Source organism: Clostridium sartagoforme (assembly GCF_039521405.1).
In the GTDB taxonomy this organism is placed as follows: domain Bacteria; phylum Bacillota; class Clostridia; order Clostridiales; family Clostridiaceae; genus Clostridium; species Clostridium sartagoforme.
In genome coordinates this window covers 1-163,492 of record NZ_BAAACH010000014.1, presented here as the reverse complement: position 1 = coordinate 163,492, position 163,492 = coordinate 1, and the positions used below count along the sequence as shown (strand labels likewise).

The window sequence follows — 163,492 nt, the reverse complement described above, 5'->3', positions numbered from 1 at the left end:
TATATTTTTAATTATATTACATATTTGTATAAAATTAAAGACTGCTAATACTTTGTCAGCAGTCTGAAAGGACAAGTTTTACTTGTCCTTTGTTAAAATAACTAATTAAATAACGTGAACTTACCTATTGGAAATACTATTTCAACTTGCGTTCCTACATTACTCTGTGATTCTAATTTAATACCTAATCCTAATTTTTCACACAAGCTTTTGCATAAATATAAGCCTATACCAGTTGACTTACCAAATATCCTGCCATTTTCTCCTGTAAATCCTTTTTCAAATACTCTATTTATATCCCTTTTATTTATTCCAATTCCATTATCTTGTATTATTAAAGAATTACTATTTGCATTAGCCTTAGTATATATTCTTATTTCTCCTTTTCCCTTTTGTGTATATTTTATTGAATTTCCTATAATTTGATTTATAATAAAACTTACCCATTTTATATCACTAAAAATCATTATATCTATTTCATTAAGCTTCAAAGCTATTTTTTTATTTATAAAATCCTTAGAGTTATTTTTTATTGCTATTTTAACAGCTTCTGATAAATTAAATTCTTTTATAATATAATCCTTACTTATATCTTCGCTTTTTGAATAGTATAGTACTTGTTCTATATATCCTTCTATCTTTTTTATCTGATAAGATATTTTAGATGAATTTTCACTTTCTCCATTTTCTAATATTAATTTAGTTGAAGCAATTGGAGTTTTTATTTCATGAACCCAAGTTTCTATGTATTCTCTATATTCTGCTTGCTTTTCCTTATAGTATTTAACATTCTCGTTCATATTTTTATTTGTTTTTTTTAAAACATCATAAACTATTTTTCCCTCTAAAAATTCAGGCTCTTCAATTACTTCTGGGAGTAAGTACTTTTTATCTAAATTTTCTAATACAGAAATCATATTTTTATAAAAGCTGTTTTGCTTAAAATATTCAGCAAAAATATTTATAAATAACGGTAATATCCATGTTGAAAATATTAGTACAACAAACCAGTTATTTACACCCGCAATAATTAATGTAATTGCTACAATAATAAATAAGAAAATATTTATTATTATTCTAACTTTTCTATCTTTAATATATTCTAATATATTCATGGCATTATATATCCTAATCCTCTTCTAGTTTCTATAATATTACTTAATCCTATTTCTTCAATCTTCTTTCTTAATCTAGTTACATTTACTGATAGGGTATTATCATCCAAAAATAAGTCTGATTGCCATAATGCATCCATTAATGTATCCCTTGAAACAATTTTACCTCTATTTTTTATTAAATATGCTAAAATCCTAAGTTCATTTTTTGTTAATTCTATATTATTAGAGTTATATGATATACTTCCATTTGCAAGATTTAATTTTAAATCCCCATAATTCATTATTTCTTCATTACTATTTTTACCATAACTTCTCTTTAATATTGCAGACACTCTAGCAATTAGTATTTCAGTATTATATGGCTTTGTAATAAAGTCATCTGCCCCCAAATTCATACTCATAAGCTCATCAACTTGGCTATCTCTACTTGTAACTACTATTATAGGAACATCTGATTTTTTTCTTACTTCTCTACATATATAATACCCATCATAAAGAGGAAGATTTATATCAAGTAAAATTAAATTTGCATTACTTTTATTAATATATTCAATTATATTTTCAAATGAATCTGGGGCTTCAACTTCATATCCATATCGTTCCAAATATGTCTTAAGCTCCACTCTTATAAACTCTGAATCTTCAACTATAACAATCTTATACATTTTTCACCTCTATAATAAATTTTATTATTACATAATTTATTAATATATTTATTATATACCAAAACTTACTATTTATAATATAATCTTAAATTATTTCCTCCTATAATTTATATACTATACAATATCAAAAAATAGCAACCTTGTTAGGCTGCTATTTTTCCTATTTAACTATATTTTTGCATCCAGTGTATGTCGCATAAAAATATCCTGCATAAACTGCTACTAAGGTAAATAAAGTAACAAATGATGATGCCCCTATACTTGGCTTGTTAAATAATATTATAAAATCATTTATAACTCTAATTCCTACTATTGAATGTACTATGGCTAAAATAAGAGGAATCATAAAGTATATTAAAGTTTGTTTAAATATAGTTTTATTTATCATCTTTTTAGATGCTCCAATTCGCTTAAGTGAACTATATCTTTCCTTACTATCTGCAGCCTCTGATAATTGCTGTAGTGATAGTATTGCAGCACTAGAAATTAAAAATACTATGCCCAAATATATTGTTATAAATAATATTATGGTTGTCATACTTCTATTGCCAGTATAAATTTGATTTCTTGTATAACCTAATATGAAGTCAGTATAATCGTCGCTTGTATAATTTTCACTCATAAAACTCTTAAATAAGTCAACATATTTTTCTTCATACTTATCTTCTGGATAATTAACATTTAAAATTGACCTTGAAGGGATTAATTCTCCGCTAAAATCATCTGGAACTATAACAGTAAACATATTTCCTGATACTTGGTCAGTATAAAAAGATTCTACTATTAATTCTGAATTTGCTATTTTATATTCTTTATTACTTAAAGTTATAGTTTCTTCATTTTTAACAAACTTATTGATTTCTTTAATTTTATCTGCAAACATTGAAGAAATTAAAACTTCATCTTTGTTTAAATATACTTCTTTTTCACCTTTAAGATTTAAAATATTATTATATTCTGATAACTTTATAAATTCAATTTTATTGTCTCCAAAGGTTTTTACATCTTCTGATTTCTTCATATAATCCTTAAGAATATCCTTTAATTTCTCGTTTGAATTATATTCGGTATATATTATATATCTTTCATCTTCATTAAATTTTAAATTTAATTTATTAAGATTTTCTTCTATATTTTTTGCATTAGAACTTTCATCCAAATACATAATTGCTGATGCCGAAAATGGCGTTGAATCTTTCAAACTACTTTCTAAAGCATTCTTAAAACTAAGACCTGTTGAAAGTGTTGTTATTGTTAAAAATAGCATTAATGAAATTACTGTCATAGATAAAAAATTAGTATTAATCTTACTGCTTATTTGTCTTAACACAAATATATTAAGCTTTTTAAAATAAATCTTCTTGTTTTTTTGAACTATATAAATACTAAAGCCACCTAAACTTATAAAAAATAGCAATGTTCCTATTATTCCTAATATCAAAGAAAAAACAAACTTACTATCTTCTGGATTTAATCCAGCCTTAATAACTAAGTAATATGCTCCTGATAAAATCATTATTGATATTATAAATATTATAATATTTATAATTGGATTTTTAAGTTTTATCTTTTCACTTTTCCTTGAAGCTATTAACATATCAATTAATTTGTATTTTGATACTACAATAGTATTAAAAATCATAACTAATAAAAACATTATTCCAAAATATATAGTACTTTTTATGATTCCTTTGAATGATACTATAAATTTATATTCTCCCATTCCAACGTCAAATAATTTAGCTGTAAATACTGACAATCCTTGTGAAAAAATCATTCCTAAAATAATTCCGGCTATTAATGACATTACTCCAATTATTAAAGTTTCAAAAAGTAATATTTTTGATATTTTATTCTTTCCCATTCCTAGTGTCATATAAATTCCAAGTTCTTTTTTACGTTTTTTAATTAAAAAGTTATTTGCATATATAATTAAGCTTCCAAGAATAAAAGATACAAATATTGAAACTATTCCTATAGCTTTACTTAAAACGCTTATTATATCGGATTCACTACTATTTACCTCAAAAACTACTTTTTGTGATTCTATAGAATTAAAGCTATAAAATATACAAACTGCAAATGTTAGTGTTAAAAAATATATTGCATAGTCTTTTATGCTCTTTTTTACATTGTTAAATGCTATTTTAGAATACATCGCCTGCATCACCTCCTAAAAGAGTAACTACTTCAATAATTCTATTGAAAAATTCTTTTCTAGAATCTCCTCCTCTTATAAGTTCATTAAATATCTTTCCATCTTTAATGAATAAAATTCTATGGGCATAACTTGCAGTAAAAGCATCATGGGTAACCATTAGTATCGTTGCTTCTAAATCCTTATTAAGAGTTTCAAATGAATCTAAAAGTAATCTTGAAGACTTTGAATCTAAAGCTCCTGTTGGTTCATCAGCTAATATCAATGATGGGTTGGTTACAATGGCTCTTGCTGATGCAACTCTTTGTTTTTGGCCTCCTGACATTTGATATGGATACTTTTTTAATACATCTGTAATCCCAAGATTCATTGATACCTTTTTTATAAATTCATCAATTTTATTATGACCTTTTCCTTGAATAGTTAATGCTAATGCTATATTTTCATAAGCAGTTAATGTATCTAAAAGATTAAAATCTTGAAATATAAAACCTAACTCGTCTCTTCTAAACTTCTCTAACTGTTTTGATTTTAATTTTGTAATATCCTTATCATTTATAATAATATTTCCTGTAGTTACTGTATCTATTGTTGAAATACAATTAAGAAGTGTTGTTTTCCCACTACCTGATGGCCCCATTATCCCAACAAATTCTCCTTTTTCTACTTTAAAACTTATATTATCTATTGCCTTAGTTACATTTTCTTTATTTCCATAGTATTTTTCAATTTTTTCTACATTTAATATGCTTTTCATTTTTCCCTCCATACAACTAATTATATTAATGTTTAAACATTTATAAATTTTCTTTGCAACTATAGTTTATCTTAGTATTTATTAATTACATATTTATATAACTTTCATTAACCTTTCATTTTTGTAATATAACTATAAATTCTAGATTATTTATAAATATATATTTAAAATAAAAAAACTCCCGTGGGAGTTTTTTAAGCAAATTTATTTTTAATTAATTTTTTTATACCTAATTTTAGGATAGTAATATAATCTTTATTTAATTTTCTTTTTAGTTCATACATTAATAAAATTATTCCAACAGATAATGGTATTATATAATAACTTATACGATATAATACTAAAGCTAACACAGCTTCCTCTTTATTTATACCTAGAGCACTGACTCCTAATATAAATGATAAATCAAACCCACCTATACCTCCTGGCATCATACTTATAATACCTATAGCAGAAGATACAACATATATCGGAAATATCTTGGCTAATGTTAATCCAATTCCTAATAATCTAAGAATACTAAATAACAACAAAGCCATTGCTATCCATTCTGAAGTAGAAATTATCATTATTTTTATAGTTTTCATAGCTTTTTTACGATTTTTTTCTCTTCTATATCTGAATAAATTATATATGAGAATAACTGGAGTATAAAGTGCTGACAATAATATACCTAGCTTTACCAACTCTATATTTTTCAAACTCGGTATATCCAAGATAGAATAAACTAAACATATAATAGAAAATCCAGTAAAATTCAATAATACTACCTTTGAAACTTCTTTTACTAAAGATGCCTTGTCCTTAATATATGGTGAATAAAGATAACTTTTAATTGCTATTGCTGCTGTACCACCAAATCCTACTATACTTGAAATAGAACTTGCAATCCATGAAGACTTATAAAGACTTCTGTTATCTAATGAAATCTTACATGTATCTTTTATTATAAAATCATACAAAGACAATGGTAAGTAAGAAATAAGTCCTAATATTGTAATAATAATTAATCTTACAAAGGAAAGCTTGTCTCTATATAAATAAAATGTATGTATATCAAAATCTGAAAATAACTTTCTAAACTGAATAAGTATTATTGTAAATATTACAAATATAAGAATCATTTTTAACCATACTTTTAGTTTACTTTCTACCTTAATTAACATATAAACTTTCTCCCTACAATATATAAATTATATATCTAATCTTTATTAGTATATCTTAATATCATAATAAATTCAAAATATTTATTTATCAAATTAAGGCATTTTGAATTTTTATAAATTAAATCTTTCTTCGTTATATCCTGCAAATAATACTAATGCTACAACAGTTAAAACATCTTTGATTTTTTTCAAAATAATCATCTCCTTGTTTTATCATCTTTTTCATATTGTAACATCAACTTCTTTTGGTACATATTTATTTGCATTACTTTAACATTTCATTTTTGTAATATAATAAGCTGACTTTTGTATTAACCAAAAGTCAGCCATATATTTCACTTATAAATTATTTTTTAGACTTTCTATAATAAGTATTTTCAAGTGGTAATTTAGTTCTAAATTCTCCATCTAACTTGTAATAAGCTCCTTGCATTGCTGGTGCCTCTGGGACAACTACAATTTCTCCAACACCCTTTGCTCCATAGACTAAATTAGCCTTATTCTTTTCAACTAATATTGGTTTTATTTCTGGTATTCCAGTTGATCTGAATAATCCTAAAGTACCAAATTTGGCTAAAGGAACTCCATTTTTAAGTGGATAGTCTTCTGTTAGTGCATATCCTAGCCCCATAACTACTCCACCTTCTATTTGCCCTTCTACAGCCACAGGATTTACTGCTCTTCCTATGTCATGGGCCGCAACTACCTTTATTACCTTTCCATTATCATCTAAAACTACTACTTGAGTTGCATATCCATAAGCTACATGACTTACTGGATTAGGTTTTGTACTTCCCATAGGATCTGTTTGAGGACAATATTCAGCATAATATTCTTCACTCTCAAGATCATTTAGTGATTTATTTACCAATGCTTCCTTCAATTGAAGAGCTGCAAGTCTTGCTGCTTCACCTGTAAGTACAGTTTGCCTTGAAGCTGTTGTTGTTCCTGAATTAGGAGTTGTAAAGGTATCTGGACTATCTACTAAAACTTTGTCTGGATCCAATCCAGTAGTTTCACATACAATTTGTGTTGCCACAGTTCCTATTCCTTGACCTATACAAGCAGCTGATGTTCTTATAATAACCTTACTATCTTTAACGACTATTTTACATCTACCTGTATCTGGTATTCCAACACCTAGTCCAGCATTTTTAAACGCACAAGCTATTCCAACATTCTTATTATTTTCAAATTCATCTTTTACCGCCTCTAAAGTTTCAACTAATGCAGTTCCTTCATCTGCGATTTGCCCATTAGGTAAAACTTGTCCTGGCCTAATTGCATTTCTATATCTAAATTCCCATGGAGAAATTCCAACAAGCTCTGCAAGTTTATTTATATTACATTCATTTGCAAATGCTGATTGAGTAACTCCAAAGCCCCTAAAAGCTCCTGCTGGTGGATTATTTGTATATACTGCTGTTCCTTCGATATCTACATTTTGATAGTTGTAAGGTCCAGCTGCATGTGTACAAGCTCTTTGAAGTACCGGACCTCCTAACGATGCATATGCTCCTGTATCTGAAATTATCCTTGCTTTCATTCCTGTTAAAATTCCATTTTCATCACAAGCTGTTGTAAATTCCATTTCCATAGCATGCCTTTTGGGATGAATAATTAAACTTTCTTTTCTGCTTAATGTAACTTTAACTGGTTTCTTTGTATAATAAGTTAAAAGTGCTGCATGATGTTGAACACTCATATCTTCCTTTCCACCAAATCCTCCCCCTACAAGCATACTTTTAATTCTTAATTTACTTGGATCTAAATCCAAAAGTTTTCCTACCTCTCGAAGTTCATCATAAATACCTTGGCCACCTGTGTAAACTGTTAAAATGCCATCTTCATAATTAGCTACTGCACATTCCGGCTCTAAAAATGCGTGTTCTGTTGGTGGAGTGCTATATTTTTCTGTTACAACATATTTAGAATTTTTTATAGCTTCCTCTGCATCTCCTCTTTTTAAGTACTGTTTACTTAATATATTTCCACTTGAATGAACTTTAGGTGCACCTTCTTTCAATCCCATTTCAGGATTTGTTACCGGTGGAAGTTCTTCATAATCTACTTCTATAAGACTTAATGCCTCTTTTAATATTTTTTTACTTTTTGCTGCTACTAAAGCTACTGAATCTCCTAAATATCTTGTTTCTTCTCCAACATCTATCATTGCTGGCCAATCTTGGACTAAATGTCCAATAAATCTATCTCCTGGTATATCTTTTGCTGTTAAAACAGCATAAACACCATCTAAAGCCTTTGCCTTTGATGTATCTATATTTTTAACTAAAGCTCTTGGATACTTTGATCTTAACGCTGAACCATAAAGCATCCCGTCAAAATATAAATCGTCTGCATATTTACCAATTCCAAGAGTTTTTACTTCAGCATCAATTCTAGGTAAATTTTCTCCAACTAATCCCTTACAATATACTTTAGGTACCTCTTCATTATTTCTTAAAAGCTCTGCAACTAACTTAATAGCTTCTATAATTTTTACATAGCCTGTACATCTACATATATTACCTTTAAGAGCATTTTTTATTTCTTCTTCTGTTGGGTCTAAATTTTTATCTAATAATCCTTTTGCACTTATAACCATTCCTGGAATACAAAATCCACATTGAACTGCTCCACATTTACCAAATGCATAAGCAAAAGCGTCTCTTTCTCTCTCACTAATTCCTTCAACTGTAATTACTTCTTTATTTTCAAGTCTACTTATCTTTTGAATACATGCTCTTTGTGCTACACCATTGACTAAAACCATACAAGCACCACAAGCACCTTCTGCACAACCATTTTTTACAGATGTTAATTGCTCTACATCTCTTAAATAATCAATTAAACTTATATCTTCATCTACTGATAAATCTTTACCATTGAGCTTAAAATTATACATTTAACTTGCTCCTCCTAATTATCAAACTAATACATGATGTTATATCAATAAACTTTCTTTTAAACATCTTATTATACGTACTTATTTAATTCTTCTTCACTTAAACAATCTATTTTATCAACATAATAAGAATAATCTTTCAATATTGTTTCTACTGTAACTTCTAATTTACTCTTAATTTCTTTTGAATTAACTACATATACATATTCTTTTCCAGCTTCTCTTAACAAGAATTTATCTTCGCTTATCCTTAATAATCCAGTATTCTTAGAATCAGTATATTCTTCTAGATTTCTAAAAATAGTTGTTTTCTTAAGATATGGGAAGCCTCCCTTTGGACAGAACATATGACAGTTACCACATTCATTACACATATTTTCAACATGAAGAATTTGATAATTGGCTGAAAGTCCTTCAACAGCCACTCTCATATTTGCTCTATTCGGACATACATCAACGCATATTCCACAGCTCTTTAAGCAATCAAAAGTTTCCAGCTTATCTTCTAATACTCTCCCATTACCTTTATTTTTATAATGAGCATCAGTCTTTGCTTTTTCTCCTAAAATATTTAAAGCTTCAAGGTTTAAGCATTTTGGTGCTTGTCCTAACTTTTTCATTTCGTTTAATACTGCACTGTTATTTATATATCCCTTTGGTTGTAAATATAATGTAGCTATAGTGATTGGAGCTATCCCAGCATTAAATACATCTAATACATTGTTTTTATCTATTCCGCCTGACATAGACATAGGTATATTATTAAATTCTTTTGCAATCTTCTTGGCTACATTTATTGCTATTGGATATAATGGCTTTCCAGACATATACATAGCTTCACCAGGCATAACTCCTCTTGTATTAACTACAGGCAATGTATTTGTAAGCTTAACTCCGAAATTTACATCATTTTCCTTTGCCGTATCTAATAGCTTAGCTATAATTTCTTTAGCTGTTTCAAATTGTAAGTCGTGATCAAAGTCTTCTCTCTTTAATTCAATGTCATTGTAGCCTAAGTTGTCTAAGATTTCTCTTACTGCATCATATCCTAATAATGTAGAGTTACATTTTAATAGCATGTTTATCTTTTTATTTACTATTAAGTGAGTTGCTATATCTAAAATTTCACTTGCTTTACATCCATGCATTGTAGATAGTGTAATTATATTTGTAATCTTTGAAGTAATATTATCTATATCTTCTAATTTAAATCTCTTGAATTTATTAATATTCTTCTTTAATACATCAATGCACTCCTTAAAGATTACTGTATCTTTTGAGTCTTTAAGGTTATCTATAAAGTCAGAAATTTTCTTTGATTGAATTCCTTTAAGATCATATCCTACACTTATATTAAGAATAAAATCTTTTACATCTGATAATCCAAGTTCAATACCTATAACTTGCATTAATACAGAGGCTTTCACATATTCTTCTGCGGCTTCTTCAACAGTTAATTCTGTTGACCATTCAACATTATAACCTACATTTTTAGCATCTATACATGGTCTTGGAATCATTGCCTGCATGTCTTTTCCATCTATTATTTGAACCGTCTTAGGTTCAAAATATCTGCATCCTGTTAAATAACCAGCTAAAAAGTTTTGTGTTAATTGTGTATGAGGACCAGCTGCTGGACCTACTGGGAATCTTAAGTATTCATTGCAAAAATTCATTTCGATACTATTATCAATGTCTCTATAAAAATCTTTTTCTTCTATCCCAAATATTTTGCCTTTTGTATAATAATCTTCAAGAGTTAAATCAAGAATCCTTTGAAAAGACATTGGTTTCATTATATCACTCATGGTTATACCACCTTTCTTCAAGTAAATTTTATATGAAATAATAGTGCTATATGTCTTTACTATATAGCACTATATTATTTAGCAATTTTCATACCAAAATAACAGCATGAAATACTTCATCTAATATTTTAGCTCTCTAAAGCACTTACAGAAGCTTCTTCTATCTTCTTAGGTTTAAATATTAGACATGCAATAACACTAACAATACATACTGCTGCCACTGGCTCCTGGAATATATATTGCATTACTACTGGAAACTTTGCTTTTATTTCTGCTGGTAGATTCCCAACACCATATCCAAGACCAAAAGTTACACCAACAATTAAATTATTTATATCATTAAAGCCAGCAGAGGCGATCATTTTTATACCATTTAAAAGAATCATAGCGAATACAGTAACAACAGCACCACCTAAAACGCTGTTAGGCATAGCTGAAAAAATAGCTCCTATTTTAGGAAAGAAACCTGCTAACACTAAAACAGCTGCTCCTGTAGCTATACAAAAACGATTTACAACTCCAGTCATAGCTACAATACCTGCATTTTGTCCAAATGCAGTATTAGGTAGAGTATTAAATATTGCTGCAACCTGTGATCCTACTGCATCTGCCAAGATTGCACCTGAAGTTTCTTCACCTGTAGCATCCCTATTAAATGCCGCAATTGTTATACCACTTGTATTACCTATTGTCTCAAGTCCAGATACAACATATACAGCGAAAAAGGCCATTATTACATCCATTCTGAATGCAAGCTTAAAATGGAATGGAGTTGGTACACTTGCCCAGCTCGCATTTGCAATTGTATCGAAATTCACCATGCCCATAAATAAAGCTAAAGTATATCCTGCCACCAATCCTACTAATATTGATGATGCTTTCCATAGTCCTTTCGCAAATCTATTAATTAAAAGTATTGTTAATAATACAGTAAAACCTAAAACAAGATTTCTTGGATCAAAATCATTTGCTGTCTTAGGTGATCCTACAAAATAGTTTGCTCCTGTCCCTAAAAGCTTTATACCTATTGTAACCAAAACAGAACCTACTACTAATGGTGGAAAGAACTTCTTCAAAGGTTTTATAAAGATTCCCATTATATCTTCCACAAATCCCCCAAGCAATGTACCACCAAGAATAATCCCCATGGCTATTTCTGGTGATATTCCTTCTCCATGCAATTTTTCACTAATTGCCTGCATAGTTGGTACAAAGGCAAAAGATGTACCCATAACTATAGGAAGCTTTGAACCTATTTGAAACTTGCCAATTTTAAATGGATATAACTGTAGAAATGTAATAAGACCCGATACAAGCATTGCACTTTGTATCATTATAATACGATCTGATGCACTTGTTCCAAGAATGCCTGTAAGTACAAATATTGGAGCTAAATTACCTGTGAACATAGCTAATACATGCTGAATACCTAGTGGCAGTGCCTTACTTAAAGGTGGTCTACCATCCAACTGATAAATTAATTCACTACTATTATTTACTTCCCTTTTATTATTTTTCCCCATAATAATACCTCCCATTTTTATATTAATATATTTAATTATTGCATGTTGAGTCTATACTAAATTGTTATTTATTAAGCGGAACATAATCAATACCCATCACATTTTTTCCCATAGCTTTTGTGCAAGTTCCCTTGATTTTCTAAATATTTTTTCTTCGTCTATATTAAGCATTTCTCTATCTTTCATAATAATTTTCCCATTAATTATAGTTGTTATAACAGATCTTCCAGTAAACCCAAATAACATATGACCATGGAGGTTATTGGCATTCATTGGAGTTATAGGATTGTAATCTAAAACAATTATATCTGCATAGGCTCCCTCTTTTAATACTCCAACTTCCCTATTAAAGTACTTATCAGCTATAATCTTATTATTTTCAAATAGTAATTTAAAGGTTTCATTAAATGCTACACCAGGATGACATCTATTATGTCTTTGTATTATAGGAAATACTTTCATAGACTCAAACATATCACTTGTATATCCGTCAGTTCCCATACCAACTGTTACACCCTTATTTAACATTTCTAAAACTGGAGAACACCCAACAGCATTACCCATATTAGATTCTGGATTATTTATGACATTTGTATTTGTACTCTTTAATAAACCCATTTCATTATCATTTATATGAATACAATGAACAGCTAAGGTCTTATCTCCTAATATGTTATAATCATTTAATCTTTCTATTACCCTCTTTCCAGAAACTTTTAATGTATCATGTAAATCTGCTATTCCTTCTGCTGCATGCACATGATAACCTGTATTTAAACCTTCCATCTCTTTAGCACATTTTTCTAGAGTCTTATTGCTTAATGTAAAGGATGCATGAAGTCCAAATAAACCTTTTATCATATCACTGTCATCTTTATTAGCATATTTAATAAAGTTTACGTTTTCATAAATCCCTTCATTTGTTATATCTACTCCATCCCTATCAGAAACTTCGTAACATAAAGTTGTCCTCATCCCCAACTCTTTAGCCACATCTCCAATTGTAAATAAACTATCTGTAATACTATAAGGACTAGCATGGTGATCAAATACAGTTGTTACTCCATTTTTTATACAATCAATATAAGTTGTATACGCACTATATTTTGTGTCCTCTAAAGTTAACTTTTTGTCCATTTTCCACCAAAGTCTCTCTAATATTTCAACGAAATTATTAGAAGGTGCTTCTTTGTTATCCATTCCTCTTGCAAAAGCACTATAAATATGATGATGATTATTAATTATTCCAGGCATTATTACCTTACCTTTAGCATCAACAAATTCATAATTATTGTATTTTGACTTTAAGGCATTATAATCTCCAACTTCCACTATAATATTATCTTTAATAACTATAGCTCCATTATTTATAATTGGATTATTATTATCCTGGGTTATAACTATTCCATTACCTACTAAAATCATTTATCTTCCCTCCAGTATAATATTATCAATAATATTTAAAGCATTATTCATGCCAATTCCCATGATTTGTTGTTAATTATTTATTTAAATTAATAATTAACAACTTGTTTAGCTCACAGTGAACAAATCACAGTTCGCAATTTCATTTTTATAAAAAATAAGTATTATGAAACAGCGAAACAAGTATAATAAAGATTTGATTATATTTTTTTGTACAAAGCTTGAAATTTAAATAATTTCAAATACTTTTATTTAAAAATACATTAATAACTTTATTACTTAATTATTTATTTTAATTTTTTAAACCTAAACTATATTACTTGTTATCTTTTATCCAATATAATTGCTAGGCCTACTTTGTTATCATTTTAGTAATTATATTTATCATTTTAATAATCAAAGATGAATCTCAAAATATCTTTCACTTTCCATGTATATAAAAGTAACCTATGAAATATATCCTTTGTATCTATATTTCATAAGCTATTTAATTATTGTAATATTTACATATATATCCATATAATAGTATAATTATAATAACTATCTTATTTGGAGGTAATTTATGAAAGCATGTCCGTACTGTGATAATAAATTTCTTAAAATCGATATAATATTTAATAAATCTTATACTATTAAATGTCCAAGTTGTAATAAGATGCTTTCCCAAACTAAAAACTTTAATAATATAAACCATATTTTAAGTATTTTGCCTGTATTATTATATATATTCTTATCTAATCAAATAAATTGTTATTTGATTAAGATTACTAATAATCCTAAGTTATCAACTGTTTTCTTTGCATTTATATCAGGATTATGGGCATATTATATTAATGGTTTATCTCCATTATGGTCAAAATATAAGTGATAGCTATTGATCTTTAATAACTATCACTTATATAATAAGCTTTTATTCCTTTTTTATAATATTATATTTCTTAGTTCGTCAACACTTGATAAATAATAATTTGAATTTTCTTTCATAAAATCAATTATTTCTGGTATAATATGAGACCAACCAGCACTAGCAAAATCTACATTACAAGTTCTTGCCATATCAAGTCCAGGCTTTAAATCATCTACTACTAATATATCTTCTTTATTTAAGTTAAATGTTTTCATAGCTTCTCTAATTGGGTAAGGGTTCGGTTTTCTCTTATAATCTTCAAGATCCCACCCAAATATTTTATCTGGTAAAATACCACAATTAATCTTATAATCTCTTTGAATTTGTTCACTTTCAGAGTGAGAGGCAACACAAATTACTCCTCCTAAATTTTTAAACTCTTTTATTAATTCTGGAAAACCAGGATAAAAATCTGGAATTTTTGACTTTGTATAGCTACTCCATATTTTATATTGATATGCCTGTTCTTCTTTGTTAAATTTCAATATATCCTTGCATAATTCTGAAAAACCAGGATTAAAACAACTTGAGATAAATTCTTCAAGAGTAATTATTTTTGTATTTGGTCTTAATATTTTAAGTGCCTCTACAAATGATGGATAATGTATGTTAGGTGTACTTATAGTAACTGTATCATCATGGTCCAAAATTAAGCATTTATATTTCATAATTACAGCCTTTCTTAATATCCTTTATTTTTTGTAATATAAACAACTTTTTATTACTATTTTATATAAACTCTACATTTTTGCATTAAAATAAACTTAACTTTTTCTATATAAAGTGGCTAGACCTATTCCAAGTTTTTTAGCAGCTTTAGATTTTCCCTTAGTATCATGTCCATACTTCTCTAATGCATAATTTATATATCTTTTTTCTAATTCTTCTAATGTTATAAAATCTCCATTGATAATATCATCTAAATCTTTCTCATCATGACTATCATAATAACTTGTTATATATTCTGGAAGGATACTACATGTTATTATATTATCTTCATCTACTAAATTTATCATCAACTCTACAGCATTTTGTAATTCTCTTATATTTCCTTCCCATGGATAATTTTCTAACTTTTTTATTACTTCATCCTCTATATTAATTTTTTCTAAATTGTAGCTTGAACAATATTTCTCTATAAAGCTTAATACCAATTGCTTTATATCCTCTTTTCTCTCTGAAAGATTAGGAATTTCTATAGGTATTACATTTATCCTATAATATAAATCTTCTCTAAATTTTTTTTCTTTTATCATTTCTTTTATATCTTTATTAGTTGCCGCAATTACTCTTATATCTAAATTTATCATTTTATTAGATCCTATCTTAGCAAACTTTTTTTCTTGCAGAACTCTAAGCAATTTTACTTGAAGTGAAAGTGGCATATCTCCTATTTCATCTAAAAATATTATTCCTCCATTTGCAAGTTCGAACTTTCCCATTCTACCATTATTACTAGCTCCACTAAAAGCACCTTTTGCATATCCAAACAACTCACTTTCAAGTAGAGCTTCAGGAATTGCTGCACAATTTATTGCTATAAAAGGTTTGTTTCTTCTATTACTTTGAGAATGTATAGCTCTAGCTATTACTTCTTTACCAGTACCACTTTCTCCTGTTATAAGAACTGAGGATGTGGAATTGGCTATCTTTAAAATTTTCTTTTTAATATTTCTCATTGATTCAGATTCACCAATTATAGATTCTAATTTTATTTCTCCCCAAACATTATTTGCAGTTATATTACATTTATCTTTTTTACAAATCTTATTTAATATGATAATACTTTTATAATTATATGAATAAGAGTCTGTTTCTAATAATTCACCTATTCCATCATAATCAGTATCCTTAACCCTTATCGAAATATTATATTTTTCAAAATCATGCTTTATAAATACCTCTATTTCTTCTAACTCAATGCTTTGAATATTCAAGGATTTTCTTACATAATTATTAGCATAAATTACTTTATTATTAGAATTTAAAATTATAATTCCATCACTTATTTTATTAGCTATGTCCTTAATAAACTTTTCTTCCATTCTATTATCACCTTTTGTACTATATTATTAACTTTTAAACTCTCTCATAATATTATGTTAACATTTTTTCCTTGACCTTACAATTATTATAAATAAAAAACTGAAGGAAGGAAATTATAAATAGTTATAAATCATGTAAATTTTTTATAATTTCCTAAATCATAAGAAAAAGAAGCTTAAATTTATTTCTCTAAGCCTCTTTAACTATACATTATTTATTATTCACTTTATTTACATAAATGGTAGGAATTAAAGCATACATTGCTGCTGCTTTTACTATTTCGCTTTTCCATGTTCTTTCATTTGGTGCATGTGCTTGATCTTCATGTCCAGGACCAAAACCTATACATGGAATTCCATACCTACCCATTATAGAAACCCCATTAGTTGAAAAAGTCCATTTATCTACTATAGGCTCTGCTTTAAATAAGCTTCTATATGTTTCAATAAGAGTTTGACATACTTCATGCTCTTCTGGAATAACCCATGTTGGAAAATATGATTGTGTTTCATAAGAAAGTCCTGTATATGATTTTTTATCATAATTATATATAGATACCTGAGCATTGGCTTTCTTAACTGAAGGTAAATTTTTAATTTGCTCTATTGCAAATTTATGACTTTCTCCATCTGTTAATCTTCTATCTATAGAAATACTACATCCATCTGCTACTGCACATCTCGAAGGTGATGAAAAAAATATTTCAGATACAGTTAATGTTCCTTTTCCTAAAAAATCATTATACATAAGGCCTTTATCTAAACTTTTCAATTCATCTAATATCGGAGCCATCTTAAATATTGCATTTTCTCCTCTCTCTGGAGCAGACCCATGACAACTAATTCCATTGGTACTAACCTTAATTTCTACTCTACCTCTATGCCCCCTATATATATTACATGAAGTAGGTTCTGTAATTACCACAAATTCAGGATTTATATTATCTTCGTTAATTATATACTGCCAACACAATCCATCACAATCTTCTTCTTGAACTGTACATGCTATAAGTAATGTATAATCATTTTCTAAATTTAAATCCTTAATAATTTTCCCAGCATAAACCATTGCAGCTATACCGCCACCTTGATCACTTACTCCTCTTCCTAGTATTACTTCTGCATCCTCATCTCCCTCATATGGATTATAATTCCAAAGGCTAGGGTCTCCTACCCCAACAGTATCAACATGTCCATCCATAGCTATAAGATGACTTCCTGACCCCATATAAGCTAATAAGTTCCCCATTGGATCTATCTCTATTTTATCAAAACCAACCTTTTCCATTTCCTTCTTTATTCTCATTATCTTAGCTTTTTCATTACAGCTTTCACAAGGTATAGAAATTATTTCTCTTAAAAAATTACTCATATCTTCTTTATAATTTTCTGAAGATTTTATTATCTCTTCATAAATATATTTATATTCCATATTTACCTCTCCTCTAATTTAAAAGAAATACTTAATTGTTTTTATAATACGCATAATTTATGCCAAGATTTAATTAGACTTTTAGTATAGTAAATAGTAATTTTTTAATTAATATTAATATTAAAATTGTATGTAGATAATTATAAAAGAACAAATAGTTATCAAAATAATAATTTATATCATTTTGATAACTATTATTTTATCTTTTTATTAATTTAATAAATTCTTCATACTCTTTTATAGTATCAATATCTTGCAAAAACAAGCTATTATTTATACCTACATACTTAATTTTATCTTTATTATTTTTAATTACTTCCCTTCCTCCCATATCTCCATTTAAGCTTTCTAACTCTTTTTTTAAACTTATAGGAAATATAATTGGACTTCCTGTCTTATCCTTAAATTTAGGAATAATTATATTTTTACTATTTTCTGCGGAAACCTTTATCAATTTATTAACTGATTCTTTATCTATAAATGGCTGGTCGCCACAAAAAAACATATAATTATGATTTAAATCTACTTCTTTTAATCCTAATTTGATTGATTCACTTTGTCCATTAATAGCAAAATTATTTTTTATAGTTTTTATTCCCTCATTTATTCCAATATTAATTATTTCTTCTTCTCTTCCAACTAAAATTATATTTGAAATATTACATTTCTTGATTGTTCTTATTACCTTTTCAATTATTAATTCATCTCCAATATTCATTAATAATTTATTTTTTCCCATTCTTTTACTAAATCCTGATGCTAAGATTATTCCGTTCATTTTAACCACACACCTTTATCTTTAAGTAACCGCTTTCATATTCAAAAATTAGATTTCATCATGAACTTTACATAACTTATATTTTGCTAAATAAATTTTGTACTGCGTTTCTCGCTTCAAAAACTATTTTTTCTTCATCTACATTAGTAAGCTTCCCATCTTTTACTACTACTTTACCTGCTATTATTGTATAATCAACTGTTGATTTACATCCAACAGTACCTAATATTGATTTTGGATCATATTCTGCTCCTATAAACTCTATTCTATTTGAATTTATCATAAATAAATCTGCTGCTTTTCCCACTGAGAGCTCTCCAATATCATTTCTTCCAAGAACTCTTGCACTTCCCCTTGTTGCTAGTTTTAATATATCATATCCAGTCGGAGCATTATTACTCCAATTTAATCTATGAAGTAGATAACAAATTCTAAGCTCTTCTAAAAGATTTGAACCATCATTACTTGCGCTTCCATCAACTGCTAGTCCTACAGGAACATCTAGTTTTATCATTTCTGGAATTCTAGCTATTCCTGAAGATAATTTCATATTTGATATAGGACAATGTGCTACTCCTGTTTGTGTTTTTGCTAATATTTTAAGTTCTTCATCATTGAAATGAATTCCATGAGCGTACCAAACATCACTTCCAATCCAATCAAGGGTATCCATGTATTCTAAAGGTCTCATATTAAATCTTTCAAGAGTATATCTTTCTTCATCCTTTGTTTCTGCTAAATGAGTATGAAGTCTTACATTATATTTTCTTGCAAGTTTAGCACTTTCCTTCATCAACTCTGCTGTTACATTAAATGGAGCACAAGGTGCTAAGACAACTTGCTTCATGGAAAACTCACTTGCATCATGATATTTTTTTATAATTCTTTCTGAATCGTATAATATTTTATCAAATTTTTGAACAACAGAGTCTGGAGGTAATCCCCCATCCTTTTTACTTAAATTCATACTACCTCTTGATGCATGAAATCTAATTCCTAACTCTTTAGCTGAATTAAATTGTTCATCTATAAGAGTTTCTTCAGCTTTCTCTGGAAAAAGATAATGATGATCGAAGCAAGTAGTACATCCATTTTTCATTAGTTCTCCCATTCCCACTAAAGAGCTATATATTATAGATTCTGAAACTACCCCTTTCCATATTTCATATAAAGTTGTTAACCAATCAAAAAGTTCCATATTTTGTACTTGTGGCAAATTTCTAGTAAAAGTCTGAAAAAGATGATGATGACTATTTATAAGTCCTGGATATACATACATATCTTTTGCATCAATTACTTCTTTTGCTTCAAAAATATCTTTCCCTATATATTTTATAATCCCATCTTCTATATATAGATTCACATTTTCAAATAAATTATCTTTTTCATCGCAAGTTACTAACGCCTTAATATTTTTTATAAATAAGCTATTTTTCATATTGACCCCTCCAAATTCTATAATTTAAATAAATTAAACCTATTTTAGTTTTATTATATATCACTATTTTATATTTAATTACTACACCTCGCTTTCTATTCTTTAATAAATTATATATATTTTTTAAAATAAATATCTTATTTTATATATTTAATTTTGTAACTGTTTTCAAAGGGGTATTATATTAAATTTTATTACTTTTGTTATATTTTTTCAATAATTACTTTTTATTTTTTTATTTGTATATATTTACTTTTATTCATTATTATAACTTACACTTTATATTATTAAAGACTGATACCAATTGAGATTATCAGTCTATTTTTCTATCTTGGTAATTATATTTTCTTAATCTTATTATTTATTTTATAAAATATGATTTATTGTTTTAATAATTTGTATTCATCTATTTTTCTATATAAAGTTGCTATTCCTATCCCAAGTTTTTTAGCGATTTTCTTTTTATCTTCGGTACTTGTCCCATATAATTCTAAAGCTTTCCTTATTTCCTTTTCTTCTAACTCTTTAATTGGTACAATTTCCTTTGTATTATAATATATATCAAGTTTTTCACTTGATAAAATATTTTTTGGTATTACATCTTTATCTATTATACCGTCTGAGCCTATCATATTAACTATGAATTCTATAGTATTTTCTAGTTCCCTAACATTTCCTGGCCAAGTATATTTGTAAAAGGCTTCTTTAACTTCTTTAGTTATTGTTATTGAATCAAAATTCCTATCTAACAAATTTGTATATCTTTGTATAAAAAAATCAATTAATAAATCAATATCTTCTATTCTGTCTCGTAGAGGAGGAATTTCAAAAGGTATTACATTTAATCTATAATATAAATCTTCTCTAAACTTATTTTCCTTTATAAGTTCCTTCAAATTTCTATTGGTTGCTGCAATTACTCTTACATCAATATCGATTTCTTTATTAGACCCAACTCTAGTTATTTTTCTTTCTTGAAGAACTCTCAACAACTTAGTTTGAAGATAAATTGGCATATCTCCTATTTCATCTAGAAATATAGTTCCCTTATTTGCAAGTTCAAACTTACCTATCTTTCCCATTGGATCAGCGCCTGTAAAAGCACCTTTTACATATCCAAATAATTCGCTTTCTAATAAAGTATCTGGAATAGCTCCACAATTTATTGCAATAAAAGCCTTAGCCTTTCTATTTCCTTCATTATGTATAGCTCTAGCAAATACTTCTTTTCCAGTTCCACTTTCTCCTGTTACTAAAACTGTTGATGTTGAGAGTGCAATTTTTTTAACCTTCCGTTTAAGATCTTGCATTATCTTCGTTTGTCCTAATATGTTTTCTGTTTTTATAACTTTTTTAATACTCGTATATTCTGAAATATTATCTCTAAATCCTTTATAATCTCTAAAAATAAATATCTTATCAAATTGATTATCATTAAGCTCCATAGAAAAAATATTTCCTATAAATTGAAAGCTTTGATTGTCTATTGATACCTTATATATTTCCATTTGAAATAAGCTATCCCCTGTTGGCTCTATAACTACTTTGGATACAAAAAAATTATCCACATGTTTTATAAGTTCTACCCCTTTAGAATTAATATGAGTTACTTTATCATTTTTATTTAGGACCATTACACCTTGATCCATTTTATCTATTATTAAATTTAATGATTTTACAACGGTTCCTTCTCTTTTTCTTTGAAGATTTTCATAAGCTGCAGTACTTATAAACTCTGCTATTTGCTCCATAAATGCTTTATAATTATCAAATCGTGCTAGTATTTGATGCTTTTGTTCTTTATTAAAGCATACTAATCCTATAACCCCTATTATTCTTCCTTGGAATTTTATTGGAGTACTCATTTCAAATACTTCTTCACATTTTCCTCTTTTAATACAATATTTACATATATTGTCTTTACCTGGCTCTGTTATAGCTTTAAATTCTCCTGTTTTTAATACCTCTCTATAGGCATATCCTTGCTTTGATATATCCTTATCTATTCTATTTCTATAGGCTCCTGTTGCTGCAATCCTTATTAGATTTTCATCAACTACTTCAACATCTACCATAAGTATTTTCTCTACTATATTGGCATATTTCATTACAGCACTCTGAATTTCTTTCAATATAGATGGCATATCTAAACACCTCTTTTACCCTTTATTTAGTAAGAACTATAAAATATTTTTACTACTTGTATATTAAGCAATTTTCATGCCATAAGAAATTGAACATATGTAAATTTTCTTATGACCTTACTCTGATCAAGATTAACATAAACTTATATATGTTCAATCGAAATCCGATGTAAAGAAATTATAAAAATAGGGATTATATGCACTTTGGCATATAATCCCTTGTATATAGTTATTCCATTTCTTTTCTTTCTTTTTCTTCTTGAGCAATACTTTGTTTTGGAAGTATTGTATTTAAAAGTATTACAACCAGTGTTGTTATTACTACTGGAGAACTTCCAAACACCATACTTACCCAGCTTGGAAAAGCATCTAACGCTCCAGGAACTTGTGTAATTCCCATACCAAGCGCAACTGAAAGTCCTACTATACTTAAATTTCTTCCTGAAAGCTCGTCTTGTATTATTAGTTTAATACCAGTCATAGTTATCATAGCAAAAACCGTAATTGTGGCTCCTCCTAAAACACTTTGTGGTATAGTTGTAATAACTGCTCCAAATTTAGGTATAAATCCAGCAATTAATATAAATCCAGCAGTTAAAGCAAATACATATTTACTAACAACTTTTGTCATAGCAACTATTCCAACATTTTGACTATAGGTTGCTGTTGGTAAGCCTCCAAAAAATGGTCCAATGATATTTATTAACCCATTTGCAATTATTCCACCAGATAATTCTCTATCCTCTGGAACTCTATCAAGTCCTCCTGCTGTTGTAGCTGAATAATCCCCTACCGCCTGTACAGAATTAACTACATATATAACAACCATAGATATTATGGCGGAAGGTATAAATTCTAATCCGAAATGATTAACGGTTGGTAATTGTGCCCATGCTGCAGTAGAAACTGCATCAAATTTTACTTGTCCTAAAAATATTGAAAAAATATATCCTACTATAATTCCAATTAAAATAGATGCAAGCTTAATATATCCCTTACCAAAATTATTACAAATTAGCACCACAGCAAGAGTTACTAGTGCGATTACCCAATATATAGGAGCGCCAAAATCTTTTGCTGATGCCCCTCCAGCCATATATTTAATAGCTGTAGGATATAAAGATAAACCTATAGTAAATACAACTGTACCTGCTACCATTGGTGGAAATAACTTTCTTAAAGGCTTTATGAAAGCTCCAACTATAACAGCCGCAATACCTCCAATTAATTGTGCTCCAAAAATTGCCTTTATTCCATATGCACTTCCTATAGCAGTTAGAGTAGGCACATAAGCAAAACTAATTCCTATAATTACCGGAAGACCTGATCCTAATTTCCAAATAGGATATAATTGTAATAAAGTTGATATACCAGCCATAAACATCGACGCTTGGACTAAAAGAATTTTATCAGCTGCACTTAAATCTGAAACTCCTGCAACTATAATAGCTGGTGTTACATTTCCAACTATCATAGCTAATAAATGTTGAAATGACAATGGTAGTGCTTTTTTCAGAGATGGTACTCCCTCTAAATCAAAAAGTGAAGTACTCTTACTTTTTCTTTTCTTTGTTTCTAACATAATTATATATTCCCCCTCATGTAAATCTATTAACTTAATCATCACTCGAGAATATGTAATCATTATCAAAACGAAAATTTTTCTCATTTTGATAATAATATTATTCCTTTGCACTTTATTAGTAATCGTTTAAATTTTTTATTGTAATTTTTTACATATATATGTTTTCTTTGTAACTAAATAAAAAGAGCCTCTAAAGTTTCATATATTATTCAAGCAATAAATATGCCAAACTTTAAAAAGCTCTATAATTCATATTTTTTCATCAATTTTTACTATATTTCTATTTTGTTTAACTTAATAAGTATTATATAAAATATTAAAATGATAACTAAACTTTATTAAAATAGCTTGTTTACTTTGTTTTTAATTACAAAATTATTGATATCAAAATAATAAAGTATTATCATATTGATATTACCATATTATTTCATGTTCAATATTAAATTTAACTAATAATCTATATATAAAACTAACCATATTCCACATGTTTTCTTTTTCATCTTCACAATCAATTATTAAATATGAATTTTCACCTTCCATATAACACTCTACTATAATATCATATCCTTCATTAACAAAGTAATTTTCTAAAATTTCAGCAAGATTATTGCCTTGTTCATCTAAATAATCTTTTCCTAATTTCAATTCTACAACATAATTCAATCTTATTAAATTATAAAAGTCTATTATATCTTTGTAAGCATTACTAAAAACTTTAAGTTTCCTTTTTATGAATTTACCCTTAATACGTTGTCTCAACTTTTTCTCCTTACTTATCTCTAGTATGATTAATCTTTAATTCGTTTCTTTATTTTTAAATCTTCTATGTAAGATATAATAATAGATAGTATCATAAGAAGTATACCTGAATATAGTATTGGTCTATTATCTTCAATAGGACACGATCCATAAAAAATATTTTGTTTTATTCTATATATTTTATAGAATCCATATAAACTTATTATTATTGCTGCACTAAATATAATATTCGATAATTTGAATAAATTTTTCATATTTTCTAACCTTTCTTAAAAACATATTTACATTGTAACATAATTATATAATATATTGTAAATTTTCTTACATTTTTCTGTATATTAAATATTTATAAAAAAACTGCCAAAAATATATTTTATCTTTAGCAGTTTTATATATTAATATTTATTTATATCACAGTACACTCTCAATACTTCACCAACACTCCATGCTTGAGAATAGCATCCTCTACTTGTAGAAGAAAATTCTCCATCAAATATTTCAGCTATACCATTTATACATCCATCTCTCATATGATCTTCAAATACTGACAGCATTTCTTTTGCTTTTATTATAGCTTTTTCATCATAATTATTAACTTTGCAATAAGATGTAATAAATGGTCCAATTAAGAACCCCCAAGTAGTTCCCATATGATAAGCTAAATCTCTTTTAAATAACTCACCTATATATTTATCTTTAAATTCTTTATCCATAAATGAAAGTGATCTTAATCCATATGTAGAATATAAATGTTTATAGGAAGCATCTACTATTTGTTTTTCCTTTTCTCTATCTAATATTGAAAATGGAAGTGAAACTGCCCATAGCTGATTAGGACGAATTTTATCATCATCTTCATCTATAACATCAAAAAGACATTGTTTGTCTTTATTCCAAAATTTTTTATTAAAAGAATCTTTAACTTTTAGTGATAACTCTTTATAATATAAATTTTCTTTATTAAATCTAATTCTTAGCTCTTCCATTATACATAAGGCATTATACCATAAAGCATTTATTTCTACAGGTTTTCCATGTCTTGGAGTTACCACAATATCTCCAACTCTTACATCCATCCATGTTACTTGATCTAAACCTGATCCTGCAAAAATTAATCCATCCTCATCCATTCCTATAGAAAAATCTGTTTTACTAGAATATGACTTAAAAATTTCTACTAACTTATCATATATTTTTTCTTCTATAAATTTGTAATCTTCCTCATTACCAGTATATTTTAGATATTTATAAACAGCTTGAAAATACCAAAGTGATGCATCTACTGTATTATATAAAGGTTCAGTATTAGCATCAGGAAATAAATTAGGTACTAATCCATTCTTTACATATTTAGAAAATGATTCTAATATCTCTCTAGCATCTTCAAATCTTTTTGTGCATAATACTAACCCTTCAAAAGCAATCATAGTATCTCTGCCCCAATCAGTAAACCATGGATATCCTGCTAATATAGTTTTAAGTCCAGTGCTTTTTCTATAAACTATAAAGTGATCCGCAGCTTTAACAAGATTATTTGCAAAATTATCATTGTATCCAGCTTTTTCTATTAAAGTGTTTATCCTATTCTTATACTTTTTTTCTATTTCAAATCCTGTCTTATTTATTTCGTCTTCTAATGTACATATAACATAAAACTTTTTTATTTCTTTAGCTTTTATATTTATATTTACTTCATATGGAGTATAATGATTGTCCACCCCTAAAAATCCAGTTCTATTATCTATCATATAATATTGATTTTCTTCAAACAAATAATTTGGAGTTGCCATTGTTGTTGGTATTAAACTTCTGTCATAGTAATCACCTTGTGATGTATAAAAACTTATTTTTAACTCCTTATTTTTTTCTGGCGTTAATATAAGTTTATTATTTTCTATAACTTTATCAAATCTTAAATTTGATTTTTCAATAGATTCTCCTGATAATCTGTAATTAAATAAAGGTATTATTTTAAAATTTAAATCTTCAATACCATTTTGTATTTCATAACATATTGCTACTGTATTATGTCCATAATCCATTGATATACTTTTTTTGATTTTAACATCTTCTACTCTATAATGGTACTCTGGTATTGAATCAAAAATAAACTTTTCTAAATATTCATGACCATTTTTAGATGTTTTTATATATTGTTGAGAAGATAAATCATACCTTCTTCCATTTATATCTACTTCTTCTTGAGTTTTAGTTAATATTAAAAATCTATTAACTGGTGGATTTAAAGCTGCTATTAAGTATCCATGATGCATAATAGCACTTCCTCCTGCGACTGTTGAATTTGCATATCCGCCTATACCATTTCCAATCATCCAAGATAGTTCATTACCAGCTTCTATTGTTTTAAAAGAACCTCTTCCATAACTATATTTCTTTTCCACTTATATACCTCCAAAACTTCTTTAACTTTTACTTCATATGTTTATTATATAATTTATTTCCACTTTATTTAATTGTATAACAGTACAAAAACCCTATCCTTATTTTATACATTATCCAATAAATATTATTGAGTTTAAAATTTAAAAACATAATTTTATATGTAACATTTATATGAGTTTATTCATATATTTAATATAGCTATTAGCTTTAAAGCTAATCCATATAAATTCATCTCCTTCATTAAATATGAAAAGGAATTAAAGCTAAAATGCTTTAATTCCTTTTTATCTTTAATCAATTTTTATTTTTATTTTTTTAAAAGCTAATTGTTTAGATAAATTTTTATTTTCAGGATTTATTTTTATTTTAAATATATTAGGACAATCTTCATTTCTCCATGTTTTCATGAATTTAGGAGTTGCTGATAAACTGGCATAATGTCTTTCTTCAAAGTTATCAAAAAACTCTAGAAATTCTAATTTACTATTTTTATCAATAATGAAATCTTCCTTATTTATGTTATTTATTATTGGTACAAAATATCTAAGCGGCACTTCATAATTAAATCTACCTTTTATTTGCTTACCTTCTATTATAGGTCTCTTTAATAATGGATATCTTTCTATATCATTTTCTTTTAAACTAATTTTAAATATAAGCTGTTCTTCTTTAACCTTTTGTATTTTTATTTTAATCATTTGTTCACCTTTTTTACTTTATTTTATTCCCAGGTATCCCAAATTTCTTTTTTATATCCTAAAGTGGCAATATTACTATTTCTAACTATTGGAGATATAAATAATTTAGGATTTTTTAATAAAATCTCTTCTTTCATATCATTACTTCTAATTTTGTCTAAATTTAATTTTCTATAATCCTTACTATCTTTATTTATTAATTCATTTATAGAAATAGACTTTTTTACAGAATTCAGTTCGCCTTTACTAAGTCCTTTTAAATCTATATCTATAAATTGAAAATTTATATTTCTTTCTTTAAAATATCTTTCTGCTTTTTTTGTATCAAAGCATTTTTTTCGCCCAAATATTTGTATATTCATACTTTTATCTCCTTTAAATTATTATATAAATATTTGTTTTTCATAAATTCATTCATATAATAGGAATATTTTTATTCTTTTATTAATATTATTTTACAGTATTGTATTATTATTTATAGAATACTTTTTCTGATATTATACAAGCTAAATATAATTAGCTTATACTCTGCCCTTAAAAATTATTTGTATTAATAAGTATTATATGCTTATTACTGAATATCTATTATCCCAAAGCTTCAAATTAAAATATGTAGAGTTTTAATTATTTAAGATTCTAAAACAAGCTTGGGTATAGATTTTCTATACAGCATCAAAAAAGCTATTACATATTTCTTAGGCTTTTTTGATGCTGATTTATTTATTAAAATAATCACTTTTTAAATATATTTTTCTATATTAATAATTAAGAGTAATTTTTAAGGATGATTATTTTTGCAATATATTTTTATAATATTAAGAATTGTTATCATAGAATATATCATTATATTTTTTCATGAATTTTTGCATTTTATTATTTCTTTATTTCTAAAGTTTAAATGTTCTTTTTATCATGTTATTCCTTTTACAATATACAAAAAATACTCTAATATAAAAATTAAAATAAATCCTCCTATTCATGATACTATAACAAGCAGATCTCATTTCAATTGTTTGAAAATTTCTTCTAAAATTGATTATAATATTCTTTTAAATAAAATAAGATTTTTCTTTTGGATAGGACCAATATATGACTTTTTAATTTTTATAATTTTATTTTGTATAGGAGTTACCTATATTAATTATTCTTATTTAGCATTAGTTTCTTTGATTCATCTATCTATAACTACCATTAACTTTTTTAATAGTGATGGTAAATATGCAATTGGTTCTAAAGAAGATGATAGAATAGCTTTTAATTTAATTAGAGATTTTACACTTTGCGGAAATAATAAGGTTTACTCCGAAAGTAAAAGAATTCTTACTGATATACACATGGAAATCTCACAGAATATACAATTAGAAAAATTCAATGTAAATGATTTATGGAACTTTTTAAATAATATATCCTTTTATACTAATTCTCTTTTAAGTTTTTTAAATAAAGATATTTTAACTCTTCATCCATCAACTTTAGATTTCTTTGAAAACTTAATAAGAGATTTTGATGATATTAAAAAATATGATTATAGACAAGTAGAAAAAACTTCTATTTCTATAATTTATTATTTAATCTATAAAAAGCTTAAAGATAAATACTTTTCTCCTGACGTAGAAATTATTGACAAAGTTTATATAGGCTGTAATTCAATTTATTTTAGAAATTTATTTGATTTATATTTTAAATATAAAACCCTAAATAAAGAGTATTTAATTAATGAAAATAATATGCCAATCTCTATTTCTCTTTGTGAAGGTTATACTAAATTACTATTAAATTTAGTATTTTTAAATAATTCCTCCAATTAATATAATAGGATATATCTAATTAGATTTTTATAAATATAATTTGATATATCCTATTATTTTTAAACCAACGGTTTATATTATATGGCATTTAATTATTTTTTTCAAATAATAGTATTTCTTTATTTACACAGAAATATTATGTAAATTTGTAACAACTTATTAATTATGTTATAATATAATTAAATATATTATATGATTTGTGCTTAATGTCAGCTGTTTATTTAAGTTATTTTTGAACCATATAATATTTAAGTAAAATTAGTATATAAATAACTTATATAACTGGAGGTGTAAATATATGAATAAAAAATTTACAGCAATAATTATCTCGCTATTAATAGGTTTTTCCATGATTTCTTGTCAGAATGGAGATAAAGACAATAATATATCGGAAAAAAATAATACTGGAAGTTTTTCTAATAATAATGATGATTCTAAAAACAATATTAATAATTCCAATAATGAATCTAGTGAAATAGTTTCTGATGATGCAAGAATTTATTATTATGATGTTGTTATTGATAAAATAGTTTATATTAATAAAACTATTGAAATAAAAGATAAAGCTACAGCTACAGCATTAATTAATGAATTAAAGAAATCTCCTAATAGTGATATTTCTCCTGCTATATCTAATGATATTTCACTAATATCAGCTAAAGTTAATGATGAAAATGATACTATAACATTAAATTTTTCTTCTAACTTTGTTGAAGCTCAGAATTTAGGATCTGGTGCTGAAACAAATACTTTAAAAGCTATATGTAATACTTTTGGAGATTATTTTAATGTTAGCAATGTTATAATAAATTTAGATGATAAGCCTTATACTTCTGGACATATCTTAATGAAAGATGGAGATTCATTTAAAGTTGATACAAACAACTCTATTGAGTTAAAGTAACACAAATCCTATCTTGCAGTAAAAATTAAGAATAAAAAAATTAATTTTGAAAACTTCCATAGTGATTTTCAAAATTAATTTTTTTTATCTTTGTTATAGCCTTTTATTTATATTCTATACCTCTTGTATAGAATAAGTCATCAGAAATAGCTGCAATTCCCCTTATTTCACTTCCACTTTTTACTTTTCTTTCTTTTATAGGATCTAAAGGATATGCATTACCATTAAATTTTAATACTCTAAAATCTTCTTTTTCACTATCTAATACTTTTACTATTAAGTCTCTATACCCATTACTTTTATTTTCAGAAATTATTATTGGATTTACAATATTGCTTATTTTAGATATTAAATTATATTCATCATTTTTTCTTTTGAATATGGCTAAAGTTCCCCCTCTTTCAGTACAAAATCTAGGCCCCTCTAAATAAACTAATATGTGATAATTAGCATCATCATTCAAGTTCACTTTATTATATAAATAATTAACCTTATCCTCTCCATGATTTAAATTAAAAAACTTTTCTATTGCTCTTTCTATAGAACTATCTTTTACTAATTCCGATTCTATAAATTCAATTTTAGAAAAATTTATATAACTCTTATTGCTTATTTCCTTTGATCTTATTAAAGGATTTGGTAACTTTTCTCCTAATATACCTACAAATGAATCTTCTTTTTCAAAAGTTATGTTCCTAAAGCTTAAAGTACTATTCATTACAGCTAAAATATCACTTTCACTTCTTCCAATAATTTTTTGTATTAATAAAAGGTCTAATACATCTTCTCTTCTTATATCTATCGGACTTATTCCTGATACTGGAAGAACCTTCCCTATTATCTTTTTCTTTAATAATCCATTATCATTATATATTTCGCTTAAGTAAAGTTTATCTTTTCTACTTATATCTATTGAATAAACTGTATTTTTCTTAGTATCTACAACATCTACCACATAATTATCTTGATATATTACCTGATATGATTCACTTTGATTATAGTAATTTGTATCAAAAATTTTGATAACTTTGTCTCCATCTAATGTAAAAACTTGTGCTGTTATATATGCATTGGTACCTATATCCTCCATAGAAAATAATATTTCATTATCTTTATCAGCCTTAAAATGCTGCAATGTTATTCTCGGCTTGTATCCTTCGATTCCTCTTAAGTCTATATTAACTATCTTACCGGTCTCCCCATCAGAAATTAATATTTCCATATTATAAAAGATGGTATTTTTCCCACTGCCTTTTCTATTTCCTACTAAATATACAATATCTAGGGCACTACTTCCTATTACGTCTCCAACCCTAGTTGAAATTACTTCTTTTTTATCTCCTATATTCATTTCAGTTCTTGGGATATGACTTATATATATTGACATAAAAATTTCCCTTTTAAATTACTATTACAGTATATACTATTACAATGCATTTAATTTTGTTATTCTAAATAAAGATAAGGTAAGAAAAAATCCTACCTTAATATAAATAATGCAACTAATTGCTAGACATATCTAGTTTATGATAAACCTAAAGTTTTCCCCCACCTTCACAAACAGGACATTTAAAACTCCCTTCACCACCACAAGTTAGGCAACGTTCATTTGGCGATTCTTCTGTACCACAATCGCATTTTATTCTTCCTGTTCCACTACAACTTATGCATTGAGACATATATTCATCTTTATCTATCATTTATATTCCTCCCTTACTAATTCTATCTATTAATTATTGTCTAATTTAACTATTTTATTCATTTTTCATTAATATTCTTACTAAAATAAATAAGTCATAAAGTATTATTTTTATAACACTTCATGACTTTTTAACTGCTTTATTATACTAAAATCTCTGTTTCTATTTGTAACGCATCTTTATTTTCTTCAATAACTGGTCTTATATAAGTATCTATAAATTCTAAAACTTGACTTGGAGCTCTCCCAATAAATTTAGTTGGATCTATTATATTTAATATTTCCTCTTGATTTAACATAAAACTTCTATCATTTATTATTCTTTCTATAAGATCATTTTCTAATCCTTCACCTTTCACTCTTTGAGCTGCTTCCATTGAATGAACCCTAATTTTTTCATGAAGCTCTTGTCTGTCTCCACCTCTTTTAACTGCTTCCATCATGATATTTTCTGTAGCCATAAATGGTAACTCTTTATTAACGTGAGAGCTTATAACTTTTTCATATACAACCATATTTTCAGCAATATTTATATAAAGATTCAATACTCCATCCAATGCTAAAAATGCTTCAGCAACTGCTATTCTTTTATTAGCTGAATCATCTAAAGTTCTCTCAAACCATTGTGTAGCTGCTGTTATAGCTGGATTTAATGAGTTTACTATTACATATCTTGCTAGAGAACCCATTCGTTCGCTTCTCATTGGATTTCTCTTATATGCCATTGCTGATGATCCTATTTGATTTTTTTCAAACGGTTCTTCGATTTCCTTCATACTTTGTAATAGCCTTAAATCATTACTAAATTTATAAGCACTTTGAGCAACTTCTGATAACCTATTTAGTACTATAGAATCTAACTTTCTTGGGTAAGTTTGACCCGTTACACCGTAGCTTTTCGCAAATCCCATTTTTTCAGCTACAATATAATCTAATTTCTTTACCTTTTCTTCATCATTATTGAATAACGCCATGAAACTTGCTTGTGTGCCAGTAGTCCCTTTAACACCCCTTAATTTAAGCGTTGACAGTAAAAAGTCTATATTTTCTATATCTAAAACTAAATCTTGCATCCATAAAGTAGCCCTTTTTCCAACAGTAGTTAATTGAGCCGGCTGAAAATGTGTAAAACCAAGTGTAGGCATTTCCTTATATTTTAATGCAAAACTAGATAAATGATTTAATACTAATATAATCTTTTTCTTAATTAATAATAGTGCATCTCTCATTATTATTATATCTGTATTATCTCCAACATAACAGCTAGTTGCTCCTAAATGTATAATACCCTTTGCTCTAGGACACTGAAGTCCATAAGCATAAACATGGCTCATAACATCATGCCTAACTTCTTTTTCTTTTTTTATTGCTTCTTCATAATTTATATTATATATATTGGATTTAAGTTCTTCTATTTGCTCTTCACTTATATTTAATCCTAGTTCTTTTTCTCCTTCTGCTAATGCAACCCATAGTTTTCTCCATGTTGAAAATTTCATATCATCTGAAAATATAAAACTCATTTCCTTTGATGCATATCTTGAATTTAATGGTGAATTATATAAATCTCTCATCTTTAGATAACCTCCGAATAAATTTTTAGTTTTTTTTATCATCATTCGTATTATAACATAATTATAATACTTTTAAATAGCTTTTATATTAATTTTCAGTTATATTTTTGTTTTTTTTTAATATATATATACTGTATTATTTATAAGGAGGTAAAATATGTGTAAAATATCTTTATTGGATAAGATATCTTTTATATTAGTATTAATTGGTGCAATAAACTGGGGTCTCATAGGTTTATTAAGTATAAATATTGTAACTCTACTAGTTGGAGGCTCTGTTATACTACAAAGAATAGTATATATCGTAATATTTATTGCTGCTTTGGATATAATCGCCTTAGTTTTCAAGTGCAAATCTTTAAATTTATTTAATTAACTACATACTAATAAAAGATTAATAAAAAAGTGCCTTTTGGCACTTTTTTATTAATCTTCTAAGTTAGCTATTAAGTTAACAATTTCTTCTGCTGCTAAAGCTTCGTCATCTCCGCTTGCTAAAACAGTTATTTTAGCTCCTTTAGTTACTCCTAAAGAAAGAACTCCAATTAAACTCTTAACGTTTGCTTTCTTTCCGTTAAACTCTATGCTTACATCTGATTTGAAAGATGAAGCCTTCTTTACTAATAAAGTTGCTGGTCTAGCATGTAAACCAGTTCCGTTGTTTACTACAACCTCTTTAGATATCATTAAACACACCTCTTTACATTAAATTTAAAATAGTTTTCTATTTAACTATTTCATTATATATGTAATTTTAAAAAATTTCAAGGCTTATAAAGGCTATTTTGCTTAATATGAAAAGGAACTACCTAAATGTAGTCCTTTTCTTTATTTCCCCTAAATAGATTTTCTCCCCAATTTAAATATAAAACCTTACTATCTTGGTTGTACAATTAATTTTATTGCAGTTCTTTCTTCACCATCTATTTCAATATCAGTGAATGCTGGAACACAAACAATATCTTTTCCGCTAGGGGCAACGAAGCCTCTTGCTATAGCAATTGCTTTTACTGCTTGATTTATAGCACCTGCTCCTACTGCTTGGATTTCTACTATATTTTTTTCCTTAATTATGGCAGCTAATGCACCTGCCACCGAATTTGGATTTGATTTTGTTGAAACTTTTAATACTTCCACTTGTCTTTACCTCCTAGATAAAAATCGTTTACAATATGTTATAGAGCTTTTGCTCCTACATCATATATATTCTATAAGATACAAAAAAATCCTTCTTTATTTTTAAAATTTTTATACTTTTATTTTTTTAATTTATATAAAAAATAAATTTCTTTAAAATGAAAAATAAAGTACATTTTGCACTGCAAAATGTACTTTATATTATTTAGCATAATCTACTGCTCTTGTTTCTCTTATAACATTAATTTTTATTTGACCTGGATACTCTAATTGTTCTTCTATACTCTTAGCTAAACTTCTAGCTAATTCTACAGATCCAGCGTCATCTAACTGATCTGGTTTAACCATAATTCTAATCTCTCTACCAGCTTGAATTGCATATGATTTTTCTACACCTTCGTAAGAATTTGCAATTTCCTCAAGTTTCTCTAAACGCTTAATATAAGCCTCAAGAGTTTCTCTTCTAGCTCCTGGTCTTGCTGCTGATATTGCATCAGCCGCTTGAACTAATACAGCTTCTAGTGTTAGCATCTCAACATCTCCATGATGTGCAGCTATAGCATTATATACAGCTTGTGATTCTCCATATTTTTTCGCTAAATCGCCCCCTATTACAGCATGGCGGCCTTCTTCTTCTTGTGTTGCTACTTTACCAATATCATGTAATAATCCTGCTCTCTTAGCTAAATTTACATCTAAGCCTAACTCTGCAGCCATAACACCAGCTAAATATGAAACTTCAATTGAATGCTTTAACACATTTTGTCCATAACTAGTTCTATACTTTAGTCTACCAAGTAATTTAATTATTTCAGGATGAACACCATGAACACCAGTTTCTAATGTTGCTTGTTCTCCTTCTTCTTTGATGTCATTTTCAACATCTTTGGTAGCTCTTTCTACCATTTCCTCGATTCTAGCTGGATGAATTCTACCATCCACAATTAACTTTTCTAAAGCTATTTTGGCAATTTCTCTCCTTACAGGGTCAAAACTTGATAAAATAACTGCTTCTGGAGTATCATCTATTATTAAATCTACTCCTGTTAATGTTTCAAGAGTTCTGATATTTCTACCTTCTCTACCTATAATTCTACCCTTCATTTCATCATTAGGAAGGGCAACAACATGTACTGTTGATTCTGATACATGATCAGCTGCACATCTTTGAATGGCAGTTGTTATAATTTCTCTAGCTTTTTTATCTGCTTCTTCTTTTGCTCTAGATTCTATTTCTTTGATCATAATAGCAGTTTCATGAGTAATTTCTCTTCTAACTTCTTCTAAAAGAATTTCTCTAGCTTCATCAGTAGACAGAGTTGCTATTCTTTCAAGCTCCTCTCTTCTTTTAGCAAATAGTTCCTGTACATTTGCTTCCATTTCATCGATTTCTTGTAATCTTTTACTTAATGCTTCTTCTTTCTTTTCCAGAAGATCACTTTTCTTATCTAGGGATTCCTCTCTTTGAATTATTCTTCTTTCAAGTCTTTGAATTTCATTTCTTCTTTCCCTTGAATCCCTTTCTAAATCATTCCTAAGTCTATGAACCTCTTCCTTTGCCTCTAAAATTGACTCTTTCTTAGTTGCTTCAGCTTCTCTCTTAGCATTTTCTAAAAGAGTTTCCGCTTCTTTTTCTAAGCCTTCTATCTTATTTTTAGAAGCACTTTGTATAGCCTTATAAAGTAATAAGCCAAGTATGACTAATACTATAATATCAACTATTATCCAAATAAGAACCTTATTCATATCCATAACAACACCTCCTCCATTCATATAAACTTATGTTTAAACGAAAATGTAGTAGGCATCACATTTAATCTTAACTGATATTTGAAATATGATAAAACCAGTATTTGTTATTATTTTATCTTAAAATTAAAATTATGTCAAGTTTAGTTATTTATTTGATAAACAAAATTTAATTGTTTACATTATTAATAATGTATTGATTTCTATGTTTTATTTTATAATTAATAAAAAAGTCGACAATAATAATATTTCAATATTATCACTATCGACTATTAGTATTAACATTTTTATCTAATTATATTCAATATATTATTAAAGTTTATTATTCTTTTGCAGTTTTATCTTTTGTAGTTTTATCTTTTGCAGTTTTATCTATAGCAACTTCTTTCATTATTGGAAGTTGAAACTTTTCTCTAATTTTATTTTCTATTTCTAATGCAATTTCAGGATTATCTTTTAGATATTGCTTTGCATTTTCTCTTCCTTGACCAAGTCTTATATCACCATAAGAGAACCAAGCTCCGCTCTTTTGAACCATTCCCTCTTTAACTCCAACATCAACTATATTTCCATTTCTTGATATACCTTCATTATACATTATATCAAATTCAGCTTGCTTAAATGGAGGTGCTACCTTGTTTTTCATTACCTTAACTCTTGTTCTATTTCCTACAATGCTTTCACCTTGTTTTATTGAATCTATTCTTCTAACATCAAGTCTAACTGAAGAATAGAATTTTAAAGCTCTTCCGCCTGTTGTAGTTTCAGGATTTCCAAACATAACTCCAACTTTTTCTCTTAATTGGTTTATAAATATAGCTACACAACCCGTTTTTTGTATAGTTCCCGTTAATTTTCTTAAAGCTTGTGACATAAGTCTTGCTTGAAGGCCAACGTGAGAATCTCCCATTTCACCTTCTATTTCCGCTCTTGGAACTAAAGCTGCAACTGAATCGACTACTATTACATCTATTGCACCTGAACGAACCAATGCCTCAGCGATTTCAAGCCCTTGCTCTCCTGTATCTGGTTGTGAAACTATAAGATTTTCTGTGTCAACTCCTAAATTTTTTGCATAACTTGGATCTAATGCGTGCTCAGCATCAATAAAAGCAACAGCGCCTCCAAGCTTTTGTGCTTCAGCAGCAATGTGTAATGCTACTGTTGTTTTACCTGAACTTTCTGGTCCATATATTTCTATTATTCTACCTTTAGGAACTCCCCCTACACCTAAAGCTATGTCCAAATCAAGACAACCTGTCGAAATAGTTTCTATATTTAATGAACTATTTTCTCCTAGTTTCATTATAGAGCCTTTACCAAACTGCTTTTCAATTTGACCCATTGCATTTTCTATAGCCTTTAACTTATCCATATCTATATTTCCCATATAGCACCTTCCTCTCTTTGCGAACATTTGTTCTACAATTAATTATAAAGTATTTCTTACTTATAGTCAACATATAATATTCATTTTAATATAAATATATAAATTTCAATAATTATTCAACATTTAAATAAATTAGCTATGCTAATCTTTAAGTTATAGCACTTTTCTATTTATATAATTTATTAATTAGAAACTATATATATTAAAAATATATTAAAAGTTCCAACTATCTAAGATGGAACTTTTATTTTTAATTATACCCATATTTCTATTTTTTAAACTACTTATTAGTATCTATTATTTTCATGTTTTTAGCAAAATAATCATATCCAGATATTATCGTCATTAGTACAGCTAAAAACAATGCAATCTTAGGTCCATATGTAATAACATTTTTAAATATATCACTTTCTGATACTAATGATATTAGATATTTTGAAGATGCTACATTTACTTGAATTAATAAAAATATTATGGCAATTATTTGAGTAACAGTTTTTAGCTTTCCCCAATTGCTTGCAGCAATTACTTTTCCTTCTGCTGCTGCTATAGTTCTAAGTCCTGAAACTGCAAACTCTCTCGCTATTATTACTACTGTAGCCCAAGCTGGTATAACTTGAAGTTCTACTAATGAAATTAGGGCAGCTGTAACTAAAAGTTTGTCTGCAAGAGGATCCATAAACTTTCCAAAATTGGTTACTTGATTTCTACTTCTTGCAATATATCCATCTAATTGATCAGTTAAAGACGCAATTATGAATATAAAAGTAGCTATGAAAGTTCCATATGGAATGTTTTTTACAGCAATAAATATTAAAAATATCGGTACCAAAAATATTCTTATCATTGTTAGCTTATTTGCTAAATTCATCGCATATCTCTCCTATTAAATCATACTCTAATGCTTCCTTAATTTTGACTTTCACAATATCGCCTTTTTTAAGACTTCTAACTTCATCAATTAATATACTTCCGTCAATTTCAGGTGCCATTTCTGAACTTCTCCCAATGAAATATTTCCCTTTTCTTCCTTCTATAATAGTATCATAAATCTTTGAAATTTTCAATTTGTTTAGTTCCTCAACAACATTTTTTTGAATTATCATAATCTTTTTTTGTCTTTGCTCTTTTGTATCTTCGTCTACCTGATTTTCCATATTAGCAGCTGGAGTTCCTTCTTCTTTTGAATATTTAAAAACTCCTACATTATCAAGTTTATAATCTTCTAAAAAATTGCACAGCTCATTAAAATCTGCATCTGTTTCTCCTGGAAATCCAACTATAAGAGAAGTTCTTAGAGTAATTCCTGGTATTCTTTTTCTTAATTTATCTATTATTCCTATTATAGCTTCCTTATTAGTTCTTCTCGCCATACCTCTTAGTATATTACTACTTATATGTTGTATTGGTAAATCTAAATATTTAACTACCTTAGGATTAATTGATATTTCTTCAATTAGTTCTTCTGTTATTTCTTCTGGATAACAATATAATAATCTTATCCATTCTACTCCATTTATATTTGAAATTTCTTTAATTAATTCATGAAGTTTATTTTCATTGAATATATCCATTCCGTAATATGTTAAGTCTTGAGCTATTAGAATAATTTCTTTTACTCCATTTTTAGTTAGATAATTAATTTCTTCTAGTATAGATTCTTTACTTCTACTTCTAAATTTTCCCCTTATTTTTGGAATTATACAATAAGTACAATAATTATCACAACCTTCTGCAATTCTTACATATGCAGTGTGCTTATCTGTAGTTAAAAGTCTTATTCCTTCGTTTATATTATCATCGCTATAATTCGTTGCAAGTAGCTTTCTTTCTCCTTTTATAAAATCTAATATAAGCTTATGCAGTTTCATATAGTCATTAACACCCATAAGAATATCAATTTCTGGCATAAGTTCTAAAAGTTCTTCGCCATATCTTTGAGCTAAACATCCTGTTGCTATAAGCATTTTACATTTATATTTATTTTTATATTCAGCCATCTCTAATATTGTATCTATTGATTCTTGTTTTGCACTTTCAATAAATCCACATGTATTGACTATTATTATTTCTGCCTCTCTAGGATCATTTGTTATTTCATAAAATTTATTTATAGTTCCAAGAATAAGTTCTGAGTCTACCCTATTCTTATCACATCCTAAACTTACCATACCAACTTTATATTTTTCCAAAGCTACTTCCTCCTACGTTTCCTAAATTCTTGATTTTTAGCCTAAATATTATTTTAATGTAGAAAAATAATATTTACAAGTTTTTTTAGTCATCCATATTTAATTCTTCTTTAGAAAGTAGAACTTGCCTTGGTCTGCTCCCATCTTTTTCGGATATAATACCTCTCTCTTCAAGTTCATCCATTATTCTTGATGCTCTATTAAATCCTATCCTAAGTTTTCTTTGTAAAAAAGATGTTGATGCTTGATTATATTCTATAACAATTTTTATTGCTTCATCTAAAAGCTCATCATTTTCTTCTATATCATCTGATTTTCCACTTTCCTTGCTTCCGTTTTCTATATGTTCAAGTATTGATTCTTCATAATCAACCCCAGCTTCTTCCTCTTTTATAAAACTTACTACTTTTTCTACTTCTTCTTCTGAAATAAACGCTCCTTGAACTCTAATAGGTTTGTTTTCACCTATTGGACAATATAGCATATCTCCTCTTCCTAGAAGTTTTTCTGCTCCAGTTGAATCTAGTATAGTTCTTGAGTCTATCCCTGATGAAACAGCAAATGAAATTCTAGATGGTATATTAGCCTTAATAACACCAGTAATTACGTCAACAGATGGCCTTTGAGTTGCTATTATCAAATGCATCCCTGCTGCTCTAGCCATTTGTGCTAGTCTACAGATATAATCTTCTACATCATTAGGGCACGCCATCATCAAGTCAGCAAGTTCATCTACTATCATAACTATATAAGGTAATTTTTCTTCAATTATACCTTTATCATAAAGAGAATTATAACTTTCAATATTCCTTACAGAGGAATCTGCAAATAACTTATATCTTTTATTCATTTCATTAACTGCCCAATTTAATGCTGCTGCAGCTTTTTTAGGATCTGTAACTACAGGAATTAAAAGATGAGGTATCCCATTATAAACACTAAGTTCTACAACTTTAGGATCAACCATTAATAGTTTAACTTCATTCGGACTGTATTTATATAATAAACTAACTATAAGAGTATTAATGCATACAGATTTACCTGAACCTGTTGCCCCTGCAATAAGCATATGAGGCATAGTTGCTAAGTCGCCAACTACACATTTACCCGCTATATCTTTTCCTAAAGCAAAAGCTAGTTTTTTATCTGAAGTTTCAAACTCCTTGGAATCTAAAACTTCTCTTAAAAATACTGATGTTTGCTTATTATTTGGTACTTCTATCCCTATAGCTGCCTTTCCAGGAATAGGAGCTTCCATTCTTACACCACTAGCTGCAAGTCCTAATGCTATGTCATCTTGAAGGTTCACTATTTTAGAAACCTTAACTCCTGGACTCGGTTGAATTTCAAATCTTGTTACTGATGGCCCTTTAGTCACTTGTACAACCTTTGCATCTACTCCAAAGTCATTTAGAATTCCTTCAAGCTTTCCAGCATTTTCTATAAGCTCTTTTTTATCTTCGCTTCTAAGCTTCATTTTGCTATTTATATTTAAAAGATCTACTGATGGATGTATATAAATTTTCTCTTCTTTTTTTTCATCTGTTAAACTTTCTTCTATCTCCTTACTTACTACATCCTTAACTGAGCTATCTAACTTCTCTTTTTTCTTAGGCTTTTCATCTTCTTTTACATTTTTATTAGCTTCTTTATTTGCCCTACTTTCATGATTTTCTTCATCAAAAACTTCGATATTAAATGGATTATTATTTTTATCTACTTTAAAATCTTCTTGATTACTTTCAATCGTACTTTCTTCTAAAGAAGAATTTTTCATAAAATCTAAAATTTTTATTTTATTATTTATTCCATTTATAAATTCTTCTCTTTCCTTTTCTTTTTCCTTAGGTATAACTTCTATTAAAGGTGCATTTTCTTTTTCTGCTGCTGATTCTATAGCCGCTTCCTTTTTTAATGCTTTATCTTTTTTGGCATTTTTACTTTTTTCTTTAAAATACATGATTATATCGTAGAAAGTTATATCAAATAGTAATACTGTTCCTATTACCCATATCGAAATGTATAATATATATGATCCTATATAACCAATAAGTTTACTTAGTGGATAAGCAAAGATATGCCCTATAAGCCCTCCATGCACCCCATTTATATTAACAACTTCTAACCAACTTTCATAAAATCCGCCTTTATTTTGTAATATATTAATACTACCAGTGGCGCATCCTAGTGTTATTGCTAATATAATAAGAGTAATTGCAAAAACTCTTCTTGTTACTTTTATACTTCCCTTTGATACAATTGTATAATACCCAAAATAAATTAAATATAACGGAAGAACAAAAGTGCTAACCCCTAATAATTTATATATTACTTTTCTTGATAAAACAGATAATGCACCTGCCCAAGTTGTATAAATCGCAATAGATAATAGCATACCTACTACTATATAAATTATTCCCTTAATATCTCCACTTTCTTTTAAATCATTGTTTTTTTTATTTGTGTCCTTTTTTTTGCTAGTATTTTTACTCTTAACTTTAGACAAAGAATCACCTCACTGTTTTCCCACTTATTGTAAACTAATTATTTACATAATATTATTATAAACATTAATAAAAAAAAAGCAATTTAAATAACTACTCATTATTCAAACCGCCTAAATTAATTTATAATCTTTTAAATATAAAATATATTTTTTATACTCTTTCATATCTATTATAATTATTCCTTAATATCCATTTCTTTTTTCTCTTCTTCCTCTTTTTCTTCTATTAATTGTTTTAATTTAGCCAATGCATCCTTAATCCCGCCTTCTTCATCTATAAGTCCACATTCTACTGCTTGACTTCCTATTAATATAGTACCCATATCATTCAATAACTCATCAGATTTTAACATCATTTCTTTTAATTCATTTTTATTTATTTTAGATGTTCTTACTATAAAATTATCTATACGCTCTTGCATTTTTTGAAAATAATTAAAAGTTTGAGCAACTCCTATAACAAACCCATTCATTCTTATTGGATGTACTATCATTGTTGCAGATGGTGTTATAAATGAGTAACTAGAAGATGTTGCAAGTGGGACTCCTATTGAATGACCACCTCCAATTACTATTGATACTGTAGGTTTAGATAAAGAATTTATCATTTCTGCAATAGCTAATCCTGCCTCCACATCTCCACCAACTGTATTTAATATTATTAATACTCCTTTCACTTTATCATTACGCTCCATTGAGATAAGTTGTGGAATTACATGTTCATATTTGGTTGATTTTGATTGAGCCGGAAGTACTTGGTGTCCTTCTATCTGGCCTATTATTGGTAATATCTGAATACTTTCATCTTGCTCTACTTCATTAGTAGTACCAAATTCTTTTATTTCTTCTCTTTTTTCTTTAGCTTCATTTAGTTTTTCTTCATCCTTTTCCATATCTTTATTTTCACTTTTTAATGAGTAAAAAAAATTTTTCATAATAAAATCCTCCTATACAATATTATTTTGTACAAGAGGATTTATTTTATTCACCTAATTTAAAAGCTTTATGAAGTAGATTAAGAGCTTTTATAATATTTTCAGATTTAATTAGACACCATATGGTCATATTTGAATCTGCTGTTTGTAATATATCTATTGAGTCCTCAGATAATGTCTTTATTATTTTAGCCATTATTCCTGGAACTCCAGTCATTCCAATTCCAACTATAGCTATGGTACTACAATTGTCCATTATACTATATTTTATATTCTGATCTTTAAGAACATTTTCTAATTTTTCTTTCTTACATGAATCTATAGTAAAAATTTGTTCAGTAGGAAATATATTTATAAGATCTAAACTTATATTATTTTTTGCTAAAGTTTCTAATAGGTTTCTGTAATTATCTTTATTGCTATTTTCTTTCAGCCTTACTGTTATTTGTGTTCTGTTATTTAAATGAGTTATCCCAGAGATAACTTTTTCCTTCCTGTTCATTCCATTGTTATTTACTAACGTGCCCTTACATTGACTCATTGTATTCTTTATAACTATTGGAATATTAGCCTTTCTTGCACATTCTACAGCTCTTGGATGTATAACTTTTGCCCCTTGATCTGCAAGTTGAAATACTTCGTTATAGCTTATAGTGTCTATTAATGATGCATCATTAACTATCCTTGGATCTGCAGTCATTATTCCATCTACATCTGTGTAAATCTCTATTTCCTCTGCATTTAAAGCTTGACCTAAAAGACATGCTGATGTATCACTTCCCCCTCTTCCAAGAGTAGTTAAATATCCTCTTTCAGTTATACCTTGAAATCCAGCAACAACTGGGACTTTTCCGATTTTCAAGATTTCTTTTATATCTTCTGTTTTTGTATAAATTAAATCTGCCTCTGAAAAATTATCATTTGTTATAATACCTGCTTGCCCACCAGTAAGTGGAACTGCTTGAATACCTGCATTTATTAGCATATTACTCATTACTACACTACTTATTATTTCTCCACAGCACATAAGCATATCAGTTGCTTGTAGGTTATTTCTTTTAAAATTATTATCTAGTAAAGATAATAATGTATCAGTAGCATAAGGCTCTCCCTTTCTTCCCATAGCAGATACTACTACTACAGTGGAAAATCCTTTATTTATTGCCTCTTTGACCTTAGATACTACTTGATTTCTTCTTTCTTCGGTAGATACTGATGTACCTCCAAATTTTTGTATAATTATTTTCAAGTAATAACCTCCCTAAGTTTCTACGCTCTTGCCCTCTTAATCTTATCTTTATCAGCTGAAACAACAATAACATTTGCTCCAATCTTAGTGACATAATTCCAAGGAATTTCTACATATTCCCTACCACCAAATAAGCCTAATTTACTTCCGGCAACAGCAGCAACTATAAATTGTAAATTCCCATTTTCATCAATTATAAAATCTAAGGCTTGTTGAGTATCATATTTTTCTGCTTCTTCTGTATTAAATATTTCATATCTTTCTAAATCACTAAGAAGCCTATATTTTGATTCTCTCTTAGATTCCTCTTCATAGTATTCTCCTCTTTTTTTATCTCCTCTTAACATAAGATTCACCTCCATACCATCTTATGTAAATCTTATGCTAATTAGAGATACTTTAGTACATAATATTCTAGTAAAGATTACATTCTTTTTATTCCATCTTTATTAGAATTGTCATATGCCTTTATATCTGGCTCTATAATTTGATTTAATTTCTCATACTCTATATCTTGACCTACATATGCTGAGCTTATTATGCCTGGTTTAAAGCACGTATCTAATACATAATTTATGTCATCGCTATTTATATTGTTAATTCTTTTTATTACTTCTTCTTGAGTTTTAATTTTGTTTTGAAGTAACATACTTTTTGCGTTAGAAAACATTCTAGATGAAGTACTCTCAAGACCTAATATATAACTCGCCTTTATCTTTTCCTTATTAATTTCTAGTAATTCATTTGATATTCCTTTATCCGCAAACTTTTTAAGTTCCTTATTAATAACATCCAAAGCCTTATCTGCAGATTGTTTACTTACTCCTGTATATATATTATTTATTCCAGTACCTAAATATGGCTGACCATAAGAATAAATAGTATAGCATAGTCCTAATTCTTCTCTTACATTTTGAAATAATATTGAAGATGCTCCTCCTCCAAATACATTATTTAATAGTACTAAAGAATATGCCTTTTCATGTGCATATGGTAATCCTTTAAAGGCTAAATTTATATGCAACTGTTCTATAGGCTTATTTGTATACTTACTTTGAGAAAGCAAAATTGGAGACTTGTATTCTGGTTTATAATCTCCTTCTCCTTTCCATGAACCAAAGTTTTCTTCTAGCATTTTCATTAGTTCCTTTTCATCAAACTTTCCACATACAGATACCACTGAATTATGTGGAGCATAATGAGATTTAACAAATTTTTTAATTTTTTTACTATTAAATGATTTTATATTTTCTATTGTTCCTAATATAGGATATGATAATGAATTTTCTCCAAAAATAGCTTTTGATGAATCATTATCTAGAACATCTTCTGGAGTATCTTCACTCATATTTATTTCTTCAATAACTACACCTTGTTCCTTTTCTATTTCTTCATCATCAAATTTAGAATTTAATATCATATCCGCTAATATTTCTATAGATAAATCTAAATGTGTATTTAATGCTTTAATATAATAGCAAGTTGCTTCCTTGCTAGTATAAGCATTTATTTGCCCTCCTACATTTTCTATCTGCTGAACTATTTCTTTTGAGGTTCTTTTTTCTGTACCTTTAAAAAACATATGCTCTATGAAATGAGAAATACCATTTAACTCTAATTCCTCATTTCTTGAACCATTTTGCACCATTACTCCCACACTTATTGAATTAACATGATCTATATATTCAGTTACAACCCTTAATCCATTTTTTAATGTATATATATTGTACATAGCTCCTCCTTGCTTTACACTTTTTTAATTTATTGTATATTACTATTATTCTATATTATTTTAGAGTTATGTAATACTAGTTTATTTATATTTAATTTAATTTTTATTATATGAAAATTTATTGAAAGGTAAATTTGCTCCTAAACTCAATTTATTCAAAGGAAAATAGATACTTACATAAATTCACTTGAAAATTAAATAAAAGAAGTCATAAAGAACTGATTTAAAAGATAAACTTCTTATAAAGCCATAAAATAAGAAAAAAGGCAATAAATTGCCCTTTACTAACTTTTTTACTATTCACTTTTTTCTTTTTTATCTTCTGAATCATCAGTTAAAGCATCTTTTCTTGAAAGATTTATTCTTCCTTGATTATCTATTTCTGTTACTTTAACTAATATTTCGTCTCCTACAGATACAACATCTTCAACTTTATTTACTCTTGCTTTATCTAACTTTGATATATGGCATAGTCCTTCCTTATTTGGAAGAATTTCCACAAAAGCTCCAAAGGTTGCTATTTTGGTTACTTTGCCTAAATAAACTTCCCCTGATTTAACTTCTTTAGTTAAACCTTCTATAATAGCTATCGCTTTATTAACGCCATCATGATCTGTCGAAGATACAAATACTGTACCATCTTCTTTAATATCGATTTTAACTCCAGTTTCATCAATAATTTTATTTATAACTTTTCCACCTGCACCTATAACGTCTCTAATTTTTTCTGGATCAATGCTTATTACTGAAGTTTTAGGAGCATATTTTGAAACTTCTTCTCTTGGAGTTGGAATACATTCGCTTATTTTATCTAATATATGAAGTCTAGCTTTTCTAGCACCCATTATAGCATCTTCTATTACTTTAAAGCTTAGTCCTTTTATTTTTGTATCAACTTGTATTGATGTAATACCCTCTACAGTTCCTGCAACCTTAAAGTCCATATCTGCAAAGAAATCTTCTATGCCTTGTATATCTGTTAAGACTTCTTCCCTTGAAAGATCTTCTGAAGTTATAAGTCCCATTGCTATACCAGCGGCCGGTCTCTTAAGCGGTACACCTGCATCTAATAAAGCTAAAGTACTACCACAAACTGAAGCTTGTGAAGTCGATCCATTAGAACTTAACACTTCTGATACTAATCTAATAGTATATGGAAACTCTTCTTCTGAAGGTATTAATGGCTCTAATGCTCTTTCGGCTAAAGCTCCATGACCTATTTCTCTTCTTCCTGGGCCTCTAAGAGGTCTTACTTCACCTACTGAATAAGCAGGGAAGTTATAGTGATGCATATATCTCTTAGATTCTTCTTCACCTATTCCATCAATTATTTGAATATCACCTACAGCACCCAAAGTAGCAACTGTCATTACTTGAGTTAATCCTCTTGTAAATAGTCCTGTACCATGAGTCCTTGGTAGTATTCCTACTTCACAAGATATTGGTCTAACTTGATCAAAAGCTCTTTCATCTGGTCTTCTATGGTGATTTAAAAGCATATCTCTTACAACTTCTTTTTGTAAGTTATAAATTATTTCCTTTATATCTCCTAAATTTTCTGGATACTTTTCTTCAAATTCTGCATAAACCTTTTCATTTACTTCGTCCATTGCAGCATTTCTTTCATCTTTATCACTTATCCACATAGCTTTTTTAATAATTTCACCAGCAAATTCTTTTATGTCATTTTCTAATTCCTTACTTGGTTTATATAACTCAGGAATCATTTTTTCTTTTCCAAATCTTTGCATAGCTTCTTCTTGAAACTTGATTATATCTTGACAACTATCAAATCCAAATTTAATAGCACCAAGCATAACATCTTCTGGAATTTCTTGACCACCAGCTTCAATCATCATAACTCTTTCATTAGTTGCACAAACAGTTAATTGAAGTTCACTTTCTTCTCTTTCTTTAGATGTTGGGTTTAAAATGAATTTTCCATTGATTAGTCCTACTTGCACAGCCGCAACAGGAGTTGTAAAAGGAATACTTGATAAGCATAATGATAATGACGCTGCATTAATTGCTAGAATTTCTGGTAGGTTATCCTTCTCAACTGATACTACTGTACAAACAACTTGAACATCATTCCTATATCCTTTTGGAAATAGTGGTCTTAAAGGTCTATCTACCGCTCTTCCAAATAATATAGCATTTTCTGAAGGTCTACCTTCCCTTTTGATAAATCCACCTGGGATTTTTCCTACTGAATATAATCTTTCTTCATATTCAACACTTAGTGGGAAAAAATCTATTCCCTCTCTTGGTTTTTCTGAAGCATTAACATTAGTTAAAATAACTGTTTCTCCATAACTAATAAATGATGCTATATTTGATAACATCCCAACTTTTCCAAATTCTAGTTTAAGTTCTCTACCAGCTATGGTTGTTTTCATTACATTGTTCATTTTGTAACCTCCCTTCAGGCTTGTATCTTATCATTTAAAATTGTTAAAATAATAGAGCGGCTTAAAAACCGCTCTAAAGACTATCTTCTTAAGCCTAATTTTTTGATTATAGCTCTATATCTTTCGATATCTTGGTCAGCTAAATAGTTTAAAAGACCTCTTCTTTGTCCAACCATCATTAAAAGACCTCTTCTTGAGTGGTGGTCTTTTTTGTGCATTTTTAAGTGACCTGTCAAAGAATTAATTCTTTCTGTTAATAATGCAATTTGCACTTCTGGTGATCCAGTATCTCCTTCGTGTCTTGCATGTTCTTTAATTATTTCTTGCTTTCTTATTGCGTCCATTGTTCGCACCTCCGTAAAATTATCCCCTATATCCATGAAATGAGATAGCACCCTCATATCTTAGAATTAGGTTCTTCTTTGCTATTATAACAAATGATATACATATTGTAAATTATAAATTTACATAATTAAACTACTATATCTTTATCTATAGCAAATTTTTCATCTTGCTTAATTTGTTCTATTAATTCTTCTAAAGAATTAAATTTTATTTCATCTCTTATTCTTTCAATAAAATAGACCTTAATCTCTTGTCCATAGATTGTATCATTAAAGTTCAATATAAATGTCTCTATAGTTAATTGTTTCCCATTTACTGTTGGATTATTCCCAACTGATGTAATTCCTTTGAAAATTTTTTTATTATATTCTATATTTGTATAGTAAACACCTTTTTTAGGAATTATCATCTTTCCATCAAATTGTAAATTTGCAGTTGGAAACCCTATAGTTCTACCTAATTTTTTCCCATGAATAACTTTTCCCTTAATTAAATATGGTTTAGATAGCATTTTAGTGGCTTCTTTCACATCACCTTCTAAAAGTATCTTTCTTATTCTGGTACTACTTATTACATCACCATTATAAGTATAAGGCTCCATTATGTATAACTCATATTCATATTTATCTTGAAGATTTTTTAGCAACTCTATATCACCTAAGTTTTTATATCCAAACTTAAAATTAAATCCAACTATAATTCCTTTTACATTATAGTCTAAACAAAGAAGCTTTATAAAATCTTCTGCAGACATTGACATGAATTCTTTATTAAAACTTTTAAGAACGACTATATCTATATTTTCCTCTTCTAAATACTTTAACTTTGTTTCTAGATCCATAATTAATTTAGGTGAACTTTCTGGTTTAACCAATGTTTTAGGATGGTTCTTATATGTAAACACCATACTTTTCCCATTCTTTTCCTTTGCAACCTGAACAGTTTTTTTTACAAGAGATAAATGACCATAGTGAAGTCCATCAAAACTTCCTAGTGCAACATAAATTTCACTTTCTTTATTATTCATAATAATATCATCTATTACTACCATATCCTGCTCCCCTAATTAATTAATAATTTTTCTATCTTAAATCCTTGATGATCACTTTTCCCAAGACCGATGAAATTATTATTCTCATCATAAACCCTATATAATTTTCCTATTTCAGCTTTTTCTTTAGTAAGCCTTTTATCGAAAACCTTAACTCCATTAATTAAAAGTTTTGAAAATTTATTTGAAATCACTAATTTTTCATAGCTATCTAATGCATCTTCTATGCTTATAATATAATCTTTTATGTTTTCAGAGTTTATATCTTCTATATTAATAGATTTTTCTTCAGTAAATTTAGATGTTTTACTTCTTTTAAGCTTTGTCATTGTTGCTCCAACTTGTAGATCTTCCCCAATGTCATAACAAAGACTTCTTATATACGTTCCTTTGGAACATATAACTTTCATACTAATATATGGATTATTTATTCTCACATCTTCTATTTTATGGATACTTACAAGCCTGCCTTTTCTTTCAACTTCAATTCCTTTTCTTGCAAGTTCATAAAGTCTTACTCCATTTTGCTTTATTGCTGAATACATAGGGGGTATTTGAGAGTATTCTCTTTCAAAAGAATAGATAGATTTTAATATTTCTTCATTTTCTATATTAGATGAATCCTTTTCTTGTATTACATCTCCTTCTAAATCATATGTAGTAGTTTTTATTCCAAGTTTAAATTCTACTTCATATATTTTATCACTGTTCATTATATAATCAATAATCTTTGTTCCCTTACCTATACACACAGGTAGGACTCCACAGGCTTCTGGATCTAACGTGCCTGTATGTCCAACCTTTCCTGTTCCTGCTACTTTTTTAATTTTCCTAACAACATCAAAGGAAGTCATTCCAGTATTCTTAAAAATATTAATTACACCATCCATTACAATAACTCTTTCTCTATTTCTTCTAGAATTTTATCTTTAGCTTCTTCTAACTTTATTCCTTTTAAAGTTATTCCTGCCGCCTTAACGTGACCCCCGCCACCTAATCTTTCAGCTATATTCCTAACATCAAATTTATCTTTTGATCTTAAACTTACTTTAGTTCCATTTTCTACTTCTTTAATTAATGCAGCTACTTCTACACCCTTTATTTGTAATCCAAAAGATATTATATCCGAAGTATCACCTATTTCTATTCCAAGTTCATTGCCATAAGAAATTGGAATTTTAATTAATGATACTTTTCTATCAAGTAGAAGCTCCATACCATTTAAGGCTTTACCTATTAATCTAATTTTTTCAAAACTTTTGTTATCAAAGAGATTTTGATGTATATACGTATTATTTACTCCGATTTTTTTTAACCTTGCTGCTATAGTATGTGTTCTAAAAGTTACATTTGAATGCCTAAAAGCTCCAGTATCTGTAACTAATGATGTATAAAGACAAGTTCCTATATTTTTTATAGAATCAGTTTCTTCATTAAAATTTAAACCTAATTCTTCTAAAAGTTCAAAAACTATTTCTGCTGTCGCAGCCGCATCTGTATCTATATAATTTAATTCACCATAATTATCATTTGAAACATGATGATCTATATTTATTATGCTTCCTTTAAAAGTATTTAGGTCGGCAGATATTCTCTCATAATTTCCACAATCTAACACTACAACTATTGAAGTATCTTCTGTTGCAGATGTTAAATTTCCAGTAGCTTCCTTTGCTCCTTTAAGAAATTGAAGGTTTTCTGATATTATATCTTTTGAAATTAAATAAGCGTCTTTTTTTAATTTCTTTAAGGCATTTAATAGTGCAAGTGCACTACCTACTGCATCACCATCAGGTGATACATGATAGGTAATGCCTATTTTTTTACTATCTAAAATTATCCTGCTTATATCTTGTAAATTATTCATTTACTTTTCTTTAACTTTTTCTATAAGTTCTTCTATTTTCATACTATAGCTTATAGAATCATCAAGTTCAAATAGTATTTGAGGGGTATTTCTCAAATTCATTCTTTGACTTACTTCTTTTCTTATATATCCACTTGCACTTTTTAATGCTGCAAAAGTCTCATTTTTCTCTTCTTCACTTTTTCCATATATACTTACAAATACTTTTGCATATCTTAGATCCTTTGTAACTTTGACTTCTGTAATTGAAACCATAGCCGTCATTCTAGGATCTTTTATTTCATCTCTTATTATAACGCTTATTTCTCTTCTAACTTCTTCGTTAATTCTTCCGCCTCTGTAATTAGCCATTTAAATCACCTCTTTAATTAAAGCTGCTTTCTTTCAATTGCTTGCATGCTAAATGACTCTATTACGTCACCTTCTTTTATATCATTAAATTTCTCAACACTTAGACCACACTCATAGCCTGCATTTACTTCTTTAACGTCATCTTTAAATCTCTTTAATGAAGCTAAAGTTGATTCAAATATTACTATTCCATCTCTTATAACTCTAACTTCTGAGTTTCTTAATATCTTACCATCTGTAACGTAACATCCAGCAATTGTTCCTACATTTGAAATTTTATATACTACTCTTGCTTCTGCTTTACCATTTACAACTTCTTTATATTCTGGATCAAGCATTCCAATCATTGCTGATTTAACATCTTCTATTGCATCATATATTATTCTATATGTTTTAATTTCGACTCCTTCTTTATCTGCAATTATTGTTGCATTTGAATCTGGTCTTACATTAAATCCTATAAGTAGTGCATTTGATGCAGTTGCAAGTGTCACATCTGTTTCTGTTATTGCACCAACTCCACCATGAATTACTCTTACCTTAACATCTTCTGTTGAAAGTTTTTCTAAAGACTGTTTTATAGCTTGAACTGATCCTTGAACATCAGCTTTAACTATTATACCAAGTTCTTTAACTGTTCCTTCTTGAATTTGGTTATATAAATCTTCAAGAGATACTCTATTAGCTGAATGGAAGCTCTCATCTTTGATTTTTTGCTTTCTAAGTTCAGCCATATTTCTAGCTGTTTTTTCATCTTTAACAACAGTAAATCTATCTCCTGCTGCTGGTACTTCTGAAAGTCCTAAAATCTCTACTGGTATTGATGGCCCAGCTTTTTTTATACTCTTTCCTTTATCATCAAACATTGCTCTAATTCTACCGTATGTAGACCCAACTAATATTGAATCTCCAACATGTAATGTACCATTTTGAATAAGTAGTGTTGCAACAGCTCCTCTACCTTTATCAAGTTTAGCTTCTATCACTGTACCCTTAGCTTTTCTCTTTGGATCAGCTTTAAATTCTGCCATCTCTGATGTTAATAAAACCATTTCTAATAATTGCTCTAAATTTTCACCTGTTTTAGCTGATACAGGAACACAAATAGTATCTCCACCCCAGTCTTCAGCTACTAATTCATATTCTGTTAATTCTTGTTTAACTCTTTCTATATTAGCTCCTGGTCTATCTATTTTATTTATAGCTACTATAATAGGAACTCCTGCTGCCTTACAATGACTTATAGCTTCCTTAGTTTGTGGCATTATTCCATCATCTGCTGCAACAACTAAAATAACTACATCTGTAACTTGAGCACCTCTTGCCCTCATTGCTGTAAAAGCTTCATGTCCTGGTGTATCTAAAAATGTTAACTTTTCTCCATTTAGGTTTACAGTATACGCACCAATATGTTGAGTTATTCCACCCGCTTCGTGTGCAGTAACATTTGCTTTTCTTATAGCATCTAATAATGAAGTTTTACCATGGTCAACGTGTCCCATAACAGTAACAATAGGAGGTCTCTTTACTAGATTTTCTTCAATTACATCTTCTTCTTCAACTATTTCTAGCTCTTCTTTTTCTTCTTTTTTTACAACTAAACATTCATATTTTTCACATACTTTTTCAGCTGTTGCAAAATCTATTTCTTGGTTAATAGCAGCCATAACTCCTGTAAAAATAAGAGTCTTTATAACATCTGCTGTTGGTTTTCCAAGCTTTTCTGAAAGTTCTTTAACAGTTATTGTCTCTCCTATTTCAACAACTCCAGATCCACCTTCTCCAATCACGTCTTCTTCTTCTTCTGATTTTTTCTTCTTTCTCTTTTTAGCTTGATTATTAACTTCTTCTGCTAATATCTCTTCATATTCATCAACTATAGTTTTGTTATCTGAAGAATTATTTTCTCCAATTAATTCTTTAATTAATTCTGCATCTTCATCTTCTATAACGCTCATATGATTTTTTACATCAACACTAAATTCACTCATTAATAATTCTATAAGCTCTTTTGAACTTATTTGCAGTTCTTTTGCCAATTCATATACTCTGATTTTTGACAATAAAATCACCCCCGGTTAAATTTTAACTTTTTCCTCTTCGTAAAGGGTATAAAGTTTTTTTGCCATATTTTCATCTGTTACAGCTATTATCTTCACTTCTTCTCTTCCAATTGAAAAACCTAATTCTTCCTTTGAAAAATCCTCTATTAGCCTTATATTTTTTGCTATACAATGGTTTTTAAACTTTTTTCTGGTACTATCAGATGCATCGTTAGATATTATAAACAAAAAAATGTTTTTTCTATTTCTTTGTTCATCGCATTTACTATACCCTTCAACTAAATTTCCTGATCTCTTTGCTAATCCTAGAAAATTAAAAAATTTATTCATTTCCTATTTCTTCCCTTAATCTATTATATATAGCCTCATTTATAGCTATATCTAAGTTTCTTGACAACCTTTTAGTTTTAAAAGCTTTTTCTAAGCATTCTTTATCTTTGCAGATATATGCACCTCTGCCTGATTTCTTTCCAGTCAAATCAACTGAAACTTCATTTTCCGGGCTTTTTACAACCCTTATAAGTTCTTTTTTAGGTTTCATTTCCATGCATCCTGTGCACATTCTTAAAGGAATTTTCTTTACCTTCATAAAAATCCTCCCCTTACTCTAAATTTTCTTCTGCTTTTAATGCTTCTGCTTGAGATTTACTTTTAATATCTATTTTCCAGTTAGTTAATTTTGCTGCAAGCCTAACATTTTGCCCTTCTTTTCCTATAGCTAATGATAATTGATTATCATCTACCACAACTTTCGCAGATTTTGAATCTTCAAAAGCTACAACTTCTAAAACTTTGGCAGGACTTAATGAAGCTGCTATAAATTCTTCTGGATTTTTGCTCCATTTTATTATATCTATTTTTTCGCCTTTAAGCTCATTTACTATATTTTGAACTCTAACTCCTTTTGGGCCAACACATGAACCCATTGGATCTACATTTTCATCATTTGAATAAACTGCTATTTTACTTCTTGATCCAGCTTCTCTTGATATACTCTTTATTTCTACAACACCTTCGTATATTTCAGGTACTTCTAATTCAAAAAGTCTTTTCACTAATCCAGGATGAGTTCTTGAAACTAATATTTGAGCTCCTTTTGAGCCATTTTTAACTTCTACAACATATAGCTTTACTCTTTCGTTAAATTTATATTCTTCACCTGGAATTTGTTCGTTTGGTCCAATAGAAGTTTCTATTCTCCCAAGATTTACAAATACATTACCTTTGTCTTTTCTTAGTACAGTTCCGGTAATTATATCATATTCTAATTCCTTATATTCTGAATATACTATGTTTCTTTCTGCTTCTCTTATTCTTTGAGTTACTACACCTTTAGCAAGTTGAGCTGCTACTCTTCCAAAATTCTTTGGAGTAACTTCTAAATCAACTATATCATCAAGATCATATCTTACACTTACGTCCTTAGCATCTTCTAAACTTATTTCAGTTACATCATCATATACGTCTTCAACTACAACCTTTTGAGCATATACATGAATTTCTCCTGTTTCTCTATTTATACTTACTTTAACATTTTGTGCTGAAGTTGTCGGACTAGCGTAATTTTTTTTATATGCTGCAACTAAAGCATCCTCTATAGTAGTAAAAATTAAATCTTCGCTAATCCCCTTATCTTTAACAATTTCTTTAAGAGCACTTATAAACTCTTGGTTCATTTTAATATCCTCCTTATTATATTTCCCCTTCTAAATTGGCTGATTTTATTTTATCCTTTGGAATTGTAACTAATTTGTCAGCTTCAACTACAATCGAATCATCATTTACTTCTTTTAATATGCCCTTTACATTTTTTCTTCCATCTAATGATTTTGTAAATCTAACCATTATTTCTTTTTCTATTTGTTTTTTAAAATGATCATCTGTAAATAATCCTCTATTTAATCCTGGTGATGATACTTCTAGAAAATATGCTTCTTTTATTGGATCTTTTTCATCCATGACATCGCTTACTCTTCTTGATAAAGCTTCACAGTCAGATAAAGTTATACCACCATCTTTATCTATATATATTCTTAAATAATATTCTCCATTTTCTTTTACATATTCAATGTGATAAATCTCATACTTTAATTCTTCTGCTATAGGTCTTACTAATTGATCAATAGTTTCCAATAATGCATCAACTTTCATATTACCCCTCCTTTGCTATATTCAGTTTTAATTTTAAAGATTTACTAAACTCTTAACTCCCTATAAAAAAAGCAACTATTTTAGTTGCAATTAAATAGAAAAAGCGGGCATTTATCACTCCCACTCACATTTTCTAGCTATTAGTAAATTACTTCTTTAATTATCCTATCATAATTTCCTAAATAATACAAGGGGTAGCAATAAATTATTACTTTTCTTATATTTATTACTTGCCCCATATATATTGTTTTTATACTTATTTTAAAATAATGATAATTGATTTGTTTCTGACATTCCCTCAAGACACCCATGGTTGCTTAAAGTTTCTATTACCGTCTTCGAAACCTTTGACCTTATTCTTAAATCTTCTTTAGATATAAATTCACCTTGTTTTCTAGCTTCAACTATACTTTTTGCAGCATTTTCTCCAACTCCCTGAAGCGCACTAATAGGAGGTCTTATTCCATCCTTTTCAATTGTAAATTTTGTTGCTTCCGATATATATAAATCTACTTTCAAAAAATTTAGCCCTCTTGCATAAAGCTCATAAGAAAGCTCAAGTACAGTAATTAATCCCTTATCTTTTGCAGTAATCTTATTTCCTAGTTCATAAAGCTCATCTAATTTTGCTTTTATAGCCCCTGGACCTTTACAAATAAGCTCTGCATCAAAATCATCCGCCCTTACAGTAAAATATGTAGCATAATAAGCTTCTGGATAATACACTTTAAAATATGCTATTCTTACAGCCATCATAACATAAGCAACTGCATGCCCTTTAGGGAACATATACTTAATTCTTTTACATGATTCTATATACCAATCAGGAACATTATTTTCTTTCATTGTTTTCTCAAACTCTTCCGTTAGCCCTTTACCTTTTCTTACACTTTCCATTATAGTAAAGGCCATTTTAGGTGGAACTCCTGCATACATTAAATAAACCATGATATCGTCTCTTGTAGATATACAATCTTTAAGAGTTGTATATCCTTCTTTAATAAAGTATTGTGCATTATTAAGCCATACATCTGTTCCATGTGAAAGTCCAGATATTCTAACTAAATCGGCAAAACTCTTAGGTTGAGTATCAACAAGCATCCCTCTAACAAATTTCGTTCCAAATTCCGGAAGTCCATAACTACCAACTTCACAGCCTAATTCTTCCTTAGTTACTCCTAATGCATCTGGAGAAGTAAATAATGAAATAACCTTTTTATCATTTAATGGTATGGTTTTGGGATCAACTCCTGTTAAATCTTGAAGCATCCTAATCATGGTAGGATCGTCGTGCCCAAGTATATCAAGCTTAAGTAATCTACCTGATATAGAATGATAATCAAAATGAGTAGTTGTAACATCTGAAGTTGGATCATCTGCTGGACGTTGTATTGGTGTAAAATTATAAATTTCATTATCACTTGGAACAACCATAATACCACCTGGATGTTGTCCTGTTGTTCTTTTTATTCCTGTACAGCCAATAGTCAATCGTTCAATTTCAGCAGTTGAAGTTCGTATTCCTCTCTCATCAAGATATTTTCTTACATATCCATAAGCTGTTTTTTCAGCAACTGTGCCTATTGTTCCTGCTTTAAAAACATATCCTTTTCCAAATAGAACTTCTGTATATTTATGAATTTCTCCTTGGTTATCACCCGAAAAGTTAAGATCTATATCCGGCTCTTTATCCCCTTCAAAACCTAAAAAGGTTTCAAAAGGTATATCATGACCATCCTTTATATATTTAACTCCACATTTAGGACAATCCTTATCTTCTAAATCAGCTCCTGAACTAACAGAACCATCTAAGAAAAATTCAGAATTTTTACAGCTAGGACAAACATAATGTGGAGGTAATCCATTAACCTCTGTTATATTTGACATCGTAGCAACAAAAGATGAGCCTACCGACCCTCTTGAACCAACCAAATATCCATCTGCCAAAGATTTTGCCACTAATTTTTGAGCTATTAGGTAAAGAACTGCATATCCATTACTTATAATAGAATTCAATTCCTTATCTAATCTTTTTTGAACTATTTCAGGTAAGGGATCTCCATATATTGAATGTACTTTTTTCATTGTCATTTCCCTTATTTCTTCATCTGCACCTTCAATTTTAGGTGGATATGTTTCATCTGGTATTGGCTTTAAAACATCTATTGAATCAGCAATTTCTCCTGGATTGGTTATGACAACTTCTTTTGCCCCATTTTCCCCTAAATATGAAAATTCTTTTAGCATCTCTTCGGTTGTTTTCAAATATAAAGGTGGTTGATTATCCGAATCTGAAAATCCTTGTCCTGCCATTATTATTCTTCTAAAAACTTCATCTTGTGGTTCTAAAAAATGAACATCTCCAGTTGCAACAACAGGCTTATTTAATTCTTTTCCCAAATTATATATTTTAGTATTTAGTGTTCTTAATTCATTTTCATCTTTTACATTTCCTTTTGCAATAAGATATGCATTATTTCCTATAGGCTGAATTTCTAGGTAATCATAAAATCTCATTATATCTTTTAACTCTTCATCTGACTTACCATCTAAAACTGCTCTATATACTTCACCAGCCTCACAAGCAGAACCTATAATAAGGCCTTCTCTCATTTCCATAAGCTTACTTTTTCGAATTCTTGGATTTTTATGAAAATTATCTATATGTGCTTCTGACACAAGTTTATAAAGATTTTTCATCCCTTCTTGAGTTTTAGCAAAGATTATTATATGATATGTTTTTTCTTTCTTAATATCCATTTTTTCTAAGAATTCTTTATTCAAGTCATTAAGTTTATTAATATTTAACTCTTCTATCATTTTCTTTATTGATATTAAAAAGATTTCTGCTGTCGCCTTTGCATCATCTACTGCTCTATGGTGATTTTGCAGTGAAACTCCTAAATGTTTTGCTACTAAATTTAACTTAACTCTTTTTAATTCTGGATATAAAAATCTTGCAAGCGGAACTGTATCAACTATAGTAGAATTAAACTCAAGACCTAAATCATTGCAGTTCTTTTTTATAAATCCTGTATCAAAAGCAGCATTATGAGCTACAACAGCCGAATCCTTTATAAATTCCATGAATTTAGGTAAAACAACTTCTATAGGGTCTGCATCTTTTACCATTTCATCTGTTATTCCTGTAAGTTCTGTTATATTATACGGAATTCTACATTTAGGATATATAAATTCACTAAAGGTATCTATTACTTCTTTTCCTTTAATTTTTACAGCACCTATTTCAATTATTTTATCATTTTTAGATGAAAATCCTGTAGTTTCTATATCAAATACTACATATGTATCATCAAAACTTTGTCCCTTATCATTTAATGCTATAGGTATTCCATCATTAACTAGATATCCTTCTACACCATATAATACTTTAATCTTATTTTTTTTAGCTGCAATTTGAGCATCTGGAAAAGCTTGAACGACACCATGATCTGTTATTGCAATAGCTTTATGCCCCCACTTAGCCGCTCTTTCTATTAATTTTGTAGCTGATGTAATTCCATCCATAGCACTCATAGCCGTATGACAATGAAGCTCAACTCTCTTTTCTTCAGATCCATCCATTCTCTCTATTTTGCCCATTTTTAAAATATCTCTTCCCATTATTACTACTTCTCTTGCATAAGTATCATAAATGGCTTCTCCTCTTACTTTACAGTAAAGTCCTTTTTTAACATTATCTAATACTTCTTCAGTTTCTTGTGGCTTTAAAAAGCATTTTACAGTTATTGAGCTTGTATAGTCTGTAACAAAGAAGGTAAGAATTATTTTGCCTGTTTTCGTTTCAACTATATCTGTCTTAAAAACTTCACCTATAACAGCAACAACTCCAGAAGTTTCATCAATTTCCTTTATTGAAATAGCTTCTTGACTTATACTTCTCCCTAAAATGCTATTTTCACTTTTAGGTTCTCTTTTGAATTCTCTTTTTTCATAAGTTTTCTTAGGTTTAGCATTTTGTTTTTCTTCATTTTGTTTATTGGTAGATTGTGCTGAAATATTTCTTCCACTAAATATTTCTTTTAAAACTTCTTTTTCTTTTTTAATTTTTTCATTATAATTGCCTTCTACTTCTAAGCTGCTATCATATTCTAAAGTTACTTTACTTTTAACTCCAAAGATATTTTCAATATTAAGAGCAATTTGTTTAGGAACTTCTTTAATATTTAAATGTTCATTTATTTTTTCATACCCACTTTTTATAGTTAAAATATTTCCTTTTGTAGTCTTTAAGCCTTTAGTTAAAACAACTTTTGACAGAGGAATTCTTTGCATAATGCCTTCTATTACTTCAGACCAATGCTTTTCAATTATTTCTTCTATAGTTAGGGTAGATATATCTCTATAAAATAATACCTCTATATCTATTTCTATTCCTAAGGTTTTTTTAATAGCTTTCTTTACATCAGCTTCTTCTTCATTATTTAGTCCATCTTTTCCTCGTAATACTACTTTAAGAAGATTACTTTTTTTCAAAAATTGGAATCTTACTATATTTATTTCTTTATCTTCTAAGGATTCATTTTTATTAATCTCCTTTTTTATAAGCTTTAAAGCATTTTCACTCAAATAAACAACACCTCCTATACAATTAAGAATTAGTAATGGATAATGCATAATTAATACTATACAGTTTAATATTTATCGATTGAAATTTAACGAAATAATTGACAATGTTAATGTTAACTAAGTATTTATTCAAACTTAATTTTTCATTACTCATTGTCAATTACTTTAATTACATATTTTCTATTTCTTTCATTAATTCTTCAATTAAATCTTCTTCTTTGACCTTTTTTACGATTATACCCTTTTTGAATATTAAACCTTCTCCTCTTCCACCAGCAATTCCAATATCTGCTTCTCTTGCTTCTCCTGGTCCATTAACAGCACATCCCATTACAGCAACTTTAATATTTTTATTTATACTTTCTAATTTTTTCTCCACTTCTTGTGCTATTTTTATAAGATTTATTTGAGTTCTACCACAAGTAGGACAAGATATAAATTGCAAGCCGCTTTCCCTTAATTTCAGAGCTTTTAATATTTCTTTAGCTACTTTTATTTCTTCAATTGGATCGCTAGTTAAAGATACTCTAACAGTATCACCTATACCTTCAGCTAAAAGTGTACCAAGTCCTATACTTGATTTTATAGTTCCTCTAAAAGGTGTTCCTGATTCAGTTACCCCTAAATGAAGAGGATAATTACAACTTTCGCTCATTAATCTATAAGCTTCTATCATCATTACAACATCTGATGATTTTATAGATATAACTATATCATAAAAATTTAATTCTTCTAATATTTTAACATGTCTTAAAGCTGACTCTACTAATCCCTTTGCAGTTGGTTTTCCGTCTCTTTCTAATATATCCTTTTCTAAAGAACCTGAATTTACGCCAATTCTAATTGGTAAACTTTTAGCTTTTGCAGCTTCTGCAACTATCTTAACTTTTTCTATACTTCCTATATTGCCTGGATTGATTCTTAAAGCAGATACTCCATTTTCAATAGCCGCCAAAGCTAATTTATAGTCAAAGTGTATATCAGCAACTACAGGGATAGGTGAATTTTCACATATATCTCTTAGAGCTTCCGCAGCTTTCATATCAGGAACTGCACATCTTATTATCTCACATCCTGCTTTATATAAATAATCTATTTGTTTTAGCGTTGCTTCTGCATCTCTTGTATCTGTATTAGTCATTGATTGAATAGATACAGGAGCATCACCTCCTATATAACAACTTCCAACTTTAACTTTTCTTGTTTTTTTTCTTTCCATTTTATTTTCTCTCCTAAATTTGTATAGGGAATAATATATCCTTTATTGTAACTACTATCATAAGTCCAAAAAGTAGCATTAATCCAACGTAGTTCATTGCCCCAACTACCTTATCTGGAACTTTTCTTCTTGTAATAAGCTCTATTAATAATATTACAGTCCAACCACCATCTAATGCTGGGAATGGTAGCATATTAAATACAGCTAAGTTTATACTTATGAAAGCTACAAAATACATAAGATTCCATATACCATTTTTTGCGGCTTCACTTGACATTCTAATTATAGATACCGGTCCCCCTACATCAGTCTTAAAGTTTACATTTCCTGTAATCATCATTTTTAGACCTTTATAGGTTTGATTTACTACAGATGCTGTTTCCTTAAAACTTTGTTTAAAACTTTGAACAATTCCCGGTTTTTCTATTCTTTGAAATTCAAAGCCTATCATATATCTTTCTCTATCGCTTTCCTTTACTAGTTTAGGAACAACAGTAATTTCTTTTTTCTCCCCATTTCTTTCTATTAAAAAGTTAATTGGCTTATCTTTAGCCAAATTTATACCTATTGTTAGGTCATCAGCTGAAAAAACCTTACTTCCATTAACTTTTAAAAATTCATCACCTTTTTGTAATCCAGCTTCTATAGCAGGCATATTTTCAGATAAATTTTTTACTGTCGGTAAACTATAACCAAATTTATTTAAAAACACCGTAAATATTATTATAGCAAACAAAAAGTTCATCGTTGCTCCTGCTATAATTACACTTATCCTTCTAAGAGGTGACTTTGAAGAAAAACTTCTTTCATCTTGAACTTCTTCTTCTTCCCCCATCATTTTAACATATCCTCCAATAGGAAACAAACCTATTGAATATTTTGTTTCTTTTCCTTGAGTTGAAAATATTTTTGGGCCCATTCCAATAGCAAATTCTTCAACCTTTATTTTATTTAACTTTGCCATAGTAAAATGACCAAGTTCATGAACTATTATAAGTAAACTAAACCCTAATAACGCGTATATTATATACAATCTCTCTCTCCTCCTAACTCCATTTTAACCTTATATACTCTCTTACTTTTTTATCTAACTCAATTACATTTTCTAGAGTGACTTTTTTTAATTTTTCCTCTTTAAAGTATTCTAAAGATTCTTCAATTATTTCTGAAACTTGTAAAAATTTTATTTTTTCTTCTAGTAATAAAGCTACAGCTTCTTCGTTAGCACCATTTAATATACATGGAGCTAAGCCACCTTCTTTTCCAACTTTATAAGCAAGTTTCAAGCATTTAAAAGTTTCCAAATCAGGTTTCTCAAAAGTTAGCGTTCCAATTTCATAGAAATTAAGTTTTTCTGCTATAGCATGTTTTCTTTCTTTTTTATTAATTGCATATTGAATTGGTAACTTCATATCTGTTGAGCCTAATTGAGCAACCACACTTGCATCTTTATATTCTACCATAGAATGAATTATACTTTGAGGGTGAACTACAACTTCTATATTTTCATATGGACAATTGAATAAAAAATGTGCTTCAATAACTTCAAGACCTTTGTTCATAAGTGTTGCTGAATCAATAGATATCTTTTGCCCCATATTCCACTTTGGATGCTTAAGCGCCTCTTTAACGCTAACACTTTTTAAATATTCAGTATCCTTTCCTCTAAAAGGCCCTCCAGATGCTGTTAGAATAATTTTGCTCACATCCTTTTCAGTATACCCATTTAATGCTTGGAATATAGCACTATGTTCTGAATCTACTGGAAGTATATCAACTCCCATCTCTTTTGCTTTATTTATAACAAGTTCTCCAGCCACTACTAAAGTTTCCTTATTTGCTAAAGCTATATCTTTTTTAGCTTCAATAGCTTTCATTGTCGGTCTTAAACCAATCATTCCTACAACAGAAGTCACAACCATATCTATTTCATCTAAGGATGCAATTTTCTCAAGTCCTTCTATGCCTGAGAAAACTTCTATCATTAACTTATTTACTGAACAATAATCTTTAATTGATTTATAACTTTCTTCATCCATCATAGCTACGTATTTAGGACTAAATTCATTTATTATTTCCTTAATCTTTTCAACAGAAGAATTAGCACTTACTCCTATAAGTTTTATTTCTTTATTTGAGTTTCTTATTACTTCTAAAGTTTGTGTGCCTATAGAGCCTGTAGCTCCTAAAATTGAAATTTTTCTCATATTTACCTCCTAAGTACTCAGTATTTAACTGCCGTAAATCATATCTTTTGCAATTATGCTATAAATTGGTCCTGATATTATACCAATAAACCCAAACATTTTTACCCCTACATAAATCGATATTATTACTATTAAAGGATGAATGGCTAATTTATTACTTAAAAATTTAGCTTCAAGTATTTCTCTTGTCAAACGCTCTAATAAATATAATGCAATTAATCCAAATACTAATAAATATCTCTTCATTACAATATTGTATATTATAATTGGTATAAAAACAATTGTTGTTCCAACAAAAGGAAGTATATCTAAAATGGCACATAAAATTCCCAAAAAAATACTATTATGTATTTGAAGCACCTTAAAACCTAAAATTATTATACATGCACTTAATATTATCAATTTAAGTTCAACTTTGAATACTTCTTTTAAATTTTTTATTTTTTTAGAAAAATTAATTATTATTTCATTAGGAAATAAATTTTTTAATAAATCATAAATCTTATTTTTATCTACTAATATAAAATAATCTACTATATTTGCTATAAAATATGATACGATTCCGCCCCCTGTAACTATAGCACCTTGCATAATCATATTACTATTAAGAAAACCACTTAATGTTTGCAAAATTTTATTTAAATCGAAGTTTAAAAGTACTTTCATATTAGTAATGAAAGCATCTACCTCTTTCATATTATTTCTATAAAATTTATAGAACATTTCCAATATTGTATTGCCGAAATAAAATACTATCATGAATATTCCTAAGTTTACTATAAGCAAACTTAAAATCGCACATATTGATTTTGGTATATTAATTTTTAAGAAAAATTTATATATTGGTTGAGTTATTAATATCATTATTAATATTATTAAAAAAGGTTGAAAATAGTTTTTTATTAAAATAGTTATTACAGAAACAATAATAAATGTAATAACTAAGTTTATTATTTTATTGTAATTTTCATATAATTTCATAGCACTACTCCTAATTATTTCATACTATGATTATATTAATTATAATAATAATACATACCTTTTATCTATTTATATAAGTATATTTATTTAAAAATAAGGTAGAGAAGTTTCTCTACCTTATTTTTAGCTAATATATTAAATTCCATTTTATACTTATGTGCTTCTAAATTCCTACAATAAAGGTTAAGTAATAAAAGACTACTACCGCATTAAATAATATTGAGTCAAATCTATCTAAAATTCCACCATGACCAGGTATTAAATTACTATAATCCTTTATTCCAACATATCTTTTTACAGATGATGCTACTAAATCTCCAAGTTGCCCCATTATGCCACATAATCCACCTATTAAGAAGAAATGGATTGTTTGAACTTCTGGTACATTAATTCCTATTATTATACCATAAATTCCACATCCAATAGTACTTCCTAAAAATCCCCCTACCGATCCTGCAATTGTTTTTTTAGGGCTAATCTCTGGACATAACTTTCTTTTTCCTAAATACTTTCCACAATAATAGGCTGTAGTATCTGCAATCCAAGACCCAAGGAAAATTAACCAAACCAAGTATTGTCCTCCAACTTTATTATTAACTATCGGAATAAAACTAAATAATATTGCTACATATAAGAATCCTAATAAAGTTAGTGAAACATCAATAAAATTATATTTTAAATTTACAACTGGTATTATTAATAATAAAATAGTTGATAATATTAAAATATACATAGCTTCTTCAAAATTATTTCCTCTTAAATAAAAAATAATTAAAAGTGCATATCCTCCTATAGATATTGGGTTAAATTTTTTTTCTTTTAAAGCATTGTAAAATTCATATAATCCAAATATTGAAATCACTATTGTAAAAGCCTTAAGCCATATTCCGCCTAAAAAAATAAACAATATAAATGGCGCTATCATAGCGGCTCCTAAATATCTACTATTTAACTTCATTACTCCACCTCAACTACTATACTCCACCATATCGTCTATCTCTGTGCTGATAATCATATATGGCTTTATGTAAGTGTTCTTCTTTAAAATCAGGCCAGCATACATTAGAATACCAAAATTCTGAATAAGCACATTGCCATAATAAAAAATTACTAATTCTTTGTTCCCCTGATGGTCTTATTATCAAATCCGGGTCTGGTATATTATAAGTATATAAATATTTTTCAAATATATCTTCGCTTATGCTATCTTCATTTATATTTCCCTTTTTAACTTCTTCTAATACCAAATTAACCGCCCTTAATATTTCATCCCTTCCACCATAATTGAAAGCTATATTTAAAGAAATTCCAATATTATCTTTAGTTGTCACAATGGCTTTTTTTATTTCTCTTTGAGCATCACTAGGCAACTTATCAATATCACCTAAAATATTTATAACAACTTGATTTTTATTTAACTCTTCTAACTCATTTTTCAAATACTCAACTAGTAGTTTCATAAGAGCCGAAACTTCATCATTTGGTCTCTTCCAATTCTCAGTTGAAAATGCATATAAAGTTAAATATTTTATCCCTAACTTATTAGATTCCTTTATTACCTTTCTTATAGTTTCCACTCCTGCTTTATGTCCCATAGTTCTTGGAAGATTTCTTTGCTTAGCCCATCTTCCGTTTCCATCCATAATTATAGCTATATGTTTAGGTATATTTTCTTTATCTAAAACTATTTGTTCTTTATTCTTTCTACTTTTATTAGTTTTAAAAATATCTAACATATTTTTATTCCCTCCGCCACTTCTAATATGGAAAAAAACCTGCTAAAGGCAGGTTTTAAATTGACATAATCTCTTTTTCTTTTGCCAAAATTATTGTATCTACTTCTTTAACGAAAGAATCTATTATTTTTTGAACTTTTTCTTCTGAATTTTTAAGTTCATCTTCAGTGATCTCTCCATCTTTCTTTAACACTTTAATTTTATCATTAGCTTCTCTTCTTATTGATCTTAAAGCAACTTTTGCTTCTTCGCCAGTTTTCTTAACATTTTTAACAAGATTTTTTCTTGTTTCTTCTGTTAACTCTGGAACAACTAATCTAATCACACTTCCATCATTGGATGGATTAATTCCTAAGTCTGATATAAGAATAGCTTTTTCTATTTCTTTTATTAAACTTCTTTCCCAAGGTGAAATCACTAAAACCCTTGGTTCTGGAGCTGATATATTAGCCACTTGATTTAGCGGACATTGACTGCCATAATAATCAATGTGAATTCTATCAAGCATAGTTGGGTTGGCTCTTCCGGCTCTCATTGTCGAAAGATCTGATTTTAATACAGAAATAGTTTTCTTCATTTTCTCTTCTGCTTTTTGAATAATATCCTTAATCATAAAAACCTCCTATTTTTTAGATGAAACTAAAGTTCCTATTTTTTCACCAGAAATAGCTTTTTTTATATTTCCTGGCTCATCTAATCCAAATACTAAGATTGGAATATTGTTATCCATACATAAAGAAGTTGCAGTTGAATCCATTACTTGTAATCCTTTTTCAAGTACTTCTATATAATTAAGTTTATCATATTTTTTAGCATCTGAATACTTATATGGATCTTTATCATAAACTCCATCAACTTTTTTAGCTAGAAGTATAACATCAGCTTCTATTTCTGCTGCTCTTAAAGCTGCTGTAGTATCAGTTGAGAAGTATGGATTTCCTGTTCCTGCTGCAAATATTACTACTCTACCTTTTTCTAAATGTCTTACAGCTCTTCTTCTTATAAATGGCTCGGCAATTTCTTTCATTTCTATAGCGGTTTGTACTCTCGTCATAACTCCATTTTGTTCAAGTGAATCTTGAAGAGCTAGTGCATTTATACATGTAGCTAGCATACCCATATGGTCTGCTTGTGACCTATCCATGCCCTCTCCACTTCTTCCTCTCCAGATATTTCCTCCACCTACAACTAATCCAACTTCTACTCCCATTTCAACTAAATCTTTTACTTCTAAAGTAATTCTTTTTACTATATCAAAATCAAATCCAAATCCATTTACTCCTGCTAAAGCTTCCCCCGAAACCTTTAGTATTACTCTCTTATATTTGCTTTTTTCCATTCTTAGTACCTCCATATATTATTTGACTATTTCCTAAAAAAAGAGAACACCTATGTGTCCTCCTTTGTATTACTTAGTCATCTTAGCTACTTCTTCAGCGAAGTTATCTTCTGCTTTTTCGATACCTTCTCCTCTTTCGAATCTTACAAATTTGTTTATAGTTATTGGAGAACCAACTTCCTTTGATTTTTCTTGAAGGTACTTGCTTATACTCTTATCTCCATCTTTTACCCATGCTTGATCTAAAAGACATACTTCTTTATAGTATTTTTGAATTCTTCCCATTACCATTTTTTCTACTATGTTTTCTGGTTTTCCTTCATTTAAAGCTTGAACTCTATAGATTTCTTTTTCTTTTTCTAAAGAGTCTGTATCTACGTCTTCTCTACTTAAGAATGTTGGATTTGCAGCAGCTACTTGCATACAAACATCTTTTGCAACTTCACTTAAAACAGCAGTATTATCAGCATCGCATCCTAATTCAACAACAACACCAATTCTTCCGCCACCGTGAATGTAGCTTTCAACTACACCATTTGCTACAGCAAATTTTTCAATTCTTCTTACAGTCATGTTTTCACCTAACTTAGCTATTAATGCAGTTAGTGCTTCTGAAACTGTATTTTCAGCATCAAATTTTTCAGCAACAAATCCTTCTAAAGTTGTAGTAGAAGTTGTTGATGCCATTTCTGCTAATCTATTTGCGAAATTCACAAATTCTTCATTAGCAGCAACAAAGTCTGTTTCACAGTTTAATTCAACTATACCTGCTGTTTTTTTGTCTTCTGATATGTAAGTTTTAACTATACCTTCAGCAGCAACTCTTCCTGCTTTCTTAGCAGCAGCAGCCAAACCTTTTTCTCTTAATATTTCAATAGCTTTTTCCATATCTCCTTGAGATTCTGTTAAAGCTTTTTTGCAGTCCATCATTCCTGCACCAGTTTTTTCTCTTAATTCTTTAACTGATTGAGCAGTTATCATAATGTAAATTCCTCCTAACTTAATGTAAACCTTATTATTTAGGTTAAAAGGTAAATGAGAATTCTCACCTACCTTTAATTTTATTATTCAGCTAATTGTTCGCCTTGTCTTCCTTCGATTATACCATCAGCAATTTTTGCAGTTATTAATTTAACAGCTCTTATTGCATCATCATTTCCTGGAATTACGTAATCAACTTCTTCTGGATCACAGTTAGTATCAACTATACCTACTACTGGTATTCCTAAAATCTTAGCTTCTGAAATAGCATTCTTTTCTTTTCTTGGGTCAACTACAAATATAGCACCTATATTAGTAGCATCTAAGTTCTTAATTCCACCTAAGTTCTTTTCTAGCTTTTCCATTTCGCCTTTTAATTTTATAACTTCTTTCTTAGGTAAAACTTCAAAAGTTCCATCTTCTTCCATAGTCTTTAAAGCTTCTAATCTATTAATTCTAGTTTTGATAGTTTTGAAGTTTGTTAACATACCACCTAACCATCTGCTATTAACAAAGTGCATATTTGATCTTATTGCTTCTTCTTCGATAGCTTCTTGAGCTTGTTTCTTAGTTCCTACAAATAAGATATCTTTTCCTTCTGTTGCAACTTCTTTTATAAAGTTATAAGCTTCATCTACTTTTTTAACTGTTTTTTGAAGATCTATTATATATATTCCATTTCTTTCTGTGAATATATAAGGAGCCATCTTAGGGTTCCATCTTCTTGTTTGGTGTCCAAAGTGTACACCTGCTTCTAATAATTGTTTCATTGATATAACTGACATTTTTCTACCTCCTGGTTATTTCCTCCATTATCTTCTTATAAAGTTTCCTCAAAATAAGGCACCATCTCTATAAATCTGATAATGTGTGTATTTATTTACCTTTGTTAGTATAACATAACCTAATTATAGTGGCAAGATTTTTTTCATTTAAAAATCATTAAATGTAAATTTTTATAGTTTTACATTTTTTCTAATATTCAAATTTTTATGGATAATATAAAACATTTTTATAGTTTTTATATTCTATTTGTTTTATAAATTCTTTCAATTTCAAAATATATTTTTTAAAATTTAAAAGCGCCATATTACATTAGTAATTGACGCTTTTATTTTATGTTAATTTATCTTTTTTAATTCGTCTAATAGCTTTTCATTTAAGATTTTTATATGTGTTCCCTTCATCCCAAGTGATCTAGACTCTATTACCCCTGCACTTTCAAATTTTCTAAGTGCATTAACTATAACACTTCTTGTTATTCCAACTTTATCAGCTATCTTAGATGCAACTAGTAATCCTTCATTTCCTTCTAGCTCTCCAAAAATATGCTCTACAGCTTCTAGTTCTGAATATGATAAAGTTCCTATTGCTAATTGTACTACTGCTTTTTTTCTTGCTTCTTCTTCTATTTCAACTTGTTTAGATCTTAGTATTTCCATGCCAACTATAGTGGCACTATATTCAGCTAATACTAAATCTTCATCTGTAAATTTCTCTCCAAATCTTGCAAGCATTAAAGTGCCTAATCTTTCTCTATTACCTATTATAGGAACTATTGTAGTTATTTTATCTTTCATAATACAATTTCCTTGATCTTCAAATACACATAGACCTTTATTTGCTAAATTAGCAATACTTTCATGAATATTTAGTAAATTATCGTTATAATCTTTTGGAAATCTCTTTTCATCTATGACTTGATTTTTCATAACATCACATTCAAAATTTTTCGAAAATGCATATCCAAGTATTTTACCTTTCCTACTTGTTACATAAACATTACATAATAAAACTTCACTTAATAATGCGCATATATCTTCAAAAGCTACAGGATCTGTACCGGATTTTTGTAATATTTTATTCAACATTCTTGTTTTGTTTAATAATGACGACATCCCATCTTCCTCCTATAAATACAATAATAAATTTTTTGAAAATTTAAAATTTTTAAAATTTTCTCAAAATATCTTTATTACTTATTTATACTATCATAGAAGATTTCTATTTTCAACAAATTTCTTGCTATTTTCGACATTTCTGTTGAAAAAGCATTTATTTTAATATTTTATTAATTTGTAATTGATTTCTATTCCTTATTTTCATTATTTTCTTTATTTATTATAATAACTTTATTACAATCAGAATTTGAACACTGAGCATAATTTCCCTTAGTTTTACTATATTTCAAAACCATATAAGAACTACAATCTGGGCATTTATCTTTTAATGGTTCGTTCCAACTTACGAAGTCACATTGTGGATAATTAGAACATCCAAAAAATTTTTTCCCCTTTTTACTTTTCTTTGCTAGAATCTTCCCACCACATTTTGGACAAGGAGCTTCAATTTCTTCCACAATAGGTTTGGCATTTTTACATTCTGGATATCCAGGACATGCTAAGAAATTTCCATATCTTCCACGTTTTATAACCATCATTCGACCACATTTATCACAAGGAACATCGCTTACCTTATCTTCTATAACAACTTTAGAAACTTCTTTTTCAGCTTTATCTATTGCTACTTTTAATGGTTGAAAAAATTCTGCTACAACTTTTCTCCACTCTTCTTCGCCTTCTTCTATGTGATCTAAGTTCTTTTCCATTTCTGCTGTAAAATCTACATCTACTATTTGTTTAAAATATTCACTAAGCATATTATTAACTATAAATCCAAGCTCAGTTGGAATTAAGTTTTTCTTTTCTCTCTTAACATAATCTCTACTTAATAATGTAGTTATTGTCGGCACATAAGTACTTGGTCTTCCTATGCCTTTTTCTTCTAATAACTTTACAAACGAAGCTTCACTATATCGTGCTGGTGGTTGAGTAAAATGTTGTTTTCCTTCTATGTCAACTTTATTTAAATCATCATTTTCTTCTAACTTAGGTAATAAAACATCCTCATTATCTTCTTCAGTTGCATATTCATACAACTTCATAAATCCATCAAATTTTATTGTGGATCCGCTTGCTTTGAATTTATAATCACCGTTTCTAATTTCTATACTATTAGTGTTTAATTCACATGAAGCCATTTGGCTCGCCATAAATCTATTCCATATTAAAGAATATAATTTAAACTGTTCTGATGTTAAAGAATTTTTTGCAATTTCCGGCGTTATTTCAATTATTGATGGTCTTATTGCTTCATGAGCATCTTGAATATTTTTCTTTCCTTTATATATTCTAGGTGACTTTGGTGCATAGTCCTTTCCATAATTTAAATTAATAAATTCTAACGCTTTACCTTGTGCCTCATCAGAAATTCTTACTGAATCAGTTCTCATATAAGTTATTAACCCAACTGTACCATAACCCTTAACTTCTACTCCTTCATATAATACTTGAGCTATTGACATAGTTCTTTTAGTCATAAAATTTAGTTTTTTTGATGCTTCTTGTTGAAGTGTACTAGTTGTAAAGGGAGGTAATGGATTTTTCGCCTTAGTACCTTTTTTTACTTTAGTAACTATAAATTTGTCTTTTTTTAGTTCTTCTATTATCTTATCGCTTTCTTCTTTAGTATTTATCTCAATTTTCTTGTTTTTATACTGAACTAATTTTATAGGAAACTTTTTTCTATCTTTAGTTGCTACACAGTCAACAGTCCAATATTCCTTAGGCTCAAATTTATTAATTTCCTCTTCTCTATCACAAATAAGCTTTAAGGCTGCTGATTGAACTCTTCCAGCACTTAATCCCCATTTTATATTTTTCCACAAGATTGGGCTTATTTCATAACCAACTAACCTATCCAATACTCTTCTAGCTTGTTGTGCATCTACTAAGTTGATATTTATTTTTCTAGCCTCTTTTATTGATGATTTTACTGCTTTTTTTGTTATTTCATTGAAAACTATTCTACATTTTTCATCTTCTGAAATATTTAATATATTAGCTAAATGCCATGATATTGCTTCTCCCTCACGATCAGGGTCAGTTGCAAGATATACTTTATCAACTTTTTTAGCAGCTTTCTTAAGCTTAGTTATAAGATCGCCTTTTCCTCTTATTGTTATATATTTCGGATTAAAATTATCTTCTATATCAACGCCTAGCTTACTTTTTGGCAAATCTCTCACATGCCCCATGGATGCTTCTACTATATAATTCTTACCAAGATATTTTCCTATAGTCTTAGCCTTTGCAGGTGATTCTACTATTACAAGATTTTGTCCCATACATAAAAACTCCAGTAAATTTTATGGAGTCTACACCCCCTTAAATTCATAATGATTTTGCATAATAATTGCCAGGAAGGCAAATTATTTCATTTCTGTTTTGCATTTCAAATAATAACTCAAACAATACCTTTCTGTCAACATTTACCGATTCTATTATATCATCCAAATGCTTCGGTTCATTATTTATAACATTTAACAAGCAACTTTTCAAACCATTTTTTCCCGTTTTTTCATTGTTTTCTTTTTTTATATTAAAAAAATCATATAAATCCTGTAGTTCAGTAAATGGTCTTGCTCCATCTCTTATTAATTTATTACACCCTTCACTATTACCATTTATAATAGGTCCCGGAACAGCCATTATATCTTTTCCCATTTCTAATGCATAATCAACTGTTATTAATGAGCCACTTTTTTTAGTTGCTTCTACTATTATTACTTTTTCACTTATTCCACTTATTATTCTATTTCTTCTTGGAAAATTATACGGCATAGGTGGTGTATTAGGTAAAAATTCTGAAAGTAATAATCCTTCCCTTATAACCTTTTCATAAAGATATCTATTACTTTTAGGATATATAACATCTATTCCACAACCTAATATGCCTATTGTTTTACCTCTAAATTCTAATGAACTTCTTTGTGCGGCTGAATCTATTCCCGATGCTAATCCACTTACAACCGTTACGTTATTTTCACTTAATTCTCTTCCTATAATCTTAGCTACTTCCATACCGTATTGAGTACATTTTCTAGCACCTACTACAGCTCCCAATTTTCCTTTTAATAAATCTATATTTCCTTTATAAAACAATACATATGGAGGATCTATGCTATTTTTTAAACTTTCTGGATAGTCTTTTGACTTAATTGTAATATATCCTATTCCATTATTATTCATGTAATTAATAAAATCTTTAATCATATCCTCTGAAATTACTTTATCTTTTATCTTTTGTAATTCTTTAATATTGTTTTTATATTTCCTAATGTTACTCTCATTTTCATATTCTTGCAATAGTGTATTTTTCTTTTCATTGGATATATTGGTTAAAATAAACCATATTTCATCATTTTTCATGGTAACCACCCTCATACTAAACTATTTCTCCATCCACATTTTTTCTATATCCTAAAGCTTCAAAAATATGATAATCTTGAATTTTTTCTGAGCCTTCTAAATCAGCTATAGTCCTTGAAACTTTTATAATTTTATCATATCCTCTCATAGTTAAATCAAGTTTTTCATAGTGTATTTTTAGTATTTTTTTAGCTTCTTCTGATAAATTAAATAAATTTTCTATATCCCTGCCTTTTACTTCCGAATTATAATTATACTCACTTTTTTTATACCTATCTCTTTGTATTTCTCTTGCTTTTAGCACTCTTTTCTTCATTTTTTCAGAACTTAAACTATCTTTTCTTTTAGAAATATCTTCATATTTTAAACGTGGTACATAATTCAACAAATCTATTCGATCTAATAAGGCTCTAGATAATCTATTTAAATATCTTTTTCTATCACTTTCTGAACAAGTACATCTATTTTCATCAATTCCATTTAAAAATAACCCACATGGACAAGGATTAAAGGCCCCTACAAGCAAAAAATTAGATGGAAGCTTGTATGTTCCATTAATTCTATTTATATTTATTACTTTTTCTTCTAGGGGCTCTCTTAAAACTTCTAAAACATCCCTTTTAAATTCTAATATTTCATCTAAAAATAATATTCCATTATGAGCTAAAGTTATTTCTCCTGCTTTTATTTCTTTTCCTCCTCCAACTAAAGCTATTTTTGTTATTGTATGATGAGGATTTCTAAAAGGTCTAATAACTCCCTCATCCCCTGAAAATATGCCAGATGCACTATATATTTTAGCAATTTCCATTTCTTCTTTATATGTAAGAGGAGGTAAGATAGATGGTAGTGCTTTAGCAAGCATTGTTTTCCCCGCTCCCGGCGACCCATAAAGTAATATATTATGTTTTCCAGCAGCTGCTATCTCCATTGCTCTTTTTGATGTTTTTTGTCCTATAATATCTGAATAATCTAAATAAGTTTTATTATATTTTTTAGCTTCTTCTTCAAATGTAAATGGTAATAAATCTCCGTTATTAATAAAAGAAACAACTTCTTTTAATGTTTTAAAAGGATAAAAATTTCCTATATTAAATGATCTTAATTCTTTTAAATTATTTAACGGAAAAATAAAGTTATTTTTTTTATTACTTTCTCCCTCAAAAATTATTGGTAATATTCCCTTTATTTCTTTTAATTCTCCACCTAGAGAAAGTTCTCCAAATACTATAAAATCTCTGAGATCTTTATTACATATTTGATTTGATTTCATAAGTATTCCAAGGGCAATTGGTAAATCAAGTAATGATCCTATTTTTTTTATATCTGCTGGAGCTAAATTTATAGTTATTCTTCCTAATGGAAAATCAAATCCACTATTTACTATTGCAGAACGTACTCTTTCTTTTGATTCCTTTATCGAAGCATCAGGAAGACCAACGATACTAAAACTTGGCATTCCTTTGTTTATATCTACTTCAACATTTATAAGTATCCCATCAAGTCCATTGTGAGTAGCACTTATTATCTCTATTGACATCATTATCACCTCTTAAACATTATTGACACTATAATTTAATTATTAAACATTTATTTCATATGATTTAATATATTATTTTTGTCAATATTATAAGATGGTTATATTTTTATACAATTTTTAAAATTCTTATGGTGGTGTATTATGAGTAAATATAATAAGAGTATAGGCTGTTATGGTGAAGACTTAGCTTCTTCTTACTTAATATCTAAAGGCTATTATTTATTAAGTAAAAATTTTAAAAATAAATATGGAGAAATTGATTTGATATTCAGATATGAGGGAATGATTATTTTTGTAGAAGTAAAAAGTAGGTACAATTACTCCTATGGGTTACCATTAGAAGCTGTTACCTACTACAAACAAAAACAAATAATTAATTTATGCAAATTTTATATCCTTACAAAAAAACTTTTTAATTATAATTGTAGATTTGATGTTGTTGAAGTTTATTTTAATAAAGATAATGAGTCATACTTTTTAAATCATATAGAAGATGCTTTTAGAGGATATTAAATATATACATATCAAAACAAAACTAAATATTTATATTAAAGAATATTTTTCAAAAATGATCTTCTATGTATTCTACACGGGCCAAAATTCTTCAAACCTTCTATGTGCTTACTAGTACCATATCCAGCATTTTCTTCAAATGCATAATATGGATAGTCCTTTGCATATTCTTTCATTAAATCATCTCTATATACCTTTGCTAAAATAGATGCTGCTGCTATAGATGCTGACTTTGCATCACCCTTTATTACAGATTTATTAGGAATATTAATTCCTTTTATTAAATAACCATCTGATAAAATAAGATTAGGCTTTATTTTCATAGATGTGCAAGCTTCTAAAAATATCTTATTATTACAATAAGATATTCCTTTTTTATCTATTTCTTCATTTGAGCTTTCCGATATATGATATGCCAATGCTTTTTCCTTTATAAGTTCTGCTAATTCTTCTCTTTTCTTTTCTGATAATTTTTTAGAGTCATTTAACCAAAGTATAAGCTCATCATCAATTATATTTAAATCTAATATAACTGCGCAAGATACTATAGGACCTGCAAGTGGACCTCTTCCAACTTCATCAACTCCTGCTATAAACTGATAATTTCCAAATCCTTTATCAAAGTTATACATATTTTTTACTCTTTGAATTTCTTTGATTATTTTTTCCTTTTGCTTAAATAATTTATCCGCTAAAGATTTAACATTTTTTCTCTCATCCAAGTAAAGTTTATCTATTAAATATCTTATTTCATCATTGTTTTTTTCTTCAAATATATTAATATCATCTATATAAGATTTTATTTCTTTATAACTTAATGATTTAATATCATTGTTTAATAAATTCATTAACTTACTCTCCCATTACTTCTTCATTTGGCAGTTCAAGTGAGATATTACCTATTTTACCACCTCTAAATTCATCTAAAAGAATTACAGCTATTCTATTATAATCTATTTCTCCACCTTTAATTAAACAACCTCTTCTTCTTGCTATGCTATTTAAGGTCTCAAGAGGGTTTTCATTTATTTCATCAATCTTATATCTATCTTTTAATTTATTTCCATAAAAGACTTGAAGTCTTTTTACCAAATTATATGCAAGCTCTTCTACATCCATTATTTCATCTTTAATAGCACCTGTAAATGCTAAGTTAAGAGCAGTTTTTTCATCCTCAAATTTAGGCCATAAAACTCCGGGCGTATCTAACATCTCAATATCCATTTTGGTTTTTATCCATTGTTTACTCTTTGTAACTCCAGGTCTATCTCCAGTCTTTGCTATATTATTTTTGGCCATCTTATTTATAAAAGTAGATTTACCTACATTTGGTATCCCTACTACCATGACTCTCATTTGTATCTTTACTAAACCTTTAGACTTTAACCTATCATGCTTTTCTTTAAGTAATAAATCTAAAGTTGGTTTAATTTGATTTAATCCCTTTCCATTTAAACAATTTACTTCTATTACTTTTACATTTTCTGAGGATAAATAGTTCATCCACATTTTTGTCACTTTAGCTTCTGATAAATCACTCTTATTTAAAAGTATTACCCTTGGTTTTCCTTCGCAAAGCTTATCTATATCTGGATTGGCAGAACTTCTTGGTATTCTAGCATCTCTTATTTCAATTATTGCATCTACTAACTTTAAATTTTCTTTTATTTCTCTTTGAGTTTTTTTCATATGTCCTGGAAACCAATTTATTGTAGGCATATTAAAATTCCTCCCTATCTATTTTACTATTTGTATTATATCCATTTGTATTATCTATATATCTATCTTTAAAAGTTTAATTTCTATAAACTCTTTTCACTTTAAAGTAAAAGAGTTGACATATATAAATTTTCTTATTTCCTAACTTCACTTCAAATTAATATAAACTTATATATACCTTGACAATTAAACGCAGGAAATTATAAAAAGTTGTTAAAAGAATAGACCTTTTATAATTTCTTAAAAATAAGAAAAAGGGACTTATAAAAGTCCCTTACTTAATCATTAGATAATATATTATCTAACGTTTAATTCTTTAACTTTAGCAGCTTTACCTACTCTATCTCTTAAGTAGAATAACTTAGCTCTTCTAACTTTACCTTTTCTTGAAACTTCCATTCTATCAATGATTGGAGAGTTCATTGGGAAAGTTCTTTCTACTCCAGTTCCGTAAGCAACTCTTCTTACAGTGAAAGTTTCTCTTAATCCACCGTTTTGCTTCTTAATAACTGTTCCTTCAAACATTTGTATTCTTTCTCTTGTACCTTCTTTAATTTTAACGTAAACTTTAACAGTATCTCCTACGTTGAAATTTGGAAGATCACTTCTCATTTGTTCTGCTTCAATAGCTCTTATTATTTCATTCATTGTGTAGTCCCTCCTTAAATTTATATTAGACGTTCTTAACAAATACTTGACAGAGGACCGCCCGTACTAACACAAAGGTTATTTTAACATAAGTTATTTTATATTTCAATAATTTATTTGTATTTTTCTAGTATTTTTTTATCTTCTTTAGTCAAAAGTATTTTATCATATAAATCTTTTCTTTTTCTTTTAGTTATTATTAGAGCTTGAGCTCTTCTCCATTTTCTTATATTTTCATGATGACCCGAAAGTAGTACTTCTGGTACTTTATCTCCCTCAAATTCTTCTGGTCTTGTATATTGTGGATACTCAAGTAATCCATCTGAAAATGATTCATCCATATAACTTTCTTCTTTACCTAAAACACCATTTTTTAACCTTAAAATTGAATCTATCACAGGAACAGCTGCCATTTCACCACCAGTTAATATAAAATCTCCTAATGATATTTCTAAATCTATATGTTTATATACTCTTTCATCAATTCCTTCATAATGACCACATATAAATATTAGTTCATCTTCTTTAGATAACTCTTTAGCAATATCTTGATTAAAAGTTTTACCTCTAGGGCCTAAAAAAATAACTTTCCCTTTATTATTTTTTTTACAATATCTTATAGAATCTACTAATGGTTGAGGAGTCATTACCATTCCAGCTCCTCCACCATAAGGATAATCATCTACTTTTTTATGCCTACTCAATGTAAAATCCCTTATATTTATTGCATCTATTTCTACAAGTTTTTTTTCTTTAGCTTTCCCTATTATACTGTGATTAAATATATCAAACATTTCAGGAAATAATGTAAGAATATTAATCCTCATCTTGCCATTCTCCTACTGGTTTAATTATTATTTTTCTATTATCTATATTTATATCTGTAACAATTTCTAATAATACAGGAATTAATAATTCTTTAGGTTTTCTTATCCAATAAACATCATTATTCTTTGTTTGTATTACATCATAAACTTCCCCCAAAGATTTACCACTTGTATCATAAACATTACATCCTATTATATCTGCAATATAATATGTATCTTCTTCTAATGGAACTGCATATTCTCTTGGAATTTCCATATATTTATTTTTATATTTTTCTGCTTCTTCTATAGAATCAATTCCTTCTATTTTCACTATTACCCTATCTTTTTGAAATTTACAACCTTGAATTTTTCTTTCTACTCCATCTATTAATACAAAATCTAAATCATTATATCTTTTGGGATCATCAGTTAAAGCTATAACTTTTACTTCTCCTTTTAATCCATGAGTATTTACTATTTTTCCAACTCTTAAAATATCCCTCATTTTTTGCACCTCTTTTTATTAAATTATTTATTTTAATTTATCTATTTAGCTTAGTATTGTCCATATATACTAAAGTTAAAACACTACTTTAAACTCAGTATATTTAATATTTCTAATATTTCTATAATCCTTAGTAGATACATTAGAAATACTACAATTAATTTATTTATCTATGTCTTTATTTATAGTAATTGTATGTTTAAAAAGAGTTAGGATTACCCTAACTCTTTACATCAATAATTTCAACTACTACTTTTTTGTCTTCTTTCATTGCTGCTGCTTTTATAACAGTTCTAATAGCTTTAGCTATTCTTCCCTGCTTACCAATTACTTTTCCCATATCTGCAGGAGCAACCTTTAGTTCCAGAATAATTGATTGCTCTCCTTGGATTTCATTTACATGAACTTCATTTGGATTCTCTACAAGAGATTTAGCTATAATTTCAATTAATTCCTTCATAAACACCTGTAATTACATTAATTACAGAGTTCACCTCCTAAAAATTACTTATTTAATCCTGCTTGAGCAAAAAGTCTCTTAACTACATCTGTAGGTTGAGCTCCATTTTGTACCCATTTAGTAGCTTTTTCTTCATTGATTTTAACTTCAGCTGGTTCAGTTAAAGGATTGTAATATCCTATTTCTTCGATGAATCTACCATCTCTTGGTGCTCTTGAATCAGCAACTACTATTCTATAGAAAGGAGCTTTTTTAGCACCCATTCTTCTTAATCTGATTTTTACTGCCATGTATTTCACCTCCTTTTAAAGTGTGTATTTTTATATTAACTCATAAAAGGTAATTTACCAAAAAAACCTTTTTTAGATTTCTTTTGAAATGATTTCATTTGTTTCATTTGCTTTCTCATCATATCAAAGCCCTTAATGAGTTTATTAACTTCTTGCAATGATGTTCCTGAACCCTTAGCAATTCTCTTTTTTCTTGAAGATGATCCAGCTATTAGCTTTGGATTTCTTCTTTCTTTTGGAGTCATTGAATGGATTATAGCTTTTACTCTACCTAATTGTTTTTCACCAGCATCAAAATCTATATCCTTCATTTCCTTTGGCATTCCAGGAAGCATTTCCATTATTTTGCTTAAAGACCCAAGCTTTTTCATTTGTTCCATAGCTGTCAAATAATCTTCATAAGTAAAATCATTTTCCATCATTTTTGAACTTAATTCTTGTGCTTCTTTATCGTCAAAGGCTTGCTGAGCTTTTTCTATTAGTGAAAGAACATCTCCCATTCCTAATATTCTTGAAGCCATTCTATCTGGATAGAAAACTTCAAAATCACTCATTTTTTCACCTACACCAATAAACTTAATTGGTTTTTCAGTAATATGTCTAATTGATAAAGCGGCTCCACCTCTTGTATCACCATCTAGCTTTGTTAATATAACTCCTGATACATCTAATGAATCATTAAAACTTTCTGCAACATTTACAGCATCTTGGCCTGTCATTGCATCTACTACAAGTAATATTTCTTGAGGTTTTACTTCTTCCTTTATAGATTTAAGTTCTCCCATAAGATTTTCATCTATATGAAGTCTACCAGCTGTATCTATTATTATTACATTATTCCCATTTTCCCTAGCATGAACTATACCGGCTTTAGCAATATCAACAGGATTAACTTTATCTCCCATTTGGAAAACCGGAATATCTATTTGCTTTCCAACTACCTCTAATTGTTTAATAGCTGCTGGTCTATATATATCACATGCTACTAGAAGAGGTCTCTTATTTTGTTTTCTAAGTTGTAATGCAAGCTTTCCACTCATAGTAGTTTTACCTGCTCCTTGCAAGCCAACCATCATTATTATTGTTGGACCTACAGAGTTAAATTCTAATTTGCTTTCACTACCTCCCATAAGATCAGTAAGTTCATCGTTAACAATTTTTATAACTTGTTGAGCTGGAGTTAAGCTTTCTAAAACCTCATTTCCAACACACTTTTCACTGACACTTGAAATAAACTTTTTAACAACTTTAAAGTTAACATCAGCTTCAAGTAACGCAAGTTTTACTTCTCTCATGGCCTCTTTTATATCTTTTTCAGTTAGCTTTCCTTTGCCCTTAAGCTTTTTGAAAGCTTCCTGCAATTTATCTGATAAACCTTCAAAAGCCACGTTAAACCCTCCTATGATTTTATAAATCTTTTAATATACTTTTATATTTATTATAGTCCTCTTCAGAAATTGAATATTTATCTTTTATTTCTTCAAGAAAACTTATAATTATCTTTTCTTGACTAAAACTTTTTTTAAGTAAATTAAGTTTACTTTCATAGGATAGAAACTGTTTATAACATCTCTTTATTAAATCATGGATCGCTTGACGACTTGTGTTATTCAATTCAGCAATTTCAGCTAAGGATAAATCCTCATTATAATAAAGCTCCATAATTTTATACTGTTTTTCTGTTAGTAATGAACCGTATAAATCCATTAATAATGAAATCTCAACCCTATCTTCCATTTCATCACCTTACCCACAAAAGAGATTTTAACAAAACAATTCTATGCTGTCAAGTATTTTTACTTAACACCCTACAAAAATTTAAAATTAAAAATGTAGAATGTAGAATTAAGGAAATAACTTAACTTTGCTAAGTTATAGATTTTAATGAAATTCAGCAAAAGCTGAATTTCCGCCTTAATTTTACACTTTTCATTTTACATTCTTCTTTCTAGAACAGTGCTTCTGCAAATCCTTCTGCATCAAATTCTTGAAGATCTTCTATGCCTTCTCCTACGCCTATATATCTAACAGGTATATTTAATGTATTTTTAATAGAAATTACAACTCCACCCTTTGCAGTTCCATCTAATTTAGTTAATATTATACCATCTATAGGGCAAGCCTCCATAAATTGTTTTGCTTGAACTACTGCATTTTGTCCTGTTGTTGCATCTAAAACCAATAAGGTTTCTTTGTGCGCATTACTAAATTCTCTATCTATTATTCTACCTATTTTTGATAACTCATCCATAAGATTTTTCTTGTTATGAAGTCTTCCTGCTGTATCGCATATTAATAAATCTATATTTCTTGACTTTGCTGCATTTACAGCATCAAAAACTACCGCTGCTGGATCAGAACCTTCCATATGTTTTATTATATCAACTCCTGCCCTTTGGCTCCATACTTCCAATTGATCTATAGCAGCTGCTCTAAATGTATCTGCTGCTGCAAGTAACACTTTTTTACCTTCTTGCTTGTTTTTTGCTGCAAGTTTTCCTATTGAAGTAGTCTTACCTACTCCGTTTACACCTATAACTAATAATATTTCTTTATCACTAGTTTTACTTTCTTCTTTTTCTTCTGTACCTTCTAAAAGAATATCTCTTATTACAGATTTTAATGCTGGATAAACTTCATTTGGGTCATTAATTTTTTCTTTTCTTATCTTTGCTTTTAATCTATCTATAATTTCTATTGTTGTATCCATTCCTATATCAGACATAACTAAAATTTCTTCTAGCTCTTCATATAAGTCCTCGTCTATAGTAATAGCTAATTTTAATGTTTCATTTATTTTATCAGTTAAAGCATTTTTAGTCTTTGAAAGTCCTGATTTTAAATTATCAAATATTTTTCCAAATATAGCCATAATTTACCTCCTAATTATCTTTACTTAAGTCAACTGAAACTACCTTTGATACTCCTTTTTCCTCCATAGTTACTCCATACATAATATCACTTGCTTCCATAGTTCCTTTTCTATGAGTAATTACTATGAATTGAATATTTTCAGAGAATTGTTTCAAGAATTCTGCATACCTATATACATTTGCATCATCCAAAGCTGCTTCAATTTCATCTAATATACAAAATGGTGTTGGCTTCATTTTCAATATCGCAAATAATAATGCAATTGCTGAAAGTACTTTTTCTCCACCTGACATTAGATTTATATTTTGAAGTTTTTTACCTGGTGGCTGAACATTTATTTCTATATTAGCTGTAAGTTCATCACCTTCACCTAAAATAAGTTCTGCTGTTCCCCCTTTAAATAAATCTTTAAAAGTTTCGTTAAAGTTTGCATTAAGTACTTTAAAATTTTCTCTAAAAAGCTCTTGCATTTTTGTAGTCATTTCATTAATAACTGTCGTAAGTTCATCTTTTGCTTTATTTAAATCTTCTTCTTGCGACGACATAAATTCATATTTTTCACAAACTTCTTCATATTCTACAATTGCCGCTAGATTTACGGTTCCAAGAGCTGTGATTTGAGACTTTAATTTAAATATTTCATCTCTAACTTTTGAAACATTCTCTATCTCTAATGCAATTTCTATAGCTTCTGCTAAAGTTAAACTTAGCTCTTCATTTAACCTCTTATAATTATTTTCTCTTTCACTTTCTATTTTAGCATATGATATTTCTCTTTTACTTAATTCATTTTCTAATACTCTTAATATTTCTATTAACTCATTAGCTTCCCCATCTCTTATTTTTAACTTATCTTTTAAAGTTATTCTTTTAATATCGTCAGATTTAAATATATTCTCAAGATTATTTAATCTATTATTAATTTCATTAATTAAATTTATATCTTTATCTATTTGATTTCTTAAAGAAATTATAGTACTTTCTCTTTCTTTGTTTTCTAATTTAAACTTCAATATTTTTTCTTCTTTTTCTCTCTCTTCTTTTTCTTTTCTTTTAAGCTCAGATTCTTTTCCATAAACAACTTCATCTAATGCTGCCTTGTTTATTTTAATTTGTATAGATTCATCTTTTAATTTATCAAACTTCTCTTTCTTTTCTTTTAATAAATCTTCATAAGATAAAATATTATCTCTATTTTTTTTATTATTTATCTCTAGATTTTTTAATGATTCCTCTTTATTTTTTATTTCTTCTTTTAATTTATTTAAATTTTCATTGTTTAAAGAAATTTCTTTTTTTGAAACTTCAAAAGAATTTCTAAGTTTAACTCCTTCATTTTCTAAGGACTTTATTTCACTTTCAAATCTTGTTATATCGATTGTCTTCCCATGAACTTCATCACTTTTATTTAAATTTTCCTCATCTATTAATTTTACTTCTTCTTTTATCTTATTTAAATAATCATATTCTAAAGAATATCTATCTTTACTTTCCATTATACTTTTTTGCAACTCTTGAAGTTCTCTTCTTCTTCCTAATATACTTGAATTGTTTTTCTTATAAATACTTCCTCCCGTAAGAGCTCCACCAGGGCTAATTACCTCTCCATCTAATGTAACTATCTTAAGCTTATAATTACCAATCCTTGATATCTTTAAAGCAGATTCCATATCTTTAGCAATTATTGTTTTACCTAATGAATAATCAATTACTTCTTTAAATTTACTATCAAAACTAATCAAATCAGATGCTAGTCCTAAAAAACCTGAAATGTCTTTTATATTATTAGATATATTTAATCTATTTCCCTTAATAATATTTAAAGGTAAAAAAGTTGCTCGTCCTAAAGAATTTTTCTTGAGATACTCTATTAATAGCTTTGCAGTATTTTCATCATCAGTTATTATATTTGAAATAGCTCCCCCTAAAGATATTTCTATAGCAGTTTCATATTCCTTGTTGACACTAAATACTTCACCCAACACCTTAGTACCTTTTCCATATGCTATTTGTCCATTTTCTATTCTTTCCATTAATCTTTTTACAGAGAGTTGATAACCTTCATAGCTTTTTTCTAAGTCTTTTAAAGTGGTTAATTTCCCTTCTAAAGTATTTATGTTTTTAGATATTTCCCTTATAATATTTTCTTTTTTTGTTATATCGCCAATTAAACTTGAAAGCCTTTTCTTATTTTCAATTATAATATTTCTTAAATTTTCTCTTTCTTTTTGAGTTTCTTCTATATTTTTTCTTAATCCTATAATTGTGGCTAAGTTAATACTTATATTTCCTTCTAAAGTCTTTAAAGTATTCTCACCATTTAATCCTAACTCTTCTTTATTTAGTATTTCTTTATTTAATAAAGAAATACTATTATTGGTTTCTGAAATCTTTCTTAATAACTCAAATTCTTCATTTTTGAAATACTCTATTTCTCTTTCTATTCTTTGAATTTCTTTTTTTAAATCATATATTTCATTTTCCAACCTCTTAATATCATTTTCTTTTTGAAGTTGCTCCTGTATTTTTTCCTCAAGTTCTTTAGCTATATTCTCTTTTTCTTTTTTAGAATCTTCTAAATTATCTTCTAAATTCTTTATTTCCTCTAAATCTTTTTCTATTATTTCTTCTAGATTTTTAATTCTTTCTTTAAGTATTTCTATATTATTTAGACTTTGATTTACTTCCTCCTTTTTAATATAATATTCACTTTTTTCTTGACTATTTTTATTCTCTAATTCTTCTATTTTTACTTCTAAATCTAAAACTTCTTCTTTATATATTTTTAATTTATTTCTTTTAGTTTCTATGTCACATTTTTTATTACTTATTTCTTCACTTATGTTATTAATATCTTTATCTATTCTTTTTATATTATCAACTAAAACAGAAACTTCTTTAACTTTAAGATCTTCTGCTAGAAGTTTGTACTTTAAAGCCTTTTCTCTTTCTACTTTTAATGGCTCAATTCTTTCTTCATAAGTTGAGATTATATCTCTTATCCTAATTAAATTATTTTCTGTATTGGCTAGTTTTCTTTCTGCTTCCTCTTTTCTTGACTTAAATTTAACTATACCTGCTGCTTCTTCTAGTAAGGCTCTCCTATCTTCTGCTTTTCCACTTAATATAGCTTCTATTTTACCTTGTCCAATAAGCGAGTATCCTTCCTTGCCTATTCCTGTATCCATAAACAAGCTATTAATATCTTTTAATCTACACTTTTGATTATTTATTAAATATTCGGTTTCTCCAGATCTAAATATTCTCCTTGTTACTGTTACTTCAGAGTAATCAGTATCTAATGAATTATCTGAGTTATCTAACGTAAGTGAAACCTGAGCTAGTCCAACCGGTTTTCTAAATTGAGTTCCTGCAAAAATGACATCTTCCATTTTCCCACCCCTAAGGGTTTTTACACTTTGTTCTCCAAGAACCCAACGAACTGAATCAGATATATTACTTTTCCCACTACCATTTGGTCCTACTACTGCTGTTACTCCCTTTTTAAACTTTAATTGGGTCTTGTCTGCAAAAGATTTAAACCCTCTTATTTCTATGGATTTTAAAAACATAGATGCACTCCTTATCTATATCAATGATACTAATAGACTCATTGAAAACATGATTGCTAAAATTATAGTAATTATATATATCATTTTTTGTCTCGTTTGTTTTTTCATAATTACCACTCCTATTCTTATTTAAGTTTATAGTAAAGATAGTAAAATATCAATAATAAGGTAGGCAAAATCTTGCCTACCTTATATACTAACCTTTTCTATTCTTTTTAGTACGATAATATTAACATTCCCTCTGTTTATCTTATCTTTGGTAGTAACTGCTATTTTCCCATTATGATTATATTTTAAGTTATTAAAATACACTTTCTTATTTGCGTAAAGCTTGCTTAAATCCTTTGAATTTATTTCTATTATAATATCTTCATCTATATTTATAGATGATTTTATTTTATCACAAAGCAAGCTGCCTTCCACTAACTCTCTAAAAGCTGGATGGAAAGGTCCATCTATAATATCTTTGCCCCAAGTAATATTTTCTGTTGGTTGAAGACCAATCCTAATTATATTAACATTTGCCTCTTTATATAATTTGTATAATTCTTTAGATACACAAACAGCTTCTTCTAAGGAATATGGAGTATACTCTCCTCTTTTATACATTTCTTCCATAGGTGTATCTTTTATCACTAATGATGGGTATATTCTACATATATCTGGTTCCATTTCTATTGATTTTTTTACAGTTTCAATATCCTTTTCAAAATTATCTCCTGGTAATCCTGGCATTATTTGATGCCCTAATGTAATTTTATATTCTTTTATAAGCCTAGAAGCTCTTTTCACATCTTCTGAACTATGACCTCTTCCAGATAACCTTAATACTTCATCATTCAATGATTGAACTCCTAGCTCAATTATATCTACTTTATATTCTTTTAAGTAATCTAATATGTATTTATTTATTGCATCAGGTCTTGTAGACATTCTAATTTTATCTATATAACCTTTTTCCTTATATTCTTTTGCAACAGATAATAATTCCTTTTGTTTATTTATATCTATTGCTGTAAATGTTCCTCCAAAAAAAGATATTTCAATAGTTGAATTATTATGGTCTATTGTTTTAATATACTCTTCTACTGTCTTTCTTACATCTTCATCTGTCACTTCTTTATTAACAGCTCTAGCTATTTTATCTTGATTACAAAATACACATTGATGGGGACAGCCCTGATGAGATACAAATATAGGTATTATATAATGCTTTTTACTCATTAGATTCCTCCAAAGCTCGTAGTGCCTCTTTAGCTGCATTTTGTTCTGATTCTTTTTTACTATATCCTTCACCTTTACCATATTCCTTATCTTCTATTATAACTGAAGTAAAGAATTTTCTTCTATGAGGAGGTCCTTCATACTTAAGCAATTCATATACTATTGATACTTCGCCTGATTTTTGCATTTCTTCTTGAAGTTTTGTTTTATAGTCTAGCACTATACTATTATTAATTGCTTTATCTATTATTTCTTTAAAATGACCGATTATATAATCCTTAACAAATTCAAGGCCCTTATCTAAATAAATTCCTGCAATTAAAGCTTCTACGGCATCTGCTATTATAGATACTCTTTCTCTTCCCCCCGTTAGCTCTTCTCCTCTACTTATCCTTATAAAATATCCTAAATTTAATTTTTTACCAATTTCATAAAGTGAATTTTCACAAACTATTAAGCTTCTTATTTTTGTTAATTCACCTTCACTTTTGTTTTTATAATTTAAAAATAAATATTCAGTAATACATAACTGTAGTATTGAATCTCCTAGAAATTCAAACCTTTCATTATATTCTTGATCTTTATGTTGATTAGCATAAGAACTATGAGTTAATGCAACCTTTAAAAGAGTAGGCTCATTAAAGGTTAGTCCTATATTTTCCTCAACTTCTTTTATATTAAACTTCGCCATTTTATACACTCCTTGAAGTTTATTCTTCAATTTGCTTTTTAACAAAATATCTTTAATAGAGCAAATTCAAGAATAAACCAAATTATATCATAATTTTTAAATATAAAATCCCGCATTAAAGCGGGATTATACTACTCTTCAACATGATTCTTTAAATACTTAACTACATCTCCAACAGTTTTAAAGTTTTCTGCTTCTTCATCTGGGATTTCTGTGTCTAATTCATCTTCTAAAGCCATCATAAGTTCAACTAAATCTAATGAATCTGCATTTAAATCTTCAACGAATGAAGAGTCCATTGTTATATCATCTTCGTTAATGCTTAATTTCTCAGCTATTATTTCTCTAACTTTTTCAAACATCTAATTCACCTCCTACATACATCATTTAGATAATATTATATATTATTTATCTAGTCAATATGCATATTGGTATAATTATATATTATTTTGAAGTTCTTCTTTTATTTTTTCTAATACTTTATTCTCATAAAAAGTTTTTGTTTGTCTTATAGCATTTTTAAAAGCCTTTCCATCTGAGCTTCCATGAGCTTTTATACAAATACCCTCAACGCCTAAAAATGGTGCTCCACCATATTCTTTATAATCAAATTTTGTTTTTAATGCTTTAAAAACAGGACTTAAAAGACCTGCACCAACTTTTCTCATTATTCCTCCAGATAAAATCTCTTCTTTTATCATTCCTAATAATGTTGAAGCTACACCTTCATACATTTTTAACAAAGTATTTCCTACAAAACCATCGCAAACTAAAACATTTACATCACCTTTTGATGTATCTCTTGGTTCTACGTTGCCAACAAAATTCAAACTAATTTCTTCTTTTAATAGCTTGTGAGCATTTTTAGTTAACTCATTACCCTTTTCTTCTTCTGCTCCTATATTAACTAGCCCTATTGAAGGTTCTGCTTTGCCCAATACTCCTTGATAATACACCTTGCCCATCTTAGCAAATTGTAATAAATAGTTAGGCTTACAATCTACATTTGCCCCAGCATCTACTATCATAAAGCTACCATTTCTACCTGGCATAATTGGAGCAAGTGCTGGTCTTTCTACGCCCTTTATTCTTCCAACTATAAGTGTACAGCCAGCCAAAAATGCCCCTGTACTACCTCCTGATATAATTGCATCACATTCTTTTTCTTTTACAAGTCTTAATGCTTTGCATATACTTGAATCTTTTTTCTTCTTTAAAGCCATTACTGGATGTTCATTTGGAGAAATAACTTCTCTTGCATCAACTATATTAATTAGCTTTTCATCATATTGGTATTTCTTTAGCTCTTCTTCTATTTGCTCTTTAGGCCCAGTTATATAATATTCTATTCCTTTGTATTCCTTTAAAGCCTGTATAACACCTTCTATTACAGCCTTAGGTGCATTATCTCCGCCCATGCCATCTATAGCTATCTTCATAATACCATTCGCCCCTTTTCTTTATATATAAAGAAAAGAAAGTCATTAGACTTTCTTTATTCTTCTACTGAAGCAACTACTTCTTTACCTTTATAGAAGCCACAATTCTTGCAAACTCTGTGAGCTAGCTTCATTTCGTGACATTGTGGACACTCAACTATTCCAGGTAAGCTCGCCTTAAAAGTTTGAGCTCTTCTTGAATTTCTCTTTGCTCTATATGTTTTTCTAGCAGGATTTCCCATTACTACACCTCCTTATTTCCAAACAACTCTTGTAACTTTGCCAGTCTTAAGTCTACATCATTTGTCTCACATTGACAAGAACCTTCATTAAGATTTTTACCGCATTGGTAGCAAAGTCCCTTACAGTCATCTGTGCAAAGTCTCTTAATAGGTAAGGTTGAAATAATAACATTTTCAACTATTTTAGTAATATCTAAAGTATCACTATCTACAAAAATAATTTCCTCATTTTCTTGAAGTTCCTTATTATTTGTAAACCTTTCTTCTATATCAATATCTATTGGATAGATAAAGGCCTCTAGGCATCTTGAACAGTTTAATTTTAATTTTGTCTTTATTGAAGCTTTTAAAGTTAAAACATCTCCAATAGAAATTAGATCTCCAACTAAATTTATAGCTTCTATAGCTTCTATTTGATCTCCATCAAAAGAAAGTGGAGCTAATTCATATGTTACATTTATTTCTTTTTTTCTTTTCTTAGATGAAATTAAGTCTGAAAATTGTATAATCATATGTATTTGCTCTAGACTAAGTCCTCATATCCTTTAGGATACATTATACACATTATGTGTATAGCTTGAGCAAAGCTTCATTTCACTCCTTAGATAAATATTTGCCGAATAAACACAATTTATTATATAAAGTGCACCATTAAAAGTCAAGTAATTTATTGTAAATTACTTAACTAATAATTATGCACTCAAAAATATATCTATTGAATATTACAATTTCTATAAATTACTTAATTAATTCAAGAGTATCTCTTGCAATAACTAATTCTTCATTAGTTGGTATAACAAAAGCTTTTACCTTACAATCAGCTTTTGATATTTCTCTTAATTTTCCTCTAACATTATTTTTCTCAGTATCTATTTCTACACCTAAGAATTCTAATCCTTTTAAGATTGATTCTCTAGTTTCTGGCCCATTTTCTCCAACTCCAGCAGTAAATACAATAGCATCAACTCCACCCATAATAGCAGCGTATGATCCAATTGTAGCCCTTACCTTATATTCAAATATAGAAAGTGCTAATTTAGCTCTATGTATGCCTTCCTTAAAAGCAGCATCTTCAATATCTCTAAAATCTGAACTGATTCCTGATATTCCAAGAACTCCTGATTTTTTATTTAGTAAATCATTAACCTCATCTATTGATAAACCTTCTTCTTTCATTAAGAAAGTTACTATAGCAGGATCTATATTTCCACTTCTTGTTCCCATAGCAACACCTTCAAGTGGGGTAAAGCCCATTGATGTATCAATAGAAACACCATCTTTAACAGCACATAAACTTGCACCATTTCCTAAATGACATGTAACTATCTTTAAGTCTTTTATATCTCTTCCCATAACTTCTGCCACCTTTTGAGAAACATATTTATGAGAAGTCCCATGGAATCCATATTTTCTTATGCCATGCTTTTTATATAAATCATATGGAAGTGCATATAAATATGATTCTTCTGGCATTGTTCCATGAAATGCAGTGTCAAATACTACTACCATTGGAGTATTTGGCATTAGTTCTTCACAAGCTTCTATTCCTATCATATTTGCAGGATTGTGAAGTGGTGCTAATTTAAAGCATTGTTTTATATACTCTTTAACTTCTTCATTAACAATTACTGAGTTTTTATACTTTTCTCCACCATGAACAACTCTGTGTCCAACTGCTGATATTTCATCCATTGATGAAATTACTCCATGCTCACTATCTACTAAAGTATCTAAAACTAGCTTTATAGCAACTTTATGATCCTCCATTGGTTGTTTAACTATATACTTATCTCTGCCTTCAACCTTTTGAGTTAAAACTGAACCTTCAATTCCTATTCTTTCCACTAACCCTTGAGCTAATGCCTCTTCAGTAGTCATATCTATTAATTGGTATTTAAGCGATGAACTACCGCAATTAATTACTAATACTTTCATTTGTTATACTCCTTCCTAACAGTTATTATTTTTGAGATTGTGCTTGAACTGCAGTTAATGCAACAACATTAACTATATCATCAGAACTACATCCTCTTGATAAATCATTTATTGGTTTTGCAAAACCTTGGCACATAGGTCCTATAGCCTCTGCATTTGCAAATCTTTGAACTAACTTATATCCTATATTTCCACTTTGTAAATCTGGGAATATTAATACATTAGCTTTACCTGCCACATCACTATTTGGAGCTTTCTGAGATGCTACCTTGTCAACTATAGCCGCATCTAATTGCAACTCACCATCTATTAATAAATCTGGTCTTAATTCCTTTGCAAGTTCTGTAGCCTTTCTAACTTTATCAACCATTTCGTGATCTGCGCTTCCCATTGTTGAAAATGATAACATAGCTACTCTTGGTTCTATCTTACAAAGATTTTTAGCTGTATCTGCTGTAGCTATTGCTATTGCTGCTAACTGCTCATAAGTTGGGTTCGGATTAACTGCACAGTCTGAGAATAAAAGCATCCCTTCTTCTCCATATTTTGAACCTGGTACCATCATTATGAAGAAACTTGATACAACAGATACTCCTGGTGCAGTTTTTATTATTTGTAGTCCCGGTCTAAGTAAATCTCCTGTAGTATGTATAGCACCAGAAACCATTCCATCAGCATCATCTAATTTAACCATCATAGTTCCAAAATACAATGGATCTCTTACTATTTTTTCAGATTTTTCTAAAGTCATTCCTTTACTTTTTCTTAATTCATAAAACTCATTAACATAAGTTTGTAATCTTTCTGAAGTGTTTGGATCGACTATTTCGATTCCTTCTAAGTTCACTCCTAGTTCTTTTGCTTTTTCATTTATTTTGTTTTTATCTCCAACTAGAACTGGATAAGCTAAACCAAGTTCTTCGATCCTTTGTGCAGCAACTAGTGTTCTTTCCTCATCACCTTCTGGAAGAACTATTCTTCTTTTATCAGCCTTTGCTGCATCCCATAATTTATTCATAAGTTCCATAATAATTACTCCTTTCAAAAAGATACGGACTCATCTTCATATATTAATATACTCCTAAATAACTATAACTTTCAACATAAAAATATACGAAAGATTTAATTCTTTATATTATAAATATTCTGAATACTTTTGCTTGTCCGTAATCCTTCTCCTTTATATTAGTCTTTTATTAAATTTTTATTATGTTATAATGATTTTATATTTCCCATTAAGGAGTGTATTTATGAATATAACAGGAATAATAACGGAGTATAATCCTTTTCACAATGGTCATCTTTACCATTTAGATTCTGCAAAAAGAGAAACAAATTGTGATGGTATAGTTTGTATAATGAGTGGTAACTTCGTTCAAAGAGGTGAGCCAGCATTAATAGATAAATGGAAAAGAGCTGAAATGGCTATTTTAAATGGAGTTGATTTAGTTTTAGAATTACCAACTTTTTATGCTTTATCTTCTGCTGAATTTTTTGCAAGAGGTTCAGTATATATTCTTGATTCAATTAATGTAATCAATAACATTTTTTTTGGAAGTGAATGTGGAGATATCAACTTATTAACTAAAATTGCTAAAATATTAACAGATGAATCTAATGAATTAAAGTTAGAGATTAAAGAAAATCTAAAAAAAGGAATGACTTATGCTAAGGCTCGAGAACTTTCTTTAATAAAAATTTTAGAAGATGACTCTTTGAAAGAAATTTTATCAAATTCAAATAATATCTTAGGAATAGAATATATAAAGGCTTTAATTCTTTTGAATAGTTCAATTAAACCTTTAACTTTAAAAAGAGAAGGCGCTAAATATAATGATAAAGAACTAAATAGTCTCTTTTCTTCCGCTACTAGTATAAGAGAAAGTCTTAAAAACAATTTATCTTTAGATAATTTAAAAAATTATATTCCAAGTGTTTCATTAAATATGTTATACACTTTAAAAGATAAAAACTATCCTTTTGTCTTTGAAAAAGATATGTATGAATATATTAAATATAAACTCATTACAAATTGTATAGATTTTAACAATCTTTTTGAAATAAAAGAAGGCTTAGATAATAAATTCTTAAAAGAAATATATTACAGCACATCTTATGAAGATTTAATATTTAGAGTAAAAAGTAAAAGATATACTTATACCAAAATTTCTAGATTAATGTCTCAGATATTTTTATCTTTAGATAGATATTCTTTTAAAGATTTAATAAATCCAGATAATCTTTACGCTAAAGTTCTTGGATTTAATGATAATGGTCGTCTTATATTAAAGGAAATGAAGAAAAAATCAAAAATCCCCATTATAACAAAGGTTTCCAAAAACATAAATAATCCTCTTTTAAATCTAGATATTCAAGCTACTAAAGCATATTCAATATTAAATAATAAAGTGAATCCACTAAATGATTATTTAATGTTACCTATAATAAAAAGTTAATATTAGAAAGCCATAGGCATATAAATACTATATAGGAGGTAAATTTTATGTTTAGTATTTTTATTTTATGGCTTTTAATTTTTTTTCTAGTAGCATTACTTTTAAAACTTTTAGATATTAAGAAAAATTATCTTATTTGTTTCGCAATTACTATATTTATAATTATATTTGTAATAAATCTAGAGGTTAGTATTTCAGCTGCTATAAATGGTACAAAACTTGTTATCACAGCAATATTACCAACAATTTTTCCATTTAGTGTCATATGCAACTTATTAATCTACTATGATGGAATAACCCTTTATTCTAAAATTCTTGGGCCTTTAATTTGTAAACCTCTAGGTCTCTCTAGAAATTGCTCTTTTCCCTTGGCTGCAAGTTTTATATGTGGTTATCCATTAGGAGCAAAATACTCTTCTGACATTTATGAGCTTGGATATATACATAAAAGTGAATATGAAAGACTTTTAAATATAGCATCTAATGCAGGGCCAATTTTTATTTTAGGAGCAGTTGCAACTGCTATGTTATATGATGTAAAACTCGGGTATATTTTATTAATAGCTAATTATTTTTCTATAATTATTGTAGGTTTTTTAACAAGAAGAAATTTAAAATTTAAAGTTTCTTATTCAAATTTAAATAATACTTATAAAGAACTTCCCTTTGGTATTAATCTAAAAAATTCCATTGAAAATGCAGTTGCTACAACTATAAATGTAGGAGCTTTTGTTATAATATTTTCAGTACTAATAAGTATAATAAAAAGCAACACTTATATAAGCATTGCTTTTAAATATTTAGAAGACTTAATTAACTTGCCTGTTGGAACGTTATATAATCTTTTTTTAGGAAGTATTGAATTTACAAATGGATGTAAATTAATCTCTAATTCTAATATATCTATGAGTTTAAAATTAAGCATGATGAGCTTTATTTTATCATTTTCAAGCTTATCTGTTATAGCTCAAGTAAGCTCTATAGTAAGTAAAAGTAGTCCTAATATGAAGAAATATATATTTTATAAGTTTATACAAGGATTACTAAGTTTTATAATAACTTTTATTTCAAGTAATATACTTTTAACCTCAGTTCCAACTTCAAATATTATTACAAATGAAAATTATAATATTTATACACTTTATAAATATTTTATTCCTATACTATTGTTTTTTCTATTAACACTATTAATATCTATAACTCTAAAAAGTTTTAAGAAGAAATTACATTCCTCTTAACTCTGAAATATTTTCCTTTATTTTTGACCCTGTGCTACTTAGTTTTTCATCTATCTCTTTTGCTGCTATTTCAAAGGATTTTTGCATATTTTCAATTAGAATATTTCTTTTTTCTTCAATTTCTCGATCTAATTGAGATAAAATTTCTGTTGAATACTCTCTAGATCCAATTCTAATTGCCTTAGCATCTCTTTGTGCTAGGGCAATTATTTCATTAGCTCTTATTTTAGCTTCCTTCACTACATCATGATTTTCAACTTTTTGTTTCATCATTTCTAAAATTTCACTTTTAGTTGATTCATACTCTTTTTGAGCATCTCCAAGTATTCTATCTTTTTCAGTCATTACCCATTGTGCTTTTTTTAATTGATCTGGAAGATAATTTATTACTTGATCTATTACTTCTAAAAATTCCTTTTTATCTACTACACTTTTACCTGTTATAGGTACCTTAGGTGCTGTTTCTATAAGTTCTTCCAAATACTCCAAAAGTTCTATTATATTAACTTCTGTCTTCTCCATACCTTTTCCCCCTCGATAAAACAATTTAAAACTTATCTATAATTTCTGATATTAATTCGTTAGGTACAAGCCCTTCAATATTTCCACCAAATTTAGCAACTTGCTTTACTGAAGATGAACTCACATAAGAATACGCTGAGGAAGTCATCATAAAAACCGTCTCTATATCTGGATTTAATTTCGAATTCATAAGTGCCATTTGAAATTCATATTCAAAATCTGATATTGTTCTAAGACCCTTTAATATAACCTTTGAATTATGTATCTTTGCAAAATCCACTAATAATCCTTCAAAACTTAATACTTCTACGTTTTTTAAATTCTTAGTAACTTTTTTAATTAACTCAACTCTCTCTTCAATATTAAATAAACACTTTTTATCTACATTTACTAATACTGCAACTATAAGTTTATCATAAATCTTAGAACCTCTAGTTATAATATCTAAATGTCCTTTAGTAATAGGATCGAAACTCCCTGGATATACTGCTATATTCATATCTATCACCTTTTTATTTACTCCTCATATTTATAAAAACATACTGTTGTATTTCCATATTTTCTACTTTGTAATAATTTTATATCTTTATATCCTTCGTATATTTCCTCTATAGAATCTATTTTTGTAACTATTATTCCATTTTCCTTCAGCATATTATTTTCTTTTACTATTTTGATTGCTTCTGGAATCATTTCCTTACAATAAGGTGGATCTATAAATATAATATCAAAAGTTATTCCTTTATTGCTTAACATCTTTAAAGCATCATATGAATCCATATTTAATGGAACACAGAAATCTTCAAACTTTAAACTCTTAACATTTTGCTTTAACAAAGGAAATGTAGTATTACTTTTGTCAATTAAATAAACTTCCTTTGCCCCTCTGCTTGCTGCTTCTAAACCAAGACTTCCTGTTCCTGCAAACACATCTATAGCCACAGCATCCGGTATGTATCCTTGAATTATACTAAACATAGCTTCTTTTACTCTGTCTAAAGTTGGTCTAGTTTCCATGGTAGCTGGAGGTATTAATTTTTTCCCTCTTGCTTTACCTGCTATTATTCTCATTTAGTTTCCTCCTTAGGTACTATCATTTCAATTTTATCACAATATTTATTCATATACAATTTTTTTAATTAAAACAAATATATCGACTATATCTTTCAATAGAGTTTGATATTTCTCTACACAATTTTACATGTTCTATTTCATTAGAACTAATTAAATTATTAGCTTCATATCTTGCACATTTTAATATATCTATATCTTCATATATATCTGCAAGAACAAGCCCTATATCTCCACTTTGTCTTATACCAAACATCTCACCTGCTCCTCTGAGCTTTAAATCTTGCTCAGATATATAAAATCCATCTGTTGATTCTACCATTATTTCCATTCTTTTTTTTGTTTTTTGATTTTTTGCATTTCCAATAAGAATACAATAAGATTCATACTCTCCTCTTCCTACCCTTCCTCTTAGCTGATGAAGCTGTGCTAAACCAAATCTCTCCGAATTTTCTATTATCATCATTGAAGCATTTGGTACATTTACTCCAACTTCAATTACAGTAGTTGAGATAATAACTTTAATTTTATCTTCCTTAAACAAATTTATAAGTTCGTCTTTTTCTTTCGGCTTCATTTTGCCATGTAATATTTCTATACTTACATTTTTAAATACATCGTCTTTTAATTCTTCATAAAGTTTTTCAACTGAATTCAATTCCATTTTTTCATTTTCTTCGATCAATGGACAAACTATATAAACTTGCCTTCCTTTTCTTATTTCATCTAAGGCTAATTTATAAGCTAACATTCTATCATTTTCAGAATAGAATTTTGTAGCTATCTTTTTTCTTCCTGGAGGTAGCTTATCAATAATTGAAACATCTAAGTCTGAGTACATATATAAAGCTAAAGTTCTAGGGATAGGGGTTGCTGTCATAACTAAAACATCTGGTCGTCTTCCTTTGTTTATAAGTTTATTTCTTTGCTCAACGCCAAATCTATGTTGCTCATCTGTAATAACAAGGCCTAAATTAGTAAAATCTACATCCTCTTGTATTAATGCATGTGTTCCTATTACTATAATCGGTTCGCCTGTGGAAATTCTCTCTTTTATTCGTTTCTTTTCTTTTAAGCTAGTACTCCCAGTTAATAATTCAACTTCTACATCAAAAGCTTCTAATATTTTCAAAGTTTCTTTATAATGTTGATTTGCAAGTATTTCTGTTGGAGCCATTAGAGATGCTTGAAATCCATTTTTTATAACATTAAACATTGCTATTATTGCAACTATAGTTTTACCACTACCAACATCACCTTGAACAAGTCTATTCATTGGATAATTACTTTTTTGATCCCTTAATATTTCTCTAACAACTTTAGTCTGTGCCTCTGTTAACTTAAATGGTAATGCTTCTTTTAAATTCGTCAATTGCTTATGCCAATAAAATGAAATCCCATTTTTGTTTCTAAGATTATTTTTTAGTAATAAAAGTTTCATTGAATATGTAAATAGCTCTTGAAACTTTAATCTTACTAGTGCTTTATCTAATTCATTTTTATCTTTTGGAAAATGAATTTCTCTTATTGCTCTATCCAATCCTATCATATTATACTTTTCTAGCATTATTTCTGGTAAATTGTCTGTTATAACTATCTCATCTAATATTTGATTTATAAGCTTAGTAATTATTTTATCACTTAAATCACCTTTCAAAGGATATTTAGGTATTATTTCACTTTTCTTCGCGTCTCTACATCCGATAATAGGGTTTATAACTTCTAATAAGTTACCTACTTTTTTAAATTTCCCAACTAACTCATAAGATTCATTTAATCTATAAGAATTTTTTATATATCTTTGATTGAACCATTTTCCAACAACAATGTGTCCTTTATAATCAAACTTTATTGTTGTTATAATTTTCCCTGTTTTGGTTTTTATATCTCTATCATACCCTATTACTCTACAGCTTAAAATTTGTTTTTCTTCACCATCTATTTCATTAAAATCTATATCACTTCTTATAAATTCATAATCTCTTGGGAAATATAGCAGTAAATCATATATAGTAAAAATTCCGCATCTATTAAGCTTTTCACTAAGCTTTGGTCCTACTCCTTTTAGAGTAGATATTTCCATGGATATATTCATTTGCTCACCCTCAAAATTTTAATTCACTAAATATTAAAGCACAAGTTTCTACTTATGTAAATAAAGTAAAAACTTGCGCTTTTTTATTATTCTACTGATACTAAGAAATAATAAAGAGGCTGTGCTCCTTTATAGCATTGAACATCTAACTCTTCATACTTTTCTTCTATTTTCTCTGCAAATTCTTCTGCTTCTTCTTCTGTTACATCTGCACCATAGAAAATTGTTATAAGTTCACTGTCTTCGTCAATCATATCAGAAAGTATTTCCTCTGTAATATCAAAATAAGATTCTCCAACTCTCTTTATTTTACCTTCAATCAAACCAAGAATATTTCCTTCTTTTATTTCTATTCCATCCATTTCTGTATCTCTTACTGCATAAGTTATAGAACCTGTCTTAACCATTTCTCTTGCTTCTTTAAGATTTTCTACATTTTCATCAACTTCTAGTTCTGGATTAAACATTGTAACACATGTTATTCCTTGAGGTATTGTAGTTGTTGGTATTACCCTGACATCTTTATCTGCAATTTCAGCTGCTTGATTTGCTGACATTATTATATTTTTATTATTTGGTAAAACAAAAATATGTTCAGCATTTAATTTAGATACACATTCCATTATATCTTGAGTTGAAGGGTTCATTGTTTGGCCACCTTCTATAACATAGTCAACACCTAAATCCTTGAATATATTAGTTATACCTTCACCCATTGCAACTGCCACAAATGCATATTTCTTCTTTTCCTGTTCTAACTCTTCAACTGCTGCTTCACCTTCAAAGTGAGCTGAATCATCTATGTTAGCTTCTTTATATTCTTCTTTGCTTAAAAGTACTTCCCTATGCTCTTCCCTCATATTATCTATTTTTATTTTTGATAATTCTCCTAATTTAACAGCCTTTGCTAAAACAGCTCCTGGGTCGTTTGTATGAATATGTACCTTTATAACATCTTCATATCCAACTACAACTTGTGAGTCTCCCATAGGAGTTATATCATCTCTAAATTTTTCAGCTTTACTAGCATCTGCTAAAATTATAAATTCAGTACAATAACCAAATTTAATATCTATATCTTCTGTACCTTGAGCACCTTGCATTTTAGCAGTTGCTGGTTTAATATCCTTTATTTCAGCCTTAATATCATCTCTTAAGGCATCATACATTCCTTTAAGAATAATATATAATCCCATTCCACCTGAATCTACAACCTTAGCTTTCTTTAATGCTGGTAATAAATCTGGTGTTTTATCTAACATTATTTTAGCTTCTGTTACTATAACGTCCATAATATCTACTATATCTTTTACATCTGTATCTATCGCTGCATCAGCGGCAGCTCTTATAACAGAAAGTATAGTTCCTTCTGTTGGTCTCATAACAGCCTTATATGCGGCGTTACTACCTTCCTTAAAAGCTATAGCAAGTTCTATAGCGTCTACTTCATTTTTTCCTTCTAGGCCCTTAGAAATACCTCTTAATATTTGAGAAAGAATTACTCCTGAGTTTCCTCTTGCTCCCATTAAAGCCCCTTTAGCAAGCTTTTTTGAAGTTTCAGCAATTGACATAGAATTTAATCCTTCTATCTCTTTAACTGCAGCCTTAAAAGTAGCTGACATATTGGTTCCTGTATCTCCATCTGGAACAGGGAATACATTTAAAGCATTAACGTATTCGCTTTCTTCTAACAATCTGTTGCTAGCATTAACAACCATGTTATAAAAATCATGGCCATTTATTTTCTGATATTTCATCTTTTTACCTCCTAGACTCTAACTGCTTGAACATTTACTGTAACAGATGAAACTTTTAATCCAGTAAAGTTTTCCACGCTATAACGTACCTTTTGTATTATGTTATTAGCTATTACAGAAATCTTTGTTCCATATTCAACCATAACATATAATTCTATAACTAATTTATCTTCATTAAATTTCAGCTTAACACCCTTGCTTAAATTTTCTATTCTCATTAATTCCCATAATCCCTCAGTTGCATTCTTAGAAACCATACCAACTACTCCATAGCACTCCATAGTTGAAAGTCCAACTATTTTTGCAAGCACTTCGTCTGAATAATGTATATTTCCAAGTTCATTTGAATATCCTACCATATAGAATCCTCCTTATAAATATCCTTATACTATATTTTATATTACTTATATTTATTATTCAAGTAAATCTTACATAGCTTATTATATGAAGATAACATTATATATATAAATATTTTTTAATTTAAAAGTTTTTTCATTTTTTTCTCATTTTCTATTGCTTTTCTAAGGCTTACTATGTTAAAATTTAATCTGTCCTATTGAAGAGAAATTATCTTCACAAATAAGGAGGTGTTTTCAAGTGGCAAGAAGATGCGAAGTTTGTAATAAAGGGGTTGTATCTGGAACTCAATACTCCCACTCACATCGTCAATCAAAGAGAACTTGGGCTCCTAACATAAAGAGAGTAAAGGCTTTAGTTAACGGAACACCAAAAACAGTTCATGTATGTACAAGATGCCTTAGATCTGGTAAGGTTCAAAGAGCAATATAAGTTCAAATAGAAAATGCAATTGGTTTTAACAATTGCATTTTTTATTTTATATTTAATTATTTTGTCATACATTTTTCATATGTAGTTATCTTTTCCTTTTAAAAAATCTAATAAAATTTGAAATAAATCTTGGTAATTTTATAGCTATTATCTTCATAAATTCTCCCTCCATAAAAAATCACTCATCTCTTTATATACATTGTATGCAAATAAACAAAATGAGTGATTATTTTTTTATTTAATCTTTAGAATAAATAACCATTATAATTCCACTATCAAAAGTTATTTTTATGTTTTTTCCTACAAATTCATTAGAAGTAGTTAAACCATCACCCAAAGATAGATCATAATTTAATAAATCATATTTAGAATTTTTTATAGTAAAATTTTTTACTATTTCACAATATGCATGAAAAGATATAATATCCCCTTTATTTCCTCTTAATATCATACTTTTATCACATAAAAAAATTCTATTATTATCATCTACTATTTCAACATGAATAGATTTCTTTAGTCCTTTTAACATAAGTCCAATATTACTTAATGAATGATCATATCTAGTTCCAGTTGCTCCTAAAAGTATTATTTCTGTTGCTCCTTCTTCAAGAGCTAAGTTAAATGCAATTTCTGTATCTGTAAAATCCTTTTCCTTTTTGTATTTTATTTTTTTACAGCCATTGGCTTCCATACAAGCTATTATCTTATTATCCGCCGAATCAAAATCACCCAGTATGTATTTTGGAGATATATTATATTGGTATAGTACCTCACAACCTTTATCCGCACCTATTATAATATCTGCTTTTTTATATGATTCTAACAACAGATGCTTAGATGGTGCTTTTCCTCCTGATACTATTAAAGCCTTCATTTTATTTTCCTCTTATTACTTCTATATTTTCTTTAAGTTTTCCATCTCCAAATACTGCTGAACCAGCAACTAAAACATTTGCTCCTGCATTAATTATATCTTTTGCATTTGTTTTATCTACTCCTCCATCTACTTCTATTAATAAGTTTTCATTTAACTTTGAGCTCATTTCTTTAACTTCTCTAATTTTATCTAAAGAATATGGTATAAACTTTTGTCCTCCAAAGCCTGGGTTAACTGACATTATTAATACTAAATCTAATTTACTTATTATATCTTTCAAAACAAAGGTTGGAGTTCCTGGATTTAATGATATACCAGCTTTAATTCCCTTTGACTTTATATATTCTATTGCTCTATCTATGTGTTTTTCCGCTTCATAATGTATTGTAATTATATCTGCTCCTGCATTTACGAAATCATCTATATACCTTGAAGGGTTTTCTATCATTAAATGAACATCGAATATCTTAGTTGTTTTATTTCTTATTGATTTTATTACTGGTAATCCTATACTGATGTTAGGTACGAAATTTCCATCCATAACATCTATATGAATAAAATCTGCTCCTGCTTTATCTACGTTTATAATTTCCTCACCTAATTTTGAAAAGTCTGCTGATAATATTGATGGTGATATCTTTACCATTTGTATTTTTCCCCCTCTAATAATTCTTCTAATATTCTTATATAAAAATTATATCTTATTTCATTGATTTTATTTTCTTGTAATGCCTTCTTTACTGAGCATTCAGGTTCCTTATTGTGAAGACATCCTCTAAACTTACAATTATGATTATATTCCTCAAACTCAGGAAAGCAATATCTAAGTTCATCTTTATTCATAAAGCTAATATCTATATTGGAAAATCCCGGGCTATCAACTAAATAACCCCCTTCTATTTCTATAAGTTCACTGTGTCTTGTAGTATGTTTACCCCTACCTATTTTCTTTGATACAACTCCTGTTTCCATATGAGTTCTATTTATAAGAGTATTTATTAAAGTAGATTTTCCTGCACCTGATGGCCCACATAAAACAGTTTCATTATTTTTTAACCTTTCCTTAAGAAGAGTAATCCCCTCCCCTTTTTTAGCATTTATGAATAATACATCATAACCAATATCATTAATCTTCTTTTTAATTTCTTCCTTTTCTTCTGTACTTGCTAAATCTACCTTGTTTAAGCATACTATTGCCTTTATATTATTATATTCGCATAGTATCAAAAATCTATTTAAAAGGTCAAAATTAATATCTGGATTTTTTACTGCAAATACTACAAAAGCTTGAGTAACATTTGCTACGGTAGGTCTTATTAATTCCGAGGATCTATCATATATATCTTCAATTACCCCTTTTCCATTAGAGATATTTATATCTACATTATCTCCAACCATAGGCTTCATATCCTTATGCCTAAACTTTCCTCTCGCTTTACATTCTATTATATCATCTTTAGTTTTAACATAGTAAAACCCACCAATTCCTTTTATAATTTTTCCTTCCATACTTCCTCCAAAAAAATTTAATCTTTATATTTTATAATAAACAGATTTCACCAAAAAATGCAAATAAATTTTATAAAAATAAAAATCAGCTTAAATGCTGATTTTTATTTTTATAACTAATTTCCATTATTACTATTGTTAATTTTCAGTATTCTCTGGCTTTTCTGATTTTTTTGCTTTTATTTCTACTGTTTGACCTTCTTTTATTTCTTTAGTAAAGCTTTCAACTATATCTCCACTACCAATTATCTTATAAGATATATTATTTCTAAGAAGTATTTTTATTGCATCATCTACCTTCATTCCTGCTTCAAGGCCTAATCCTGCAATATCTATAATTTTTTCCTCAAACTTTCCTACTGTTAAAGTTATTGGGGTTCCTTCGGTTCGTTGAGAATCAGAATCAGATTGTTTTAATATTACACCATCTTGGCTTTTATCATTGGTAATTTCATAATTAATAGTTACTACAAGCTTAAGCTTTTCTAGCGTCTCTTTTCCCTTAGCTTCCTTTTCTCCTACTACATTAGGTACATTAACAAGTTTAACTTCTGGTCCTTTACTTATAATTATTTCTATTTCAGTTTTTTTACTAATTTTAGTACCAGCAGATGGGCTTTGTTTAATTAAATACCCATTTTCTACTTTATCACTATATTCTTCCTTAATAGTATAATTAGTAAATCCTTGAGTTTGTAATGTTTTCTCAATATTTGTTTTTTCATAATCTCTAAAATCAGGCATATCTACTTGTTCTTCTCCTGCTGAAACTACAACATTAATTATTGAATCTTTCTTTACCTTTGTTCCTGATTTAGGGTCTGTTTGTAATATAGTATTTTCTGGTTTATCACTTTTTTCAGTGCTTTTAACTTTTATCTGTAATCCTAAAGCTTCAACTTCTGATTTAACTTCATTCACAGTTTTTCCAACTATATTAGGGACTTCAACTTCTTTATTACTATTTCCATTTGCTAGGAAGTATCCTATAGATCCTAAAATTAATACTAAAATTATTGCTCCGACTACAATTAAAGCCTTTTTAACACCATTTTTGTTTTTCTTTTTTTTCTTAACAGTTTCTTTATCGTCTTCGTCATATTCTTCATCATATTCTTCGTCTTCATCATCATAATAATCATCTTCTAACTTAGAAATATGAGTTGTCTTTTGACTTTGACTATTAATCGGACTCATTATTATAGTATGATCACTATTATCTACAACTTGAGAGCCTATTACTACATCAGGATTTTCTTGTATCTTTTGTAAGTCCTGAATTATTTCTTTAGCATTTTGATATCTCTTTATTGGTTCTTTTTCTATAGCTTTAAGTATTAACTTATTTAAACTATCCGGAATAGCAGAATTTATATTTTTAGGAGGAATAGGCTCTTCTTGCAAATGCTTTAATGCAACTGTAACTGGCGAATCACCTTCAAATGGTAATCTTCCTGTTACCATCTCATATAAAACTATTCCAAAAGAATATATATCTGATCTAAAATCAATATAAGTTCCTTTTGCTTGTTCTGGTGAAAGATAATGAGCTGATCCAATAATACTTGTAGTATTTGTTATTGTTTGTGAGTCTGTAGATTTTGCTATACCAAAATCAGTAACCTTAACTTCGCCAGATTCAGTAACTAATATATTTTGTGGCTTTATATCTCTATGGATTATATTATTCTTATGTGCACAATCCAGAGCTTTAGCTATTTGAAGAGCTATTTTTATAGCTGTATTATAACTAAGCTTTCCACTATAATTAATTAACTCCTTCAAAGTTTTTCCGCTTATATATTCCATTACTATATAATCTATATCATCTTGAGTACCTACATCTAAAACATTAACTATATTAGTATCTGATAAATTTGCAATGGCAGTTGCTTCTCTTTTAAATTTTTGGGATATTTCCTTATTGTCTGCAAATTGCTTTTTTAATATTTTTACTGCTACAAATCTATTAAGCTTATTACATTTGGCTTTATAAACTTCAGACATTCCGCCTTCCCCTACTTTTTCAAGAAGTTCATATCTGCCACCTAGTATAATTCCATTCATATTACACCTCTCCTCCAAATAACATTACAGTTATATTGTCTCTTCCACCTTTAAATTTAGCTAGATTAACAAGTTCCTCACAAATATCCTGTAATTCTTTTTCTTCTAATTTAAATGATAAAATCTCTTCTAAGCCTATTTCATTTGTTAAACCATCACTACACATAAGGAAATAATCAAATTTATTTTTTTCTATGCTAAATAGATCTATATTTACAACTTCTTCTGTTCCTATTGCTCTAGTTATAACATTTTTTTGAGGATGATTTATAGCTTGTTCCTTTGAGATGCTACCACAATCTAAAAGTTCTTGAACTAAAGAATGATCTTTTGTTATCTTGGTTATTTCCTTTGATTTTATTCCAAAGCAAGAACTATCACCAACATTTGCAACTTGAGTTATATTTTTAGTTATTAAACATGCAACTAAAGTTGTTCCCATTCCATTATAGGTTTCATTGCAGTGTGCTAAATTATACACCTTTGAATTTGCATGTTGAATAGCTTTTTCTAATATATTTCTACTATTCTCATCTTTAAAATTATCTTTTATGTATTTTATTAATGACTTTGAGGCAGTTTTGCTTGCAACTTCACCAGCATTATGCCCTCCCATTCCATCTGCTACTACATAAATTTTAAATTCTTCATTTTCATAAAATTCTGCATAATCTTCATTTAGGTTTCTTAAGTTACCCACGTCACTTTTTATACCAATCACCAATACCCACTCCCTCTAAATTTGAGACTTTAAGAAATTTCTCCTTAATTGACCGCAAGCAGCATTTATATCATTACCCATTTCTCTTCTTACTGTAACTTCAATTCCACTTTCTGATAATACTTTTTCAAAATCTTCTATAATTTTTTTTGAAGGCCTTTTCAAAGTATTTTCTTTTATTTCATTGACAGGTATAAGATTAACATGACATTGTCTTCCCCTTAACAATTTTGAAAGAGATTTCGCATCTTCTTTACCATCATTTATACCTGATACTAATGAATATTCAAAGGTTATTCTTCTGCCCGTTTTATTAAAGTAATAATCACAAGCTTCTAATATTTCCTTTATTGAATATTTATTAGCAATTGGCATTATTTCTCTTCTTTTTTCATCACTAAATGCATGTAATGATATAGCTAGTGTTATAGCATATCCTTTATCTGCCAGTTCATAAATTTTAGGTACTAACCCACAAGTAGACAGAGTTATGTGTCTTTGACCTATATTTAATCCATAATCAGAATTTACTAAATCTAAAAATTTAGTAACATTTTCATAATTATCTAAAGGCTCTCCACTTCCCATTAATACTATATTAGAAATTCTTTCACCTAATACCTTTTGAGCTAATATAACTTCTGATAATATTTCCCCAGCCGTTAAGTTTCTAACTCTTCCTTCTAAAGTTGACGCACAGAATTTACATCCCATTCTACATCCAATTTGAGTAGAAATACATATTGAATTACCATGCTTATATTTCATTATTACACTTTCGATGATGTTTCCATCATCGAAAGCTAATAATAACTTTTGAGTACCATCTAAAGTTGATTCATATTTCTCTACTACTTCTGGAATTCCTATATAAAAATTTTTACTAAGTTTATCAATTAAACTTTTAGGTAAATTCTTCATTTCTTCAAAATTCCAAGTATATTTATATATCCACGAAAAAATTTGTTTTGCCCTAAAGGCACTTTCTTCATTTTCCTTCATCCATAAGGAAACTTCTTCTAAACTGTAATCTAAAATGTTTTTCATATTTCACCTATTTTATTTTCTTTATTTTTCCCATAAAGAAACCATCCATAGAATCATTTGGCAATATAGTTAAGCTTCCATCTGCATTGTATATAAAGTTACTATTATTTCCTATATATACTTTTTCTACAGCTGCATCTTTATGCTTTGATAAGAACCATTGTAAATTTTCTTCATTTTCTTCTTTATTTAATGTACATGTAGAATATACAAGTGTTCCACCAGGTTTTAAATATTGCCATGCATTTTCCATTATTTCTCTTTGTATTGGAACTAAATCTTTTAATTGTTGTCTTGTTTTATTCCATTTTATTTCTGGTTTCTTTCTTATTATACCAAGTCCTGAACAAGGTACATCTATTAATACTTTATCTCCATAGCTTATATAATCACTATTTAGCTTAGTTGCATCCATAGCCTTACACACTATATTATTTAGTCCTAATCTCTTTGCATTTTCTTCTATAAGAGAAAGTTTATTTTCATGTAAATCAAAAGCTAAAACTTCACCAGTATTGCCTAATAATTCAGCAATATGTGTTGTTTTGCCACCTGGCGCAGCACAAAGATCTAAAACTTTATCTCCTTCTTTTAAATCTAATAAAGGTGCTACAAGCATTGCACTTTCATCTTGAACTGTAATAAGTCCTTCTTTAAAAAGTGCATTATCTTCAATTCCTTTTCCACCCTTTATTGCTATTCCTTCTGGGCAAGCATATCCTTCCTCAATATTATATCCAATCTCTTCTAATTTTTCATAAACTTCATCATATTCTGCCTTAAATTCATTCACTCTAACAGTAACTTTTGGCGTCTCATTTAGGCCTGACATTAATTTCATAGTCTTTTCTTCACCATATTGCTTTATAAAAAGCCTTATCATCCAAGGTTGAAAAGAAAACTTATAAGCAAGTTCATCTATTCTGTTTCCTGGAACAACAATTTCTTTTTCATCTTTTATATAGTTTCTTAAAATTCCATTTACAAGTTTAGATGCTTCTAAAGAAACTTCTTTTGCTTCTTCAACAGCTTCATTACATGCTGCATATTCAGGTATTTTATCTAAAAAATACATTTGATAAATAGCTACTCTTAATATATTTAATACGGTTGTATCAATTAAATTAATATCTTTAACAAAATTTCCTATTAACACATCTAAAGTTCTTTTTCTTCTTAAAGTTCCATAAACAATTTCTGTTATAAGTCCTTTATCTTTATCTTCTATATCTCTTGTATTGAGTTCATTTGAAAGAACTAGGTTTGAATACGCTCCTTCTTCTAAAACTCTCTGTACTATTTGTCTTGCAAGTTTTCTACTGTTCATCCTTCTACCTCTTAATTATCATTATATCTATTATTTATAGCTATTAATCTTATTAGTTGAGAAATAGCCATAAGAGTTGCTGCTACATATGTCATTGCAGCTGCATCTAAAACCTTTTGCGCTCCTTTTAATTCCTCTCCATATAAGAAAGTTCTTGTTTTTAATATATTTAATGCTCTTGTCGAAGCATTAAATTCTACTGGAAGAGTTATAATTTGATAAATTACAGCTCCACTAAAAAATATTATACCTATCTTTGCAAATAATGGATTTCCTAAAAATATACCTATCATAAATAAATATATTGATATTGAGCTCCCTATATTAACAACTGGAGCTATTTTCGTCCTTAAAGCTAAAGGAGCATAATGAGTTTGATGTTGAATTGCATGCCCACATTCATGAGCTGCTATTCCAGCAGCTGCTACAGTTGCACTATCATATACTTCCGGTGAAAGCCTTATTACTCTTAATGAAGGATCATAATGATCACCAAGGTGCTTACTATATCTTTCAACTTTTACATCAAAAAGTCCTGCACCATCTAATATATTTCTTGCAACCTCACTACCAGTAACACCACTTAAAGTTCTAACAGTTTTATATTTTTTATATGCACTGTCTATTTTAAATTGTGCCCAAAAAGCTATTATCATAGCTGGTATCAAAATTAAATAAGTTGAGTCAAATAAAAATCCTGGATAAAACATAAATTTCTCTCCTTTATATATAGATTTATATTATTTATGGTAAAATCTAAATAAGTTTTTTATTTATTTCTAGTCCATTACCATTTGTATATTGTTCTATAGTTAAAGGCTTTCCATTTGGAAATTGAATTTTCTTAATTAACAATACCCCTAAATTTGTTGAAACTTTCATTCCTTCCTTAGATACATTTATTATAGTTCCTGGCTCTTTATTACTACTTTCTACTAAAACTTCACTTTCATATATCTTCATTGATTTATCATCATAAGTAGTATGTGCAATTGGCCATGGATTAAGTCCTCTAATTAAGTTATGAATGTTTTTAGCAGAATTATTCCAATCTATCCTCCCCAAATCTTTATTTAGCATCTTTGCATAAAAGGTTTCCTCACACTGTTTTTCTGGAATTATGGTTCCTTTTGATAAACCATCTATAGTATTTAACAAAAGGTCTGCTCCTCTATACATTAATAAATCATGCAATTCTCCAGCTGTCATATTATCAGTTATCTCAATCTCATCTTTAAGAAGCATATCTCCTGTATCAAGTCCTACATCCATTAACATTGTTGTATTTCCTGATTTTTTTTCACCATTTATTATAGCCCAATTTAATGGGGCTGCTCCTCTATACATAGGTAATAAAGAAGCGTGTAAATTTATACAACCATACTTTGGAATATCTAAAACTTCTTTTGTCAATATTTGCCCAAAAGCTACAACTATTATAAAATCTGGTTTTAAATTTTTTAGATACTCTAAAGCTTCTTTATCAGCTTTTAGTTTAGTAGGTTGAAAAACTTTAATATTATTTTCTAATGCAACTTCCTTAACTGGTGAATATGATATTTTTTTACCTCTACCTTTTGGTTTATCAGGTTGAGTAAATACACTTTCAACTCCATAAACATCAATTATTTTTTTTAATGAAGGTACTGCAAAGTCTGGGGTTCCCATAAATACTATCTTCATGCTAATCCTCCTTAGTTATTTTAAATAATCTATAAATAAAGTACCGTTTAGATGATCATTCTCGTGAAGTATAGCTCTTGCTAAAAGCTCTGTTGCTTCTAAGATGAACTCTTCTCCTTTTTCGTTTAGTGCTTTTACTTTTACATAGTTAGGTCTCTCAACATCTGCAGCTTCTCCAGGCACACTTAAACATCCTTCTTCACCAATTTGAGTCCCCGAAACCTCTAATATTTCTGGATTTATAAATACTCTTAATCCATAATCATCATAAACATCTATAACAAATATTCTTTGAAGTATACCAACTTGAGGTGCTGCCAGCCCAACTCCATCAGCTTCATACATAGTATCCGCCATATCTTCAATTAATTTTATTGTTCTAGGTGTTATTTTAGTAACAGCCTTACATTTCTTTCTTAATGCTTCATCTCCATTTTGTCTTATATTTCTAATCGCCATTTTTCTACCTCCTAAGTCAAATTATTTGGATTAATATCAATAGTTGCTTTTACTTCATTATATACATTCTTATTTAATTGATAAAGTTTATCTTTAATTTTTTTACAAAAATCTAAAGATAATTCACCTTTAAACAAAATTTGCCATCTATAATTATCTTTAATCTTAGAAATGATACACGAAACTGGTCCTAACATTTCTACATTATTATATTCATCCTTTATTTTTTCAAAATTATCTTTTAATAACGCCATAAAATCCATTAATATTTTTTCATTTTTAGAAGAAGCATTTATTAATAGTATTTTACCAAAAGGAGGATAATACATCAAACCTCTTGCTGTAAATTCTTCATTATAAAATCCTTCATAATTATAACTTTTAGCATAATTTAAACTATAATGATCTGGATTATATGTTTGAACAATAACTTTCCCCTCTTTAGCTCCTCTCCCTGCTCTTCCTGCAACCTGTGTAACTATTTGAAATGTTCTCTCAGCAGATCTATAATCTGGTATGTTTATAGACATATCTGCAGCTAATATTCCAACTAATGTTACATTTTCAAAATCTAATCCTTTCGATATCATTTGGGTTCCTATAAGGATATCTCCCTTTCTATTTTTAAATAAATTATATATATCCTCATGGGCATTTTTACTTCTTGTAGTATCTACATCCATCCTTAGAACTCTAGCATCTTTAAAGTATTTTTTTACTTCTTCTTCAACACGTTCTGTTCCAGCTCCAAAATGCTTAACATATTTACTTTTACATTTTGGACAGATTTTTTGTTGCCTTTCAGTATACCCACAATAATGGCATATAAGATATCCATTTTTATGATACGTCATTGATATGTCACATTTGTGACATTTAAATACATACCCGCAACTTCTACAGGATACAAAAGTAGAAAAGCCTCTTCTATTCAAGAATAAAATTATTTGCTCTTTTCTGTATAAAGCTTCCTTAATTTCTGTAAAAAGCTTTCTGCTAAACATGGATATGTTTCCACTATTCAATTCTTCTCTCATATCTACTATATCCATTATAGGCATAGGTTTATTATCTACCCTATTATTAAGTTCTAATAATTCTATTTCACCTGTAATAGCTCTATAATAAGTTTCTATAGATGGTGTTGCTGAACCTAATATAACTTTACAGTCTTTAACTTCACTTAAAAATTCTGCTATTTCTCTTGTTACATATCTAGGATTTTGTTCTGATTTATAAGTATTTTCATGTTCCTCATCTATTATTATTACACCTAGATTGGAAACTGGTAAAAATAATGCACTTCTCGCACCAATTATAACCTTCGCTTTACATTCTTTAACTCTATACCATTCATCATATCGCTCTCCATCTGATAGCTTACTATGAAATACTGCAACTTCTCTTCCAAATCTTCCTTTAAATCTTTCTATCATTTGTGGAGTTAGAGATATTTCTGGTACTAAAATTATTGCAGATTTTTCTTTTGAAATAGCTTCACTTACAAGCTTCATATAAATTTCTGTCTTTCCAGAACCAGTTACTCCCTTTAGTAAGAATATTTTTTTATTAGAATCTTTTATTTGGTTTAAAACCTTAATTTGATCTTCTGTAAGTTTTCTTTCACTGTATTCGATATATTTTTTATTATTATATCTATATACTATTTCTTCTTCTATTTTTAAATATCCATCACTTACTAATTTATTAATTTTATATAATGAGAATTTATATAAATTCACAAGTTCACTTTTATTAAATTTTCCATTGTTATCTTTTATAAAGCTTATTATATCTTTATATTTATTTAAAGTATTACTATCCAAAGAATTATCTCCAATGGCTACTACCATTTTATACTTATTCTTAGTTCCCTTTAATATTCCTTGTGGAATAAGAAGCTTTATAGCATCTATATACTTACATAAATAACTTTCCCTTATAAAATAAATAAGCTTTAAATCATTTTCACTTAAAAGTGATTCTATTGCCCCTATGGATTTTATTTTTTTTATTCTAATGCCCTTTATTTCTTCTTCTTTTATAGATAATATAAATCCATCTACAAGAGAATTTTTAACTCCAAAAGGTACTTTTACCCATTGTCCTATCTTTATTTCATGTTTAAGTTCTTCTGGTATTTCATAAGTAAAGGGTTTATCTATATCTAAAGCATCACTATTTATAATGATTTCTGCATATTTTTTCAAATTCATCACCCTTTTATTAGGTTATATTAACCCTATAAATAGAAGAAAGCGCCCTTTAGCGCTTTCTTAATATAGTTTCAAAGATTTTAGATGCAACTTCTTTTTTACTCATCTTATCTAAATATATTTCTTCTCCATCTTTAGAAATAATGATAACTTTATTATCTTCACTTCCAAATCCGGTGTCAGCACTTGTAATATCATTTGCCACTATATAATCTAAATTCTTTTTTTGTAATTTATTCTTAGCATTCTCTATTATATTGTTACTTTCTGCTGCAAATCCAACAAGAACTTGATTATTTTTCTGTTCTCCTAATATCTTTAAAATATCGTTATCTCTTACAAAAGTTAAAACTAAATCCTCTTCGCTTTTCTTTATTTTTTCATTGCTATAGTTTTTAGCTTTATAATCTGCAACTGCTGCTGATTTAATAACAATATCGCTATTTTTAAAATTATCTAACATTGCATTTTTCATTTCTTCATTTGTAGTTACATTTATTACATTTATACCTGTAGGAGGGTTTATATTAGTTGGACCTGACACTAAAGTAACATTAGCCCCTCTAGCTTTAGCCTCCTCTGCAATATAATATCCCATTTTTCCTGTTGATCTATTTGTAATAAATCTAACTGGATCTATTTTGGAATGAGTTGGTCCCGCACTTATTAAAACATTTTTCCCTTGTAATTCCTTAGATTTATCTTGATTGTTAAGTACTTCTAAAACTCTTTCTACAATTGTATTTACATCTGCCAGCTTCCCTGTACCTATATCTCCACAAGCAAGTCTACCAGAAGCTGGTTCTATAAATTCATATCCATATTTTTTTAATTTTTCTATATTATCTTGAACGATCATGTTTTCATACATGTTAGTATTCATCGCTGGAGCAAAGATAACCTTTGCTCTAGTTGCCATAATAGTTGTAGATAACATATCATCAGATATTCCATTTGCAACTTTTCCAATTATATTTGCAGTAGCTGGTGCTACTAAAAAAACATCTGCTCTTTTAGCTAGTGATATATGTTGTATTTCAAAGGCCTTAGGCTCTGCAAACATATCTGTTACAACCATATTTTGACTTAATGATTGAAATGATAATGGAGTTACAAATTTAGTTGCAGATTCAGTCATAATAACTCTTACATCAATATCTTTCTTCTTTAAAGCACTTATGATATCTAAAGCTTTATAAACTGCAATGCCTCCACTTACGCCTATGCATACACACTTTTTATTATTCATAATTATTTTAAACCTTCTTTTGTAGGTATAGCTTCATATCCTACTTCACCTTCATTAACTTCATTAATAGCAATAGTTAAAGGTTTTTTAGATTTAGTTGCAACTAATGGTTCGCTTCCATCTATTATTTGTCTTGCTCTTTTTGAAGTAACTATTACTAGTGAATATCTGTCATCTACCTTTTTAAGTAAATCCATTATTGATGGATTAATCATAGAGTTGTTCATGAATTAAGCCCTCCTTGGAATCTAAAATTGTATTTTCTTTTATTCTATCAACTCTGCATTTTTCTGCTGCTATAATTGATTCTACTTTTGATACAGCTAGATCTAAAGTATCATTTACTACAGCATAATTATATTTTGAAACATAATTAATTTCTTTATATGCATTTTTAAATCTAGTCATTAATGATTCTTCTGTTTCGCTGCCTCTTTTTATAATTCTTTGTTTTAATTCTTCCATTGATGGTGGAAGAATAAATATAAATACTCCTTCACTAAAGTTTTCTTTTACTTGTAGAGCTCCTTGAATATCTATTTCTAGAATAACATCCTTTCCTTCTTCAAGCATTTTTTCCACATTTACTTTTGGAGTACCATAAAAATTTCCATGGACATTAGCATATTCTAAAAATCCATTTTTTTCAACTTTTTCTTTAAATACTTCTTTGGATAAAAAGTAATAATTTACGCCATCTACTTCTCCATTTCTTGGAGATCTTGTTGTAGCTGAAACTGAAATATATATATTTTTATGCTTTTCTAATAAAGCCTTACAAATAGTACCTTTTCCAGCTCCCGAAGGTCCTGAAATAACTATTAAAACACCTCTATTATTACTCTGCATTATTCATCTACCTCATCTACAGCTTCATCTTTTGCTACAAGCCTATGAGCTACGGTTTCTGGTTGAACTGCTGATAATATGACATGATCACTATCTGTTATTATAACAGCTCTTGTTCTTCTTCCATAAGTTGCATCTATAAGCATACCTCTATCTCTAGCTTCTTGTATTATTCTCTTTATAGGTGCTGACTCTGGACTTACAATAGCAACAAGTCTATTTGCAGAAACTATATTACCAAATCCAATATTAATTAACTTTATACCCATTGTTCTCCTCCTATTTACTCTATATTTTGTGATTGTTCTCTTATTTTTTCTATTAAGTTTTTTATGTTAATGACATAATTTGTCATATTCATATCGTTAGATTTAGAAGCAATTGTATTAGCTTCTCTATTCATCTCTTGAATTATAAAATCAAGTTTTCTTCCAATTTGTCCGTCTTCTTTAAAAGTTTTTCTCATTTGATTTAAATGACTTTTAAGTCTTGTAATTTCCTCATCTACCGCTGACTTATCTGCAATTATAGCTATCTCTTGTGCTATTCTCACTTCATCTATTTCTATTCCTTCAAGTAAATCTTTAAGCTTAACCTCTAATTTCTTTTTATATGCAATTGGAACAGTATATGCTATATTTTCTATATTGTGTACTAAACTTTCTATTTCAATTAATTTTTGAAGAATATCTTCCTTAAGCTTTTCTCCTTCAATTATTCTCATATTATTCATCATTTCTAATGATGAATTTATAAGAGGTTTAATAACTTTCCAAATTTCGTCTATTGAATCTTCTTCTTCTATAATCGTTATAACATCAGGAAATCTAGCAATTTGAGTTGCTGTTATATCATTTTTTATATTTAGATTTTCTTCTATTTCTCTTAAACAGTTATAATAACTTTCTGCAAGTCTTAAATTTAATTTAGCTATTCCATCTCCGCTACTATAACTTTTTTGATTAATAAATACATCTACTTTTCCTCTTGATAGTTTTGAATTTATTAATCTTCTAATTTCTTCTTCTAAAGAAATTATACTTTTGGGTAATCTTACATTTAAATCTAAATACCTGCTATTTACACTTTTCATTTCCACTGAAAATAAAAATTTATTTCCTTCTTCACTACTAGCTCTGCCAAAGCTAGTCATACTTTTAACCATATATGCCTCCAAAGTTTATATTATATTAAAAATACAAGAACATTTTAATATTAATTTATATTTTACTTAATTGTCAATAATTTGTTTACAAATTATTAACATTTGTTTTTTTATTAATTTACAATTAAAAAAAAGAAGTAGAATATTCTACTTCCTTCTTAGGATTTACTAATACGAAAAGAGTTACCTTTCTGTATAATTTATATAAATACTAACTTAATTATAAATAATATTGCAAGCAATATCATAACTATAGATACATTAGTCCTATCTTTTTTCTCTTTACAGAATAGATTATATACTAAATTAATTACTACATATGATAATATTCCAATAGTTAAACCATCACCAATACTATATGTTAAAGCCATAGTTGTTATTGTTAAAAATGCTGGTACACCTTCTGTTATATTATCAAATTTAATATCCTTTACAGCTCCAAGCATTAAATATCCTACATAAATTAATGCTGGTGCAGTTGCACATGATGGTATTGCTATGAATATTGGTGAAAAGAACATTGCTACTAAGAATAATATTCCTGTTGTAATTGCTGTATATCCTGTTCTTCCCCCGGCTGCAACACCAGTTGAACTTTCTACATATGTTGTAACAGTTGAAACACCTAATATTGCTCCTATAGTAGTCCCAATCGCATCTACTAATAAAGCTTTTCCCGCATTTGGTACATTGCCATTTTCATCTAACATATTTGCTCTTGAGCAAACTCCTACTAAAGTTCCAACTGTATCAAAGAAATCTACAAACAAGAAAGTACAAACAACAACTATTAAATTACGCGCACTATCCATATTTAAGAACTGACTGAAGTCTAATTTACCTGCTATTGGAGTAATACTTTCAAATTTAAATAATCCTTCTGGCAAATAAATACCTAAATTAGTTGCTGCTTCTGGATTTATTAATGCATATCCCCAAGCCAATAAAGTGCTAGTTAATATACCAAATAATATAGATCCTTTTATTTTCCTCTTGTCTAATACTGCTATTATAACAACTCCAACTAATGCAATAATAACTGTTGGTGAAAAATGGCCCATTTTAACTAGTGTTGCATCATCCTTTATTACTAATCCTGCTCCTACCATACCTATAAATGCTATAAAAATACCAATACCTGCAGTAACCGCATGTTTCATTGTCATTGGTATTGCATTTACAACAGCTTCTCTTACCTTAAATAATGATAATAATATAAATATAATACCTTCTATAAATACTGCTGTTAAAGCTGTTTCCCATGATACTCCCATTCCTATAACAACTGAAAAAGCGAAAAATGCGTTAAGTCCCATACCTGAAGCTAATGCAAAAGGTAAATTTGCAAGTAACCCCATCAATATGCAAGCTATTGCTGCTGCTAGACATGTAGATGTAACTAAAGCTCCAGCTGGCATTCCTGTTGCTGATAATATATTAGGATTTACTGCAATTATATAAGCCATAGTTAAAAAAGTAGTAATCCCAGCCACTATCTCTCTTTTAAGATTTACATTTTTGTTTCCTAGTATCGGTAATAGTCCTTGTCCTTGTGATAAGCTTTTCATTTTTAAACCCCCTAATTTTTTATAAAAAAAAGCTGCATGAATTATTAAGCAGATAACTCATAGCAGCTTTTTAATAAATACTAACAATTATATAGTAAATTAATTAGTATTAAACTCATAGTCAAGATGTTTACGGTATCCTGGTAGAAACTTATGACCCTTATTGTCAATATTATATGAGCTACTTATCTTACGAACATTATTATACATTTTAAAATATAGTTTGTCAATATAAACGTATTAATTCGTTTATAAGTCTACATAATATTCGTATTGTTTTTAAAAGATTCCCTTATATCAATTCTTTTACTGCTTGAAAGTGCTACTATTAATTTAATCCTTGCTTTTTGTCCTGGCATACTTTCTTCAAAAAATACACCTAAGTCTTTAAGCATTTTCCCTCCACCTTCATATCCATAAGATTCATATACCCTTCCCTCAAAGCATCTAGAAACGATGACAACAGGTATATTATTATTTAAAGCTCTTTTTATTCCAGCTACCATAGAAGGTGGAACATTTCCTCTTCCTAAAGCTTCTATAACAATTCCTTTATAACCTTTATCTATAAAATAATTTATGTAATCCGAACTCATTCCTACCACACATTTTATTAATGCAACCTCATCATTTATACTTTCTACATAATAAACCTTATGTTTTTTAGTCTTTCTATAAAATAACACCTTATTATTATCTACTATTCCTATTGGGCCAAAGTTTGGAGTTTTAAAAGCATTAAGTGCCATTGAATTTGCTTTAGTAACATCTGCTGCTGAATTTAATTCCCCATTAAAACAAACTAATACACCTCTACCTTTAGCTTCTTCTGAAATTGCCGTACATATTGAAGTTGCTAAATTAAATGGACCATCATATCCAAGTTCTGAACTGCTTCTCATAGCACCTGTTACAACTATTACCTTTTCTGTATCTATAGTTAAATCTAAGAAGTACGCCGTTTCTTCTAAGGTATCTGTCCCATGAGTTAATACAACTCCATCTATATCTTCTCTATCTACTAAAGATTTTATAAATTTACTAAGTTCTAGCATGTTTTGTATTGTAATATGTGGAGATGGTTTACTAGAAAAGCTATGAGATTCTATCTCTGCAAATTCTTCTATTCCAGTTACCATTGACATTATTTCTTCTCCAGTTAAACTTGGAACAGCCGCTTTTATTCTTTCATCTACTTTCATAGAAATTGTTCCTCCATTAAAGACTACTGCTACCTTTTTCATATTTTCCCTCCTAAAATTAATTAAAAAATAAAAACCCTTGGATAAACCAAAAGTTTAAAAAATTTAAATCTAAATTAGATTATTGGTAGGTCGGCGTATCCTACATCTCTTATTACTGAAATTCAGCGTATGAGGAGCCCTTTCTCACCTCAATAATCTATTAATTTTATGCCAATATACATATTATAGCTTTTATACAAAAATGTTTCAACTTTTATTATTTCCATTTTATTAATTTTCCTCTATATAGTCTATTGTTTATTTTACCTTCGCTTATAGGATACATTGTTGAAACATATATATAATCCCTTTTGCTATCTATATCTATACCTATTAGTATATTCGTCTCTGCCTTTTTTATTAATTCGATATGAATCCCTTTTTCAGTTAGCTTATATACCCCTATATAGTCTGGATCTTCAATTATATTTCTCATATATTCTATTAGATTCCCAACTACTTTTTTACTCAATTGTTTTCCATGTCTTTTTTTAATATGCTTTAATACCCCTGGGGAGGCATAGATGGTACCTGTAAATTTTACCCCTAAGTTTTCTGCCATTCTTTCTTTAAAATATCCTACTCTCTTATAGGTACAAAATCTGTCTTCCATAATATCCCTCAATTCTGTATAGTGTATATGAGCTTTATTTTTAAAAGATCTTACTAATATATTATTCATTAGTATTGTTTTAATTTACAAATATAATGTAAATGTACTATTTATTTTATAAAGAAAAAGGTCAGTCTACAATAAGACTAACCTCTTTCTTTATAAGATAATGCAGATTAACCCTCCACTACCTTCATTTATTATCTTTTGAAGTGTTTTCTGAATTTTAACTTGTACATCATCAGGCATTTTATATAATTTATTTTGTAATCCTTCTTTTATCAACACTTCCAAAGGTTTACCAAACATATTACTTTGCCATAAAGATGCTGGATCCTTATCAAATTGCTCCATTAGTGATTTTACTAATTCTTCACTTTCTTTTTCTGATCCCATTATAGGACTTATTTCAGTTTTTATATTAGCTTTTATAAAGTGAAGTGATGGGGCAGATGCTTTTAGCTTCACACCAAACTTCGTTCCTTGCTTAACCATTTCAGGCTCTTCAAATTTCATTTCTGATAACTGTGGTGCAACTAATCCGTAACCAGTTTCTCTTACATCAATTAGTGCATCCTTTACTTTATCATATTCTTTTTTGGCAAAATTTAATTCTTTTATTAAAGATAATAAATCACTTTCTGATTGAACATCTAAATCACAAATTTCGCTTAGTATGTTATAGAAAATTCCATCTTTAGGTTTCATAGTAATAATTGCCTTACCTTCTCCCAAATCCACTGAACTCATTTCTGTTGGAGATAAATTTTCTTCTTCTTTTAATAAATTTAATGTAGTTTTAATATCTCTAACCTTACTTATGTTTTCGCACATTCCTTTTATTATATTAAAGAAATTCTTTTTTAACCAATGTTCAGGCTCTAATTTTTCAACCCAACTTGGCATATTTATATTAATTTCTTTTACTGGGAATTCTTTAAGTACATGTTTAAATATATTTTCTACATCACTTTCATTCATATTAGCTACATCCATAACTTGAACTGTAACATCATATTTTTCTTCTAAAATTTTTTTCATCGCTCTTGTTTCTGGAGCATTAACATATTTCGTATTAAGTACAACTATGAAAGGCTTATTTATAGCCTTTAATTCATCTATTACTCTTTCTTCTGCTTCTAAGTACTCATCTCTTTCTATCCCTGTAATACTTCCATCTGTTGTGACTACAAGGCCTATGGTAGAATGATCCGTTATAACTTTTCTAGTTCCTATTTCTGCTGCATCTTCAAAAGGTATTTCGTAATCGTACCATGGAGTATTTACCATTTTAGCTTCTTCTCCATCCATATATCCTACTGCACCTTTTACAATATAACCAACACAATCAACCATTCTAACCTTAAATTTTATGTCTTCATCGATAGTTATTTCTACAGCTTCATTTGGAACAAACTTAGGTTCTGTTGTGTGAATACTTTTTCCTGATCCACTTTGAGGTAATTCATCTTTTGCTCTTTCCTTTTTATAATTATTATCAATCTTTGGTATTACCATAAGGTCCATAAACTTCTTTATAAATGTTGATTTACCTGTTCTAACTGGTCCAACAACACCTACATATATGTCCCCTTGTGTTCTTTCAGCTATATCCTTGTATATATTAAAGCTGTCCACGGTGTACCCTCCTATTTATTTTTAACACTATATATATATTCAAGGATATAAAAAAATATACAGTTTTTTAAAATTTTTAAAGATTCCTCGAAGTACATATATAATAATATATTAATTTCAGTTTAATAATATTACCATATATAGTTAAAATCATAAAAGGATTGATTCTAAAATGAAAATTTAATTAATAAAAAAAGAAAAAAGCTCCATTAGGAGCTTTTAAAATAAATTAAATCAACACTTATTTTTAGTATATTTCACTTTTTCTTTCTCTTTCCATTAAATCTATTACTGCATCTTTAGGATTCTTTTCTTCAAATAATATTTTATACAAAACATCTGTTATAGGCATTTCAATATTTAATTTTTCTTTTAACTCATAGAAGGCTCTACATGCTTTAATTCCTTCTACTACCATTCCTACTTCTTTTATAGCTTCGTCAGTTGTTTTTCCTGTACCTATTAAATAACCTGCTTTTCTATTTCTAGAATGAAGACTAGTACAAGTAACTATTAAATCTCCCATACCAGTAAGTCCAAGGAAAGTTTCAGCTTTACCGCCAAGCTTAACTCCTATCCTAACGATTTCAGCCATACCTCTTGTCATAAGTGCTGCTTTTGAATTATCCCCATATCCAATTCCATCACAAACTCCTGCTGCCAATGCAATTATATTTTTAACTGCACCACCAATTTCAACGCCTATCAAATCTTCATTAGTATAAACCCTAAAATTGATACTTATAAATAAATCTTGAACTTTTTTAGCTGCATCTAAATGATGTGAAGCTACTACTACAGTTGTTGGAATATCAAAAGCTACTTCTTCAGCATGACTAGGCCCGGATAAAATTACTACTTTATTATTTGGTAATTCCTCTTCTATAACTTGAGATAATCTTAAATTGCTTCCTTCTTCAATTCCTTTAGCTATACTTATAATTATAACATCTTTTTTTATCTTATTTTTTAACGATTTTGCTACTACTCTTATAGCATGTGAAGGTACAGCTAAAACTATAAACTCTGTATTTTCTATAGCTTCATCTAAATTAATATAAGCAGTGACATTTTCAGGTATATGTAAATCTTTAATATATCTATCATTTCTTCTATTTATATTAATATCATTAACTGTATTTTTTTCTCTATCATATATACTAACCTTATTACCTTTGTTAGCCAACAATATTCCTAGAGCAGTACCAAAACTACCTCCTCCTAAAAAGGTCACATTACTCATTATTATTCCTTCCTTTCTCTATATTCTATTTGGATACCAGTTCCACTAAAATCAAAGCTTTCCCTTAATTGATTTTCAAGATATCTTTCGTAAGAAAAATGTGATGCACTTGAATCATTAACAAAGAATATAAACTTCGGTGGTTTTGATGCAACTTGAGTTGCATAATAAATCTTCATCCTTTTCAGTCCTACTATTGGTGGTTCTTTCATAAGAACAGCTTTATTTATAACTTCATTTAATATTCCAGTAGGGATTCTCTTTGAATAATTATCATAACATTCTCTTGCTATTTCTAAAACCTTATGTGCTCTTTGACCAGTTTTTGCAGATATAAATAAGTATTTTGCATACTTTAAAAACTTAAGACTCATTTGTAAATCTTCTTTATATCTTTGCATAGTTTTATCATCTTTTTCTATCAAGTCCCACTTGTTAACTATAACCATAATAGCTTTGTTCATTTCATGAGCATAACCTATTATTTTTTCATCTTGTTCAGTTACTCCTTCAGTAGCATCAATCATTAATATACATACATCTGCTCTTTCTATTGCAGTATATGTTCTGATTACAGAGTATCTTTCTATTTCTTCCTTAACTTTACTTTTTCTCCTAAGTCCTGCTGTATCTACTAAAATAAATTTTCCATGTTCAGTTTCTAATGTACTATCTATGGAATCCCTTGTTGTTCCAGGTATATCCGAAACTATTAATCTTTCTTCTCCAAGCAGTCTATTTATTAATGATGATTTACCAACATTAGGTTTTCCTATCATTGCTATTCTAATAAAATCATCTTCTTCATCTTCTTCATTATATTTATCAAAATTTTCAACTATTCTATCTAGCATATCTCCTAGTCCTAATCCTTGAGATGCTGATATGGTTACTGGATCTCCAATTCCTAAATTATAAAATTCCCAAGCATTTTCTTCTTCTTTTAAAGAATCAACTTTATTAACAACTAAAACAACTTCTTTTTTACTTTTTCTAAGCATACTTGCAACTTCATGGTCAGCAGGAGTTAATCCTTCTTTTCCATCAACAACAAACACTATAACATCAGCTGTTTCAATAGCTATATTTGCTTGTCTTCTCATTTGCTTAACTATTATGTCTTCTCTTTCAGGTTCTATACCACCAGTATCTATCATTGTAAAATTGTACTTAAGCCATTCAGCTTGAGCATATACTCTATCTCTTGTAACTCCTGGTGTATCCTGAACTATAGATATTCTATGTCCTGCCAATCTATTGAATAAAGTGGATTTACCTACATTTGGTCTTCCAACTATAGCAACTATCGGTTTACCCATTATTTTTCCTCCTCACAATTTTCATTTATTATATCAATAAGGTCATCTCCTGTATAATCACAAACTATAACCTTAATTCCAAGGGCTTTTTCTAAATCTTCTATTCTTAAATCATCCAACATAATCATATCTGCTGGGCCAAGTTCATATCCTTTTCTAAACATATTACTTGGCATAATTAAATAATCTGTTTCTATTTTTCCTTTTAATTGATCTATTATATCAGTTCCAGTTAAAAGTCCTGCTACTGTTATAGTATTTCCAAAGAAATTATTAATAATTTTATATACATCAATCTTAATATTTGGATTATGTCTTTTTATATTGTTTGCACATTTTTTTATTTCTTCATATGCAAGTTCCCCAGTAACCATTGAAAAACTACCCTTACGGTTTTTATCTAGGAATTCTAAAGAGTTTTGAGTAACTTCCCTAAAATATCTTATCATTCCTACACCATCTTCTAGTTGTTCATATTCTGAGTAAAATTCATCATTTGGAACATCTAAACCTGCTACTAAATAAAATTCATCAGATAATCTCACAAAAGGAGTACCTGTTTCTTCTACAAATCTTCTTTGAAGATCTTGTACCATCATAATTTCATTTTTTGCAGTTTCATTTGTAAATGTATCTACATGTGGAAGATTTTCTCTAAACTTAGTTATACCTATAGGTACAACTGCTATATTCTTTACATATGGATGCAGTTCATATAAATCAATAATAGTTTTTCTTAATTCTTCACCATTATTTACGTTAGGTATGCATACTATTTGTGCATGCATTACAATTTCTGCATCTCTTAACTTTTTAAGTCTTTCCATTATGCTTCCTGCAAATCTATTTTTTAGCATTTTCACTCTTAATTCTGGATTAGTAGTATGTACAGAAATGTTTATAGGACTTATTTTATATCTTATTATTCTATCGATATCTTCGTCCTTCATATTTGTTAACGTAACAAAGTTTCCTTGTAAAAAGGATAATCTTGAATCATCATCTTTGAAATATAATGTATTTCTCATACCTTTTGGAAGTTGATCAATAAAGCAAAACATACAATTATTTGAACATCTTTTAGCTTTATCCATTATTCCACCATCAAATTCAATACCTAAATCTTCTCCATATTCCTTTTCAATTTCATATTCCCAAACTTCTCCATCAGGTTTTTCAATTTCTAGAAGTACTTCTTCATCTGCTGCTAAAAATTTATAATCTATGATATCATCTATGGGTGTACCATTAATTGATATTAATACATCATTAACCTCTATTCCAACCTCTTCTGCAATACTTCCAAGGTCTACCTTTTTAATTAGATTTTTCATTTTTTCACCTCAATATTTTAAAAAGTATCTTTATATTATGTCATTTTATATAATAATTTTCCCCATATATAAACGAAATTATCTAAGATTCTTATTTATTAAGTTCTTTATATTTAAGTTGTTACCTTTTTTATATTAAATCGCAATTCACCTAATTATAATCATCACTTGATGTTATATTACATTAATAATAATATCTAGTCAATAAAAAACATCCCTATCATTAGGGATGTTTTTTATTTATTTATTCATTTAAGTCAACATAATTACCCTCTTTTGAAAAAATTATCCATTCACATATATTAGTTACATGATCTCCAATTCTCTCTAAATACTTTGATGCAAATAATATTTGTGTCCCTTGATTTATCATTGATTCATCTTTACCCATTTTCTTTAGTACTATTTCAAACATTCCTTGATAAATTTCATCTACTCTATCATCCATATCACAAATTTCATATGCTGCCTTCTCGTCTCCATTTACATATGCTTCAATTGAAAGTTTTATCATATTTGTAACTATGTCTACTATTTGCCAAACTGGTGCTATTTCATTTGAAAAATTAACACCTTTAACTCTTGGAACTATCTTGCAAATATCTACTGCATAATCTGCCATTCTTTCAAGATCTGTAACTATTTTAGTTGTAGTATATATACTTCTTAAATCCCTTGCAAGCGGCGACTCAGTAGCCATGAACTTAATACATTTTTCTTCTATTTCTTTTTGAAGATTATCTACTTTATCATCATCTTTCATAACTTTTTTTGATAATTCTAAATTTTGATCCTTAAGTGCCGTCATGCTATCATATATTTGTTTTTCAACCAGGCTTGCCATTTCAATAAGTTCAGAATTTAAAAGCTTTATCTTGTTGCTCATTACTTCTCTCATCATTTCAAATCACCTCTTATATATTTTAACCAAATCTTCCAGTAATATAATCTTCTGTTCTTTTGTCTTTAGGTTTATAGAATATATCTTCAGTATCTCCGTATTCTACTATTTCACCATTTAAGAAAAATGCTGTCTTATCAGCAATTCTTCCTGCTTGCTGCATATTATGAGTTACAATAATAACTGTGTACTTCTTTTTTAGCTCCTCCATCAATTCCTCCATTTTATTTGTGGATATAGGATCTAAGGCAGAGGTCGGTTCATCCATTAATATGATTTCTGGTGAAACTGCTATAGTTCTAGCTATACATAATCTTTGTTGCTGTCCTCCTGATAAACCTAAAGCACTTTTTTTAAGTCTATCTTTGACTTCATCCCAAAGAGCTGAACCTTTTAAACTCTTTTCCACTATCATGTCTAATGTTTTTTTATCTTTTATTCCGTGAAGTCTAGGTCCATAGGCTATGTTATCATAAATCGACATAGGGAATGGATTGGGTTTTTGGAATACCATTCCTATTTTTGTTCTTAATGCAATAACATCCTTACTCTTATATATATCTTCTCCATCTACAGATATTTCTCCATCTATTTTTACATTATCTATTAAATCATTCATTCTATTTAATGTTCTTAAAAAAGTTGATTTTCCGCATCCAGAAGGGCCTATAAATGCAGTAACTTTATTGGCTTCTAAATCTATACTTATATTTTTTAATGCTTGGTTATCACCATAATATAAATTTAAATTTCTAACTTTAATTTTAGGCATTATTTCATTTGACATACTTACACCTCTTAGTTTTTTAATAATTTGCCTTGCTAAACTTTTTGGTTATAATCTTAGCTATAATATTTAAAATCAATATAATAATTATTAAAACTATTCCAACAGCTGCTGCTTGTTCTATATTACCAGCTTCTTGAGTTACTAAATATGATTGCACCGTCAGTGTTCTGGCACTAGACATGATTCCCTTAGGCATTTTTGCAACAGTTCCTGCAGTTAAAAGTATTGCAGCTGATTCTCCAACCACACGTCCTACTGAAAGTATAACTCCAACTAATATTCCTGGAATAGCACTTGGTACTATAACTTTATACAGTGTTTGAAACCTTGTTGCTCCAAGTCCTAGTGAAGCCTCTTTATATGAAGATGGAACTGATTTTAAAGCTTCTTCTGTTGTTCTTATTATTACTGGTAATATTATTATTGCAACAGTTAAGGATCCCGCTAATAAAGAATATCCAAATTTTAATGTTACAACAAAAAATATTGATCCAAATAATCCATATACAATAGATGGAATTCCAGATAAGCTTTCAGTTGCAAACCTTATTATCTTTACAATTTTTCCTTGTTTTGCATACTCTGTTAAATAAATTGCTGCTAATACTCCTATTGGAGTAGCTACTAATATGGATATAAACACAGTATACAAAGTGGCTACTATCATGGGCAATATTCCCCCATCGCCTGATGCTGAATAATTTTTTGTTATAAAGTCTATGCTTATATGTTTATATCCCTTAACAAATATAAATCCTAATATAAATATTAATACTCCAACTGTAATTCCAGCTGAAATCCATAATAATAACTTTAGAATATTTTCTCTAAATTTTCTCATATCTATTTACCTTCCTTATTAGAAAGTTTACTTAATATTAAATTTAATAATAATATAAATAAAAATAATATAACTCCTGTTGCAAATAACATTTCTTGATGTGTTCCAAATGCATAACCCATTTCTAAGGCAATATTAGTTGTTAAAGGTCTTACAGAATCCATTATAGATTTTGGAATTATAGCCGAGTTTCCTGCTACTAATATTATTGCCATAGTTTCACCAATTGCTCTTCCTATTCCAAGAACAACTGCTGCTAAAATACCAGACCTTGCAGCTGGAACAACAACTTTAAAAGTTGTTTCTATATGTGATGCACCAAGTGCTAATGATCCCTCTTTATATGATTTAGGAACTGACCTAATTGCAGTTTCCGAAACTGTTATTATAGTTGGTAACATCATAACTGATAAAACAATTATAATTGCTAAAAGACTTTGGCCCTTTGGAAGATTAAAAGTATTCATAATCCATGGCACTACTACTGCTAATCCAAATACTCCATATAAAACCGATGGAATTCCTGCTAAAAGTTCAACTGCTCCTGATATTATCTTACCTACTTTTTTGGGTGCGATCTCTGCTATAAATATAGCTGTTAGTATTCCAATAGGTACTCCTATAACAAGTGATCCCAATGTTCCAAATATAGATGCAAGTACCATCGGTAAGACTCCAAACTTATCTGAACCTGGTACCCATACTGATCCAAATATAAAATTCTTAAATGAATATCCCTTACTTATAAAAGGATTTAACCCTTTAAAAAACACAAATCCTATAATTAACAATAAACTTATTACTGCAATAAGAGCACTTCCAAAAAATATCGCTTTTGATACATTTTCTATTACATACTTGCTATTGTTATTTTTTTTTACGTTTAACATGATTACCCTCTCCTATGAAAGTAAGAATGCCCAATAATGAGCATTCTTAATAACTCAAAGTTATTTAACTGGAATTAACTTATTTTCTTTAACTATTGTTTGACCTACATCACTTAAGATAAAATCAATTAATTTTTGACCATTATCTGTTAACTTTCCTTCCTTTGTTGCTAATAAAAACGGCCTAGATATTTTATATTCTCCTGATTTCACTAAATCTGCTTTCGGCTCTATATTTTCAACATTCACAATATTTACTTTATCATCTAAGTATTCAAAAGAGACAAATCCTATTGCATTTTCATTTCCTGCTACTGTTTCTTTTAAACCACCATTACCATTAGAAATCATTGCATCTGCTTTTAATTCTTCTGATTTGTATCCAACTATTTCTTGGAAAGCATCTCTTGTTCCTGATCCTTCTTCTCTTGAGGCAACAACTATAGGTGCATCCTTTCCACCCTCAATTTCTTTCCAGTTAGTTATCTTCCCTGTATATATTCCTTTTATTTGCTCTAATGTTATATTTTTAATTACGTTATTCTTATTTGTTATTATTGCTATACCATCATATGCTATAATTGTTGGTTTTACTTCTTTTTCTTCTTCTGATTTTAATTCTCTTGAAGACATTCCTATTTCTGATACTCCGTTTATAGCATCTTTAATCCCAGCTGAAGATCCTACTTGATTTATTTCTATAGATACATTGTTATTGTCTATTTCATACTTCTCTGCAATTTTTTCCATTAATGGTCCAACTGACGTTGAGCCTGAAACTGATATTGTTACTGACTTTTCTGAAGAGTTATTATTTGTATTTGAGTCTCCTTCTTTTCCACATCCCATAAATACTCCTGATGCCATAGAAACTAATAAAGCTGTACATATTATCTTTAAACTTTTTCTTTTCATAAATTTCCCCTCCAAATTAATAATTTAAATTTATTATTTTTTATTAATTTTCCTTACATATTTATATTAGTCCCTAAAAGTTAAGTAAATATTAGCTTAATGTTAAGAAAAGTTATGAAATTGTTAAATGAAATTTAAACAAGCTTATTTTAATGTATAAAAAAAGAAAAGACTTACAACATCTTTTCTTTTTTATATTTAATCATTCAATTTTATAGGTCTTCTTAACCTAATTGTAAATTTAGTTCCTTTATTTAATGTAGAATTAACAAAAATTTCTCCATTAAACATTTTAACTATATGCTTGACTATAGCTAATCCTAACCCCGTACCGCCTTTTGCTCTTGATTTATCAACTCTATAAAATCTTTCAAATATTCTTGGTAAATCCTCTTTTGGTATTCCTATTCCATTATCTTCTACTTCTATGTATGTATAATCATTTACATTATAAATTTTTATCTTTATATTTGTTTCATTATTTGAGTATTTAATAGCATTCTCCACTAGATTTAATATCATTTGGAAAAATTTATCCCTATCTCCAATTAAATTCTTAGTTGCCTTATTTATAAATTCTATTTCTATATTTTTATTATTCATTTGAGGAGTAACCATATTTATTACATCTTCTATAACTTCTTTTGGATTAAATGTTTCTTCCTTCATTCTATGATTGTTTTCAATATTAGAAAGAATTAAAATATCATTTATTAAATTTGTTAATCTTTCTGCTTCTTTGTCTATTATATCCAAAAATTTATTTTTAGTATCTATATCTTCAACAAATTTTAAAGTTTCTGCAAAACCTTTTATTGAAGTTAATGGAGTTTTTAGTTCGTGAGAAACATTAGCTACAAACTGACTCCTAATATTCTCTAATCTTTTAATATCTGTTATATCTAATACTGTTATAACTACACCTATTGGTATTTTTTTATCATTTATTATCGGTGCCTTTTTAATTCTCAGCTCCCTTGGTATAGGATGTATTAATTTTATTTCCTTCATTTCTATAAACGGTACATTTTTCATAAATGTTAGTATATCATAATCTATTATATACTCCGATATCTTTTCTCCTATAATATCCTTTTTTATTCCAAATAAATTTTTAGCATATGGATTTATTAAAATTACGTTTTGTTTATTATCTACTGCTATTACTCCACTTTCCATACTTTCTAAAATAGCTTCTAATTTATTTCGTTTATCTAGAGAATCACTTATTTTAGCTTGAAGTTGATCTGCCATATTATTAAAAGTACTTGCTAATGATCCAATTTCATCATTTGTAAATATACTTACCCTTCTTCCATAATCACCATTAGCAATTTTATTAGTTACTATTTCTAGTTCTTTAACTGGATAAATTACAGCTCTTACTAATTTTAATGATAGCCCTAAAGATAATAAAATTACAAATACTATTACAATAGAATAGTACTTAATATAATCTTCAGAAAATAACTTTATTGTATATAATGAAACTGAAGATCTTATTATTGTATTATCATCAATTCTCGTTGCATAATAAATTACATTTGTATTTTCTGTATTACTATATCTTGTTGAAGAAGCTTCTCCATTTTTAAATGCTCCTATTACTTCTTCTCTATTTAAATGATTTTCAAGATTTTTATTATCCGTATCTTTTACTACAGTTCCTTCCTTATCTACAAAAGTGAATCTTACTTTTGAATTGTTTATAGTAAAGTTCTTTAAATTATTCTCATCAAAGTTATTTGATTTTATAACCAAATTATTATAAACAGCTAGAATCTCTTTAGTTCTATCTATTTCTTTAAAGTTTACTAGTGCTATAAAAGAGCAAGTCACAATAATTAAAGCAAAAATTACAGTTATCAATGATGATGCTAATATTCTTTTTCTCATAATTCTTAGTTATTAGGATTAAATCTATACCCTACTCCCCTTATAGTTTCTATTAGTTTTGGATTTTTATCATCTTCTTCTACCTTTTTTCTTAGATATCTTATGTGCACATCTACTGTTCTTGTTTCTCCAACATATTCATATCCCCAAATTTTATCTAGAAGAGTTTCTCTTGTTAATATTTTCCCTCTATTCTTAACCAATATTTCTAACAACTCAAATTCTTTTAATGTTAAATCTATTTTTTTATCAAATATAAAGACATCTCTTCTATCAAAATTTATTAAAATTCCATTTGATTTATATACTTCTTCACTTCCTTCTACCGATTTTATTCTTCTTAAGACAGCCTTTATTCTCGCTAATAATTCTCTTATTGAAAATGGCTTTGTAATATAATCGTCAGCACCAAGCTCTAACCCTAGTATTTTATCTAATTCTTCACCCTTTGCAGTTAACATTATAACTGAGATATCTTTGGTTTCATTGTCATTTCTAATTGATTTACATACGTCAAATCCATCTAATCCTGGAATCATTAAATCAAGTAGCATAAGATTTGGTTTTTCTTCCCTAGCGATTCTTATAGCGTCTATTCCATTATTGGCAGTTATAACCTTATACCCTGAATTTGTCAAATTATAGCTTATAAGCTCTACTATATGATCTTCGTCATCTACAACTAATATTTTTTCTTTTGACATTAATATCCCTCCCTACTTTATAAAAGTAAATGAAAATAATCTTCCATAAGTACCTTCTGATTTTCTATATGAATATAATTTTGTATCTCTTTCGCAATGAGTGCATAAATTAAGTGAATATATATTGTCTTCATTAATTCCAAACTTTCTTATATCATTTAATATACATTCTTGCATACTTAATTTTCTTCCATCAAATAGTTTATATTCATCAATCTTTGTCTTTAAAAGAAATTTTTCTTTTAATTCTTCAGAAACTTCATAACAGCATTTTCTTATATGTGGTCCTATAAATACTTTTGTTTCATTTTTATTTATATTGAACCCCTCTTCAATTTTTGATAATGTTTTTAAAACTATTGAATTATATGTTCCTTTCCAACCACTATGAATAGCCGCTATAACATTACTTTTTTCATCAGCTATAATAATTGGAACACAATCTGCTGTAAACACTCCAATTGCTACATTTAATTCATTCGTAATTAAGGAATCCCCTTCTTCTTCTTTAATATTTGTATAACTTTCATCATATATATAAGCTTTATCACTATGAATTTGGTTAAGATAAATAACATCTTGTAAGCTGAATTCATTTTTTATACTATTTAAATTATCTATTCCATAACTGGTATTTCTATTAAAACTTCTATCTTTTTCAGCTGTTGAAAATGCTAAAGTTATTTTTCCAAGATTATAAGTCAAAAAGTCTTTTCTTTTCTCAAAATCACATATAGATAAGTTAACCATATAGTCACCTCTTTACTTCATTTTAATACATTTTACCATTTATTAATTATATTTTCTATTTCTTTTGCTAACCAAACTTATATTTTAACTTACTTTTAACTAAAAAAATTAACTTAAAATAGAAAATGAAGAATTCCTATTTTAAGTTAATTTTTTATTTTGTAGAAACTAAACTTTTTATTTCTTCTAAAAAAGTGTTTATATCTTTAAATTGTCTATAAACGGATGCAAATCTCACATAAGATATTTCATCTATTTCTTTAAGTCTTTCCATAACCATTTCGCCTATACTTTTAGACTCTACCTCAGTTATCATCTTATTAGAAATAGCTTTTTCTATATCCTCGGCTAATTCTTCAATTTGTTTCCTTGATATAGGTCTTTTTTGACAAGCTATTATAAGTCCATTTACTATTTTTTCTTTATTAAAATTCTCTCTCGTTGAATCTCTTTTAATAACTAGTATTGGAATATCTTCAACTTTTTCATACGTTGTATATCTTTTATTACATCGTAAGCATTCTCTTCTTCTTCTAATAGTAGTATTATCATCTGTTGATCTTGAATCTACTACTTTACTTTCTTCAAATGAGCAAAAGGGACATCTCATCTTCTTATTCACGCCTTTCCTAAGTATTATCTTAAGTATATATAGATTATACAGATTTTTTTTTACTATTACTAGATGTTATTTTATAAATTAAATTTATCTATATCTGTACTATCAACTAATATGACCTCTATTCCTGCTTTTTTAACTTTGCTCCATGGTATTTCTAAATCTTCTTCTTTACTGAACCAGCCTTTAGCAGTCCCTGGTAATATAATAGATATTACCTTACTTTCTGAAATATCTATAACAAAATCTTTAATATATCCCATCTTTGATCCTGTTTTAATATCTATTACTTCCATAGTTCTAAGCGCATTTAATGAGTGTAATAAAAAGTCTTCTTCTTCCATTTGTGAATATTCTTCATTTTCAATTTTCATACCATCAAATAATCCCATAAAATATCCTCCCTTAATAAGTTATAACTATTTTAATATTTATATTATAGCTTGTACATTGTGTAGCTATTTTAAAAGAGCTCTTATAAAAGAGCTCTATACATATTTCCTCATATGTTTTAAAGCGGTTTTTTCTAATCTTGATACTTGTGCTTGAGATATTCCTATTTCATCTGCAACTTCCATTTGAGTTCTTCCATTAAAAAACCTTAAGGTTAATATTAATTTTTCTCTATCATTTAATTTTTTCATTGCTTCTTTAATAGATATGTTTTCAAGCCAATTTTCATCACTATTTTTAGAATCGCTTATTTGATCCATAACATATATTGCATCCCCACTATCATGATATATTGGTTCAAATAATGATACTGGATCTTGAATAGCATCTAATGCAAATACTACTTCTTCTCTTGGCAAATTAAGTTCTTTCGCTATTTGTGATACTGTTGGTTCTTTATTATTATCTTTTACCAACCTATCTCTAACTAATAACGCCTTATAAGCTATATCTCTTAAAGATCTACTTACCCTTATTGAATTATTGTCTCTTAAATATCTTCTTATTTCACCTATTATCATCGGTACTGCATAAGTTGAAAATTTAACATTTTGACCTAAATCAAAATTATCTATAGCTTTCATTAATCCTATGCATCCAACCTGAAATAGATCATCAACATTTTCACCTCTATTATTAAATCTTTGTATAACACTTAAAACTAATCTTAAATTGCCCTTAATAAATATTTCTCTAGCGCTTTTATCCCCATCTCTCATTCTTAAAAGTAATTCTCTCTTTTCTTTTTCTTTTAAGATAGCTAGTTTGGATGTATTTACTCCACATATTTCTACTTTATTAATAATCAAGCTCATCAACCCCTTCAGAAGTAATAACATACTGCATTAAAAAGTATCTCCGAGAGTGATGTGTTTTATACTAAAGACAACCTAAATCATTTTATTGATTTCTTTTTTTAATCTATTTATTATTTTTTTTTCTAATCTTGAAATATACGATTGTGATATTCCAAGCATATCTGCTACTTCTTTTTGTGTTTTTTCTCTAGTTCCATTTAAACCAAATCGTAATTTCACAATTTCCTTTTCCCTATCATTTAGATTTTTTAAAGCTAGAAATAATAACTGTCTATCTACTTCATCTTCGATTAAGTTATAAACAGTATCATTTTCTGTTCCTAATATATCAGATAATAAGAGTTCATTACCATCCCAATCTATATTTAACGGTTCATAAAATGATATTTCTGCTTTTACCTTACTATTTCTTCTTAAATACATTAATATTTCATTTTCAATACATCTTGAAGCATATGTCGCCAATTTTATTTTCTTTTCAGGATTAAATGTATTTACAGCTTTTATTAATCCAATAGTCCCAACAGAAATTAAATCTTCTACGCATACTCCTGTATTTTCAAACTTCCTTGCTATATAAACAACTAATCTTAAGTTTCTTTCAATTAAAATATCCCTTATTGATTCATCTCCATGTATAAGCTTTTCAACAAGTTCTTCTTCCTCTTCTTTCTTTAATGGTGGAGGAAGAGCATCATTCCCTCCTACATAATGAACCTCTGGTTTGAAAATTTTTAATTTTTGTAAAATCCTATTTATTAATATTTTTAAACTCATCATATTCTCACCTATATTACTCCTCTTGATAATAATGCATTAAACTCATTTTCTTTACTTAATTTATTTTTACAACTGCAAATTATAACCTCTACAGTTTTCCATTCTTTACCTTCCCCTTTTATTCTCACCTTTTCGCTTTTGAATCCCTTTAAATTTCCTTCTTCCCCTATTGTGCTATATGGAATGTAAAATAATTCATTACTTGGTACTTTTAATCCACTTAAAAGATCATTTTCTATTATTATACATGGTAGATTAGTTACTGGTTCCCTTAAGGCATTTCCTGTATCTAGTAGCCCTTTAATAGACAAAGTATTTTTTTCATCAAAAATTTCTATCTCGTATATAAAGTTTTTTATTAGTGCTCTTTCTCTTAAGTAATCTGTTATCCTAACCACAACTATATATAGTACCATTATTGAAATTAGTAAATATTTTATAGAATAATTATTAATTTCAAAAGATTTGAATATACTGTATTGGTTGTCCATTATTGAAAAAGCAAAACAAAATCCACATAATGTAAATGATATTATAATAAATGTTACCGAAGATTTTATTAAGTTTTGTAATTTAAAACTTTTTGTAGATATTAAATTCATTAGTAATACTACCAAAAGCTTAATTGGCAGAGAAGTTAAAATACTGCTTTGTAAAAATAGAACTACTGTATAAAACGCTCCTACAATAGCTGCAAAGTAAATAGATTTACCATACTTGTACCTAAGAACCTTCATAGTAACTAATAGTAGAAATAAGTTTACAAAAAAATTTTCTATTATAAGTATATCTATGTAAACTACCATATTTTTCTCCCCCTTTGTACTTAAATTATAAACTGTTAGCTTTCAAAATTTTGTCATAAAAACTCTTTGTAAAATATATTTTCATCTCTTATTTATTACATATAATTACAGTTATTTAACTATTTAAATAAAAACTAACAAAGAAAACTATAATTATTAATATATATATTCGAATAAAAAAAGAAGATGTTAAAAACATCTCCTTTTTTAAAAGTAAACTTTTAAATTATAATATAAATCATTTTGAACTATCTTCTTGATCTTAAAAAGCTTGGAATATTTACGCTATCAGTCTCAATATCTAAAAGAGGATCTACCTTCTTAGTTGGTTCTGATATATCCGCTTCAACTTTTATTGGTTGTTCTTTCACTGCTCTTTTTTCAAATATTGGTTCGTGATTTAATATTTTTTTATTGTCTTCCTCAAAACCTGTAGCTATAACAGTAATTCTTATTTCATCATTTAACGTTTCATCAATAACTGCACCAAATATTATATTTGCATCTGGATCTGCTGCTTCTCTAACTATATCTGCTGCTTCATATACTTCTATAGCTCCTAAATCAACTCCACCTGTAAAGTTAATAATAACTCCAGTAGCTCCATCTATTGATGTTTCTAGTAAAGGTGATGAAATTGCTTGTTTTACTGCATCCTGTGCTTTATTATCTCCTGTACCATGTCCAACTCCCATATGTGCAAGTCCTTTATTTAACATAACTGTTTCTATGTCTGCAAAGTCAGCATTAACTACTCCTGGGATTGTAATAAGGTCAGAAATCGCTTGTACACCTTGTCTTAAAACGTCATCTGCTAACTTAAATGAATCTAAAAGAGTTGTCTTCTTATCAGCCATACTTAATAATCTTTCATTTGGGATTATAACTAATGTATCTACTGCTTTCATGAGATTTTCAATACCCATTTCTGCATGTCTCATTCTTCTTTTCCCTTCAAATGGAAATGGCTTTGTAACTACCCCTACTGTTAGTATATTCATAGATTTAGCTATTTCTGCAACTACAGGTGCTGCACCAGTACCAGTTCCACCACCCATACCAGCGGTTATAAATACCATATTTGCACCTTTTATAGCTTCTGCTATTTCTTCTCTACTTTCTTCAGCCGCCTTCTTGCCAATCTCAGGATTAGCTCCAGCTCCAAGACCCTTTGTTAACTTTTCTCCAATTTGAATTTTAACATTAGCATGGGATAGCATTAAAGCTTGTTTATCTGTATTAACGGCAATAAACTCAACGTTTTTTAGCCCTTCTGTAATCATTCTATTAACGGCATTTCCGCCGCCGCCTCCACAACCAATTACTTTAATATTGGTTAACTCTTGCATATCTACTTCGAAATCTAACAAAATAACTCCTCCTTTAGAAAATATCTACTAGTAATTTTTCTACTTTGTCTCTTCTCTTAACAATTTCATCTTCATTTAATAATTCATTTTTTACTTAAATAATATATTTTTATATATTAATTTTACATCATACTGTACCTTTTTAACAATACTTTAATAATGTAAATAACAAAGATTTTGCTATTTCATCACAATAAATATATATTTTTCAATATTTTTTTACATTTTTTTACTTATTTTGTTTCAAATTATTATTATAATTTGGGAACTAATATAAAATTTATTTGCTTTTATAAAAATACCCATAATTTTTATAATTAAATTTAATGAAATTCAATTATTATTTTATCATTTAAACTGAAATAACTCAACCTTTTAGTTTCTATTATAATAATTTTCAACTAAATCATATGTATTAATCTAAATAACACTCCCTTTATATTTTATAATATAAATATATCTTATTATTAATTATTAAATCTATTTAAAAAATATTTATAAATCTTATATTCAACAGAGATTTTAAATTTCCTCTCTTAACTTATATTATTTTATAAATTTTAATAAAAAAAAGAAAAGTTTTTTATTAAATAAGTTTTTATAATTTTTTAAAGAATAAAAAACAGAGATTAACTCTGTTTTTATTCTTTCTTATAGCATCATAATTCTTTTTATAGTTTCTCTATCAACTGAATATGTTAATGCAGTCTCTCCACTTATTATTCTTCTTTTATATAATTCTGCCAATGCCATATCCATAGTCTTCATACCATACTTCCCACCAGTTTGAATAGCTGATTCTATTTGATGTGTTTTACCTTCTCTAATTAGATTTTGTATTCCTGGAGTTGTGGTCATTATTTCTAAGGCTGCAACTCTACCGTTGTTATCTTCATTAGGTACTAATTGTTGTGATATAACACCTTGTAATACAGCTGCTAATTGTATTCTTATTTGTTGCTGTTGATGTGGTGGAAAAACATCTATTACTCTATCTATGGTTTTAGCAGCTCCTATTGTATGTAGTGTGGAGAATACTAAATGACCAGTTTCTGCCGCAGTTATCGCAATAGAAATAGTTTCAAGGTCTCTCATCTCCCCTACAAGTATAACATCCGGATCTTCTCTTAAAATAGCTTTTAGTGCACTTTGATAGCTATTGCTATCCTTTCCTATTTCTCTTTGATTGATTATACAATTATTATGCTTATGAAGATACTCTATAGGATCCTCTAATGTTATAATATGCGCTTCTCTTGTATTATTAATTTCATTTATCATTGCAGCTAACGTTGTGCTTTTCCCACTTCCAGTAGGTCCAGTAACTAGTACTAATCCTCTTTGCTTTTGGATTATATCCTTTATTACTTTAGGATGTTTTAATTCGTCTAAAGTAGGTATTTTTAATGCAATTACTCTTATTGCAATAGCATCACTATTTCTTTGCTTGAATACATTAACTCTAAATCTTCCTGTTCCTGATATAGAATAAGATGTATCCATTTCGCCTGTTTTATTATATAATTCAAAATTATCTCCTAATATTTCTTTTGCGAAATCTCTTAATGCATTTGGCATTAATTTTTCTGTTCCTAATTTTATTAATTTTCCATTAACCCTTATCGTTGGCGCTAATCCAACTGTTAAATGTAAATCCGATGCGCCTTTCTCTATTGTCTCATTTAATAAATCATTCAATACATACATTACTCTATATCCTCCATGTTGCTAAACTGTATACATTTTAACATATTCGATAAAACTTTTCATATTCCTTCTTTATATTGCATAATATTTCAACATGAAGCATATTTATATATTTTTTATTTGGATGATAGCTCTTTTTTTAATTTTTTTAAAGCTTTTTTCTCTATCCTTGAAACATACGATCTTGAAATTCCAAGTAATGCAGCTATTTCTCTTTGAGTCCTACATCTTCCATCTATAAGACCATATCTCATCTTCAATATTTCACCTTCTCTTTCACTTAATGAAACACCTATCTTATTATATAGTTGTTTTATTTGGAGATTACTTTCAACTTTTTCTAAAACAGAATCTTTTTCGCTACTTAAAACATCTATTAAACATATTTCATTTCCTTCCTTATCCATTCCAATTGGATCTTGTAAATAAACTTCATTTTTTTGTTTTTTATTGTTTCTAAAAAGCATTAATATTTCATTTTCTATACATCTTGATGCATAAGTAGCTAATCTAGTTCCCTTTGATGAGTCAAAAGAATCTATTGCTTTTATAAGTCCAACTGTTCCTATTGATATTAATTCATCTATATCTTTATTTGGAAAATTGTACTTTTTAACTATATGTGCTACTAATCTAAGATTTCTTTCTATTAAAATACTTTTTGCCTCTTTGTCTCCATTTTTTAAAAGTTTTAAATATTGCTCTTCTTCTTCTTCATCAAGTGGTTTTGGAAATGTATTATTGCCTGTTATGTATCCAGTTAAAAACACAGAATTACATAACAGCTCTATAATATTAGATAAAAAAAACACAGAACTTCCTCCTAGTAGTGCTTATTATATAATATGAAGAAATTCAAAAATATTGCTTGTGTTTTTTAAAATAAAGTTGGAATATTTTTATTAATATAACTAAAACTGTTTTATTTATATAACTTGATTTATCTATTATATTAAAAAGTGTTATAAATTATATAATCTATAACACTTTTATCTTCATAATCAATTTCACATTTATAGCATTCTATTTAACTAATTCAGTAACTATTTCTCTAAAGATAGGGGCTCCAGTATTTCCTCCACCAAGTTCTCTTCCATCAGGGTGCTTTTCCCCTATATTAGGTGCGATAACAACTATAGTATATTTCTTACCATCTTTTTCAAAATATCCTGCAAACCATCCATGATTCGTACCTCCATTACCTGTTGAAGTACCTGTTTTCCCACCAATATTAACGCCTTCTACCTTTGCTTCAAATCCAGAACCTTCCCATATTACTTTGGACATTGTCTCTTGAGCTATTTTAGCTGAAGTTTGACTAAATACTCTTATTTGTTCTTGAGAGAATTCTTTTACTATATTATCTTTATTATCTATTATAGCTTCAACTATTGAAGGTTTTACATAAATTCCATCATTAACCACTGTATTATATAATCCTGCCATTTGTACAGGAGTAACCATTATTGTTTGACCAATAGATATATTATTCATGCTATTTTCTATAGTTGGTTTTACTCCTGGAGCTTCATTTCTATTTTCTCCCTTTATATTTAATACACTTTGAAACATTCCCATTTTTTCTAGGTATTTCATCATTTCTTCATACCCAACTTTTGTTCCTACTTTAGCAAATACATCGTTGCATGATATCTTTAGTGCATCTTCTACAGACAAATATCCATGTGCATATGGCTTTCCATCTTTTTGACATATTTCTCCTGTACAAGCAAAAATATCATCATGGCTTATTAACCCTTTATCTAAAGCTATAGTTTCTGTTATAACTTTAAAAATTGATCCTGGTTCATATCCCAATTGTTCTATTCCTAAATTAACATTTGCTTGAGTTTCATCTTTTTGAACCATAGCTCTTATTTTCCCTGTTTCTGCTTCAGATACTACAACTCCTACATTTTTTAAGAAAGAATAACTTTCTTTTTTAAGTATTTCTCTTATTTTATCTTCCCATTCTTCATTTACTGTTAATTTTATATTATTATTTTCTTCTAAAGTTACTTCTCCATCTCCATATGTAGCCTTATCATCTAAATAAAATTTTGCTTGTGGATAACTATTTTCTTTTAAATAAGCATATAGATTTTCTTCTAAAGAATTTTCTATAACAGTATCTTCATTTATATTAGCTAAAAAATTACTTGTTTTCCAAGCTTCTTTTGTATCAACTTCATCATAAGTATAAGTATATATTCCCTTTATATTTTTTAATTTATTAACCTTATTATAAGTTTCTTCACTTACAGTATAATATATTTTACCATCATCCTTCATTATTTCTGAATAATTAAAATTCTTGTCCTCAGACTTCATTATAAAATTTAAAGCCATTAAATCTTCCAATGTCTCTTCATAATTATTCAGCATAAATGGTTTAGTATCTAATATAACAATATATTTTTTATTATAATCCATCATATCTTTTCCGTTAGTATCAAAGATTCTATACTTCATCTGAGATAAATTTTCAGATTGATAATTATTCATTTCTCCTGAAACTTTTGATGATGGATGTATTTGAAGAATATATAATCTTATTGATAATAAAGAAATAATCAGAAAGTAAATCCCCATTATTATTAACACTCTTTTTAAATCTATCTTATTTCTCCCTCTAATCAAAAAAACACCTCCCTAGGCTTAATTCTAGCCTAGGGAGGTGTTTTCTATACACTTTTTTTCTATTTTAATATATCTTTTATTTTAGTTACAAGTATATCTATTGCTACTTTATTTTGTCCACCTTCTGGAACTATAATGTCTGCATATCTCTTTGTTGGCTCTGTAAACTGCATATGCATAGGTCTTACAACATCTAAATATTGACTAATAACTGAATCTACAGTTCTGCCTCTTTCATTTATATCTCTTACTAATCTTCTTAAAATTCTTATATCTGCATCAGTATCAACATAAACTTTTATGTCTAACAATTCTCTAAGTCTTTCATCTTCTAACACCAATATACCTTCAACAATTATAATATCCTTTGGCTCAACTCTAACCGTTTCTTTAGCTCTATTATGATTTGAAAAATCATAAATAGGCTTATCAATAGCTATTCCATTAATTAAATCACTTAAGTGTTTAATTAATAAATCATTATCAAAAGCTCTTGGATGATCATAATTGGTTTTCACTCTTTCTTCCATAGATAAATAACTCTGATCTTTATAATACATATCTTGCTGTATCATTGCAATACATTCATTTGAAAAGCTTGAATAAATAGCATCTGCAATACTGCTTTTTCCCGATCCTGTTCCGCCAGTTATTCCAATTAAAATTGGCTTATTCATTATAGTTCCTCCTTCTTATGTCTACAGCTCTAAAACTTTTTTTCCTTTAATTAACATATCCTTTTCTTTTAAGGGAGTTTCAACCTTAACCTTAAATATCATATGTGCTCTATTTGCAACATCGGTTTTAACTTCCTTTTCTATATCAAACATTTCACTAAGTTTCACATTAAAATTAGGAGTATGAGCTCTTAAAACTTCAACTTTATCATCTTCAAACACTCTATTTTTTTGAAGAATTATTGCTTCCTTAGTGTCAGGATCATAGCTTTGAACTATTCCTACTATATCATAATCTCTTACATAAGAAGACACATCGTAATTTTGTTCTCCAGTTTTCCCCAGGAAAAATCCTGTATGATATTGTCTATGACTTATTTTTAATAATATATCCATCCATTCTTGCTTAAACTCATAATTTGCAGGATCTTCAAAATAAGAATCTATAGCTTCTCTATATGCTTTTACAGTAGATGCTACATAAAATTCACTTTTCATTCTACCTTCAATTTTAAGAGAATGAACTCCACTTTTCACAAGTTCAGGTATGTGTTTTATCATACATAAATCCTTTGAATTCATTATATATGTACCATTATCATCTTCTACTACCGGATAATATTCACCTGGTCTAGTTTCTTCTACTAAATAATATTTATATCTACATGCATTTGAGCATATTCCCTTATTTGCATCTCTTCCCAACATATAATTTGAAATAAGACATCTTCCTGAATATGCTATACACATTGAACCATGTATAAATACTTCTAATTCACAGCCTTCTGGAATATTTTCTTTTATACCATTGATTTCGTTAAATGTTAACTCTCTAGCTAAAACAACTCTTTTAACACCTTGCTCATACCAAAATTTAGTTGCCATCCAGTTAACTGTGTTAGCTTGAGTACTTAAATGAATTTCTAACTCTGGTGCCGCTATTTTAGCCGCCATTACTATGGACGGATCCGCAACTATAATTGCATCTACACCTAAATCATATAAACCTTTAATATATTCTTCTACACCTTTTAAATCATGATTCCTTGGAAATACATTCATAGTTACATATAACTTTTTTCCTCTTTCATGGCAGTACTTTATACCTTCAGCCATTTCTTCATTAGTGAAGTTGTCTGAAAATGCTCTTAGGTTAAGTCTTCCTCCACCTATATATACAGCATCTGCTCCAAAGTCTATTGCTATTTTTAATTTCTCTAGGCTACCTGCTGGTGCTAAAATCTCTGGTTTATTCATAAATTTACCTCCTTTTAGTCACTGCAATTCCATCCCCCATTGGTATTACAGAAGTAATTAAGTTTTCATCCTTAGATACTAACTCTAAATATTCTCTCATTCTTTTTACTATTGTTATCTTTCTTCTTTTCACTAATTCATCGCATGCAACCATACCCCTGAATAAAACATTATCCGCTACTATGATTCCATCATCCTTTAATAATCTTAAACAATGTGGTAAAAAATGATTATAATGACCTTTTCCTGCATCCATAAATATTAAATCATAAGATTCTATTAAATTTTCCAAAACTTCTAAACAATCCCCTTCTTTAATATCTATTTTTTCAGTAAGATTATATCTTTTAAAATTTTCTCTAGCATATTTTATCATATTTTCATCACGTTCTATAGTAGTAATACTTGGTTTTGTTCCCGAAGCTTCATACATTAAAATTGCTGAATATCCTATAGCTGTTCCTAATTCTAAAATTTTTAATGGTTTTTTCATACTAACTATAAACTCTAAAAATTTTGCAGTTTCTTTCTGAGCTATAGGCACTTTATTTTCTTTTGCAAAATCTTCTAATTCCTTATACTTATCATAAGCTTCTGGTATTAGATTTCTTATATAATCTTCCATGTAATCATGGGTTACTCCACTCATGTAAATCCTCCAAATATAAGTTTATTATTAATACCCAAGTTCCTTTAACTTATCCATAAAGTCAACATCACTATTAGTAAAATAATGAGTTTTATCATCTTGAAGTACGTAAAATAAATAATCTGTTTTTTCTGGTTTCAATGCAGCTTTAATAGATTCTAAGCCTGGATTAGATATAGGTCCTACAGGTAATCCATAGTTTTTATATGTATTATATGGAGAATCTGTTTCTAAATGCTTATCTAATACAGTAGTTACATGTTCTCCTAGTGCATAAATAACAGTAGCATCTATTTGTAGCATCATTCCATCATTTAATCTATTTTCTATAACTGATGAAATTAAAACTCTCTCTTCATCAATTCTCGCTTCTTTTTCTATCATAGACGCTATGCTTACAACGGTTTCTATATCTTCATTGGTAATACTAGTATTGGTCTCACTAAGTGCAATATCAAGTACTTCCTTAAATCTTGAAACCATCTTAGTGATTATTTCTTTTGGTGTTTCTCCAACTTTTATTAAATATGTATCCGGAAATAAGTATCCTTCTAAATTATATTTTTTTTCACTATTTATTCTAGCAAATTGTGGTAATTCATACTCTTTTATGGCATCAATAAAATCCTCTTTACTGCAAATACCTTCTTTTTCTAATTTTTCACTAATATCGTTTATTGTATAACCTTCAGGAACTGTAAATTTTACAGTGTTCAATGAAGATTCACTTGTTAACTTATTTATTAATTCGTTAACAGTTAAATCTTTTTCTAGGACATACTCACCTTGTTTAACTTCTATATTTTTTCTTGAAATCTTAACATATAGTTTTATAAAATGTACGCCTTTAATTTTATTCTCATTTGACAAAGCATTTATTATACTATAAAAGCTGTCTCCATCTTTAACATTTATAACTATGTCCTCTGTTGTGTCTAAAGGTTTATTTATTACTTTCTTAAATGAAACTAAAAAACTTATAACCAATACTAAAATTATTATTATGGGAATCATTTTCGACTTAAATTTTTTCATAAAAACCCCCTGGATATAAAGTAAATAGCCTATTTTAGGCTATTTACCTTATTATAATACTTTTTTTTTAACTTATAAAGATATTTTATTTCATTTATAATTATTACTTTTTACTTCTACTTGTTATTCTTCTTCTTTCAGCTGAATCTAAAACTCTTTTTCTCATTCTTATACTTTCAGGAGTAACTTCAACTAACTCGTCTCCATTTATAAATTCAAGACATTGTTCCAAAGTCATTTGTCTTGGAGGTGTTAGCTTTAAAGAATCATCTGATCCAGATGCTCTAGTATTAGTTAACTTTTTACCCTTGCATACATTTATATCTATATCTTCGGCTCTTGAACTTTCTCCAACTATCATACCTTGATACACAGGTATTCCTGCATTTATAAATAACGTACCTCTTTCTTGTGCATTAAACAATCCGTATGTTATTGCATCTCCATCTTCAAATGAACATATTGATCCTCTACTTCTTCCTGGTATTTCTCCTTTGTATGAATCATATCCATGGAATACATGATTCATTATACCATTACCCTTAGTATCAGTCATAAATTCATTTCTAAATCCTATTAAACCTCTTGCAGGAACTATAAACTCTAATCTTGTATAACCATTTACAGCCGATGTCATATTTACCATCTCAGCTTTTCTTGGTCCTAACTTTTCCATAACAGGTCCCATAAATTCTTCAGGAACATCTATTGTTAAATACTCCATAGGTTCTAATTTCTTACCATTTTCTTCTTTGTATATAACATTTGCCTTAGAAACTTGGAATTCATAGCCTTCTCTTCTCATAGTTTCAATAAGAATTGATAAATGTAGTTCCCCTCTTCCTGAAACTTCAAAACAATCTGAAGAAATTTCATTAACTCTTAAACTAACATTTGTCTCTAACTCTTTTAATAGTCTATCTCTTAAATGTCTTGAAGTTACAAAATCACCTTCTCTGCCTGCAAAAGGAGAATCATTAACCATAAAGTTCATGCTTAATGTAGGTTCATCTATTTCAACAAATGGCAGTGCTTCCGGTTCTTGTGCATCAGCTACAGTTTCTCCAATATTACAATCTGGAATACCACTTAAAGCTATTATATCACCTAAAGAAGCTTCTTGTGCTTCTTCTCTATTTAATCCATTATATGTAAATATACTTGAAACTCTATAACTTGATGTAGTCCCATCTTTTCTTACTAAAGCAACTTGCTGATTCTTTTTCACAGACCCTCTATGTATTTTTCCTACTGCTATTCTACCTACATATTCATTTGTATCTAATGTAGTTACAAGCATTTGGAATGGTCCATCTATATATCCCTTTGGAGCTTCAACATTCTCTAATATAGTTTCAAATAAAGGAACCATATCAGTATTAGTATCTTCAACATTATATCTCGCAAAACCTTCTCTTGCTGATGCATAGATTATTGGAAAATCTAATTGATCATCATCTGCACCAAGCTCTAAGAATAATTCAAATACTTCATCAATTACTTCTTCTGGTCTTGCATTTGGTTTGTCTATTTTATTTATAACAACTATAGGTTGTAATCCTAATTCTAATGCCTTCTTTAAAACAAATTTAGTTTGAGGCATTGGACCTTCATAAGAGTCAACTACTAATAAAACAGAGTCAACCATCTTAAGTACACGTTCAACTTCTCCACCAAAATCAGCATGTCCTGGAGTATCTACAACATTAATTTTTATATCATTATACATAATAGCTGTATTTTTTGAAAGAATTGTTATTCCTCTTTCTTTTTCTAAATCATTAGAATCCATAACTCTTTCTTCTACCTTTTCATTGCTTCTAAATACGTGACTTTCTTTTAGTAAAGCATCTACTAGTGTAGTCTTACCATGGTCAACATGGGCTATTATAGCTATATTTCTTATATCATCTCTACTTATTAAATTCATTTAATTTCCTCCAATATTTGATTTTATCTACATGTTTTTATAATGTAAACCTATAACTTATTTTTCCCAAAATAAAATTGGATACACCAGTATCCAATTTTTTTAAGATTTATTTTCAACTATAATACATTCTAAGATTATTATTTCAAAATGTCAACCTTACAGATTATATTTCCATTATTATTGGTAATATCATAGGCTTTCTTTTTGTTTTTTCGTACAGATAACTTCTTAATTCATCTCTTACCTTAGATTTTAAAGTTGCCCAATCAGTTATATTATTTTCTTCGCATTCTCTTAAGGCATTTTTTACTATTTCTTTAGCCTCGTCCATTAATCCTTCTGATTCTCTTACATAAACAAATCCTCTGGATATTATATCCGGTCCTGCTATAACTGAATTATTTTCTTTTGATAAAGTTACTACAACTGTCAATATACCGTCTTGAGATAAATGCTTTCTATCTCTTAAAACTATATTTCCAACATCTCCAACACCTAATCCGTCAACAAAAACTTGCCCTGCTATAACTGAACCATTTTTTCTTATGCTATTTCTATTTACTTCTATAACTCCACCATTTTCAGGAATTATAACATTCTGTTCTGGCATTCCTAAAGATATTGCTAATTCTCCATGTTGTTTTAAATGTCTATATTCACCATGAACTGGAATAAAGAATTTAGGTTTTACTAAACATTGCATAAGCTTTAATTCTTCCTGACAAGCATGACCAGATACGTGAATTTCTGCTAGTGATTTGTATATTACCTCAGCTCCTTTTTGGAACAATTGGTTTATAACCTTAGAAACTAGTTTTTCATTTCCTGGTATTGGCGTTGCTGAAATTATTACAGTATCACCTTCAACAATATTTACCTTTCTATGCTCTGAGCTTGCCATTCTTGCAAGAGCTGACATCGGTTCGCCTTGACTACCTGTAGTTATGATAACAACCTTATCATTTGTATATTTATTAATTTGATCTATACTTACTAAGATATCTTTTTCAAATTCTAAATATCCAAGTTCTGCAGCTACAGCAACTATATTTTCCATACTTCGTCCTGATACTGCAACCTTCCTTCCATGCATACTTGCTGCATCAACTATTTGTTGTATTCTGTGCACATTTGAAGCAAAAGTTGCAACTATTATTCTGCCTTTTGCCTTTGAAAACAACCTTGAAAAACTTTCTCCAACTACTTTTTCTGACATAGTATAGCCTGGTTTTTCAACATTAGTTGAATCTGCCATCATAGCCAATACCCCTCTTTTACCTATCTCTGCAAATCTTGCGAAGTCCATAGGTTCTCCATCTATTGGAGTATAGTCTATTTTAAAATCTCCTGTATGAAGTACTACTCCTAATGGTGTGTGTATTGCTATTGCAACTGAATCAGCAATAGAGTGGTTTGTTTTAATAAACTCTACTGATACTGAGTTTAATTTAATTACGTCTCTTGGTTTAACTCTTATTAGTTCTGTTGAACTTAACAATCCGTGCTCCTTTAGCTTAGTTTCAACAATTCCAAGAGTCAGCTTCGTTCCATATACAGGTACATCTAATTGTTTCAAAACATAAGGTAATGCACCTATATGGTCCTCGTGTCCATGAGTTAAAAATATTCCTCTTATCTTATCTTTGTTTTTTAATAAATAACTAATATCTGGTATTACTAAATCTATACCGAACATATCTTCTTCTGGGAATTTTAAGCCACAATCTATAACTACTATATCATTTTTATACTCTATTGCAGTTATATTTTTACCGATTTCATTTATCCCACCTAAAGGAATAATTTTAACTTTTGCTTTCTCATTTTTCAATATGTCTCCTCCTTCTTCCTAAAATATGTATTACAAAGGTTGTCATCTCCTGAGAGAGGAGTTCCCTTATTTATCTATTTGTTATCTGATTTATTTTGACATTTTCGACAAAGACCAAAAAATTTAACACTATGATCTAAAATTTTAAACCCATATGATCTTTCTACTTCTTCTTCAAGTTCATCTAATAAATCATCTTGAACTTCAATAACATCTTTACATTCATTACAAACTAAATGATGATGTCTATGCCCTTCATCTTTACGTACCATTTCATATCTACTACATCCATCATTTAAATCTAGTTTACATATAACTCCTAGTTCTTCTAATAAAATTATAGTTCTATAAACAGTAGCTAACCCTATTTCTGGGCAATTCTTTTTAACCTCATCATAAATTTCTTCTGCAGTTAAGTGTTCTCCTTCTTTTTCTATAATTGAGTCAACTATAGCTCTTCTTTGAGGCGTTAATTTATACCCTTTTTGTTTTAATTCTTCTTTTAGAACATTAAAATCTATACTATTTGATTGTTCCACAGACAACACCTCTTTCTTTTTTTAGTTAGATTTTATTCTTCATCAGCAAAAATAGTATCATAAGCTTCTTGTACTGCTGCTAATTCTACTTCATCATCTATAGGTATTAATAGATCATCTCCATCTTCATCTACTCCTACCTTTAACGCAAATATATCATCTTCAGTATATTCATCATCATATACTATTACATATTCACTCTTCTCTTCTGTATCTGGGTTTACCATATCAAAAAATGCAACAACATTTAGTTTTACTAAATTACCATCTTCATCATACAGCTCTATTTGTTTTAAATCTTTATCCATTAAAATATCTCCTTTTTTTATAATTGTAATTTTTACCTTACTAGTTGTCAATAATAATTTTCAATTGGAAATCAAATAATTATTTCATGCTTAGTCTATCTAAATATCCTTGAAGTATATATGTAGCAGCAATCTTATCTACTATTTTCTTCCTCTTACCTCTTGATAAATCTGCCTCTAACATCGCTTTATGTGCAGCTACTGTAGTTAGTCTCTCATCCCACATCTCAATCTTTAACCCAGTAGCTTCTTTTATAATTTCCGAAAGCTCTAATACTCTTTCACCAGCTTCTCCTATAGTATTGTTCATATTTTTTGGTAATCCTATAACTATAGTTTCAACAGAATATTCTCTACATATTTTTTTAATTTCTTCTATGTCTTGTTCTTTTTTACTTCTTCTTATAGTAGTTATCCCTTGGGCAGTCCAGCCTAAAGGATCACTTATTGCTACTCCTATTGTTTTAGACCCAACATCTAAACCAAGTATTCTCATAATTGTCTCCTTAAATATTAAAGAGTGCCCGATTTTAACGGGCACTCTTTATTTTATTTCTAAATAAGATTTTATAACTTCCTCAAGAATTTCATCTCTTTCAAGTTTTCTTAGTAAAGCTCTTGCTCCGTTGTAGCTTGTAATGTAAGAAGGGTCCCCTGAAATAAGATATCCTACTAATTGGTTTATAGGATTATAACCTTTCTCCTGTAACGCATTGTAAACATCTGTTAATATTGATTTTGTTAAATCCTCTTTATTGATGTTTAAGTTAAATTGCATTGTTTGATCTAAGTTATTATTCATACAACCGCTGCTAATGCAGCTCACCCCCTTACTAATATTTAGTTTAATAGTATCCCTAATGATATTATTTCATTTTTTTAGAATTCTATTCACAGGTTTTACTTAATTAATTATATTATAAACTATATAATTATAAAAGTACACCATTTTACTAAAGATTATTTCACTAAAGATTCTACTACTGAGTATGTTTTTTCTATAGCAGATTTGATATTTTCAGGATTTTTACCACCAGCTTGAGCCATATCCGGTCTTCCGCCGCCGCCGCCGCCAACTACTGCTGCCACTTCCTTAATTATTTTTCCACAATGAATTCCCATTTCTATTACATCCTTTGTAGCCATAGATATTACATTAACTTTTCCACCTACATTACTTAATAAAACAACTACTCCAGTTGAAAGTTTACTTCTCATTTTATCACCTAGATCTCTTAGTGCATTTCCGTCTATGCCTTCAAGTCCATATGCTACAACTCTTACTCCTTTTATATCCTTAACTGACGCTAAAATATCATCCTCAATTCCTGATGTTAATTTACTCTTAAGTTCTGATATTTCTTTTTCTTTTTCTTTAATTTCAGCACCTTGTGAAGCTATCTTCTTTAATACGTCTTTTTCAGTACATTTCAATGCATTGCATGCTTCTTTTAAAAGTCTTTGCTTTTCTTCCATGTATTTTATTGCATTTAACCCTGTTACAGCTTCTATTCTTCTTATTCCTGCTGCAACACCTGTCTCTGATACTATTTTAAATAATCCAATTTCTCCTGAATTATTAACATGAGTACCTCCACAAAGCTCCTTTGAGAACTCTCCAACACTTACAACTCTAACTTTATCACCATATTTATCATCAAATAAAGCCATTGCTCCTGACTCTTTTGCTTCATCTAAAGTCATAAGATTTGTATCAACTTCAAATACTTCCATTATTTTTTTATTAACTAACTCTTCAATACTTTGTATTTCATCCTCTGTTAATCCTTGGAAGTGAGCAAAGTCAAATCTTAATCTTTCATCATCAACATAAGACCCTGCTTGATTTACATGCTTTCCTACAATTTGCTTTAAAGCTTCATGCAGCATATGTGTAGCTGTATGATTTTTTGCAATGCTGCTTCTTCTTAAAATATCCACCCTAAGATTTGCTTCATCATTTACTTTTATTGTTCCATCTAAAACTTTAACATAATGAATAGTTTTTCCACCAACATTTTTCTTTGTATCATAAATATAAACTTCACCTAAAGCTGTTTTTATAGTTCCTTTATCTCCTACTTGACCACCCATTTCTGCATAGAAAGGTGTTTTTTCAGTAACTATATATCCCTTTTGTCCTTTTGACAATTCTTCAACAAAACTATTATCATCTGCTAAAACTAATATATTGGATTTTACTTCAAGATTGTTATATCCCATAAATTCAGTATTTACAGATGCATCTATTTTATTAATCGGACTTTCATCACTTCCCATATATGATGATTCTCCTCTTGCATTTCTTGCCCTTTGTCTTTGTTCATCCATTTCTTTTCTAAAAGCTTCATGATCAACCTTCATGCCTTTTTCTTCTAAAATTTCTTCTGTTAACTCTATTGGAAAACCATAAGTATCGTATAGTTTGAATGCTTTTTCCCCTTTTAATGTTTTTTCCTTAGAAGCTTTTATTTCTTCTATATAGTCATTTAAAATATTCATTCCTGAGTCTATAGTTTCATTAAATCTTTCTTCCTCTAATAAAACTATTTTTTCTATATATTCTTTATTTTCTATAAGCATAGGATAAGCACTACCATAGTTTTCAACTACTGATTCAACTATTTCAGTTAAGAATAAATCTTTTATTCCAAGTAATCTTCCATGTCTTGCTGCTCTTCTAAGTAATCTTCTTAAAACATATCCTCTACCTTCATTACTTGGTTGTACTCCATCGCAAATAAGCATAGTTACTGACTTAACATGATCTGTAATTATTCTTAAAGAAATATCCTTTATTTTATCAACTCCATATTTTACCCCTGATAAATCTGATACCTTATGAAGTATATTCTTAACTGTATCTATTTCAAAAATATTATTAACACCTTGCATTATAGTTGCTATTCTTTCAAGTCCCATGCCTGTATCAATATTAGGATTTGCTAATTTATTATAATTTCCTTCTTCATCTTTATCAAATTGTGTAAACACAAGGTTCCAAAACTCAACTACTCTATCTTCATCACTTGCTTTTACAAAATCATCCACGTTTGTAATAACGCCTTCGCCTCTATCATAATGAATTTCTGTACATGGTCCACATGGCCCCACACCTATTTCCCAGAAGTTATCATCTTTTCCAAGTCTAAATATCCTTTTTGGATCTATATCAGTTTTATCACACCAAATATCAAAAGCTTCATCATCTTCTAAGTATATTGTCACGTATAACTTATCTTTTGGAATTTGAAGAGTTTCTGTTATAAACTCCCAAGCCCAAGGAATTATTTCTTCTTTAAAATAATCTCCAAATGAGAAATTCCCAAGCATTTCAAAGAAAGTACCATGTCTTGATGTTTTACCTACATTTTCTATATCTCCTGTTCTTATACATTTTTGACAAGTAGTTATTCTTTTTCTTGGCGGTTCTTGTAACCCTGTAAAATATGGCTTAAGCGGTGCCATACCAGCATTTATTAATAATAGTGATTTATCATTTTTAGGTACTAGAGGAAAGCTCTCTAACCTTAAGTGATTCTTTGATTCAAAAAAGCTTAAATAAGCTTCTCTAAGTTCATTTGTTCCCATGAATTTCATATATATTGCCTCCAAACTTTACTTTATATTCTTATATAATAAAAAAAGTTTCCATCCCTATAAAAAAGGGACGAAAACATAAATTCCGCGGTACCACCCTAATTATGTATTTAACAATACATCACTTAGATAATATAGCTCCAAGATAGCTTCAATATATAGTGTAAGAAGTTTTCAGCAAACACTCCCTCTCTGAATACACAATCTATATTTACTCATTCTCTTCAATGCCAAATATTAAATTTTCTAATATTTCAATGAAATTATAGTTTATTTATTAAATTATGTCAATTATTTTATTTAGAATAAATAATCATTGATATCTTCATATATAACTTTAACTATTACTCCTATCGGTACTGCAATCACCATTCCTATAAGACCACCCAACTTTTCTCCTACTAATAATAAGATTATGATTATAATAGGATGCATATTAGTACTATCTCCAGTTATTTTGGGCGATAGAATATTTCCTTCTATTTGCTGAATCAAAAACACAGCAATTATTGTATATAACGCCTTATTAGGTGAATCCATAAGAGCTATAAATATAGCAGGTACCCCTCCTATTATTGGCCCAAAATAAGGTACGATATTTAATATTCCATTAAATATACCTAGTATTAAGGCAAATTTTACATCTAAAATAAGAAGTACTATAAAAGTTAAAACCCCTATAATTAAAGACAATAATAATTGACTTATTATATATCTGGATAACACCTTATCTAAGTTATTAAGAACTTTTTTAGCTATTATTCTTTTTTCTGTTGGTAATATTAGTAAAAGTTTATTATAAATTAAATCTCCATCTACTAGAAAATAATATGTAACTATAGGTATAATTGCTAGCGAAACTAAGCTTTCAAAACAAAGAAATAAATTTTCTAAAAAATTATCAGAAATTTTAGCAAAAAACATATTTGCTTCTTCACTTATTTGCTCATATATTCCTTGAAAAAAAGATAAATCATTCAAATTCATTTTTTTTGCAATATTTTTTATGTAAATGTCTATATTATCTAATATTGATCCAAAATTATAACTTTCTCTTAATATTGAGGGGATTATTATATAAGACAATAATATAAAGCTAAAAACAATCACGATTATTATAGAAATAGATGCAACTCTTTTATTTAATTTAAATTTTTCACTTAAACCATCTCTAAAAGGTTTTAAAGTATACGCAAATATAAATCCAATAAAAATTATATTTACTATACTATTGAGTGTTTTTATTTTTATGTATAAAGCCAAAATTATTAAAGCTACTATTATTATTAAAATAGGATTAATTATTTTTTTGTATTTTTTATAAACTAACATGTTTTTTCTTACGAGGTAAACTTTGTAACCTCACCTCATCACTTCCATAATATAAAATAAAATCTTCCCCTAAAAGGCATTGTTTTAAAAGTAATATTTCTTTTCCTTTTATCATTCTATCAAATATACCAGAACTCATAACTAATCCCTTTATTGATAAATCCCTTTTTTCTATAATTAAATCTTCTAAAATCCCTCTCATAACATTATTTTTATCTTTTATATCTATATCTTTTATAGATTTAAATGATAATCCAGCTTTCTTACTTAATTCTTTTACAATAATAACCTCTTCTAAAGAAATAATATCTTTAGTCTTAACGAAATTTTTTTTACTGAATAGTAGATAGTTAGAGATAAAAAAGCCTTCAATAGTTCCTTGGTGAAAATTAATGTAAATATCATCTACTATCCCTAAATACTTCCCCCTTATGTCATATACTTTTAACAAATAGAAATCCTTAGTTTTTAGCATAACTTTTCCCCTTTCTATCCATATTACCTATATTATCCCCAAAAGATAAAAAAAAATTCTCATACAAAAATATGAGAATTTTAAAATTATATAATTTTTTCTATTATTCCGCCACCAACAACAACATTTCCATCATAAAATACAACAGATTGCCCTTTGGTAATGGCCCTTTGTTTATCTTTAAATGACACTTTAACTTTTCCATTTTCGAGCGGATAAATTATTGCTTCAGAAGGTTTTGCCGAATACCTTACCTTAGCTGTAACAGACATTGCTTCCTTCAAATTTTCAAAAGGAATAAAGTTAATATCCTTTGCTACTAAATCAGTTTTAAATATATCCTCTTCCGGTCCAAGAACTACTTCATTAGTATTAGGAATAATATCCGTAACAAAAACCGGTCTCCCTAAAGCTATACCTAATCCTTTTCTTTGACCTATTGTGTAATATACTATTCCTTTATGCTTTCCTAGTATATTCCCATTTTTATCAATAAAGTTTCCTGTATTTACTTCATTAGGCTTAACTAAAGAAATATATTTACCATGATTATTATCTGGGATAAAACATATTTCCTCACTATCCTTTTTATTATGAACTGCAAGACCAATTTCTTTAGCTATTTCTCTTATCTTATCTTTAGTATAATCTCCACAAGGCATTAAGGTTTGACTTAATTGCTCCTGTGTAAAATTATATAAAGCATAGGTTTGGTCTTTTTTATCATCATCTGCTTTTATTAAAAGATATCTTCCATCTTCATTTTCCTCTATTTTAGCATAATGACCTGTAGCTACATAATCTGCTCCAATTCCCTTTGATCTTCTTAAAAACTCATCAAATTTTATATGCTTATTACATGCAATACATGGATTTGGAGTTTTTCCTTCCATATATTCCTGTACAAAATAATCTATTACTTTTTCTTTAAATGACTCCTTAAAGTTAAGAACATAAAATGGTATTTCTAACTTATCAGCAACTCTTCTTGCATCTTCTACTGATGAAAGAGAGCAACACCCGCCTTCTCTTTCCATATAGCCTTCATCTTCATCATCAAAATGTTTCATAGTTACGCCTATTACTTCGTAACCTTGTTTTTTTAAAAGGTATGCAGCAACGGAGCTATCAACTCCACCACTCATACCTACTACTACTTTTTTCTTCATATTAATTCCTACTCATCGCCATGAACATGATCATGTATATCATCATGTTCTTCGAAGTCCCAAAGCTCTAAACCTGTATTTTTTCTATAATCATTAATTGCTTTGTGAATAGCTTCTTCAGCTAAAACAGAACAGTGCATTTTTACAGGTGGAAGGCCATCTAAAGCTTCTGCAACTGCTTTATTTGATAACTCCCAAGCTTCTTCTACAGTTTTTCCTTTTATTAATTCTGTTGCCATTGATGATGAAGCAATAGCAGATCCACATCCAAAGGTCTTGAATTTTACATCTTTAACTATATTATCTTCAATTTTTAAATAAACCTTCATTATATCCCCGCATTTGGCGTTTCCAACTTCTCCTACCCCATTTGCGTCTTCTATTTCCCCTACATTTCTTGGATTTCTAAAATGATCCATAACCTTATCGCTGTACATCATAATATTTTTCTCCCTTCTTTAAAAAGTCTTCCCATAATGGAGACATATTTCTAAGTCTTTCTATAATAGGTGGAACAACTTCTAGTACATAATCTACATCTTCATCAGTTGAACCATCACCTAATGTCAATCTTAAAGATCCGTGTGCTAATTCATGAGGTAACCCTATTGCTAATAATACATGTGATGGATCAAGAGATCCTGAAGTACATGCACTACCACTTGAAGCACATACACCCTCAAAATCTAAAGATAAAAGTATAGACTCACCTTCTATAAATTCAAATGTTATATTAGAATTTCCTGGTAATCTTCTTTCACCTCTAGGCCCATTCAATCTTGTATGAGGTACTTTTAATAGTCCTTCAATCAATCTATCTCTAAGCATAATAAGTTTCTTGCTGTGTTCCTCTAAATTATCTGTTGCAAGTTCTATAGCTTTTCCAAGTCCAACTATTGATGCTGTATTTTCAGTACCTGCTCTTCTAGCTCTTTCTTGCCCACCGCCATGAATTAGATTATCTATTCTCACGCCTTTTCTTATGTAAAGTGCTCCAATTCCTTTAGGTCCATATATTTTATGTCCTGCTAAAGATAATAGGTCTATATTCATTTCCTTTACATCTACTGTAACATTTCCAATTGCTTGAACTGCATCTGTATGAAATATAACTTTTCTTTCTCTACAAATTTCACCTATTTCCTTAATTGGTTGAATAGTCCCTATTTCATTATTTGCAAACATAATAGAAACTAATATAGTTTTATCAGTTATAGAATTTTTTAATTCTTCTAAATCAATAAATCCTTCTTTATCAACATTTAAATAAGTTACTTCAAAACCATTTTTTTCTAAATATTCACAAGTATGAAGTACTGCATGGTGCTCTATTTTAGTAGTTATAATGTGATTACCTTTTTTTCTGTGAGCTGATGCTATCCCCTTAATAGCCCAGTTATCAGCTTCAGATCCACCACCTGTAAAATAAACTTCACTTTGATCACAATTTAAAGCTTTAGCAACTCTACTTCTAGCTTTATCAATAGCCATTTTAGTTTCTCTAGAAATTCCATAAAAGGATGATGGATTTCCATATCTTTCTGTAAAGAATGGTATCATTTCTTCTAAAACTTCAGGTTTAACATAAGTTGTTGCTGCATAATCCATATATACATTTCTCATATCTATTTACTCCTTTTAACAATCTTAATAGATTGGTTTTCATCCTTCATTCTTACATAGTCATCAACTATATCTTGAAGTGTTATACTCTTCATTACTTCATCAATGCTATTTTTTATTTTTTCCCATAACAATCTAGTAGCACAAAAATCAATGTTATCGCAATCAGTTCCTTCAATACATTCTGCTATTTCAACAGGTCCTTCAAGCACATTCATTACATCTGCCACTGTTATATCCTCTGGAGCTCTATTTAATACATATCCTCCTTGAGCACCTCTTATACTTTTGATAAGATTTGCTTTCCTGAGTGGTGAAAATAGTTGCTCTAAATAATATTCAGATATATTTTGTCTTTGGGAGATTGTTTTTATTGAAACAGGGGTATCTCCATAATGCATCGCAAGGTCTACCATAGCCTTAACCCCGTATCTACCTTTAGTAGAAAGCTTCATAATACTTCCCCCTTTTAATGTTGACTATTTTACTAGTATTTACTTTATATATCTTACCAAAACACTCTGGTATTGTCAATAATATCACTTTTACTCCTCTATTATTTTACTTCTTTCCAATATCTATTTATACTTTCTTCATACTTGTTTTTTTGCGTAAAATAGTATTTAGTATTTTTCAAGTTTTCAGGCATATATTGTTGATTTACATAATTATTTTCATAGTCATGAGGATATTTATAACCAAAAGCTCCTAAGCTTTCTGCTCCTGAATAATGAGTATCTTTAAGGTGATCAGGTATATCTCCCATATTTTTATTTTCTAAATCACTCATAGCACTAGCTATTGCTAAATATGCACTATTTGATTTTGGAAGTGTTGCTAAATATATAACCATTTCTGATAATATAATTTGTGCTTCTGGAAGTCCTACTTTTAATGCTAATTCTATCCCTGAATTTATTACAGTTAATGCATTAGGATGTGCAAGACCTATATCTTCAGCTGCTATTACAGAAATTCTTCTTATTATTGCAGTTAAATTTCCGGATTTAATAAGTCTTGCCAAATAATGAATAGCAGCATCAGCATCACTACCTCTTATACTTTTTTGTAGTGCACTTAGCAAATTATAATATTCATCTCCATTTGCATCAGCCCTCATATGGGATTGATTTAAACTTTCTATATACTCTATAGAAAGTTCTTTTACTTTTTTAAGTTGTGAATTTATAGCAAGTTCTAGTATATTATAGGCTTTTCTATAATCTCCTTGAGAAATTTCACTGATATATTTTATAGCTTCTAATGAATATTCTACTTCTACTCCTTCATTTATTATTCTTTTTATTGCTATTTCTAACCCTTCTGCTATTTCTTTTATGCTAAGAGCTTCAAATTGAAATATGTTACACCTACTTAATATAGCTTTATGAATTGCAAAGTATGGATTTTCCGTAGTACTTGCTATTAATGTAACTCTTCCATTTTCAATAAACTCTAAAAGTGCTTGTTGTTGTTTTTTACTAAAATGTTGCAATTCATCAATGTATATTACCACTCCATTATAATTAAGTAAGCTATCTAAACTTTCAGTTATTTGTTGTATATCCTTCACCGATGCTGTAGTTGCATTTAACTTATAAAACTTTTTATCAACATAATTAGCCATTATATTAGCTAAAGTTGTTTTCCCTGTTCCTGGAGGTCCATACAGTATGCAATTGGGAATCATTTTATTTATAATTAGATTATATAAAGGTTTCCCCTTAGATAGTATCTTCTTTTGACCTATAAAATCCTCTAGCTTTTGTGGTCTCATTACTTCTGCTAATGGTTTCATTTATTTCACCTTTTCTTAAATTTATTTTAGTTCTTAGTTAAATCCTGAATTTAATTCTTTAGCCTTTTCTAAGTTTTCATATTCTGTAAATCCCTCTATATAATACTCTCCATTTTTTTCTTTCACCACTACCTCAACCGGAACATCTTCTCCTATAGCTTCATCACTTGATTCTTCATCTCCATGTGTTTCAAGTGCCTTAGCTTCCATATTAAGAACCATATACACTTTATACTTTTTATTTTCTTTATTTATGTTTTTAATTGAACTTTCATATTTTTCAAGATTTAATTCACCTATATATAGTGAATAAAACTCTACATAATTACATATATAAAAATTATCTTCACTTATATGTTTTTTCATATTATCATCATATCCATTTTTATAAGATAAAACTAAATCAATTGTTTCTTTTATCTCTTTTTCACTTTCTTTGCTTACCTCCTTTGAACATCCAATCATAAATATCTGTGCAAAAACTAATATCAAAACTGCTAAAATTATTTTTTTCATAAAATTCCTCCAAACATCACATCATCCTTGTAATCTCTTAATAATTCTCTCTATAAATAATATCATATTTTTATAAAATGTATGATTAATATAAAAATAAAAAATAGAGAATACCTATCATATTCTCTATTTTTTATTTCAGACTGCTGACAAAGTATTAGCAGTCTTTAATTTTATACAAATATGTAATATAATTAAAAAT

153 protein-coding genes, 1 riboswitch and 1 other annotated feature are annotated in these 163,492 nt (G+C 28.4%); of the genes, 8 read left to right on the top strand and 145 right to left on the bottom strand.

Going from position 1 to position 163,492, the window contains the following annotated elements:
• Nucleotides 1–101: 101 nt before the first annotated feature.
• From ABDZ60_RS07025 to ssnA, 9 genes are all read right to left on the bottom strand, one after another.
• Nucleotides 102–1,115: a sensor histidine kinase gene (locus ABDZ60_RS07025; RefSeq protein WP_343777121.1), complete on the bottom strand. Its 1,014-nt coding sequence runs from the start codon at nucleotides 1,113–1,115 to the stop codon at nucleotides 102–104.
• Nucleotides 1,112–1,783 carry a response regulator transcription factor gene (locus ABDZ60_RS07020; RefSeq protein WP_047001513.1) on the bottom strand — a complete coding sequence of 224 codons (672 nt, stop codon included), beginning with the start codon at nucleotides 1,781–1,783 and terminating at the stop codon, nucleotides 1,112–1,114. Before ABDZ60_RS07020 ends, ABDZ60_RS07025 begins: the two co-directional genes overlap by 4 nt.
• 160 nt (nucleotides 1,784–1,943) lie before the next feature.
• Nucleotides 1,944–3,941: an FtsX-like permease family protein gene (locus ABDZ60_RS07015; protein ID WP_343777119.1), complete on the bottom strand. Its 1,998-nt coding sequence runs from the start codon at nucleotides 3,939–3,941 to the stop codon at nucleotides 1,944–1,946.
• A complete protein-coding gene (locus tag ABDZ60_RS07010) occupies nucleotides 3,931–4,698 on the bottom strand; it encodes an ABC transporter ATP-binding protein (protein ID WP_047001321.1) in 768 nt (255 codons plus the stop codon). Before ABDZ60_RS07010 ends, ABDZ60_RS07015 begins: the two co-directional genes overlap by 11 nt.
• A 194-nt stretch (nucleotides 4,699–4,892) precedes the next feature.
• The gene (locus ABDZ60_RS07005) at nucleotides 4,893–5,864 is read right to left on the bottom strand and encodes a lysylphosphatidylglycerol synthase domain-containing protein (protein ID WP_343777116.1); all 972 of its coding nucleotides are present in this window, start codon (nucleotides 5,862–5,864) and stop codon (nucleotides 4,893–4,895) included.
• A gap of 346 nt (nucleotides 5,865–6,210) precedes the next feature.
• Nucleotides 6,211–8,769, bottom strand: coding sequence for a selenium-dependent xanthine dehydrogenase (xdh, locus tag ABDZ60_RS07000; RefSeq protein WP_343777114.1), 2,559 nt, complete (start codon nucleotides 8,767–8,769; stop codon nucleotides 6,211–6,213).
• 71 nt (nucleotides 8,770–8,840) lie between these two features.
• On the bottom strand, nucleotides 8,841–10,577 hold the full coding sequence (locus ABDZ60_RS06995; RefSeq protein ID WP_343777112.1) for a hypothetical protein: 1,737 nt from the start codon (nucleotides 10,575–10,577) through the stop codon (nucleotides 8,841–8,843).
• A gap of 128 nt (nucleotides 10,578–10,705) precedes the next feature.
• Nucleotides 10,706–12,100: a uracil-xanthine permease family protein gene (locus tag ABDZ60_RS06990; protein WP_016206617.1), complete on the bottom strand. Its 1,395-nt coding sequence runs from the start codon at nucleotides 12,098–12,100 to the stop codon at nucleotides 10,706–10,708.
• 96 nt (nucleotides 12,101–12,196) lie between these two features.
• The gene (ssnA, locus tag ABDZ60_RS06985; RefSeq protein ID WP_047001325.1) at nucleotides 12,197–13,525 is read right to left on the bottom strand and encodes a putative aminohydrolase SsnA; all 1,329 of its coding nucleotides are present in this window, start codon (nucleotides 13,523–13,525) and stop codon (nucleotides 12,197–12,199) included.
• A 562-nt stretch (nucleotides 13,526–14,087) separates the two neighbouring features.
• Here ssnA and ABDZ60_RS06980 point away from each other — a divergent pair.
• Complete coding sequence (locus ABDZ60_RS06980) at nucleotides 14,088–14,393, top strand: hypothetical protein (protein ID WP_016206615.1); 306 nt, start codon at nucleotides 14,088–14,090, stop codon at nucleotides 14,391–14,393.
• Between the two features lie 53 nt (nucleotides 14,394–14,446).
• Here the strand turns inward: ABDZ60_RS06980 and ABDZ60_RS06975 are convergent, their stop codons facing one another.
• The 12 genes from ABDZ60_RS06975 to ABDZ60_RS06920 all read right to left on the bottom strand — a co-directional run bounded on the left by ABDZ60_RS06975 (nucleotide 14,447) and on the right by ABDZ60_RS06920 (nucleotide 28,076).
• Nucleotides 14,447–15,100 carry an HAD family hydrolase gene (locus tag ABDZ60_RS06975; protein ID WP_016206614.1) on the bottom strand — a complete coding sequence of 218 codons (654 nt, stop codon included), beginning with the start codon at nucleotides 15,098–15,100 and terminating at the stop codon, nucleotides 14,447–14,449.
• A gap of 96 nt (nucleotides 15,101–15,196) precedes the next feature.
• Complete coding sequence (locus ABDZ60_RS06970; RefSeq protein WP_016206613.1) at nucleotides 15,197–16,477, bottom strand: sigma-54 interaction domain-containing protein; 1,281 nt, start codon at nucleotides 16,475–16,477, stop codon at nucleotides 15,197–15,199.
• 211 nt (nucleotides 16,478–16,688) lie between these two features.
• Nucleotides 16,689–17,909, bottom strand: coding sequence for a YgeY family selenium metabolism-linked hydrolase (locus ABDZ60_RS06965; RefSeq protein ID WP_343777107.1), 1,221 nt, complete (start codon nucleotides 17,907–17,909; stop codon nucleotides 16,689–16,691).
• Between the two features lie 199 nt (nucleotides 17,910–18,108).
• Entirely contained in the window at nucleotides 18,109–18,687 is a 579-nt protein-coding gene (locus tag ABDZ60_RS06960; protein ID WP_047001329.1) for an NTP transferase domain-containing protein, read from the bottom strand.
• Nucleotides 18,688–18,763: 76 nt separating this feature from the next.
• Nucleotides 18,764–20,125, bottom strand: coding sequence for an 8-oxoguanine deaminase (locus ABDZ60_RS06955; protein ID WP_343777105.1), 1,362 nt, complete (start codon nucleotides 20,123–20,125; stop codon nucleotides 18,764–18,766).
• Between the two features lie 380 nt (nucleotides 20,126–20,505).
• Nucleotides 20,506–22,269, bottom strand: coding sequence for a sigma-54 interaction domain-containing protein (locus ABDZ60_RS06950; protein ID WP_016206609.1), 1,764 nt, complete (start codon nucleotides 22,267–22,269; stop codon nucleotides 20,506–20,508).
• A gap of 229 nt (nucleotides 22,270–22,498) precedes the next feature.
• Nucleotides 22,499–23,851, bottom strand: a complete 1,353-nt coding sequence (locus tag ABDZ60_RS06945; RefSeq protein WP_016206608.1) for a uracil-xanthine permease family protein — start codon at nucleotides 23,849–23,851, stop codon at nucleotides 22,499–22,501.
• A 417-nt stretch (nucleotides 23,852–24,268) separates the two neighbouring features.
• Nucleotides 24,269–24,613, bottom strand: coding sequence for a hypothetical protein (locus ABDZ60_RS06940; RefSeq protein ID WP_343777101.1), 345 nt, complete (start codon nucleotides 24,611–24,613; stop codon nucleotides 24,269–24,271).
• Between the two features lie 29 nt (nucleotides 24,614–24,642).
• A complete protein-coding gene (locus ABDZ60_RS06935) occupies nucleotides 24,643–24,867 on the bottom strand; it encodes a hypothetical protein (protein WP_016206606.1) in 225 nt (74 codons plus the stop codon).
• A gap of 141 nt (nucleotides 24,868–25,008) precedes the next feature.
• Nucleotides 25,009–27,015, bottom strand: coding sequence for an amylo-alpha-1,6-glucosidase (locus ABDZ60_RS06930; RefSeq protein ID WP_343777098.1), 2,007 nt, complete (start codon nucleotides 27,013–27,015; stop codon nucleotides 25,009–25,011).
• A 291-nt stretch (nucleotides 27,016–27,306) separates the two neighbouring features.
• Nucleotides 27,307–27,714 carry a hypothetical protein gene (locus ABDZ60_RS06925; protein WP_047000625.1) on the bottom strand — a complete coding sequence of 136 codons (408 nt, stop codon included), beginning with the start codon at nucleotides 27,712–27,714 and terminating at the stop codon, nucleotides 27,307–27,309.
• Nucleotides 27,715–27,737: 23 nt separating this feature from the next.
• On the bottom strand, nucleotides 27,738–28,076 hold the full coding sequence (locus ABDZ60_RS06920; RefSeq protein ID WP_016206602.1) for an arsenate reductase family protein: 339 nt from the start codon (nucleotides 28,074–28,076) through the stop codon (nucleotides 27,738–27,740).
• Between the two features lie 804 nt (nucleotides 28,077–28,880).
• On the opposite strand from ABDZ60_RS06920, the gene ABDZ60_RS06915 reads away from it, so the two are divergent.
• Complete coding sequence (locus ABDZ60_RS06915) at nucleotides 28,881–29,522, top strand: hypothetical protein (protein ID WP_172655007.1); 642 nt, start codon at nucleotides 28,881–28,883, stop codon at nucleotides 29,520–29,522.
• Nucleotides 29,523–29,820: 298 nt separating this feature from the next.
• The gene (locus ABDZ60_RS06910; protein WP_016206307.1) at nucleotides 29,821–30,426 is read left to right on the top strand and encodes a GerMN domain-containing protein; all 606 of its coding nucleotides are present in this window, start codon (nucleotides 29,821–29,823) and stop codon (nucleotides 30,424–30,426) included.
• Between the two features lie 103 nt (nucleotides 30,427–30,529).
• Here ABDZ60_RS06910 and ABDZ60_RS06905 read toward each other — a convergent pair whose 3' ends face one another.
• The 3 genes from ABDZ60_RS06905 to purB all read right to left on the bottom strand — a co-directional run bounded on the left by ABDZ60_RS06905 (nucleotide 30,530) and on the right by purB (nucleotide 33,699).
• Nucleotides 30,530–31,813, bottom strand: a complete 1,284-nt coding sequence (locus ABDZ60_RS06905; protein ID WP_016206308.1) for a hypothetical protein — start codon at nucleotides 31,811–31,813, stop codon at nucleotides 30,530–30,532.
• 148 nt (nucleotides 31,814–31,961) lie between these two features.
• The gene (locus ABDZ60_RS06900) at nucleotides 31,962–32,126 is read right to left on the bottom strand and encodes a DnaJ-like cysteine-rich domain-containing protein (protein WP_343777092.1); all 165 of its coding nucleotides are present in this window, start codon (nucleotides 32,124–32,126) and stop codon (nucleotides 31,962–31,964) included.
• Between the two features lie 142 nt (nucleotides 32,127–32,268).
• Nucleotides 32,269–33,699, bottom strand: a complete 1,431-nt coding sequence (gene purB / locus ABDZ60_RS06895) for an adenylosuccinate lyase (RefSeq protein ID WP_016206309.1) — start codon at nucleotides 33,697–33,699, stop codon at nucleotides 32,269–32,271.
• A 157-nt stretch (nucleotides 33,700–33,856) separates the two neighbouring features.
• Between purB and ABDZ60_RS06890 the strand changes: the two genes are divergently transcribed.
• Nucleotides 33,857–34,075, top strand: a complete 219-nt coding sequence (locus tag ABDZ60_RS06890) for a DUF378 domain-containing protein (protein WP_016206310.1) — start codon at nucleotides 33,857–33,859, stop codon at nucleotides 34,073–34,075.
• A gap of 50 nt (nucleotides 34,076–34,125) precedes the next feature.
• Here ABDZ60_RS06890 and ABDZ60_RS06885 read toward each other — a convergent pair whose 3' ends face one another.
• The 37 genes from ABDZ60_RS06885 to ABDZ60_RS06705 all read right to left on the bottom strand — a co-directional run bounded on the left by ABDZ60_RS06885 (nucleotide 34,126) and on the right by ABDZ60_RS06705 (nucleotide 76,691).
• A complete protein-coding gene (locus ABDZ60_RS06885) occupies nucleotides 34,126–34,386 on the bottom strand; it encodes an HPr family phosphocarrier protein (protein WP_016206311.1) in 261 nt (86 codons plus the stop codon).
• 189 nt (nucleotides 34,387–34,575) lie between these two features.
• The gene (locus ABDZ60_RS06880; RefSeq protein ID WP_016206312.1) at nucleotides 34,576–34,836 is read right to left on the bottom strand and encodes a stage V sporulation protein S; all 261 of its coding nucleotides are present in this window, start codon (nucleotides 34,834–34,836) and stop codon (nucleotides 34,576–34,578) included.
• A 201-nt stretch (nucleotides 34,837–35,037) separates the two neighbouring features.
• Nucleotides 35,038–36,582 (bottom strand): ribonuclease Y, encoded by a 1,545-nt coding sequence (gene rny, locus ABDZ60_RS06875; protein WP_016206313.1) that lies wholly within the window; start codon nucleotides 36,580–36,582, stop codon nucleotides 35,038–35,040.
• Nucleotides 36,583–36,907: 325 nt separating this feature from the next.
• The gene (gene recA / locus ABDZ60_RS06870) at nucleotides 36,908–37,975 is read right to left on the bottom strand and encodes a recombinase RecA (RefSeq protein ID WP_016206314.1); all 1,068 of its coding nucleotides are present in this window, start codon (nucleotides 37,973–37,975) and stop codon (nucleotides 36,908–36,910) included.
• Nucleotides 37,976–38,255: 280 nt separating this feature from the next.
• Nucleotides 38,256–38,846 carry a CDP-diacylglycerol--glycerol-3-phosphate 3-phosphatidyltransferase gene (pgsA, locus tag ABDZ60_RS06865; protein WP_016206315.1) on the bottom strand — a complete coding sequence of 197 codons (591 nt, stop codon included), beginning with the start codon at nucleotides 38,844–38,846 and terminating at the stop codon, nucleotides 38,256–38,258.
• On the bottom strand, nucleotides 38,830–40,167 hold the full coding sequence (gene rimO, locus ABDZ60_RS06860) for a 30S ribosomal protein S12 methylthiotransferase RimO (protein ID WP_343777088.1): 1,338 nt from the start codon (nucleotides 40,165–40,167) through the stop codon (nucleotides 38,830–38,832). The genes pgsA and rimO overlap by 17 nt, the downstream gene beginning before the upstream one ends.
• An 85-nt stretch (nucleotides 40,168–40,252) precedes the next feature.
• Nucleotides 40,253–42,673, bottom strand: coding sequence for an FtsK/SpoIIIE family DNA translocase (locus tag ABDZ60_RS06855; protein ID WP_016206317.1), 2,421 nt, complete (start codon nucleotides 42,671–42,673; stop codon nucleotides 40,253–40,255).
• Between the two features lie 176 nt (nucleotides 42,674–42,849).
• On the bottom strand, nucleotides 42,850–43,608 hold the full coding sequence (locus tag ABDZ60_RS06850; protein WP_016206318.1) for a ClpP family protease: 759 nt from the start codon (nucleotides 43,606–43,608) through the stop codon (nucleotides 42,850–42,852).
• Between the two features lie 46 nt (nucleotides 43,609–43,654).
• Entirely contained in the window at nucleotides 43,655–44,857 is a 1,203-nt protein-coding gene (gene dapG / locus ABDZ60_RS06845) for an aspartate kinase (protein WP_016206319.1), read from the bottom strand.
• A gap of 20 nt (nucleotides 44,858–44,877) precedes the next feature.
• On the bottom strand, nucleotides 44,878–45,204 hold the full coding sequence (locus ABDZ60_RS06840; protein ID WP_047000619.1) for a YlmC/YmxH family sporulation protein: 327 nt from the start codon (nucleotides 45,202–45,204) through the stop codon (nucleotides 44,878–44,880).
• Between the two features lie 77 nt (nucleotides 45,205–45,281).
• A complete protein-coding gene (locus ABDZ60_RS06835; RefSeq protein ID WP_047000618.1) occupies nucleotides 45,282–46,589 on the bottom strand; it encodes a M16 family metallopeptidase in 1,308 nt (435 codons plus the stop codon).
• Between the two features lie 296 nt (nucleotides 46,590–46,885).
• Complete coding sequence (locus tag ABDZ60_RS06830; protein WP_016206321.1) at nucleotides 46,886–49,000, bottom strand: polyribonucleotide nucleotidyltransferase; 2,115 nt, start codon at nucleotides 48,998–49,000, stop codon at nucleotides 46,886–46,888.
• Nucleotides 49,001–49,080: 80 nt separating this feature from the next.
• Nucleotides 49,081–49,344, bottom strand: coding sequence for a 30S ribosomal protein S15 (gene rpsO, locus ABDZ60_RS06825; RefSeq protein ID WP_016206322.1), 264 nt, complete (start codon nucleotides 49,342–49,344; stop codon nucleotides 49,081–49,083).
• A 128-nt stretch (nucleotides 49,345–49,472) separates the two neighbouring features.
• Nucleotides 49,473–50,396: a bifunctional riboflavin kinase/FAD synthetase gene (locus ABDZ60_RS06820; protein ID WP_343777083.1), complete on the bottom strand. Its 924-nt coding sequence runs from the start codon at nucleotides 50,394–50,396 to the stop codon at nucleotides 49,473–49,475.
• An 11-nt stretch (nucleotides 50,397–50,407) separates the two neighbouring features.
• On the bottom strand, nucleotides 50,408–51,286 hold the full coding sequence (gene truB, locus ABDZ60_RS06815; RefSeq protein WP_343777081.1) for a tRNA pseudouridine(55) synthase TruB: 879 nt from the start codon (nucleotides 51,284–51,286) through the stop codon (nucleotides 50,408–50,410).
• The gene (locus ABDZ60_RS06810; RefSeq protein WP_343777079.1) at nucleotides 51,286–52,263 is read right to left on the bottom strand and encodes a DHH family phosphoesterase; all 978 of its coding nucleotides are present in this window, start codon (nucleotides 52,261–52,263) and stop codon (nucleotides 51,286–51,288) included. Before ABDZ60_RS06810 ends, truB begins: the two co-directional genes overlap by 1 nt.
• Nucleotides 52,264–52,614, bottom strand: coding sequence for a 30S ribosome-binding factor RbfA (gene rbfA, locus ABDZ60_RS06805; RefSeq protein ID WP_016206326.1), 351 nt, complete (start codon nucleotides 52,612–52,614; stop codon nucleotides 52,264–52,266).
• Between the two features lie 17 nt (nucleotides 52,615–52,631).
• On the bottom strand, nucleotides 52,632–54,677 hold the full coding sequence (gene infB / locus ABDZ60_RS06800; protein WP_016206327.1) for a translation initiation factor IF-2: 2,046 nt from the start codon (nucleotides 54,675–54,677) through the stop codon (nucleotides 52,632–52,634).
• A 15-nt stretch (nucleotides 54,678–54,692) separates the two neighbouring features.
• Complete coding sequence (locus ABDZ60_RS06795) at nucleotides 54,693–55,007, bottom strand: 50S ribosomal protein L7ae-like protein (RefSeq protein ID WP_016206328.1); 315 nt, start codon at nucleotides 55,005–55,007, stop codon at nucleotides 54,693–54,695.
• Nucleotides 55,000–55,266, bottom strand: a complete 267-nt coding sequence (gene rnpM / locus ABDZ60_RS06790; RefSeq protein WP_016206329.1) for an RNase P modulator RnpM — start codon at nucleotides 55,264–55,266, stop codon at nucleotides 55,000–55,002. Before rnpM ends, ABDZ60_RS06795 begins: the two co-directional genes overlap by 8 nt.
• Nucleotides 55,267–55,279: 13 nt before the next feature.
• Nucleotides 55,280–56,353: a transcription termination factor NusA gene (gene nusA, locus ABDZ60_RS06785; protein ID WP_016206330.1), complete on the bottom strand. Its 1,074-nt coding sequence runs from the start codon at nucleotides 56,351–56,353 to the stop codon at nucleotides 55,280–55,282.
• Nucleotides 56,354–56,369: 16 nt separating this feature from the next.
• On the bottom strand, nucleotides 56,370–56,828 hold the full coding sequence (gene rimP / locus ABDZ60_RS06780; RefSeq protein WP_016206331.1) for a ribosome maturation factor RimP: 459 nt from the start codon (nucleotides 56,826–56,828) through the stop codon (nucleotides 56,370–56,372).
• Between the two features lie 261 nt (nucleotides 56,829–57,089).
• Nucleotides 57,090–61,418 (bottom strand): PolC-type DNA polymerase III, encoded by a 4,329-nt coding sequence (locus ABDZ60_RS06775; RefSeq protein WP_343777074.1) that lies wholly within the window; start codon nucleotides 61,416–61,418, stop codon nucleotides 57,090–57,092.
• A 169-nt stretch (nucleotides 61,419–61,587) separates the two neighbouring features.
• Nucleotides 61,588–62,676, bottom strand: coding sequence for a flavodoxin-dependent (E)-4-hydroxy-3-methylbut-2-enyl-diphosphate synthase (gene ispG, locus ABDZ60_RS06770; RefSeq protein ID WP_343777132.1), 1,089 nt, complete (start codon nucleotides 62,674–62,676; stop codon nucleotides 61,588–61,590).
• The gene (rseP, locus tag ABDZ60_RS06765) at nucleotides 62,651–63,670 is read right to left on the bottom strand and encodes an RIP metalloprotease RseP (protein WP_016206333.1); all 1,020 of its coding nucleotides are present in this window, start codon (nucleotides 63,668–63,670) and stop codon (nucleotides 62,651–62,653) included. The genes ispG and rseP overlap by 26 nt, the downstream gene beginning before the upstream one ends.
• A gap of 13 nt (nucleotides 63,671–63,683) precedes the next feature.
• Nucleotides 63,684–64,844, bottom strand: a complete 1,161-nt coding sequence (dxr, locus tag ABDZ60_RS06760; protein WP_016206334.1) for a 1-deoxy-D-xylulose-5-phosphate reductoisomerase — start codon at nucleotides 64,842–64,844, stop codon at nucleotides 63,684–63,686.
• Nucleotides 64,845–64,868: 24 nt separating this feature from the next.
• Nucleotides 64,869–65,825 carry an AI-2E family transporter gene (locus tag ABDZ60_RS06755; RefSeq protein ID WP_343777072.1) on the bottom strand — a complete coding sequence of 319 codons (957 nt, stop codon included), beginning with the start codon at nucleotides 65,823–65,825 and terminating at the stop codon, nucleotides 64,869–64,871.
• A gap of 163 nt (nucleotides 65,826–65,988) precedes the next feature.
• The gene (locus ABDZ60_RS06750) at nucleotides 65,989–66,783 is read right to left on the bottom strand and encodes a phosphatidate cytidylyltransferase (protein WP_016206335.1); all 795 of its coding nucleotides are present in this window, start codon (nucleotides 66,781–66,783) and stop codon (nucleotides 65,989–65,991) included.
• Between the two features lie 16 nt (nucleotides 66,784–66,799).
• Complete coding sequence (gene uppS / locus ABDZ60_RS06745; protein ID WP_016206336.1) at nucleotides 66,800–67,561, bottom strand: undecaprenyl pyrophosphate synthase; 762 nt, start codon at nucleotides 67,559–67,561, stop codon at nucleotides 66,800–66,802.
• Nucleotides 67,562–67,616: 55 nt separating this feature from the next.
• Nucleotides 67,617–68,174, bottom strand: a complete 558-nt coding sequence (gene frr, locus ABDZ60_RS06740; protein WP_016206337.1) for a ribosome recycling factor — start codon at nucleotides 68,172–68,174, stop codon at nucleotides 67,617–67,619.
• Nucleotides 68,175–68,183: 9 nt separating this feature from the next.
• On the bottom strand, nucleotides 68,184–68,900 hold the full coding sequence (gene pyrH, locus ABDZ60_RS06735; protein WP_016206338.1) for a UMP kinase: 717 nt from the start codon (nucleotides 68,898–68,900) through the stop codon (nucleotides 68,184–68,186).
• Nucleotides 68,901–68,969: 69 nt separating this feature from the next.
• Nucleotides 68,970–69,881 carry a translation elongation factor Ts gene (tsf, locus tag ABDZ60_RS06730; protein WP_343777067.1) on the bottom strand — a complete coding sequence of 304 codons (912 nt, stop codon included), beginning with the start codon at nucleotides 69,879–69,881 and terminating at the stop codon, nucleotides 68,970–68,972.
• An 83-nt stretch (nucleotides 69,882–69,964) separates the two neighbouring features.
• Complete coding sequence (gene rpsB, locus ABDZ60_RS06725) at nucleotides 69,965–70,666, bottom strand: 30S ribosomal protein S2 (protein ID WP_016206340.1); 702 nt, start codon at nucleotides 70,664–70,666, stop codon at nucleotides 69,965–69,967.
• A 336-nt stretch (nucleotides 70,667–71,002) separates the two neighbouring features.
• Nucleotides 71,003–71,779: a GTP-sensing pleiotropic transcriptional regulator CodY gene (gene codY / locus ABDZ60_RS06720; protein WP_016206341.1), complete on the bottom strand. Its 777-nt coding sequence runs from the start codon at nucleotides 71,777–71,779 to the stop codon at nucleotides 71,003–71,005.
• Nucleotides 71,780–71,970: 191 nt separating this feature from the next.
• Nucleotides 71,971–74,067: a type I DNA topoisomerase gene (gene topA, locus ABDZ60_RS06715; RefSeq protein ID WP_016206342.1), complete on the bottom strand. Its 2,097-nt coding sequence runs from the start codon at nucleotides 74,065–74,067 to the stop codon at nucleotides 71,971–71,973.
• 46 nt (nucleotides 74,068–74,113) lie between these two features.
• Nucleotides 74,114–75,151 (bottom strand): DNA-processing protein DprA, encoded by a 1,038-nt coding sequence (gene dprA / locus ABDZ60_RS06710; RefSeq protein ID WP_343777064.1) that lies wholly within the window; start codon nucleotides 75,149–75,151, stop codon nucleotides 74,114–74,116.
• A gap of 16 nt (nucleotides 75,152–75,167) precedes the next feature.
• A complete protein-coding gene (locus ABDZ60_RS06705; protein ID WP_343777130.1) occupies nucleotides 75,168–76,691 on the bottom strand; it encodes a YifB family Mg chelatase-like AAA ATPase in 1,524 nt (507 codons plus the stop codon).
• A 141-nt stretch (nucleotides 76,692–76,832) separates the two neighbouring features.
• Here ABDZ60_RS06705 and ABDZ60_RS06700 point away from each other — a divergent pair, with 141 nt between their 5' ends.
• On the top strand, nucleotides 76,833–77,204 hold the full coding sequence (locus ABDZ60_RS06700) for a YraN family protein (RefSeq protein WP_047000609.1): 372 nt from the start codon (nucleotides 76,833–76,835) through the stop codon (nucleotides 77,202–77,204).
• A 35-nt stretch (nucleotides 77,205–77,239) separates the two neighbouring features.
• Here ABDZ60_RS06700 and ABDZ60_RS06695 read toward each other — a convergent pair whose 3' ends face one another.
• From ABDZ60_RS06695 to pta, 19 genes are all read right to left on the bottom strand, one after another.
• A complete protein-coding gene (locus ABDZ60_RS06695) occupies nucleotides 77,240–78,052 on the bottom strand; it encodes a ribonuclease HII (protein ID WP_047000608.1) in 813 nt (270 codons plus the stop codon).
• Nucleotides 78,053–78,056: 4 nt separating this feature from the next.
• Nucleotides 78,057–78,923, bottom strand: a complete 867-nt coding sequence (gene ylqF, locus ABDZ60_RS06690) for a ribosome biogenesis GTPase YlqF (RefSeq protein WP_343777060.1) — start codon at nucleotides 78,921–78,923, stop codon at nucleotides 78,057–78,059.
• Between the two features lie 297 nt (nucleotides 78,924–79,220).
• On the bottom strand, nucleotides 79,221–79,571 hold the full coding sequence (gene rplS / locus ABDZ60_RS06685; RefSeq protein ID WP_016206392.1) for a 50S ribosomal protein L19: 351 nt from the start codon (nucleotides 79,569–79,571) through the stop codon (nucleotides 79,221–79,223).
• 113 nt (nucleotides 79,572–79,684) lie between these two features.
• The gene (gene trmD, locus ABDZ60_RS06680; RefSeq protein WP_016206393.1) at nucleotides 79,685–80,398 is read right to left on the bottom strand and encodes a tRNA (guanosine(37)-N1)-methyltransferase TrmD; all 714 of its coding nucleotides are present in this window, start codon (nucleotides 80,396–80,398) and stop codon (nucleotides 79,685–79,687) included.
• On the bottom strand, nucleotides 80,388–80,885 hold the full coding sequence (rimM, locus tag ABDZ60_RS06675; protein WP_016206394.1) for a ribosome maturation factor RimM: 498 nt from the start codon (nucleotides 80,883–80,885) through the stop codon (nucleotides 80,388–80,390). Before rimM ends, trmD begins: the two co-directional genes overlap by 11 nt.
• Nucleotides 80,886–81,105: 220 nt before the next feature.
• Entirely contained in the window at nucleotides 81,106–81,345 is a 240-nt protein-coding gene (locus tag ABDZ60_RS06670; RefSeq protein WP_016206395.1) for a KH domain-containing protein, read from the bottom strand.
• 44 nt (nucleotides 81,346–81,389) lie between these two features.
• Nucleotides 81,390–81,635: a 30S ribosomal protein S16 gene (gene rpsP / locus ABDZ60_RS06665; RefSeq protein WP_008678375.1), complete on the bottom strand. Its 246-nt coding sequence runs from the start codon at nucleotides 81,633–81,635 to the stop codon at nucleotides 81,390–81,392.
• Nucleotides 81,636–81,670: 35 nt separating this feature from the next.
• Nucleotides 81,671–83,023 (bottom strand): signal recognition particle protein, encoded by a 1,353-nt coding sequence (ffh, locus tag ABDZ60_RS06660; RefSeq protein WP_016206396.1) that lies wholly within the window; start codon nucleotides 83,021–83,023, stop codon nucleotides 81,671–81,673.
• Between the two features lie 19 nt (nucleotides 83,024–83,042).
• A complete protein-coding gene (locus ABDZ60_RS06655) occupies nucleotides 83,043–83,372 on the bottom strand; it encodes a putative DNA-binding protein (RefSeq protein ID WP_016206397.1) in 330 nt (109 codons plus the stop codon).
• 211 nt (nucleotides 83,373–83,583) lie between these two features.
• Nucleotides 83,584–84,501, bottom strand: coding sequence for a signal recognition particle-docking protein FtsY (ftsY, locus tag ABDZ60_RS06650; protein ID WP_040436528.1), 918 nt, complete (start codon nucleotides 84,499–84,501; stop codon nucleotides 83,584–83,586).
• A gap of 16 nt (nucleotides 84,502–84,517) precedes the next feature.
• Nucleotides 84,518–88,081 (bottom strand): chromosome segregation protein SMC, encoded by a 3,564-nt coding sequence (smc, locus tag ABDZ60_RS06645; protein ID WP_343777055.1) that lies wholly within the window; start codon nucleotides 88,079–88,081, stop codon nucleotides 84,518–84,520.
• Between the two features lie 189 nt (nucleotides 88,082–88,270).
• The gene (locus tag ABDZ60_RS06640) at nucleotides 88,271–89,305 is read right to left on the bottom strand and encodes an elongator complex protein 3 (RefSeq protein ID WP_016206399.1); all 1,035 of its coding nucleotides are present in this window, start codon (nucleotides 89,303–89,305) and stop codon (nucleotides 88,271–88,273) included.
• Nucleotides 89,298–89,996: a ribonuclease III gene (rnc, locus tag ABDZ60_RS06635; protein ID WP_016206400.1), complete on the bottom strand. Its 699-nt coding sequence runs from the start codon at nucleotides 89,994–89,996 to the stop codon at nucleotides 89,298–89,300. Before rnc ends, ABDZ60_RS06640 begins: the two co-directional genes overlap by 8 nt.
• Before the next feature lie 131 nt (nucleotides 89,997–90,127).
• Nucleotides 90,128–90,358, bottom strand: coding sequence for an acyl carrier protein (gene acpP, locus ABDZ60_RS06630; protein WP_016206401.1), 231 nt, complete (start codon nucleotides 90,356–90,358; stop codon nucleotides 90,128–90,130).
• Nucleotides 90,359–90,433: 75 nt separating this feature from the next.
• Entirely contained in the window at nucleotides 90,434–91,435 is a 1,002-nt protein-coding gene (gene plsX / locus ABDZ60_RS06625; protein WP_016206402.1) for a phosphate acyltransferase PlsX, read from the bottom strand.
• Between the two features lie 56 nt (nucleotides 91,436–91,491).
• Complete coding sequence (gene rpmF, locus ABDZ60_RS06620; RefSeq protein ID WP_008678357.1) at nucleotides 91,492–91,677, bottom strand: 50S ribosomal protein L32; 186 nt, start codon at nucleotides 91,675–91,677, stop codon at nucleotides 91,492–91,494.
• 2 nt (nucleotides 91,678–91,679) lie between these two features.
• Nucleotides 91,680–92,189 carry a YceD family protein gene (locus ABDZ60_RS06615; protein ID WP_016206403.1) on the bottom strand — a complete coding sequence of 170 codons (510 nt, stop codon included), beginning with the start codon at nucleotides 92,187–92,189 and terminating at the stop codon, nucleotides 91,680–91,682.
• Between the two features lie 226 nt (nucleotides 92,190–92,415).
• Nucleotides 92,416–93,612, bottom strand: coding sequence for an acetate kinase (locus ABDZ60_RS06610; RefSeq protein WP_016206404.1), 1,197 nt, complete (start codon nucleotides 93,610–93,612; stop codon nucleotides 92,416–92,418).
• A gap of 25 nt (nucleotides 93,613–93,637) precedes the next feature.
• Complete coding sequence (gene pta, locus ABDZ60_RS06605; RefSeq protein ID WP_016206405.1) at nucleotides 93,638–94,639, bottom strand: phosphate acetyltransferase; 1,002 nt, start codon at nucleotides 94,637–94,639, stop codon at nucleotides 93,638–93,640.
• A 223-nt stretch (nucleotides 94,640–94,862) separates the two neighbouring features.
• Here pta and ABDZ60_RS06600 point away from each other — a divergent pair, with 223 nt between their 5' ends.
• Both ABDZ60_RS06600 and ylbJ read left to right on the top strand, forming a co-directional pair.
• Nucleotides 94,863–96,068: a nucleotidyltransferase gene (locus tag ABDZ60_RS06600; protein WP_016206406.1), complete on the top strand. Its 1,206-nt coding sequence runs from the start codon at nucleotides 94,863–94,865 to the stop codon at nucleotides 96,066–96,068.
• 47 nt (nucleotides 96,069–96,115) lie between these two features.
• Nucleotides 96,116–97,306 carry a sporulation integral membrane protein YlbJ gene (gene ylbJ / locus ABDZ60_RS06595; protein ID WP_343777049.1) on the top strand — a complete coding sequence of 397 codons (1,191 nt, stop codon included), beginning with the start codon at nucleotides 96,116–96,118 and terminating at the stop codon, nucleotides 97,304–97,306.
• Here ylbJ and ABDZ60_RS06590 read toward each other — a convergent pair.
• The 6 genes from ABDZ60_RS06590 to ABDZ60_RS06565 all read right to left on the bottom strand — a co-directional run bounded on the left by ABDZ60_RS06590 (nucleotide 97,292) and on the right by ABDZ60_RS06565 (nucleotide 103,110).
• Nucleotides 97,292–97,828 carry a hypothetical protein gene (locus ABDZ60_RS06590; RefSeq protein ID WP_016206408.1) on the bottom strand — a complete coding sequence of 179 codons (537 nt, stop codon included), beginning with the start codon at nucleotides 97,826–97,828 and terminating at the stop codon, nucleotides 97,292–97,294. The genes ylbJ and ABDZ60_RS06590 overlap by 15 nt on opposite strands.
• 25 nt (nucleotides 97,829–97,853) lie before the next feature.
• Entirely contained in the window at nucleotides 97,854–98,327 is a 474-nt protein-coding gene (coaD, locus tag ABDZ60_RS06585) for a pantetheine-phosphate adenylyltransferase (protein ID WP_016206409.1), read from the bottom strand.
• Between the two features lie 17 nt (nucleotides 98,328–98,344).
• Nucleotides 98,345–98,899 (bottom strand): 16S rRNA (guanine(966)-N(2))-methyltransferase RsmD, encoded by a 555-nt coding sequence (rsmD, locus tag ABDZ60_RS06580; protein WP_016206410.1) that lies wholly within the window; start codon nucleotides 98,897–98,899, stop codon nucleotides 98,345–98,347.
• Between the two features lie 64 nt (nucleotides 98,900–98,963).
• The gene (gene recG / locus ABDZ60_RS06575; protein WP_047000602.1) at nucleotides 98,964–100,994 is read right to left on the bottom strand and encodes an ATP-dependent DNA helicase RecG; all 2,031 of its coding nucleotides are present in this window, start codon (nucleotides 100,992–100,994) and stop codon (nucleotides 98,964–98,966) included.
• Between the two features lie 86 nt (nucleotides 100,995–101,080).
• Nucleotides 101,081–102,751, bottom strand: coding sequence for a DAK2 domain-containing protein (locus tag ABDZ60_RS06570; protein ID WP_343777046.1), 1,671 nt, complete (start codon nucleotides 102,749–102,751; stop codon nucleotides 101,081–101,083).
• Nucleotides 102,752–102,762: 11 nt separating this feature from the next.
• On the bottom strand, nucleotides 102,763–103,110 hold the full coding sequence (locus tag ABDZ60_RS06565; RefSeq protein ID WP_016206413.1) for an Asp23/Gls24 family envelope stress response protein: 348 nt from the start codon (nucleotides 103,108–103,110) through the stop codon (nucleotides 102,763–102,765).
• Between the two features lie 238 nt (nucleotides 103,111–103,348).
• Between ABDZ60_RS06565 and rpmB the strand changes: the two genes are divergently transcribed.
• Nucleotides 103,349–103,540, top strand: coding sequence for a 50S ribosomal protein L28 (gene rpmB / locus ABDZ60_RS06560; protein WP_008678335.1), 192 nt, complete (start codon nucleotides 103,349–103,351; stop codon nucleotides 103,538–103,540).
• 238 nt (nucleotides 103,541–103,778) lie between these two features.
• Here rpmB and ABDZ60_RS06555 read toward each other — a convergent pair whose 3' ends face one another.
• The 59 genes from ABDZ60_RS06555 to ABDZ60_RS06265 form a co-directional block, all read right to left on the bottom strand.
• Nucleotides 103,779–104,414, bottom strand: coding sequence for a thiamine diphosphokinase (locus tag ABDZ60_RS06555; protein WP_016206414.1), 636 nt, complete (start codon nucleotides 104,412–104,414; stop codon nucleotides 103,779–103,781).
• Between the two features lies 1 nt (nucleotide 104,415).
• Complete coding sequence (rpe, locus tag ABDZ60_RS06550) at nucleotides 104,416–105,063, bottom strand: ribulose-phosphate 3-epimerase (RefSeq protein WP_016206415.1); 648 nt, start codon at nucleotides 105,061–105,063, stop codon at nucleotides 104,416–104,418.
• Nucleotides 105,057–105,926, bottom strand: coding sequence for a ribosome small subunit-dependent GTPase A (gene rsgA / locus ABDZ60_RS06545; RefSeq protein WP_016206416.1), 870 nt, complete (start codon nucleotides 105,924–105,926; stop codon nucleotides 105,057–105,059). Before rsgA ends, rpe begins: the two co-directional genes overlap by 7 nt.
• A 138-nt stretch (nucleotides 105,927–106,064) precedes the next feature.
• Nucleotides 106,065–107,993 carry a Stk1 family PASTA domain-containing Ser/Thr kinase gene (pknB, locus tag ABDZ60_RS06540; protein WP_343777043.1) on the bottom strand — a complete coding sequence of 643 codons (1,929 nt, stop codon included), beginning with the start codon at nucleotides 107,991–107,993 and terminating at the stop codon, nucleotides 106,065–106,067.
• Nucleotide 107,994: 1 nt separating this feature from the next.
• Nucleotides 107,995–108,714 (bottom strand): Stp1/IreP family PP2C-type Ser/Thr phosphatase, encoded by a 720-nt coding sequence (locus ABDZ60_RS06535; protein WP_016206418.1) that lies wholly within the window; start codon nucleotides 108,712–108,714, stop codon nucleotides 107,995–107,997.
• Nucleotides 108,715–108,729: 15 nt separating this feature from the next.
• Nucleotides 108,730–109,761, bottom strand: coding sequence for a dual-specificity RNA methyltransferase RlmN (rlmN, locus tag ABDZ60_RS06530; RefSeq protein WP_047000598.1), 1,032 nt, complete (start codon nucleotides 109,759–109,761; stop codon nucleotides 108,730–108,732).
• Nucleotides 109,762–109,768: 7 nt separating this feature from the next.
• Complete coding sequence (rsmB, locus tag ABDZ60_RS06525; protein WP_047000597.1) at nucleotides 109,769–111,088, bottom strand: 16S rRNA (cytosine(967)-C(5))-methyltransferase RsmB; 1,320 nt, start codon at nucleotides 111,086–111,088, stop codon at nucleotides 109,769–109,771.
• An 11-nt stretch (nucleotides 111,089–111,099) separates the two neighbouring features.
• The gene (locus ABDZ60_RS06520; protein WP_016206421.1) at nucleotides 111,100–111,798 is read right to left on the bottom strand and encodes a zinc metallopeptidase; all 699 of its coding nucleotides are present in this window, start codon (nucleotides 111,796–111,798) and stop codon (nucleotides 111,100–111,102) included.
• Between the two features lie 46 nt (nucleotides 111,799–111,844).
• Nucleotides 111,845–112,771 (bottom strand): methionyl-tRNA formyltransferase, encoded by a 927-nt coding sequence (gene fmt, locus ABDZ60_RS06515; protein WP_016206422.1) that lies wholly within the window; start codon nucleotides 112,769–112,771, stop codon nucleotides 111,845–111,847.
• Nucleotides 112,772–112,786: 15 nt separating this feature from the next.
• Nucleotides 112,787–113,230 (bottom strand): peptide deformylase, encoded by a 444-nt coding sequence (gene def, locus ABDZ60_RS06510; RefSeq protein ID WP_016206423.1) that lies wholly within the window; start codon nucleotides 113,228–113,230, stop codon nucleotides 112,787–112,789.
• A gap of 11 nt (nucleotides 113,231–113,241) precedes the next feature.
• Complete coding sequence (gene priA / locus ABDZ60_RS06505; RefSeq protein WP_016206424.1) at nucleotides 113,242–115,440, bottom strand: primosomal protein N'; 2,199 nt, start codon at nucleotides 115,438–115,440, stop codon at nucleotides 113,242–113,244.
• A 55-nt stretch (nucleotides 115,441–115,495) separates the two neighbouring features.
• Nucleotides 115,496–116,695, bottom strand: coding sequence for a bifunctional phosphopantothenoylcysteine decarboxylase/phosphopantothenate--cysteine ligase CoaBC (gene coaBC, locus ABDZ60_RS06500; RefSeq protein WP_016206425.1), 1,200 nt, complete (start codon nucleotides 116,693–116,695; stop codon nucleotides 115,496–115,498).
• Nucleotides 116,696–116,697: 2 nt separating this feature from the next.
• On the bottom strand, nucleotides 116,698–116,922 hold the full coding sequence (gene rpoZ, locus ABDZ60_RS06495) for a DNA-directed RNA polymerase subunit omega (protein ID WP_016206426.1): 225 nt from the start codon (nucleotides 116,920–116,922) through the stop codon (nucleotides 116,698–116,700).
• Nucleotides 116,903–117,544, bottom strand: a complete 642-nt coding sequence (gene gmk, locus ABDZ60_RS06490) for a guanylate kinase (RefSeq protein WP_016206427.1) — start codon at nucleotides 117,542–117,544, stop codon at nucleotides 116,903–116,905. Before gmk ends, rpoZ begins: the two co-directional genes overlap by 20 nt.
• Complete coding sequence (remA, locus tag ABDZ60_RS06485) at nucleotides 117,544–117,813, bottom strand: extracellular matrix/biofilm regulator RemA (protein WP_008678315.1); 270 nt, start codon at nucleotides 117,811–117,813, stop codon at nucleotides 117,544–117,546. Before remA ends, gmk begins: the two co-directional genes overlap by 1 nt.
• 14 nt (nucleotides 117,814–117,827) lie before the next feature.
• Nucleotides 117,828–118,709 carry a YicC/YloC family endoribonuclease gene (locus ABDZ60_RS06480; protein ID WP_016206428.1) on the bottom strand — a complete coding sequence of 294 codons (882 nt, stop codon included), beginning with the start codon at nucleotides 118,707–118,709 and terminating at the stop codon, nucleotides 117,828–117,830.
• 200 nt (nucleotides 118,710–118,909) lie between these two features.
• Nucleotides 118,910–120,277, bottom strand: coding sequence for an NCS2 family permease (locus tag ABDZ60_RS06475; RefSeq protein ID WP_016206429.1), 1,368 nt, complete (start codon nucleotides 120,275–120,277; stop codon nucleotides 118,910–118,912).
• 98 nt (nucleotides 120,278–120,375) lie between these two features.
• Nucleotides 120,376–120,477: riboswitch (purine riboswitch) on the bottom strand.
• A 57-nt stretch (nucleotides 120,478–120,534) separates the two neighbouring features.
• Nucleotides 120,535–121,521 (bottom strand): asparaginase, encoded by a 987-nt coding sequence (locus ABDZ60_RS06470; protein ID WP_047000591.1) that lies wholly within the window; start codon nucleotides 121,519–121,521, stop codon nucleotides 120,535–120,537.
• Nucleotides 121,522–121,738: 217 nt separating this feature from the next.
• Nucleotides 121,739–122,134, bottom strand: a complete 396-nt coding sequence (locus ABDZ60_RS06465) for a PBECR3 domain-containing polyvalent protein (RefSeq protein WP_343777033.1) — start codon at nucleotides 122,132–122,134, stop codon at nucleotides 121,739–121,741.
• 159 nt (nucleotides 122,135–122,293) lie between these two features.
• Nucleotides 122,294–123,772 carry a stage IV sporulation protein A gene (gene spoIVA / locus ABDZ60_RS06460; RefSeq protein WP_343777031.1) on the bottom strand — a complete coding sequence of 493 codons (1,479 nt, stop codon included), beginning with the start codon at nucleotides 123,770–123,772 and terminating at the stop codon, nucleotides 122,294–122,296.
• Nucleotides 123,773–124,019: 247 nt separating this feature from the next.
• Nucleotides 124,020–125,015 (bottom strand): NAD(P)H-dependent glycerol-3-phosphate dehydrogenase, encoded by a 996-nt coding sequence (locus ABDZ60_RS06455; RefSeq protein WP_343777029.1) that lies wholly within the window; start codon nucleotides 125,013–125,015, stop codon nucleotides 124,020–124,022.
• A 2-nt stretch (nucleotides 125,016–125,017) separates the two neighbouring features.
• Nucleotides 125,018–126,334 (bottom strand): ribosome biogenesis GTPase Der, encoded by a 1,317-nt coding sequence (der, locus tag ABDZ60_RS06450; protein ID WP_047000589.1) that lies wholly within the window; start codon nucleotides 126,332–126,334, stop codon nucleotides 125,018–125,020.
• Nucleotides 126,334–127,668: a DUF512 domain-containing protein gene (locus tag ABDZ60_RS06445; RefSeq protein WP_016206435.1), complete on the bottom strand. Its 1,335-nt coding sequence runs from the start codon at nucleotides 127,666–127,668 to the stop codon at nucleotides 126,334–126,336. Before ABDZ60_RS06445 ends, der begins: the two co-directional genes overlap by 1 nt.
• 244 nt (nucleotides 127,669–127,912) lie before the next feature.
• Nucleotides 127,913–128,569: a phosphate signaling complex protein PhoU gene (gene phoU / locus ABDZ60_RS06440; protein ID WP_016206436.1), complete on the bottom strand. Its 657-nt coding sequence runs from the start codon at nucleotides 128,567–128,569 to the stop codon at nucleotides 127,913–127,915.
• 22 nt (nucleotides 128,570–128,591) lie between these two features.
• Nucleotides 128,592–129,341, bottom strand: coding sequence for a phosphate ABC transporter ATP-binding protein PstB (gene pstB, locus ABDZ60_RS06435; RefSeq protein ID WP_016206437.1), 750 nt, complete (start codon nucleotides 129,339–129,341; stop codon nucleotides 128,592–128,594).
• Nucleotides 129,342–129,375: 34 nt separating this feature from the next.
• On the bottom strand, nucleotides 129,376–130,200 hold the full coding sequence (gene pstA, locus ABDZ60_RS06430; protein ID WP_016206438.1) for a phosphate ABC transporter permease PstA: 825 nt from the start codon (nucleotides 130,198–130,200) through the stop codon (nucleotides 129,376–129,378).
• A 2-nt stretch (nucleotides 130,201–130,202) separates the two neighbouring features.
• Nucleotides 130,203–131,090, bottom strand: a complete 888-nt coding sequence (pstC, locus tag ABDZ60_RS06425; protein WP_016206439.1) for a phosphate ABC transporter permease subunit PstC — start codon at nucleotides 131,088–131,090, stop codon at nucleotides 130,203–130,205.
• Between the two features lie 60 nt (nucleotides 131,091–131,150).
• On the bottom strand, nucleotides 131,151–132,005 hold the full coding sequence (locus tag ABDZ60_RS06420) for a phosphate ABC transporter substrate-binding protein (RefSeq protein WP_016206440.1): 855 nt from the start codon (nucleotides 132,003–132,005) through the stop codon (nucleotides 131,151–131,153).
• 198 nt (nucleotides 132,006–132,203) lie between these two features.
• Nucleotides 132,204–133,901, bottom strand: a complete 1,698-nt coding sequence (locus ABDZ60_RS06415; protein WP_343777024.1) for a sensor histidine kinase — start codon at nucleotides 133,899–133,901, stop codon at nucleotides 132,204–132,206.
• Nucleotides 133,902–133,906: 5 nt separating this feature from the next.
• Nucleotides 133,907–134,605, bottom strand: coding sequence for a winged helix-turn-helix domain-containing protein (locus tag ABDZ60_RS06410; protein ID WP_047000585.1), 699 nt, complete (start codon nucleotides 134,603–134,605; stop codon nucleotides 133,907–133,909).
• 12 nt (nucleotides 134,606–134,617) lie between these two features.
• Nucleotides 134,618–135,355, bottom strand: a complete 738-nt coding sequence (pgeF, locus tag ABDZ60_RS06405) for a peptidoglycan editing factor PgeF (protein ID WP_343777022.1) — start codon at nucleotides 135,353–135,355, stop codon at nucleotides 134,618–134,620.
• Nucleotides 135,356–135,509: 154 nt separating this feature from the next.
• Entirely contained in the window at nucleotides 135,510–135,965 is a 456-nt protein-coding gene (nrdR, locus tag ABDZ60_RS06400) for a transcriptional regulator NrdR (protein WP_047000583.1), read from the bottom strand.
• Between the two features lie 83 nt (nucleotides 135,966–136,048).
• Nucleotides 136,049–136,366 (bottom strand): YlmC/YmxH family sporulation protein, encoded by a 318-nt coding sequence (locus ABDZ60_RS06395; RefSeq protein ID WP_016206444.1) that lies wholly within the window; start codon nucleotides 136,364–136,366, stop codon nucleotides 136,049–136,051.
• A gap of 96 nt (nucleotides 136,367–136,462) precedes the next feature.
• Nucleotides 136,463–137,236, bottom strand: coding sequence for an RNA polymerase sporulation sigma factor SigG (sigG, locus tag ABDZ60_RS06390; RefSeq protein WP_047000582.1), 774 nt, complete (start codon nucleotides 137,234–137,236; stop codon nucleotides 136,463–136,465).
• 81 nt (nucleotides 137,237–137,317) lie between these two features.
• Entirely contained in the window at nucleotides 137,318–138,025 is a 708-nt protein-coding gene (sigE, locus tag ABDZ60_RS06385) for an RNA polymerase sporulation sigma factor SigE (protein ID WP_016206447.1), read from the bottom strand.
• An 8-nt stretch (nucleotides 138,026–138,033) separates the two neighbouring features.
• Nucleotides 138,034–138,831 (bottom strand): sigma-E processing peptidase SpoIIGA, encoded by a 798-nt coding sequence (locus tag ABDZ60_RS06380; protein ID WP_343777018.1) that lies wholly within the window; start codon nucleotides 138,829–138,831, stop codon nucleotides 138,034–138,036.
• Between the two features lie 248 nt (nucleotides 138,832–139,079).
• On the bottom strand, nucleotides 139,080–140,201 hold the full coding sequence (gene ftsZ, locus ABDZ60_RS06375; RefSeq protein ID WP_343777016.1) for a cell division protein FtsZ: 1,122 nt from the start codon (nucleotides 140,199–140,201) through the stop codon (nucleotides 139,080–139,082).
• A gap of 651 nt (nucleotides 140,202–140,852) precedes the next feature.
• Nucleotides 140,853–141,908 carry a type IV pilus twitching motility protein PilT gene (locus ABDZ60_RS06370; RefSeq protein WP_016206450.1) on the bottom strand — a complete coding sequence of 352 codons (1,056 nt, stop codon included), beginning with the start codon at nucleotides 141,906–141,908 and terminating at the stop codon, nucleotides 140,853–140,855.
• Nucleotides 141,909–142,024: 116 nt separating this feature from the next.
• Nucleotides 142,025–142,720 carry an RNA polymerase sporulation sigma factor SigK gene (gene sigK, locus ABDZ60_RS06365; protein WP_047000581.1) on the bottom strand — a complete coding sequence of 232 codons (696 nt, stop codon included), beginning with the start codon at nucleotides 142,718–142,720 and terminating at the stop codon, nucleotides 142,025–142,027.
• Nucleotides 142,721–142,931: 211 nt separating this feature from the next.
• Nucleotides 142,932–144,500 carry a penicillin-binding transpeptidase domain-containing protein gene (locus ABDZ60_RS06360; RefSeq protein ID WP_343777125.1) on the bottom strand — a complete coding sequence of 523 codons (1,569 nt, stop codon included), beginning with the start codon at nucleotides 144,498–144,500 and terminating at the stop codon, nucleotides 142,932–142,934.
• A 107-nt stretch (nucleotides 144,501–144,607) separates the two neighbouring features.
• A complete protein-coding gene (udk, locus tag ABDZ60_RS06355; RefSeq protein WP_016206452.1) occupies nucleotides 144,608–145,225 on the bottom strand; it encodes a uridine kinase in 618 nt (205 codons plus the stop codon).
• Nucleotides 145,226–145,246: 21 nt separating this feature from the next.
• Nucleotides 145,247–146,482: a peptidase U32 family protein gene (locus ABDZ60_RS06350; protein WP_047000580.1), complete on the bottom strand. Its 1,236-nt coding sequence runs from the start codon at nucleotides 146,480–146,482 to the stop codon at nucleotides 145,247–145,249.
• A gap of 4 nt (nucleotides 146,483–146,486) precedes the next feature.
• Entirely contained in the window at nucleotides 146,487–147,131 is a 645-nt protein-coding gene (locus ABDZ60_RS06345) for an O-methyltransferase (protein WP_343777012.1), read from the bottom strand.
• A gap of 27 nt (nucleotides 147,132–147,158) precedes the next feature.
• Nucleotides 147,159–148,166 (bottom strand): endolytic transglycosylase MltG, encoded by a 1,008-nt coding sequence (gene mltG / locus ABDZ60_RS06340; RefSeq protein WP_016206454.1) that lies wholly within the window; start codon nucleotides 148,164–148,166, stop codon nucleotides 147,159–147,161.
• Between the two features lie 103 nt (nucleotides 148,167–148,269).
• Entirely contained in the window at nucleotides 148,270–150,096 is a 1,827-nt protein-coding gene (typA, locus tag ABDZ60_RS06335) for a translational GTPase TypA (protein WP_016206455.1), read from the bottom strand.
• Nucleotides 150,097–150,262: 166 nt separating this feature from the next.
• On the bottom strand, nucleotides 150,263–151,930 hold the full coding sequence (locus ABDZ60_RS06330; protein WP_016206456.1) for a ribonuclease J: 1,668 nt from the start codon (nucleotides 151,928–151,930) through the stop codon (nucleotides 150,263–150,265).
• A gap of 74 nt (nucleotides 151,931–152,004) precedes the next feature.
• Entirely contained in the window at nucleotides 152,005–152,469 is a 465-nt protein-coding gene (locus tag ABDZ60_RS06325; RefSeq protein ID WP_016206457.1) for a Fur family transcriptional regulator, read from the bottom strand.
• A 32-nt stretch (nucleotides 152,470–152,501) separates the two neighbouring features.
• Nucleotides 152,502–152,777 carry a DUF1292 domain-containing protein gene (locus ABDZ60_RS06320; RefSeq protein ID WP_016206458.1) on the bottom strand — a complete coding sequence of 92 codons (276 nt, stop codon included), beginning with the start codon at nucleotides 152,775–152,777 and terminating at the stop codon, nucleotides 152,502–152,504.
• Between the two features lie 79 nt (nucleotides 152,778–152,856).
• Nucleotides 152,857–153,273 (bottom strand): Holliday junction resolvase RuvX, encoded by a 417-nt coding sequence (gene ruvX / locus ABDZ60_RS06315; protein ID WP_343777006.1) that lies wholly within the window; start codon nucleotides 153,271–153,273, stop codon nucleotides 152,857–152,859.
• 48 nt (nucleotides 153,274–153,321) lie between these two features.
• On the bottom strand, nucleotides 153,322–153,579 hold the full coding sequence (locus tag ABDZ60_RS06310; RefSeq protein ID WP_008678270.1) for an IreB family regulatory phosphoprotein: 258 nt from the start codon (nucleotides 153,577–153,579) through the stop codon (nucleotides 153,322–153,324).
• A 158-nt stretch (nucleotides 153,580–153,737) separates the two neighbouring features.
• Nucleotides 153,738–156,377: an alanine--tRNA ligase gene (gene alaS, locus ABDZ60_RS06305; RefSeq protein ID WP_343777004.1), complete on the bottom strand. Its 2,640-nt coding sequence runs from the start codon at nucleotides 156,375–156,377 to the stop codon at nucleotides 153,738–153,740.
• A 63-nt stretch (nucleotides 156,378–156,440) separates the two neighbouring features.
• Nucleotides 156,441–156,614 (bottom strand) — a binding site (T-box leader).
• Nucleotides 156,615–156,677: 63 nt separating this feature from the next.
• Nucleotides 156,678–157,709 (bottom strand): AI-2E family transporter, encoded by a 1,032-nt coding sequence (locus tag ABDZ60_RS06300; RefSeq protein WP_343777002.1) that lies wholly within the window; start codon nucleotides 157,707–157,709, stop codon nucleotides 156,678–156,680.
• Nucleotides 157,696–158,184 (bottom strand): PRC-barrel domain-containing protein, encoded by a 489-nt coding sequence (locus tag ABDZ60_RS06295; protein ID WP_343777000.1) that lies wholly within the window; start codon nucleotides 158,182–158,184, stop codon nucleotides 157,696–157,698. Before ABDZ60_RS06295 ends, ABDZ60_RS06300 begins: the two co-directional genes overlap by 14 nt.
• A gap of 86 nt (nucleotides 158,185–158,270) precedes the next feature.
• On the bottom strand, nucleotides 158,271–159,353 hold the full coding sequence (gene mnmA / locus ABDZ60_RS06290; protein WP_425544847.1) for a tRNA 2-thiouridine(34) synthase MnmA: 1,083 nt from the start codon (nucleotides 159,351–159,353) through the stop codon (nucleotides 158,271–158,273).
• A gap of 8 nt (nucleotides 159,354–159,361) precedes the next feature.
• Entirely contained in the window at nucleotides 159,362–159,793 is a 432-nt protein-coding gene (gene nifU / locus ABDZ60_RS06285) for a Fe-S cluster assembly scaffold protein NifU (protein ID WP_040436539.1), read from the bottom strand.
• On the bottom strand, nucleotides 159,777–160,976 hold the full coding sequence (gene nifS, locus ABDZ60_RS06280; protein WP_016206465.1) for a cysteine desulfurase NifS: 1,200 nt from the start codon (nucleotides 160,974–160,976) through the stop codon (nucleotides 159,777–159,779). The genes nifU and nifS overlap by 17 nt, the downstream gene beginning before the upstream one ends.
• Nucleotides 160,977–160,978: 2 nt before the next feature.
• Nucleotides 160,979–161,431 (bottom strand): RrF2 family transcriptional regulator, encoded by a 453-nt coding sequence (locus ABDZ60_RS06275; protein WP_016206466.1) that lies wholly within the window; start codon nucleotides 161,429–161,431, stop codon nucleotides 160,979–160,981.
• Between the two features lie 101 nt (nucleotides 161,432–161,532).
• Nucleotides 161,533–162,774 (bottom strand): replication-associated recombination protein A, encoded by a 1,242-nt coding sequence (locus ABDZ60_RS06270; RefSeq protein ID WP_016206467.1) that lies wholly within the window; start codon nucleotides 162,772–162,774, stop codon nucleotides 161,533–161,535.
• Between the two features lie 33 nt (nucleotides 162,775–162,807).
• Complete coding sequence (locus tag ABDZ60_RS06265; RefSeq protein WP_343776998.1) at nucleotides 162,808–163,290, bottom strand: hypothetical protein; 483 nt, start codon at nucleotides 163,288–163,290, stop codon at nucleotides 162,808–162,810.
• Nucleotides 163,291–163,492 lie beyond the last annotated feature (202 nt).

Coding starts and splice junctions, on each gene's coding strand:
- ABDZ60_RS07025 (WP_343777121.1), bottom strand. CDS start 1,115: ATGAATATATTAGAATATATTAAAGATAGAAAAGTTAGAATAATAATA.
- ABDZ60_RS07020 (WP_047001513.1), bottom strand. CDS start 1,783: ATGTATAAGATTGTTATAGTTGAAGATTCAGAGTTTATAAGAGTGGAG.
- ABDZ60_RS07015 (WP_343777119.1), bottom strand. CDS start 3,941: ATGTATTCTAAAATAGCATTTAACAATGTAAAAAAGAGCATAAAAGAC.
- ABDZ60_RS07010 (WP_047001321.1), bottom strand. CDS start 4,698: ATGAAAAGCATATTAAATGTAGAAAAAATTGAAAAATACTATGGAAAT.
- ABDZ60_RS07005 (WP_343777116.1), bottom strand. CDS start 5,864: ATGTTAATTAAGGTAGAAAGTAAACTAAAAGTATGGTTAAAAATGATT.
- xdh (WP_343777114.1), bottom strand. CDS start 8,769: ATGTATAATTTTAAGCTCAATGGTAAAGATTTATCAGTAGATGAAGAT.
- ABDZ60_RS06995 (WP_343777112.1), bottom strand. CDS start 10,577: ATGAGTGATATAATGAAACCAATGTCTTTTCAAAGGATTCTTGATTTA.
- ABDZ60_RS06990 (WP_016206617.1), bottom strand. CDS start 12,100: ATGGGGAAAAATAATAAAAGGGAAGTAAATAATAGTAGTGAATTAATT.
- ssnA (WP_047001325.1), bottom strand. CDS start 13,525: ATGATTTTAGTAGGTAATGGAATAGTTATAACCCAGGATAATAATAAT.
- ABDZ60_RS06980 (WP_016206615.1), top strand. CDS start 14,088: ATGAAAGCATGTCCGTACTGTGATAATAAATTTCTTAAAATCGATATA.
- ABDZ60_RS06975 (WP_016206614.1), bottom strand. CDS start 15,100: ATGAAATATAAATGCTTAATTTTGGACCATGATGATACAGTTACTATA.
- ABDZ60_RS06970 (WP_016206613.1), bottom strand. CDS start 16,477: ATGGAAGAAAAGTTTATTAAGGACATAGCTAATAAAATAAGTGATGGA.
- ABDZ60_RS06965 (WP_343777107.1), bottom strand. CDS start 17,909: ATGGAATATAAATATATTTATGAAGAGATAATAAAATCTTCAGAAAAT.
- ABDZ60_RS06960 (WP_047001329.1), bottom strand. CDS start 18,687: ATGAACGGAATAATCTTAGCATCAGGATTTAGTAAAAGAATGGGAAAA.
- ABDZ60_RS06955 (WP_343777105.1), bottom strand. CDS start 20,125: ATGAAAAATAGCTTATTTATAAAAAATATTAAGGCGTTAGTAACTTGC.
- ABDZ60_RS06950 (WP_016206609.1), bottom strand. CDS start 22,269: ATGCCATCTATATTGAAAGAAATTCAGAGTGCTGTAATGAAATATGCC.
- ABDZ60_RS06945 (WP_016206608.1), bottom strand. CDS start 23,851: ATGTTAGAAACAAAGAAAAGAAAAAGTAAGAGTACTTCACTTTTTGAT.
- ABDZ60_RS06935 (WP_016206606.1), bottom strand. CDS start 24,867: ATGAAAAATTTATTCAAATTATCGAATATTATATTTAGTGCAGCAATA.
- ABDZ60_RS06925 (WP_047000625.1), bottom strand. CDS start 27,714: ATGATTAAAATAAAAATACAAAAGGTTAAAGAAGAACAGCTTATATTT.
- ABDZ60_RS06920 (WP_016206602.1), bottom strand. CDS start 28,076: ATGAATATACAAATATTTGGGCGAAAAAAATGCTTTGATACAAAAAAA.
- ABDZ60_RS06910 (WP_016206307.1), top strand. CDS start 29,821: ATGAATAAAAAATTTACAGCAATAATTATCTCGCTATTAATAGGTTTT.
- ABDZ60_RS06905 (WP_016206308.1), bottom strand. CDS start 31,813: ATGTCAATATATATAAGTCATATCCCAAGAACTGAAATGAATATAGGA.
- ABDZ60_RS06900 (WP_343777092.1), bottom strand. CDS start 32,126: ATGATAGATAAAGATGAATATATGTCTCAATGCATAAGTTGTAGTGGA.
- purB (WP_016206309.1), bottom strand. CDS start 33,699: ATGAGAGATTTATATAATTCACCATTAAATTCAAGATATGCATCAAAG.
- ABDZ60_RS06890 (WP_016206310.1), top strand. CDS start 33,857: ATGTGTAAAATATCTTTATTGGATAAGATATCTTTTATATTAGTATTA.
- ABDZ60_RS06885 (WP_016206311.1), bottom strand. CDS start 34,386: ATGATATCTAAAGAGGTTGTAGTAAACAACGGAACTGGTTTACATGCT.
- rny (WP_016206313.1), bottom strand. CDS start 36,582: ATGAATAAGGTTCTTATTTGGATAATAGTTGATATTATAGTATTAGTC.
- recA (WP_016206314.1), bottom strand. CDS start 37,975: ATGGGAAATATAGATATGGATAAGTTAAAGGCTATAGAAAATGCAATG.
- pgsA (WP_016206315.1), bottom strand. CDS start 38,846: ATGAATTTAGCAAATAAGCTAACAATGATAAGAATATTTTTGGTACCG.
- ABDZ60_RS06850 (WP_016206318.1), bottom strand. CDS start 43,608: ATGAAAAATTTTTTTTACTCATTAAAAAGTGAAAATAAAGATATGGAA.
- ABDZ60_RS06840 (WP_047000619.1), bottom strand. CDS start 45,204: ATGTTAAGAGGAGATAAAAAAAGAGGAGAATACTATGAAGAGGAATCT.
- ABDZ60_RS06835 (WP_047000618.1), bottom strand. CDS start 46,589: ATGTACAATATATATACATTAAAAAATGGATTAAGGGTTGTAACTGAA.
- ABDZ60_RS06830 (WP_016206321.1), bottom strand. CDS start 49,000: ATGAACAATGTAATGAAAACAACCATAGCTGGTAGAGAACTTAAACTA.
- rpsO (WP_016206322.1), bottom strand. CDS start 49,344: ATGGACGCAATAAGAAAGCAAGAAATAATTAAAGAACATGCAAGACAC.
- ABDZ60_RS06820 (WP_343777083.1), bottom strand. CDS start 50,396: ATGGTAGTAATAGATGATATTATTATGAATAATAAAGAAAGTGAAATT.
- truB (WP_343777081.1), bottom strand. CDS start 51,286: ATGGATGGTGTAATTAATATTTTTAAGAATACTGGAATGACTTCCTTT.
- ABDZ60_RS06810 (WP_343777079.1), bottom strand. CDS start 52,263: ATGAATAATTTACAAGATATAAGCAGGATAATTTTAGATAGTAAAAAA.
- rbfA (WP_016206326.1), bottom strand. CDS start 52,614: ATGGCTAATTACAGAGGCGGAAGAATTAACGAAGAAGTTAGAAGAGAA.
- ABDZ60_RS06795 (WP_016206328.1), bottom strand. CDS start 55,007: ATGAATAAATTTTTTAATTTTCTAGGATTAGCAAAGAGATCAGGAAAT.
- rnpM (WP_016206329.1), bottom strand. CDS start 55,266: ATGAAGGTAAAGAAAATTCCTTTAAGAATGTGCACAGGATGCATGGAA.
- nusA (WP_016206330.1), bottom strand. CDS start 56,353: ATGAACCAAGAGTTTATAAGTGCTCTTAAAGAAATTGTTAAAGATAAG.
- rimP (WP_016206331.1), bottom strand. CDS start 56,828: ATGAAAGTTGATGCATTATTGGAAACTATTGATCAATTAGTAAGACCT.
- dxr (WP_016206334.1), bottom strand. CDS start 64,844: ATGAGAAAAATTTCAATTTTAGGAGCTACAGGCTCTATAGGCACACAA.
- ABDZ60_RS06755 (WP_343777072.1), bottom strand. CDS start 65,825: ATGAAATTATATGAAAATTACAATAAAATAATAAACTTAGTTATTACA.
- ABDZ60_RS06750 (WP_016206335.1), bottom strand. CDS start 66,783: ATGAAGTTAAATAGTAGATATTTAGGAGCCGCTATGATAGCGCCATTT.
- uppS (WP_016206336.1), bottom strand. CDS start 67,561: ATGTTAGATATTTTTAAAACTAATAAAAGTAGAAAGAATAAAGAACAA.
- frr (WP_016206337.1), bottom strand. CDS start 68,174: ATGATTAAGGATATTATTCAAAAAGCAGAAGAGAAAATGAAGAAAACT.
- pyrH (WP_016206338.1), bottom strand. CDS start 68,900: ATGGAAAAAAGCAAATATAAGAGAGTAATACTAAAGGTTTCGGGGGAA.
- tsf (WP_343777067.1), bottom strand. CDS start 69,881: ATGATAACTGCTCAATCAGTTAAAGAATTAAGAGAAAAAACTGGTGCA.
- rpsB (WP_016206340.1), bottom strand. CDS start 70,666: ATGTCAGTTATATCAATGAAACAATTATTAGAAGCAGGTGTACACTTT.
- codY (WP_016206341.1), bottom strand. CDS start 71,779: ATGTCGTCATTATTAAACAAAACAAGAATGTTGAATAAAATATTACAA.
- topA (WP_016206342.1), bottom strand. CDS start 74,067: ATGGGACAAAATCTTGTAATAGTAGAATCACCTGCAAAGGCTAAGACT.
- dprA (WP_343777064.1), bottom strand. CDS start 75,151: ATGAAAAATGATGAAATATGGTTTATTTTAACCAATATATCCAATGAA.
- ABDZ60_RS06705 (WP_343777130.1), bottom strand. CDS start 76,691: ATGTCAATAGAGATAATAAGTGCTACTCACAATGGACTTGATGGGATA.
- ABDZ60_RS06700 (WP_047000609.1), top strand. CDS start 76,833: ATGAGTAAATATAATAAGAGTATAGGCTGTTATGGTGAAGACTTAGCT.
- ABDZ60_RS06695 (WP_047000608.1), bottom strand. CDS start 78,052: ATGAATTTATTAAACAATGATATTAAATCATTAAGTTATAAAGAAATA.
- ylqF (WP_343777060.1), bottom strand. CDS start 78,923: ATGCCTACAATAAATTGGTTTCCAGGACATATGAAAAAAACTCAAAGA.
- rplS (WP_016206392.1), bottom strand. CDS start 79,571: ATGAATGAAATAATAAGAGCTATTGAAGCAGAACAAATGAGAAGTGAT.
- trmD (WP_016206393.1), bottom strand. CDS start 80,398: ATGAGGATTAATATTCTTACATTATTTCCTGAAATGTTTGATATATTT.
- rimM (WP_016206394.1), bottom strand. CDS start 80,885: ATGAGGGATATTTTAAGAGTTGGAAAAATAGTAAATACTCATGGATTA.
- ABDZ60_RS06670 (WP_016206395.1), bottom strand. CDS start 81,345: ATGAAGGAATTAATTGAAATTATAGCTAAATCTCTTGTAGAGAATCCA.
- rpsP (WP_008678375.1), bottom strand. CDS start 81,635: ATGGCAGTAAAAATCAGATTAAGAAGAATGGGTGCTAAAAAAGCTCCT.
- ABDZ60_RS06655 (WP_016206397.1), bottom strand. CDS start 83,372: ATGGAAGATAGGGTTGAGATTTCATTATTAATGGATTTATACGGTTCA.
- smc (WP_343777055.1), bottom strand. CDS start 88,081: ATGTTTTTAAAATCCATAGAAATAAGAGGGTTTAAATCTTTTGCAGAC.
- ABDZ60_RS06640 (WP_016206399.1), bottom strand. CDS start 89,305: ATGAGTAAAAAGCATTATATAATACCTATATTTGTATCTCATCAGGGC.
- rnc (WP_016206400.1), bottom strand. CDS start 89,996: ATGGCGAAGTTTAATATAAAAGAAGTTGAGGAAAATATAGGACTAACC.
- acpP (WP_016206401.1), bottom strand. CDS start 90,358: ATGTTTGAAAAAGTTAGAGAAATAATAGCTGAGAAATTAAGCATTAAC.
- plsX (WP_016206402.1), bottom strand. CDS start 91,435: ATGAAGATAGCTATAGATGGCATGGGCGGAGATAATGCACCTAAGGCT.
- rpmF (WP_008678357.1), bottom strand. CDS start 91,677: ATGGGAAATCCTGCTAGAAAAACATATAGAGCAAAGAGAAATTCAAGA.
- ABDZ60_RS06615 (WP_016206403.1), bottom strand. CDS start 92,189: ATGATTATACAATTTTCAGACTTAATTTCATCTAAGAAAAGAAAAAAA.
- ABDZ60_RS06610 (WP_016206404.1), bottom strand. CDS start 93,612: ATGAAAGTATTAGTAATTAATTGCGGTAGTTCATCGCTTAAATACCAA.
- pta (WP_016206405.1), bottom strand. CDS start 94,639: ATGGAACTTATGAATAAATTATGGGATGCAGCAAAGGCTGATAAAAGA.
- ABDZ60_RS06600 (WP_016206406.1), top strand. CDS start 94,863: ATGAATATAACAGGAATAATAACGGAGTATAATCCTTTTCACAATGGT.
- ylbJ (WP_343777049.1), top strand. CDS start 96,116: ATGTTTAGTATTTTTATTTTATGGCTTTTAATTTTTTTTCTAGTAGCA.
- ABDZ60_RS06590 (WP_016206408.1), bottom strand. CDS start 97,828: ATGGAGAAGACAGAAGTTAATATAATAGAACTTTTGGAGTATTTGGAA.
- coaD (WP_016206409.1), bottom strand. CDS start 98,327: ATGAATATAGCAGTATATCCAGGGAGTTTCGATCCTATTACTAAAGGA.
- rsmD (WP_016206410.1), bottom strand. CDS start 98,899: ATGAGAATAATAGCAGGTAAAGCAAGAGGGAAAAAATTAATACCTCCA.
- recG (WP_047000602.1), bottom strand. CDS start 100,994: ATGAATATATCCATGGAAATATCTACTCTAAAAGGAGTAGGACCAAAG.
- ABDZ60_RS06570 (WP_343777046.1), bottom strand. CDS start 102,751: ATGAAATATCAGAAAATAAATGGCCATGATTTTTATAACATGGTTGTT.
- ABDZ60_RS06565 (WP_016206413.1), bottom strand. CDS start 103,110: ATGGTAGGATATTCAAATGAACTTGGAAATATACATTATTCAGACGAA.
- ABDZ60_RS06555 (WP_016206414.1), bottom strand. CDS start 104,414: ATGAAGGCTTTAATAGTATCAGGAGGAAAAGCACCATCTAAGCATCTG.
- rpe (WP_016206415.1), bottom strand. CDS start 105,063: ATGGTAAAGATATCACCATCAATATTATCAGCAGACTTTTCAAAATTA.
- rsgA (WP_016206416.1), bottom strand. CDS start 105,926: ATGGAAGGAAAAATTATAAAAGGAATTGGTGGGTTTTACTATGTTAAA.
- pknB (WP_343777043.1), bottom strand. CDS start 107,993: ATGAATGGAATTATACTAGGTGGCAGATATGAACTTCTTGAAAAAGTA.
- rlmN (WP_047000598.1), bottom strand. CDS start 109,761: ATGAAAAACATTTTAGATTACAGTTTAGAAGAAGTTTCCTTATGGATG.
- rsmB (WP_047000597.1), bottom strand. CDS start 111,088: ATGAACAGTAGAAAACTTGCAAGACAAATAGTACAGAGAGTTTTAGAA.
- ABDZ60_RS06520 (WP_016206421.1), bottom strand. CDS start 111,798: ATGTTTTATCCAGGATTTTTATTTGACTCAACTTATTTAATTTTGATA.
- fmt (WP_016206422.1), bottom strand. CDS start 112,771: ATGAAGATAGTATTTATGGGAACCCCAGACTTTGCAGTACCTTCATTA.
- def (WP_016206423.1), bottom strand. CDS start 113,230: ATGGCGATTAGAAATATAAGACAAAATGGAGATGAAGCATTAAGAAAG.
- coaBC (WP_016206425.1), bottom strand. CDS start 116,695: ATGAATAATAAAAAGTGTGTATGCATAGGCGTAAGTGGAGGCATTGCA.
- rpoZ (WP_016206426.1), bottom strand. CDS start 116,922: ATGAACAACTCTATGATTAATCCATCAATAATGGATTTACTTAAAAAG.
- gmk (WP_016206427.1), bottom strand. CDS start 117,544: ATGCAGAGTAATAATAGAGGTGTTTTAATAGTTATTTCAGGACCTTCG.
- remA (WP_008678315.1), bottom strand. CDS start 117,813: ATGGGTATAAAGTTAATTAATATTGGATTTGGTAATATAGTTTCTGCA.
- ABDZ60_RS06480 (WP_016206428.1), bottom strand. CDS start 118,709: ATGGTTAAAAGTATGACTAGCTTTGGCAGAGCTAGTAGTGAAGAAGGA.
- ABDZ60_RS06475 (WP_016206429.1), bottom strand. CDS start 120,277: ATGAAAAGCTTATCACAAGGACAAGGACTATTACCGATACTAGGAAAC.
- ABDZ60_RS06470 (WP_047000591.1), bottom strand. CDS start 121,521: ATGAAAAAGGTAGCAGTAGTCTTTAATGGAGGAACAATTTCTATGAAA.
- ABDZ60_RS06465 (WP_343777033.1), bottom strand. CDS start 122,134: ATGGAAGACAGATTTTGTACCTATAAGAGAGTAGGATATTTTAAAGAA.
- ABDZ60_RS06455 (WP_343777029.1), bottom strand. CDS start 125,015: ATGAGTAATGTGACCTTTTTAGGAGGAGGTAGTTTTGGTACTGCTCTA.
- der (WP_047000589.1), bottom strand. CDS start 126,334: ATGGGTAAACCGATAGTTGCTATAGTTGGAAGACCAAATGTAGGTAAA.
- ABDZ60_RS06445 (WP_016206435.1), bottom strand. CDS start 127,668: ATGAAAAATCTAATTAAAAAGGTAGACCTTGGAAGTATTGCAGAAGAG.
- phoU (WP_016206436.1), bottom strand. CDS start 128,569: ATGATGAGAGAAGTAATGAGCAACAAGATAAAGCTTTTAAATTCTGAA.
- pstB (WP_016206437.1), bottom strand. CDS start 129,341: ATGCCTAAAATTAAAGTTAGAAATTTAAATTTATATTATGGTGATAAC.
- pstA (WP_016206438.1), bottom strand. CDS start 130,200: ATGAGAAAATTTAGAGAAAATATTCTAAAGTTATTATTATGGATTTCA.
- pstC (WP_016206439.1), bottom strand. CDS start 131,090: ATGTTAAACGTAAAAAAAAATAACAATAGCAAGTATGTAATAGAAAAT.
- ABDZ60_RS06420 (WP_016206440.1), bottom strand. CDS start 132,005: ATGAAAAGAAAAAGTTTAAAGATAATATGTACAGCTTTATTAGTTTCT.
- ABDZ60_RS06415 (WP_343777024.1), bottom strand. CDS start 133,901: ATGAGAAAAAGAATATTAGCATCATCATTGATAACTGTAATTTTTGCT.
- ABDZ60_RS06410 (WP_047000585.1), bottom strand. CDS start 134,605: ATGTCAAAAGAAAAAATATTAGTTGTAGATGACGAAGATCATATAGTA.
- pgeF (WP_343777022.1), bottom strand. CDS start 135,355: ATGGTTAACTTATCTATATGTGATTTTGAGAAAAGAAAAGACTTTTTG.
- nrdR (WP_047000583.1), bottom strand. CDS start 135,965: ATGAGATGTCCCTTTTGCTCATTTGAAGAAAGTAAAGTAGTAGATTCA.
- ABDZ60_RS06395 (WP_016206444.1), bottom strand. CDS start 136,366: ATGGGATTATTTGATGGTATGAAAATTGAAAATGAAGAATATTCACAA.
- sigE (WP_016206447.1), bottom strand. CDS start 138,025: ATGATGAGTTTAAAAATATTAATAAATAGGATTTTACAAAAATTAAAA.
- ABDZ60_RS06380 (WP_343777018.1), bottom strand. CDS start 138,831: ATGGTAGTTTACATAGATATACTTATAATAGAAAATTTTTTTGTAAAC.
- ABDZ60_RS06370 (WP_016206450.1), bottom strand. CDS start 141,908: ATGTATGTATTGAATGATTTATTAAATGAGACAATAGAGAAAGGCGCA.
- ABDZ60_RS06360 (WP_343777125.1), bottom strand. CDS start 144,500: ATGGGGATTTACTTTCTGATTATTTCTTTATTATCAATAAGATTATAT.
- udk (WP_016206452.1), bottom strand. CDS start 145,225: ATGAATAAGCCAATTTTAATTGGAATAACTGGCGGAACAGGATCGGGA.
- ABDZ60_RS06350 (WP_047000580.1), bottom strand. CDS start 146,482: ATGAATAAACCAGAGATTTTAGCACCAGCAGGTAGCCTAGAGAAATTA.
- ABDZ60_RS06345 (WP_343777012.1), bottom strand. CDS start 147,131: ATGAGTGGAGTAACCCATGATTACATGGAAGATTATATAAGAAATCTA.
- mltG (WP_016206454.1), bottom strand. CDS start 148,166: ATGAAAAAATTTAAGTCGAAAATGATTCCCATAATAATAATTTTAGTA.
- typA (WP_016206455.1), bottom strand. CDS start 150,096: ATGAATTTAATAAGTAGAGATGATATAAGAAATATAGCTATAATAGCC.
- ABDZ60_RS06320 (WP_016206458.1), bottom strand. CDS start 152,777: ATGGATAAAGATTTAAAACAAATAGAGCTGTATGATGAAGATGGTAAT.
- ruvX (WP_343777006.1), bottom strand. CDS start 153,273: ATGAGAATACTTGGTTTAGATGTTGGGTCTAAAACAATAGGAGTAGCA.
- ABDZ60_RS06310 (WP_008678270.1), bottom strand. CDS start 153,579: ATGAATAATAACTTAGATCAAACAATGCAATTTAACTTAAACATCAAT.
- alaS (WP_343777004.1), bottom strand. CDS start 156,377: ATGAAATTCATGGGAACAAATGAACTTAGAGAAGCTTATTTAAGCTTT.
- ABDZ60_RS06300 (WP_343777002.1), bottom strand. CDS start 157,709: ATGTTAGTTTATAAAAAATACAAAAAAATAATTAATCCTATTTTAATA.
- ABDZ60_RS06295 (WP_343777000.1), bottom strand. CDS start 158,184: ATGCTAAAAACTAAGGATTTCTATTTGTTAAAAGTATATGACATAAGG.
- mnmA (WP_425544847.1), bottom strand. CDS start 159,353: ATGAAGAAAAAAGTAGTAGTAGGTATGAGTGGTGGAGTTGATAGCTCC.
- nifU (WP_040436539.1), bottom strand. CDS start 159,793: ATGATGTACAGCGATAAGGTTATGGATCATTTTAGAAATCCAAGAAAT.
- nifS (WP_016206465.1), bottom strand. CDS start 160,976: ATGAGAAATGTATATATGGATTATGCAGCAACAACTTATGTTAAACCT.
- ABDZ60_RS06275 (WP_016206466.1), bottom strand. CDS start 161,431: ATGAAGCTTTCTACTAAAGGTAGATACGGGGTTAAGGCTATGGTAGAC.
- ABDZ60_RS06270 (WP_016206467.1), bottom strand. CDS start 162,774: ATGAAACCATTAGCAGAAGTAATGAGACCACAAAAGCTAGAGGATTTT.
- ABDZ60_RS06265 (WP_343776998.1), bottom strand. CDS start 163,290: ATGAAAAAAATAATTTTAGCAGTTTTGATATTAGTTTTTGCACAGATA.